Source organism: Streptomyces sp. DSM 118878 (assembly GCF_052936595.1).
Genome location: NZ_CP193622.1, coordinates 2379264 through 2606298, shown reverse-complemented (window position 1 = coordinate 2606298; position 227035 = coordinate 2379264). Strand labels below are relative to the sequence as shown.

The following is a 227035-nucleotide window of genomic DNA, read 5'->3' as shown; positions in this document are numbered from 1 at the left end:
TCAAGGACTCCGCGCGCGTGCTCGGATATCCGTACGCGATGGGCGACCGCCTCACCAAGGCCATGCCCGCCGACGTCCTCGGCAAGGGCATCGACCTCTCCGGCATCACCGACCCCAAGCACCCGCGCTACGGAGAGGCGGGCGAGATCCGGGGGATGTACGAGAACGAACCGGACGTGAAGAAGGTCATCGACACCGCCAAGGGCGTCGAGGGCCTCGTCCGGCAGATGGGCGTGCACGCGGCCGGCGTGATCATGTCCAGCGAGCCGATCGTCGACCACGCCCCGCTCTGGACGCGGCACACCGACGGCGTGACGATCACGCAGTGGGACTACCCCCAGTGCGAGTCGCTCGGCCTGCTCAAGATGGACTTCCTGGGCCTGCGAAACCTCACCATCATGGACGACGCCGTCAAGATGGTGCGGAACGACAAGGGCATCGACCTGGAGATGCTCTCGCTCCCGCTCGACGACCCGAAGACCTTCGAACTGCTCTGCCGCGGTGAGACGCTCGGCGTCTTCCAGTTCGACGGCGGCCCGATGCGCTCGCTGCTCCGCCAGATGCAGCCCGACAACTTCGAGGACATCTCCGCCGTCTCGGCCCTGTACCGGCCGGGCCCGATGGGCATGAACTCGCACATCAACTACGCCGAGCGCAAGAACGGCCGCCAGGAGATCACGCCGATCCACCCGGAGCTCGAAGAGCCCCTGAAGGAGACGCTCGGCCTCACCTACGGCCTCATCGTGTACCAGGAGCAGGTGCAGAAGGCCGCCCAGATCGTCGCCGGGTACTCCCTCGGCGAGGCCGACATCCTGCGCCGCGTGATGGGCAAGAAGAAGCCCGAGGAGCTGGAGAAGAACTTCGTCCTCTTCCAGGCCGGCGCCCGGAAGAACGGCTACTCCGACGAGGCCATCCAGGCCCTGTGGGACGTCCTGGTCCCCTTCGCCGGATACGCGTTCAACAAGGCGCACTCCTCCGCGTACGGCCTGGTCACCTACTGGACCGCCTACCTGAAGGCGAACTACCCGGCCGAGTACATGGCCGCCCTGCTGACCTCGGTCAAGGACGACAAGGACAAGTCGGCCGTCTATCTGAACGAGTGCCGCCGCATGGGCATCAAGGTGCTCCCGCCGAACGTCAACGAGTCGGTGCACAACTTCGCCGCCCAGGGCGACGACGTGATCCTCTTCGGCCTGGAGGCCGTGCGGAACGTCGGCACGAACGTGGTGGAGTCGATCATCCGCTCGCGCAAGGCGAAGGGGAAGTTCACCTCCTTCCCCGACTACCTCGACAAGGTCGAGGCGACCGCCTGCAACAAGCGCACCACGGAGTCGCTGATCAAGGCGGGCGCCTTCGACACCATGGGGCACACCCGCAAGGGCCTGACCGCCCAGTACGAGCCGATGATCGACAACGTGGTGGCGGTCAAGCGCAAGGAGGCCGAGGGACAGTTCGACCTCTTCGGCGGCATGGGCGAGGAGACCGGCGGCGACGAGCCGGGCTTCGGGCTCGACGTGGAGTTCTCCGAGGACGAGTGGGAGAAGACCTACCTGCTCGCCCAGGAGCGCGAGATGCTCGGTCTGTACGTCTCCGACCACCCGCTCTTCGGCCTGGAGCACGTGCTCTCCGACAAGGCCGACGCGGGCATCGGCCAGCTCACCGGCGGTGACTTCTCCGACGGCTCGGTCGTCACCATCGGCGGCATCATCTCCGGCCTCCAGCGCAAGATGACCAAGCAGGGCAACGCCTGGGCCATCGCCACCGTCGAGGACCTCGCGGGCTCCATCGAGTGCATGTTCTTCCCGGCCACCTACCAACTGGTGTCGACGCAACTGGTCGAGGACGCCGTGGTGTTCGTCAAGGGCCGCCTCGACAAGCGCGAGGACGTGCCCCGCCTCGTCGCGATGGAGCTCCAGGTCCCCGACCTGTCGAACGCGGGCACCAACGCGCCCGTGGTGATCACCATTCCGACGGTGAAGGTCAGCCCGCCGATGGTCACCCGCCTCGGCGAGGTCCTCAGCCACCACCGGGGCAACAGCGAGGTGCGCATCAAGCTCCAGGGCGCCCAGAAGACGACGGTGCTCCGGCTGGACCGGCACCGCGTGAAGCCCGACCCCGCGCTCTTCGGCGACCTGAAGGTGCTGCTCGGTCCGTCCTGCCTGGCGGGCTGACCAACACCGCCGCGAGGCACCGCGCGTGACCGCAGTGAGGGGCGCACCCAGAACGGGTGCGCCCCTCACGCGTACCTATGCGGCCGTCAGTTGTGGCCGAAGCGGCGCTGGTGCTTACGGGCAACATCAGCGGGGCTGCCCTGGGCCTGCGTCTGGATGCGCGATTCGGCTTCGACGGCGGACGTCTGGGCCTGCTCCTTGGCCCGCTCGGACGCCGATGCGCGGTCCTGCTGGCTGCCCTGCTTGCGATTCTTGTTCTTGGCCATGGTGATCTTCCTCCTGAAGGGGATCTGGGGGCCATGACGCGTTCAGATTCACATAGCCGGACAAAGCGCGCATTTCGGAGAATTACCCTGCGTGATAAGGGGGCATCGGTGACAGAACCGTGGATACGCCACGCCGAAGATCGAGTTCCGCCCGTTAACCTCCGCCGGGTCGGGCAGACTCGAAGGGAACCCGGCGCCGACCCGCACCCCTGATTCGTTGTCGTCACGGGGTGTGTTCGTGGGCCTGCGAGGGAACGTCCAGGAACCTCCGGGCACTTTTCAGGAACTTCCAGGAACGCCAGGGAATCTCCAGGGAAAGAGGGTGGATCGCGTGGACCGCTGCATCGTCCTGGTGGACGCCGGGTATCTGCTGGGCGCGGCCGCGAGTCTCCTCGCGGGAGAACCGTCCAGATCCCGGATCACCGTCGATCACACCGCCCTCGTCCAGGGCCTGCGCGAGCGCGCGGAATCCGACACCGAACGCCCGCTGCTGCGCATCTACTGGTTCGACGGAGCCCCCGACCGCGTACCCCAGCCCGAACACCGGCGGCTGCGCGTCATGCCGCGCGTGACGGTCCGCCTCGGCGCCCTGACCCGCAGCGACGGACGGTGGGCGCAGAAGGGCGTGGACGCCGCCATGCACGCCGAGCTGACCGAACTGGCCCGCAACCGCGCCTGCTCCGACGTCGTGCTCGTCACCGGCGACGGCGATCTGCTGCCCGGGATGATGGCCGCCAAGGAGCACGGCGTCGCCGTCCACCTCTGGGCCGTGCAGGCCGCCGACGGCGACTACAACCAGTCCGAGGACCTCGTCGCCGAGGCCGACGAGCGGCGGGTGCTCGACCGGGCCTGGATCACCAAGGCCGTACGCCCCAAGGAGCTCACCGGCATCTGCGCGCCGCCGCCCGTGCCGCGCCCCGAGATCGCCGCCATCCTCTCCGCACCGCTCCCGGAGTCCGCCCTCGCCGCCGCCGCGCAGCGCACCGAGGAGGAGACCCCCGCCGGGCGCACCCCCGACGCCGGGGCCAACGGGCAGGAGACCGCCGAGCACCGCGGCCCCACCGGCAAGGGCGTGCCCACCCCCAAGGACCTGGCCGCCCTGCGCGCCCCCGCCCCCGGCGCCCAGGCCGCGGCCCACCACCCGGCCAACGCGACGCTGCGCTGGTCCTCCGACAAGGGCTGGGTCGAGCGGCCGGGCGGTGCGCCCGAGGGACCCGAGGCGGCGGCCCTGCCGACCCTCGCCCAGCTCACGACGGCCGAGCAGCGCTGGGCCGACCGCGAGGAGGACATCACCACGGTCGGCGGCGACCCCTACGAAGTCGGGCAGGTGTTCGCGCGGCGCTGGATGACGCGCCTGCCCGAGCAGCACAACCTCCAGAAGCTGTCGGCGATGTACCCCCGCATCCCGCACCGCGTCGACGGCGAGCTGCTCCGCTACGCCGCGCGCTTCGGCCTGCTCGCCCACAAGGACGACCAGATCGACGAGCACGACCGGTACGCGATCCGGGCGGGATTCTGGCGGGAGGTCGACGCGCGGACGGCCGCCGAGCACGCGACCGCGGGGGACCGGGCAGGTGACTGATTCGGGGCGTACGGGGCGCCCCGGGCGTCGTCCGCGCCCGCGCACCCCGTAGTCTCGTCCTTCGTGAGTACGCGCCCGGCACCGGCAGTCCGACAGGAACGCCGCAAGGAACACGGCATCGACGCCGTCTGCGCCGTGCGCGACCTGGTCAAGACCTACCCGGCCGCACGTGGCCGACGCGGCAGGCCGGCGACGCCCGAGGTCCGCGCCACCGACGGCATCTGCCTGACGGTCCGGCGCGGGGAGATCTTCGGGCTGCTCGGACCCAACGGCGCCGGCAAGTCCACCCTCGTACGCCAGCTGACCGGCCTGATGCGGCCCGACAGCGGCGCGGTCGAACTCCTCGGCCACGACATCGTGCGCCACCCCGAGCGGGCCGCGCGGCTCCTCGCCTACCTCGGGCAGGAGTCCACCGCCCTCGACGAGCTGACCGTGTCCCTCGCCGTCGAGACGACCGGGCGGCTGCGCGGGCTCGACGTGCGCCGGGCCCGTGCCGAGCGGGACGGGGTCCTCGACGAGCTGGGGCTCACGCCGCTGGCGTCGCGGCCCCTCAAGCAGCTCTCCGGAGGGCAGCGGCGGCTCGCCTGCTTCGCCACCGCGCTGGTGGGGGAGCGGTCGCTGCTCGTCCTTGACGAACCCACCACCGGGATGGACCCCGTCGCCCGGCGGGCCGTCTGGGCGGCGATCGACCGGCGCCGGGCCGAGCGCGGGACGACCGTGCTGCTCGTCACCCACAACGTCATCGAGGCCGAGACCGTCCTCGACCGGGTCGCCGTGCTCGACGAGGGCAAGGTCATCGCCTGCGACACCCCGGCCGGGCTCAAGGAGAAGGTCGCGGACGAGGTGCGGGTGGAGCTGGTGTGGCGGGAGCGGGCGCCGCTGGACGTCCCGGAGGTCGCCGCGCTGCGATCCTCCGCGGTCGAGTCGGGGCGGCGGTGGGTGCTCCGGCTGGCGCCGGACGAGGCCCGGGCCGCCGTCGCCGCGGTCACCGGCGGCGCCGCCTTCGCCGCCCTCGACGACTTCACCCTGGCCACGCCCAGCCTGGAGGACGTGTACCTCGCCCTGGGCGGCAGCGGGCGAGGCCTGGTCAAGGGGTGAGTTCTTTGGCCACCGGTTCGCGTGCGGCAGGGACAGCTTTCGCGTGGGGTAGGGACAGCTACAGAAGGGTTCTGCGGTGAGTGCCGTTCCGCTTGATGCCGTGGTGCGGGAGGAAACGCGTACCGAGGACGGCTTCGGAGGCGTCGGGGCCCTCGGCCCGCCCGCCCGGCTGTTCCCCGCGCTCGCGGCCGTCTACCGGGCCCAGCTCTCCCGGGCCCGGGTCGCGCGGATCCCGCTGCTGTTCGTGGCGACCTTCCAGTCCGTCGGGATCATGATCCTGATGCGGGGCGTCGTGGACGGGGGCGGTGAGGCGCGGGCCGTGGTCGCGGGCTCCTCCGTGCTCGTCGTCGCGTTCGTCGCGCTCAACCTGCTCGCCCAGTACTTCGGCAGGCTCCGCGCCGACGGCGGCCTCGACCACTACGCCACGCTCCCCGTGCCGCCCGCCGCCGTGGTCCTCGGCGCCGCCGCCGCGTACGCCTCGTTCACCGTGCCCGGCACCTTCGTCACGGCGATCGTGGGCTGCGGGCTCTTCGGGCTGCCGCTCACCCACCTCTGGGTGCTCATCGCCGTGATCCCGCTCGCCGGAGCCGCCCTCGCGGGGCTCGGCGCCGCACTCGGCCTGCTCGCGCCGCGCCCCGAACTGGCCACGCTGCTCGGGCAGATGGGCATGTCCGCGGCGCTGCTGCTCGGCGTGCTCCCGGCGGAACGGATGCCGACGCTGCTCCAGTACGCGCGTGACCTGCTGCCCTCGACGTACGGCGTGGAGGCGTTCGCCAACACCTTCGGTCCTGACCCCGACTGGGCCCTCGTCGCCCTGGATCTGGCGGTCTGCGCGGGCGTCGGTGTGGCCTCGCTCGCCGTCGCCACCTGGGCGTACCGCCGGGCGGCTGTCCGGTGACGCGCCGCTCGGGTACTACTGGCACGATGTGTGGGTGACCGCACCGCAGACACCCCAACCGCCGCACGACGACACACCGCACAACCCCTGGCAGGCCCCCGCGCAGCCGTCGGGAGCCGCAGCTCCTCACGGATACGAGGAGGACGGGCCCGGCATGAGGACGGAAGTGCGGCAGGCCGCGGTGACCGCGGTCGTGGTGGCCGTCAGCGGAGTGGTCCTCGGCCTCGTGTGGATGTGGCTGGCGCCGCGCGTGCCGCTCATCTCGGACGGCGAGGCGGTCTACCTGAAGGACACCGAGGGCGAGCAGGCCATCGGTGTCGACGGAACGTTCACTCTGCTCGCGCTCGGCTTCGGTGTCCTCAGCGGTGCCGTCGTCTTCCTGCTGCGCAAGCGCGGGGGCATCCCGCTGGTCGCCGGTCTCGCGCTCGGCAGCCTCCTGGGCGCCCTGGTCGCGTGGCGGACCGGGATATGGTTCGGCCCCGAGACGGACGTCGTGGCGCACGCCAGGTCCGCGGGCAAGGGCGTCGTCTTCGACGCCCCGCTCGAACTCAAGGCCAAGGGCGCGCTCCTCGCCTGGCCGGTGGCCGCGCTGGCCGTGCACCTCGGCCTCACCGGGCTCTTCGGGCCGCGTGACCCGGAGCCGTATCCGAGGTCCTTCTACGACTACGGAGAGCCCCGCGACGAGCCCCGCCCCGAGGGCCCGCAGGCTTGATCCTAGGCGGGGCGCCTGCCGTGATTGGCCTTGCGCTTCTTCGCCCGCCACTTCCGCATGCGCGTCTTCTTCGACATGCTCCCGGTACTAGTCGCGCCCCGAAGCCCTGTCGAGGGCGCTTTCACGTCGTCCGCGCGAGCGGCCGGAAACCGTCAGGCGCGGCCGATCGGTGCGAGGACCGCGGCGGTGAGTTCCGCCAGGTCATCCGGTGAAAGCTCGACCTCCAGGCCCCTGCGGCCCGCCGAGACGCAGATCGTGGGGTGCCGCGAGGCGGATTCGTCGAGGACCGTGCGCAGCTTCTTGCGCTGGCCGAGCGGCGATATGCCGCCGCGCACATAGCCCGTGGTGCGCTCGGCCGCCGCCGGGTCGGCCATCACGGCGCGCTTGCCCGAGACCGCGGTGGCCAGCGCCTTCAGATCGAGGGAGCCCGCGACGGGCACCACGGCCACGGTCAGCTCGCCGTCGACCTCGGCGACCAGCGTCTTGAAGACCCGCTCCGGGGACACGCCCATGGCCTCCGCGGCCTCCTCGCCATACGAGGGGTGGGCCGGGTCGTGCGCGTAGGAGTGCACGGTGAAGGCGGCGCCGGCCGCGGTGAGGGCCACCGTCGCCGGGGTGCCGCCGGTGCCGCCCGGCTGCTTCTTCTGCTTCTTCGCCACAGTCTCGCGCCCTCTCGCGCCTCTCGCGTCTCGCGTACGTCAGTTCAGGCTGGTGGTTCCGCGGGTCAGGTCCGTCGCGGGCAGGGACGGCAGGTTGCGGATGATCGCCGTCTCCGAACGCAGCAGGGTCAGCTCGTCCCGCAGCCGTGCCGCGGTGTCCGCCGCCTCCAGGAGCCGCTGCTTGGTGGGGGTGTCGAGGACGGCCGCCGCGGCGACCAGGTACGACACCACGGACGGCTCGTCCGGCAGCTCGGCCCCCGTGGACAGCGAGCGCTCCCGCGCCCCGGCCAGGCGTTTCTGGTACGACCTGAAGGCGCGCAGGACGCCCTCGGCGAGGGTGCCCGCCTCCTCGCCGAGCTCCTCGGGCACCTCTTCGACCTCGGCGGTCAGGAAGGCGCCGGAGGCGTCGACCGAGTGGATCCGGACGCGGGACGTGCCCGTGGCGAGCACCTCGAAGCCGCCGTCGTCACGCTCCCTGATCGTCGCCGCGTCCGCGACGCAGCCCATGGTGTGGAAGGCCTTGAGGGGGTCCGCGCCGAAGCCCGCGGCGGGGCCGTGCTCGGGCACCGCCGTCGGGTCGGGGAGGCCTGGAGCGCTCGGCGCCACCTCGGAGCCGTCGCGGATGGCGACGACGGCGAACTGGCGCTGCTCCTCCTCGGGGGTCTTGAGCAGCTCGCGCATCATGGCGCGATATCGCTCCTCGAAGACGTTCAGCGGCAGGACGAGGCCGGGGAACAGCACCGAGTTGAGCGGGAAGAGCGGAAGCCGGGTGGTCACGACCGGCAAGCCTAATGGTCGTCGGAGCGTACTCGGCCGCGCGGAGGGCGCAGCGGTGTCATCGACGCCACTTCGAGGCGTATGCCGTCGCGCAGTTCCAGGAACTGGCCGAGCGGATCGTCCGAGAGCCGGTCCCAGGGGAAGGACGTCGCGTACGGGCCGATCAGGCGTAGCTGCTCCAGGGCGTCGTCCCAGCGCTCCAGGCGGACCAGGACGTAGGTGAGGAGGTTGCGGACCTCGGCGGGCCAGGGGTCACCGGCGTCGTAGTCGCGGGACAGGGCGATCGCGAGGTCGGCCGCCGCTTCCAGGCGCTCGCGCGGCACCCGGCCCGTGGGGCTGGTGAGGTACGCGAAGGCGGCGCGGGCCGGCAGGACCTGTATCAGGGAGCCCGGCAGCGCGTCGGCGGCGGCGCGCTCGGCGAAGTCGAAGCACTCGCTGTGCGAGCCGTACCAGGCGGCCGAGAGGTACTGAAGGGCCGAGGCGTGGCAGCCGTAGTGGTACGAGGAGCGGCGCACCGCCTGTTCCCAGAGCTGCTCGAAGACGGTGTGCGGGGCGTGGGTGCCGCGGGCGTGGTCCAGGGCGATACGCCAGGGCACGGGATCGCGCGGGTCGGCCTCCGCGGCGGCGGTGAGCAGCGGGCTCACCTCGCGGAGCAGCTCGGCCCGCGCCGGTGACTCCCAGCCGCGGACGACGGCGAGCTCGGCCTTGACGAGCAGCAGGTCGGGGTCGTGCGGGGAGGCACCGAGCCAGTCGTCGAACCACTCGGGGCGGGAGCGGGCGAAGGCGGCGAGGCGGGTGGTGTAGCGGTCGCGGTTCTCCCACTCGGCGGCCTCGCGGGTCATGGCCAGGAGCTTGGCCGCCGGGCCGTGGTCGCCGCGGCCCGCGGCGACGAGGGCCGGGGCGAGCCGCTCGTCGGGTACGTCGAGGAGTACCTCGTCGTCCGGCGGGAGGCCGGCGGCGAGGCCCGGGGTGTGCCGGACCATGCGGGCGGTACGGATGAAGGCACGCAGCACCGTGCCCTCCTTTGCGCCTCAACCGGCACCCGCTCGCACGGCCCGCCGGTCACCTTCGTGGTTGCTCAATTGTTGGTTGCCGCTGGGATGACGGCCGACGGCGGGGGATGGTTGCCCGCGGGCGCATAACGGTTCAGCCGCAGGTCAACCCATCAGGCCACAGCCGCCCCTGGCCGCCCCAGGCGTCCCGGCCACCCCCGGTCGCGCCCGCCCGGCGTCAGTTTCGGCGCAGCAGCCGGGTCGCGCCCGCCGCCACGGTCGTGGCCAGGACCCAGCCGAGCAGGATCAGGGCGGTCGAGAACCACTGCCAGCCGCCGCGGAGCTGCCAGTAGCTGTCCTGGCCGAGGTTGATGACGGGCAGCAGCAGGTCCAGGGCGAAGAGCGCCGGATTCCAGTTCGGGTGCTCGCCCTCCTTGAGGGGCGGGTGGTCGGCGCGCGAGAACGCCACCGCGCTGACCGCCCACAGCACGGCCATCCAGACCGCGGCCCGGCCGGGCCGGTAGCCGTACGCGACCGTCCAGTCCTGTGCGTAACCCCACAGCTTCGCCGCCAGCGGCAGCGTCTCGCGGCGCCTGCGCTGCTTGGCGAGGAGCACCTCGCGGGCGTCGGCGTCCTCGCCCCCGTTGCGCAGCACGGCGGCCAGCTTCTCGTACGGCTCGGGGTTGTACTCGGCGGTCGCCGCCGCCACCCACGCCAGGCGCCGCTCCAGCGTGAAGCTGCCCTGCGGCACGAGGTTCTCGTAGCTGAAGCCGCCCATCTGGAGGCCGCCGGGGCCCGGCCAGCTCGTCGCCCTGTCGATGAGGTTGACGACCTTGACGCCGGACAGCACGACCTTGCCGCGCTGCGGCGCCTCGCCGAGGAAGCGCAGCTCGGGCGTCTGGACGCGGCGCAGCGAGATCTCCTGGTCGTTCTGGAGGGTGAAGCGGGCCTGCGCGAAGTCGATGGCGTCGCCGAAGCGGCCGTCGTCGAGCCGGACGCCGCCCTCGCACTCGAAGCGCTGCACGCGCGTGCCGCGCGCCGGGGTGGTGCCGCTGGTCTGCGGGGGATTGCCGACGGCGGCCGGGGTCAGGTACAGGGTGCGCTCGACGGTGAGCTGCGGGGCGTTGAGCGCGTACCGGCCGTACTGGTTGATCAGCCGGCTGCCGCGCAGGCTCAGCGAGACGCCGATCTTCGCGCCGCGCATGCTCAGCTCGCCGTGCGACTCCATCATCTCGGCCTGGAGGTCCTGGCCGACGGTGAGGCCGTCGCCGGTGATCGAGCGGCTGCGCCGGTCGCGGTAGACCACCGCCTGGTTGAGCAGCAGGTCGGTGCCGATCTGGGCGTCCGTGAGGCGGATGCCGTTGTGCACCCGGCAGCGCGGCAGGTGCAGATCGCCCTCGGTGTGCAGCCTGGCGGCCTCGATGCGCGGGATCGAGCAGTCGACGAGCCGCAGGGTGGCGAAGCGGGACTCCGGAAGGAGCACCTCCTTCTCGAAGCGGCAGTGCTTCAGCTCGGTGTACGGGGCGATGGTGCCGCCCGCCAGGTCGAGGACGTCGGTGATCTGTATGCCCGCCAGCTTCAGCGAGGAGACCCGCCCCGCGAGGGCCGGCGGCCCGTCGAGCAGCAGCCAGCACACTATGCGCGCCCGCACGCTGCGCTCGGGCCCCCACGGGTGACCGCCGTGCGGGTCGTCCGCCGCGGCGTCCCCGGACCTGAGGTCGTAGACGGTGCCGTTGCGGAAGGCCTGCCACATGCCGATCTCCGCGGCGGTCAGCCCGTCGGGCGGGTCCCCGCTACCGGCGTCGTCGACCACTGCTGTGTTCCTCCCCGTTCCCGCGGCGCACCGGTCCCCGTCCCGCGAGGACCGTTTCTCCGCTTCTTCGTACACCTGTTTCATGCCCGCTGTGTGACCGGCTGAACGCTAGTGGTGAACGCTGTCTTCCGGGGCCCATATCAGCCAGTGATACAGGCGTCAGGTACCGAAAGAAGGTCTGAGAGAATTGGTCATGTGATCTCTCGAATCGATCTGCGCGGCGACGCCCTCACGGAATTCCCGTCGGGGTCCGCCCTTCGCGCCCTGCTGCCCCGTGCCGACTTCGACGTCGCGGCCGCCCTGGAGAAGGTGCGGCCCATCTGCGAGGCCGTGCACCATCGTGGCGACGCGGCGCTGATCGAGTTCGCGGAGAAGTTCGACGGGGTGGGCCTGGAGCAGGTCCGCGTCCCCGCCGCCGCAATCACCGAGGCCCTCACCGGCCTCGACCCGGCCGTGCGCGCGGCCCTGGAGGAGTCGATCCGCCGCGCCCGCGTCGTCCACCGCGAGCAGCGCCGCGCCCCGCACACCACGCGGGTCGTGTCCGGCGGCTCGGTCACCGAGAAGTGGGTGCCCGTCGAGCGCGTCGGGCTCTACGCGCCCGGCGGCCGGTCCGTCTACCCCTCCTCCGTGATCATGAACGCGGTGCCCGCGCAGGAGGCCGGCGTCGAGTCGATGGCGCTCGCCTCACCGCCGCAGGCCGACTTCGGCGGCCTCCCGCACCCCACGATCCTCGCCGCCTGCGCCCTCCTCGGCATCGACGAGGTGTACGCGGTCGGCGGCGCCCAGGCCGTCGCGATGTTCGCGTACGGCACCGAGAGCTGCGCCCCCGCCAACATGGTCACAGGACCCGGCAACATCTGGGTCGCCGCCGCCAAGCGCTACTTCACCGGCCGCATCGGCATCGACGCCGAGGCCGGGCCGACCGAGATCGCCGTCCTCGCCGACGACACCGCCGACGCGGCGCACGTCGCCTCCGACCTGATCAGCCAGGCCGAGCACGACCCGCTCGCCGCCGCCGTGCTCGTCACCGACTCCGTCGCCCTCGCCGACGCGGTCGAGAAGGAGCTGACGCCGCAGGTCGCCGCGACCAAGCACGTCGAGGACCGCGTCATGCCCGCGCTCCGGGGCCGCCAGTCCGCGATCGTCCTGGTCGACGGCCTGGACGAGGGCCTGCGGGTCGTCGACGCGTACGGCGCCGAGCACCTGGAGATCCAGACCGCCGACGCCGCCGCCGTCGCGGAGCGCGTGAAGAACGCGGGCGCGATCTTCGTGGGCCCCTGGTCGCCGGTCTCCCTCGGCGACTACTGCGCGGGCTCCAACCACGTCCTGCCCACCGGCGGCTGCGCCTGCCACTCCTCCGGCCTGTCCGTGCAGTCCTTCCTGCGCGGCATCCACATCGTCGACTACACCCGCGAGGCCCTCGCCGACGTCGCCCACCACGTCGTGACGCTCGCCGAGGCCGAGGACCTCCCGGCGCACGGCGCGGCGATCAAGGCGAGGTTCGGATGGAAGGTGCCGGAGCCCCAGTGACCAGGATCGACGACCTTCCCGTACGCGACGAGCTGCGCGGCAAGTCCCCCTACGGCGCGCCCCAGCTCGACGTACCCGTACGCCTGAACACCAACGAGAACCCCTACCCGCTGCCCGAGCCGCTCGTCGAGCGCATCGCCGAGCGGGTCCGCGAGGCCGCCCGCGACCTCAACCGCTACCCCGACCGGGACGCGGTCGAGCTGCGCACCGCCCTCGCGCGCTACCTCAGCGACACGGGGGGCCACGAGATCGCCCCCGAGGGCGTCTGGGCGGCCAACGGCTCGAACGAGGTCATCCAGCAGCTCCTCCAGACCTTCGGCGGGCCCGGCAGGACGGCCATCGGTTTCGAGCCCTCGTACTCGATGCACGGCCTCATCGCCCGCGGCACCGGCACCGGCTGGATCTCAGGACCGCGCAACGACGACTTCACCATCGACGTGGCGGCGGCCGAGCGCGCCCTCGCCCGGCACCGGCCCGACGTCGTCTTCATCACCACACCCAACAACCCCACGGGCACCGCGGTCCCCGCCGAGACGGTCCTGGCGCTCCACGACGCCGCGCAGGCCGCGAAGCCGTCCCTGGTCGTGGTCGACGAGGCCTACGTGGAGTTCAGCCACGGCGCCTCGCTGCTCCCGCTGATCGAGGGGCGGCCGAACCTCGTCGTCTCGCGGACCATGTCCAAGGCCTTCGGCGCCGCCGGGCTGCGCCTCGGCTATCTCGCCGCCGACCCGGCGGTCGTCGACGCGGTGCAGCTCGTGCGGCTGCCGTACCACCTGTCGGCCGTCACCCAGGCCACCGCCCTCGCCGCCCTGGAGCACACCGGCACGCTCCTGAAGTACGTGGAGCAGCTCAAGGCCGAGCGGGACCGCCTCGTCACCGAGCTGCGCGCGGCGGGGTACGAGGTGACCGAGTCCGACGCCAACTTCGTGCAGTTCGGGCGGTTCGAAGACGCCCACGCCGTCTGGCAGCAGATCCTCGACCGGGGCGTCCTGGTCCGGGACAACGGGGTACCGGGGTGGCTGCGGGTCACCGCGGGAACCCCCGAAGAAAACGACGCGTTCCTCGATGCGGTACGCGAACTCAAGAAGGAGCGAGACGCATGAGCCGCGTAGGACGGGTCGAACGCACCACGAAGGAGACGTCGGTCGTCGTCGAGATCAACCTCGACGGCACCGGAAAGGTCGACGTGTCGACCGGCGTCGGCTTCTACGACCACATGCTCGACCAGCTCGGCCGCCACGGCCTGTTCGACCTCACGGTCAAGACCGAGGGCGACCTGCACATCGACTCCCACCACACGATCGAGGACACCGCGCTCGCCATCGGCGCCGCCTTCAAGCAGGCCCTCGGCGACAAGGTGGGCATCTACCGCTTCGGCAACTGCACGGTCCCGCTCGACGAGTCGCTCGCCCAGGTGACCGTCGACCTCTCGGGCCGTCCGTACCTCGTGCACACCGAGCCGGAGAACATGGCGCCGATGATCGGCGCGTACGACACGACGATGACCCGGCACATCCTGGAGTCCTTCGTCGCGCAGGCGCAGATCGCCCTGCACGTCCACGTGCCCTACGGCCGCAACGCCCACCACATCGTGGAGTGCCAGTTCAAGGCCCTGGCCCGCGCGCTGCGTTACGCGTCCGAGCACGACCCGCGCGCCGCCGGGATCCTCCCCTCCACGAAGGGCGCGCTGTAAAGCCATGACCGGCCTCAACACCATCCTCATCGTCGTCGGACTCTTCCTGATCGGCGGCATCATCTCCTTCGTCAAGCAGGGGATGCCCAAGAGCCTGATCACGCTCCTGTCCATCGGCGCCGTGATGTGCCTGGCTGCGGGCATCCTGCGGCTCGACTACTGGAACTGACGGGGGCGTACAGCGACATGAGCACTCCCAAGAAGGTCGTCGTCTTCGACTACGGCTTCGGCAACATCCGCTCCGCCGAGCGCGCCCTCGCGCGCGCGGGCGCGGACGTCGAGATCACGCGTGACTACGACACGGCCATGGCCGCCGACGGCCTCCTCGTGCCCGGCGTCGGCGCCTTCGCCGCCTGCATGCGCGGCCTGAAGGAGGCGCGCGGCGACTGGATCGTCGGGCGCCGCCTGGCCGGCGGACGCCCGGTCATGGGCATCTGCGTGGGCATGCAGATCCTCTTCTCCCGGGGCATCGAGCACGGCGTCCAGACCGAGGGCCTCGACGAGTGGCCCGGCACGGTCGAGCCGCTGAAGGCCGACATCGTCCCGCACATGGGCTGGAACACGGTCGAGGCATCCGCCGGATCGACCCTCTTCAAGGGCCTGGACGACGACGCCCGCTTCTACTTCGTGCACTCCTACGCCGTGCACGACTGGTCCCTCGAAGTCGCGAACCCGGCGATGCGCGCGCCGCACGTCACCTGGTCCACGCACGGCGAGCCCTTCGTGGCGGCCGTCGAGAACGGCGCCCTGTGCGCCACCCAGTTCCACCCCGAGAAGTCCGGCGACGCCGGTGCCCAGCTCCTCACCAACTGGATCGGAACACTGTGAGCTCCCTCGAACTCCTTCCCGCCGTCGACGTCCGCGACGGCCAGGCCGTACGCCTCGTCCACGGCGAGTCCGGCTCGGAGACCTCCTACGGCTCCCCGCTGGAGGCGGCCCTCTCCTGGCAGCGGTCGGGCGCCGAGTGGCTGCACCTGGTCGACCTGGACGCGGCGTTCGGCACCGGCGACAACCGTGCCCTGATCGCCGAGGTCGCGGGCGCCATGGACATCAAGGTGGAACTCTCCGGCGGCATCCGCGACGACGCGTCCCTGGAAGCCGCGCTCGCCACCGGCTGCACGCGCGTGAACCTCGGCACGGCGGCCCTGGAGACCCCGGACTGGGTCGCCAAGGTCATCGCGTCGCACGGCGACAAGATCGCCGTCGGTCTCGACGTGCGCGGCACGACGCTGCGCGGCCGCGGCTGGACCCGCGACGGCGGCGACCTCTACGAAACGCTGGAGCGCCTGAACGCCGAGGGCTGCGCGCGCTACGTGGTCACCGACATCGCCAAGGACGGCACGCTCCAGGGCCCGAACCTGGAGCTCCTGCGCAACGTCTGCGCGGCGACGGACCGGCCCGTGGTCGCCTCCGGCGGCGTCTCGTCCCTGGACGACCTGCGCGCCATCGCCGAGCTTGTCCCGCTCGGCGTCGAGGGCGCCATCGTCGGCAAGGCGCTGTACGCCGAGGCGTTCACGCTGGAAGAGGCGCTCGCCGCGGTGGCCTCCTCATGAGCGACGCCGTACGCCGGGTGAGCTCGGGCGGCCCCTGGGAGGAGACCATCGGCTACTCCCGCGCCGTCGCGCTGCCGAACGGCCTGGTCCTGGTCTCCGGCTGCACGTCCGTGGTGAACGGCGTCATCGAGGCCGGCACCCCCTACGAACAGACCATCAACGCCTTCAACGCGGCCGTCGAGGCCCTGCGGGAGTTCGGCCTCGGCCGCGAGCACGTGGTCCGCACCCGCATGTACCTCACCCACGCGCGGGACGTCGACGACGTGGGCCGCGCCCACAAGGAGCTCTTCGACGAGATCCGCCCGGCCGCGTCGCTGCTCATCGTCTCCGGCTTCATCGACTCCAGCCTGGTCGTCGAGGTCGAGGTGGAGGCGTACGGCCCGGAGGCGGGTGCGGCATGACTCTCTCCGTACGGGTCATCCCCTGCCTGGACGTGGACAACGGCCGCGTCGTCAAGGGCGTCAACTTCCAGAACCTGCGGGACGCGGGCGACCCCGTCGAGATGGCCAAGGTCTACGACGCCGAGGGCGCCGACGAGCTGACCTTCCTGGACATCACCGCGTCCTCCGGCAACCGCGGGACGACGTACGACGTGGTCCGCCGCACCGCCGAGCAGGTCTTCATCCCGCTCACGGTCGGCGGCGGCGTGCGCACCGCCGAGGACGTCGACAAGCTGCTCCGGGCGGGCGCGGACAAGGTGGGCGTGAACACCGCGGCCATCGCGCGCCCCGACCTGATCCGCGAGATCGCGGAGCGCTTCGGCCGCCAGGTCCTGGTCCTCTCGGTCGACGCCCGCCGCACGGCTTCGGGCGCCTTCGAGGTCACGACCCACGGCGGCCGCAGGTCGGCGGGCATCGACGCGGTCGAGTGGGCGCACCAGGCGGCGGAGCTCGGGGCGGGCGAGATCCTCCTGAACTCGATGGACGCCGACGGCACCAAGGACGGCTACGACATCGAGATGATCTCCGCCGTACGCCGACACGTCACGGTCCCGGTCATCGCCTCCGGCGGAGCGGGCGCCCTGCCCCACTTCCCCCCGGCCATCGAAGCGGGCGCGGACGCGGTCCTGGCCGCCTCGGTCTTCCACTTCGGCGACCTACGGATCGGCGAGGTAAAAACAACGCTACGAGAGGCGGGCCACCCGGTGCGCTAGGCGCCGTCGGCGGGAGAGATTACGCAAGAAAAGTTGTGCAATTTATATTGTGCAACTTTTCTTGCGTATCTACGGTCGGGGCATGACCAAGCAGCAGCGCCGCCGCGTGACCGACCTCGGGACTCTGAAGGCGTTCGGGCACCCCCTGCGCCTGAGGCTCTACGGAGCCTTGAAGGTGGCCCGCACCGCCACCGCCTCGCAGCTCGCCGAAGAAGTCGACGAGGCCGTCTCGCTCGTCAGCTACCACCTGCGCAAGCTCGCAGAGCACGGACTCATCGAGGAGGCGCCGCAGGCACAGCGCGGGGACGGGCGGGAGCGGTGGTGGGTGCTTGCCCAGGAGGTACTGGCGTTCCACACGGAGGACTTCCAGGACACCCCGGAGAAGGCCGCCGCTCTCGCGGCGGTGAACCGCACCCTCCACGCCCAGCGCGCCGACCTCTACGGCATCTGGCTCGACCAGCGCGCGGCATGGACCCCCGAGTGGCGTTCGGCCGCCGACGACTCCGACTTCCTCGCCCGCTTCACCCCGGCCGAACTCACCGCGCTCACCCAGGAACTGCACGCCGTGATCCGCGCGCACGAGCGGCGGGCCGAGGCGGCCGAGGAGGCGGGGGAGACCGAGGGGCGCGAGAAGGTGCTCATGTACCTCCAGTCGTTCCCGTTCCGGTCACTGTGAGCCACGCGGAGATGTCCACCACCGGCTTACCCGCGGCCGCCGTCGCGGCACCGCCCGCCCACCGCGACGGCAACGTCCTGCGCTGGCTCGGCGCCTACACCGCGTCGATGATCGGCGACAGCGTCTACTTCGTGGCGCTCTCCTGGGCCGCGGCCCGCAGCGGCAGCCCCGCCCAGGCCGGGCTCGTCCTCGCCGTCGGGGCCGTACCGAGGGCCGCGCTCATGCTCGGCGGCGGCGTGATCGCCGACCGGTTCGGGCCGCGCCGCGTGGTCATCGGCAGCGACGCCGTGCGGTGCCTGGTGATCCTGGGGGTGGCCGCGCTGCTCCTCCTCTCCGCGCCCGGCATCTGGGCCCTCGCCGCGGTCGCCCTGTTCTTCGGAGCCGTGGACGCGCTGTTCCTGCCGAGCGTCGGAGCCCTGCCGCCGCGCATCACCACGCCGGGCCAGCTCGGCCGGGTGCAGGGGATGCGCGGGGTCGCCGCCCGTATCGCCACCGTCGTCGGCGGCCCCCTGGGCGGCATCGCGGTCGTGGCGGGCGGCTCGGCGGCGGCCTTCGGGGCGGCCGGAGTCCTCTTCGCCGCGTCCCTGGCGCTGCTGCTCGCCGTACGCGTACGAGAACTGCCCACCGAGGCGGCGGGGGAGCCCGCGTCACCCTGGCGTGAACTCGCCGACGGGCTGCGGTACATCCGCGGCCACCGGGTGCTCGCCCCGCTGATGGCCGTGATCGCCGTGGGCGAGCTGGGCTTCGCCGGGCCCGCCAACATCGGTCTCGTCCTGCTCGTGCAGGAGCGCGGCTGGGGCGCGGCCGGCCAGGGGTGGGTCATCGCCGGGTTCGGTGTGGGCGCCGGGCTGGCCTCGATGCTGCTCGCCGTGCGCGGACGGATGCCGCATGCCGGGGCAGTGCTGTGCTGGGTGGTCTTCCCCGGGGCCGCCGCCACCGCCGCGCTCGGCCTCGTGCCCTCGGTGGCGGGGGCGGTCGTGGCCGCCGTCTTCCTCGGGCTGCTGCTCGGGCTCTGCGGCGCCCTGTGCGGTGCGCTGCTCCAGACCGTCACCGACCCGGCCTATCTCGGCCGCGTCACCTCGGTGTCCAGCCTCTTCACGCTGGGCCTCTCGCCGCTCAGCTACCCCGTGGTCGGCGCCGCGATCGGGGTGTGGGGCATCGCGCCGGTTTTCGTGGCGTGCGCGGCGCTGACCGCGTCGGCCGGTGTCATCGGCCTCTGCTCCCGCGCCCTGCGCCGCGCCGAACTGCCCCGTCGCTGATGGTCCCTACAGCCCCAGCCGCTTCGTCTCCTGGAGGGTGGCGATGGCTGATTTTTCGCCGTCCAGGTCCACCTCGGCGGCGCTCTGCCTGCCGTACGCGAACAGGAGGAGTTCGGAGGGCTCGCCCGTGGCCGTGACCACCGGGGTGCCGCGGTGGGCCACCGCCGTCTGGCCGTCGGTGCGGCGCAGGACCAGGCCCACCGGGGCCTTGCGGCCGATCAGGCGGGCCGTGCGCTCCAGGCTGGACCAGAGGGCGTCCGCGAAGACCGGGTCCAGTTCGCGCCGGACCCAGTCGGGACTCGCGCGGCGCACGTCCTCGGTGTGGATGTAGAACTCGACGGCGTTCGAGGCCTCGTCGATCTGCTTGAGGGAGAAGGGGGAGAACCGCGGCGGGCCGGTCCTGATCAGCTGGATCAGTTCCTCGTACGGCTTCGCGGCGAACTCGGCCTGCACCCGTTCCAGGCGCCCGGCGAGCTGCTTGATCAAAAGCCCGCCCGCGGCGTCCGCACGGCGCTCGCGCACCACCACGTGGGCCGCGAGGTCCCGGGTCTTCCAGCCCTCGCACAGAGTGGGGGCGTCCGGCCCCTCCGCCTCCAACAGGTCGGCGAGGAGAAGTCGTTCACGCTTCGCATGGGTCGACATACGCCCAAGCCTACGACCGCCCACCCGGTCCGGACAGTGGACGGGTGCCCGGCCCCCGCCCCACGCGCGGCACAATGGGCGCATGACCAGCGTGCCCCCGCCCAGCAGCGGCCTCGACCCGCGGATCGCCGCGCGACTCAAGCGCAGCGCCGACGGGCTCCTCCCCGCCATCGCCCAGCAGTACGACACCGGCGAGGTGCTGATGCTCGGCTGGATGGACGACGAGGCGCTGCACCGCACCCTGACCACGGGACGGTGCACCTACTGGTCCCGCAGCCGCCAGGAGTACTGGGTCAAGGGCGACACCTCCGGACACTTCCAGTACGTCAAGGAGGTCGCCCTGGACTGCGACGCGGACACCGTCCTCGTCCAGGTCGACCAGGTCGGCGCCGCCTGCCACACCGGCACGCGCACCTGCTTCGACTCCGACGTGCTGCCGTTGTCCGGCATCTCCGCGCCGGACGCGTCCGGCGGCACGGCCGCCGGTCAGTAGGGTCTGCTGCCATGGACCTCGAGACCTTCCGCAAGCTGGCGTCCGACCGCCGAGTGATCCCCGTCAGCCGCAAGCTCCTCGCGGACGGCGACACCCCCGTCGGCCTCTACCGCAAGCTCGCCGCCGAACGCCCCGGAACATTTCTTCTCGAATCCGCCGAGAACGGAAGGTCCTGGTCCCGGTACTCCTTCGTCGGCGTCCGCAGCGCCGCCACCCTCACCGTCCGCGACGGCGAGGCCCACTGGGTCGGCACCCCGCCCGTCGGCGTCCCCACCGGCGGCGACCCGCTCGAAGCGCTGCGCGCCACCATCGCCCTGCTGCACACCCCGCGTGACGTGGTCAGCGCCGACGACCTCCCGCCCTTCACCGGCGGCATGGTCGGCTACCTCGGCTACGACATCGTGCGCCGCCTGGAGAAGATCGGCCCCGGCGAGCGGGACGACCTCCGGCTCCCCGAGCTGACCATGCTGCTCACCAGCGACCTCGCCGTACTCGACCACTGGGACGGCTCGGTCCTGCTGATCGCCAACGCGATCAACCACAACGACCTCGACTCCGGTGTCGACGAGGCATACGCCGACGCCATCGCCCGCCTCGACGCCATGGAGGCCGACCTCTCCCGGCCCGTCGCCCAGCCCCCGGCCGCGCTGCCGCCCTCCGAGCTGCCCGAGTACACCGCGCTGTGGGGCGGCGAGCAGTACCAGGAGGCCGTCGAGGACATCAAGGAGCGCATCCGCGCCGGCGAGGCCTTCCAGGTCGTCCCCTCGCAGCGCTTCGAGACCCCCTGCACGGCGAGCGCGCTCGACGTCTACCGCGTGCTGCGGGCCACCAACCCGTCGCCGTACATGTACCTCTTCCGCCTCGACGGCTTCGACGTCGTCGGTTCGAGCCCCGAGGCCCTCGTCAAGGTCGAGGACGGGCGGGCCATGGTGCACCCCATCGCCGGGACCCGCCACCGCGGCGCCACCCCGCGCGAGGACCAGGCGCTCGCCGACGAACTGCTCGCCGACCCCAAGGAGCGCGCCGAGCACCTGATGCTCGTCGACCTCGGCCGCAACGACCTCGGCCGGGTCTGCGAGCCGGGCTCCGTCGAGGTCGTCGACTTCATGTCCGTCGAGAAGTACTCCCACGTCATGCACATCGTCTCGACGGTCACCGGCCAGGTCGCCCAGGGCCGCACCGCCTTCGACGTGCTCACCGCCTGCTTCCCCGCGGGCACCCTCTCCGGTGCCCCCAAGCCCCGCGCCATGCAGATCATCGACGAGCTGGAGCCGTCCCGCCGCGGGCTCTACGGCGGCTGCGTCGGCTACCTCGACTTCGCGGGAGACTCCGACACCGCCATCGCCATCCGCACCGCCCTGCTCCGCGACGGCACGGCGTACGTGCAGGCCGGAGCCGGAGTCGTCGCCGACTCGGACCCCGTCGCCGAGGACAACGAGTGCCGCAACAAGGCCGCCGCGGTGCTGCGCGCCATCCACACGGCGAACCGCCTGCGCGCCACGGGGAGCGGTGAGGGATAGTGGACAGGTGACTTCCGCAGTGCCATCGCCCCGAACCGACGCGCCGACCGCCGAGACCCCGGCCCAGCGCGGCAGCAGGCGCAGCATCGGCGCCGCGCTGCTGCTCGGCTCCGTCGGCGCGGCCCTCGCGCTCCTCGCCTCCCGCCAGGACTGGGCCCACGGGACCGCCTCGGTGGCGGGCGGCGCCCTGCCGCTGTCCGCCAGGGGCAGCGACGTCACGGGCGTCCCCGCGGCCCTCGCGATAGTGGGCCTCGCCGCCCTGGTCGCGATCTTCGCGGTCCGCCGCACCGGACGTGTCCTGGTCTCCCTGCTGCTCACGCTGAGCGGTGCGGGGATCGTGGCCGCGGCCCTGCTCGGCGCCGACGACGACGCCGCGCTCGACGAGAAGGCCGCCACCGCCTCCGGCGACGCCGCCGCCACCATCCACGGCCTCTCCCACACCGGATGGCCGTACGCCGCCGTAGGGGCGGGCGTCCTGATCCTGCTCGCCGGGCTCCTCGCGCTCACCTACGGCCGTTCGTGGCCCGCGATGTCGGGGCGTTACGAACGCGACGGCTCGCCGAGCCCCCGCAAGGCGCGTCCGGCCCCGGATCCGGAGCGGCCCGAGGAACTGTGGAAGGCCCTGGACCGCGGCGAGGACCCGACGCGCGAAGCGTGACCCCGCGCTCACGGGATACGCACGGGTACGGGACAATGTCGGCGAGCGTCCGACTCGCGGTGGGCCTCCCACCCACCACCACGCATACAGCACATAGGAGTAAGTCATGGCGGGCAGCAGCCACGGACACACCCCGGCCGCCTGGACCGGTGTCATCATCGCCTTCGTCGGTTTCTGCGTCGCGGGTGCCTTCATGGTGATGGCCAACGTGCCCGGGTTCTGGGCCGGCATGGCCATCGTCGTGCTCGGCGGCCTCGTGGGCATGGCCATGCGCGCCGCGGGCATGGGCCAGGAGAAGCGGCGCCCGCCTCGTCAGGCCACGGGCTCCAAGGCCAAGGCCAAGGCCAAGGCCTGAGCTTCCGCACGCGTCCAGAGGCGGTCCGGCGGTCGCCGGGGGCCGCCTCTTCGTGTGTCCGGCACCGGGCGCCGGGCCCGTCCGCGAGGCAGAATGCCCGGGTGACCGCAGAAACCGACCACGCCGAAGCCGACCGCGCAGGAACCGACCGCGCCGGAGTCGAGCCCATGCCGGGAAGCGGGGTCGGCGGGCGCGGGCGCAGGGCCGGTGTCCTGGCCCGTCTGCTTGTCCCCGGCGCCCTGCTCGCCTCGGCCGCCGGGGCCTTCGCCTACGTCGGCGCCGTCGACCCGAACGAGCCCGGCCACTACCCCGCCTGCCCGCTCCTGCGCCTCACCGGCGTCTACTGCCCCGGCTGCGGCGGCCTGCGCAGCGCCCACGCCTTCGTCCACGGCGACCTCACCACGGCCCTCGGCGCCAACGCCCTCGCCGTCGTCGGCTACGTCGTCCTCGCCGCGATCTGGACCGTATGGGTGATTCGTACGGTGCGCGGGCGACCCCTGCGGATCGAGCTGGGCACGGCCGGGCTCTGGGGCCTCGGCGCGCTGATCGCGCTCTTCACCCTCGTACGCAATCTGCCGTTCGGATCGTGGCTGCATCCCTGAACGGCCGCATCCCTGGACGCGCAGGCCGCGCGAGTGACGTATGTCCAGGTCGTGGGATGGGCGTCAACCGGATGCGAAGGCTTCGCCCTCCTGCGGATACCATCGCAGTGACCAGCTTCAACCGTCAGGGAAGGGGACCGCTCGCGTGAGTGTGCTCGACGAGATCATCGACGGAGTCCGTGCCGACCTCGCCGAGCGGCAGGCGCGCGTCAGCCTCGACGAGCTGAAGGAGCGCGCGGCCAAGGCTCCCGCGGCCAAGGACGGCGCGGCCGCCCTGCGCGGCGACGGCGTCAAGGTCATCTGCGAGGTGAAGCGCTCCAGCCCCTCCAAGGGAGCGCTCGCCGCGATCGCCGACCCCGCAGGGCTCGCCGCGGACTACGAAGCGGGCGGCGCCGCCGTCATCTCCGTGCTCACCGAGGAGCGCCGCTTCGGCGGCTCGCTCGCCGACCTGGAGGCCGTCCGCGCCAAGGTCGACATCCCCGTCCTGCGCAAGGACTTCATCGTCACCTCCTACCAGCTGTGGGAGGCAAGGGCGTACGGCGCCGACGTCGCGTTGCTCATCGTGGCCGCCCTGGACCAGCCCGCCCTGGAGTCCCTCATCGAGCGCGCCGAGTCGATCGGCCTCACGCCGATCGTCGAGGTGCACGACGAGGAGGAGGCCGAGCGCGCCGTGGACGCGGGCGCCCGGGTCATCGGCGTCAACAACCGCGACCTCAAGACCCTCAAGGTCGACCGCTCCACCTTCGAGCGCATCGCGCCCGAGCTGCCGGACAGCGTCGTCAAGATCGCCGAGTCCGGTGTCCGCGGACCGCACGACCTGATCGCCTTCGCCAACGCGGGCGCCGACGCGGTGCTCGTGGGCGAGTCCCTGGTCACCGGGCGCGACCCGAGGGCCGCGGTCTCCGACCTCGTCGCCGCGGGCGCCCACCCGGCGCTGCGCCACGGACGGAGCTGACCCACCCGATGCCGATCGCCGCCCGCCTGGCCCCCGGCTGCCGCCCTCGCGGCTGCCGGGCCCCGGCGCGCCGCGTGCGGGGCAGGCGAGTGCGGTATCACATCGGTTCGGAACCGGGCCAGATCCCCGGGATGCGATGGCGACGCGGCGCCCCGAATGCCGCCGCGAGCTGAAGCGCCCCTGCAAGGGGCGCGGGGAACCGCGCGACAAGCCCACGACGGGCCGCAGTCGCCATCAATCCTGACCAGCAACGGCGCCAGGGCGCACGCGTGAAATACGTCAACGCCAGTCCTAGCGAGGATTCCGCCATGCCCAGCGAGTATTTCATCCCGGACCCCGAGGGTCACATCCCCACCGCCGAAGGCTACTTCGGCGCGTTCGGCGGCAAGTTCATCCCGGAGGCCCTCGTGGCCGCCGTGGACGAGGTCGCCGTCGAGTACGACAAGGCCAAGAGCGACCCCGAGTTCGCCCGCGAGCTCGACGACCTCATGGTCAACTACACCGGCCGCCCCAGCAGCCTCACCGAAGTGCCCCGCTTCGCCGAACACGCGGGCGGCGCCCGCGTCTTCCTCAAGCGCGAGGACCTCAACCACACCGGCTCGCACAAGATCAACAATGTGCTCGGCCAGGCCCTGCTCACCAAGCGCATGGGCAAGACCCGCGTCATCGCCGAGACCGGCGCCGGTCAGCACGGCGTCGCCACCGCGACCGCCTGCGCGCTCTTCGGCCTCGAATGCACCATCTACATGGGCGAGATCGACACCGAGCGCCAGGCCCTGAACGTCGCCCGGATGCGCATGCTCGGCGCCGAGGTCGTCGCCGTGAAGTCCGGCAGCCGCACCCTCAAGGACGCCATCAACGAGGCGTTCCGCGACTGGGTCGCCAACGTGGACCGCACCCACTACCTCTTCGGGACCGTGGCGGGACCGCACCCCTTCCCCGCCATGGTGCGCGACTTCCACCGCGTGATCGGCGTGGAGGCCAGGCGGCAGATCCTGGAGCGCGCCGGGCGGCTGCCCGACGCCGCCATCGCCTGTGTGGGCGGCGGCTCCAACGCCATCGGCCTCTTCCACGCGTTCATCCCGGACGCGGACGTCCGCCTCGTCGGCTGCGAGCCCGCGGGGCACGGCGTCGAGACGGGCGAGCACGCGGCCACGCTGACCGCGGGCGAGCCGGGCATCCTGCACGGCTCCCGTTCGTACGTACTCCAGGACGAGGAGGGCCAGATCACCGAGCCCTACTCGATCTCGGCCGGCCTCGACTACCCCGGCATCGGCCCCGAGCACGCCTACCTCAAGGACAGCGGGCGCGGCGAGTACCGGGCGGTCACCGACGACGCCGCCATGCAGGCGCTGCGGCTGCTCTCCAGGACCGAGGGCATCATCCCGGCCATCGAGAGCGCCCACGCGCTCGCCGGCGCCATCGAGGTCGGCAAGGAGCTCGGCAAGGACGGGCTGATCGTCATCAACCTGTCCGGGCGCGGCGACAAGGACATGGACACGGCCGCGCGGTACTTCGGCCTGTACGACACGGACGCCGCCGTAGCGGCGGACGGCACGCCCGCCACCGGTGCGGAGATCGAGGGGGACGCCAAGTGAGCGGCAACAAGCAGCTGTTGGACGACACCCTCGCGGCCGCCGGGGCCGAGGGACGCTCCGCGCTCATCGCCTATCTGCCCGCGGGGTTCCCGACGGTCGACGGCGGCATCGCGGCGGTCAAGGCGGCCTTCGAGGGCGGCGCCGACGTCGTCGAGGTCGGCCTGCCGCACAGCGACCCGGTGCTCGACGGCCCGGTCATCCAGACCGCCGACGACATCGCCCTGCGCGGCGGCCTCAAGATCCGCGACGTGATGCGCACCGTCCGCGAGGCGTACGAGGCGACCGGCAAGCCGGTGCTGATCATGACGTACTGGAACCCCATCGACCGCTACGGCGTGGAGCGCTTCACCGCCGAGCTGGCCGAGGCGGGCGGCGCCGGGTGCATCCTGCCCGACCTGCCGGTCCAGGAGTCCGCGCTGTGGCGGGAGCACGCCGAGAAGCACGGCCTCGCGACCGTCTTCGTCGTCGCGCCCAGCAGCAGGGACGAGCGGCTCGCCACGATCACGGCGGCGGGCTCCGGCTTCGTGTACGCGGCGTCGCTGATGGGCGTCACGGGCACCCGCGAGTCCGTCGGTGAGCAGGCGCAGGAGCTGGTGCGGCGCACCAAGGCCACCACCGAACTGCCCGTCTGCGTCGGCCTCGGCGTCTCCAACGCGCGCCAGGCCGCCCAGGTCGCGGGCTTCGCCGACGGAGTGATCGTCGGCTCCGCCTTCGTGCAGCGGATGCTGGACGCGAAGGACGAGGCCGCGGGGCTCGCCGCCGTGCGGGCGCTCGCCGGTGAACTCGCCGCCGGGGTCCGCGGCAAGGCGTAGCCGCCCGTGCGGGAGGCCCCTCCGCGGGCCTCACTCGTACGGGTGGACCTGGACCGGGGAGGCACGCTCGTGCCTCCCCGGTTCGTTGGCGGGGTGTGAGTGAGAAGAACCGTGAGGGAAAGCGAACGGCCCGCGAGCGGGTGGCCGAGGAGCGGCGGCGGCAGCGGGCGCGCGACAAGCAGCGCCGGGCGCTGATCGTGGGCGCCGCGGTGGTCGGCGTGCTCGGTCTCGCCGCCGTGGTGGGCCTGCTCGCCGCCGGCTCCGACGACGACAAGAGCGACACATCGGGTCCGGTGAGCGTCCCCAAGGGCGCGACGGGCAAGGATTCGCTGACGCTCCCGCTGGGCGACAAGAACGCGAAGTCGACGCTCACCATCTGGGAGGACTTCCGCTGCCCGGCCTGCAAGGGCTTCGAGGACACCTACCGCTCGACGATCCACGAGCTCGCCGACAAGGGGCAGCTCAAGGTCGAGTATCACCTGGCGACGCTCATCGACGGGAACATGGGCGGCAGCGGCTCGCTCCGCGCGGCCAATGCCGCGGGCTGCGCCCAGGACGCCGGGAAGTTCCCCGAGTACCACGACGTGCTGTTCAAGAACCAGCCCGCCGAGCAGGACGACGCCTTCGGGAACAACGACAAACTGATCGAGCTGGCCGGTGACGTCGAAGGCCTCGACATCGACACGTTCAAGAAGTGCGTCAAGGACGGCAAGCACGACAAGTGGGTCGCCAAGTCCCACAAGGCCTTCCAGGACGCGAAGCTTCAGGGCACCCCGACCGTGAAGCTCGACGGCAAGAACATCTTCGGCGACCAGCGGAATCCGCTCACCCCGGCGAAGCTGCGGCAACTGGTGCAGGAGGCGAACGGGAGTTAGGGCCCCCGGGCGGGCGCCAGGGCCCCCGGGCGGGCGCCTGTTATGGACCCGTAGCCGGGCTGGTTCCCGTCTGGGCCGCCGGGCACGGTAGCGTCGGTCCTGCCATGGACCTTGCCTTTATCCCCAGTCCCTCGCGCGGTGTGGTCGAACTCGGCCCCATTCCGCTGCGTGGCTACGCGTTCTGCATCATCATCGGCGTCTTCGTGGCCGTCTGGCTCGGCAACAAGCGGTGGGTCGCACGCGGAGGCCAGCCCGGCACCGTGGCCGACATCGCCGTGTGGGCCGTGCCGTTCGGCCTCGTCGGCGGGCGTCTCTACCACGTGATCACGGATTACCAGCTGTACTTCAGCGAGGGCCGTGACTGGGTGGACGCCTTCAAGATCTGGGAGGGCGGCCTCGGTATCTGGGGCGCGATCGCGCTCGGCGCGGTCGGCGCGTGGATCGGCTGTCGCAGGCGGGGCATCCCGCTGCCGGCCTGGGCCGACGCGCTGGCCCCGGGCATCGCCCTCGCCCAGGCGATCGGCCGCTGGGGCAACTGGTTCAACCAGGAGCTGTACGGCAAGGCCACGGATGTGCCCTGGGCGCTGAAGATCACGTCCTCGGAGGACGGCCGGGTCCCGGGCACCTACCACCCGACGTTCCTGTACGAGTCGCTGTGGTGCATCGGCGTCGCCCTGCTCGTCATCTGGGCCGACCGGCGCTTCAAGCTCGGGCACGGGCGGGCGTTCGCGCTGTACGTGGCCTCGTACTGTGCCGGGCGCGGCTGGATCGAGTACATGCGGGTGGACGACGCCCACCACGTCCTCGGCCTGCGTCTGAACGTGTGGACCGCGATCGTGGTCTTCCTGCTCGCGGTGGTCTACCTGGTCCTTTCGGCGCGGACGCGCCCGGGACGCGAGGAGATCGTCGAGCCTGTCGCCGCCTCCGACGGCGAGGGCGACGGGGTCTCCACGGGGGACTCGAAGCCCGCGAAGTCCGAGGTCGCCGCGGGTGCCGCGAAGCCGGCCAAGGGCAAGGAGCCCGAGGCGGAGTCGGCCTCGGCCGCGAAGTCGGAGCCGAAGTCGGGGCTGAAGACAAAGCCGGAGACAAAGCCGGAGTCGAAGCCGGAGACAAAGCCGGAGTCGAAGTCCGAGTCGGCCGAGAAGAGCTGACACGCGCTGGTCGTACGTCGACGGGGCCGCCGGATCGTGTGATCCGGCGGCCCCGTTCCGTCTCCGCGTGCGGGCTCATGCGCGGTCGGCCAGGGCCAGGACCCGCTGGGCGCCCTCCACCACCGCCCTGTCCACGAAACGGCCGCCCGGCAGGGCCTGGGCGCCCCCGTTCGTCGCCGCCGCTTCGATGATCTGTTCCGCCTGTTCGACCTCCGCGGGAGTCGGCAGATAGGCCCGCTCGATCACCGGGAGCTGGCGGGGATGGATCGCCGCGCGGCCGAGGAAACCGAGGTTGCGGCCCCGCGCGCAGGACGCGGCCAGGCCCGCCAGGTCGCGGATGTCGGGGTGGACCGACTGGGCGGGCGGCGCGAGACCCGCCGCACGCGCCGCCACCACCACGCGGGAGCGAGCCCAGTCCAGGCCCGCGTCCTCACGTACGCCCAGGTCCGCGTGGAGGTCGGCCTCGCCGAGGGAGATCCCGTGCAGGGCCGGGTGCGCGGAGGCGATGGCGAAGGCGTGTTCCAGGCCGAGCGCCGATTCGAGCAGGGCGTGCAGGATCGGCGCGCCGCCGTCGGACGGCACGGCACGGTCCGCGACCCGGACGACCTCGGCACGGGAGGTGACCTTGGGCAGCCGCAGCCCCGCGAGGCCGGGGAGCGGGGCGATCGTGCGGAGATCGGTCTCGGCGAAGGGGCCGTCCAGGGCGTTCACCCGGACATGGACGGGCACGGCGTGCGGCCGGGGTTCCGAGAGGAGCTCGGCGGTCGCCGCTCGCGCGTACTCCTTGCGGTCGGGGGCGACCGCGTCCTCCAGGTCGACGATCACCACGTCGGCGCCCGCGTGCAGGGCCTTGACCACCACATCGGGCCGGTCTCCGGGGACGTACAGCCAGGTCAGCGGGGATGGTGCGGTCACAGGGCGCCCTCCTTGCGCAGGGTGGAGATCTCCTCGGGCGACAGGCCGAGTTCGGTGAGGACGGCGTCGGTGTCCGCGCCGTGCGGCCGGCCCGCCCAGCCGATGCCGCCGGGGGTCTCGGAGAGCCGGAAGAGGACGTTCTGCATGCGCAGCGGCCCCAGCTCCGGGTCGTCGACGGTGGTGATCGTGGACAGGGCCGCGTACTGCGGGTCGGCCATGACGTCGCGCACGTCCTGAACGGGCGCGACCGCCGCCTCCGCCTTCTCGAAGGCGTCGATCACCTCGGCGCGGGTGTGCCGGGCGATCCAGGCGCCGACCGCCCCGTCGAGGACGTCCGCGTGGCGGGCCCGGTCCGCGCCCGTGCCGAACCACGGCTCGTCGATCAGTTCGGGGCGGCCGACCAGGCGCATCACGCGTTCGGCGATGGACTGCGCGGAGGTGGAGACGGCGACCCAGCCGCCGTCGGCGGTGCGGTAGGTGTTGCGCGGCGCGTTGTTCGTGGAGCGGTTGCCCGTGCGGGGCTGTACGTGTCCGAGCTGGTCGTACCAGAGCGGCTGCGGGCCGAGGACCGTGAGGATCGGCTCGATGATCGCCATGTCCACCACCTGGCCGCGCCCCGTGCGGTCGCGGGCGGCGAGCGCCGTCATCACCGCGTACGCGGTCGCGAGCCCCGCGATGGAGTCGGCGAGGCCGAAGGGCGGCAGCGTGGGCGGGCCCTGCGGGTCGCCGGTGATCGCGGCGAAGCCGCTCATCGCCTCGGCGAGGGTGCCGAAGCCGGGGCGGCGGGCGTAGGGGCCGAACTGGCCGAAGCCGGTGACGCGGGCGAGGACGAGCCGGGGGTTGGCGGCGCTCAGCTCCGCCCAGCCCAGGTCCCACTTCTCCAGGGTGCCGGGGCGGAAGTTCTCGACGATCACATCGGCGGTGGCGGCCAGGCGCAGGAGCGTCCCGCGGCCCCCGGGCGTCGACAGGTCGAGCGTCATCGTCCGCTTGTTGCGGCCGAGCAGCTTCCACCAGAGGCCGACGCCGTCCTTCGACGGGCCGTGGCCTCGGGAGGGGTCGGGGCGCGTGGGGTGCTCGACCTTGATGACCTCCGCGCCGAAGTCGCCGAGCATCGTCGCGGCGAGGGGCCCCGCGAAGAGGGTCGCCAGGTCGAGGACGCGCAGCCCGGTGAGCGGCGGCGTCATGAGGGAATGCCGTTCGGCGCGGTGTCCGCGGTGTCCGCGGTGTCCGCGGTGTCCGTCTGGGCGTCGATCTCTTTGCGGTACGGCATGGACGCCGAAGCCCCCGGCCGCTTCACCGAGAGCGCCGCGGCCGCCGACGCCCAGCCGAGCGCGTCCACCATGGGCCGCCCTTCGGCGAGCGCCACGGCCAGGGCCCCCGCGAAGGTGTCGCCCGCGCCGGTGGTGTCGACCGCCGTGGTCCGCCGGGCGGGGACCGTGACCGGTTCGGCGCCCCGGGTTGCGTACAGGCTGCCGCGCGAGCCGAGCGTGACGACGACCTCGGGGACGTGCGAGAGCAGCGAGAGCGCGGCGGCCCGCGGGTCGTCGCGGATGCCGGTGAGCGTGCGGGCCTCGTGCTCGTTGGGCAGCAGCAGGTCGGTCGCCGCGAGGAGCGCGTCCGGCAGCGGCTGGGCGGGGGCCGGGGTGAGGATCGTGCGCACCCCGTGGCCGCGGGCGGTCCGCGCGGCGGCGAGCACGCTGTCGACCGGGACTTCGAGCTGGAGCAGCAGGGCGTCGGCGGCGGCGATCAGGGCCTCGTCGCTCGCGGAGAGGGCGTCGACGGTGCCGTTGGCGCCGGGGATGACGACGATGGCGTTGCCGCCCTCGTCGTCGACGACGATGTGCGCGGTGCCCGACTGGGTGTCGACGGTGCGCAACAGGTCCGTGTCGACGCCGGACTGCGCGAGGGCGCACCGGAGCTGGGTGCCGTAGGAGTCGGTGCCGACCGCGCCGATCATCGAGACGGTGGCGCCCGCGCGGGCCGCCGCGACGGCCTGGTTGGCGCCCTTGCCGCCGGGGATCGTACGGAACTCACGGCCCGTCACGGTCTCGCCGCGCCGCGGGGCCCTGGCGACGTAGGTGACGAGGTCCATGTTGGCGCTGCCGAGGACGGCGATGTGGGGGGTGGGCGTCATGGGCGGGGTGCCTCCGGGGCGGTGGGTGCGGTGAGCGCGGCGGTGAGGTCCGCGAGAGTGTCGAAGCCGATGCCGTCGAAGTCGCCGACGGAGGTGGCGAGCCGGTTCTTCAGGGGCGCCGTCCAGTGCTCGGGGAGCGCGTCCGGGTGCCCGGCGAGCAGGCCCGCGACCGAGCCCGCGGTCGCGCCGTTGGAGTCGGTGTCCCAGCCGCCGGAGACCGCGCGGGTGATGGAGCCGCCGAAGTCCCCGTCGGCGTGGGTGAGGGCGGCGGCGACGAGCGCGGCGTTGGGGACCACGTGGACCCAGTGATAGTGGCCGTGGGTGGCGTGCAGGCGGTCCACCACGTCGTCGAAGTGCCGTGTGGCGGAGGCCAGTTGGACGGCGTCGCGCACGGCGCGGGCCAGGCGTGAGCGCGGCGGTACGGCGGCGAGGCCCGCCCGTAGGCACTGGTGGACGTCCGCGTGTCCGCCGGCCGCCGCGGCGATCGTGGCCGCGGCGAACTCCGCGCCGTGCACGCCGTTCGCCGTATGGCTCAACTCCGCGTCCCGCCGGGCCTGTTCGGCGGCGGCTCCGGGGTCGCCGGGGTTCGTCCAGCCGTGTACGTCGGCGCGGATCAGGGCGCCGATCCACTCGCGGAACGGATTGTGGTGGACGGCGGTGTGCGGCGGTTCGAAGCCCTGGAGGAGGTTGCGGTACGCGACGCGCTCGGCGGTGAAGGTGCGGCCCGCGGGAAGTTCGTCCAGCCAGAGCCGCGCCACGTCCGCGGTGGTGAAGTCCCTGCCGTGGCGCTGGATCAGGAGGAGGTGGAGAAGGGGGTAGTTGAGGTCGTCGTCCTCGGGCGTTCCGTCGATGTTCTCGGCGAGGGAGTTGGCCGCCGAACGCCTGTTCCAGGGGTACGCGGCCTTGAGCGCGGGCGGCAGGCCCCTCTCGGTGAACCAGCCGGTCAGCGGCCAGTTGCCGGTCGCCGCCGCGATCCTGCGGATGCCGTCGAGGGGCAGCTTCTCGACCGGCTTGCCGAGCACGCAGCCCGCGGCCCTGCCCAGCCAGGCGGCGTGCAGGCGGTCCCGCAGGCCGGGGGCGACGGCTGTTGCCGGTCCGGTGTCCGGCGGTCCTGCCGGCTGTTCCCCGGCCGGGTAGGGGAGCCGTGCCAGCTCGTCGAGGAGCCGCTCGGCCAGGGCCCGCAGGTGCGGCGGGGCCGGGAGCGGGGAGGCGCCCGCTCGGGCCGGCGCCGGATGGCCGCCCGCCGCGAGCCAGCGGGAGCGTACGGAGGAGGCGTCCCGCCCGTCCTCGTCCGCCTGCCGCAGCTCATGGCCGACCAGGTCCTCGGGCTGAACCCAGGTCACGCGACTCACGGGGCGACCGCCGACGGGGGAGCGGCCGGCGGAGTCGGGGTCGCCAGGGCGGAGAACGCTGCCTCGTGGGCGCGGCGACGACGTACGTCACGGGCGAAGATCTCCCGGGCGACCTCCGTGAGGGCCGCGGAGGGGGAGCGCAGGTCGACGCGGCTCGCCGCGGACACCGTCGCGGCCCACTCCGCGGGGACGGCGGCCTCGCCGTGCAGGGCGCCCACGAGCGCGCCGCTCATCGTCGCGATGGAGTCGCAGTCGCGGCCGTAGTTGACCGAGCCGAGGACCGTGCGGCGGTAGTCGGCCCCGCCGGTCACGAGCATGCCGAGGGCGATGGGCAGCTCCTCGACGGAGTGCAGCCGGGAGGGCCGGCGGGCGCCGAGGGACGGGGCGCGGTAGTCGGGGCCGACGGTGTCGAAGGGGGCGACGGCGGCGCGCAGAGGCCCGATGGCCGCCTCCACGTCATGGTGGCGCCCCGCCACGTCCACGACCGCCTCGATCGCGGCGCGCGTGCCGTCCCTGGCCAGGGTCAGGCACGCCTCGACCACCGAGGTCACCGTGGCGCCCGGCGCGCAGGCCGCCGCGACCGCCGCCGCGAAGACGCCCGCCGCCTCGCGGCCGTACGAGGACTGGTGGGCGCCCGCGATGTCCAGGGCCTCGGCGTAGGCGCGTTCGGGATCGGCCGCGTTGACCAGGCCGACCGGCGCCATGTACATCGCGGCCCCGCAGTTGACGATGTTGCCGGAACCGGCCTCGCGCGGGTCGACGTGCCCGTAGTGGAGGCGGGCGACGAGCCACTTCTCGGCGAGGAAGATCCGGTGCAGGGGGAGGGCGTCGGCCTCCAGTTCCGGGATCCAGCGCGGGGTCGTCATCAGGTCGGGCACCAGGTGGTCGGCGACCGCGTACGCGTCGAGGTGGTCCCGGACGGTGCCGTAGACCCGGATGAGCGCGTGCGTCATCAAGGTGTCGTCGGTGATGTGCCCGTCGCCCTTGTGGTACGGCGCGATGGGCCGGGCCGTGCGCCATCGGCGGCCGTCCCAGGGGCCGACGACGCCTTCGACGCGACCGCCGTGCCGCTCGGTGATCTGCTCGGGTGAGTACCCCTCGACGGGCCCGCCGAGCGCGTCGCCGACCGCCGCGCCGAGAAGGCTGCCGGTGATGCGGTCACCGAGAGTGCCGGGTGCGGGTGCGGGTGCGGGTGCGGGTGCGGGTGCGGAGGCGGGGTCGAGGTCGGGGGAGTCGGAGGGCGGGGCGTCGGCCGTGAGCTGGCTAGATCTGGGCGTCATGTCGGGATTGTCCACCTGGAGCGGCCAGTTCCGTGGCTGCCAGGTGCCCGGCGAGTTCCACCAGGTCCGTCCCCGCGAGGCGGGGCAGCGCACAGCCGGAGAGGGTCCGGCAGGCGTCGCGCCACGCCTCGGGGACCGCGGCCGCCGTGCCGAGCGCACCGGTCAGCGCCCCGGCCAGGGCGGGCGCCGAGTCGGCGACGCGGGACAGGCACGCGGCGGCGGGCACCGCCTCGCGGATGCGGCCACGGGCGGCGCTGGCCAGGGCGAGGGCCACCGGGACCGTCTCGGCGGCGGCGATCCCGTAGCTGTACACGTGGTCGACGATCTGATGTTCAAGCAGCGGTACGAGGTCGAAGGCGCACTCGGCGTCGCGGGCGAGCTTCACCGCGTGCCGGGCGTTGCGGCCGATCTCCGTGTGCTCGGGGAGCCGGTCGAGCGCGGCGTCCACGGAGGTGTCGACGTCGGCGCCGCCGAGGGCGGCCGCGATCGCCGCGGCCATCGCGCGGGCGCCGTGGGTGCCGTCGCCGTCCTGGGTGTAGCGGGCGTCGAACTCCGCCAGGGCGGCGGCCTGTTCGGGGTCGCCGGGGTGGACCAGGGCGAGCACGCAGGCCCGTACGCAGGCGGCGTCGTCGAAGAAGTGCGGGTTGTCGTGGCCGGTGGCGGGCGGGCGCAGGCCGGTGGCGAGGTTGCCGAGGCCCGCGCGCACGGAGATACGGGCGCGCAGGGGCAGCACCGCGGACTCCACCTCCGGGGCGCGGGCCGCGGCGGCGGCGACCTCGGCGGCCAGGGCCGACCACGCGAGGTCCAGCGCCGCGCGGACCCGGCGGTCCAGGGGCAGCGCGGGATCCAGCGTGCCGTCCGCGGCGCGGAGCAGTGACTCCGCGGTGAACGCCGCCCATTCGGCGTCGTCCGAGGGGCCGAGGCGGAGCGGCTCGGGGGGCTGGTTCAGGGCGATCGGTACGGGCAGGGTGGTCGTGGCGTTCTGCTCGGCGAAGGTGTCCAGCTCGCGGGTGAGCCGCCGGGTCCACTCCGGCATCCGGCTGGCCCGGTGCCGGGCGGCGGGCCACCCGGCGGCGTCCCCCGCGGCAAGGCCGAGGAGCAGCCCTTCGGTACGGGCGCCGGCGGCCCCGCCTCGACCCGTGCCGCTCGGCCCCGCCACCGCCCCCGTCGCCGCAAGCTGCCTGCCCACCCCGGCCGCGGGGTGAACGGGCGGACGGCCGGGAGAGATCCGCCGGGGCGCGGCGGGGTTGTCGGGGGTCATGCCGCCTCCCCCTCGGGCACGAGCAGATCGGCCACGTCCAACACGTGATGCCCCCGCATGGAGGGCAGACAGCTCCCCCGGGCCGCGCCGACCCCCGCGGCCCAGGCGGCGGGGATGGACGAGACCCCGCACGTGGCCCCGGCCAGCGCCCCCGCCACGGCCCCGGTGGTGTCCGCGTCCCGCCCCATGTTCACCGCGGCGAGCACCGCGCACCGGAAGTCCCCGCGCCCCGCCGCGTACGCGCCGAAGGCGAGCCCCACCGCCTCAGGGGCGAGGTCGGTCCAGGGATACCCCCCGATGACCACCGCGGAGCGCACCGCCCGCTCCCCCCGGTCGGCCACGGCCACCGCCCGACGCAGCGACCGCGAGGTCCAGCTGTCCGAAGGGATGGCGGAGAGCGCCGCCGCCACGACGGCGTCGACGCGGGCCCCGGCCATGGCCGCCGCGACACCCGCGGCGACCGCCTGGCCCCCGTAGATCCCCTCACCGTCATGGCTGACCGAGCCGTCGATGGCGATGAGCCGCGCCGCCTCCGCGGGGCGCCCCGCGGCGAAGACCCCGAAGGGGGCGGCCCGCATCGCGAGACCGTCGCTCCAGGCGTGCCGGTGCTGGGCGGAGATGGGCGCGGCGAGTCCCCGCCGCAGGTTCTCCAGCGTGCCGCGCTCGGAGAAGCCCGCACCCCGGAAGGGGACGTCGAGGTCGGCGATCCACTGGTGCCAGGCGGTCTCGACGTGGGCGACGGTCAGCGCAGACCCGTGCCGGGCGAGCAGCAGCCCGGAGAAGATCGCGTACTCCGTGTCGTCGGTGCCCGCCGGGTGCTCCGCGACGTAACCGGTGATGCGGCCCCAGCGGGCGCGGATCTCGGACGGTTTCATGTTCTCCGCGGGCGCGCCCAGCGCGTCACCGACCGCCAGGCCGAGGAGCGCGCCCCGCGCCCGCTCGCGGAGCTCTTCGGCGCCGCCGGGCGCCGGGACCGACGTAACGCATGCGGTGGATGCCATGCCGTGCCTCCCTGTCACGCGGACAACTGGACCGCGTGTTCCTGCATCCCTGCCACGTGAGCCGCTCACAGGAGCATGACGGGGCTCGGATCACCCCTTCGCCGCGCTCCGAACCGTGCGCCGAACCGCGCACAGGGGCCGCGCTCCGACCACCCCGCCGAAGCGCGTTTTCGCAGGTAAGTACGGCCTTCCTTGCTGGCGGGGGGCTTTTTTGGAGCGTACTTTCGACGTCGTCCAAACATTGAGGGGGTCCACACACCATGGCCATCATCGAGACCGAAGCGACGCTGCACGAGGCGCACCGCGACAACCACACACACCGTGACGTGAACGGCGGCTGGCTGCGCCCCGCCGTCTTCGGGGCGATGGACGGACTCGTGTCCAACCTGGCGCTGATGACCGGTGTCGCGGGCGGGTCCGTCGCCCATCAGACCATCGTCATCACCGGCCTCGCCGGTCTCGCGGCCGGTGCCTTCTCCATGGCGGCGGGCGAGTACACCTCCGTCGCCTCCCAGCGCGAGCTGGTCGAGGCCGAGCTGGACATCGAGCGGATGGAGCTGCGCAAGCACCCCAAGGACGAGGAGAAGGAGCTCGCCGCGCTGTACGCGTCGCGCGGCGTCGAGCCGGAGCTGGCCCGCGAGGTCGCCCGGCAGCTCTCCGCGGACCCCGAGCAGGCCCTGGAGATACACGCCCGCGAAGAGCTCGGCATCGACCCCGGGGACCTGCCGTCGCCGGCCGTGGCCGCGGTGTCCTCCTTCGGCGCCTTCGCGCTCGGCGCGCTGCTCCCCGTACTGCCGTATCTGCTCGGTGCCACCGCGCTCTGGCCCGCCCTGCTGCTCGCCCTGATCGGGCTCTTCGCCTGCGGTGCCGTGGTCGCCAAGGTGACCGCGCGGTCCTGGTGGTTCAGCGGTCTGCGGCAGCTCGCGCTCGGCGGCGCGGCGGCCGGTGTGACGTACGTCCTGGGCACTCTGTTCGGTACGGCCGTAGGATGAGCGCTCGCAGGGCTATACAGGTTGTTGCATAAGTAACCGTTAATCGGCGGTTTCGACTCTGTGACCAGCGGGCATGAGCCGTAAGCGCTGCGGGCAATGAGGCCTGTGTCGCTTTGGGCCGCCGGCCATCGATCTGTCCGCCGCGCCCCCTCCGTTCCGCCCCACCTGCGCGGCCGGTGTCCACATGGTGGAATGAAGTATCCGCTTTTCGAGAAGCGTTCCATCATGTAACCTGCACGAAATTTCGCCAGGGCCAAAGTCGTCCCTCGCCTCACGTACCCCCAGAGCCCGCTAGGCCTGGGAGGTCCCCCAGCCTCGACGACGACGGGAGTGCCGATGCGTACCCACGCCTGGTCGCCCATGGATGGTCGCCCCGCCCCCCAGGGCATGTACGACCCCCGTAACGAACACGACGCCTGCGGTGTCGGGTTCGTGGCCACCCTCACCGGTGTTGCCAGCCATGAGCTGGTCGAACAGGCGCTGACGGTACTGCGCAACCTCGAACACCGCGGCGCCACCGGCTCCGAGCCCGACTCCGGTGACGGCGCGGGCATCCTGCTCCAGGTCCCGGACGCGTTCCTGCGGGAAGTGGCCGGATTCGAACTGCCCGCGGCCGGTGCCTATGCGGTAGGCATCGCCTTCCTGCCCGTCGACACCGCGGGCACCACTGACGCCGCCGTCTCACAGATCGAGACGATCGCCTCGGAAGAGGGCCTCACCGTCCTCGGCTGGCGCGACGTTCCCGTCGCCCCCGAGCTGCTCGGCGCCACCGCCCGCTCGACGATGCCCGTCTTCCGGCAGATCTTCGTGGCCGACGGCGAGAACAGCGGCCTGGCCCTGGACCGCAAGGCGTTCATGCTGCGCAAGCGCGCCGAGCGCGAGGCCGGGACCTACTTCCCCTCGCTCTCCGCCCGCACGATCGTCTACAAGGGCATGCTGACCACCGGCCAGCTGGAGCCGTTCTTCCCCGACCTGTCGGACCGCCGCTTCGCCACCGCCGTCGCGCTCGTCCACTCCCGCTTCTCGACGAACACGTTCCCGAGCTGGCCGCTCGCGCACCCGTACCGCTTCGTCGCGCACAACGGCGAGATCAACACCGTCAAGGGCAACCGCAACTGGATGCGGGCCCGCGAGTCCCAGCTCGCCTCCGACCTGTTCGGCGGCGACCGCGACGACAAGGACCTCGCGCGCGTCTTCCCGATCTGTACGCCCGACGCCTCCGACTCGGCGTCCTTCGACGAGGTGCTCGAACTCCTGCACCTCGGCGGACGCTCCCTCCCGCACTCCGTCCTGATGATGATCCCCGAGGCCTGGGAGAACCACGCCTCGATGGAACCGGCACGGCGCGCCTTCTACCAGTTCCACTCCACGATGATGGAGCCCTGGGACGGCCCCGCCTGCGTCACCTTCACCGACGGCGTCCAGGTCGGCGCCGTGCTCGACCGCAACGGTCTGCGCCCCGGCCGCTACTGGGTCACCGACGACGGCCTCGTCGTCCTCGGCTCCGAGGTCGGCGTCCTCGACATCGACCCGGCCAAGGTCGTCCGCAAGGGCCGCCTCCAGCCCGGCCGCATGTTCCTCGTCGACACCGCCGAGCACCGCATCGTCGAGGACGACGAGATCAAGGCGGGCCTCGCCGCCGAGAAGCCGTACCAGGAGTGGCTGGAGGCCGGCGAGATCGAGCTCTCCGACCTGCCCGAGCGCGAGCACATCGTGCACACGCACGCCTCCGTCACGCGCCGCCAGCAGACCTTCGGCTACACCGAGGAAGAGCTGCGCATCATCATCGCCCCGATGGCCAAGACCGGCGGCGAGCCGCTCGGCTCCATGGGCACGGACACCCCCATCGCGGCCCTCTCCGAGCGCCCGCGGCTGATCTTCGACTACTTCACGCAGCTCTTCGCGCAGGTCACCAACCCGCCGCTCGACGCCATCCGTGAAGAGCTCGTCACCTCCCTGCACAGCTCGCTCGGCCCGCAGGGCAACCTGCTCGAACCGACGGCCGCGTCGTGCCGCAGCGTCACGCTGCCCTTCCCGGTCATCGACAACGACGAGCTGGCCAAGCTCATACACATCAACGCCGACGGCGACATGCCCGGCATGACGGCCGTCACCCTCTCCGGCCTCTACCGCGTCGGCGACGGCGGCCAGGCACTCGCCGCCCGCATCGACGAGATCTGCTCCGAGGCCGACGCCGCCATCGAGGCCGGCGCCCGCCTGATCGTGCTCTCCGACCGGCACTCCGACGCCGAGCACGCGCCGATCCCCTCGCTGCTGCTCACCTCCGCCGTCCACCACCACCTCATCCGCACCAAGCAGCGCACCCAGGTGGGGCTGCTCGTGGAGGCGGGCGACGTGCGCGAGGTCCACCACGTGGCCCTCCTCATCGGCTACGGCGCCGCGGCCGTCAACCCGTACCTGGCGATGGAGTCCGTCGAGGACCTCGTCCGCGCGGGCACGTTCCTGCCCGGCATCGAGGCCGAGCAGGCCATCCGCAACCTGATCTACGCGCTCGGCAAGGGCGTCCTGAAGGTCATGTCCAAGATGGGCATCTCCACCGTCGCCTCCTACCGCGGCGCCCAGGTCTTCGAGGCCGTCGGCCTTGAGCGGTCCTTCGTCGAGCGGTACTTCAGCGGTACGACGACGAAGATCGGCGGCGCCGGTCTCGACGTCATCGCCCAGGAGGTCGCCGCCCGGCACGCCAAGGCCTACCCGGCCTCCGGCGTCCCCTCGGCACACCGCGCCCTCGACATCGGCGGCGAGTACCAGTGGCGCCGCGAGGGCGAACCGCACCTGTTCGACCCCGAGACGGTCTTCCGCCTCCAGCACTCCACGCGCAACCGCCGCTACGACGTCTTCAAGCAGTACACGGACCGCGTGAACGAGCAGTCCGAGCGCCTGATGACGCTGCGCGGCCTGTTCAACTTCACGTCGGACCGCCCGTCGGTCCCCCTCGACGAGGTCGAGCCCGCCTCCGAGATCGTCAAGCGGTTCTCCACCGGCGCCATGTCGTACGGCTCGATCTCCAGCGAGGCGCACGAGACGCTCGCCATCGCCATGAACCAGCTCGGCGGCAAGTCCAACACCGGCGAGGGCGGCGAGGACGCGGACCGCCTGTACGACCCGGCGCGCCGCTCGTCCATCAAGCAGGTCGCCTCCGGCCGCTTCGGCGTGACCAGCGAGTACCTCGTCAACGCCGACGACATCCAGATCAAGATGGCGCAGGGCGCCAAGCCCGGCGAGGGCGGCCAGCTACCGGGACACAAGGTCTACCCGTGGGTCGCCAAGACGCGTCACTCGACGCCCGGCGTCGGCCTCATCTCGCCGCCGCCCCACCACGACATCTACTCCATCGAGGACCTCGCCCAGCTGATCCACGACCTGAAGAACGCGAACCCGCAGGCGCGGATTCACGTCAAGCTGGTCTCCGAGGTCGGCGTCGGCACGGTCGCCGCGGGCGTCTCCAAGGCCCACGCGGACGTCGTCCTCATCTCCGGCCACGACGGCGGTACGGGCGCGTCCCCGCTGACCTCGCTCAAGCACGCGGGCGGCCCCTGGGAGCTCGGCCTCGCCGAGACCCAGCAGACCCTGCTGCTCAACGGCCTGCGCGACCGCATCGTCGTACAGACCGACGGGCAGCTCAAGACCGGCCGCGACGTCATCATCGCCGCGCTGCTCGGCGCCGAGGAGTTCGGTTTCGCGACCGCGCCGCTCGTCGTCTCCGGCTGCGTCATGATGCGCGTCTGCCACCTGGACACCTGCCCGGTCGGCATCGCCACGCAGAACCCGGCGCTGCGCGAGCGCTTCACCGGCAAGGCCGAGTACATCGTCAACTTCTTCGAGTTCATCGCCGAAGAGGTCCGCGAGCTCCTCGCCGAGCTGGGCTTCCGCTCCATCGAGGAGGCCGTCGGCCACGCCGAGTTCCTCGACACCGAGAAGGCCGTCACGCACTGGAAGGCGCAGGGCCTGGACCTGGCACCGCTCTTCCACGTGCCGGCCCTGCCCGCCGGTGCCGTGCGCCACCAGATCGCCGCCCAGGACCACGGCCTGGAGAAGGCGCTCGACAACGAGCTGATCAAGCTCTCCGCCGACGCGCTCTCGGCCGCCGGCGCCACCGACGCGCAGCCCGTCCGCGCCCAGGTCGCCATCCGCAACATCAACCGCACGGTCGGCACCATGCTCGGCCACGAGGTGACGAAGAAGTTCGGCGGCGCGGGCCTGCCCGACGACACCATCGACATCACGTTCACCGGCTCGGCGGGCCAGTCCTTCGGCGCCTTCGTCCCGCGCGGCGTCACGCTGCGCCTGGAGGGCGACGCCAACGACTACGTCGGCAAGGGCCTGTCCGGCGGCCGCATCATCGTCCGCCCGGACCGCGGCGCCGACCACCTCGCCGAGTACTCCACGATCGCCGGCAACACCATCGCGTACGGCGCGACCGGCGGCGAGCTCTTCCTGCGGGGCCGCACCGGCGAGCGCTTCTGCGTCCGCAACTCCGGTGCCACGGTCGTCTCGGAGGGCGTGGGCGACCACGGCTGCGAGTACATGACCGGCGGCCACGCGGTCGTCCTCGGCGAGACCGGACGCAACTTCGCGGCCGGCATGTCCGGCGGCATCGCGTACGTCATCGACCTCGACCGCGACAACGTCAACGCCGGCAACCTCGCGGCCGTCGAACCCCTTGACGAGGCCGACAAGCAGTGGCTGCACGACGTCGTGCGCCGCCATGCCGAGGAGACCGGTTCGACGGTGGCCGAGAAGCTCCTCGCCGAGTGGTCCGTCTCCGTGGACCGCTTCAGCAGGATCATCCCCAGTACGTACAAGGCAGTGCTCGCCGCCAAGGACGCCGCCGAGCGAGCCGGTCTCTCCGAGACCGAGATCACCGAGAAGATGATGGAGGCGGCGACCAATGGCTGATCCCAAGGGATTCCTCAACCACGGCCGCGAGGTCGCGCAGACCCGCCCGGTCGGCGAGCGTGTCCAGGACTGGAACGAGGTCTACGTTCCCGGTTCGCTCCTCCCGATCATCTCCAAGCAGGCCTCGCGCTGCATGGACTGCGGCATCCCGTTCTGCCACAACGGCTGTCCGCTCGGGAACCTCATCCCGGAGTGGAACGACTACGCCTACCGCGAGGACTGGTCGGCCGCGCAGGAGCGCCTGCACGCCACCAACAACTTCCCGGAGTTCACGGGCCGCCTCTGCCCGGCCCCGTGCGAGTCGGCGTGCGTGCTCGGCATCAACCAGCCGCCCGTGACCATCAAGAACGTCGAGGTCTCGATCATCGACCAGGCGTGGGACCGCGGCGACGTCGCGCCCCAGGCCCCGGAGCGGCTCTCCGGCAAGACCGTCGCGGTCATCGGCTCGGGCCCCGCGGGCCTCGCCGCCGCCCAGCAGCTCACCCGGGCCGGCCACACCGTCGCCGTCTACGAGCGCGCCGACCGCATCGGCGGCCTGCTGCGCTACGGCATCCCCGAGTTCAAGATGGAGAAGCGGCACATCAACCGCCGCATCGAGCAGATGCGGGCGGAGGGCACCAAGTTCCGCACCGGCGTGGAGATCGGCCGTGACATCGACGCGGCGAAGCTGCGCAAGCGCTACGACGCCGTGGTCATCGCCGCGGGATCCACCATTTCCCGCGACCTCCCCGTGCCGGGCCGCGACCTGAACGGCATCCACTTCGCCATGGAGTACCTGCCGCTCGCCAACAAGGTCCAGGAGGGCGACTTCGTGGCGCCCCCCATCACCGCCGAGGGCAAGCACGTCGTGGTCATCGGCGGCGGCGACACCGGCGCGGACTGCGTGGGCACGGCCCACCGCCAGGGCGCGGCCTCCGTGACCCAGTTGGAGATCATGCCGAAGCCGGGCGAGGAGCGTGCCGCGCACCAGCCGTGGCCGACCTTCCCGATGCTGTACAAGGTCACCTCCGCGCACGAGGAGGGCGGCGAGCGGGTCTACGCCGTCAACACGACCCACTTCGAGGGCGACGAGGACGGCAACGTCCAGTTCCTGCACATGGTCGAGGTCGAGTTCATCGAGGGCAAGCTGACCCCGAAGCCGGGCACCGAGCGCAAGATCCCCGCCCAGCTCGTCACCCTCGCGATGGGCTTCACCGGCACGGACCGGGAGAACGGCCTGGTGGACCAGTTCGCCCTGGAGCTCGACGAGCGCGGCAACGTCGCACGCGACGCCGAGTTCCAGACGAACGTCCCCGGCGTCTTCGTCGCGGGCGACGCGGGCCGCGGCCAGTCGCTCATCGTCTGGGCGATCGCCGAGGGCCGTTCGGCGGCACGCGGAGTCGACCGCTTCCTCACCGGCGCGAGCGACCTGCCCGCCCCGATCCGCCCGACGGACCGGGCCCTGACGGTCTGACCCCACCCGTTCCGCCTGATTCCCCCAGTACGTCCCGTACAACGGAGTACGGAACTGAAGCGGCGCCCGCCTCGTCCCCGACCGGACCTGGGCGGGCGCCGTGGCGTGTGCGGACGGCGATATCCCGCTGATTGCGCGAAAATCCCGCCGACACGCCGTATTTCGCGGGACTTTTCCGCGATGCCGCAGTTCAGTGAGTACGTGACCGCGAGCCCGACGTGTGCGGTTGCGGGGGGCGCAACACTCGTTGCGCATTGCGCTGGCCGCAATGCGCATTACGGTTCGGCAGCAGCCCCCGATGGGTCTAGACCGCCTGGAGTCCGTGTGGCAACAATCACTCCACGACGGACAGCGCAGGAAACAGCACTACTCACTAGGGGGCCGGCATGAAGCGACGTGTCATCGCGGCTGGTTGTATCGCCATGAGTCTCGGACTGACCGCCACGGCGTGCGGCGGCGATGACGGCGACACGGGCGGCAGCGCCACGGACGGCAAGGGCAAGACGCTGACCGTGTGGATCATGGAGGGGACCAACCCCGACGCCCGCCCGTTCTTCAAGGAGGCCGGAGAAGCCTTCGAGAAGAAGACCGGCGCCAAGATCAAGGTCGAGTACCAGCAGTGGGCCACGGCCCAGAAGAAGTTCACCACCGCCATCGAGGGCGGCGCCGAGCAGGTGCCCGACGTGGCGGAGGTCGGCACCACCTGGGTGCCGCAGTTCGCCGAGATGGACGCCCTCGTCGACGTCACCGACGACGTGAAGAAGTCCGGCCTCGGTGACGACCTCGTCGAGGGCCTCAAGGACGCGGGCACGCTCGACGGCAAGCAGTACGGCATGCCGTGGTACGCGGGCGTGCGCTCCATCGTCTACCGCAAGGACATCTTCGAGAAGCACGACCTGAAGCCCCCGACCACCTGGAAGGAGCTCAGGTCGGTCGCCACGACGCTGAAGAAGAAGGAGCCGAAGCTGGTCTCCTTCCCCGTCGCGGGCGGCGCCGAGATGTTCGCGGCCCCCTTCGTCTGGGGCGCCGGCGGCGAGCTGGCCACCGAGTCCGGCGGCAAGTGGAAGTCGGGCATCAACTCGCCCGAGGCGGTCAAGGGCATCGAGTTCTACACGGACCTCGCCACCAAGGACAAGGTCTCCCCGGCCAAGGTCAACACCTGGACCGAGAAGGAGGTCGGCGACGCCTGGAACAAGAGCGAGATCGCCATGGCCATCGGCGGCAACTGGACCCCGAAGGCCATCACCGACGCCAACCCCGACCTCAAGGGCAAGCTCGGCGCGGTGCCGATCCCGGGCGAGAACGGCGGCATGAGCAAGTCCTTCCTCGGCGGCTCCTACCTGTCCACGTTCGACACGGACAAGAAGGCCCTCGCCTGGGAGTTCGTGAAGATGCTGACCACCGGCGAGTTCGCCGCCAAGTGGGCCGGCCAGACCAACTACTTCCCCGGCCAGAACTCCGAGCTGAAGAAGATCGCGGCGAAGAAGGACCCGCTGGTCGAGCCGTTCGCCAAGCAGATGCTCGAAGCGGGCGCGACGGTCCCCAAGACCAAGGCCTACGGTGAGATCCAGGCCTCCAAGGTCATCCCCCGTATGGTCCAGTCGATCCTGACCGGCAAGGCCTCCGTCCAGGAAGCCGCCGACAAGGCCGCCGAGGACATGGACGCGATCTTCGCCAAGGACAAGTGAGCGAGGCCGAGTTCGGCACTGTGAAGGACGCGACATCATGACAGACGTGCTCGTCGGCGACGGGCCGGAGGAGACTCCGGCCCGCCGTGGCCCCCTCCAGCGGGACACGGGCGGAGCCGAAGCGGCCCGCCGCCGCAAGAACCTGATCAACATCACCCGCCCCTGGCTCCTGCTCGCCCCCTCCCTGGTGGTCCTCGCCGGCCTGCTGCTCTGGCCGCTGATCCAGGTCGGCAAGCTCTCCCTCCAGGACTACGCCGTCAAGTTCGGCGGCGGCGTCGGCACCTACACCGGGTTCGACCACTACAGCGACCTGCTCTCCAGCAGCCTGCTGTGGAAGACCGTCCTGCCCAACACCGTCTTCTTCGCCGTCGCCTGCGTCGGCCTCACCGTGGGGCTCGGCACGCTCGTGGCGCTGCTGCTCAACCGCCTCGGGGTCACCTGGCGGCTGATCTGCTCCATCGCGATCCTCGCCGCCTGGGCCATGCCCGCGGTGACGGGCACGTACGTCTGGATCTGGCTCTTCCAGCCGCAGGACGGCATGGTCAGCCAGATCGCGGGCTCCATCGGCCTGATCGACCCGGAGACCACCAACTGGTTCACCGAGCGCGGCCCCTTCTACGCCATCGCCACCCTGAACGTCATCCACCACGGCTTCCCGTTCGTCGCCATCACCGTCCTCGCGGGCCTGATGACGATCCCCAAGGAGCTGTACGAGGCCGGGGAGCTGGACGGCGCCAACGCCTGGCAGCGGTTCTGGAACATCACCGTGCCGACGATCAAGCCGGTCTTCCTCGTGGTGACCATCCTCTCCACCATCTGGGACTTCAAGGTCTTCACGCAGATCTATCTCCAGCCCGGCGGCGACGGCTCCAACGAAGAGGTCTACAACCTCGGCGTCTTCTCCTACATCCAGGCCTTCGCCAAGAACGACTACGGCGCGGGCGCCGCGGCCGCCGTCCTGCTGACCGTGCTGCTCCTGCTCATCACGATCGTCTACATCCGCACGCTGTTCCGACAGGGGGAGGAGGACCTGTGACCACCGCCAAGCTCTCGGCCCGGCCGCCGGCCACCGGCAAGCCCCGCCGCCGCACCTCGCTCGGCTCGCGGATCGGACTGCCGGTCGCGGTCACCGCGCTGCTCGTCTTCACGCTCTTCCCCGTGTACTGGATGATCTCCACGGCACTCGACCCCAAGGCGATCAGCCGGGGCTCCGACGTCTTGCCGAGCGGCCTGAGCCTCGAACACTTCACGTTCGTCTTCGAGAAGGGCAACTTCGGCACCTACCTGCTGAACTCCGCCCTCGTCGGCCTCGCCACGATCGCCGCGGCGGCACTGCTCTCGCTCTTCGCGGCCATCGCGGTGGCACGGTTCAAGTTCCGCTTCCGCACCTCCGTACTGATCATGATCCTGATCGTGCAGATGGTGCCGCTCGAAGCGCTCGTCATCCCGCTCTTCATCCAGATGCGGGACTACGAAATGCTCAACTCCCTGCTGGGCCTGAGCATCGTCTACATCGCGCTCTCGCTCCCCTTCGCGATCTGGACGCTGCGCGGCTTCGTCGCCACCATCCCCAAGGAGATCGAGGAGGCCGCCTACATCGACGGGGCCTCCTGGTTCCGGATGTTCTGGTCGGTGCTGCTGCCGCTGGTCGCGCCGGGGCTCGTCGCCACGTCGATCTTCGCCTTCATCACGGCGTGGAACGAGTTCGTCTTCGCGTACACGTTCATGAAGGGCAGCGACAAGTACACCGCCGCCGTCGGCATCTACCAGTTCTTCGGGGAGAACTCGACGTCCTGGGGCCCGGTCATGGCCAGCTCCACGCTGGTCACCGTGCCGGTGATGATCTTCTTCGTGATCGTGCACCGCAAGCTGGGCTCGGGCCTGGCGGCGGGCGCGGTCAAGGGCTGACACCGCGGCGGCGACCCGGAGAGCAAGCAGTTCGACCACCTCCGATGAGTTTTCGCGGTGCCCGCGGTCAGACACCATGCACGGCAAGCACCGCAGAACCGGAACCCAACCCCGAGGAACCCCTGATGCGTACCCTGATCAGCACCGCGTTCATCTCCCTCGACGGCGTCGTCGAGGCCCCGGGCGGCGAGCCCGGCTACCGTAACTCCGGGTGGACGTTCAAGGACATGGAGTTCCTGCCGGAGGCGTTCGAGATCAAGGGCAGGGAGCAGAAGGAAGCCGCCGCGATGCTGCTCGGCCGGGTCAGCTACGAGGCGTTCAGCGCCGCATGGCCCGACATGGCGGACTTCGCCGACTACAAGACGCTGCCGAAGTACGTCGTCTCCGGCACGCTCACCGAGGGCGACCTGGTGACGAACTGGGGCGAGACCACGATCCTGCGTACGCTCGACGAGGTCGCCGCCCTGAAGGAGACCGAGGGCGGCCCGATCATCGTCCACGGCAGCGCCACCCTGAACCAGGGCCTCTCCGACGCCGGCCTGATCGACCGCTACCACCTGCTCGTCTTCCCGCTCCTGCTCGGCGCGGGCAAGCGGCTCTTCAGCGCGACGGACAAGGACACCCAGAAGCTGCGGCTCGTCGAGCACGAGGCGTACGCCAACGGCCTGCAGAAGAACGTCTTCGACGTCGTCCGCTAGGCCGGGAACAACCGGCCGCCGAGGCGTGTTAAAGTTATGTGTTGCAGTTTTGGTACCCATGAACTTTATGTGCGCCTGACGGGAATGCTCCGAGGGCGCATATTTGTTTTTCCGGTTCTCTCCGGATGGGGTCATTGCAGCGCTGAAGGCTCACAATTCGGTGATTCTTCATACTCTGCCCCTGTTGAGGAGATTTGACATGGCAACCGGCACCGTAAAGTGGTTCAACTCGGAAAAGGGCTTCGGCTTCATCGAGCAGGACGGCGGCGGCCCCGACGTCTTCGCCCACTACTCCAACATCGCGTCCTCGGGCTTCCGTGAGCTCCTCGAGGGCCAGAAGGTTTCCTTCGACGTGACCCAGGGCCAGAAGGGCCTGCAGGCCGAGAACATCGTTCCTGCCTGATCGTCGCAGCGCGCGAACCTCACAGCCGAGGCCCGCACCTTCGGGTGCGGGCCTCGGCTTGCGCTGTCATCGGGCCCGACGGGCCCAGAGCCGCACCGGCTCAGAGGTCCGGAAAGTCCAGCATCAGGAAGGCACTACTGCATGAACCGCTCCGAAGGCCCGGCACGACCCGCACGCAAGCGCCCCACGAACGCAGGCGGCAGGGGGCGGCCGACCGGCCAGGCGAAGGGCGCCGCGGGTTCCGCGAGGAAGCCCGCGGGACGTAAGCCCAAGCCCGCCCAGGGCGGCGAATTCGCGCTGCCCGAGAGCCTCACGCCCGCACTGCCGGCCGTCGAGGCCTTCGCCGACCTCGACATGCCCGAAGCCCTCCTGAAGACGCTGGCCGCCCAGGGTGTCACCGACCCCTTCCCGATCCAGGCCGCCACTCTTCCGAACTCGCTCGCGGGCCGCGACATCCTCGGCCGCGGGCGCACCGGATCCGGCAAGACCCTGGCCTTCGGCCTCGCCCTCCTGGCCCGTACGGCAGGACAGCGCGCCGAGCCGAAGTCCCCGCTCGCCATGGTCCTGGTCCCCACGCGTGAGCTGGCCCAGCAGGTGACGGACGCGCTCACCCCGTACGCGACCTCGGTCAACCTGCGCCTCGCCACGGTCGTCGGCGGCATGTCGATCAGCAAGCAGTCGAACACGCTGCGTCGCGGCGCGGAGGTCCTCGTGGCCACGCCCGGCCGCCTCAAGGACCTGATCGAACGCGGCGACTGCGACCTGTCACGGGTGCGCACGACCGTCCTCGACGAAGCCGACCAGATGGCCGACATGGGCTTCATGCCGCAGGTCACGGCGCTGCTCAAGCAGGTCGAGCAGGGCGGCCAGACGATGCTGTTCTCGGCGACGCTCGACAAGAACATCGACCGGCTCGTCCGGATGTTCCTCACCGACCCCGTCGTGCACTCCGTCGACCCGTCCGCGGGCGCCGTCACGACGATGGAGCACCACGTGCTCTACGTCGCCGACGAGACGGACAAGAAGGCCGTCGCCATGCGGATCGCCGCCCGTGAGGGGCGCGTGATCATGTTCCTGGACACCAAGCGGGCCGTGGACCGCTTCACCAAGCGGCTGCTCGCCAACGGCGTACGGGCCTCCGGCCTGCACGGCGGGCGCTCGCAGCCGCAGCGGAACCGGACGCTCGACCAGTTCAAGACCGGGCAGGTCACGGCGCTGGTCGCCACGAACGTGGCGGCGCGCGGCATCCACGTCGACGACCTCGACCTCGTCGTGAACATCGATCCGCCCGCCGACCACAAGGACTACCTCCACCGGGGTGGGCGCACCGCCCGCGCGGGGGAGTCCGGCAGTGTCGTCACGCTCGTCCTCCCCGAGGAGAAGCGGGACATGACGCGGCTGATGTCCGACGCGGACATCCGTCCCCGGACGGCTCGGGTCTCGTCCTCCGACGAGGAGCTCGTACGGATCACCGGGGCGCGCGAGCCCTCGGGGGTGCCGGTGGTCATCGAGGTCCCGCAGCCCGCGCAGCCCTCCGGGCAGGGGACGCGGCGGCGCCGGCCGCGCGGTGGCGCCTCCGCGGCGCCCTCCGGGCAGGGGCAGCGCCGGGTTCCCCGCCAGGGCGGGGGACAGGCCCGTGGTTCGGCCGGTGCCAGCCCCCGCAGGGGCCGTCCGGCCGGGGGAGCGCAGGGCGGGCGTCGCAGCGCGGCCTGACGCTTACCCTTCCCCGCCGCGGGTGGCTTTTCGCCGCTCCGCGGCGGGGTTTTCCACGCGAACCCCCTGTTTGCCCCCCTGTTTGCCCCGTGGCGGGGGCCTCTCCGTAGGGTGGAGCGCCCCGTCCCACCGCACGACGTCCACGAGGAGCCCCCATGGCACCGGACCGCCGCCGCGAGACCGTCGCGCTGCCTCTCGTCGGAGACGACCGCGCGGCGCTCCGCGCCGACTGCGCCAACTGCTTCGGGCTCTGCTGCGTCGCGCTCACCCTCACCAGGTCCGCGGACTTCGCCGTGAACAAGGCCGCGGGACAGCCCTGCACCAACCTCGGCGAGGACTTCCGCTGCGGCATCCACCGCGACCTGCGGAAGAAGGGCTTCCAGGGCTGCACGGTCTACGACTGCTTCGGCGCGGGCCAGCACGTCTCGCAGCACACCTTCGACGGCACGGACTGGCGCGAGGACAAGGCCACCGCCCGCCGCATGTTCGAGGTCTTCCCGGTCGTGCGGCAGCTCCACGAGCTCCTCTGGTACCTGACGGACGCGCTGAGCCGCCCCCGGACCGCCCCGATCACCGCGGAGCTGAAGAAGGCCCTCGCGGAGACGGAGCGACTGGCCGCCGGCGCCCCCCAGGCCGTGGCGGACGTCGACGTGGCCGCCCACCGCCAGGACGTCAACGCCCTGCTCCTGCGCACCAGCGAACTCGTCCGCAAGGGCACCACCGGCAAGAAGAAGCAGCGCCGGGGCGCCGACCTCATCGGCGCACGGCTCAAGGCCGCCGACCTCAAGGGTGCCGACCTCCGCGGCGCCTATCTGATCGGCGCCGACCTCCGCGACGCGGACCTGCGGGAGGCCGACCTGATCGGCGTGGACTTCCGCGACGCGGACCTGCGCGGCGCGGACCTCACCGGCGCGCTGTTCCTCACCCAGTCGCAGGTGAACGCGGCCAAGGGCGACGCCGGCACGAAGCTGCCGAGCACCTTGCACCGCCCGGGCCACTGGACACCGGCCGAGGCCTAGAGCCCCGCCTGCGTGTCGCGCTCCAAGTTACGTGTCGCACTCCAGCACCGCCCGGCACAACCCGCACCGCGCCCGCACCCGCCCCTGAACCGGCACCCGTATCCGCTGCCGGCAGACCGGGCAGGCGAAGGCCACCCGCAGCGCGCCGCGCCCGTCCACGGAGAACCCGTATCCCTCGGCGGCTCCGTCGGTTCCGGTGGCTCCCGCCGCCCCGGCGGCCCTCGCGGCCCCGTGATCCACCGCGTACCGCCGGTCCTTCGCGTACCGCCGCTTGCCCATCCACCCGGCGGCCGTCAGCGGAGGCTGCTGTTCGTCGCGGCGGGCCCGGGCGAGGCCTTTGGTGTACGCCGTGTAGGCCTGCGCGCTGGTGAACCACGTCTCCGGGGCCTCGCCGAACGCCAACGCCCGCTTGGCCAGGACGTATCCGTACTCCTCCGGCGTCAGATAGCCCAGCTTCTGCGAGGAGACGCCGTCCTCGCGGTAGGCGTCGAGGAGCAGCCAGCCGGCGCCCAGGTACACGGCGGCGGTGTCGGTCAGGATCTCGTTGTCGCGGGTGCCGGGGAACGTCAGGTCGAGGCGGTGCAGATACACGTGCATGACCTCGTGGGCGAGGGCCGCGCCGATGTCCCGCCGGTGGGTGCGGAAACGGTCGTTGAGCTCGACGAAGTACTCGGGCCCCGCGGCGAGTTCGACGGACGCCGCGTGCCGCATCTCCCGGAAGCCGACGATCACGCGGGCGTCGGGCAGGCGCAGGTGCCGCACCATCTCGCGGGCCACCCGCTGCGCGCCCAGATGCAGGTCGTCCTGGTCGCCGAAGGCCACGTCGACGGGGGCCACGCTGGTGTCGAAGGTGCGGACGGTGTCGTACGAGAGGCGTCTGTAGAGCGCGGTGATGGCGGCACGGACGGTCTCCAGATGGGGATAGCCGTGCACGACAGGCCCACCGCCGTCCGCCACGTCCCCACCCCCTGACGCCACCACCGGCCAACGCGTCCGAGGCCACTGTACGGCCGGCCACCGGCCCCGGGCCGGGTGCGCACGACAAGCCGTGGCTGGAAACAACCCCTTGTCCTGAGCGGACATTGATCTCCATAATCCGCAGCAACGCTTTGGCGGGCACATGCCATCCACACGCACTCCCGTGCGGGTCGGCAGGGGCCCGCTCAGGCGTGTACCCCCCACGAACCCCCCACGAAGGGAAGACAATTGAAGACCAAGCTGCGTGGAGTGAAGAGAGCCGCCACCCTCGGCGCGATCGCTCTGGCCACCGTCAGCCTTCAGCCCCTTGCCGCCCAGGCGGCGCCGGACCCGGGCCCCCAGCCGGGTGAGCGCATAGTCGGCGGCACCCCCGCCGAGCAGGGCGAGTTCCCGTTCATGGTCCGTCTGTCGATGGGCTGTGGCGGCGCGCTGTACGCCCAGGACGTCGTCCTGACCGCCGCTCACTGCGTGGACGGCTCCGGCGACAACACGAGCATCACCGCCACCGGTGGCGTCGTGGACCTGGAGAGCCCCGACGCGATCAGCGTCAAGTCCACCAAGGTCCTACAGGCCCCCGGCTACGACGGCAAGGGCAAGGACTGGGCGCTCATCAAGCTCGCCAAGCCGATCGACCAGCCCACGCTGAAGATCGCCAAGGACACCACGTACAACGAGGGTGACTTCACCGTCGCGGGCTGGGGCGCCGACAAGGAGGGCGGCCAGCAGCAGCGGAACCTCCTCAAGGCGACCGTCCCGTTCGTCAGCGACGCCGACTGCGAGGCCGCCTACGGCGAGGACCTGACGCCCGGCGAGGAGCTCTGCGCGGGCAAGCTCGCCGAGGGCGGCACGGACACCTGCCAGGGCGACTCGGGCGGCCCGATGTTCCGCAAGGACGAGGCCGGCGAGTACATCCAGGTCGGCATCGTGAGCTGGGGCAACGGCTGCGCGCGGCCGAAGTTCCCCGGCGTCTACACCGAGGTGTCGACCTTCGCGGCCGACATAGAGAAGGCGGCCGCGGGGCTCTGAGTCCCGGCACCGCCCGACGCTCCACGCACGGGGCGCCCGCACCCGCGGGCGCCCCGTCGCGCTGCCCGGCCCGGCTCGGCCAGCCCCGCCCCGGAGCCCCGTTAGTCCAACACCTGCCCCTCCTTTGTCCATGGGCGCCCCCGGCCGGACCCGCGCATCGTGAACCGCACGAGTTCCGTCCACCGAGGGGTGCCGCATGCTGCCGTCAGACAGGTCCGGGCCGAGCCGCCGAGCCGTGGTCGCCACGGGCGCGATAGCCGGGGTGGGGGCCGCCCTGGGGGCGGCCGGGAGCGCGTTCGGCGCGCCCGGCGCGGGGAAACGCCCCGCGGGCGAGGTGGTCCTGCGCTCGGCCGGCCTGGACGTCCGCGTCGCGGGCGACTTCCCCCGCGTCATCTCGTACACCGACCGCGCGAGCGGTGCCGTACTGCACGGCCGCGCGGAGCCGCTGAGCGCGGTGCTCGTCGACGGGGTCGAGCGGACGCCCGAGGTCACCGCTTCGCCGGGCGGGGACCGCATCTCGTACGACATGGTCTTCGACGGCGGCACCCGGATCGACGTGGAGATCGCGGTCGAGGGGCGGCAGGTCCACTGGCGGGTCACCAGGATCGCGGACACGGACGCGCTGCGGGTCGGCACCCTCCAAATACCCGGGCTCTCCCTGCTCTCCGTACGCAGCGACCAGCCCGGCGCCGCCCTGCTCGCCGCCAAGGTGCAGCTCGACAAGGCCAAGAGCGGCGACACGCTCGTCCGGCCGCGCAAGGACACGCCCGCCGAGGCCGCCGTCGGATGCGCGTACGCCGTCGTCGCGCACGACGGGCTCGGCGGGGCGGTCGAGACGAACACCGGCTACGACAAACCCACCGGCGAGGCGGGCACCACCTGGGAGAACGGCCGCCTGTGGCGCGAGACGGTGCGAACGGGCGACCATGTGGAGACCCGGTTGAGCCCCGGCCAGTGGACGCACCGTGCCGCGACCGCGCCCCTCGACGCCACCGAACCCCTCCCGTACGCCACCGTCGTGATCACCGGCGACCGCAACGGCGACGGCAAGGTCGACTGGCAGGACGCCGCGATCGCCTTCCGCGACATCATGGTGACGCCGCTCGGCGCCGACGAACAGCATCTGCGCGTCGTCCCGCACATCCCGTTCAACTTCGCCTCACAGGCCACCAACCCCTTCCTGGCCACCCTCGACGACGTCAAGCGCATCCACCTGGCGACCGACGGCCTCGGCCAGTACACGCTCCTGAAGGGCTACCAGTCCGAGGGGCACGACTCCGCCCACCCCGACTACGCCGACAACTACAACGAGCGTGCGGGCGGCCTCAAGGACCTCAACACCCTGGTCCACGAGGGCAAGAAGTGGAACAGCACCTTCAGCGTGCACGTCAACGCCACCGAGTCCTACCCCGTCGCCCACGCCTTCTCCGAGAAGCTCGTCGACAGACGCGACGAGCAGTGGGACTGGCTCGACCAGAGCTACCGCATCGACCAGCGCCGCGACCTCGTCTCCGGCGACATCGTGCGCCGCTTCGCCGACCTGCGCGCCCAAGCCGACGATGGCCTGAACGCCCTGTACATCGATGTGTTCCGCGAATCCGGCTGGACCTCCGACCGCCTCCAGCGCGCCCTGCGCGAACAGGGCTGGACGATCACCACGGAGTGGGGCCACGGCCTCGAACGCTCCGCGGTCTGGTCGCACTGGGCCACCGAGACCGACTACGGCGGCGACACCTCGCGCGGCATCAACTCCCGCCTGATCCGCTTCGTCCGCAACCACCAGAAGGACGTCTTCGCCGACAAGTGGCCCACCCTCCTCGGCATCGCCCGCATGGGCAACTTCGAGGGCTGGATCGGCAAGACCGACTGGCACGCCTTCTACGAGCTGATCTGGACCCACTCACTGCCCGCCAAGTACCTCCAGGCGTACCCCATCAAGACGTGGGACGAGCACGAGATCACCTTCTTCGGAGCGGCGGGCCCCGGGGCGAGCGGGACGACGGTCTCCGACGCCTCGGGCAAGCGCCGCATCACCACCGACGGAAACGTCGTCTACGAAGACGGCCGCTACCTGCTGCCCTGGGAGCCCCGCAAGGCCACCGCTCCCGCCAAGCTGTACCACTACAACCCCACCGGCGGCAGCAGCGACTGGCACCTCCCGCGCGCGTGGGCCAGGCGTTCCCGCGTGGCCCTGTACCGGCTCACCGACCAGGGCAGGGCCTTCGAGTCGTACGTCTCCGTAGTGGACGGCAAGGTCACCCTGAAGGCGGAGGCGAAGCAGCCCTACGTCCTCTACCGCGAGCGTGCCGCCGCCCTGCCCGACCCGAAGTGGGGACAGGGCACTCCGCTGCGCGACCCCGGCTTCCACTCCGGCTCCCTCAAGGAGTGGAAGGCCGCCGGGCCCGCCGCCGTGGAGCTCAGCGCGCTCGGCGACCACGAGCTGGTCATCGGCGCGGGCGGCGCCGCGTCCGTAGGACAGAGGCTCACCCGCCTCGAAGCCGGTACGTACGTCGCCTCCGTGCAGGTCGAGGTCGGCGAGAAGGCGGGGGAGCGGCGCAAGGCGTCCCTGGAGGTGCGCACCGCCGACGGGGTCACCGCGGCCAACTTCACCGAGACGTCCACCGCCGGCAACCACGTCGCCGCCGACCGCAAGCACGGCACCCGGTTCCAGCGCATGTTCACCCGCTTCACCGTCCCCCAGGGCGGCGGCACCGCCGAGCTGACACTGCGGGCCGAGGCCGGCCACGCGCGCGTGCGCTTCGACAACGTACGCGTCGTCGCCGCCCACCACGCGAAGCCGCCCCGCGGCACCCTCGTCCACGAGGACTTCGAGCACGTCCCGCAGGGCTGGGGCCCCTTCGTCAAGGGCGACGCAGGCGGCGCCACCGACCCGCGCACCCACATCGCCCAGCGCCACGCCCCGTACACCCAGCGCGGCTGGAACGGCAAGGAGATCGACGACGTCATCGACGGCACCAACTCCCTGAAGTCACGCGGCGAGAACACCGGACTCGTCTACCGCACCGTCCCGCACACCGTCCGCTTCACGCCCGGCAAGCGCTACCGCGTCTCCTTCCCGTACGAGAACGAGAAGGCCGGCCAGTACGCGTGGATCACCGCCGTCGACGCCCCCGCCGCCCGCGAACTCGACCGCAAGGACCTCCCCGTCGCCACGACGCCCACCACCCTCACCTACGAGTTCACCGCCCCCGCCGAGGGCGAGGCCTGGGTGGGCCTGCGCAAGACCGGCGACGACGGCACGGCGGAGTTCGTGCTCGACGCCTTCCAGGTCAGCGAGGTCTGACCGCCGCCCGGGCCGCGCGCACCCGCCCGGTGCGCGCGGCCCGGCACCACCCTCACCCTCACCGCAGCGCGACCCGCTCCCCGCCCCCCTCCAGCTCAAGCACCCACACCTCGTTCTCGCCCTCCCGCAGCACAGGACCCGGCACATAGAGAGACCTCTGCGGGCCCACCGACCAGTAACGCCCCAGATTGAAGCCGTTCACCCACACGAAGCCACGCGTGAAGCCCGGCAGCTCCAGCGCGGCATCGCCCGCGCCACGCACGGACAGCGAACCCCGGTAGAGGCCGGGCCGCCCCCGCGCCGGACCGCCCGCGGGGACCTCCCGCACCGCCGCCGCCACGTCGAACGCGTCGAGCCGCAGCCCCGCCGCCCGAACCCCGTGCAGATACTGCCGCTCGTGCAGGACACCCCCCTCGATGCCCTTCGGCTCACCCATGCGCGGCCCGTAGTTGACCCGCCCCAGGGACTCCACCCACAGCTCCACGCGCGCGTACCCCGCGACCGGCTCCGCCAGAACCGGCTCGTCCTCGGTCAGGACCCCGGCCCGCTCCCCGTCCACGTACACGACCGCCCGGTCGCGCAGCCCCCGCACGGACAGCGGGTGGGGACCGCGCGGACCCGGCACCGTCAGCGCGTACCGCACCACACCGCGGTCCACGTCGAGCTCCTCGAAGGTGGGCGGGACGGCGTGCTCCGCCTCCGGCGTACCGAGACGGTCCAGGACCGTGCCCAGGGCCGCCCAGTCCGTCAGCGCCGCCGACACCGGGGCGCCCAGCACCGGCAGCGGCTCCGGAACCTCCGGCAGGGGCCCCGGCGCGTACCGCGCGAGGACCTCCCTGAACGCCCGGAACTTCGCCGTGGGACGGCCGTACTCGTCGATCGGCGCGTCATAGTCGTACGAGGTGACGTCGGGCTCCAACGCCCCGTCGTGCAGCGCGCCACCCCCGCGGTTGGCGCCCGCCCAGCCCGCGAAGTTCGTGCCGCCGTGCGCCATGTACAGGTTCACCGACGCCCCGCACTCCAGGATCTCGGCCAGCGCCGCCGCCGCGTCGTCCGCGTCCCGCACGACGTGCTCCGCGCCCCAGTGGTCGAACCAGCCGCACCAGAACTCCATGCACATCAGCGGCCCCGAAGGACGGTGCCCGCGCAGCACCGCGAACGCCGCCCGCGCCCCCGAACCGAAGTTGGCCGTGGCGAGGACACCCGGAATCGAACCACCGGTCAGCATGTGATCCTCGGGGCCGTCCGAGGTGAACAGCGGCACCCGCACACCCCGCGCCCGCAGCAAGTCCGCGAGATGAGCCAGATACACCTGGTCCGAGCCGTAACTGCCGTACTCGTTCTCGACCTGCACCATGATCACCGGCCCGCCGTCAGGCCCGCCGTACTGCCGCGGCACGACCTCCCGCAGCAGCCGCCGGAACCAGCGCCCCACATGCCCCAGATACTCCTCGTCACGCGTCCGCGCGCGTACCCCCACCACCCCCGTCAGCCAGTGCGGAAGGCCACCGTTCTCCCACTCCGCGCAGATGTACGGGCCCGGCCGCACGATCGCCCACAGGCCCGCCTCCCGCGCCGCGTCCAGGAAACGGCCGAGCGCCTCGACATCCCGGTAGGTGCCCGGGAACGGCTCGTGCAGGTTCCACGGGACATACGTCTCCACACAGTTCAGGCCCAGCGCCCGCAGCATCGCCAGACGGTGCCCCCACTGCCCCTCGTGCACCCGGAAGTAGTGCAGCGCGCCGGAGAGCAGCCGCACCGGCCGCCCGTCCAGCTCGAAATCACTCTCGCCGACCCTGAAACCATCCTCGCCGACCTGGAAACCGTCCATCATGTCCCTTCGCTCACAGCACGCTCACCCACGATCACCTCTGGCGGGCGGCAGGGTCCATGGACAAAGATCGGTTCCGGTTGGACGCAGCGAGCGGGACAGATGCCTGACCCGCACCGGAAGGGGCACGCGGATGTACCACACATGGATGCGGTATTTCACTCCCAGCCCGGCCCACCACCGGCTCGGCCTGGCCTGCCTCGGCGTCGGCCTCCAGCACGGCCTCCTGCCGACCGTGGGCCCCCGCACCCTCGACCACCACGTCGCCGTCGTCATCAGCGCGGGCGGCGGCTGGTTCCGCGGCCCCGACGGACGCCGTACGACAGTGACCGCGCCCGCCCTGATCTGGCTCACCCCCGGCGTGCGCCACCACTACGGGCCCGACCCCGACACCGGCTGGGACGAGTGCTTCGTCGACTTCACCGGACCCGCCACCGCCACCTACACCGAACTCGGCTACATCGAACCCACCCGAGCCGTCGTCCCCCTCTCCGACGCGGCCGGCGCCCGCGCAGCCGTCGGCCGCATCGCCCGCGCCGCCCGCCGCGGCAACCCGCTCCTGGAAGTCGAGACCGGAGCCGCCGTCCACGAACTCCTCGTCGCCCTGCGCCGCGCCCGCGCCGACATCGCCCCCGACGGCGACCCCGTGCTCCAGGCCCTCGCCCGCGACGCCTTCCAGCCCTTGTCCGTCGCCGAACACGCCGCACGGCACGGCATGACCCCCGCAGAACTGCGCACCGCCGTACGCCGCGGCGCCGGATGCAGCCCCAAGGACTACCTCCTCGGCATCCGCCTCGGCCGCGCCAAGGAACTCCTCGCCGCCACCGAGCTGCCCGTCGCCGCGGTGGCCCGCCGCGTCGGCTACGACGACCCGGCGTACTTTTCACGCCTTTTCACCCGCCGGGTCGGCACCGCCCCCGTCCGCTTCCGGGAACAGCAGGGAAGGGCCGTACCCGGCGGCTGGTCCCAGCAGGTACCCGACCCCGACCACCCGCCGATTCTGCGCTCCTGTGCCGCGGGCGGACCCACCCCGGCAACGTAGGCTCGTGACCCATGACCACCAGCCACACCAGTGACGCGAACAGCGCGGACGCCCCCGGGAACAACGGCGCCGGCATCCCCGACGACGAGGCCGTCCACGCCGAGCTGACGCGACTGCGCGACAGCATCGACAACATCGACGCCGCCGTCGTCCACATGCTCGCCGAACGCTTCAAGTGCACCCAGCAGGTCGGCCACCTCAAGGCCAACCACCACCTGCCGCCCGCCGACCCCGCCCGCGAGGGCCGCCAGATCGCCCGCCTGCGCGAACTCGCCGAGAACGCCAAACTCGACCCCGCGTTCGCCGAGAAACTCCTCAACTTCATCATCGCCGAGGTGATCCGCCACCACGAGACGATCGCCAAATCCTCGTAGGGCCTGTCGTTTGGATCATCTCGGCGTCGCGGGCCCTGGCACGCACATCTGCGGCGTTGTCGTCGGTTGCCAACGCTCCGCGTTGTCGCCCTCCTCCGCCTTGCAGCTGCACGCACCAGACCCCGCTCGGGCAGGGCTCGAAGGCACCGCCCCTTACAGCCGACCTGATCCAAACGACAGACCCTAGCGCCCACCCCGCACGCGGGCGCCGGGATCCGACGCCTACACCGATACCGGTGACATCGGGCAGCATGGGGCCATGCCCGTACTGACGCGCGACGAAGCGCAGACCCGTGCCCAGCTCATCGATGTCCACCGGTACACGGTCGAACTCGATCTGACCCAGGCGGCCGACGCCACCGGCGACACCTTCGAGTCCCGCACCACCATCCGCTTCAGCGCCCGCGCGGACAGCGCCACCTTCGTCGAGCTCAAGCCCGCCGCACTGCACTCCGTCACCCTCGACGGACAGCCCGTCGACCCCGCAGGCCTCGACGACAACCGCCTCACCCTGCACGGCCTCACCGCCGGCGAACACGAACTGCGCGTACACGCCACCATGCGCTACTCGCACACCGGCGAGGGCATGCACCGCTTCACCGACCCCACCGACGGCGAGACCTACCTCTACACCCAGCTCTTCATGGAAGACGTGCAGCGCGTCTTCGCCGCCTTCGACCAGCCCGACCTGAAGGCCGTCTTCGAGCTGACCGTCACCGCCCCCGAGAACTGGACCGTCCTCGCCAACGGCGTCACCCGCCACCTCGGCGACGGCACCTGGCAGGCCGCACCCACCCCCCTCATCTCCACCTACCTCGTCGCCGTCGCCGCCGGACCCTGGCACTCGGTGCGCACCGAACACCGCGGCCTGCCCTTCGGCATCCACTGCCGCCGCTCCCTCGCACCCCACATGGACACCGACGCCGACGAGATCCTCGGCCTCACCCGCGCCCTCTACGACCGCTACCACGAGAAGTTCGAGGAGCCCTACCCCTTCGACTCCTACGACCAGGCGTTCGTCCCCGAATTCAACGCCGGCGCCATGGAGAACCCCGGCCTCGTCACCTTCCGCGACGAGTTCATCTACCGCTCCGCCGTCACCGACACCGAACGCCAGACCCGCGCCATGGTCATCGCCCACGAGATGGCCCACATGTGGTTCGGCGACCTCGTCACCCTGCGCTGGTGGGACGACATCTGGCTCAACGAGTCCTTCGCCGAGTACATGGGCTTCCAGACCACCGCCGAAGCCACTGGCTTCACCGACCCGTGGACCGACTTCGGCATCGCCCGCAAATCCTGGGGCTACGACGCCGACCAGCGCCCCTCCACCCACCCCGTCGCCCCCGACCCCGCCGCCGTGCCCGACACCGCCTCCGCGATGCTCAACTTCGACGGCATCTCCTACGCCAAGGGCGCAAGCGCCCTGCGCCAGCTCGTCGCCTGGCTCGGCGAGAAGGACTTCCTCGCCGGCATCAACACGCACTTCACCCGGCACAAGTTCGGCAACGCCACCCTCGCCGACTTCATCGACTCCCTCGCCCACGCCACCGACCGCGACGTCCACTCCTGGGCCGAGGCCTGGCTGCGCACCACCGGCGTCGACACCCTGACCTCGAAGGTCAACCACGCGGGACGCCAGTGGACCCTCGGCATCGACCGCGACGGAGGCGGCGAGGCGGGCCGTGAGAGCGGACGCCCGCACCGCGTCACCGTCGGCGTGTACGACCGTGACCTCGCCGGTGGCCCCGCGCTCGTCCTGCGCGAACGCTTCGAGACCGACATCTCCGCCACCACCACCGTCGAACGCGACGGCGGCCGCCCCGCCCTCGTCGTCCCCAACGACCAGGACCTCACCTACGCCAAGATCCGCCTGGACACGGCCTCCCAGGAGACCGCCCTCACGAGCCTCTCCCAGGTCCCCGACCCGCTCACCCGCGCCGTCCTGTGGAACAGCCTGCGCGACATGGTCCGCGACGGCGAACTCCCCCCGGCCGTCTACCTGCGCGCCGCCCTCACCCACCTCCCCGAGGAGAGCGACCTCGCCATCGTCCAAGGCGTCCTCACCTTCGCCACCGACCACATCGCGGGCCGCTACACCGGCCCCGACGAGCGGCCCGCCGCCCTCGCCACCCTCGGCGAACTCTGCCGCGACCTGATCCGCCGCACCGAGGACGGCTCCAACCCCGGCCTGCGCCTCACCGCCGTCCGCAGCGCCATCGACGTCGCCACCCAGCCGGCACCCCTGGAGGCCTGGCTCACCGAGGGCACCGTGCCCGGCGGCCCCGAACTCGACCCCGAACTGCGCTGGCGCGTCCTCGCCCGCCTCGCCGTCCTCGACGCGACCGACGAAGCCGCCATCGCCGCCGAACTGGCACGCGACCCCAGCGCCACCGGCCAGGAAGGCGCGGCACGCTGCCGCGCCGCGCTGCCCGACGCCGCCGCCAAACGAGCCGCGTGGGAGGCCATGTTCGCCACCGACGAGCTGTCCAACTACCTCCTCAAGGCCACCGCCCAGGGCTTCTGGCAGCCCGAACAGGCCGACCTCGTACGGGAATACGTCCCCCGCTACTACGAGGACGCCGTCACCGTGGCGGCCCGGCGCGGCCCCGCCATCGCCGAGGTCGTGGGCGCCTGGGCCTTCCCCGCACCCTTCGTCGACGCCGAGACGCTCCACCTCGGCGAGCGGTGCCTGCGCGACGCCGACCCCATCCCCGCCCTGCGCCGCAAATTCACCGACCAACTCGACGACCTGGCACGGGCCCTGCGCGTACGGGAAGGAAACGGCACAGCCTGACCCGCACCCCCGGACTCCTGGGCCCCCGGACGTAGGACCCACGGCCTACACCCCCTGGTCCCAACCGACGATCCCGCGCACGGCGGGCCCGGCCTAGGCTCGATCAAGAGCCGGGCCGGACCCGCCACCCGGCCCCCCAGCCGAAGGAGCCCCCACGTGATCGTCGTGACCGGAGCCACCGGAAACGTAGGCCGCGCCCTCGTCGACCGACTCGGCTCGGAAGGCGCCCCCGTACGCGCCCTGACCCGCGACCCCGAGGGCGCCCGGCTCCCCGCGGCCACCGAGGTCGCACGGCTCGATCTCTCCGGCGAGCACCCCCCGCTCGTCGACCTCACCGCCGTGTTCAAGGACGCCACCCGGCTCTTCCTCCACCTGCGGGCCGCCGGCGCGCACACCGCCGCACTCCTCGCAGCAGCCGCCGCGGCCGGCGTGCAGCACGTCACCGTCCTCTCGTCCGGCATCATCGAAGAAGGCGCCGACACCAGCCACCCCATCCACGTCATGCACGCCGAACTCGAAGCACACGTACGGGAGAGCGGCCTCGGCCACACCTTTCTGCGGCCCAACGCCTTCGCCACCAACTCCCTGCAATGGGCACCCCAGATACGCCTCGGCGACACCGTCCGCGGCCCCTTCGCCGCAGCCGCCACCGCCCCCATCCACGAGGCCGACATCGCGGACGTCGCCGCCCGCACCCTCCTCGACGACGGCCACCAAGGCGCCGTCCACCGCCTCACCGGACCCCACGCCGTCACCACCGAACAGCAGATCCACGCCATCGGCGCCGCACTCGGCCGAACCCTGCGCTTCATCGACGTACCCGCCGAGGACGTCGGCCCCGAGATGTTCCCGCACGTGCCGCCGCAGATGCTGCCCGCCCTCCTCGCCTCCTTCGCCGAGACCGTCGGCACCGAACCCGAGATCACCACCACCGTCGAAGCCGTCACCGGACAACCGGCCCGCACCTTCGACCAGTGGGCCCACGACCACAAGGCCGACTTCCGCACCTCCTAGACCCCACAGGGCATCACCGGGCCCCCGCGCCTAGCACCCCGCCGCGCACCACCACCCGTCACCAGTACGCAAGTACCACTTTCGGGTTCGGTTCCCCGAAGTACTCGGGCAACCGGTGCATGCGTTGTACAGGCTGGTCCTCCCGCACGCGCGCACCCGGAGGACAAGCCCATGAGCACCCCGCCGCCCCTCGCCGGAGGCGCCCACGGCCCCGAAGCCCTCCAGCCGCTGCTCGCCACCACACTCCGCGCCCTCCGCGAAGGCGCCGCAGCCCGCCGGGGCCCCCTGCCCGCAGGGGGCCCCGAAGCCGTCGCCGACCGCGTACGCGCCGCCGCCCTGCCCCTCCTGCCCGAACAGGGCGAAGGCCCCGAAGCGGCCCTGCGCAGCCTCGTCCACGCCCTCACCGAAGGCGCCGCCGACCCCGCGGACCCGCTCTGCGCCGCACATCTGCACTGCCCCCCGCTCGCCGTGGCCGCCGCCGCCGACCTCGCCGCGTCCGCGCTCAACCCCTCCATGGACTCCTGGGACCAGGCGCCCGCCGCCTCCACGCTCGAAGCGCTCGTCACGCGCACCCTCACCGCCCAGATCCACGCGAGCGGCGACCCCCTCAACGGCAGGTCGGGCGACGCCCTCAGCGATGAGGCAGGCGACGCCCTCGTCACCACCGGCGGCACCGAGGCCAACCAGCTCGCCCTCCTCCTCGCCCGCGAGAACCCCGCCACCCAAGGGCCCCTACGCCTGTTCGTCGGAGCCAACGCCCACCACAGCCTCGCCCGCGCCGCCTGGCTCCTCGGCCTGCCCGCCCCCACCGTCGTCCCCACCCCCACGGGCACCCTCGACCCCACCACACTCGACCAGGCCCTCACCGCGACCGCGGGCCCACCCGGCACCCTCATCGTCGCCGCCACCGCGGGCACCACCGACGCCGGACTCATCGACCCCCTCGACGACATCGCCGACCTGTGCGCCGCCCACTCCGCCCGCCTCCACATCGACGCCGCCTACGGCGCGGGCCTCGTCTTCAGCGACGCACGCCGACACCTCCTGCACGGCATCCACCGCGCCGACACCGTCACCCTCGACCTCCACAAACTCGGCTGGCAGCCCGCGGCCGCCGGACTCCTCGCCGTACGCGACCCCACCGACCTCACCGCGCTCACCCACAGCGCCGACTACCTCAACGCCGACGACGACACCCACGCGGGACTGCCCGACCTCCTCGGCCGCTCCCTGCGCACCACCCGCCGCCCCGACATCCTCAAGATCGCCGTCACCCTCAAAGCCCTCGGCCGCCAAGGACTCGGCGCCCTCGTCGACCACGTCTGCGACCAGGCCCAGGAGTTCGCCGCCCTCATCGACAAACACCCCCGCTTCGAACTCCACGACACCCCCACCATCAGCACCGTCCTCTTCAGGCCCACCGACACCGACGACCACCACATCGCCCACGTACGCAGACAACTCCTCACCGAAGGCACCGCCGTCCTCGGCCGCGCCGACCTCGCAGGACGCCGCTGGCTCAAAGCGACACTGCTCAACCCCCACACCCGGCCCGAAGACCTCAACCGGCTCCTCGCACTGGTCGAACACCACCACCCGGCCCGCACCACCCCCCACCCCACGGAAGGAACCACCCCCCGATGACCGGCACGCCCGACCAGCCAGGACCCGAGCCGCCCACCACCCGCGAAACCCCCCGCGACCTGGTCGGCATCGGCATCGGCCCGTTCAACCTCTCCCTCGCCGCACTCGCCCACCCCCTCGGCGAACTCGACACCGCCTTCTACGACCAGCGGCCCGCCTTCCACTGGCACCCCGGACTCCTCATCGAAGGCGCCACCCTCCAAGTCCCCTTCCTCGCCGACCTCGTGACCCTCGCCGACCCCGCAAGCCCCTGGTCCTTCCTCAACTACCTCAAGACCCGCGAGCGCCTGTTCCCCTTCTACTTCGCCGAGCGCTTCCACATCCAGCGCGCCGAATACGACGCCTACTGCCGCTGGGTCAGCGAGAACCTCACCGGACTCCACTTCGGCCACCACGTCGACGCCGTCCGCTGGAACCCCGAACGCGCCCTCTTCGAAGTCGACTACACCCAACTCGACGCCGACGGAGAAGCCGAAGCCCTCTGCCGCACCCACACCAAGAACATCGCCCTGGGCGTCGGCACCGCCCCCCACATCCCCGAACCCCTCAAACCCCTCGCCGCAGCCCCCGGCACCCCCGTCATCCACTCCGCGGACTACCTCCACCACCGCGAAACCCTCCTCGAAGCCGAACACATCACCGTCATCGGCTCCGGCCAGTCGGGCGCCGAAATCTTCCTCGACCTGCTCCGCGCCCGCCCCGAGGGACACGAGAAACTCCACTGGCTCGCCCGCACCGAAGCGTTCGCACCCATGGAGTACTCAAAACTCGGCCTCGAACACTTCACCCCCGACTACACCCGCTACTTCCACGCCCTCCCCGAAGCCGTGCGCGACGGCCTCGTCCCCCACCAGTGGCAACTCCACAAAGGCATCGACGCCGACACCATCGCCGCCATCCACGACCAGCTCTACCAACGCACCCTCCACGGCGGCTGGCCCGACGCCGTCCTCACCCCCGGCGTCCGCGTACGCACCGCGGGACGCGTCGGCGCCACCCGCGTCGAACTCCACCTGGAACACCTCCAGCAAGGCACCCGCTCCCGCCTCACCACCGACGCCGTCGTCCTCGCCACCGGCTACCGCGAACGGCCCCTCGACCAGCTCCTCGCCGGCCTCGACCCCCACATCCGCAAGGACTCCTCCGACCGCCCCCGCGTCGACGAGCAGTACCGCCTCGACCTCGACCCCACCATCACCCGCACCGGCAGCAACATCTACGTCCAGAACGCCGAACGCCACACCCACGGCGTCGGCGCCCCCGACCTCGGCCTCGCCGCCTGGCGCAGCGCCACCATCCTCAACGCCCTCACCGGCCGAAACCCCTACCCCCTGCCCACCCGCACCGCCTTCACCACCTTCGGCCTCCAACCCCACGAAGCACCCGGCACCCGCACCGCCGGGCACACGGGGGAACAACAGGGCAAACTCGTACGGCTCAGGAGCTGAGACCCCGCCCCAGCGCCCCCACACCGCCGAACAATCCCGGCCAGAAACCACCCCGGCACGAAATACCCCGCCCAGCACGCCTGTTCAGCCCAGCATGACCACCCACACCACCGGCACCACCACCCCGGCCACGACCCCGACCACCACCTGGACCGCGGCCTTCCGATCCGCCGTCGTCAGCCCGTACGAAACCATCGAGCTGTTCGAGATCCGCCGCTTCTCCGACCAGACCCTCCGCCAGGTCATCCGCCTCGACGGCGCCGGCAGCGCCCTGCGCATCCACCTCAGCAACCGCTACGGCAGACAACCCCTCCACATCGGCGGCGCCCACCTCGCCAAACGCACCGAAGGCAGCAGCACCGACCCCCACAGCGACACGACCCTCCACGTCGACGGCGCGCAACAATTCACCATCCCCGCAGGCGAGGAAGTCACCACCGACACCCTCCACCACACCGTCACCGCCGGCGACGAATGGGCCCTCACCCTCTGGCTCCCCCAGGACACCGGACCCGCCACCTACTCCGCCGTCCCCCTGCGCACCGGCTACGCCGTACCCGGCAACGCCCTCACCGCCCCCACCCTCGACGGCACCCAAGGCCTCGAAGAACTCGCCACCCGCCACTTCATCAGCGGCGCCGACGTCCTCGCCCCCGCGGGCACCCCCGTCACCGTGGCCTTCGGCGACTCCTGGTTCGAAGGCACCGGCACCACCAGCGACACCGACAACCGCTTCCCCGACCTGCTCAACAACCGCCTCCGCGCAGCCGGACACACCGGCTGGGCCGTCAACACCGGCCTGTCCGCCAACCGCCTGCTCACCGACGAAATCGGCGAACACGCCCTCGCCCGCCTCCAGCGCGACGCCCTCGACATCCCCGGCGCCACCCACGTACTGATCCACTTCGGCCTCAACGACCTCGGCATCCCCGGCCAGGGGGCCTACCCCGACCCCGCCCCCATCCCCACCGCCGCCGACCTCATCACCGGCCTGACCACCCTCGCCGAACGCATCCACGCGGCAGGCCTCACCGCCATCGCCACCACCGTCGGCCCCTACAAAGACACCATCTACGAGGGCTACTCCACCCCCGAAGGCATCGCCGTCGCCCGCGACGTCAACACCTGGATACGCGGCACCGACAGCCCCTTCGACGCCTACGCCGACTTCGCCGCCGCCGTCGCGGACCCCGCCGACCCCGACCGCATCCACGACGACTACGACAGCGGCGACGGCCTCCACGTCAACGACGCCGGCGCCCAAGCACTCGCCGACGCCGTCGACCTCGCCACCCTCAAGAACTGAGCGGCGCGGAAACCGCCGCGCGACGCGGCACCTAGAACACCGGCACACCGTCCCGGGTCAGCCTCCAGCCCACCGACGCGAACTGACCCGGGTCGACCGTCCCCTTCGCCTTCACCCACCCGATGATCGTGTTCCGGATCTCCTCCGAATTCGCCCACACCTGCTTGGCACCCGCGATGTGCGGGAAATTGCCGCCACCACTCGCCCGATAATTGTTCACCGCGAGCACGAACTCCGCCTTCGGATCGATCGCCTCACCATCGAAGGCCAGCTTCACGATCCGCGAACCCACCGGCTTCGCGACATCAATCTCGTACGTCACACCGGACACCGCGTCATAGTTGTAATCCGGGATACCCTCCGCATTGGTCAACTTCGCCGGATCCACCGGAACACCCGCAGCCGTCCGCACGTAATACCGCGCCGAGAACTCCAGATACTCCCTGAGCTGCGCACCCGTCACGAGCCGCGCCTCCAGAGTGTTCTCGAAGGGATAGAGGCCCGCAGCATCCCTGATCGTCACATCACCCGCCGGAATCTGCGCCGTACGCGAGAAACACGACGCCTGCGAAAGCACCGGCAACGCCGCGTACGCCCCACCCTTCAGCGCCTCCGCCACCGTCTCCCGCTGCACCTCATTGATCAGATCAATGATCGGGACATCCTTGTACGGACCCTCCGCCGTGCTCATCGCCGCCACCGACGTACCGATGACCTGATTGACGTACGCCACGACCTTCTCGTGCTCATCGGCGAGCAACCGCGTGATCTTCCGGTCCTCCGCCGCGGCGTTGGAGTTCAGGACCCGCGCCCCGACCTTCTCCACCGACCAGCACCCCTTCTCCCACACCAGATCGAAGTCGAACAACGTCAACCGCTGCCCCCACTTCAACGGCTCCGACAGAACCACCTTCTTGCCCGTCGCCTTGTTCTCCACGAAATACTCGGGAATCTCCGTGTGCGCGTGACCGACCAGAATCGCGTCGATACCCGGCACCTGCTCGGCCACCAGACCCGCCGCGTTCTCCACATACGGCAACTGATCCCCGTACGACGACGTACCGCTCGACCCGGAATGCGCCGACACGATCACCACGTCCGCACCCATCGACCGCAGCCTCGGCACCCACTTCGCCGCCTGCTCCTCAAGACCCGGGAACGTCATCTTGCCCTGCACATTCGCCTTGTCCCAGATCGCGATACCCGGATTGGTGAGACCCAGGACCGCCACCCGCACATCCCGACCGTGCGGAGTGCGCAACCGCTTCATGAAGTACGGCGGGAAAGCCGGCCGCTGCGTCTTCGCGTCCAACGCGTTGGCCCCGAGCAGCGGAAAGTCACACTGCTCCTCGAACTTGCGCAGCACCGGAATCCCATAATTGAACTCGTGATTCCCCAGCGCCGCCGCGTCATAACCGATCGCGTTCATCGCCTGCGCCATCGGATGCACCGGACCGTGCTTCGCCGTGATCGGGTCGACCTTCGCGTAGTAATACGAGAGCTGCGTGCCCTGAATCGTGTCACCCGCATCGATGAGAAGAGTGTTGCGGCGCCCCTTCTCCTCACGGACCTCGTTCACCAGCGTCGAGATCTTCGCAAGGCCCACATCATTGTGGTCCTTGTCATCGAACTCCTTGTCGGTGAAATAGTCCCAGTTGAAGACATTGCCATGCAGATCCGTCGTGCCGAGAACGGTGAACGAGTACCGCTTCTCCCGCCGGCCGTGCCCACCCCGCGCCTCCGCCACGGACGGCGCCACCGCCGCCCCCGCGACAGCCAGACCCACGCCGGACGCGGCAGACGTGCCCAGGAACTTCCTGCGGTTCAGCGGCATCTCAGTACTCCTCGATCAGACCTCGGTAACGCGCGTAGATAACGCGCGTAGATTCTGGCCCGCACCCACCCACCCGCAACAGACCCAACAGGTTTCGATCCGGTGACTGTCAGATGAGCCGCAACCCGGCCAAGCGATGCGACAGTGACCCCATGGACACCGAACCCGCCCCCGCCACCGCCCCCTACGGCACCCCCGACGCCCCACGCCTCGCCGTCCGCGGCGAAGCCCACCTCGAAGTCGACCCCGAAATCGCCCGCATCAGCGTCACCGTCCACGCCCGCGGCACCGACCGCCGCGACGCCCTCGACGACCTCACCCGCCGCAACACAGACATCCTCGACCTCATCAAGACCTACGGCGACGCCGTCGAGAAAATCGAGACCGGCACCTTCTCCATCAGCCCCGAACTCACCAAACACGGCCGCGGCGAACGCGTCCGCGCCTACCACGGCCGCGTCCACACCACCGCCGAACTCACCGACTTCACCGCACTCGGCGAACTCACCACCCGCCTCGCCGACCTCGACCTCACCCACGTCGAAGGCCCCTGGTGGGCCCTGCGCCCCGACTCACCCACCCACCGCCACGCACGGCAACAAGCCGTACGCGAAGCCGTCCAACGCGCCCGCGAATACGCCGACGCCCTCGGCACCACACTCGCCGCCCTCACCGAACTCGCCGACATCGGCGCCGAGAACACCCCCGCCTACGACGCCTACGCAAGCCCCGCCGGCAGCATGCGCGCCGCCTACGCCGGAGCAGCCGACCACACCACCGAAGCCGCACCCCTCGACCTCGAACCGCAACGCCAGCACGTCTACGCCACCGTCAACGCCCGCTTCACCATGACCCCGCCCGACCTCTGAGGAATGCTCATCAGAGCAACACCCCGCACACTTCAACACTTGTCAATAACCCTTCACACAAAGGTTGTTGAGGAGTCATGTCCAACCAATTCCCTACCAGTCGGTAAGCCCTAGGCTCGAACCATGCGCCGAGCAAAAATCGTCAGCACCCTGGGACCCGCCACCGACTCGTACGACCAGATCAAGGCACTGGTCACAGCCGGAATGGACGTAGCCCGATTCAACCTCAGCCACGGCACCCACGCCGAACACGAGGAGCGCTACCAGCGCGTGCGCAAGGCCTCGGAAGAAGGCGGCCGCAGCGTCGGCATCCTCGCCGACCTTCAAGGCCCGAAGATCCGCCTCGGACGCTTCCGCGAAGGCCCCGTACTCCTTGAACGCGGCGACGAATTCACCATCACCGTCGAACCCGACACCCAAGGCGACCGCCAACAGTGCGGAACCACCTACCACGGCCTCGCCGACGACGTCACCACCGGCGAACGCATCCTCGTCGACGACGGCAAAGTCACCCTCGAAGTCACCGCCGTCAACGGCCCCCGCGTCACCACCACCGTCATCGAAGGCGGCATGGTCTCCGACCACAAGGGCCTCAACCTCCCCGGCGTCGCCGTCTCCGTCCCCGCACTCTCCGACAAGGACGAAGAAGACCTCCGCTGGGCCCTGCGCATCGGCTGCGACATCATCGCCCTCTCCTTCGTCCGCAGCGGCCGCGACATCGAAGACGTCCACCGCATCATGGACGAAGAAGGCCGCCGCCTCCCCGTCATCGCCAAAGTCGAAAAACCCCAGGCAGTCGACAACATCGAAGACATCGTCGCCGCCTTCGACGGCATCATGGTCGCCCGCGGCGACCTCGGCGTCGAAATGCCCCTCGAACAAGTCCCCATCGTCCAAAAACGCGCCATCAAACTCGCCAAGCGCAACGCCAAACCGGTCATCGTCGCCACCCAAATGCTCGACTCGATGATCGACAACTCCCGGCCCACCCGCGCCGAAGCCTCCGACGTCGCCAACGCCGTCATCGACGGCACCGACGCCGTCATGCTCTCCGGCGAGACCAGCGTCGGCAAATACCCCATCGAGACGGTCCGCACCATGGCCCGCATCGTCGAAGCGGCAGAGGAAGACATCCTCGCCAAGGGCCTCCCGCCCCTCACCGAACGCAGCAAACCCCGCACCCAGGGCGGCGCCGTCGCCCGCGCAGCCGCCGAAATGGGCGACTTCCTCGGCGCCAAGTTCCTCGTCGCCTTCACCCAGTCCGGCGACACCGTCCGCCGCCTCAGCCGCTACCGCTCACCCATCCCGCTCCTCGCCTTCACCCCCGACACGGCGACCCGCGCCCAGCTCACCCTCACGTGGGGCGTCGAGACCTTCCTCGGCCCGCACGTCGACTCCACCGACGCGATGGTCGACCAGGTCGACGAGCTGCTCCTCAAGATCGGCCGCTGCGAGCGGGGTGACGTCGTCGTCATCACGGCCGGCTCCCCGCCGGGCGTCGCGGGCTCCACGAACCTGGTCCGCATCCACCACATCGGCGAGGACGACAGCCCCCAGTAGCTTTTAGTACCTTTTAGTACTTGGGGCCGATGTGGAGGTCCATGGCGGCCACGTCGGCCTTGCGGGCGACGGAGATGTTGTACGGGTTGCCGTGGCGGGTGCAGTGCGTCCAGGCGATGCCGAGCTTGTCCAGGGTGTCCGTGTACAGCTCCCGGATGTCGTCGGAGACATTCGTGAAGAAGTACCGGGGGTACTCGTAGCGCTTGCGCTCGCCGCGGACGAGGCGGGTCGTCCAGTTCGTGATGCGGCACCCGTCGGAGTGGATGAGTCCCCGGACGAAGTCCCACGGGTGAGCGTCCACGATCTCCTGCTGCCAGGGCTCCAGGGCGATCCTGCGGTCGTGCTTCTTGCCGGGGCCGTGCTGGGGGAAGAGGCAGGGCCAGTGTTTCGTGAACGACTTCACCTCGGTGCACCCTGCTCTGTGACGGAGCTTGACGCTTGGCAGCGGCATGACCGCTTTCATCGCTGACGCAGCGGCTGCGATCAGTCCTACTTGCGATGCGTTGCAGAAAATGGACAGGTGATGCTGCTTGGCTTTCGAGGTGATGTGGCCATCCCCGAGGTAGAGGCCAAGCAGGTAGGCATAGGCTCGGTGGTCAAGATTCCGGTCCGTGCACACGGGGCAGTCCGTGACGCGCTCGTACTTGACGCCCTGTTTCCGGCGTTCCTCGGAAAGCCACCAGCCGATTGTGCCGCGCGGCACATTGAGTCGTTCGGCAACGGTTCGGTTCGGCACGCCGACGCGTAGCAGTTCGAGCGCTTCTGCGCGCACCGAAGGTTTGTGCTGCTCCATGTGGGGGAGTTTCGCTCGCGGCGTCGCCGCGGATTGTGCGTAACGTGGAGCGTTCACACGTTTACGTGAAGCCGCACGATTCCTTTGCGGCCTTAGAAAGGAAGGAAAAGTGCCCCGAGTCGGATTCGAACCGACGCTGTATGGGTTTTGAATCCATGGCCTCTACCGCTGGGCTACCGGGGCCCCTTCGAAACGAAGGTCAGCGGTCACCCGCTGTGCCACCACCATACCGCAGCTAGGTAGGCTCTTGGGAAGCAGTATCTGCCCGCATCAAGGAGCCCCCGTGACCGCCCCCGAGTCGCCCCAGCCCGCAGACGACGTGTCCGACGACGACCAGTCGCACGTGCCGCCGCTGACGACCCGCGTCGTCATCGCCGAGGACGAGGCCCTGATCCGGCTCGACCTCAAAGAGATGCTCGAGGAAGAGGGCTACACCGTCGTAGGCGAGGCCGGTGACGGCGAGAAGGCCGTCGAGCTGGCCCGCGAGCACAAGCCGGACCTCGTGATCCTGGACGTGAAGATGCCCGTGATGGACGGCATCTCCGCGGCGGAGAAGATCGCCGAGGAGTCCATCGCCCCGGTACTGATGCTGACCGCGTTCTCGCAGCGCGACCTCGTCGAGCGGGCGAGGGACGCCGGCGCGATGGCGTACCTCGTGAAGCCGTTCAGCAAGAGTGACGTCGTTCCGGCGATCGAGATGGCCGTCTCGCGGTTCACGGAGCTGAAGACGCTGGAGAAGGAGGTCGCGGACCTCTCGCAGCGGCTGGAGACGCGGAAGCTGGTGGACCGGGCGAAGTCGATTCTCCAGACGGAGTACGGGCTGACCGAGCCGGCCGCGTTCCGGTGGATCCAGAAGACGTCGATGGACCGGCGGCTCTCGATGCAGCAGGTCGCGGAGGCGGTCATCGAGGACGCCGAGGAGAAGAAGGCGGCCAAGGGCTAGCCCGGAGATCAGCAGTACGTACGTGGAGGCCCGCGTCCCCAGGCCAGGGGATGCGGGCCTCTTCGTATGCGTGGGCGCAAGGCGTGGTCAGTCCTCGCCCAGGTAGGCCTTCCGTACGGATTCGTCGTGCAGGAGGTCGCCTCCGGTGCCGGAGAGGACGATCTTGCCGACTTCCATGACGTGGCCGTGGTCGGCGAGGGAGAGCGCGGCCTGGGCGTTCTGTTCGACGAGCAGGATCGTGGTGCCGTTGGCCTTGAGCTCGGCGATGGTGGCCATGATCTTCTGCATCATGATCGGCGAGAGGCCCATGGAGGGTTCGTCGAGCATGAGGAGTTTGGGCTGGGACATGAGGGCGCGGCCCATGGCGAGCATTTGCTGTTCGCCGCCGGAGAGGGTGCCCGCTGCTTGCTTTCGGCGTTCCCCGAGGATGGGGAAGAGGTCGTAGGCGCGCTGGATGTCTTTCTCGATGCCGCCTTTGTCGGAGCGGAGGTAGGCGCCGAGGCGGAGATTGTTCTCGATGGTCATGCGGGGGAAGATGTGGCGGCCTTCGGGGGAGTGGGCGAGGCCGAGGGAGACTATTTGGTCCGCGCGGTATTTGCGGAGAGTCTTCCCGTTGAATTTGATCGATCCGCCGACGGGCTTGAGGAGGCCCGACAGGGTGCGCAGTGTCGTGGTCTTTCCCGCGCCGTTGGTGCCGATGAGGGTGACGACCTGGCCGGCGTCGACGGTGAAGGAGATGCCTTTGACGGCTTCGATCTTGCCGTAGGCGACGCGGAGGTCCTCGACCTCGAGGAGTGCGGTCATGAGTTGTTCTCCTCGAAGGGCTCGCCGAGGTAGGCGGCGATGACGCGGTCGTCCTGCTGGACTGTCTCGCTGGTTCCTTCGACGAGTTTTTCGCCTTGGATGAGGACGGTCACGCGGTCGCAGAGGTTGAAGATGAAGCGCATGTCGTGCTCGATGACGAGGACGGCGATGCCCATGTCGCGGATGGCGAAGACGAGTTCTTCGGTGGTGCGGGTTTCTTGGGGGTTCATGCCGGCGGTGGGTTCGTCCAGGAGGAGGAGTCCTGGTTCGCTGGCGAGGGCTCGGGCGATTTCGAGCTTGCGCTGTTCTCCGTAGGGGAGGTTGCGTGAGAGGTGTTCGGCCTTTTCGGCGAGTCCCACGAATTCCAGGAGTTCCATGGCGCGTGCCTTGGATGCCGCTTCTGCCCTGTGGAAGCCGGGGCCGCGGAGGAGGGCCGACCAGAGGCCTTCCTTCGTACGCGTATGGCGGCCGACGAGGACGTTCTCCAGGACGGTCATGTTGGCGAAGAGCCGGATGTTCTGGAAGGTTCGGGCGATTCCGGCCGCGGTGACTTTGAAGGATTTCGCGGGGAGGATGGCGCCTTTGTAGCGGACTTCGCCTTCGGTGGGGGTGTAGAGCCCGGTGAGGCAGTTGAAGAAGGTGGTTTTTCCGGCGCCGTTGGGTCCGATGAGTCCGACGATTTCGCCGCTGTTGACGGTGAGGTCGACGGAGCGTACGGCGGTGAGGCCGCCGAAGCGCATGGTGACGCCGCGGGCGTCGAGGACGGGTTCTCCGGCGGGGGTGGTGGGGGCGTGGCCCTGTTTGGTGGTGTCTGTGGTCATGGGTCAGGCCCCTGTCTTGCTGAGGACTGCGGGTGGTGGTGTTTCGCCGGGGGCGAGTTCGGCTTCGTGGAATTCGAGTTGGCGGCGCCGGTTGGGGATGAGGCCTTCGGGGCGGAAGCGCATGAGGAGTACGAGGGCGAGTCCGAAGGCGAAGAGCTGGTAGTCGCCGAGGAAGGCGAGTTTGTTGGGGATGAGGTAGAGGAGTGCGGCGCCGACGAGGGGTCCGCTGATGGTTCCCATGCCGCCGAGGACGACTGCGGCGAGGAGGAATGCGGAGTTGGGGGGGACGGTGTTGGCGAATTGGTATTGCTCGGGGGTGACGGTGTAGGTCACGTGGGCTTGGACGGTGCCGGCGAGTCCGGCGAGTGAGGCGCCGAGGGCGAAGGCGATGAGTTTGACTCGGAAGCCGTTGATGCCCATGGCGAGTGCGGCGGTTTCGTCTTCGCGGATGGCTACCCAGGCGCGTCCTATGCGGGAGTCTCCGCTGCGGCGGAATACGAGGACGACGACGAGGGTGATGAGCAGCATCAGGAAGAAGTAGTTCGCGAACCGGCCGATGGTGAAGCCGGCGATGGTGTGCTCGATGCCGAAGTCGAAGCCGAGGATTTTGAGGTTGGGGATGGAGGAGATGCCGTTGGATCCGTTGGTGATGTCGGGTCCGGAGGCGCCGTCGGAGTTCATGGCGACGATGCGGAAGATTTCGCCGAAGCCGAGGGTGACGATGGCGAGGTAGTCGCCGCGTAGGCGGAGGGTGGGGGCTCCGATGAGGACGCCGAAGATGAGGGAGGCGGCGGCGCCGACGAGGATGGCGCCCCAGAAGGGGAGGTGGATGTCGAAGGGGGAGCTGGGGGATCCGGAGACCATGGAGGCGGCGTAGGCGCCGACGCCGAGGAAGGCGACGTATCCGAGGTCGAGGAGGCCGGCGAGTCCGACGACGATGTTCAGGCCGAGGGCGACGGTGGCGAAGATGAGGATGTAGACGCCGATGGTGGCGTATTGGTCGTCGCTCTGGGTGAAGGGGAATGCGGCTGCGGCGAGGAATGCGCCGGTGAGGGTGATGTTGCGGTGGCGTGCGGTGTAGACGGAGATCTGGGCGACGAGGCCGGCTTTGGAGAGGGCGGCGAAGCCGAGGCCGACGGAGATGAGGAAGCCGATGAAGAGTTCGTCGTATTCGGTGCCGATGCCGTAGGTGAAGACGAGGAGGCCGGTGGCGAGGGCGGTGATGATGACGAGTATTTCGAGGTATGAGTTGAGTTTGCGGGGTGTGGGGGGTGTGTCGGCGGCGAAGGCGCCCTTGAAGACGATCATGCCGTTGCGCAGGCGGTGTTTGACCTGTTCCCAGCTGGTGTCTTCGGGGTCGACGGGGTAGGTGTCGGGTCGCCGGAAGGGCAGGGCGAGGGCGCCGGTGAGGGCGCCGAGGGTGGCGATGGCGGTGATCCAGCCGCCGGGTTCGAGGTTGGCGAGTCCGCCGAGTTGGGTGCTGATGGCGAGGATCGTGTACCAGGCGGTGGCGAAGGCTGCGAGGGCCGCGTATTTGAGGGCGGCGTCGGCGTTGCCGGGTGCGATGGCTCGGATGCCCTTGATGTCGTAGGAGGCGAGTCCGAGGAGGGTGGTGAGGGCGCCGGTGATGAGGACGAGCCATTGGAGGCCGCCGGGGTAGCCGTAGACGGTGAGGTCGCCGGGGAATGCGGCGGTCCAGGTCCAGGCGAGGAAGGCGGAGATGACGGTGAGTGCGCCGCCGCCGGTGGTCAGGGCTCTTGCGGTGGGGGTGGGGATGGGGATGAGGCCGGTGGGTGGGGCTTCGTCGTGGGGGTGGGCGTTTTCGGCCGTGGTGGTGTGTGTGTTCATGGTTGTCACGCCCTGTCCGCGACGCGCTCGCCGAGCAGGCCTTGGGGCCTGACGAGGAGGACGACGATGAGGAGTACGAACGCCCAGACGTCGGCCCAGGACTGGCCGCCGAGCTTGTCCATGCCGGGGATGTTGTTCATGTAGGCGGTGGCGAGGGCTTCGGCGACGCCGAGGACGAGTCCTCCGATCATGGCGCCGTAGATGTTGCCGATGCCGCCGAGGACGGCGGCGGTGAAGGCTTTGAGGCCCCAGAGGAAGCCCATGCGGAAGTTGATTTCGCCGTAGCGGAAGCCGTAGGCGACGGCTGCGATGCCGGCGAAGGCGGCGCCGAGGGCGAAGGCGACGACGATGACGCGGTCGGTGTTGACGCCCATGAGTTTGGCGGTGTCGGGGTCTTGTGCGGTGGCTTGCATGCCGCGGCCGACGCGGGTCTTCATGACGAACCAGCCGAGGGCGAACATGCAGATCGGTGCGGCGGCGACGAGGAAGAGGTCGCCGGGCTGGATGGTGACGCTGCCGATGTGGATGGAGTCGCCGGGGATCTCGGGGAAGGTGCGGGATGACTTGGCGTTGGGGTACCAGGCCCAGACGGCTTGCTGGAGGGCGAGGGAGAGGCCGATGGCGGTGATGAGGGGGGCCAGTCGGGGGGCGCCTCGCAGGGGCCGGTAGGCGAAGCGTTCGGCTCCGACGGCGACGGTGGTGGAGACGATGACGGCGCCTATGAGCATGAGGGGTATGGCCACCCACATGGTGGTGCCGCCGGGGAGCCAGAGCCAGATGGTGAGGGCGCCGAAGCCGCCGACCATGAAGATCTCGCCGTGGGCGAAGTTGATGAGCTGGACGATGCCGTAGACCATTGTGTAGCCGATGGCGATCAGGCCGTACATGGATCCCAGTAGCAGGCCATTGACCAGCTGTTGCGGCAGTTCGTGCACCGCAGGTCCTCCGAGTCTTTCGAATGCGACGGATGTCGACACGCGCCGGATGTGACGCCGCGCGGGGCGCTGTCGGGCAGCGCCCCGCGCGGTGTGTCGTGACTGCGGGTGGTGGGTCAGCCGGTGAAGGTGCCCGACTTGACGGGCTTCCAGCCCTTGGTCGGGTCGGTGGTGTCCTTGACCTGGTACACGGTGAGTTGCTTGTTGGTGGCGTCGCCGTATTCGTCGAAGGCGACCTTGCCGGTCACGCCGTCGAAGGAGACGTCCTGCATGGCGTCGACGATCTTGGCGCGGGCGTCGGAGGGCAGTTTGCCGTCGTTGTCGTCGACGACCTTCTTGACGGCCTCGATGATGGCCCAGGCGGAGTCGTAGGAGTAGCCGCCGTAGGCTTCGTAGGCTTCCTTGTAGCCGGCCTTCTCGTAGTTCGCGATGAACTCCTTGGCCGAGGGCAGCTCTTCGACGGGCTGGCCGACGGAGGTGGCGTAGTCGCCCTTGCCGTCCTTGCCGGAGAGCTTGATGTAGTCGGCGCTGTAGATGCCGTCGCCGCCGACGAGCGGGATCTTGGCTCCGGCTTTCTTCATCTGCTTGCTGAGGGGGCCGGCCGCGGGGTATTCGCCGCCGTAGTAGACGACGTCGGCTTCGGAGTTGCGGATCTTGGTCGCGACGGCGCCGAAGTCCTTGGTGTCGGGGTTGACGTGTTCGGTGCCGGCGACCTTGCCGCCGAGCTTGGTGAACTCTTCCCTGAAGGTGGCGGCCAGTCCGGCGCCGTAGGTCTTCTTGTCGTCGATGACGAAGACCTTCTTCTTCTTGGCTTCGTTGTACAGGTACTGCGCGGCGAACGGGCCCTGGATGGCGTCCGTGGTGGCCGTGCGGAAGTAGGCCTTGTAGGGGCGGACCTTCTTGCCGCCGTTCCAGTCCTGGCCCTGGGTCATGGCCGGGTTGGTGTTGGCGGGGGAGACCTGGACGAGTTTGGCGTCGTCGAAGACCTTCTGCATGGACTCGCCGACGGAGGAGTTCAGCGGGCCGACGGCGCCGAGGATGTCCTTGTTGGCGACGAACTTGGTGGCGTTCGTCTGGCCGGAGGAGGGCTGGCCCTGGTCGTCGGCGGACTCCATCTTGAAGGTGATGCCGTCTACGTAGTTCTTCTTGTTGGCTTGTTTGACGGCGAGGTCGACGGAGTTGCGGATGCCGAGGCCGAGAGCGGAGAGGTCACCGGTCAGTGGCGCGTCGACGCCGATGACGACTGTGGTGCCGCCGCCCCCGGCGTCGTCCTTGTCCTTGCTGTCGTCGCGTGAGCCACAGGCGGTGAGGCTGAGAGCCCCCGCGGTGAGTGCGGCGGTAATGGCTATGAGCGAACGTTGACGCACGATCAGTCCTTTCCCCTGGCACGGCTGTCCCTTGTTGGGAAGCCGAGTCGAGCGCGGAACCGAACTGACAGGAATCCGGTGGGCGCGGTGACTGGCCGTGACTCTAAGGGCGGCTTTGTGCCAGGTGGAGTGGTCGGACCAAGGCTGTGACGCTCTTGTTATGCCACGGAGTATTCCGGGCTGGAACGCGAGGGGTGATTGAGGCCGAATAAGGCCTGGTTAGGCCGTTCTCAACGTATCCGCATGCTGAGAACTCCCAGGACAACTGGCAGGAGTGTCGGGGGCGTTGACTCATGACACCCGTGTTCGTGGGCATGCGGCGGCCAACGCTCCGGAAAGATCATTCGCGTATTTCGGACCGAGGATGTAACTGTGCTTCTCGATTGCGCGCACATTACGCAGTGTTACTTCCAGGAAAGGGAGTCCGGCATTCCGTGGCACTTCTCCGCATTCGCGAATGTGCATCGTGATGATCAACTTCCGGGGTTCTCCTGTTTTCACCGCGAATGGGGTGGGCGGTGATGCGCCCACCGAGAGGGCTGCCGAGGGCTGGGTGAGGCGGCGGACGGTCGTGGGGGGTCCCGACTCCTGGGTGAAGGTGACGGCGAAGGTGAAGTTCCGGTCCCCGGCGCGCGGCCGTGACATCTCGCCGGTGTACGCCACCGACACGCTCTGCGACGGCCAGGGCGGTGGCGGCCCGGGCGGCGGCTCCGGCCGCGTCAGGTACAGGGTCAGCCCGGCGGCGCCGAGAGCCAGGACGGTGGCCGCGGCGAGGGCGCCGCGGCGGTGGCGGGCCGGGCGCGGGGGGAGCCGTCGCGCCGGGGCCGCGGGGGAGCTCTCGTGGTCGTAGGTGTCCTCGCCCGGCTCCACGGGGCCGATGGCGTTCACACCCACGGCCCGCCGCTCGGCCCGCCGCCGCGGTAGCGCTCGGCGCAGCGTTCGCGCGCCTGCCGGGTGATCAACGCGCGGCCCGACTCGTCCGATCCGCGTCCGCGCTCGGCGCGGGCGGCGTCCAGGATCTCGCGCAGGATCATGTACTGCCCGTTCGACAGGCCCATCGACTGGTAGTCGCCGTAGGTCGAGTCGCGTGCGTCGTAGAGCTGCCGGGCCCACTTGGTGATGATCGCGGTGCACAGCTCGGCGGGGGAGGTGGTGCGGGCGGAGGGTGCGGGGGCGGCCGTGGAGCCGGTGGCGTCCTCGCGGCCGGAGCCGGAGCCGGGGTCGGCGCAGGCGGCCGCGGTGAGGGTGAACGTGACGGTGAGGGCGAGCGCACAGAGCCGTGTCCGCTGCGTCATGCACCGACGCTAGACCGGAGCCGAGCACTCCGCCAGAGACGGGGCGGGGCTTGCGGGGGCAGGGCGGGGCCGCCGCACGGGCGCCGCCCGGCCCCAGAAGGCTAGTTGAGCGCGCCCTCGGCGGGGGCGTCACGGAGCAGGCAGGTCAGGCGGGCGCTACAGACCCGCTTGTCCTGCTCGTCGGTGATCACGATCTCGTACGTCGCCGTGGAGCGGCCCCGGTGCACGGGGGTGGCCACGCCCGTGACGAGGCCGGAGCGGGCGCCGCGGTGGTGCGTGCAGTTCAGGTCGACGCCCACGGCGAGCTTCGTGATGCCGCCGTGCAGCATGGCGCCGACCGAGCCGAGGGTCTCGGCGAGGACCGCGGAGGCGCCGCCGTGCAGCAGGCCGTAGGGCTGGGTGTTGCCCTCGACGGGCATGGTGCCCACGACGCGCTCGGCGGAGGCCTCCAGGACCTGGACGCCCATGCGGGTGCCGAGGTGGCCCGCCGAGAACAGGGAGGGCAGGTCCACGCCGAGCGCGGCGTACTCGTCGATGACCTGCTGCGGGAACTTCACGTTGTGCTGCTCGCCCATGGGCCCGGCTCCGTCCGTTCGTCGTCGCACTGTCGCCGAGCAAGCGCTCAGCCATCACTGAGCGAACGCTCAGTCGACCGCCGATTGTTCCAGGCGTACGACGACGGACTTGCTGGCAGGGGTGTTGCTGGTGTCCGCGGTGGCGTCCAGCGGCACCAGGACGTTGGTCTCGGGGTAGTACGCGGCGGCGCAGCCCCTGGCCGTCGGGTAGTGCACGATCCGGAAGCCGGGGGCGCGGCGCTCCACGCCGTCCCGCCACTCGCTGACCAGGTCGGCGTAGGCCCCGTCGGCGAAGCCGAGGTCGCGGGCGTCCTCGGGGTTGACGAGGACCACGCGGCGGCCGTTCTTGATGCCGCGGTAGCGGTCGTCGAGGCCGTAGATGGTGGTGTTGTACTGGTCGTGCGAGCGCAGGGTCTGAAGCAGCAGCCGCCCTTCGGGCACGGCCGGGTACTCGACGGGGGCGGCCGTGAAGTTGGCCTTGCCGGTGGCGGTGGGGAAGCGGCGCTCGTCGCGCGGGGCGTGCGGCAGGGTGAAGCCGCCGGGGGCCGCGACCTTCGTGTTGAAGTCCTCGAAGCCGGGGACCACGCGCGCGATGCGGTCGCGCACGGTGGCGTAGTCCTTCTCGAACTCCTCCCAGGGGGTGCGGGAGCCGCTGCCGAGGACGCGGCGGGCCAGGCGGCACACGATGGCGGGCTCGGAGAGGAGCTGGGCGCTCGCGGGCTCCAGGCGGCCGCGGGAGGCGTGCACCATGCCCATGGAGTCCTCGACGGTCACGAACTGCTCGCCGCCGGCCTGGACGTCGCGCTCGGTGCGGCCCAGGGTGGGCAGGATCAGGGCGCGGGCGCCGGTGACGGTGTGGGAGCGGTTCAGCTTCGTGGAGACGTGGACGGTCAGGCGGGCCTTGCGCATGGCGGCCTCGGTGACCTCGGTGTCGGGGGAGGCCGCCACGAAGTTGCCGCCCATGGCGAAGAAGACCTTCGCCTCGCCGTCGCGGAGCGCGCGGATGGCGCGGACGACGTCGAGGCCGTGGTGGCGGGGCGGCGCGAAGCCGAACTCCTTCTCCAGGGCGTCCAGGAAGGCGGGCGCGGGCCGCTCGAAGATGCCCATGGTGCGGTCGCCCTGCACGTTCGAGTGGCCGCGGACGGGGCAGACGCCGGCGCCGGGGCGGCCGATGTTGCCGCGCAGCAGGAGGAAGTTGACGACTTCGCGGATCGTGGGCACGGAGTGCTTGTGCTGGGTCAGGCCCATCGCCCAGCACACGACGGTGCGCTCGGAGGCGAGGATCATGCGCAGGGCTTCCTCGATGCGGGCGCGCTCCAGGCCGGTGGCCTTGAGGGTGTCGTCCCAGTCGGCGTCGCGCGCGGCGGCGGCGAAATCCTCGTACCCGTGGGTGTGGGCGTCGATGAACTCCTGGTCGACCGCGCCCTCCGTCTGGAGGATGAGCTTGTTGAGGAGGCGGAAGAGGGCCTGGTCGCCGCCGAGGCGGACCTGGAGGAAGAGGTCGGTCAGGGCGGTGCCCTTGAGCATGCCCTGCGGGGTCTGGGGGTTCTTGAAGCGCTCCAGGCCCGCCTCGGGCAGCGGATTGACCGTGATGATCTTCGCGCCGTTGTTCTTCGCCTTCTCCAGGGCGGAGAGCATGCGCGGGTGGTTCGTGCCGGGGTTCTGCCCGGCGACGATGATCAGGTCCGATTCGTAGAGGTCATCGAGGAGGACGCTGCCCTTGCCGACGCCGAGCGTCTCGGTCAGCGCGGAGCCGGACGACTCGTGGCACATGTTCGAACAGTCGGGGAGGTTGTTCGTGCCGAGCTCGCGGGCGAAGAGCTGGTAGAGGAACGCGGCTTCGTTGCTGGTGCGGCCCGAGGTGTAGAAGACGGACTCGTCGGGGCTGTCCAGTGCGGTGAGCTCCTCGGCGACGATGTCGAAGGCCCGTTCCCAGGACACCGGTTCGTAGCTCTCGGCGCCCTCCGCCAGGTACATCGGGTGGGTGAGCCGGCCCTGCTGGCCCAGCCAGTAACCACTGCGGGTCGCCAGGTCCGCCACCGGGTGCGCGGCGAAGAAGTCGGGGGTGACGCGCCGCAGCGTGGCCTCTTCCGCGACCGCCTTCGCGCCGTTCTCGCAGAACTCCGCCTTGTGGCGGTGGTCCGGCTCGGGCCAGGCGCAGCCGGGGCAGTCGAAGCCGTCCTTCTGGTTGACGCGGAGCAGGGTCAGCGCGGTGCGGCGCACGCCCATCTGCTGCTGCGCGATCTTCAGGGTGTGGCCGATGGCGGGAAGGCCCGCCGCCGCGTGCTGCGCCGGGGCGACCTGCGGCGCGTCCTGGACCGGATCACCCTTGGGCGGCTTGCTTGCCATGGTCGGCTCCCCTTCGAGCACCTGCGTGAGCTACGTCTCCGATCCTCCCACGCGACGCCGACGACGCGGGGGCCCGGGTGCCGCGGAGGACGGGACTGTCAGTGGGGCGTGGCAGGATCGGGGACGTGGCAGAAACAGCAGCGCAGAAGAAGTCCGAGACCGCGGCGAAGAAGACGTCCGAGACCGCGGCGACGAAGGCTGAGAAGGCGGGCGCCGGGCAGCGCCCGCGCCTGCTCCTCATGGACGGGCACTCCCTGGCCTACCGGGCGTTCTTCGCGCTGCCCGCGGAGAATTTCACGACCGCGACGGGCCAGCCGACGAACGCGATCTACGGCTTCGCGTCGATGCTGGCGAACACGCTGCGCGACGAGGCGCCCACGCACTTCGCGGTGGCGTTCGACGTCTCGCGCAAGACGTGGCGCTCCTCGGAGTTCCCCGAGTACAAGGCGAACCGCTCCAAGACCCCGGACGAGTTCAAGGGCCAGGTCGAGCTGATCGGCGAGATGCTCGACGCGATGCACGCGGTGCGGTTCGCCGTCGACGGCTTCGAGGCGGACGACGTCATCGCCACGCTCGCCACCCAGGCGGAGGCGGCCGGTTTCGAGGTGCTGATCGTCACGGGCGACCGCGACTCCTTCCAGCTCATCACCGACCACGTCACGGTGCTGTATCCCACCAAGGGCGTCTCGGAGCTGACCCGCTTCACCCCCGAGAAGGTCCAGGAGAAGTACGGACTCACCCCCAGCCAGTACCCCGACTTCGCGGCGCTGCGCGGCGACCCCTCGGACAACCTCCCCGGCATCCCCGGCGTCGGCGAGAAGACCGCCGCGAAGTGGATCAACCAGTTCGGTTCCTTCGCGGACCTGGTCGAGCGCGCCGAAGAGGTCAAGGGCAAGGCCGGACAGAACTTCCGCGACCACCTGGAGGCGGTCAAGCTCAACCGCCGCCTGACCGAGATGGTGCGCGACGTCGAACTGCCCAGGACGGTCGGCGACTTGGAGCGCGTGGCGTACGACAGGACGGCGCTCGCCATGGTCCTGGACACCCTGGAGATCCGTAACCCCTCGCTGCGCGAGCGGCTCCTGGCCGTGGACCCGGGCGCCGAGGAGGCCGAGCAGACCCCGGCGGAGCCCGGCGTCGAGCTGGACGGCGCGGTGCTCGGCGCGGGCGAGCTCGCCCCGTGGCTCACCGAGCACGGCAACGCGGTCCTCGGCATCGCCACGGTCGACACCTGGCAGCTCGGCTCGGGCACGGTCACCGAGGTGGCGCTCGCCGCCGCCGGGGGAGCGGCCGCCTGGTTCGACCCGGCGGTCCTGGACGAGGCGGACGAGAACGCCTTCGCGGCGTGGATCTCCGACCCCGCCAAGCCCAAGGTCATGCACAACGCCAAGTCGGTGATGCGGGTCTTCCCCGAGCAGGGCTGGACCGTGGACGGCGTCACCATGGACACCGCCCTCGCCGCGTATCTGGTCAAGCCGGGCCGCCGCTCCTTCGCCCTGGACGCGCTCTCCCTGGAGTACCTGGGCCGTGAGCTCGCCCCGGCCTCCGCCGCCGACGGGCAGCTCGCCTTCGGTACGGAGGAGGACGACCGGGCCGAGGCCGACTCGCTGATGTCGCAGGCCCGCACCGTTCTGGACCTGGGCACCGCCTTCGGCGAGAAGCTGCGGGAGGTCCGCGCGAGCGAGCTGCTCGCCGACATCGAGCTGCCGACGTCCGCGCTCCTGGCCCGCCTGGAGCGGCACGGCATCGCGGCCGACCGCGCGCACCTGGAGTCGATGGAGCAGCAGTTCGCCGGGGCCGTGCAGCAGGCGGTGAAGGAGGCGCACGCCGCGGCGGGCCACGAGTTCAACCTCGGCTCGCCCAAGCAGCTCCAGGAAGTCCTCTTCGGCGAGCTGAACCTGCCGAAGACGAAGAAGACCAAGACCGGGTACACCACGGACGCCGACGCGCTGGCCTGGCTGGCCGCCCAGACGGAGAATGAGCTGCCGGTCGTCATGCTCCGCCACCGCGAGCAGGCGAAGCTGCGGGTCACCGTCGAGGGCCTGATCAAGTCGATCGCCGCGGACGGCCGCATCCACACCACGTTCAACCAGACGGTGGCCGCGACGGGCCGCCTCTCCTCCACGGAACCGAACCTCCAGAACATCCCGGTCCGCACGGACGAGGGCCGGGCGATCCGCCGCGGCTTCGTGGTCGGCGAGGGCTTCGAGTCGCTGATGACCGCGGACTACAGCCAGATCGAGCTGCGCGTGATGGCGCACCTCTCCGAGGACGCGGGCCTCCTGGAGGCGTTCACCTCCGGCGAGGACCTGCACACCACGGTGGCCTCGCAGGTCTTCTCCGTGGAGCGCGACGCCGTCGACGCCGAGATGCGGCGCAAGATCAAGGCCATGTCGTACGGCTTGGCGTACGGTCTCTCCGCGTTCGGCCTCTCCCAGCAGCTGAACATCGACGCGGGCGAGGCGCGGGGCCTGATGGACACCTACTTCGAGCGGTTCGGCGGGGTGCGGGACTATCTGCGCCGCGCGGTCGACGAAGCCCGCGCCACGGGGTATACGGAGACGATGCTCGGCCGCCGCCGCTATCTCCCCGACCTCAACAGCGACAACCGCCAGCGGCGCGAGATGGCCGAGCGGATGGCCCTGAACGCCCCCATCCAGGGCACGGCCGCGGACATCGTCAAGATCGCCATGCTGAACGTCCACCGCGCCCTCACGGAGGCGAAGCTCGCTTCCCGCATGCTGCTTCAGGTCCACGACGAAATCGTCCTGGAGATCGCCCCGGGCGAGCGCCCCCAGGTGGAGGACATCGTCCGCAGGGAGATGGCGGGAGCGGTGACCCTGCGGGCCCCACTGGACGTCTCGGTGGGCGTGGGCCCGGACTGGGAATCAGCAGCGCACTAGCCCTCCCGGGCCGGAAAACGGCCCTGCCCCGCGAACCCCTCCGGGGCGGGTCAGCGCCCCGGTAGGGGCGCGGGGAACTGCGCGATCAGCCACGGCGTGGCCGCAGCCGGGGGGCGGGGCCGGGGGCGCCCGCGCTCAGAGGGGCCGAGCGGCACCACGGCGTCAGCGCCCCGGTAGGGGCCGAGCGGCACCACGGGACGTCAGCGCCCCGGTAGGGGCCGAGCGGTACCACGGGACGTCAGCGCCCCGGTAGGGGCGCGGGGAACTGCGCGATCAGCCACGGCGTTGCCGCGGGGGCGATACACGGGAGCCCCCCGGCGGTGGCCCCCGCGGGGGCCGGCGTCTGCGGTCGGCCGCGGGCGCGTCCGGGCCGGGCGCGCAGTTCCCCGCGCCCCTACCGGGGGCTGCGATTCCCGGCGGTAGCCGAAGCCCCGCGGGGCCGGAAGCGTTCAAGCCCCGCGCAGCGAACCTCACTCGCGTGGACGCTGCCCCCGGGCCCCCGGAACCCGTTGCCCCCAGGATGACCGCATGACCCCTCGCAGGCCCAAGCGCCGCCGCTCCGTGCTCGCCGCGGCACTCGCCACGGCCCTCCTGGCGCCGGTACCGGCGGTCGCCGCCGACGCCGGCCGCCTGCAGGGCACGAGCACGGGCGCGCGCACAGGCAGAGCCCTGTGCTCCGCCGACCGGGACCGCACCCTCGCCGCCCGTATGAGCCAGGACATCAGAGCGGCACTGGCCAACAGGGCGGGCACCGTCTCGATCGCCATGTACGACACCCGCACGGGCGTCGTCTGCCGGCTGGCGAACCACCGCCGCTACGACGCGGCCAGCGTCGCCAAGGTCCTGATGATGGAGGCCGCGCTGCGCCGGGCGCAGAGCTGGCGGCGCGGCCTCACCGCCTGGGAGCGGGCGAAGATCCGCCCCATGATCACCCGCTCGGACAACGAGGCCGCCCGGCGGCTCTGGGCCGACCTCGGCCTCGCCCGCCTCAACCGGTTCCTGCGCCGCGCGGGAACGACCCGCACCACCCCGGGCTCACGCGGCTACTGGGGGCTGACCGCCACGACGGCCGCCGACCAGTTGCGCCTGCTCGGCGCGCTCGCCGACGACCGGCGGGGGGTCCTCGGGCCACGCTCGCGGGCCTACGGGCTGCGGCAGATGGCGGCCGTCCGGCGCGACCAGCGCTGGGGCGTCCCCGCGGGCATGCCGCGCGGCGTCCGTGCCCACCTCAAGAACGGCTGGCTGCCCCGGGCCACGCACGGCTGGCGCGTGCACAGCATCGGCACGTTCGCCGGCGACGGCCGCTCGTACCGCATGGCGATCCTCACCCACGACAACCCCTCGATGGCCTACGGAGTGCGTACCGTGGAACGCGTCGCGCAGGCGGTGCACCGCAACCTCAACAAGGGCCGCGCCATCGGCCAGGACTTCACCCCGGAGAGCGAGATCAGCGAGGTTCCGGACGGCTCCGCTCCGGCGGAGAGGCAGAGCGAGGACCCCGCCGCGTAACAGCCCCGTCGCGCCCACCAGGCCAACCGGTGAAAACCGGGCACGAACGGGTGCCTGGGGGCGGGAAGTTGTCGTAGTGTCGCCAGAGTCACCCCACCGGGGAGCACGCGTACGAAGGCAAGCGTGTACGGAGGCGGGGTCGGCGCGCAACGGTCGGTATAGGGGAGGGGTGGCTCTGTCATGGCGCCGGTATTCGGCAGGCGGCTGCGGAGGGGAGCGGTGACCAGCGCGGTCGCCGCGGCAGCGGTGGCGGCACTCGCCGCGTCGCAGGCCCCGGGCGTGACGGACGTCCCGCGTGACGGGACGGCGGCGGGAGCGGCGGATTCCCCCTCGCCTTCGGGAGACTCCGCGACCGGCGACTCGCCCTACTACACCGATCTGCCGCCCTTGCACAGCCCCGTGCCGTCGACCGGTGCCCCGCCGAACGGCGGCGACAAGGAGACGGAGGCGGGCCTGCCGGCCACGGTCCTCGACGCGTACAAGAAGGCCGAGTCGGCCCTCGCCGCGTCCAAGCCCGGCTGCAACCTGCCCTGGCAGTTGCTCGCCGCCATAGGCAAGGTCGAGTCGGGCCAGGCCAGGGGTGGCCGCGTCGACGCCAATGGCACGACGCTCAAGCAGATCCTCGGGCCGCCCCTCAACGGCAACGGCTTCGCGAAGATCACCGACACCGACAACGGCGCGTACGACGGGGACACGACGCACGACCGCGCGGTCGGCCCCATGCAGTTCATCCCCTCGACGTGGGCGTTCGCGGGCCGCGACGGCAACAACGACGGCAAGAAGGACCCCAACAACATCTACGACGCGGCGCTCGCGGCGGGCCACTACCTGTGCGCCAACGACCGTGACCTGGCCGTCGAGGACGACCTGCACCAGGCGATCCTGAGCTACAACCGTTCCACGGAGTACCTCAACACCGTCCTGTCGTGGCTGGAGTACTACCGCAAGGGCACCCACGCGGTCCCGGACGGCAAGGGCGTCCTGCCGGGCGACCGCAGCGACGAGACCATCCCCGGCGCGAGCCCGACGCCGGGCCCGTCCATCTCTCCGCGGCCGGGCGGGACGCACGAGCCGAAGGACCCCGGCAAGCCCAAGGACCCGGACAAGCCCGACAAGCCGCAGCCCCCGACCGGGCCGGGCACCGGCGGCAGCACCGGTCCCACCACGCCCCCGACCGGCGGCGGTTCCGGGACCCCCGACCCCACCCCCTCGCCCACCGAGCGGGTCGCCCGCCTGGAGAACGCGGGCACCGGCAAGCTCGCCGCGACGGCGGGCGACGCGTTCGCCGGGCGCGTCCAAGTGCGCGCGGAGGCCAAGTCGGGCGCGTCCGTGGGCAAGGTGAAGGTGAAGTTCCGGGTCGTCGGCGACACGGACACCCGCTTCGAGGGCGGCGCGCGCAGCGTCTACGTCACCACCAACGCCGCGGGCAAGGCCACCGCTCCCGCGCTGAGGGCGGGGGAGCGGGCGGGCGAGTTCACCGTGCGCGCCACGGTCGTGGGCCGGAAGCTGCCGGGCCTCGACTTCGCCGGTGAGGTCACCGCGCGCCGGGCGGACGCCGTCGCGAGGACCAGCGACAAGGCCCTGACCTGCGAGCCGGGCAAGGAGTTCGCGGAGCGGGTCGAGGTCAAGGCCACGTACAAGGGCAAGGCCGCCGACGGCGTCGCGGCCACCGCCACGCTCGTCAAGTCCAGGACGGACGCGTCCGTCAACGACAAGGGCCCCTACTTCAAGGGCGCGGACGGCAAGCCGGTGCGCGGCCTGAAGGGCCTGAAGACCGATGGCAACGGCCTCTTGAAGCTGCCGAAGCTGTACGCGGACGACGCGGAGGGGACGTACGTGCTCCGCATCGTCACCGAGGGCGGCGCCACGCTCACCGTCGAACTGAAGGTGGCCGCCCCGGCCGCCCCCGACGCCACGCCCGCCCCCGACGCCACGCCCACCCCGGACGCCACGACCGAACCCGCGGCCTGACACCCGCGGCCTGACCCACCCCCCTTCCAGGAGCCGCAGGGCTCCCGCGAAGCCCACGAAGCCCACGAAGCCCACGAAGTCCCCGAAGCCCCCGAAGTCCCCGAAGGACCGCCCCCGCGTCGACCACGGCGCGGGGGCGGTCCCGTAGGTGGGCCCATAGGTGGCCCCGTAGGGGTTCCCTGTGCGGCCCCGTACGCGTACGACGTGTTCTCATCTCGCCGCCGCGTTGCTACGGTGCCCGACCTGACGCCCTATCAGTTTCGGCCGGACACCGGCCAGGGAGGTCCAGGTCCCGTATGCGTGCCCTCATCGCCGCCGCCATCGGTCTCGCGGCCGCGTTCGCCCTGGTCCTGACGGTCACGGCGCTCGGCGCCCCGCCGGGCGAGACGTCACCCGAGCCGCTGCTCACGACGGTGCCCGAGCACCCGTAGCCACAGCCCCGAACCCCGTAGACGTAGGGAGGGTCGCCGCGATGCGCCGCAAGGCCGGACTCGTTCTGCTCGCCTTCGCCGTGTTCTTCACGGCCATGTCCCCGCTCATGCGCTGGTACGCCTTCCCGCGCCTCGCGAAGATCCCGCCGGGCCAGTACCAGGACGCGGTCCTGGAGGCGAAGAACCCGACCCTGATCGACTACGGCTCGATGACGGCCGAGAAAGTCGACAAGGTCACCATCGTGCAGACCCTCAAGGGCAACGTGGAGGCCTCGGAGAAGATCGAGAAGAGCACCGACCGCGATGTCGTCGTCTGGGACACCCTCAGCTACATCGAGGACGGCGACGGCAAGATGGTCTCCAAGATCCCCGAGCGCTACATCTTCGACGCGCACAGCCAGGAGCCCGTGCACGCCACCGGGGAGTCCGTCGACGGGGACCCGGTCAAGCGCCAGGGCATCGAGTTCAAGTGGCCGTTCCTGACCGAGAAGCGGGACTACGAGTACTTCGACGCGCAGGCCCGCGTCACCAAGCCCATCCACTACCAGGGGACGCGGAATTTCCGGGGCGTGGAGGTCTACTACTTCGAGCAGACGATCCCCTGGACGAAGGTCCCCTTCCCCAAGACGATGCCGGTCAAGGGCATCACCCCGGAATCGCTCTCCAAGACCGGCACCACGCGCTGGTACACCACCGTCCGCAAGTTCTGGGTCGAGCCGACCACCGGAGCGCCCGTCTACGGCGAGGAGATCCAGAAGAACGAGCTGCGCGGCGGCACGCTCCTGGGCGACCGCGACAAGCTCACGGTCTTCGAGGGGCACGTCAAGATGCGCGAGGACTACATCGAGCACACGGTCGACCTGGTCACGTCCCAGCGCGTCCTGGTGCTCCTGCTGACCTCGTACCTGCCCTGGGGCTTCCTCGGACTCGGGCTGCTCCTGTTCGCGCTCTCGCTCTGGCTGGAGGCGCGCGGCCGCAGGCGCGGCGGCCCCGAGCCGACGGCTTCCAGCGACCCCGAGCCGGCACCGGTCAACGCCTAGGGGACTCCTGCCGGCTCTCCCCGGCGTCACGGCGCGCCTGGCGGGCCTTGGTGTAGCGGGTCGGCTCGGCGGCGGCGGGGTCCTCGGGCCAGGGATGCTTCGGATACCGGCCGCGCAGCTCGGCGCGGACCGCGCGGTAGCCCTCGCGCCAGAACGAGGCGAGGTCGGCCGTGACGGCGGCGGGGCGCCCCGCGGGGGAGAGCAGGTGGACCTGGACGGGAACGGTTCCGTCCGCGATCCGCGGGGTCGTCGCGAGGCCGAACATCTCCTGGAGCTTCACCGCGAGGACGGGCCGCTCGGGATCGGCGTAGTCGAGCCGTACCCGCGACCCGCTCGGCACCTCCAGCCGCTCGGGGGCCAGCTCGTCCAGGCGCGCGGCCTGGCCGCCGGCCCACGGAAGCAGCCGGGCGAGGCCCTGCCCCGCGTCGATCCGGCCGAGGTCGGAACGGCGCCGCGCCCGCGACAGCTCGGGCTCCAGCCACTCGTCCACGCGCGCGTGGAGGGCGTCCTCCGACACGTCGGGCCAGGGCGCGCCGAGGTGCCGGTGCAGGAAAGCCAGCCGCTCCCGCAGCTCGCGCGCGCCGCGGGACCACTTCAGCAGCCCGGTGCCTTCGTCCCGCAGGCCGCTCAACAGACCTTCTCGTACGAGATGGGGGTCCGGGTCACGGATCGGGCGGGCGCTCAGCTCCACCGCCCCGAGGTACTCGACATGCCGCGCCACCAGATCGCCACCGGCCCAGGCCACCTCGTCCCCCGCACGGCACAGCGCCGCCGCGGCGCTCCGGGCAACCCCCTCGTCGATGGCCGCGCCCAGAAGCACGCGCGCGTGGCCGGCGCCGACGGGGCGGTCCGCCGCGGCCACGGCCAGCCAGGGGGCGCCGGTCAGCGCCGAGCCGGGCCGCAGCTCGGCGCGGGTTCCGTTGACCATGAGATAGGCCCCGCCGCCGACGTGCCGAGCCACCCGCTCCGGAAAGGCCAACGCGGCCACGACACCACCGGCCCCGGCCTCACCCCCCGAGTCCCCCGAGTCCCCCGAGACCGCCGAGCCCCCCGAGTCCCCCGAGCGCCCCGAGCCGGAGGCTGCCGCCGAGGCCAGCCGTCCCGTCTCCCTGCGCCAGCGCCCCGCGTACCCGTCCCCGCCCCGCCGGGCCGCCCGCCACGCCGCGCCGAGGTCGTCCCCGTACTCCCGCGGTGGTTCCTCGCTCAGCAGGGCGACGACCTCCGCGGCCCTGCGCGTGCCCACGAGGGGCGCCGCGTCGAGGAGGGCGCGGGCCAGGCGGGGGTGCAGGCCCACCCGGGCCAGCCGGCCGCCCCGCTCCGTGACCCGTCCCGTCCCCGCGTCCACCGCGCCGACCGCGGCGAGCACGCCCCGCGCCGCAGCCATCGCACCCCCGGGCGGGGGGTCGAGCAGGGCGAGCCCGGAGGCGTCAGGATCGCCCCAGCACGCCGTCTGGAGGGCGAACGCGGCGAGGTCGGCCACCTTGATCTCCGGCGCGGGAAAGCGCGGCAGACGCCCGTCCTCGGCCTCCGCCCAGCAGCGGTACACGGCTCCCGGCGCCTCACGGCCCGCCCGGCCCGCGCGCTGCCGCCCGGCCGCCTGCGAGGCGCGCACCGTCGCGAGCGCGCTCAGCCCGCGCGCGTGGTCGACGCGCGGCTCGCGCGCGAGGCCGGAGTCCACGACCACCCGCACCCCGGGCACCGTCAACGACGACTCGGCCACGGACGTGGCGAGCACGACCCTGCGGCCCGCCGCCCCGGCCAGGACCGCGTCCTGCACGGCGGCGGGAGCCCGCCCGTGCACCTGGAGCACCTCCACGTCCGCGAGGCCGCCCAGTTGCCCGGCCACCCGCGCGATCTCGCCGACCCCCGGCAGGAAGCACAGGACGTCCCCGTCCCGCTCGGCGAGGGCCCGCCGCACCACCGACGCCACATGCGTGAGCAGCGCGGGGTCGACACGCATGCCGTGCGGCGGCCGTACGGGAGCCGCGGGCGGCGCCCAGACCACCTCTACGGGATGGGTGATTCCCCGCGCCTCCACCACGGGCGCGTCCCCGAGGACCCGCGCCCAGCCCGCCGCGTCGGTCGTCGCGGAGGCGGCCACCAGGCGCAGCTCGGGCCGGAGCGCCGCCCGTACGTCGACGAGGAAGGCCGCCACGGTGTCGGCGTCCAGATGCCGCTCATGGCACTCGTCGATGATCACGACGTCGACGCCGGTCAGCTCCTGGTCCCGTTGGAGCCGCTGGAGCAGGACGCCCGTCGTGACGACCTCCACGCGCGTGGAGGGGCCCACCACGCGCTCACCGCGCACGGTGTAGCCGACGCGGTCGCCCACCTTCTCGCCCAGCAGCCACGCCATCCGCCGCGCGGCGGCCCGTGCGGCGATCCGCCGGGGCTCGGCGACGACGACACGGCGTACACCGGTGAAGGCGCCCGGCAGGTCGAGCAGGCCCGCGAGCGCGAGGGGCACCAGCGTCGTCTTGCCGGTGCCGGGCGGTGCGCAGAGCACCGCGCTGCCGGGACCCTCCAGAGCGGCACGGAGGGCGGGCAGCGCTTCGCGTACGGGCAGGTTCAGGGCGGCGGCGTCAGGGATCACCCGGTCAGTCTCGTACGCATACGTAGATGGCCGTACCCGGGATCAGGTTGCCGCGCAGCGGGGACCAGCCGCCCCACTCCTGCGTGTTCCAGGCCGGCCACTCAGGCTCCACGATGTCGACGAGGCGGAAGCCGCCCGCCACGATGTCCCGGACCCGGTCGCCGATGGTCCTGTGGTGCTCCACATAGACGGCGTTCCCCTCCTCGTCCTGCTCCACGTAAGGAGTGCGGTCGAAGTAGGAGGCTCCTACGGAGAGGCCCTCGGGGCCCGGCTCGTCGGGGAAGGCCCAGCGCATGGGGTGGGTGGCGGAGAAGACGAACCGGCCGCCGGGCCGCAGCACACGGTGCACGTCCTTGAGGACGAGGACCGGGTCGGCGACGAAGGGCAGCGCGCCGTAGGCGGAACAGGCCAGGTCGAAGGAGCCGTCCTGGAAGGGCAGCACCCCCGCGTCGGCCTGGACCAGCGGCACGGAGCCGCCGATCCGCAGCGCGTGCTGGAGCTGGCGGTGCGAGAGGTCGAGGGCGACGGGCCTGGCACCCTGGGAGAGCAGCCAGCGCGAGCACTGGGCGGCGCCGGCGCCGATCTCCAGGATGTCCTTGTCCTTCAGCTCCTCCGGCGGGCCGAGAAGCTCCGCCTCTACCTCGTCGAGCCCTTCGGGGCCCCACACGAAGCGGTCGTCGCCGAGGAACGTGCCGTGCTCGACCTGGTAGTCGTCGGCGTTCCGGTCCCACCAGCCGCGGTTGGCGCGGCTGCTCTCGGTGATGTCGGCGTGGCGGCGGGTGGCTTCCGGTTCGAGTGGTTCGGACTCTTGGATGATCGGCTCCATCGTCGTAATCTTTCGTTTCTTCCGTCGAGCCCGGGGCGCGAAGGGGGCGCGGTGCGGCCCGTGTGGCCTCAGGTGACAGGTTTTGTGCCGGGTATGCGGCGATCCGCCCCGGGTGTGCGCCTTCGCGCATTGACCCTGTCCGGCTGCCCCCGTATGCTACAAGTTGCGCTGCGAGCCTGCTGTCCTCAGACATAGCAGGATGCGCTCGCATCTGTTGCATGTCCCCTCGGTTGTCGAGGTGCCTTCCGTTTCTTCGGAAACTCAGGAATCGGTGCTTCCAGGCTGTCCGGCTTCTTCAGAGCGAAATCGGCTCCGGCGCTAGCAGTACCTACGACTCACTGTCCGTACCGGAGCCCTTACCCACATGACGAGCAGCACCGAGACCACCGCTTCCACCACCCCGCAGGTAGCGGTCAACGACATCGGTAACGAGGAAGCCTTCCTCGCCGCGATCGACGAGACGATCAAGTACTTCAACGACGGCGACATCGTCGACGGCGTCATCGTGAAGGTCGACCGGGACGAGGTCCTGCTCGACATCGGTTACAAGACCGAAGGCGTCATCCCGAGCCGCGAGCTCTCGATCAAGCACGACGTCGACCCGAACGAGGTCGTCAAGGTCGGCGACGAGATCGAGGCCCTGGTTCTCCAGAAGGAGGACAAGGAAGGCCGTCTGATCCTGTCCAAGAAGCGTGCGCAGTACGAGCGCGCCTGGGGCACGATCGAGAAGATCAAGGAAGAAGACGGCATCGTCACCGGTACGGTCATCGAGGTCGTCAAGGGTGGTCTCATCCTCGACATCGGCCTCCGTGGCTTCCTGCCGGCTTCCCTCGTCGAGATGCGCCGCGTCCGCGACCTCCAGCCCTACGTGGGCAAGGAGCTCGAGGCCAAGATCATCGAGCTGGACAAGAACCGCAACAACGTGGTCCTGTCCCGCCGTGCCTGGCTCGAGCAGACTCAGAGCGAGGTCCGTCAGACCTTCCTCACGACCCTGCAGAAGGGTCAGGTCCGCTCCGGCGTCGTTTCCTCGATCGTCAACTTCGGTGCGTTCGTGGACCTCGGCGGCGTCGACGGTCTCGTGCACGTCTCCGAGCTCTCCTGGAAGCACATCGACCACCCCTCCGAGGTTGTCGAGGTCGGCCAGGAAGTCACCGTCGAGGTTCTCGACGTGGACATGGACCGCGAGCGTGTCTCCCTGTCGCTCAAGGCGACGCAGGAAGACCCGTGGCAGCAGTTCGCCCGCACGCACCAGATCGGGCAGGTTGTTCCCGGTAAGGTCACCAAGCTCGTTCCGTTCGGTGCGTTCGTGCGCGTCGACGAGGGCATCGAGGGCCTGGTCCACATCTCCGAGCTGGCCGAGCGCCACGTGGAGATCCCGGAGCAGGTCGTCCAGGTCAACGACGAGATCTTCGTCAAGGTCATCGACATCGACCTCGAGCGTCGCCGGATCTCGCTGTCGCTGAAGCAGGCCAACGAGTCCTTCGGCGCCGACCCGTCGGCCGTCGAGTTCGACCCGACCCTGTACGGCATGGCCGCGTCCTACGACGACCAGGGCAACTACATCTACCCCGAGGGCTTCGACCCCGAGACCAACGACTGGCTCGAGGGCTACGAGACCCAGCGCGAGGCCTGGGAGACCCAGTACGCCGAGGCGCAGTCGCGCTTCGAGCAGCACCAGGCTCAGGTCATCAAGTCCCGCGAGGCCGACGCTCAGGCCGAGGCCGAGGGTGTCACGGCTCCCGGTGGCGCGGCTCCGGCCGCCGGCACCAGCGGTGGCGGTGGCGGCGGTGGCGGTTCGTACTCCTCGGAGTCGGACGACAACTCCGGCGCCCTGGCTTCGGACGAGGCGCTTGCCGCGCTTCGCGAGAAGCTCGCGGGTGGCCAGAGCTGAGGCTCGCCCCTAGGCGGTAGCTGAACAACGTCGCGGGCCCGTACCTCCCTTCCGGGAGGTGCGGGCCCGCTTCGTGTCTGCCGGTCGGGCTACGGCGTGACCGCTATGTTCGTCAGGCCCCTGCCGCCGGTCACCGTGTTGCTCGCGTAGACCGTCGTCCGGCAGTCGCCGCTCTGGTTCGTCACGTTGATGGCGAGCCGCTTGTCGCCCGTCGCGCCCGTCAGCGTGGACCTGTTGCCGCGGAAGACCGTGCCGCAGCCCCAGCCGGGCTGCTGGGAGTGGGTCTCGTAGCCGTTGTTCGTGGTGTTCTTGCCGGTGTTGTTCTCGATGACGTAGTCATTGCCCTTCACGTCGATCCACGAGTCGTCGTAGTGGGCCCCCGTCAGGCCCTTGCCGTCGAAGGTGTTGCCCGAGACCTTGCCGCCCGTGGTGCCCTCCTTGATGTCGACCGCCTCGCCGCCGACGTCCGGGCCGATCGTGTTGCCGAGGATCTGGACGTTGTCGCTCTTGTCGGAGAGCGTGTTGGCGGTGCCTACGTAGATGCCCTCTCCCATGCCGCGGCCGTCGTTGCCGGTGTCGTGGACGCGCGAGTTCCTGATCACTCCGTCGCGGCTCGACTTGCGGAAGTGGAGGCCCTCCATGTCCAGGCCGTGCACCGTGACGGTGTCCACGACGACGCCGCGGGCCGAGTCGATCATGATGCCCTTCTGGCCGCCGGTGACGGTGATGCCCTTCACCGTCCAGTAGGCGGCTCCGTTCAGGTGCAGTCCGTAGCCGCCGCCCGCCTTCAGCACCGCCTTCGAGGAACCGGTCAGCGTGATGCGCGAGCCGGCGCTCGCCGCCACCGAGGTCTTGAAGTTCCCGGAGTAGCTTCCGTCGGCCAGGTGGACCGTGTCGCCGGGCGAGGCGCCGGCGAGGGCCGCCTTGAGCTGGGCGGCGGTGGACACCTCGATGGTCCGCGCGGGCACCGCGCCGGGTGCGGCGCTCGCGCTCGCGGCCAGGCCCGCGGTGACGGCCGTCGTGGTCAACAGGGTGGTGAGCAGTGTTCGTCGGGTGCGCATGGGGGTGGCCTTCCCGTCCGGTGAGGGCGCTCCCGTACGGTTCTTGTACGTGAACACCGAGTGTGCACATGAACGTAAAGGTGCGGCATGTCCGCGTCAAGGTATGGACCAGAGGTGTCTGTCAGCGGTCCGTGGCTGAACTGCGCACCCCTGTAAGGGCATTCGCACAGACGAATCGGGCGGCCGTCGGGAATGCCCGTGCCGTTCCGCGTGTTCTTCTCCACGAACACGAGGAGGAGCGGTCACAGTGCTTGATCCGCAGGGTTTGTACGCATGGGAGCCGAAGGGCCTGGCCGTCGTCGACATGGCGCTGGCACAGGAGTCGGCCGGTCTTGTCATGCTCTACCACTTCGACGGCTACATCGATGCGGGCGAAACCGGCGACCAGATCGTCGAGCGCCTGACCGACAGCCTTCCCGGGCAGGTGGTGGCGCGGTTCGACCACGACCGGCTCGTCGACTACCGCGCCCGCCGTCCACTGCTCACCTTCCGGCGCGACCGCTGGACCGACTACGAGGTCCCGACGCTGGAGGTCCGCCTGTTGCAGGACGCCACCGGTGCGCCCTTCCTGCTCCTGGCCGGGCCCGAGCCCGACATCGAGTGGGAGAGGTTCGCGGCGGCCGTCAAGGAGGTCGTGGAGCGGCTCGGCGTGCGCCTCGCGGTGAACTTCCACGGCATCCCCATGGGCGTGCCGCACACCCGCCCCGTGGGCCTCACCCCGCACGGCAACCGCACCGACCTGGTGCCCGGCCACCGGAGCCCGTTCGAGGAGGCGCAGGTGCCGGGGAGCGCGGCCTCCCTGGTGGAGTACCGCCTCCTGGAGGCGGGGCACGACGTGCTCGGCCTCGCCGCCCACGTCCCGCACTACATCGCCCGCTCCGCCTACCCGGACGCGGCCCTCACCGTCCTCGAGACGATCACCGCCGCGACCGGCCTGGTGCTGCCCGGCGCCGCGCACGGACTGCGCACCGAGGCGCACCGCACCCAGACCGAGATCGACCGGCAGATCCAGGAGGGCGACGAGGAACTGGTCGCGCTGATCCAGGGCCTTGAGCACCAGTACGACGCCGCCGCGGGAGCCCAGGACCGGGGCAACATGCTGGCCGAACCGGCCGACATCCCCTCCGCCGACGAGATCGGCCGCGAATTCGAACGCTTCCTCGCCGAGCGGGAGGGCGAGGCGTGACATCAGGGCACCGGGGCCGGTGCCGGACCCGGGGCCCCGGAGCCGGTGTCGGACCCAGGGCCTAAGCTGCCGGTCATGCTGAAGGTGGGCCTGACCGGCGGGATCGGCGCCGGCAAGAGTGAAGTCTCGCGGCTGTTCGTCGCGTCCGGAGCCGTCCTGATCGACGCCGACAAGATCGCGCGCGAGGTGGTGGAGCCGGGAACTCCGGGGCTGGCGGCCGTCGTCGAAGCCTTCGGGGAGGAGATCCTCGCCCCCGACGGCTCCCTGGACCGGCCGAGGCTCGGCTCTGTCGTCTTCGCCGACGCCGGGAAACTCGCTTTGCTCAACTCGATCGTGCACCCGCTCGTCGGCGCCCGCTCCGCCGAACTCGAACGCTCCGCTGGCGAGGACGCGGTGGTCGTCCACGACGTGCCGCTGCTCACCGAGAACGGCCTCGCGCCCCTCTACGACCTGGTGGTCGTCGTCGACGCGCGCCCGGAAACCCAGCTCGACCGTCTGGTGCGGCTGCGCGGCATGAGCGAGGAGGACGCCCGCGCGCGGATGGCCGCGCAGGCCACGCGCGAGAAGCGCCTGGAGACCGCGGACATCGTGATCGACAACGATGGGCCGCTGGTGGGCCTCGCCGAGCGGGTGGCCGAGGTGTGGGCGGAGCTCGTACGCAGGGCGCGTCCATGACGTCGCGGCGTCCATGACGTCGCGTACGGTGCCCGTGGAATAGATGCCGCTGTGGCGGGCGTTGGCGCGGGGGAGCGAGGGAAGGAGTCCGGCGTGCCCGACATCACCCCGGAAACGTATGTCATCGACTACCGCGCGGCGGAGCAGCTCCTTGCCGCGCGAGATCCGCGCGGTGCGGTGAAGCTCCTCGACACGGTCGTCGCCGCCCACCCCGAGAACACCGCGGCCAGGCTGCTGAGGGCGCGCGCCTTCTTCGCCTCCGCGCAATTGCGCGCCGCCGAGCTGGAGTTCAACACCGTCCTGGAGCGCGAGCCGGACAACGCCTTTGCGCACTTCGCGCTCGCCCGGACCTACGAGCGCGGCGCGCAGCCCGACCGCGCCCGGCGCCACTTCCGCCTCGCGGCGGCGCTCGACCCCCAGCCGGAGTACGTGGCGGCGGCCCGCTTCGACGACGAGGGCTGACGACGAAGGCTGACGCGGGCTGACGAGGAGGGCTAACGCGGGTCCGGTGGCCGGTACGGCGGGATGTCGCGGCCCGGCTGGAAGTGCGGGCCCTGGCGCATCCGGTGCACCACCCACGCCAGGTCGGCCAGGACGATGAGCAGCAGCACCCCGCACGCCACCGCCCAGCCCGTGCGTCCGGTGAGCGCGAAGGCCACGGTTCCGAAGGCGGTCCAGATCAGACCCCATACGCTGAACCACAGGCGCATGCGGAGCGGGCTCCGCGCGGTCAGCGGTTCACTGCCGGTACGGGGCGGATGCGGGTGAGGGTGGCGGTTCGTATGCGTCATAAGCGGTCGTCTCCTCCATTCCAGGGTAAAGCGGGTGGGAACATGCTGGAAGCGCTCAGGTCGGACGCAGGGCTGGCCGCCTGGCTCGACGAGCTGGAGGGCGCCGGGCCGCCGCGAGCGGAGGCCCGGCTTCCCGACGCCGACGAGCTCCCCGAGGTGCTGCTCGACCTCGCCGTACCGCACGAGGACATCAACGCCCTCGTGGCACTGCGCGGCCGGCTGATGGCAGACCCGGAGGCGCGGTGGCTGCTCGACCGCTGCGTGGACGCCCTCGTACGCGGCATGGGCACGGTCGGCAGGGGCGGCAGGGCCCCGGAGCTGCCCGCGGCCTGGGGAGAGCTGGGCCGCTGCTACTTCGTGTTCGTGTACGTGGCGGCGCTGCCGCACGTGAGGGCCTACCACCGTGCCCGCGGCATCCCCGACGACGTCTCGCGCCGCACCCTCGCCGACCTGGGGCGACACCTCGCGGTGCACCGCAGGGCGCGCGGCGGGCGCGGCCTCCTCGTGCCGGGCTGGCCCGGCCTGCACTTCCGCGGAGAGCTGTACCAGCTCGGCAGGCTGCAGTTCCAGCGCGCGGTCCTCGGCGAGCGGACGGGCGGCGCGACGGCCGCCGCCGGGCACGGGGCGGGCCCCGGCGACCCCTGCCTCGACCTGCACATCACCGACTTCCGAGGGGCGCTGTCCCCGGACGCCTGCGACCGGTCACTGGACATGGCACGGCAGTTCTTCGCGCGCCACTTCCCCGAGGAACAGTATGAGACAGCTGTCTGCCACTCCTGGCTGCTCGACCCACAGCTGAAGGAGTACCTGCCCGCGGATTCGAACATCGTCCGCTTCCAGGAGCGTTTCCGCCTCGCGGGCGGCTACGGGCGGGAGCCGCAGGACGGCGACCCCATCGCCTTCGTCTTCGGCGACCGGGACCTCCCCGTGGCCGAACTGCCCAGGCGTACCCGCGTGGAGCGGGCCGTGGGCGACCATCTGCGGGCGGGCGGTCACTGGTACGGAGGGCATGGCTGGTTTCCGCTGTAGCGGTGCGGCGGCCGAGGCGACGGGGAACGGGCCCGCCGCGCGCTTCGTTGGCGGGTCATGAGCGTCGAGATGCGTGAGGGATATGAGGGGACGGGCCCCGGCGCGTTCACGCCGGACGGCTGCGCGGTCGAGCTGTACGCGCGCCTGGCCGCCGGGGCCGAGCCCGAGGTCGTCGCCGGGGTGGCGCCGCCCGGTGCGCACATCCTGGAGCTGGGCAGCGGGGCGGGCCGGGTGACACGGCCACTCCTGGAGCGGGGCTTCCGGGTGACGGCGGTGGACGAGTCCGCCGAAATGCTGGAGAAGGTCGCCGCGCTGGGCGGTGCCGTGCGGACGGTGCGGAGCGCCATCGAGCGGCTCGACCTGGACGAGAAGTTCCCCGTGGTGCTGCTCGCGTCGTTCCTCGTGCACTCCGGTGACGAGAGCGTGCGGCGGGGGATACTGCGCGCCTGCCGCACCCATGTCACGGACGGCGGGCGGGTCCTGATCCAGCGTGAGGGGGCGGACTACCACACCGACCTGCCGAGGGAGCGTGTCGAGGCGGGGGGCTGCACCATCCGTATCGTGTCGGCGAAGCCCGTCGGCGACGGCGTGAACGAGGTCACGGCGGAGTACGTCTTCCCGGACGCCGTCTGGACCCAGACATTCCGCTCCCGCCCGCTCACCGATGAGCAGTTCGAGCAGGCACTCCTGGAGGCGGGGCTGAAGGTCGACACGTACCTGACGGACGACCGCACGTGGGTGGCGGCGGTGCCGATGGTTTGACGGGCGTGCGGGGGAAGCCGGCCGAGTCCCGCGGGAAAGCTGCCGCGAGAAAGCACCCGCGGGAGCGATGAGTTCGGCGGGGCGGCTCCGTCTACCCAGGTGACAGCAGAACAGCACGGCAGACCGGCAGCCCGGGAGGGCGGCGGTACGCCGGCCGGCCGCTCACCAGGGAGACCACGATGACCGCCACCACCGCACCCTCCACTGCCCCCGCACCCGCCACCGCATCCGCCACTGCCACCGCCGTCGACCCGGCGTCCACCGCCCCGCGCGGCCGCGGCGCCCGCGTCGCCCTGCGCACCGCTCAAGTGCTGCTCGGCGTCTTCTTCGCCGCCGCGAGCGGCGCGCCGAAGGTGATCGCGCACCCGACCGCCGTGGAGGCCTTCGACAAGCTCGGCTGGGGCGCGCCCGGGATGTACACGATCGGGGCGCTGGAAGTGCTCGGCGGCATCGCGCTGCTGCTCCCGCTGCTCTCCTCCGTCGCGGCGACGGCACTGGTCGGGCTGATGGTCGGCGCGTTCATCGTGACGCTCACGGCGATGGGCGGGGAGAACGCGGCCACCCCGCTGATCCTCATCCTCCCGCTGGCCTGGATCGCATGGTCCCGCCGCGAGGAAACGACAAAGCTCCTGACCCGCCTCAGCCCCCCGCGCCCCTGACGCCGACGCGCCCCGCGGCCTCAGCCCCCCTCGGCGCCGCGCAGCCGTTCCAGTTCGCGGCGGTCGCGCTTCGTGGGGCGTCCGGTGCCGCGGTCGCGGATGCCCGCGGGGGCGACGGCCTCGCGGGGCGGGGGCGGCGGGGACTGGTCGACGTAGCACTCCACGGCGACCGGGGCGCCGACGCGCTTGCGGATGAGGCGCTTGACGACGACGATCCGCTCCCGGGTGCCCGCCTGCCGCAGCCGCACCTCGTCGCCCACGCGCAAGCCGTACGCGGGCTTGACGCGCTCCCCGTTGACCCGCACATGGCCGCCCTTGCAGGCGGCGCCGCCCGAGGAGCGCGTCTTGACGAGGCGGACCGACCATATCCAGCTGTCCACGCGCACCGTGCCCCCGTCGGTCCGCGCACTGTCCGGCGTGCGGACCTGGCCGCCGCCTGAAGTCTCCGAAGCCATGCACCGACCTTAGACCGGGCCCGGCGCGGTGGACCCCACCTCCGGTGAGCCGTCCGATATCCGCGGGCCGGGCCGCCGGTGATCCGCTCCGTCCGCCCGGGTACGTACGGTGGAGTACATGGACGGCCTGAGCGAACTTGACCAGCGGATCAGCGGGTGCCGCGCCTGCCCACGCCTCGTCGAGTGGCGCGAGGAGGTCGCGCGGACCAAGCGGGCCGCCTTCGAGGACTGGACGTACTGGGGGCGTCCGGTGCCCGGCTTCGGCCCGCACGACGCCTCGCTCCTGATCGTCGGCCTCGCGCCCGCCGCGCACGGCGCGAACCGCACCGGACGGATGTTCACGGGCGACCGCTCGGGCGAGTTCCTCTACCCGGCGCTGTACGACGTCGGCCTCGCCTCCCGCCCCACCGCCGAGAGCGTCGACGACGGCCTGACGCTGTACGGCACCCGCATCACCTCGCCCGTGCACTGCGCGCCGCCCGCCAACAAACCCACCACGGAGGAGCGCGACACCTGCCGCTCCTGGCTGGTGAGCGAGCTGAAGCTGCTCACCCCCACCCTCAGGGCGGTGGTCGTCCTCGGCGGCTTCGGCTGGCAGGCGGCGCTGCCCGCCTTCGCGGCGGCGGGCTGGCAGGTGCCGAAGCCGCGCCCCGTCTTCGGGCACGGGGCGCACGTACGGCTCGCGGGCGGCCAGGGGCAGGAGCCGCTCGACGTCTTCGGCTGCTTCCACGTCAGCCAGCGCAACACGTTCACGGGACGCCTCACGCCCGCGATGCTGCGGGAGGTGCTGCGTTCGGCGGCCTTCGAGGCGGGCCTGCACCCGAACGGCCCAGCAGAGTGAGCCGCGCCGGGCGGTGCTTCCTACGTTGAGATCGTGGACGAGACGCGCGCAGCCAAGCCCTCCGGTGCCGCGGCCCCGGGCGATGGTGCCGCGGCCCCGGGCCCTCACGCTCAGAAGCCCTCCGGAGCCGCGTACCGCAACCTTGCCGTGGCGACCATCGGCTTCACGCTCACCTTCTGGGCGTGGGACCTGGTGGCGCCGCTCGGCAGCGACTTCAAGGACCGGCTGAACCTGAGCTCCTTCGAGCAGTCGCTCCTGGTCGCCGTGCCGGTGATCGTCGGCTCGCTGGGGCGCGTACCGGTCGGCGCCCTGACCGACCGCTACGGCGCCCGGCTGATGTTCCCGCTCGTCTCGGCGCTCACGATCATCCCGGTGCTGCTGATCATCCCGGCCAGGAACAGCTTCGGCGCGATGCTCGTGGTCGGCTTCCTGCTCGGCCTCGGCGGGACCACGTTCGCCATCGGCATCCCGCTGGTCAACTCCTGGTTCCCGCCGGCCCGCAGGGGCTTCGCGCTCGGCGTCTTCGGCATGGGCATGGGCGGCGTGGCGCTCTCCGGCTACTTCACGCCCCGCATCGCCGAGCACGGCGACAACCTGCCGTACATCATCGTGGCCATCGCGCTCGCGGCCTTCGCGGTGCTCGGCGCGCTGCTCCTCACCGACCGCCCCGACCGGCCCGTGCCCACCGACTCCCTCGGCACCCGCCTCGGGCAGGCGGGGCGGCTGCGGGTCACCTGGGAGCTCTCCGCGCTCTACGCGATCGGCTTCGGCGGCATCGTCGCCTTCGGCGTGTACCTGCCCACGTACCTGAAGACCTGGTACGACCTCTCGCCCACCGACGCGGGCACCAAAGCGGCCGGGTTCGCGCTGGTCACCGTCATCTTCCGGCCCATCGGCGGCTGGCTCTCCGACCGTCTCCACCCGGCCACGGTCACCACGGGCGCCCTCGCGCTGGTCGCGCTCTTCGCCGTCGTACAGGCCTTCGACCCGAAGCTGAACCCGTTGGGCACCATCTGCTTCCTGCTCATGGCGGCCGGCCTCGGCACCGCGAGCGGCAGCGTCTTCGCGCTCGTCTCCCAGGTCACCCCCCAGCCCAAGGTCGGCTCCGTGACCGGCATCGTGGGCGCGGTCGGCGGACTCGGCGGGTTCCTGCCGCCGCTGGTCATGGGCGCCATCTACAGCGCCAAGGACTCGTACTCCATCGGCTTCATGCTCCTCTCCGACCTGGCGCTCGCGGGCTGCGTGTATGCCTACGGGCGCATGCGCATCGCCAAGGCGGAGTGACGGGGGCCGCGTCTAGGCTGCCCCGATGGGCCTCTATCCGGACATCGAACCTCACGACCACGGCATGCTCGACGTAGGCGACGGCAACCGCGTCCACTGGGAGGTCTGCGGCAACCCGCACGGCAAACCCGCCGTGGTGCTGCACGGCGGCCCCGGCTCCGGCTGCACGCCCTCCTTCCGCCGCTACTTCGACCCCGACGTCTACCGGATCGTCCTGCTCGACCAGCGGGGCAGCGGCCGCTCGACCCCGCACGCGAGCGACCCGGCGACCGACATGGGCGTCAACACCATGAAGCACCTGCTCGCCGATCTGGAGCTGCTCCGGCGCGAGCTGCGGATCGAGAAGTGGCTGGTGTGGGGCGTCTCCTTCGGTTCCGTCCTCGCACTGAGGTACGCGCAGACGCACCCCGACCGGGTCGCGGAGCTGGTCCTCACGGGGCTCGCCACGGGCAGCCGCGCCGAGGTCGAGCTCCTCACGCGCGGGCTCGGGCGGATCTTCCCCGAGCCGTGGCGGGCGTTCCGGGACGGCGTGCCGCCCGACGAGCGGGACGGGGATCTCGCCGCCGCCTACAACCGGCTGCTCGAATCGCCGGACGCCGGGGTACGGGCCGCCGCCGCGCGGGCCTGGACCGACTGGGAGACGGCGTTCGCACCGGCGCCGCCGAGGTCCGTCCCACGCTACGAGGACGCGGCCTTCCGGGCCGGTTTCGCGCGGACCGTCACGCACTACTTCGCCAACGACCACTGGCTGGGCGGCGACGAGGTCGTCCTGCGGGACGCGCCCTCGCTGGCCGGTATCAGGGGCGTGATCGTCCAGGGCAGCCTGGACTTCGGCAACCTCCTGGGCATCCCCTGGCGGCTGCGCGAGGCCTGGCCCGACAGCGAGCTTATCCTCGTGGGCGAGGCGGGGCACAACGCGGGGGCGCTCGGGATCGCGGACCAACTGGTGGCGGCGACGGACCGGTTCCGGGAGTGACGGACCGGCTCCGCGTGACGGAGAGGTGTCAAGCCCCGCCCGGGAGCGCGCACTTGGGGCGCTGAACGCCGTGCGAGCGCCGCCGCCGTCGGAGTGATTCTCCGGGGCGAACTGCCGCCGCCCCGGCGGGGGAGGCGCCACCGCCGGGGCGTGGCGGCCCCAGACTCCGGGGAACGCGCCGGGCAGGACCGGCGCCGAGCAAGTGGAGCACCCGGTGCCAGAACAGCCCGCCAGCCGCGCCCGTTCCCTTCTTGGCCGCAGCCGGCCGCGTCTCCTCGCGCGCGCCCTGCTCGCCGCCGTTCTCCTGCTTGGCGCGGCGGCCACCGGATACGCGGACACCGACGCCGGGCGCGCGGTACGCGGGGGAGCGGCTGACGGGCCCGCGGCACGGGAGGGCGCGGGCGCCGGTGCCTTCTGGGTCGAGCCGGACAGCGCCGCCGCCCGGCAGGCCGCCGAGTGGCGACGGCAGGGCAAGCTGGACGACGCCCGCGTCATCGAGCGCATCGCCGAGCGCCCGCAGGCCGTCTGGCTGAACGAGGAGGAGCCCGGCGCCGCCGTGCGGGCCCAGGTGGCGGCGGCGTCGAAGCAGGGCCGTACCGCCGTCCTCGTCGCCTACTTCATCCCGCACCGCGACTGCGGGGCGTACTCCGCGGGCGGCGCCCGCGACGCCGCCCAGTACCGCAGGTATGTCGAGGCGTTCGCCGCCGGGCTCGGCACCACCGGCGCGTACGTGATCGTGGAGCCGGACGCCGTCGCGCACATGGTGGCGGGCTGCGCGGGAGCCGCCGCCTTCGAACGGTACGAGCTGCTCGCCCACGCGGTGCGGACCCTGAAGCGCGTGCCGAACACCAAGGTGTACCTCGACGCCGGCAACGCGGGCTGGATCCCCGACGTGCACCGCCTGGTCACCCCGCTGCGTGCCGCGGGGATCGCCGCGGCGGACGGCTTCGCGCTGAACGTCGCCAACTACTACACGGACGCGGTGAGCACCGCGTACGGCCACCGGCTCTCCCGGGCGCTCGGCGGTGGCGTGCACTTCGTCATCGACAGCAGCCGCGCCGGCAACGGCCCCTACACGGGTGCGGAAGCCTGGTGCAACCCGCCGGGCCGCGCGCTCGGCACTCCGCCCACCACGAGGACCGGCGACCCCGCGCTCGACGCCTACCTGTGGATCAAGCGGCCCGGCGAGTCCGACGGAACGTGCCGGGGCGGGCCGAAGGCCGGGCAGTGGTGGCCCGAGTACGCCCTCGGCCTGGCGCGACGGGCCAAGGCTCAGCCGGACGCCACCTGAGATCCCGGCCGCCAGACGAAGCGGACGTCCGGCTCGCGCTCCTCGTTGCCGGAGCCGTCCGTCCGCTCCGCCTCGGTGAAGCCATGGCGTACGTAGAAACGGTGGGCCGGGGCGTTGACCTGGAACGTCCGGAGCGAGAGCCCCTCGGGGCTGCGCTCCTTCGCCAGGGCGACGAACCGGTCGCCGATGCCGTGCCCGCGCCACTCGGGGGCGAGATAGAGCTGGCTCAGCTCGTCGCCCTCGATCACCATCATGCCGACGGGCTCGCCCGCGGCCTCCGCGATCCAGGTCCCGCCGCGCGGCACCACGACGTACGCGAAGAAGTCCCGCACCTCGTCGTCGGCGTGGGCGCGCCGCACGGTCGGCAGCGCGGCGTCGTAGGAGCGCAGGTAGACGTCGGCGACGGCGGCACCGTCGGACCCGGTGGCCGGGCGCAGCTCGACCGGGACGGTCATGCGCCTTCCCCGGTACCGGGCGTGGTACCGGTACCGGACCCCGGGTCGTCGGGGATGACGGCGGTGGCCGTTATCTCGACGAGCTGACCGGCATAGCCGAGGCAGGTGGTGCCGAGCAGCGTCGAGGTGTGCGGCCCGGCGTGCAGGGCGGATTCGCTGACGACCGCCCAGGCCTCGCTGAGCGCCGGGGTCTGATCACTCACCACGTACACCGTGCTGGCCACCACCTGCGACAGGTCGCTGCCCACCGCGCGCAGGGCCTCGTCGAGATTGGCGATGACCTGCTCCGTCTGGCGGGTGATGTCTCCCTCTCCGACGAGATTCCCCGCCGGGTCGAGGGGCACGGAGCCTGCCATGAAGGCCAGGCGGGTGCCGGCCTCGACCACGGCGGCGTGCGCGTAGCCGGGCGGCGGGAAGAGGGTGGGGACGACGGTGCGTGTGGGATGGACCATGGAGGGATGATGCGGTGCTCCGGGCCGCCGCCGCATCTGGTTTTTCTCCCTGGGCCGGGCGCCGCTCCGGCGCCGGAGCGGCGTTGTCAGTGGTCTGGCCTAGGGTGGCGAACGGTGGGGGCAGGTGTGTGGAACCGGTGCCCTGAGCTGGGCCGAGGGGCTTCGGGAGAGTGAGCGGGATGGTGGCGGTGACGGCGAAGGCGGCAGAGGCGGCGGAGGCCGACCATGCCGCGCTCGTGCGCTCCTGCGCGGCCGTCTTCCTCCCGGCGGAGGTACCGCGGCAGGGCCGCCTCGCGTTCTGGCGTGCGGATGGCGAAGAGCTGCCGGGGGGTGGCTTCGGGGGGTCCGGTGGTCGTGAGGCGGCCGGGGGCTTTGGGGGATCCGGTGATCGCGCGTCGGCCGGTGGCTCTGGGGGGCCGGGGGAGGGCTGGGGCGGGGGAGTCCGGGGGGAGATCGTTGTCGCGCGTCAGCACGGCAAGGGGGCCCGCGCGCGTACCGTCCCCGCGCTGTTCCTGACCGTGGCCGAGGCCGTGCCGCTGCTGCTGCGCGCCACGCATCCGCATCCCGCCGCGGCCTGCTGGGGTGCCGCCGCCCGGCACGCCCTGCACCTGGCCGCGCGCGGCAGGCTGCTGCCCGGGATCACCGCGGGCGACTTCGACGCCTGGCGGGCGGGGCCACTGGACGAGACCGACGTCGCCCAGCTCCGCGCCATCGCCGCGGCCCTGCCCGCCGAGGCGCACGCCGTGCCACTGCCGGGTGCCGGACCGCTGCTGCTGCCCGACCCTTCCGCCCTGGTCAGGGCCTTCGTGGACGCGGTGGTCGACGCCCTGCCGCGCACGCCCGCCGCCGTGCACGCCGTGGGCGCCCCCTTCGCCGCGCGCGAGCCGCAGCGGCTGAGGGGCGTGCGGGACTGGGCGGCGGAGGTCGCGGCCGGGGTCGACGCCGGGGTACGGGTGTCGCTGCGGCTCGACCTGCGGGCCCACGAGGTGTTCGACGGGGCCGATGAAGGGCGCGGGGCGGTGGCTCGGGAGAGCGGGGCGGGCCCGGCGGCCGACGAAGTCTCCCGCGCGGCCGTGGCCGGCCCCGCCGCGGCCGTCGTGCAGGTGCACAGCCTCGCCGACCCCACGCTCGTCACCGACGCCTCCCAGCTCTGGGCAGGCGCGGACCCCTTCGGCCCCCGCGCCAAGGTGGACACCCTGCTCGCCGTGCGGCGCGCGGCCCGCGTATGGCCACCGCTCGGCCGCCTGCTCGAACGGCCCGTGCCCGACGTGCTGCCCCTGAGCGAGGAGGAGCTGTACGACCTTCTGGGCGCGACGGCCGGCCGGCTCGGCGCGGCGGGCGTGACCGTCCACTGGCCGCGCGAGCTGACGCGCGGCCTCACCGCCACGGCGGTCGTCCGCCCCGCACCCGGCACCGCCGCGGACAACTTCGACTTCTTCAAGACCGAGGAGCTCCTGGAGTTCCGCTGGCAGCTCGCGCTCGGCGACCAGGCCGACGACCCGCTGACCGAGGCGGAGCTCGACGTCCTCGCCGAGGCGCACCGCCCGGTCGTCCGCCTCCGCGACCAGTGGGTGGTGGTCGACCCCGAGATCGTCCGCAAGGCACGCAAGCGGGACCTCGGACTGCTTGACCCGGTGGACGTCCTCTCCGTGGCGCTCACCGGCACGGCCGAGGTCGACGGCGAGCGGGTGCCCGCCGTGCCCGTCGGCGCGCTGGCCGGGCTGCGCGAGCGAGTGACGGGTGACCTCGGCACCGTCGCCCAGCCACCCGCCCTGCGCGCGACGCTCCGCGACTATCAACTGCGGGGCCTCGCCTGGCTCGACCGCATGACCTCGCTGGGCCTCGGCGGCTGCCTCGCCGACGACATGGGCCTCGGCAAGACGATCACGCTGATCGCCCTGCACCTCCACCGTGCGCACCCCGCGCCGACGCTGGTGGTCTGCCCCGCCTCGCTGCTCGGCAACTGGCAGCGGGAGATCGAACGCTTCGCGCCGGGCGTGCCGGTGCGCCGCTTCCACGGCCAGGGCCGCACCCTCGCGGACCTGACCGGCGGCTTCGTCCTCACCACGTACGCCACGATGCGTACGAGCGCCGCGGACCTCGCCGCCCAGCCGTGGGGCCTGGTGGTCGCCGACGAGGCGCAGCACGTCAAGAACCCGCACGCGGCCACGGCGAAGGCGCTGCGCACCATCCCCTCCCCGGCCCGCGTCGCCCTCACCGGCACCCCCGTGGAGAACAACCTCTCCGAGCTCTGGGCCCTCCTCGACTGGACGACACCCGGGCTGCTCGGCCCCCTCAAGGCGTTCCGCGCCCGGCACGCGCGTCTGGTGGAGGGCGGGGAGAACGCCGAGAACGACGAGGCGATGGTCCGCCTGGCCCGCCTGGTCCGCCCCTTCCTCCTCCGCCGCAAGAAGTCCGACCCGGGCATCGCCCCCGAGCTCCCCCCGAAGACGGAGACGGACCACCCGGTCACGCTCACCCGCGAACAGGTCTCGCTCTACGAGGCGGTGGTCCGCGAGACGCTGGCCCGCATCGAGGCGTCGAAGGGCATCGCGCGGCGCGGCCTCGTGATGAAGCTGCTGATGGCGCTGAAGCAGATCTGCAACCACCCGGCGCAGTACCTGAAGGACGGCGCGCTGACCACCCGCACCGGCAGACCGAGGTCGGGCAAGCTGGAGCTCCTCGACGAACTCCTGGACACGATCCTCACGGAATCGGAGAGCGCGGGCGCCGTCCTGATCTTCACGCAGTACGTGGAGATGGCGCGCCTCCTGGAGGCCCACCTCTCCGCCAGAGGCGTCGGCACCCAACTCCTGCACGGCGGCACGCCGGTCGCGCGGCGGGAGGAGATGGTGGACCGCTTCCAGTCGGGCGAGGTCCCGGTCTTCCTCCTGTCCCTGAAGGCGGCGGGCACGGGCCTGAACCTCACGCGGGCGGGCCACGTCATCCACTACGACCGCTGGTGGAACCCGGCGGTCGAGGAGCAGGCCACCGACCGCGCCTACCGCATCGGCCAGACCCAGCCCGTCCAGGTGCACCGCCTCATCACGGAGGGCACGGTGGAGGACCGCATCGCCGAACTGCTCGCGGCGAAGCAGGCGTTGGCGGACGCGGTGCTCGGCGACGGCGGCGAATCCGCCCTCACGGAACTGTCCGATACGGAGCTGGCGGACCTGGTCGCGCTGCGGAGGGCGGCGTGAAGCGCCGGGGCGGCCTGGGCTGGGCCAGCGGGATGAGCGAGACGAGCCGCATGGGCAGCGGCCGCGTCTTCCCCGCACTGCCGCCGCACCCCGACCCCCAGGCTCCGTTCGCCGCGACCTGGTGGGGCAACGCCTGGATCGACGCGCTGGAGGCGAGCGCCCTCGACCAGGGCCGCCTGACGCGCGGCCGGACGTATGCCCGTGACGGCGCGGTCGACACCATCACCGTCGCGCCGGGCCGCATCGTCGCCTACGTCCACGGCAGCCGCCCCCGCCCCTACCGTGCGGAGATCCGCCTGCGCACGATGCTGCCCGAACACTGGGACCGCTTCCTGGACGCGGTGACGGCCGACCCCGCGCACATCGCGGCCCTCCTGGACAAGGACATGCCGCACGCCCTGGCGGACGCGGCGGACCACGCGGACGTCCCCCTCCTCCCGGGCGCCCGCGAGCTGTCCCCTTCCTGCACCTGCCCGGACCGCGGCCACCCCTGCAAACACGCGGCGGCCCTGGCCTACCAGACGGCCCGCCTCCTGGACGCCGACCCCTTCGTCCTGCTGCTCCTGCGCGGCGGCGAGGAGTCCGACGTCCTGGACGAACTGGCCCACCGCAACGCGAGGGCCTCAGCGGTGGAGCAGCAGGACGTGCGGCTGCCCACGGGCGGCGCCGTACCGGCGGGGGCGGCCCCCGTCGGACAGCCGGACTTCGCCCCTGGCGGCCCTTCGATGACCACCCCTGCGGACGCTATGGAGCCCGCCCCGGTGGAGCCCGCGCCCGTGGAGCCGGTGGAGCCCGCGCCCGTGGAGCCGGTGGGGCCCGTGCCTGCGGAGCCGGTGGGGCCCGTGCCTGCGGAGCCGGTGGCGCCCCCGGTCGAGAGGCTCACCCCTGCCCGGCCGACCGAGCCCGAGCCGGCTGAGCCCGAGCCCGCCCGGCCAGAGCCGCCGGGCTCCTCCGTCGGACCGGCACCGCGACTGCCCGGAACGTCGGCTCGGGACGCCCTCGCCAAGGACGTCCGGCGCGCCCTGCCACCCCCGTTGGCTCCTCCGGCGCACCCGGGTGAGCCCCCGGTCCTGCCGTCCCTGCCGGGCGCCCCGGATCCGGCGTCCCTGGAGTTCCTGATCACGGACGCGGCGGCCCGGGCCCACGCGTTCCTCACCGCGGGCGTGGACCCGTTCACGGCAGCGTCCCCCTGGCACGACGCGGTCCGCCTGGCGGCCTCGCACCCGGGGCTGACGGGCCGCAGGACCTTCAGCCGCCAGTTCGCGGAGCTGGCCCGTTCGGTGGGCCGCACCCCCGCCGACCTCTCCCGAGCGGCGGCGGCCTGGCGACAGGGCGGCGAGGAGGGCCTCGCGGTCCTCGAATCCCCCTGGGACCCCCCGGCGGGCCCCTTCGACCGAGCCCGTGGCGCCCTCACGGCGGCGGACCTCCCCCGCATGACGATCCACCGGAACCGCCTCACGAACGCGGAGGGCACCCTCCAGATCCGCTTCGGCAGGGACGGCCGCTGGTATCCGTACCAGAGCGAGCCGGGAGCGGACGACTGGTGGCCGGACGGAGAGGCGGACGAGGACGTGGTGGGCGCGTTGACGGCGGTTCTCAGCGGATGACGGCCTGGCCGTGGCCCGCCGCCCGGTCACGCCCCGGGTCACGCCCCGGGTCACGCCCCGGGGCACGCCCGGTCACGCCCGCAGATGGGCGAGTTCGGCATCGCCCGCCGGATACGGCCGCTCGGCGGGGAGCAGTCCCGCGGCCGCCGAGAGGTCTCCGGCGCGTACGAGGGCGTGGACGTCCCGCGCCAGTCCGGTGACGTCCGTGATCGAGACGGTCCACTCGTCCGCGTAGCGGCGGGACGCGTCGCCCGCCAGGCCGAGCTGGAGCGAGCGGTGGGGCAGGGCGTTGAGGTGGAGGTCCCGCTCGGGGTCCCACTGGACCCGGGCGGGGGACTGGCGCAGGGCACGCTTCCAAGCGGCTTCGTCGGGATGCGGGCCGCGCACGTAGTGGGACAGGCATGCGTGGCGCAGCGCCCAGTCGAAACCCTCGCGGGTGATCTCGACGGCCAGCACGGTCTGCTGCCCCTCCTTCGTGGCCCAGCCGCAGCGGTACATCATCCAGAGGAACGACGGCTTGATCCACGTCATGCGGTCCCGTTTCCAGGCCGCGGGGAAACGACCGTCGCGGGCCGCGGGGACGCCGATTTCAGGGGCGTACGCCTGGTAGACCGTGATCGTCGACTCGGTGTGCAGGGCGCGGATCTGGTGGCTCGTCATGGGGCCAGCGTGCGGGTGGCGGCGCCCGCCGCGCCACCGAATTGCCGGGGCTGACGCCGGCGTACGACCAGCGCCGGCCCTCCGGCCCGGGGACTACCTGCGCAACATCGGTTGAGGCGGGGGCGCCGCGGTCGTCCCGCTTGCGTGTCTCACCGACCGGATACAGCAGGATCAGTTCGTACGAGTGCTCCCGCTCGATCCTGCCGTGGGAGTCGCGCCACTGCCCGCGCCCGTCCTGGTTCCGGCATCAGGCCGGATTCCTGCCCGCCTCACCCAGCCGGTAAGTCCTGAGCTTCCGCCAGCCCTTGCCCGGGCCGTCCGTCACGAGAAGATCGACAGATTCCACGTGGCTGACCAGCGGCAGGTGAGGGGCGAGTTCACGCTCCAGGGTGTCGTAGGCCGCCTCGTACGTCTCCGGGCCCTCGTGGTTCGCGAGGGTCAGATGGGGCGCCAGGGGCGGGTCGAAGATCCCGCGGTAGGGGACGGCCTCGGGCCAGCGGGTAGTGAGGGCCTCGGTGAGCGCGCGGAGGGGGGCTTCGGGGGCCGGGGGGAGGTAGAGAACCCCCGGATAGCGGCGGAACCGCGTGAACGTGAGGGTGAAGGGGGCGTGCGCCGCGAAGATTTCCGCCAACTCCGCGTGGACCGACCTGGACCTCGGCTCCGGGGGCACCGACGGCTCCGGCGACTCCGGCCGCGCCCGCCTCGGCCCCGGCACCGCGAAGCGCGACTCGTTCAGGAACGGGTAGAGCACCGTGACGTGCGCCGGGAAACCGGCCCTCATCAAGGCGTCCGCCTCGGGGACGCGGATCGTCAGGACCGTGTCGCCGGGGAGGTCGGGCCAGCCGGGGTCAGGCTGTTCGTCGACCGCCGGCTCAGGTTCAGGGACCGTGTCCGGCCTCGGCCCGGCGGGTGCGGAGCCGTGTACGACCGGTGCGGCGCCCACCACCCGTAGCGCCGTCGAGCCCCCCGCCGTCGAGGCCACCGTCGTGCTCACAGCCCCACAGCCCCTCACGCCTCGGCTCCAAGGAGCCGCAAGTCCGGCTCTCCCCAAACCATCCTGTCACGGACACCCCGCCGGCCCGGCCCCAGAAGCCACACCCCATCCACCACCCCATCCACCCCACCGTCCACCCCGCCGTCTTCCCTGTGTCACTCGACTCCCCTACGTTTCCCCTGACTTGGCCGGAGCGGAGACGTGAGGGGACGGTGTACGGGATGGTGCGCAGGGGAGCCGTGGGACTGGTGGCGGGGGCCGTGCTGGCGTGGGGAGCGTGGAGTGGGGGCGGGGCCTCGGCCGCCGTCGACAACGACCCCGCACCGCGAGGCGCAGCCGCCCGCTCCGCCGCGGCCGCCTACTCCGCGACCACCGGCGTCGGCGTGCACAACGCGTACGAGAAGGCGAAGTACCCCTACTTCGCCGACGCCCTTGTCTCCGGCGCCGCCATGCTGGAGCTGGACGTGTGGACCAACGCGTTCGGCAGCGGCTGGCGCGTCTCCCACAGCAATCCGCTGGGCAACGACAACAACTGCGAGAACGCGCGGAGCGCGGCCGAGCTGCGCACCAAGTCCCGCAACCAGAGCCTCGCGGGCTGTCTGCGGGACATCCGCAGCTGGCACGACGCCCACCCGGGGCACCGGCCCGTCGTGCTCAAGATGGAGCTGAAGGACGGGTTCCTCGGCAACCGCGGACGCGGGCCCGCCGATCTCGACGCCTTGCTCACGAGCGCGCTCGGTGACGCCGTGTACCGGCCGGGCCAACTGGCGGCCGGACACGCCACGCTGGACGACGCCGTACGGGCCAAGGGCTGGCCGGACCGTGCCGACCTGGCGGGGAAGTTCGTCGTCGAACTGATACCCGGCACCGTCGAACAGGGCAACCCCGTCGACACTCTGTGGACCGACCGCGAGTACGCGATCCATCTGCGCGACCTCGCCGCGGCCGGCCGCCTCGGCGACGCCGCCGCCTTCCCCGCCGTGCTCGGCGCCGAGGCGGGCGACCCGCGCGGGCGGTACGCGGACGCGTCGATCCGGCCGTGGTTCGTGCTCTTCGACGGGGACGCGTCGAAGTACGCGGGCGGCACCATCGACACCAAGTGGTACGCCGACCGCCGCTACCTGGTCGTCATGACCGACGCGCACAACGTCGCCCCCGCCATCGACGGCACCCGGCCGACCGAGGCCCAGGCCGCCGAGCGGGTCGCGCTGCTCGCGCGGCGGCACGCCAGCATCGTGTCGGCGGACTGGTATCCGCTGCCGGGCGTTCTCTCGACCGTCCTCCCGCGCGGCTGACGGGAGGCCGCCGGGAGGCCGCCGGGGGGCCGCCGGCGGGGGCGCACTCGCACTACCGTGAAGAGATGACGCCGCCGCCCGCGCCGGGCCCTCCCGAAACGACCACGTCGGACCGCACGCAGGCCGCCGACCTGCTCATCACCGGCTGCACGGCCCTGACCCACGGCTCCCGCGGGGACGTCGTCTTCGTCGAGGACGCCGTCATCGTCGTACGAGAGGGACGGATCGCCTCCGTCACCTCCGAGAGAGCCGCGGGCGGAGCCGAGGCCGTGGCGGGCCTCGCGGCGGCCGACCACATCGACGGGCGTGGCTGCGTGGCCATGCCGGGGCTCATCAACTGCCATACGCACACGCCGATGGTCGCCCTGCGCGGCCTCGCCGAGGACCTGCCGGCCCACGCGTGGTTCAACGACTGGATCTGGCCCGTCGAGAGCAACCTGACCGAGCGCGTGATCGAGCTCGGGGCCCGCCTCGCCTGCGTCGAGATGATCCGCGGCGGTGTCACCACCTTCGCCGACCACTATTTCGCCATGGACACGGTGGCCGCCGTCACCGAGGAGAGCGGTCTGCGCGCCCTCCTCGGCCAGGCCTTCTTCACCTCGCAGGGCCCGGAGGGAAGGGCCGCGTCCCTCGACTTCGCGCTGCGGCGGCGCGGGACGGCCGGCGGGCGCGTCACCACCTGCCTCGCCCCGCACGCCCCTTACACCGTCGACGACGCCGACCTCGCGGCCACCGCCGAACTTGCCCGGCAGCACGGCCTGCCGGTCCACATCCACGCCGCCGAGAACCGCGAGCAGACCGACAACAGCCTGGCCCGGCACGGCCACACCCCCACCGAGGCACTGGAGCGTGCCGGGCTCCTGGGCGAGGACGTGGACCTCCTCATCGCCCACGCCACCGGCCTCGACACCGCCCGCGACCTGCCCGTGCTGCGCCGCGCCGGCGGACGTGCGGCCGTGGCGTCCGCGCCCCGCGGCTACATGAAGTTCGGCTGGGACACCACGCCCGTACGGGCGCTGCGCGAAGCCGGTGTCCCGGTCGGCCTGGCCACGGACGGTGCCGCGTCCAACAACACCCTCGACGTGTGGGAGTCCATGGCGCTCACCGCCCTCATCCAGAAGCACACGGAGCGGGACCCCGCCTGGCTCACCGCCCGCCAGGCCCTCGACCACGCCACGCTGCAGAGCGCGCGTGCTGTCGGCCTCGGGCGGGAGGTGGGGAGCCTCGCCGAGGGGCTGCGGGCCGACATCATCCTCGTAAACCTGTCCGGTCCGCACACGCAGCCCGTCCATGATCTCGCCGCCACCCTCGTGCACAGCGCGCGCTCCGCCGACGTGCGCGACACGATCGTGGACGGCCGCGTGCTGATGCGCGACGGGGAACTGCTCACCGTCGACGTGCCGAACGTCGTGGGGGAGTTGAGCGCGCTGCTGCCCGAACTCGTCGACCGGAGCCATGGGAGACGTATCCAGGAGTACGAGGGGTGAGGCGGCGGCAGGGCGGTCGGCACGTACCGTTCTGAGGCTCTTCCGGAATTTCTCCGGGCGCGAGCGATGAGTTCCGTGGGCGGGGCCGGTCCACCCTTCGCTGAGGTACGCGCCCGAAGGGTGGAGGAGACACACCATGGGACTTCCGGACATCGTCACGCGTGAGGAGTGGCTCGCCGCGCGGGAGGAGCTACTGGCCAAGGAGAAGGCGGCCACCCGTGCGCGCGACGCGCTCAACGCCGAGCGGCGCGGGCTGCCGATGGTGGAGGTCGACAAGGAGTATTACTTCGACGGCTCCGACGGCAAGGCCACGCTGCTCGACCTGTTCGACGGCAGGGACCAGCTCATCGTCTACCACTTCATGTTCGCGCCCGAGTGGGAGGCGGGCTGCCGGAGCTGCTCCGCCTTCCTCGACCAGATCGGGCACCTCGCGCATCTGCGGGCCCGTTCCACCAACTTCGTCGCCGTCTCCCGCGCGCCGTTCACCAGGCTGCTCGCCTTCAAGGCCCGCATGGGCTGGACGGTGCCCTGGTTCTCGACCAACGGCGGCGACTTCAACCACGACTTCAAGGCATCCTCCGACGAGGAGCCCCGCGACGTGCCCGCGATCAACTGCTTCCTGCGCAACGGCGACCGCGTCTTCCACACGTATGCCACGTTCGCCAGGGGACTCGACGGCATCGGCTCCACCAGCAGCCTCCTCGACCTCACGGCGCTCGGCCGTCAGGAGGAGTGGGAGCGGCCCGGCGGCCGAGCGTCGGTGTTCGGGGCGCCCGCGGGCAGCGCGCGGGTGCGGTACCACGACGAGTACGAGGACTGAGTCCCCGGGGAGAACCCTGGGATATGGCCCAACTCCGTTGCGGTTCGGTCACATCGCGAGCCCTACGGGGTGCCGCGCGCGTTCTCCCCGTTAGGAGAGGCGGCACCGAGACCTTCGGTCCGCGCACGGAACGGCACGGGGGGACAGGAACCATGATGAACGGACGTACGGTGTTGGAGCGGTTTCCGGCAGGCGGACCGCGTGGATCGTGGCCCGCGGAGGAGTTCGCGCGGGCCCGCCGGGACGAAGGGCAGTGCGCGGAGGTCGTGATGGACCTGGCGTCGGACGCCTTCCTGGTGGTCGTGCGCGAACTCGTGTGCGAGCCGGAGGTCGCGGTGGCGGCGTGACTTCTGGCTGTGACCCCTGGCTCGGACGGACCTGGAACTCCCGTGGTCCCGGACCACGGGATTCGTCTACAGCCAGGCCCGTGACCATCCCGGGGTCGTCCCCGTCTCGCCGCACAGGGCCAGGTACAGGGGGATCGGCGGGGTGTAGGGCACGTCGTCCTTCGGGCGGTTGATCAGAACCGGACGGCGGTATCCCGCGTCCCTGACCACCGCACCCGCCGAATAGGCGACCGCCGCGGGCCACTCCATGGCGACGTCGGAGTCCGCGGGCACGATCCACCACCAGCGCGGCCCGTCCTCGTACACGCATCCCACGCGCGGCAGGCGGTCCATCAGCCGGGGGCCGATCCCCGCGGGCACCGCCACGGCGTCGCAGCCGAGCGGTTGGTTCATTCCCTCCGGCAGGTCGAGCCGGAGGGGCGTCGGCGCCGCGGCCCCGGCCAGCGTCCTCTGTCGGGAGAGCCCGACCAGCGTGTTCAGGTCCAACGGCCGCACCGTACCCGCGCTCACACGCCTCCCGTCCGCGTCACTGCCACGCTCGACTCACCCGTTCTCCGTGCCGGCCGCCGCTGTCGGTCCCCGTCGGCGCCCCCGCGACCGGCCTACGTCCACCCCGTCGCTTCCGTCACCCGTCGCAACTCCGCCCACACCGTCCGCCCGCTGCCGGGCCCCGCGTCGTGGACACCCCACGCGCTGCTCACCGCATCGACGAGAAGCAGTCCCCTCCCGTGCTCCTCGTCCATCCCCCTGTGCACGGGGCGCGGCATGCCTGAACCGCACCCTTCGTCACGCACGGTTATTCGCAGCTTCTCCGACTGCGCGCACAGCTCGCAGATGATCCGCCGGCTCGCGGTGTGCACCACGGCATTGGTGACCAACTCGGAGAGGATGAGAGCCGCCGCTTCGCAGGCGTCCTCGTCACGCACGGCCCAGACACCGAACTGCGCGCGCATCAGCCTTCTGGCCTGCGCGACGGAGCCCGGATGCGGGGCGAGCACGAAACTGACGCAGACCTCGGCGGCGTCCTTGGGCCGGGCCTCGGCGAGAACGCCGAGACGGCCTTCGACGGCTTCGGTTCCTAACGGCGCGGGCGGAGTCACGCCATCCACTATCGCCCCGTCCAGAACACCTTGGCAAGACCCACTCTGAAAAGTGCACAGTGGCGTGCTCGCCTGAGAGGGCGCATGGCACACTGCTCGCAACAGCTCGCGGTGCGGTGTGCGTTGGCACAGCGCCGAGTCAGGTGGAGGTAGAAGACGTGAGCGAACCGCGGTCCGCGCCGACCGTCGGGCAGGTCGTTCTCGGTCGTCGCCTTCAGGACCTGCGCGAGGGCGCGGGCCTGAAGCGCGAGGAGGCCGCGAAGATCCTGCGCGTCGCCCCCGCCACCGTCCGCCGCATGGAGACGGCCGAGGTCGCGCTGAAGATCCCGTATCTCCAGCTCCTCCTCAAGGCGTACGGCGTCGCCGACGACGAGGCCGAGGCCTTCGTGACGCTCGCCGAGGAGGCCAACAAGCCCGGCTGGTGGCAGCGGTTCCACGACATCCTGCCGGGCTGGTTCAGCATGTACGTCAGCCTGGAGGGCGCGGCCAGCCTCATCAGGTCCTACGAACCGCACTTCGTGCCCGGCCTGCTCCAGACCGAGGAGTACGCCCGCGGAGTGATGCGGTCCGGGGCCATCGGGCAGACCCGGCCGACGGACATCGAGCGGTACGTGGCGCTGCGCATGGAGCGCCAGTCGCTGCTGACCCGCGAGGACGCGCCCCGGCTCTGGGTGGTCATGGACGAGACCGCGCTGCGCAGGCCCGTGGGCGAACCCGAGGTGATGCGCGATCAGCTCGACCGGCTGCTCGAAGCCACCGAACTGCCCCATGTCACGCTGCAGGTCGCGCCGTTCTCGGCGGGCCCGCACCCCGGAACGTACGGACCATTCGTGATCTTCCGCTTCGCCATGGCGGAGCTCCCCGACATGGTCTACAGCGAGTACCTGACCGGCGCCGTCTACCTGGACGCGCGCACCGAGGTGGCCACCCACCTGGAGGTCATGGACCGCATGGCGGCGCAGGCCGCCACGGCACAACGCACGAAGGACTTCCTCCTGGACGTCCGCAAGGAGCTGTGAAATGGACCGACATCGAGCCGGAACGCGCCCCGCCGGTCCGCGTTCACCCGGCGGCCGCGACGACTCGCGCACCGAGTCCCGCATCTACAACGGCATGCCCGCGCGCGACCTCGGCAACGACGGCTGGCACAAGCCGTGGAGCGGCGGCAACGGCGGCAACTGCCTGGAGGCCATGAAGCTGGCCGACGGCAGGGTCGCGGTGCGCCAGTCCGCCGACCCGGACGGTCCCGCGCTCATCTACACGTACGGCGAGATCAACGCGTTCATCCAGGGAGCCAAGGCGGGCGAGGCCGACTTCCTGCTCTCCTGACATCCCGCTCTCCCGGCTTCCCGCTCTCCTGACTTCTGGCCTTCCTGCCCTGACCCTGTGGAGCTGTCATGACCGACGCGCCGTACATCGACACCAGCAAGCCGCACCCCGCACGGATGTACGACTGGTTCCTGGGCGGGAAGGACAACTACCCGGTGGACGAGGAGATGGGCCGGCAGCTCGTCGCCATGGACGGGCGCGTGCTGACCATGGCGCGCAACAACCGCGCGTTCATGCAGCGCGCCACGCGCTGGCTCGCGGGCCAGGGGGTGCGGCAGTTCCTCGACATCGGCACCGGCATACCGACGGAGCCGAACCTCCACCAGATCGCCCAGGGGATCGCCCCCGAGGCGCGCGTCGTCTACTGCGACAACGACCCGATCGTCCTCGCCCACGCCGAGGCCCTGCTGCGCTCGACGCCGCAGGGCGTCACGGAGTACCTCCAGGCGGACTTCCGCCGGCCGGAGAAGATCATCGAAGAGGCCTCCCGGGTACTGGACTTCGACAAGCCCGTCGCCCTGTCGCTCGTCGCGCTGCTGCACTTCATCTCGGACGAGGACGGCGCGTACGAACTCGTGGACCGCATGATGGGCGTCCTGCCCTCGGGCAGCCACCTCATGCTGTCGCACGGCACGGGCGACTTCACGCCGGACACGGCGGAGCAGGCCGGCGAGCTGTACAAGGCGCGCGGCATGACGCTCGCGCTGCGTTCGCGCGCGGACGTGGCCCGGTTCTTCGAGGGGTACGAGCTGGTGGACCCCGGGGTCGCGGTCATCGACCAGTGGAAGCCGGAGCTCGGCGAGCGCGTGACGGACCCGGCGGACGGGCCGGTCCCGGGGTATGGCGCGGTGGCCCGCAAGCCCTGAGCAGCCCTGAGCAGCTCTGAGCCCAGGAGGGCGCGGCGTGGCTCAGGTCAGCGCCAGGATGATGGACGCCGTCGCGGCCAGCGCGGCCACGGTGCGGACGTGGTTCCACGCGGTCCACTCACGGACGTACGTACGCCAGTACGCGGCGCCCTCCTCGCTCTCCGGGTCGACCTCGGCGAGGGCGTCGTTGCGCGGGACGTTCGCCGCGACGGTCACCCCGAAACAGCCCACCAGGAACAGCACGCAGCCGATCAGCAGCTCGGCGGTGCCCTCGTCGGGCCAGAGCACGAACGTCACGACGGCGAGCACCAGGCAGAGCCCCGCGGCCCCGAGGAACACGGCCATGAACCAGGGGTTGACCGCGGTGACGTTGATGGCGTTCATCGCGGCGATGCCCTGGGCCGGGGGCAGCGCGGCCAGGCCCTTCATCACGAAGGTCGAGAACGCGGCGAAGGCTCCGGCGACGAGACCGCAGGCCAGCGCCCCGAGTACGGCGAGGACGAAGTACGGTCCGTCAATCATGGCAACTCCCGGAGTGATGAGGGCCGTTACGTGGAGAGACGGGCCGCGAGTGATCCTGCACGGTGGGCCGCGTCACGACAAGTCAATTGCGCGGCGCGCGCGTTCGCCATACGTGGGCCTCGCGGGGGCATACGCGGACGTCTTCCGGCGGGGGCGCCCTGAACGGGGGCCCGGCCGAAGGGCTCGCGTCAGCTCTTGCTCGGCCCGTGGCTCGGCCCTGGCTCGGCCCGTGGCTCAGCCCATGGTTCCGTCAGGGGCGGTCCGCCAGCTCCGTAGCGTCGTCTCCACCGTGGGGGCTATGCGGCGACGGGCCTCACCGCGGGGGACGCCGCTCATCAGCAGCCGGTCGTACGGCGTGGCCGTGTGCCGCACCGCCGCGATGACCGCCGCCGTCACCGCGGCCCGCGACAGCGCTCGCCCCGCCGCGCTGCGCCCCACCCTGCCGCTGCCCCGCAACGAGGCGTGGGCGGCTATCTCCCGGGCGCGGTCCGCCGGACAGCCGGGGAAGAGCCGCCGTATCTCCTCGGCGAAGGCCGCGGTGAACCGCACGTCCTCCGCGGCCCGCCGCACCGCGTCCCTCGCCCTGCGCCGTGCCCGCGCCTCCGCGTCGGCGAGGCAGCGCTCCTCCGCGCGGACGAGCGCGGCCTCCTCGACGAGGGTGCCCTGCCGTTCATAACGCGCGCGGCGGCGATGGAAGCGGACGACCACCGCGGAGAGGCCACTGCCCTCGCGGGCCCGCCGCGTGAGAGCCGTGTCGCCGCGCGGCAGGTAGACGAGGTGTCCGAGGTCGGCGCAGTCCAGGCAGCGCGGCTCGCCGCCTTCGAGGGTGAGCAGGGCCAGCGGCCCCGAGCGGCACTCCGCGCAGTACCGTCGTGTCAGGGGCTGGAAGGCCACGAGGCCGGCAGGTGGGCTCGCCATACCCCTCCCCTTCCCCGAACCACGCACACGCCCCCGCCGTCGCTCCCCCGCGCCGGGCGGCATCATGGGCCCGTGCGCCTCGAACCGATCACCTGGGAGCGGCTTGCCGACACCCTCGCCGACCGTCTGCTCGACCTGGAGACCGCCGACGGCGGCCGCTGGCCGCGCGTCGCCGTGGACGGGGCGCCCGCGGCCGGGACCGGCGAGCTGGCGCGGCGGGTGGGCGACGCCCTGCGGCTGCGCGGCAGGACCGCGCTCGTCGTCGGCACGGAGGGATTCCTGCGGCCGGCCTCGCTGCGCTTCGAGTACGGCCACGAGGACGTGGACGCCTACCACAGCGGCTGGTTCGACACCGGCGCGCTGTGGCGCGAGGTCTTCGGGCCGCTCGACCCGGGCGGGACGGGCCTGGTGCTGCCCGACCTCTGGGACCCGGCGACCGACCGCGCGACGCGCAGCCCGTATGTGCGACTGCCGCCGGGCGGCCTGCTCCTGCTGCACGGCCCGCTGCTGCTCGGCCACTGGTTCCCCTTCGATCTGAGTGTGCACGTACGCCTCTCCCCGGGCGCCCTGCGACGGCGCACACCGGAGGCAGAGCGCTGGACGCTTCCGGCCTTCGAGCGGTACGAGACGGAGACGGACCCCGCGGCCACGGCCGACGTGGTGGTACGGGCGGACGACCCACGGCATCCGGCGTGGGCCGGCTGACCCGGCGGTTCGTGCCACGCCCCGCCCGGATGCGTGCCGTGGAAGCGGCCACGAGAATGAGAGGCACCGGGACCAGTGGTGCGCTCGCACCGCTCCGGACACTGCCCGGCAACGGGAGGTAGCGATGACAACCGCAGCGGACATGATGCACCGGGGAGCCCAGTGGATCCCCCGGCACGAGACACTGGACCGTGCCGCCCAGTTGATGCGCCAACTCGATGTGGGCGCGCTGCCCATCGCCGACGAGAACGAACGGCTCTGTGGCATCCTCACCGACCGCGACATCGTGGTGGGCTGCGTGGCCCTGGGCCACGACCCGTCACGGATCACCGCGGGCGACCTCGCCAAGGGCACGCCGCGCTGGATCGACTCGGGCGCCGACGTCGATGAGGTCCTGCACGAGATGCGGGGTCACCAGATCCGTCGCCTGCCGGTGATCGAGGACAAGCGGCTCGTCGGCATGATCAGCGAGGCCGACCTGGCCAAGCACCTCAGCGATGAACAGCTCGCGGCCTGGGTCGAGAGCGTGTACGCCAAGGGCTGAGCCGGCACGTGCCCCCGGCGGCCGCCTCTCCTCCTACAGCCAGCCGTTGCGCCGGAAGCCGCGGTGGAGCGCGGTGCACGCCGCCGCTATCAGGCCCATCACCAGCGGATACCCGAACTGCCAGTGCAGCTCCGGCATATGGTCGAAGTTCATCCCGTACATGCCGCAGACCATCGTGGGCACCGCGACGACTGCCGCCCAGGCGGTGATCTTCCGCATGTCCTCGTTCTGCGCGACGGTGACCTGCGCCAAGTGGGCCTGGAGGATGGAGTTCAGCAGCTCGTCGAAGGCGGCGATCTGCTCGGTGACCCGCTTCAGGTGGTCGTCGACGTCCCGGAAGTACGCCTGTATGTCCGGGGCGATGACCCGCATGGGCTGCGTGGCGAGTATCTGGAGCGGGCGGCCGAGCGGCACCACGGCGCGCTTCAGTTCGAGCAGTTCGCGCTTGAGCTGGTATATCCGCCCGGGGTCGACCCGCGCCCCGTCCGGGGCGAACACGTCCGACTCCACCTGGTCGATGTCCGCCTGCGCGGCGTTCGTGACCGCGAGGTAGTCGTCCACGACCTGGTCCGCGATCGCGTGCAGGACGGCGGCGGGCCCCTGGGCGAGCTGCTCGGGAGCCGCCTCCAGGGCCTCACGGAGCGGACCGAGCGAGCCGTGCCTGCCGTGCCGGACCGTGATGACGAAGTCGCGGCCCACGAAGAGCATGATCTCGCCGGTGTCGACCACCTCGCTGGTGGCGGTCAGTTCGGAGTGCTCCACGTAGCAGACGGTCTTGAAGACGGCGAAGAGCGTGTGGTCGTACCGCTCCACCTTCGGGCGCTGGTGCGCGTGGACGGCGTCCTCCACGGCGAGCGGGTGGAGGTCGAAGAGATCGGCGATGCCGGCGAACTCTTCCTCCGTGGGTTCGTGCAGCCCCAGCCAGACGAAGCCGTCGTCGGACTTGCGGATCCGCTCCACCGACTCGACCAGATCGCGTGCGGGGGACTGGCGCACCCCTTCTCTGTACGTCACGCAGTTGACCACCGAGGAACCCAGCGGGGACCGGGCGGGGTGGCTCAGGTCGACGCGTGCGTCACGGCGGCCGAGGCGTGCCACTCTCCGCAGACCGCGGACCTTCCGCAGGCTGCCGACCTTGCCCAGGCCTCCGACTTTCCGGAGGTTGCCGGCCATCGACATGTGGGGCTCCTAGCGCTGACGACGAGATGTGCCAGTCTGCCAGCCCACTCCGGCTTCCCGCTGAGCCTGTGGGAACGGAATATTCCGTTCCGTTCGCGCGTGCCACATCACGCTCCCTTGACCGCTGCGAAGGCCCCTCCGGCCCTCCGCAGGCCACTCGAAGGCGCCTCAGGCCTTCTTGACCGCCCTGCGGACGGCGAGCGCGGCGAGCGGCAGCAGGACGAGGACGCCGGCGAGGTTGAGCCAGCCGTAGCCGGCCTGCGCGACGATCAGGCCCGCCACGGCCCCGCCGATGCCCGCCGCCGTGTTCATCGTCAGGTCCGAGAGGCCCTGCACGGCGGCCCTCGCGGGCTGGGGCACCGAGTCGGTGAGCAGCGCGGAGCCGGCGACGAGGCCCGCGGACCAGCCGAGGCCGAGCACGAAGAGCCCGGCGGCGGTCTGGCCGTGGCTCGGCCCCGCCGTACCGGCGAGCAGCGCGGCGAAGGCCAGGAGCCCGACCGCCAGGCCGATGACGGAGAGGCGGCCGAACCGGTCGGCGAGCCAGCCGAGCACCGGCGCGAATGCGTACATGCCCGCGATGTGACCGCTGATGACCAGGCCGACCAGTTGCAGGCTCGCCCCGTGGTGCCCGAGGTCGACCGGCGTCATCACCATGATCGAGACCATCACGGTGTGCGACGCGGCGACGGTCACCAGCGCGAGGCGGGCCATGGGCGACGCGGCCACCGCGGCCACGCCGGCCCGCAGCGACCGGCTCCGCGGGCTCTCGTCCTCCCGCGGGGCCAGGGCGCGGGCGGTGAGCAGCGGATCGGGCCGCAGCAGCACCGCCACCACCAGCGCGGCGATCGCGAAGATGCCCGCGGCGAAGAGAAAGGGCCCGGCCTGCTCGGGAACGGCTGTCCCGGCGAAGAGCCTGCTCGTCGGCGCGGCGATGTTGGGGCCGAGCACCGAGCCGATGGTGGTGGCCCAGATGACGTGCGAGATGGCGCGGCCACGCCGGTCCGGCTCGGCGAGGTCGGCCGCGGCGAAACGGGCCTGCAGGTTGGCCGATGACCCCGCGCCGAAGGCCGCCATGCCGACCAGCAGCAGCGGGAAGCTCCCGACGACCGAGGCGAGCACCACGAGCCCGGCTCCGACCGCGCCGATCACATAGGCGAGGACCAGGCCCGGACGCCGTCCCCGTGCCGTCATCAGCGCGGCGAGCGGCAGCGAGAGCAGGGCCGTGCCGGCCACCGAAGCGGTGGGCGCGAGCCCCGAGAACGCCTCCGAGCCGCTCACCTCGGTGGCGAGCACCGGGGCCAGCGCGATGCCGATCGGCACCCCGAGCCCGCCCAGTATCTGGCTGGCGATCAGCACGGCCGTCGTACGGCGGCGCAGCGCGGGCAGCGCCTCTGGCGCGGGTATGTCAGGAGCGTCGACGGACGTAGTCACTGACGCAGTGTGCCAGGAGGCTCGTACGCCGGAGACGGAATCGGCGGCTGCCCGGCTCCGACACCGCAGGGCGACGGTCTCCGCGGGCTCAGAACAGAGGCTGCGGGAGCACCCCCTCCAGTGCGAGGAGCCGCCGCTTGGTCTCCAGGCCGCCGCCGAAGCCGCCTATGCCGCCGTCGCTCTCCACCACGCGGTGGCACGGCACCACGACCGGCAGCGGATTGGAGCCCATCGCGATGCCGACGGCCTGGGCGGCTCCGGGGCTGCCCACCCGGCCGGCGAGGTCGCCATAGCCCACGACCGAGCCGTACGGCACGCCGGTGGCGAGTTCGCGCAGCACCTGGCGGTTGAAGCCGGAGCTCAGCGACCAGTCCAGCGGCAGCTCGAAGGCGTGCCGCTCGCCCGAGAAATACGCCGCGAACTGCCGTATCGACTCGGCGAGCAGGGGGGAGTCCGGCGCGTGGACCGGCTCGGCGCCCAGGCGGGAGCCGAGCCGGTCCAGGGTCCTGTCACGCACCGCGTCGGTGGCGTGGAAGGCCACGGTGACCAGCCCCTCGGCGGTCGCGGCCAGCAGCAGCGGCCCGATGTCGCTGCCGACGACGGCCCACACGAGCGGGCCCCGTCCCTGCACATTGGCGTCCATGCGACCACCGTACGACCGGCCACTGACAACGAGCGGGCGTCAGCCCTTGCGCGCTGCCTTGCGCACCGCCTTGTGGACGACGTCGGGCGTGTTCGTGATGATGCCGTCCACGCCGAAGCTCGCGGCACGCACCGCGTTCGGGCCGTCGTTGACCGTCCACGTGAAGATTTCGAGGCGCTTCTTGTGCGGCCCCTTGAGCGCGTGGATCGCCTGGACGTAATCCGCCGAGATCGAGGTGTGGGTGGCGTTGATCTGGTCGGAGAACCTGGCGTACTCGGGCAGGTCCGCGACGGCGGGCTTGCCGAGGAAGCCGGTCTTCACGTCGGGCCGCAGCTTGTGCACGGTCTTCACGCTGTCGGCGCTGAAGCTCTGGATGACCAGCTTCTTCTTGACGTGCTGCTTGTCGAGCCAGCCCGTCTCGCGCAGTACGCGCAGGCCCTGCTTCTCGATGCCCGGGTAGAGCTCGGGCTTCTTGAACTCGAAGACGAGGCTCTGCTGGTTGCGCGAGACCCGCTTCATGTACTGCTCCAGCGTCGGCACCCGCTGGCCCGCGAACTTCGGGCTGAACCAGCTCCCGGCGTCCAGCTTGGCGATCTCCGCCGCCGTGAAGTCCGCGACCTTCCAGGGCGCCCGGCCGGGGAACAGCTGCTCCACGTCGGTCGTCCGCTTCAGGGTGTCGTCGTGCATGATCACGAGCTCGCCGTCCTTGGTCCGCTGGACGTCGTTCTCGACCCAGGTGAACCCCATGTCCCGCGCCTTGTCTATCGCGGCGAAGGTGTTCTCGGGGGCGTAGGCCGAGGCGCCGCGGTGGGCGACCACCAGCGGCTTGCCGGGCTTGGCGGCACTCGACGCCGACGGGGTCTTGACGGCACTCGGAGCCGACGGGGTGTCGGCAGCCGCGGTGGTGGCGGGAAGGACCAGCGCACCGGCTCCCATGAGAGCGGCGACAGTGGTGGCAGCAGCGCGTGTGTACACAAGTACTCCTCGCGTCGTGAGATCGCGGACCGGTCGAGAGTGACAGTCAAGGGCCAACGGGAGACAGGTGCAGGATGGCCACAGGCTGAACGGAGCATCCGGAGCAAGGGCCCCCGCGCGCGAGTGGCGGAATTCTTTGCCGGAAAATCGTTCGTGCGTTCCGGCGGGAGCCTTACTCTCTGCCTCAGCCGACGGCCTTTCAGGCGGCCGCGGGCGGGGGCTTACGGCACGTGACGGGTCATTTGGACGCAACAGGCGGAAGGGCTACCTCGCATGCAGGGCACGGTCGACGGGTTCAGCTACGGAGTCGTCACACCGGTGGTGGCCTATGTCATGGCCTGCCTCGGAGGAGCACTCGGGCTGCGCTGTACGACCAGATCGCTCCTCATGGCGCACTCCTGGCGCCCCGGCTGGCTCGCGCTCGGATCGGCCGCCATCGGTTCCGGCATCTGGACCATGCACTTCGTGGCGATGATGGGTTTCTCCGTCGAGGAGGCACCGATCCGCTACGACCAGGCGCTGACCTTCGCCAGCCTGGCCGTCGCCATCGTCATGGTCGGCGTCGGCATCTTCATTGTCGGCTATCGGGGCGCGACCGGCACGGCGCTCTTCACCGGCGGGACGATCACGGGCCTCGGGGTCGCTTCGATGCACTACCTGGGAATGGCCGGTATGCGTCTACGCGGGACGCTGGAGTACAACACCCTCACCGTCGCCGCGTCCGTGGTGATCGCCATGGCCGCCGCCACCGCGGCGCTCTGGGCGGCCGCGCAGGTCAAAGGTTTCCTGTGGAGTCTGGGCGCGAGCCTGGTCATGGGCCTCGCCGTCACCGGAATGCACTACACCGGGATGGCGGCCCTCAGCGTCCACCTCCACGGCTCGGACGCCCTGCCGCCCGGTGACTCGTCCGCCGAGATCCTCGCGCCGATGATGATCGGGCCGCTCGCCTTCCTGCTCCTCGCGGGTGTGATCGTGATGTTCGACCCGCTGATGGTCATGGGCGGTCAGCAGGAGGCCCGGGCCCTCGGCGTCGGCGGAGCCCGCCGGCCCTACCCGGTCCCGCGCTCGGGCGACCGGCACGTGCCCGGACCCCGCCGCGGTCCCCGCCGGCGGCCCGGCTCCCGCTCCCCGCAGAACAGGTGAGGCCGCAGAACAGGTGAGGAGCGCCACCGTGAAACCGGCGAGCGGGCCACCGCCGACCGGCTGATCCGGCCCGGTTGTCAGTGCGGGGTCGTACGGTGGATTCCATGCGGCCCGTATCCAAGATCGAACGCACGGTGGCACCTTTCGAGGTCGTCAGTCCGTACCAGCCCAGTGGCGACCAGCCGACGGCCATCGCCGAACTCGACCGCCGTATCCGAGCGGGTGAGAAGGACGTGGTCCTCCTCGGCGCGACCGGCACCGGCAAGTCGGCCACCACCGCGTGGATGATCGAGAAGCTCCAGCGCCCCACCCTCGTGATGGCGCCGAACAAGACACTGGCCGCCCAGCTGGCGAACGAATTCCGCGAGCTCCTGCCGAACAACGCCGTCGAGTACTTCGTCTCGTACTACGACTACTACCAACCCGAGGCGTATGTCCCGCAGTCGGACACCTACATCGAGAAGGACTCCTCGATCAACGAGGAGGTCGAGCGGCTGCGCCACTCCGCGACGAACTCCCTGCTGACCCGCCGGGACGTGGTCGTCGTCGCCTCCGTCTCTTGCATCTACGGCCTCGGCACCCCGCAGGAGTACGTGGACCGCATGGTGCCGCTGAAGGTCGGCGACGAGTTCGACCGCGACCAGCTCCTGCGCCGCTTCGTCGACATCCAGTACACGCGCAACGACATGGCGTTCACCCGTGGCACCTTCCGCGTCCGCGGCGACACCATCGAGATCTTCCCGGTGTACGAGGAGCTCGCGGTCCGCATCGAGATGTTCGGTGACGAGATCGAGGCGCTCTCCACCCTCCACCCGCTCACCGGCGAGGTCATCAGCGACGACGACCACCTCTACATCTTCCCCGCCTCGCACTACGTGGCGGGCCCGGAGCGCCTGGAGAAGGCCGTCACCGGCATCGAGAAGGAGCTCACCGAGCGCCTCGCCGAGCTGGAGAAGCAGGGCAAGATGCTGGAGGCCCAGCGCCTGCGCATGCGCACCACGTACGACCTGGAGATGCTCCGCCAGATCGGCTCCTGCTCCGGCGTCGAGAACTACTCCATGCACTTCGACGACCGCGAGCCCGGCACCGCCCCCAACACGCTCCTGGACTACTTCCCGGAGGACTTCCTCCTCGTCCTGGACGAGTCGCACGTCACGGTCCCGCAGATCGGCGCGATGTACGAGGGTGACGCCTCCCGCAAGCGCACCCTCGTGGACCACGGCTTCCGGCTGCCCTCCGCCCTGGACAACCGCCCCCTGAAGTGGGAGGAATTCCTCGGCCGCGTCGGTCAGACGGTCTACCTCTCGGCGACCCCTGGCAAGTACGAGCTCTCGCGCGGCGACGGATACGTCGAGCAGATCATCCGCCCCACCGGCCTCGTCGACCCCGAGGTCGTCGTCAAGCCGACCGAGGGCCAGATCGACGATCTCGTGCACGAGATCCGCATGCGCACCGAGAAGGACGAGCGCGTCCTGGTCACCACCCTGACCAAGAAGATGGCCGAGGACCTCACCGACTACTTCCTGGAGCTCGGCATCCAGGTCCGCTATCTGCACAGCGACGTCGACACGCTGCGCCGCGTGGAGCTCCTGCGCGAGCTGCGGGCCGGTGAGTACGACGTCCTGGTCGGCATCAACCTCCTGCGCGAGGGCCTCGACCTGCCGGAGGTCTCCCTGGTGGCGATCCTCGACGCCGACAAGGAGGGCTTCCTGCGCTCAGGGACCTCCCTGATCCAGACCATCGGCCGCGCGGCGCGCAACGTCTCGGGCCAGGTCCACATGTACGCCGACAAGATCACCCCGGCGATGGAGAAGGCCATCGACGAGACCAACCGCCGCCGGGAGAAGCAGGTCGCGTACAACAAGGAGAGGGGCATCGACCCGCAGCCCCTCCGCAAGAAGATCAACGACATCGTGTCGCAGATCGCCCGCGAGGAGGTCGACACCGAGCAGCTCCTCGGCTCGGAGTACCGCAAGCCGAAGGCGGGCAAGGGCGCCAAGGCCCCGGTGCCCGCGCTCGGCGGTGAGGCGGCCACGGCGGGCAAGGCCGCCGCGTCCGGCAAGGCCAAGAAGGGCCAGGCCGTCCCGACCGACCGGCCCGCGGCCGAACTGGCCGAGCAGATCGAGGAGATGACCGCACGCATGCGCGCGGCCGCCGCCGACCTCCAGTTCGAGATCGCCGCGCGGCTGCGCGACGAGGTGTCGGAGATGAAGAAGGAGCTGCGGCAGATGAGGGAGGCGGGCCAGGCATAGAAGCCCCCTCGGGGGAGCCGGGGAAGGGGAACCGGCGTACTGGCCGGTCTGTTGCAAGACCGCCACAAAGTACGGCCCGCGCTGCTGCTCCGCAGGTGGCGCTGCATAGGGTGCTGGGCAGCCGCGGAAGGCGGTTGCCCAGGCAGTTCGAGAGGGGACAGCGCGTGACGGTCAACATGACCAAGGGGCAGGCCATCAACCTGCAGAAGGACGACGGGGGCGCCCTGACCGCGGTGCGCATGGGACTCGGGTGGCAGGCGGCTCCGCGCCGGGGGCTGTTCGGCTCCCGTACCCGCGAGGTCGACCTGGATGCCTCGGCGGTTCTCTTCGCGGACAAGCAGCCGGTGGACGTCGTCTTCTTCCGTCACCTTGTCAGCGACGACGGCTCGGTGCGGCACACCGGGGACAACCTCGTCGGCGGCGTGGGCCAGGGCGGCGACGACGAGGCGGTCCTCGTCGACCTGCAGCGGGTTCCCGTCCACATCGACCAGATCGTCTTCACGGTGAACTCCTTCACCGGCCAGACCTTCCAGGAGGTGCAGAACGCGTTCTGCCGCCTGGTCGACGAGACCAACGGCCAGGAGCTCGCGCGCTACACCCTCGACGGCGGCGGCCAGTACACCGCCCAGATCATGGCGAAGGTCCACCGGGCGGGCCCGGGCTGGCAGATGACGGCCATCGGCACCCCGGCCAACGGCCGCACCTTCCAGGACCTGATGCCGTCGATCCTGCCGCATCTGTAGGCACGGCAGCACGGCACAGTAGGGCAGTACGGCAGCACGTCCGTCACACACGTCGCCACGCCAGTACGCCAGTACGTCGGTACGTCGGTACGCATGAGCACGAGGGCTCGACGGGGGCCCTTCTAGGGGGAACGAAGCGATGACGGCCGAGCTGGTGCGGGGGCAGAACCACCCGCTTCCCTGGACCCGTCTGGAGATCCGCGTCTCGGCCGGCGAGCCGATCGTGGCGGGGGCCACGCTCGGCGACGACCAGGGCAAGGTCCGCGGCGTGGAATGGGTGGCGCATCCGGGCTCGCCCACCCTGCCGGGGCTCGAGGTGTCCCAGCAGGCGGCGGCCGACCACCGCCTCGCCGTGGACCTCGGCGCCCTGCCGGACACCGTCCACCGGGTCAACGTCCTGCTCGCGCTGCCCGTCGGTGTCGGGGGCCCGGTCAGCTTCCGCGGCCTCGCCGCCCCCTTCGTCGCGGTCACCGGACTCGACGGCGCGGAGGCCGCCAGCTACACCATCACCGACCTGGACGCCGAGTCCGCCGTCGTCGCGCTTGAGCTCTACCGCCGCCGGGGCGCCTGGAAGGTCAGGGCCGTCGGCCAGGGGTACGCGGGCGGGCTCGCCGACATGCTCACCGACCAGGGCCTGCCCGAGGCCCACGAGCTGGCCGGAGCCATCGAGGACGCGGTGGCCCGGGGCCTGGCCCGTTCCGTCGCCGTACCGCCGCCGCGCCCGGCCGACGGCACGCGGGTGCGCACGGCCCCGCCCGCCTCGCCCGTTCCCACGCCGCCGGAAGACGCCGCCGCGCCGACCGCGGGCCCGCAGGGGCAGCCCACCCCCGGCCCACGGCAGCCGGGCGGCGGCCCCGTCGACTACACCCACCCCGGACGCCGGAACTCCGCGCCTCCTCCGCCGCCACCCGCGGCGCCCGCGCCTCCTCCGCCGCCACCCGCGGCGCCCGCGCCTCCGCCCCCGCCACCCGCGGCGCCCGCGGCCCAGCCCGGCCAGGCCCCGCGGCCCGTCGCGGGGGACGCCACCGGGTGGTCGATGGAGGAGCGGCTCTACAACCAGGTGTGGGGCATGTTCGAAGACCTGGCGCGCACCACGGCGGCGTACCGCAGCGCCGTCGACTTCGCCGACTCCCGCATGGAGCAGGAGCTCGACAAGGTGCTCTCCGACCCGCGCAGCCGCATCGGCGGCACCGGCGACGCGGCCCGCGACACCGCTCGGGCCAACCACGCCGACCTCACCGGACAGGCCAGAGCCGCCCTCGACCGCGACCTCGCCCAGCTCGCCGCCGAGGCCGACGTCGTCGAACCGGCCCTGCCCCTGGCGTTCGCGGCCTGGAGCAACCCCGTCTGGCACGCCTATCGCGCGCCCATGGAGATCCCGATGGCACTCCGCCTCGGCGACCTCCACCTCCCCGAGCGCGTCGACCTGCGCATCCCGATGCTGGTCAGGCTGCCCCTGGAGCGCGGCCTGTGGATCGACAGCGGCAAGGCCCTGACCAACACCTTCACGGACTCGGCCGAGCTGCGCCGGCTCGCCGTGGACACCGCGGTGGCGCACGCCGTGCGGCTGCTCGCGGTCTATCCGGCGGGTGAGTTCTCCGTGCATGTGATCGACGCGGCGGGTTCGGCGGCCGACGCGTTCGCCCCGCTGGTGTCGGCGGGCGTCCTGGCCGGGCCACCGGCCTCGGGGGCCGCCGGGGTCTCGGAGGTGCTCGCCGGGCTCACCCAGCGCGTGGACCTGGTGCAGATGGCGGTGCGCGGCGGAGCCGCCGACGCGCTGCCCCCCGACCTCGACGTCGCCGAGCAGCTCCTGATCGTCAACGACTTCCCGCACGGCTTCGACGACCGCGCGGTGACCCGGCTCCGCTACCTCGCCGACGAGGGTCCGGCCGTCGGCGTGCACCTCATGATGGTCGCGGACCGCGAGGACGCCGCCGAGTACGGCCCGCTGCTCGACCCCCTCTGGCGGGCACTGCTGCGGCTGACCCCGGTCCCGGACGACCACCTCGCGGACCCGTGGGTCGGTCACACGTGGACGTACGACCCGCCGTCCTTCCCGCCGGGCAGCGACGTCCTGCGGCAGCTCCTCGACCGGATCGCGGCGGCCCGGCGCGACGGCGGCCGCTGAACCACGGCTTCCGTAGCCGACCGGGAGCCCCATCGGCGGCCCGTCGGCGCCCCCTCGCGCCATGGCGGCAAAGCGACTTTACCCACCCGCTGAACAGGTCTTTTGGTTCTCGTTTGCCATCACCTTTACCAACCCTTGGTGTTTCCCGTACTCTGGAGGCCGCGGAGGGGAGTACTCCCGGCTGCGACGTACCCGTCAATACGGACCGCCATCGGTCCCGGGGCGTCGGCCCGACTCACGGCACAGGCCGATCGGGTGGAGGAGACCTCCGGCAGCGACGACGCTGATCAGTAGCCGTACGACGCCGGAGGCGCAGTGGACGTTTCAATGACCGTGTGGACGCTGACCATTCTTGGTCTGTGTGCCCTGATCGCGGTCGACTTCTTCATCGGGCGCAAGCCCCATGACGTGTCGATCAAGGAAGCCGGAACCTGGACGATCGTCTGGATCGTTCTCGCGGCGCTCTTCGGCCTCGGCCTGCTGGTCGCGGGCGAGAGCCAGGCGTCCGGTGAGTTCTTCGCGGGCTTCATCACCGAGAAGTCCCTGTCCGTGGACAACCTCTTCGTCTTCATCCTGATCATGGCGAAGTTCTCGGTGCCGTCCCACCTCCAGCAGCGGGTGCTGCTGTTCGGAGTGCTGATAGCCCTGGTCCTGCGCGCGATATTCATCGCCGCCGGCGCCGCGGTCATCGCCAACTTCTCCTGGGTCTTCTACATCTTCGGCGCGTTCTTGATCTACACCGCGTGGAAGCTCATCCAGGAGGCCCGTGCCGACGAGGAAGAAGAGGACTGGGAGGAGAACCGCCTCCTGAAGTCCGTCGAGAAGAGGTTCGGCGTCTCGGACCGGTACGAGGGCACGAAGCTGTTCATCAAGAAGAACGGCAAGAAGATCATGACGCCTCTCATGGTCGTCATGCTCGCCATCGGCACCACCGACGTGCTCTTCGCGATGGACTCCATCCCCGCGATCTTCGGCCTCACCCAGGACCCGTACATCGTCTTCACGGCCAACGCCTTCGCCCTCATGGGTCTGCGGCAGCTCTACTTCCTCATCGGCGGACTGCTCAGGAAGCTGGTCCACCTGAGCTACGGCCTCTCGGTGATCCTCGGCTTCATCGGCGTGAAGCTCGTGCTGCACGCCCTGCACGAGTCCGGGGTGCACGTTCCCGAGATCTCCATCCCGGTCTCGCTCTCGGTGATCTGCGGTGTCCTGGTGATCACCACGATCACCAGCCTCATCGCCTCCAAGAAGCAGGCGGAGAAGCAGGCGGCCGAGGAGTCGGCGGAGGAGTCGACCGAGACCACGACCGCCGGCAGCAAGTAGCAGGACCGAGTAGCGCCACCCAAGCGCCCGGGGCAGCATCGAGTCATGGTCACTCGGCTCCGGGCGCTCGGCATGCAGTGGACGACGGTGGTCCCCTTCCTCGCCGTCGTCCTCCTTGTCCTCACCTGGGGCCGCGATCTGCCCGGCATCGTCGTCGCCGTGGTGACGCTGGTCCTCGCGGGAGCGGTGCTCTCCGCCGTCCACCACGCCGAGGTGATCGCCCACCGCGTCGGCGAACCCTTCGGCTCGCTGGTCCTCGCCATCGCGGTGACCATCATCGAGGTGGCGCTGATCGTCACCCTCATGGCTGACGGCGGCGACAAGAGTTCCACCCTGGCCCGCGACACCGTCTTCGCCGCGGTGATGATCACCTGCAACGGCATCGTCGGGCTCTGCCTCCTGGTCGGAGCGCTCCGCCACCGCGTCGCCGTCTTCAACCCCGAGGGCACCGGCGCGGCCCTCGCTACCGTCGCCACCCTGGCCACCCTCTGCCTGGTCCTGCCGGCGTTCACCACCACCAAGCAGGGCCCGGAGTTCTCGACCAGCCAGCTCACCTTCGCCGCGGTCGCCTCACTCATCCTGTACGGACTGTTCGTCTCCACCCAGACCGTGCGGCACCGCGACTACTTCCTGCCCCTCACGAAGCGGGGTGAGGTCATCGACGCCGACACCCACGCCGAGGTCCCCTCCTCACGGCAGGCCCTGACCAGCCTCGGGCTGCTCGGGCTGGCCCTGATCGGCGTGGTGGGCCTCGCCAAAGGCGTGTCGCCGACGATCGAGTCGGGGGTGGCCAACGCCGGCATGCCGCATGCCGTCGTCGGCGTGATCATCGCCCTGCTCGTCCTGCTCCCCGAGACGATCGCGGCCGTGCGCGCCACCCGCAGGGACCGCGTGCAGACCAGCCTGAACCTCGCCCTCGGCTCGGCGATGGCCAGCATCGGGCTGACCATCCCCGCCGTCGCGGTCGCCTCCCTGTGGCTCTCCGGGCCGCTGGTGCTCGGCCTGAGCGCGACCCACATGATCCTGCTCGTCCTCACCGTGATCGTCGGCACGCTCACCGTCGTGCCGGGGCGCGCCACACCGTTGCAGGGCGGCGTCCACCTGGTGCTGTTCGCGGCGTACCTGGAGCTGGCGATCACCCCGTAGGGGTCGCGCCCGGGCGCACATCAGGGCCACCCCGTAGAGACACGTCCGTAGGCGTGGGTCAGTACGTGACCGTGACCCGCCGCCGCGGACCGTCCACCCGTACGGTGCCCCCGTAAGGGATCACCAGCTGGGGATCGGTGTGCCCGAGGTCCACGTCGAAGACCGCCATGGTCTCCGGCGCGTACGTGTCGAGCGCCCGCAGCACGGCCGCGCGTTGCTCACGCGCGTGTGCCGCCTTCGCGTCCGCGTCCAGCGGGCGGGCGAAGGACCAGGTCTTGGGACGCCCCATGAGCAGGGCGGGGAAGCGGCGCAGCAGCCCGCGCTCGCCCATGTTGCGCAGGATGCGGAACACCTGTTCGGCGCCGATGAGTTCCTCGGAGGTCTCAAGGAACAGCACGCAGCCGTCGTACGCCGACGGGTCCCCGGCGATCTCCCGGTCCGTCATCAGGAGCCAGGAGAGGATCTCCAGCTCACCGCCCCAGGACCGTCCTTCGACGACGCGCTCGGGCCGGTGCCAGTACCAGCCGCCGCCGGGCTCGGTCGGGGGCTCCACGGCGAGCGCCGCGGCGTCGTCCCACGGCACGTCCACGTCGCGGAAGCGCTCGGCGGGGCGCAGCTCGTGGGGCCCGGAGGTGAAGAGGGCGGCGCGCAGCGACTCGGCGGTCAGGGGCGCCATCGCGCCGGGGCGGCCGAGCTCGCACATGACGGACGAGCCGTGGTACCCGACGATGCCGCACTGCCAGAGGAAGGCGAGCAGGTTGGTGTTGTCGCTGAACCCGAAGAACGGCTTCGGGTTGGCGCGGAACAACCCCCGGTCCAGGTGGGGAAGGACGGTGATCTGGTCGTCGCCGCCGATGCTCGCGATGACGGCCTTGATGGTCGGATCGGCGAACGCCGCGTGGATGTCGTCGGCCCGCTCACGGGGCGTCGAGCCCATCTTCCGCGTGGCGGGGTACTCGACAGGGTCGAGCCCGAAGTCGTCCCTGAGGCGTCGCAGACCCAGCTCGAAGGGGAGCGGGAAGAGACCCGGGAGGCCGCTGGACGGGGAGATCACGGCGACGCGATCACCGGGGGAGGGCTTGGGCGGGTACGACAGTTCGGTGGCATCGGTGGCATCGGCGGGTATGACGGGTTCGGCGGGTTCGGCGATCATGGCGAGCACCATAGAGCCGTACAGGTGTCAGGGGCACCCGGGTTACCGCGCGCGAGAGGCGTGATAGACCTCCTGCATGACCCTCAGTACCCTCAGCCTCGCCACCGCGCCGATCATGATCCTGAACGGTCCGAACCTGAACCTCCTCGGACGCCGGCAGCCCGAGATCTACGGCACCGACACCCTCGCGGACGTCGAGGCCCTGTGCGCCGAGGCGGCGGCGGCGCACGGCGGCACCGTGGACCTGCGGCAGAGCAACCACGAGGGCGAGCTGGTCGACTGGATCCACGAGGCGCGCGAGCACCACGCGGGGATCGTCATCAACCCCGCGGCCTACTCCCACACCTCGGTGGCCATCCTGGACGCGCTCAACACCTGCGACGGCCTGCCCGTGGTGGAGGTGCACATCTCCAACATCCACCAGCGGGAGCCCTTCCGGCACCACAGCTACGTGTCGCAGCGCGCCGACGGCGTCATCGCCGGGTGCGGTGTCCAGGGGTACGCGTTCGCGGTGCAGCGGGTGGCGACGCTGGTCTCCGCGAAGGCGTGACGCTCACCTCCACGGAGACCGGCGCTCACCCTCACGTAGACCGGCGCCGCATCGTCCCGCGGGCCGCGCGCCGCCCCGGCTCACCAGCCGCGGGCGCGCCACTCGCCGAGATGCGGTCGCTCGGCGCCCAGCGTCGTGTCGCTGCCGTGGCCGGGGTAGACCCAGGTCTCGTCGGACAGCGTCCCGAAGATCTTCGCCTCGACGTCGCCGAGGAGGCTCGCGAAGGCCGCCGGGTCGTTCCGGGTGTTGCCGACACCGCCGGGGAAGAGGCAGTCGCCGGTGAAGACGTGCGCGTGGCCGTGCGGGTCGTCGTAGACCAGCGCGATCGAGCCCGGCGTGTGGCCCACCAGGTGGCGGGCGGTGAGCTCGACCCGGCCCACGCGGATCGTGTCGCCGTCGTCGACGGGGACGTCCGTCGGCACCGGGATGCCCGCGGCGTCCGCGCGGCCCGCGTACGTCCGCGCGCCGGTCGCCGCGACGACGGCGGCCAGCGCCTGCCAGTGGTCGCCGTGCTGGTGGGTGGTGACGACGGACGCGATGCCGTCGTCACCGATCAGGGTCAGCAACGTCCCGGCGTCGTTCGCCGCGTCGATCAGGAGCTGCTCGCCGGTGGCCCGGCAACGCAGCAGATAGGCGTTGTTGTCCATCGGCCCGACCGCGACCTTCGAGATCATCAGGTCCGGCAGTTCGTGCACATCCGCGGGTCCGCCGACCTTCACCGCTCCGCTGTACGTCATGTGCGTCACCCTATAGCGGCGGCAGAGAGGGCAGGAGGCCCCCTTCGGCCGTCAGGGCGGAGCCGTCACGGCGGCCGGCGAGCCAGCCGACCACGTCAGGCGCTGCCCCGGAGACGGTGACTTCGGTTTCGCCCTCCCTGCCCGTGTTCCACGCGTGCGTGCCGTCCGTGACGCGGGTGGGCGGGACGCTGGGGTTCCCCGCGAAGCGCGCGGCGAGGAAGGCGGTCTCGCGCCGTACGAACTCCGCCGGCAGGTCCTCCAGCTCGTAGCCGATGCCGAGGTCCACGTGGTGCAGCTCCACCTCGCCCCAGCGGCGGAACGGGACCCGGGACGCGGAGTCGGTGACTCCGTTGCGCATGGTGATGGTGCGGGACCAGTCGGCGGGGAGCCCGGCCTGCGCCTCGAAGCGGGCCATGGACTCGCGGACGTCGTCGAGCTGCTCCGACAGCGGCCGCGGGGCGTCGCGCTCGATGTCGGTGTCACGCTGCTGCGCGCTCTCGTACATGGGGCGTCCCGCGAGGACGTTGACCAGGGCGTCCGCGTTCCGTGCGAGGTGGGCGAGGACGTGGCCGCGGGTCCAGCCCGGGAGCCGTGACGGCTCGGCGGTCGAATCGTTGTTCAGTTTCGACGCTGCGCTGAGCAGTCGGTCGGTCGCGTCACGTACAGACGCCAGGTCGCGCACATGATCAATCATGTCCCTGACGATAGCTGGGTCACACGTCCGGGTGAAGGTTCCTGGATACAGCGCTAATCGAATGTGCGTGCGATATGGTCGAAGTCGGCATCGGGCATTCTTGTGGGTCCCGGTTTGTTGTGTACGTGGAACCAGGGAAGCGGCCCGGCGTTGTCAGTGGCTCGCCCTACTCTGTGAAAGACGGGGGTTCTGCCCCTGTCACTTCTCTCAAGAAAGGTGCGGACCGGCGTGGCCGACCGTCTCATCGTCCGTGGCGCGCGCGAGCACAATCTCAAGAACGTCTCGCTCGACCTCCCGCGTGACTCCCTCATCGTGTTCACCGGACTCTCCGGGTCGGGCAAGTCCTCGCTCGCGTTCGACACGATCTTCGCCGAGGGCCAGCGGCGGTACGTCGAGTCGCTGTCCTCGTACGCCCGGCAGTTCCTCGGCCAGATGGACAAGCCCGACGTCGACTTCATCGAGGGCCTCTCCCCGGCGGTCTCCATCGACCAGAAGTCGACCTCGCGCAACCCGCGCTCGACGGTCGGCACCATCACCGAGGTCTATGACTACCTGCGCCTGCTCTTCGCGCGCATCGGCAAGCCGCACTGCCCCGAATGCGGCCGGCCGATCGCCCGGCAGTCGCCGCAGGCCATCGTGGACAAGGTCCTCGAACTGCCCGAGGGGAGCCGCTTCCAGGTCCTCTCGCCGCTGGTGCGCGAGCGCAAGGGCGAGTTCGTCGACCTCTTCGCCGACCTCCAGACGAAGGGGTACTCCCGCGCGCGGGTGGACGGCGAGACGATCCAGCTCTCCGAGCCGCCCACGCTGAAGAAGCAGGAGAAGCACACCATCGAGGTCGTCGTCGACCGCCTCACGGTGAAGGACTCCGCCAAGCGCCGCCTGACCGACTCCGTGGAGACCGCCCTCGGCCTCTCCTCGGGCATGGTCGTGCTCGACTTCGTCGACCTCCCGGAGGACGACCCCGAGCGCGAGCGCATGTACTCCGAGCACCTCTACTGCACGTACGACGACCTCTCCTTCGAGGAGCTGGAGCCCCGCTCCTTCTCCTTCAACTCGCCCTTCGGCGCCTGCCCCGACTGCACCGGCATCGGCACGCGCATGGAGGTCGACCCGGAGCTGATCGTCCCCGACGAGGACAAGTCGCTCGACGAGGGCGCCATCCACCCCTGGTCGCACGGGCACACCAAGGACTACTTCGCCCGGCTGGTGAACGCGCTCTCCGACGCCCTCGGCTTCGCCACCGACATGCCCTGGGCCGGACTCCCGCAGCGCGCCAAGAAGGCCCTGCTCTACGGCCACAAGACCCAGATCGAGGTGCGGTACCGCAACAGGTACGGCCGCGAGCGGGCCTACACCACCGCCTTCGAAGGGGCCGTCCCCTTCGTCAAGCGGCGCCACAGCGAGGCCGAGAGCGACTCCAGCCGCGAGCGCTTCGAGGGCTACATGCGCGAGGTGCCCTGCCCCACCTGTGAGGGCACGCGCCTCAAGCCGATCGTGCTCGCCGTCTCGGTCATGGGGAAGTCCATCGCCGAGGTCGCCGCGATGTCCATCAGCGACTGCGCGGACTTCCTCGCCGAGCTGAAGCTGGGCGCCCGCGACAAGAAGATCGCCGAGCGCGTCCTCAAGGAGGTCAATGAGCGGCTGCGCTTCCTGGTCGACGTCGGCCTCGACTACCTCTCGCTGAACCGCGCCGCGGGCACCCTCTCCGGAGGCGAGGCCCAGCGCATCCGCCTGGCCACACAGATCGGCTCCGGCCTCGTCGGCGTGCTCTACGTCCTCGACGAGCCGTCCATCGGCCTCCACCAGCGCGACAACCACCGGCTGATCGAGACGCTCGTACGCCTGCGCGACATGGGCAACACGCTCATCGTCGTCGAGCACGACGAGGACACGATCAAGGTCGCCGACTGGATCGTCGACATCGGCCCCGGCGCGGGCGAGCACGGCGGAAAGGTCGTGCACAGCGGCTCCATGAAGGAGCTGCTGGCCAACGACAAGTCGATCACCGGGCAGTACCTCTCGGGCAAGAGGGCCATCCCGGTGCCGGACCTGCGCCGCCCGACCGTCCCCGGCCGGCAGCTCACGGTGCACGGCGCCCGGGAGAACAACCTCCAGGACATCGACGTCTCCTTCCCGCTCGGCGTCCTCACGGCCGTCACGGGCGTCTCGGGCTCCGGCAAGTCCACGCTGGTCAACGACATCCTCTACACACACCTGGCCCGCGAGCTGAACGGCGCGAAGTCCGTCCCCGGCCGCCACACGCGCGTGGCGGGCGACGACCTCGTCGACAAGGTCGTGCACGTCGACCAGTCGCCCATCGGCCGCACCCCGCGGTCGAACCCGGCGACGTACACGGGAGTCTTCGACCACGTCCGCAGGCTCTTCGCGGAGACCACGGAGGCGAAGGTGCGGGGCTATCTCCCCGGCCGCTTCTCCTTCAACGTCAAGGGCGGACGCTGCGAGAACTGCTCCGGCGACGGCACGATCAAGATCGAGATGAACTTCCTGCCGGACGTCTACGTCCCGTGCGAGGTCTGCCACGGCGCGCGCTACAACCGCGAGACGCTGGACGTGCACTACAAGGGCAAGTCCATCGCCGAGGTCCTCGACATGCCGATCGAGGAGGCCCTCGGCTTCTTCGAGGCCGTGCCCGCCATCGCCCGGCACCTGAGGACGCTCCACGACGTCGGCCTCGGGTACGTCCGCCTCGGCCAGTCGGCGCCCACCCTCTCCGGAGGCGAGGCCCAGCGCGTGAAGCTCGCCTCCGAGCTGCAGAAGCGCTCGACGGGCCGGACGGTGTACGTCTTGGACGAGCCGACCACCGGTCTGCACTTCGAGGACATCAGCAAGCTGATCAAGGTCCTCTCCGGCCTGGTCGACAAGGGCAACACGGTCATCGTCATCGAGCACAACCTCGACGTCATCAAGACCGCGGACTGGGTCGTCGACATGGGCCCCGAGGGCGGCAGGGGCGGCGGTCTGGTCGTCGCCGAGGGCACGCCGGAGGAGGTCGCGGGGGTGCCGGCCAGCCACACCGGCAAGTTCCTGCGGGAGATCATCTCGGCGGACCGCATCAGCGACGCGGCGCCTTCGCAGGGCCGCAAGCCTGCCGCAAAGGCGAAGAAGGCCACCACCAAGAAGGTGGCGGCCGCCGCGACGGCCCCGGCCAAGAAGACGGCCACGGCCAGGACGGGCGCCGCCAAGAAGACCGCGGCCCCGGCGAAGACCGCGGCCCCGGCGAAGACCGCGGCCCCGAAGAAGACGGCGGCGACCGGCAAGAAGACCGCCGCCGCCCCGAAGAAGGCGACGCGGGCCCGCAAGGCCTGACGCCGAGGTTCAGCGCAGGCTTAGGCTTAGGCGCCGACGCCAACGCCAGTACGTGCGCAGGCGCCGGCACACACGCAGGCGGGGCGTCGGCACGTACACACGCGCCGACGCCAGCACACACGCACGCGCCGGGCCAAGCGCCCCGCCCCCACCAGGGGCGGGGCGCTTTCTTCGTATGCGTGTGACGCCTTCTCACGCGTACGACGCCTCGTGGACGGGACGCGGCCCGCGTCCCCCTTGTCCGGCGGCTTCCGGGCGTGGTCCGCTGGCCCGCATGCCGGTACGCATCGAACGCGAAGGCCCCGTCACCACCGTGGTGCTCTCCCGTCCCGCCGTGCGGAACGCCGTCGACGGGCCCACCGCCCGCGCCCTCGCCGACGCCTTCCGCGCCTTCGACGCCGACCCCGGGGCCTCGGTCGCCGTGCTCTGGGGCGAGGGCGGCACCTTCTGCGCGGGCGCGGACCTCAAGGCCATCGGCACACCCGAAGGCAACGGAGTGACGGAGGACGGCGACGGCCCCATGGGCCCCACCCGGATGCGCCTGTCCAAGCCGGTGATCGCCGCGGTCTCGGGACACGCGGTCGCGGGCGGCCTCGAACTCGCTCTCTGGTGCGACCTGCGGGTCGCCGAGGAGGACGCCGTACTCGGGGTGTTCTGCCGCCGCTGGGGCGTTCCCCTCGTCGACGGCGGGACGGTACGGCTGCCCCGCCTCATCGGCGAGAGCCGCGCCATGGACCTGATCCTCACGGGCCGCCCCGTCGGCGCGGCGGAGGCGCTCGGCATGGGCCTGGTCAACCGCACCGTCCCGCCCGGCACCGCGCGCGCCGCGGCGGAGCGGCTCGCCGCCGAGATCGCCGCCTTCCCGCAGACCTGCCTGCGGCACGACCGGCTCTCGGCCCTGGAACAGGGCGGCCTGTCCGAACCCGACGCCATGGCGGGGGAGCTGCGGCACGGCCTGCGCTCCCTGGCCGAGGCGGCGCGGGGCGCGGCACGGTTCGCCGCGGGAGAGGGACGGCACGGGACGTTCACGGAACCCGCCTGAGCCGCGGGTCAGCCGTCCTGCCCCGCGACCGGCTCCAGGAACTGCATGTCGAGCTGGATCTTCACCACCTCGCCGAGCAGACCCGGCGCGAAGTCGAGCCCGAACTCGCCGCGCCGGATCTCGCCGGAGGCCTCGAACCCGGCGTGCCTGCGCTCGCTGCCGGGGAAGGCCTCGACCCCGCCGAACTCCACGGCCAGCGTGACCGGCCTGGTCACGTCGCCGATCGTCAGCTCGCCCTCCATCGTCCACTCCTCGTCCGAGCCGTGGATGCGCGTCGAGCGGAAGACCAGGGTCGGCCGCTTCCCGACGTCGAGCAGGTCCGAGGCGAGCACATGCGCGTCCCGGTCCTTGTTGCCCGTGTCGATCGAGGCGATGGCGATGGTGGCGGTCACCGAGGAGTCCTCGGCGCGCTCGCCCACCACCAACTCGGCCTGTACGTCGGTGAAGCGGCCCCGCACCTTGGAAATGCCGAGGTGACGGATGGAGAAGTTCACGGCGGAGTGGAACGGTTCGATGTCCCAGACCCCGGCGGCCAGCGGCAGAGCGGGCGCGGAGGTGGCGGCAGCGGTCGTGTCGGTCGTCTCAGGAGTCATGCGCCCACCTTGCGTCGGGCCGGGGACGCGAGGAAGGCCGAGCCGAGACTGGTAGTGACAGGGCCACGCTGGAACACCGCGACCGCTGCTACGTTCGGACCGTGAGCGACAACGACCTCGGCGCCTTCCTCCGCGCGCGCAGGGAAGCCGTGACCCCCGTCGAGGTCGGGCTGCCCTCCGGCGTCCGCCGCCGCACACCGGGCCTGCGCCGCTCCGAGGTCGCGACCCTCGCCGGAATCAGCGTCGAATACCTCACCCGGCTCGAACAGGGCAGGGACCGCCACCCCTCCTCGCAGGTGCTCGGCGCGCTCGCCGACACGCTGCGGCTGACCGTCGAGGAACGCTTCCACCTGCGCCGCCTACAGAAACAGCTGGGCGACGGCGACCCGTGCTGCCCGGCGGCCGTGCCACCCGCGGACTCGGTCCGCCCCACCGTGCGCGCCATCCTGGACAGCCTGGAGCCCGCGCCGGCCGTGCTGCTCAACCGCCTCGCCGACATCCTCGCGTGCACCACGGGCTACCGGCGCATCGCCGAACCCCTCGGTGTGCTGGACGGTGAGCGTCCGAACCTCGCCCGGTTCGTCTTCACCGACGAGCGGGCCCGCGCCGCCTATCCCGAGTGGGACCGCGTCGCCGACGGCCTGGTCGGCCACCTCAAGACGGAGTCCATGCTCGACGACCCGCACGTCGGCGGGTTCACCGACGAGCTGACGGTCGTGGCGGGCGCCCCCTTCAGCGACCGCCTCGCGGGCGTGCCCGTGCTGCCCCGGCGCACGGGCGTCGAACGGTTCACCCACCCCGAGGCGGGCGGGCTGCGGCTGTCGTACGAGACGCTCTCGCTGCCCGACGTCGATCCGCAGCGCCTGACCGTCTACGTCCCCGCCGACGACGCCACGTCGGCCGCCCTCGACCGGCTCAACGGCCGCAGACCCGGCGGTCTGCACGCCGTCAACGGCTGAGGGACCGGCCCAGTTCCCTCGCGTACGGCGGCTCCGCGCCGGCCCGGGAGCAGGTGATCGCCGCCGCGCGGGCCGCGAAGCGCAGGACCGCCTCCCAGTCCTCGGCGGCCAGGCCGCGCACGGCGTCCGCCGAGAGCGCGTCCCGTTCGGCGAGGCCGTGCAGGAGCGCCGCGTTGACCGTGTCGCCCGCGCCGATCGTGTCCACCACGTCGACCCGCTCGCCGGGCACGTCCAGCTCCGCGCCGTCCCGCGTGTACAGGGAGAGGCCGTCGCCGCCGCGCGTGACCACCACGGCCGCGGGCCCGTGGGCCAGCCACTCCCGCGGGGTGCCGCCCAGCCAGTCGGCGTCCTCCTGCGACAGCTTGAGCAGCGTGACCGAGGGCAGCCAGCTCGTGAACCGCGCGCGGTAGGCGTCGGCGTCGGGGATGAGCGCGGCCCGCACGTTGGGGTCGAGCGCCGTGAACACCCCGCTCGCCGCCGCGCGCCGCAGCAGCTCCTCGTACGCGCTCGCGCCCGGCTCAAGGACCAGCGAACAGGTACCGAACGACATGGCCCGTACGCCGTCGGGAAGCCGCCCCGGGGCGGTGAACAGCCGGTCGGCCGTGCCCTCGACGTAGAAGGAGTACCCGGCGGAGCCGTCCTCGCCGATCGAGGCCACGGCGAGCGTCGTCGGCTCCGGGCCGCGCTGCACGTACGAGAGGCCGACCCCGGCCGCCCGCAGCCCGTCGAGCAGCGCCTCGCCGAAGGCGTCCCGCGACAGGCGCGAGCAGAACGCGACGGGGGAGCCGAGGCGGCCGAGCGCCACCGCGGTGTTGTACGGGCCGCCGCCGAGGCGCGGCGCGAGGTCGGGCAGGGCCGCGCGGCCGTCGGGGGCGCGGCCCGCCTCCTGCGGTACGAGGTCGATCAGGGCCTCTCCGGCGACGACGATCACGGGCGGTTCCTTCCGGGCGCTGCCTTGGCTGGGCTCGGGCCGCGCGGCACGCCGGCCCGGCGTCCCGCACAGGCTAGGCCGTGCGCGACCCCGCGGCGGCAGGCGGGCAGCACTCGGGCACGCTCGCGCCCGACCCGGTCGCGGCGTCCGGCACCGGTATGGTCTGATCCGTCACCGATGCCCCTGACCTGTGGAGACGCCATGTCCGGCATGCCCCCCGCCCGCCGCACCGTGCTGCGGGCCGCCGCTCTCGCCCCGGCCGTCGGGCTCGGGCTCACCGCCTGCTCGTCGGGCGAGGGCGGGTCGAACCGCTCGGCGCCGACCGCACCGGTGGACCTGGGCGCGGCCGACGACGTGAAGGTCGGCGCCTCGAAGCTGTACACGGACAAGAACGTGGTCGTCAGCCGGATCTCCGAGGACGAGTACACGGCGTACAGCTCGATCTGCACGCACGCGCGGTGTCCGATCAACAAGCTGGAGGGGCACAAGCTCATCTGTCAGTGCCACGGAAGCCAGTTCGACGCCACCAACGGCAAGGTGCTGCACGAGCCCGCCGTCACACCGCTGTCCGAGCTGTCGGTGAAGGTCGAGAACGGCAAGCTCGTCGCGGCCCCGGAGGCCTAGCCTCAGATCACTCCCAGTCCCAGGCGATCCCCAGCAGCCCCGCCCGCACCTGTGGCTCCACCAGATGCACCGACCGGTGGCTGCCGCTCAGCGTCAGTTCCTGCCGGCCGCCGCGCGGCGCGCCGGCCGAGTGCTGGGTGAAGCGGTGGCAGCGTACGGGCAGGGCCTGGTCGTCGAAGCGGACCTGGAGCGCGTACTGGCCGCCCGCGAAGGGGAAGCCGCGCAGATACTCGGTGGCCGCGCCCGCCGTGCCGTCCTCGAACCCGTAGCCGAACAGATGCGTGTCGCCCGCCCGCAGCCGCGCGTCGAAGAGCAGCTCCGCGACAAGGACCCCCGTGCTCCGGTGCCAGCGCACCCGGCCCGTGCGGCAGTTCTCCAGGGCGCGCACGCGCACCTGGTCGGGGGCGCAACCGCGGTCGCCGTGGTAGATGGCCACGTAGCGGTCGACGCCGTCCCGGTGGGCGCGCACGATGTGCTGCGACTCGCGTCCCGTCATCTCGCGGTGCGCGCCGATCCGCACCCGCTCATGGTGGCCGATGGTGTGCAGGCCGCCGTCGGAGGGGAGGCCGAGTTCGGCGAGGAGCGTGCGCAGCACGTCCGAAGCCTCCACCAGGGAACGGTACGAACGGGCGGCGGGCCGTTCTCCGTCGGTGTGCTCGGCCGGCCGGGCGAGCAGCCGGACCAGTGACTCCCCGGGGAGCTGAAGGATCTCCTCCAGGGCGCGTACGGCGCGCAGCGACTCGGCACGCCGGGGGTGGCGTACGCCCTGCTGCCAGTAGCTGAGGCTGGTCACGCCGACGTTGATGCCCTGCTGCGCCAGATGGTGCCGTACGCGCTGCAAGGGCAGCCCGCGCGCGGTGATCGCGGCACGCAGCGCGGCGTGGAAGGGGCCGGTGCGCAGGGCGGCCGTGAGGTCCGCCGGATCGTCCTCCGGCGGCCGTGCCGTGTCCGCCGCGGGCGCGCTCTTCGCGAGCTGTGTTCCGTGCCGCAAAGTCGTGCTCCTTCTGTGAACGTTCACACCTGCCGGCCGGGCGTTCGCGCCGGTCGGAGCGGACCAGCAGGTCGGCGCAAGGCTTCTGTTCACACCCGTACGCCCGCCGTTCACGGCCCAGGTGATTTCGCATTGAAGCGTGTTGACCTGTATCGGACAACACTCGATGCTCAATCGCAGCGTCCGGACGCGCTCCTCCACACCTCACATCCCACCCGGGAGGAACGCGATGCGCCCACCCCACAGCAGGAGCAGCAGCGGCAGACGCAGGGGCCTCAGCGCCCTCGCCGTCGTCGCGGCGGCCCTGTTCACCGCTCCCACGGCGACCGCCACGGCGGCCCCCGCTCCCGTCACCTCCGTCAGCTCCGTCGCGCCCGCCGCCGACCAGGCACGCGGCACGACGGCCGCCGACTCCTCCGCCCTGGCCACCAAGCGCCTGAACATCACCATGCAGGCGCAGCAGAAGACCAACTGGTGCTGGGCCGCGGGCGGCAACACCATCGCGACCTACATGGGCCGCGGCTACAGCCAGAACCAGTTCTGCAACGCCGCCTTCGGGCGCGGCCAGAACACCGAGTGCCCCAACAACCAGGCCACCCTCGGCAACGTGCAGACCGGCCTGCGCTGGGCGGGCATCAGCCCCGGCTCGTACGTCACCGGCTGGCTCCGCTACCCCACCGTGCAGGCCGAGATCAACGCGGGCCGCCCGATGGAGACCCGCATCCAGTGGTCCAACGGCGGCGGCCACATGCACGTCCTCTACGGCTACGACGACGCCAACAGCTGGGTCTACTGGGGCGACCCCTGGCCCTCCAGCGACCGCTACAACTGGGCGTCGCACGCCTGGTACGTCGACAACGACACCTTCTCCTGGACCCACTCGCTCTACCGGATAGGGGCGTGACCGCGATGACCCGGCACCTTCCCCGCCACCTTCCCCGCCGCCTGGCCAAGACCGCGCTCGCCGGTTCGGCCGCCACGCTGCTGCTCGGCCTCACGGCCCCCGCGGCCTCCGCGGACTCCGGTCCCGCCGCCCCCTCCGCGGCCTCCCGTGCCGCCGCGCACCAGGCCGCCCAGGCGCCGGGGACCCTGGACACGCTCTCCCGGTTCTTCGCCCGCGAAGGGGCGGTGACCAGGGCCGCGGCCGACCCGCGGGTCGAGGGCAAGGCCGTGCCCGTGTACTACCTCTCCCCGGAGTTCGTCGCGGGTGAGAAGGGGGCACCGGTCGCCCGCCTGGAGTTCCTCGCCAGCAAGGCCGTCTCCTCCGACGGCCAGGAGGCCTCCCTCTGGACCGTCGAGCGAGGCCGCTCGTGGCAGGTGGTGAACATCGCCACCGGGGACGACGAGACGCGCTACGCGCGCGTGGGCGCCGACAAGCTCCCCGGAGGCACCGTCTTCCACGAGCCGCAGATCAACGCGTGGTACGTCCAGGGTGAGGTGCGGGGCCACGCGCGCGTGCTGCCGCTCGACAAGGACGCGGTACGTGCCGTGGGCGCCGAAGGCACCTCGCTCACCGCCTACCGCAAGCGCGTCCACAAGGCGTACGGCGACAAGCTCCCGGGCTCGGCGTACGCGAAGTCCGGCAAGGCGGGCGGCTACGAGGAGAAGAACGGCAGGACGGGCGGCCAGGAGCAGGCCTCCGAACACTCCGGGGCATCCTCCGGGGCGCCCATGACGGTGGCTTCCTCGGCTGCCGGAGCCGGCGCGCTGCTCGCGCTCGGCCTCTCGGTGGCGGCCCTGCGGCGCCGGGGGCGCAGGCGCGGCTGAGGGGTGCGCGGCCGCCCCGGCCCATGGCCCGGGGCGGCCGGTCTGTCGGTGGCCGCCAGTAGGCTGTCCGTCATGGCCGACCCTTCCAGCTACCGCCCCAAGCCGGGACAGATCCCCGACGCCCCGGGGGTCTACAAATTCCGCGACGAGCACCGCCGGGTGATCTATGTCGGGAAGGCCAAGAGCCTGCGCCAGCGCCTGGCGAGCTACTTCCAGGACCTGGCGGGCCTCCATCCGCGTACGCGCTCCATGGTCACGACCGCGGCCTCCGTCGAGTGGACCGTGGTCAACAACGAGGTCGAGGCGCTCCAGCTGGAGTACTCCTGGATCAAGGAGTTCGACCCCCGGTTCAACGTCAAGTACCGCGACGACAAGAGCTACCCCTACCTCGCGGTGACGATGAACGAACAGTTCCCGCGGGTCCAGGTGATGCGGGGCCACAAGAAGAAGGGCGTGCGGTACTTCGGTCCCTACGGCCACGCCTGGGCGATCCGCGACACCGTGGACCTGCTCCTGCGCGCCTTCCCGGTCCGCACGTGCTCCGCCGGCGTGTTCAAGAACGCCGCCCGCACCGGCCGCCCCTGCCTGCTCGGCTACATCGGCAAGTGCTCGGCGCCCTGTGTGGAGCGCGTCACCCCCGAGGCCCACCGGGAGCTGGCCGAGGACTTCTGCGACTTCATGGCGGGCCGCACGGGCACCTACATCCGCCGCCTGGAGCGGCAGATGGCGGACGCCGCCGAGGACATGGAGTACGAGAAGGCGGCGCGGCTGCGCGACGACATAGAAGCGCTCAAGAAGGCGATGGAGAAGAGCGCCGTCGTCCTCGCCGACGCCACCGACGCCGACCTCATCGCCCTCGCCGAGGATGAGCTGGAGGCGGCCGTCCAGATCTTCCACGTCCGCGGCGGCCGGGTGCGCGGTCAGCGCGGCTGGGTCACCGACAAGGTGGAGGCGGTCACCAGCGGTGACCTCGTCGAACACGCCCTCCAGCAGCTCTACGGCGAGGAGACCGGGGACGCCGTGCCCAAGGAGGTGCTCGTCCCCGCGCTGCCCGACCCCCTGGAGCCGGTGCAGGAGTGGCTGACGGAGCGCCGCGGGGCCAACGTCTCGCTGCGCATCCCGCAGCGCGGCGACAAGAAGTCACTCATGGAGACCGTCGCGCGGAACGCGCAACAGTCCCTCGTCCTGCACAAGACCAAGCGCGCCTCCGACCTCACCACGCGCTCCCGCGCCCTGGAGGAGATCGCCGCCGCCCTGGAGCTGGACAGCGCCCCGCTGCGCATCGAGTGCTACGACATCTCGCATCTGCAAGGTGACGACGTCGTGGCCTCGATGGTGGTCTTCGAGGACGGTCTCGCCAGGAAGAGCGAGTACCGCCGTTTCCAGATCAAGGGCTTCGAGGGGCAGGACGACGTCCGCTCCATGCACGAGGTGATCACCCGCCGTTTCAAGCGCTACCTCTACGACAAGGAGCGGACGGGGGAGTGGTCCCCCGAGGACGCCGACATCCCGGGCCTGACCGAGGAGGACGGGCGGCCCAAGCGGTTCGCGTATCCGCCGCAGCTCGTCGTGGTCGACGGCGGCCAGCCGCAGGTGGCCGCCGCCAAGCGGGCCCTCGACGAGCTCGGCATCGACGACATCGCGGTCTGCGGCCTGGCCAAGCGCCTGGAGGAGGTCTGGGTCCCGGACGAGGACGACCCGGTGATCCTGCCGCGCACCAGCGAGGGGCTCTATCTGCTGCAACGCGTACGTGACGAGGCGCACCGCTTCGCCATCACCTACCAGCGGACCAAGCGGGCCAAGCGCTTCAAGGCGGGGCCGCTGGACGAGGTGCGGGGCCTGGGCGACGCCCGCAAGCGGACCCTGATCAAGCACTTCGGTTCCGTGAAGCGGCTCCGCGCGGCGACGATCGACCAGATCTGCGAGGTCCCCGGGGTGGGCCGCAAGACCGCCGAGGCCATCGCGGTGGCCCTCGCCCAGGCGGCACCCCCCGCCCCCGCGGTCAACATGACGACCGGCGAGATCCTGGAGGACGAGGAAACCGCGGAGCTCCCCGCGGAAGCCGCTCCGGTGACCGAGAATCAGGATCTCCCCGCCGCGGGCACTTCCCGCGGTGAGGAGAGCGTTGAAGAGAGTGGGGAGCCCGTGACCACGGGCTTCACCGAGGAACGACGGGGGCAACAGACATGAGCGAGCACGACGAAGGTGGAGAGCAAGTGAGTGCGGGAGCGCCCATCGAGACGCCCGGAGTCCCCGAAGCGGCGATCCCCGAGCTGGTGATCATCTCCGGTATGTCGGGTGCCGGACGCAGCACGGCCGCCAAGTGCCTGGAGGACCTCGGCTGGTTCGTCGTCGACAACCTGCCGCCCGCCCTGATCCCCACGATGGTGGAGCTCGGCGCCCGCTCGCAGGGCAACGTGGCACGCATCGCGGTGGTCGTCGACGTACGCGGCAGGCGCTTCTTCGACAACCTGCGCGAGTCCCTGGCCGAGCTGGAGTCCAAGAACGTCACGCGGCGCATCGTCTTCCTGGAGTCCTCCGACGACGCCCTGGTCCGCCGCTTCGAGTCGGTCCGCCGCCCGCACCCCCTCCAGGGCGACGGCCGCATCGTGGACGGCATCGCGGCCGAGCGCGACCTGCTGCGCGAGCTGCGCGGCGACGCCGACCTGGTCATCGACACCTCCAGTCTGAACGTGCACGAGCTGCGCGCGAAGATGGACGCCTCGTTCGCGGGCGACGAGGAGCCCGAGCTGCGGGCCACCGTCATGTCCTTCGGCTACAAGTACGGCCTGCCGGTCGACGCGGACCTGGTCGTGGACATGCGCTTCCTGCCCAACCCCCACTGGGTGCCGGAGCTGCGCCAGTACACCGGACTGAACGAGGAGGTGGCGGCGTACGTCTTCAACCAGCCGGGCGCCAAGGAGTTCCTCGACAGGTACGCGGAGATGCTCCAGCTCATCGCCGCGGGCTACCGCCGCGAGGGCAAGCGGTACGTGACGATCGCCGTCGGCTGCACGGGCGGCAAGCACCGCTCCGTCGCCATGTCGGAGAAGCTCGCGGCACGCCTGGCGTCCGAGGGCGTGGAGACCGTCATGGTCCACCGGGACATGGGGCGCGAGTGAAGCCGACCCGCCGGACCGTCCGCCTGAGCCGTCTGGGCCGCAAGCGGGGCACCCAGCCGAAGGTGGTCGCGCTCGGCGGGGGCATGGGCCTGTCCGCCTCGCTCGCCGCGCTGCGCCGCATCACCGGGGCCGGAGACCTCACCGCCGTCGTCACGGTCGCCGACGACGGCGGCTCCAGCGGCCGCCTCCGCGACGAGCTGGGCGTGCTGCCCCCCGGCGACCTGCGCAAGGCGCTCGCGGCGCTCTGCGGTGACGACGACTGGGGCCAGACCTGGGCCCGCGTCATCCAGCACCGCTTCCAGTCCAAGGGCGACCTGCACGAGCACGCGGTCGGGAATCTCCTGATCGTCGCCCTGTGGGAGCAGCTCGGCGACCACGTACAGGCCCTGGACCTGGTGGGACGCCTGCTCGGCGCGCAGGGCCGCGTCCTGCCCATGTCGGCCGTGCCGCTGGAGCTCCAGGCTCTGGTCAAGGGGCACGATCCGGCGCGCCCGGAGGACATGGACACCGTCCGCGGCCAGGCCACGGTGGCGCTCACCCCGGGCGAGGTCCAGTCCGTGCACGTGGTGCCGAGCGACCCGCCGGCCGTCCCCGAGGCGGTCGCCGCCGTCCTCGACGCGGACTGGGTGGTGCTCGGCCCCGGCTCCTGGTTCTCCTCGGTGATCCCGCACCTCCTGGTGCCGGAACTGCTCGACGCGCTCACCGAGACGAAGGCCCGCAGGGTCCTCTCGCTCAACCTCGCGCCGCAACCGGGAGAAACCGATGGGTTCTCTCCGCAGCGTCATTTGGAGGTTTTGGCCCGACACGCCCCTAAACTCGCCCTGGACGTGGTGCTGGCCGACGAGGCCGCCGTGCCCGACCGTGAGTCACTCACCGATGCCGCGAAACGGTTCGGCGCCACGGTCGAGCTGGCGCCGGTGGCCCGGCCCGACGGAACTCCGAGGCACGATCCGGAGCTCCTGGCAACCGCGTACGACCGTATTTTTCGGATGCATGGAAGGATCGGCCCATGGCGATGACGGCAGCGGTGAAGGACGAGATCTCCCGGCTCCCCGTCACCCGGACCTGCTGCAGGAAGGCGGAGGTCTCGGCGATCCTGCGGTTCGCGGGCGGCCTTCACCTGGTGAGCGGCCGCATCGTGATCGAGGCGGAGCTGGACACCGCGATGGCGGCAAGACGCCTGAAGCGGGACATCCTGGAGATCTTCGGGCACAGCTCGGAACTGATCGTGATGGCTCCCGGCGGTCTGCGGCGCGGTTCGCGTTACGTCGTCCGGGTGGTCGCGGGCGGCGATCAGCTCGCCCGCCAGACGGGCCTCGTGGACGGCCGCGGCCGTCCGATCCGGGGCCTGCCGCCGCAGGTGGTCTCGGGGGCCACCTGCGACGCGGAGGCGGCCTGGCGCGGGGCGTTCCTCGCGCACGGCTCGCTCACCGAGCCGGGGCGCTCCTCCTCCCTGGAGGTGACCTGCCCGGGTCCGGAGGCCGCACTCGCCCTGGTCGGCGCCGCCCGCAGACTCCAGATCTCCAGCAAGGCGCGCGAGGTGCGGGGCGTGGACCGGGTCGTCGTGCGTGACGGGGACGCGATCGGCGCGCTGCTGACCCGCCTCGGGGCGCACGAGTCGGTCCTCGCCTGGGAGGAGCGGCGGATGCGGCGCGAGGTGCGCGCCACCGCCAACCGCCTGGCCAACTTCGACGACGCGAACCTGCGCCGCTCGGCCCGCGCGGCCGTCGCCGCGGGCGCCCGGGTGCAGCGCGCCCTGGAGATCCTCGCCGACGAGGTGCCGGAGCACCTGGCCGCCGCGGGCCGGCTGCGCATGGAGCACAAGCAGGCCTCCCTGGAGGAGCTGGGCGCGCTCGCCGAGCCGCCGCTGACCAAGGACGCCGTGGCGGGCCGTATCCGCCGTCTGCTCGCGATGGCCGACAAGCGGGCCCAGGACCTGGGTATCCCGGGCACGGAGTCCAACCTGGCCGACGATCTCGCCGACAACATGGCGGTCTGAGCCGACGACACGGCGGTCCGAACAGCCGCCTCGTACGTCACACGAGCCGCTGGTGCCTCATAGGGCACCGGCGGCTTCCGTTTCCCGTGGCACCCACCTTCACCCGCCGTATTGACATGATCATGCACTGTCACGAGCCTGGCATCCGGCACGCCAGTGCCTGACAACCGCAAGGGGGGCTCATGGGACGAAGAGCGAGCGCGAGATCGATCCTCGCAGCGAGCGCACTGCTCATAGGCGGTCTCGCCGTCGCACCACAGGCCCAGGCGAGCGGAGCCGGCAAGAACCCGGCCGCCGACGACCCGGCGGCCGTGAAGGTCTACCAGGCCGAGGTCACCGAGAAGCAGATACCGATTCTCGTGGAGGCGGGGCAGGACGCCCACGAGCTCGCGGGCCAGGCTTCCGACAAGGGCACGAAGCGCGTCGAGGTCTATCTGACCGAGGGGCAGGCGAAGGCGGTCGAGCGCCAGGGCGTCGAGCTCAGCGAGCACAAGATGTCGGCGGCCGCCGAGAAGCGCGTCGAGGCCGCGGGGGACGGTGTCTACCGCCCGTACAGCGGAAAGGGCGGCCTCAAGGAGGAGATCGTCAGGACCGGCCAGGAGAACCCCGGCATCACCAAGGTCGTCTCCATCGGCAAGACGGTCCAGGGCAAGGACATCCTCGCCCTGAAGCTCTCCAAGAACGCCAAGAAGTCCAAGGACGGCTCCAAGCCGTCCACGCTGTACATGTCCAACCAGCACGCGCGCGAGTGGATCACCCCCGAGATGACGCGCCGCCTGCTGCACCACTACGTGGACAACTACGGCAAGGACAAGCGCATCACCAAGCTCGTGAACTCCACCGAGCTGTGGTTCGTGCTCTCCGCCAACCCCGACGGCTACGACTACACGCACGCCGCCGACGGCGAGCGCCAGTGGCGCAAGAACCTGCGCGACATCGACGGCGACGGCAAAACCGCGCCGGGCGACGGCGTCGACCTCAACCGGAACTTCGCCTACAAGTGGGGCTACGACAACGAGGGCTCGTCCCCCGAGCCCTCGTCCGAGACCTACCGCGGCACGGGCCCGATGTCCGAGCCCGAGACCAAGGCGATCGACCGCTTCCAGAAGCGCATCGGCTTCACGTACGGGATCAACTACCACTCCGCGGCCGAACTGCTCCTCTACGGAGTGGGCTGGCAGGTCGCCACGCCGACCCCGGACGACGTGCTCTACCGGGCGCTGAACGGCACCCCGGAGAAGCCCGCGGTCCCCGGCTACCACCCCCAGGTCTCCTCCGAGCTCTACACCACCAACGGCGAGGCCGACGGCCACGCGGGCAACATCAACGGCATGGCGATGTTCACGCCGGAGATGTCCACCTGCCAGACCGTCTCGAACGTCGACCCCGACGACGCCTGGAAGCCCCAGGACTGCGCGTCCATCTTCACCTTCCCGGACGACGAGAAGCTGATCCAGCAGGAGTTCGCCAAGAACGTCCCGTTCGCGCTCGCCGTCGCCGAGACGGCGCTCCACCCCGACGAGCCGGTCTCCGTCACCGACATCGAGGCCCCGGACTTCACCGCCGACTCCTTCTCCACCTCGTACGCGCGCGGGGGCGACCAGGAGGTCTCCGTCACCGCCCGCAAGTCGGTGCGCGACAAGGAACTGAACTACCGGATCAACGGTGGCCGAACGCACGACGAGGACCTCAAGGCCTGGAAGGGCGGCGAGACGTACGGCGGCGAGGACAACCTCTACTTCGACCAGTACCGCGCCGAGGTCGAGGACGCGCGCGTGGGCGACAAGGTGGAGGTGTGGTTCACCGGCCGCGCCAAGAAGGGCCGCACCCACAGCGAGCACTTCACGTACACCGTCGCCGAACGCCCGAAGGCGAGCGTCCTCGTCGTCGCCGAGGAGGGCGCGCCGGCCGCCCAGACGCGCGGTTACGTCGACGCGGTGAAGGCCAACGGCCGCACCGCCGCCGTCTGGGACGTCGCGAAGCAGGGGGTCCCGCACCCGCTCGGCGTCCTGTCGCACTTCTCCGCGGTCGTCCACTACACAGGCGACCCCGTCCCCGGAGCCCCCACCCAGCTCGCCCTGCGCTCCTACCTCAACGAGGGCGGCAAGCTCGTCGAGGCCGGTGAGCGGACCGGCGCCGCGGTCGACCTGGGCGAGGCACGCTCCGACGACTTCGCGCAGTACTACCTGGGCGCCTACGAGCGGCTCTCCGCGCCCGGCGTGACCGGCTTCGAGGGCGCCGGTGCCCTCGCGAAGGCGAAGACCCCGCTCGGCGCCGCCGAGGGCAACCCGCTCGACAAGGCAGGGCGCTTCACCGTCACCTCCGACAACCTGCCCGCCAAGGAGTTCCCGCGGTTCACGAGCGCCGCGGCCGGCTCCTACCCCGGTCTCACCAACCCGTACGCGCCCTTCGAGGGCCAGGGCATGGCCTCCGCCACCCACGCCGACCAGGACTACAAGCGGCTCACCCGCACCCTCGACCTGACCGGCGTCACGGCCGCCGACGCGCCGGAGCTGCGGTTCGCCCTCAACTGGAACCTGGAGGCCGGGTACGACCACGGGGTGCTCGAAGCGCACACCGTGGGCGGCGACGACTGGACCACGCTGCCGGACAAGAACGGCAACTCCTCCGCGACCGTGCCCGCCGAGTGCGCGGCCGGGTTCCTCGCCAACCTCCACCCGTTCCTGCGCCACTACCTGACCGTGGGCGCCGACGCCTGCACGGCCTCAGGGACGAGCGGCCGGTGGAACAGCTTCACCGGGTCCTCCAGCGGCTTCAAGCCCGTCGCCTTCGACCTGAGCGCCTACGCGGGCAAGAAGGTCGAGGTCTCCCTGAGCGCCGTCACCGACCCCTCCAGCGGCGGTCGCGGACTCTTCGCCGACAACGCCCGGCTGGTCGTCGGCGGCACCGCCACGGAGACCGAGGGCTTCGAGACCTCGCTCGGCTCCTGGGCCACCTCGCCGACCCCGGCCGGGAGCCCCAATATCACAGGCGACTGGGCGCGCACCGGGGAGCTCTACCGGCCCCACGCGGCCGTCACAGCGCGTGACAGCGTGCTGCTCGGCTTCGGGTTCGAGCACGTACCCGGAAACGCCGAAAGGGCCGCTCTTATGGGCGCTGCCCTGGCACATCTGCGCGGCTGACGCTCCGTAATCGGGACCAAGGTCCCGGAGGCCCATGCCCCTACTCGGGGGTATGGGCCTTTGTGCCGCTTACGGCCTCTCTCAATGTCACCTCAGAGGCCTCGGAGAGGTAGGGTCGGAGGCGGTCGGGGACATCCCATACAACTCGCCGGCGTCTAAAACCGGCGTACCAACGAGGAGATCGGTTTCGTGACGATCCGCGTAGGCATCAACGGCTTTGGCCGCATCGGTCGCAACTACTTCCGCGCGCTGCTCGAGCAGGGTGCGGACATCGAAGTCGTGGCTGTCAACGACCTGGGTGACACCGCGACCACCGCGCACCTTCTGAAGTACGACACCATCCTGGGCCGCCTCAAGGCCGAGGTGTCGCACACCGAGGACACCATCACCGTCGACGGCCACACCATCAAGGTGCTGTCCGAGCGCAACCCCGCCGACATCCCGTGGGGCGACCTCGGCGTCGACATCGTGATCGAGTCCACGGGCATCTTCACGAAGAAGGCCGACGCCGAGAAGCACATCGCCGGCGGTGCCAAGAAGGTCCTCATCTCGGCTCCGGCCAAGGACGAGGACATCACCATCGTGATGGGCGTCAACCAGGACAAGTACGACCCGGCGAACCACCACGTCATCTCCAACGCGTCCTGCACCACCAACTGTGTGGCGCCGATGGCGAAGGTTCTCGACGAGAACTTCGGCGTCGTCAAGGGCCTGATGACGACGATCCACGCGTACACCAACGACCAGCGCATCCTTGACTTCCCGCACAAGGACCTGCGTCGCGCGCGTGCCGCCGCCGAGAACATCATCCCGACCACGACGGGTGCCGCGAAGGCCACCGCCCTGGTCCTGCCGCAGCTCAAGGGCAAGCTCGACGGCGTCTCGATGCGCGTCCCGGTCCCGACCGGTTCGGCCACCGACCTGGTCGTCGAGGTCTCCCGCGAGGTCACCAAGGACGAGGTCAACGCCGCGTTCAAGAAGGCCGCCGAGGACGGCGACCTCAAGGGTTACCTGACCTACACCGAGGACCCGATCGTGTCCTCGGACATCGTCAGCGACCCGGCCTCCTGCACCTTCGACTCCCTGATGACCATGGTCCAGGAGGGTACGTCGGTGAAGATCCTCGGCTGGTACGACAACGAGTGGGGCTACTCCAACCGTCTGGTCGACCTCACGGTCTTCGTCGGCGGTCAGCTCTAACAGCCAGAGCAGGCACCCCGATGTGAGCACAGGGTTCGTCCCGCGCGATGATGCGCCGGACGGGCCCTGTCGCGTGTCAGCCCTCCCAAGGAGTCCAGTAGTGAAGACGATCGACGCACTTCTCGCCGAAGGGGTCGAAGGCAAGCGGGTCTTCGTCCGCGCCGACCTCAACGTGCCGCTCGCCGACGGCACCATCACCGACGACGGCCGCATCCGCGCCGTCCTGCCGACGGTCAAGGCCCTCGCCGACGCGGGCGCCAAGGTCGTCGTGGCCTCTCACCTGGGCCGTCCCAAGGGCGCCCCGGACCCCGACTTCTCGCTGCTGCCCGCCGCCGAGCGGCTCGGTGAACTCCTCGGCGCGCCGGTCGCCTTCGCGCAGGACACCGTCGGCCCCGCCGCGCACGACGCGGTGGACGGTCTTGAGCCCGGCCAGGTCGCCGTCATCGAGAACCTCCGCTTCAACGCGGGCGAGACCAGCAAGGACGACGCGGAGCGCGGCGAGTTCGCCGACAGGCTCGCCGCCCTCGCCGATGTCTACGTGGGCGACGGCTTCGGCGCGGTGCACCGCAAGCACGCCTCCGTCTTCGACCTGCCGGCCCGCCTGCCGCACTATGCCGGCTACCTCATCGCCACCGAGGTCGGCGTCCTGAAGAAGCTCACCGACGACGTCAAGCGGCCCTACGCCGTGGCCCTCGGCGGCGCCAAGGTCTCCGACAAGCTCGGCGTGATCGACCACCTCCTGGAGAAGGCCGACCGCATCCTCATCGGCGGCGGCATGGCGTACACCTTCCTCAAGGCCCAGGGCCACGAGGTCGGCATCTCCCTCCTCCAGGAGGATCAGATCCCGGCGGTGAAGGAGTACCTGAAGCGCGCCGAGGACAAGGGCGTCGAGTTCGTCCTCCCCGTCGACGTCCTGGTCGCGCCGGAGTTCCCGGACCTGAAGACCAAGGTCCCGGCCCACCCCACGACGGTCGCCGCGGACGCCATCCCGGCCGACCAGGAGGGTCTCGACATCGGCCCCGAGACCCGTAAGCTCTACGCCTCGAAGCTCGCCGACACGGCCACCGTCTTCTGGAACGGCCCGATGGGCGTCTTCGAGCACCCCGACTACGCCGAGGGCACCAAGGCGGTCGCCCAGGCGCTCCTCGACTCCTCGGCCTTCACGGTCGTCGGCGGCGGCGACAGCGCCGCGGCCGTGCGGACGCTGGGCTTCGACGAGAACGCATTCGGCCACATTTCCACCGGCGGCGGCGCCTCCCTCGAGTACCTCGAGGGCAAGACGCTCCCCGGCCTCGCGGCACTGGAGAACTGACACCTGATGACTACGCGCACTCCGCTGATGGCGGGCAACTGGAAGATGAACCTCAACCACCTTGAGGCCATCGCCCACGTGCAGAAGCTCGCCTTCGCCCTGGCGGACAAGGACTACGAGGCCTGCGAGGTCGCCGTCCTGCCGCCCTTCACCGACCTGCGCTCCGTGCAGACGCTGGTCGACGGCGACAAGCTCAAGATCAAGTACGGTGCCCAGGACATCTCGGCGCAGGACTCCGGCGCCTACACCGGCGAGATCTCGGGCCCGATGCTGGCCAAGCTGAAGTGCACCTACGTCGCCGTGGGCCACTCCGAGCGCCGCCAGTACCACGACGAGACCGACCAGATCTGCAACGCCAAGGTGAAGGCCGCGTTCAAGCACGGCCTGACCCCGATCCTCTGCGTCGGCGAGGGCCTGGACATCCGCAAGGCCGGCCAGCAGGTCCAGTACACGCTGACCCAGCTCGACGGCGGCCTGAAGGACGTCCCCGCCGAGCAGGCCGAGAACATCGTCATCGCCTACGAGCCCGTCTGGGCGATCGGCACCGGCGAGGTCGCCACCCCCGAGGACGCGCAGGAGGTCTGCGGCGCGATCCGCGGCCGTCTCGCCGAGATGTACTCGCAGGAGCTCGCCGACAAGGTGCGCATCCAGTACGGCGGCTCCGTCAAGGCGAAGAACGTCGCGGAGATCATGGCGCAGGCCGACGTCGACGGTGCCCTGGTGGGCGGCGCCGCGCTGGACCCCGAGGAGTTCGTCAAGATCGTCCGCTTCGGCGAGCAGTGAGTATGCGGTAGCGGCAATACGTCGTACCCTTGCGGGGGCCGGGCCGCCTCGTGCATACGAGGCTCCGGCCCCCGTCGTCGATACAGAGTCGATCCAGATCCGAGGAAGTTGGTCCAGCCGTGGTTATGGGGTTCTCGATCGCCCTCATCGTCTTCAGCGCTCTGATGATGCTGCTGGTGCTGATGCACAAGGGCAAGGGCGGCGGTCTCTCCGACATGTTCGGTGGCGGCATGCAGTCCTCCGTCGGCGGCTCCTCCGTCGCCGAGCGCAACCTCGACCGCATCACGGTCGTGGTCGGTCTGCTGTGGTTCGCGTGCATTGTCGCGCTGGGTCTGCTGATGAAGGCGAACAACTGACGCCAGCCACTGGCTGCTTGTCCGGTGCACGCCCGCCTGCGCGGCTTATCATGGGGCTTGCGTCCGGGGTGGGGGTGTAACTCCGCACACTGGACGCGCGTTGGGCCTTACGTAAACTGAGGCGCCCGCAGCAGCACCATCACGCAGGGAGTTACGACCGTGGCAAGTGGCAACGCGATCCGTGGAAGTCGGGTCGGGGCGGGGCCGATGGGCGAGGCCGAGCGCGGTGAGTCCGCGCCGCGACTGCGCATCTCCTTCTGGTGCTCCAACGGACACGAGACACAGCCCAGCTTCGCGAGCGACGCGCAGGTCCCCGACACGTGGGACTGCCCCCGCTGCGGCTTCCCGGCGGGCCAGGACCGGGACAACCCGCCGGACCCGCCGCGCACCGAGCCGTACAAGACGCATCTGGCGTATGTGCGGGAGCGGCGCAGCGACGCGGACGGCGAGGCGATCCTCGCGGAGGCACTCGCCAAACTGCGGGGCGAGATCTGAGACTTGGCGGCCGGCCGGACACCGAAAAGGTGTCCGGCCGGTTTCCTGTTTCGGTACGTGTGCGGACAGACGGCTTCAGATATCTCATACCGACCGCTGATCGATTAAGTTGGGAAGCGCAGCGGGGCAAGGTACGTACGTGGGTACGAGAGAAGGCTGAAGTCCGAGATGAACGCAGAAAGCCGCGCCAGGCTCAATCAGACGCCCGAGTGGACGGCGCTCGCCGCCCACCGCGAGCAGCTCGGGGAGGTGCAGCTGCGTGAGCTGTTCGCCGCCGATCCGGCGCGCGGCACGTCGTACACGCTTCAGGTCGGCGACCTGCACATCGACTACTCCAAGCACCTCGTCACCGACGAGACGCTGCGCCTGCTGCGCGAGCTCGCCGCCGCGACGGACGTCTTCGGGCTGCGGGACGCCATGTTCCGAGGCGAGAAGATCAACAACACCGAGGACCGCGCCGTCCTGCACACCGCGCTGCGCTCCCCGAGCGACACGGTCGTCCGGGTCGACGGCGACAACGTGGTGCCCGAGGTGCACGCCGTCCTCGACCGGATGAGCGCCTTCTCGGAGAAGATCCGCTCCGGGGAGTGGACCGGTCACACCGGCAAGCGCATCAAGAACATCGTCAACGTCGGCATCGGCGGCTCCGACCTCGGCCCCGCGATGGCCTACGAGGCGCTGCGCTCCTTCACCGACCGCGGCCTCACCGTCCGCTTCGTCTCGAACGTGGACGGCGCCGACCTGCACGAGGCCGTGCGGGACCTGGACGCCGCCGAGACGCTCTTCATCATCGCCTCGAAGACGTTCACCACCATCGAGACGATCACCAACGCCACCTCCGCGCGCGACTGGCTGCTCAGCGAGCTGAAGGCCTCGTCGGAAGCCGTCGCCAAGCACTTCGTGGCCCTGTCGACCAACGCCGACAAGGTCTCCGACTTCGGCATCGACACGGACAACATGTTCGAGTTCTGGGACTGGGTCGGCGGGCGCTACTCCTTCGACTCGGCCATCGGTCTCTCGCTGATGATCGCCATCGGCCCCGACCGCTTCCGGGAGATGCTCGACGGTTTCCACCTCGTCGACAAGCACTTCCGCGCGGCGCCCCCCGAGTCCAACGTGCCGCTCCTGCTGGGCCTGTTGGGCATCTGGTACGGCAACTTCCACGACGCGCAGTCGCACGCGGTCCTGCCGTACTCGCACTACCTCTCCAAGTTCACCGCGTACCTCCAGCAGCTCGACATGGAGTCGAACGGCAAGTACGTCGGGCGGGACGGCAAGGAGGTCGACTGGCAGACGGGCCCGGTCGTCTGGGGCACCCCGGGCACCAACGGACAGCACGCCTACTACCAGCTCATCCACCAGGGCACGAAGCTGATCCCCGCGGACTTCATCGGCTTCGCCGAGCCGGTCGCGGACCTGCCCCCCGGCCTGGCCGCCCAGCACGACCTGCTGATGGCCAACTTCTTCGCGCAGACCCAGGCGCTGGCGTTCGGCAAGACGCCCGAGGAGGTGCGCGCCGAGGGCGTGGCCGATGAACTGGTCCCGCACAAGACGTTCAAGGGCAACCACCCGACCACGACGATCCTCGCCAAGGAGCTGACCCCCTCGGTCCTCGGCCAGCTCATCGCGCTCTACGAACACAAGGTCTTCGTCCAGGGCGCCGTGTGGGACATCGACTCCTTCGACCAGTGGGGCGTCGAGCTCGGCAAGGTCCTCGCCAAGCGCGTCGAGCCCGCGCTGACCGAGGGCGCCGAGGTGCCGGACCTGGACGGTTCGACCACGGCACTGGTCGCCAAGTACCGCACGCTGCGAGGCCGTTGAGTCTCACCAGGTGTTAATGGGATGCGGGCGTCCGGCCCGGCGGGTGACACTGCTTCAGCTCTGTCACCCGCCGGGAGGGACCCCGCATGGACCAGCTGCACGCCGCGCTCGCCGACCCCGAGAGACTGAGGCTGTACGCGCGCATCGTCCTGGGCGACCTGCCGCCGGGCGCGGCGGACTCCGCCACCGCCCGCAAACATCTGGGACGGCTCCTCGCCGCCGGGCTCGTGGAGCGGCGGCCCGACGGGTCGCTGCGGGCCGACCCCGCCGTCTTCCGGCGGGTACCCGGACCCGTGGACGCCCACCCCGCCGTGCCGCGCCGGCTGACCGGCTTCTTCTCGCACGGCCGCCTGACCGCCATCCCCGTGCGCCCCGTGGTGCGCCACGAGCTCCTGGTCCACCTCACGGACACCCTCTTCGACACCGACCGCGCCTACAGCGAGGGCGAGGTCAACGACGCCTTCCGTACGGTGCACGACGACACCGCCGCGCTCCGGCGGTACTGCGTCATCGACGGTCTCCTCGTACGCGAACAGGACGGCAGCAGCTACCGCCGTGCCGCCTTCGCCCACGCCTGAGGGCCCCGCACCGGACGGTGCGGGGCCCTCTTCGCGTAGCGGCTAGTACAGCCCGGCGGGGAGCTTCGAGGCAGCCGCCTCGTCGAGCAGCCACAGGGTGCGGGAGCTGCCGCGGGCGCCGGCCGCGGGGGCCCGCACCTCGTCGGCCCCCGACAGGGCGATGGCCGCGGCCTCGGCCTTGTCCTCGCCCGCGGCGAGCAGCCACACCTCGCGCGCGGCCCGGATCGCCGGGAGCGTGAGCGAGATGCGGGTGGGCGGCGGCTTCGGCGCGTCGTGCACGCCGACGACCATGCGTTCCGTCTCACGCACCGCCGGGAGCTCCGGGAAGAGCGAGGCGACGTGCGTGTCGGGGCCGACGCCGAGCATCAGGACGTCGAAGGCCGGCACCGAGCCGTGGTCGTCAGGGCCCGCCGCGGCGGCGAGCTCCGCGGCGTAGACCTCGGCCGCGGCGTCCGCCTCGTAGGGACCGTCCGACGCCGGCATCGGGTGGACCCAGGCCGGGTTGAGCGGCACCGCGTCGAGCAGGGCCTCGCGCGCCTGGGTGTAGTTGCGCTCCGGGTCGCCGTCCGGCAGGAACCGCTCGTCGCCCCACCACAGGTCGAGCCGCGACCAGTCGACCGCGTCCCGCGCGGGGGAGGTACCGAGGGCCGCGAGCAGGCCGTTGCCGTTGCGGCCGCCGGTGAGGACCACCGACGCGTGGCCCTTGGCGGACTGCGCGTCGACGATCGTCGTGATGAGGCGGGCCGCGGCGGCCTGCGCCATCAGTTCCTTGTCGCGGTGGACGACCAGTCGGGGCGCCGCGGTCACTTGGCGGCCGCCTTCTTCGCGGGTGCCTTCTTGGCCGGCGCCTTCTTGGCCCCGGACGCCTCGTCGGCGCCGCCGCCCGTCTCCGTGCCCCTGTCCGGCGCGGTCTCCGTGACCGGTTCCGACGGCTTGCCGAGGCGCTCGACGCCGTACTTCAGCGCCGACGCGTACGTGTCGTCCGGGTCCAGCCGGCGCAGCTCCTCGGCGATCAGCTCCGCCGTCTCGCGGCGCTTGAGCGCCACCGCGCGGTTGGGCTGGCCCTCGATGTGGAGCGTGGCGAGGGAGCCGTCGGCCCGGTCGAGCACGATGGCACCGCAGTCGGTCTCCATCCGCACCCCGGTCAGGCCGGGGCCCGGCGAGAGCGCGCGCTTCACGGGTACGTCGAGGCGGTCCGCCAGCCACATGGCGAGCAGCTCGCAGCTCGGGTTGAACTCCTCGCCGTCCACCTGCACCGACTGCACCTTGCAGGCGATCTGGTCCAGGGCGGCGGCCAGCATCGAGCGCCACGGCGTGATGCGGGTCCAGGACAGGTCCGTGTCGCCGGGGTGGTAGGCCGCGGCGCGCGAGGTCAGCTCGCCGATCGGGTCCTCGGCCGCGTACGTGTCCGTGACGCGCCGCTGGGCCAGGGCGCCGAGCGGGTCCTTGGCGGGGTCCAGCGGGGCGTTCACCGGCCACCAGACGACCACGGGGGCGTCGGGCAGCAGCAGCGGGAGCACCACCGACTGGGCGTGGTCGATGACCTCGCCGTACAGCCGGAGGACCACCGTCTCGCCGGTGCCCGCCTCGACGCCGACGCGGACCTCGGCGTCCAGGCGCGATGTGGTGCGGTCCCGGGGCGAGCGCGCGGCGCGCTTGATGACCACGAGGGTCCGCGAGGGGTGCTCGCGGGACGCGTCGTTGGCCGCCTTCAGGGAGTCGTAGGCGTTCTCCTCGTCGGTGACGATGACGAGGGTGAGGACCATGCCGACGGCGGGCGTGCCGATCGCCCTGCGGCCCTGCACGAGCGCCTTGTTGATCTTGCTGGACGTGGTGTCCGTAAGGTCGATCTTCATGGCCGACGCCAGCTCCGTCCGTCTCGTGCGAGCATTTCGTCCGCCTCGGTCGGGCCCCAGGTGCCTGCCGGGTACTGCGCGGGCTTGCCGTGCTTGTCCCAGTACTGCTCGATGGGGTCGAGGATGTTCCAGGACAGCTCGACCTCCTCCGTGCGCGGGAAGAGGTTGGCGTCGCCGAGCAGGACGTCGAGGATCAGGCGCTCGTACGCCTCGGGGCTCGACTCGGTGAAGGACTCGCCGTACGCGAAGTCCATCGAGACGTCCCGGATCTCCATGGAGGTGCCGGGCACCTTGGAGCCGAAGCGGACCGTGATGCCCTCGTCGGGCTGGACGCGGATGACGATCGCGTTGTGCCCGAGCTCCTCGGTCGCGGTGTGGTCGAAGGGGGAGTGGGGCGCGCGCTGGAAGACGACCGCGATCTCGGTGACGCGGCGGCCGAGGCGCTTGCCCGTACGCAGGTAGAAGGGCACGCCCGCCCAACGGCGGTTGTCCACCTCCAGCTTGACGGCCGCGTAGGTGTCGGTCTTCGACTTGGGGTCGATGCCCTCTTCCTGGAGGTAGCCGACGGCCTTCTCGCCGCCCTGCCACCCGGCGGCGTACTGCCCGCGGACCGTGCTCTCGCCCAGGTTCTTGGGCAGCCGCACGGCGCCGAGGACCTTCGCCTTCTCGGCGACCAGGGCATCCGCCTCGAAGGAGGCGGGCTCCTCCATCGCGGTCAGCGCCATGAGCTGGAGCAGGTGGTTCTGGATGACGTCACGGGCGGCGCCGATGCCGTCGTAGTAGCCGGCGCGGCCGCCGATGCCGATGTCCTCGGCCATCGTGATCTGGACGTGGTCCACGTACGACCGGTTCCAGATCGGCTCGAACATCTGGTTGGCGAAGCGCAGCGCCAGGATGTTCTGGACGGTCTCCTTGCCGAGGTAGTGGTCGATCCGGAACACCTGGTCCGGGTCGAACACCTCGTGCACGATCGCGTTCAGCTCGCGGGCCGAGGTCAGGTCGTGGCCGAACGGCTTCTCGATGACGGCGCGGCGCCAGGCGCCCTGGGGCGCGTCGGCGAGGTCGTGCTTCTTGAGCTGCTGGACGACCTGCGGGAAGAACTTCGGGGGCACCGAGAGGTAGAAGGCGAAGTTGCCGCCCGTTCCCTGCGCCTTGTCCAGCTCCTGGATGGTGGCCTTGAGCTGCTCGAACGCCTCGTCGTCGTCGAAGTTGCCCTGGACGAAGCGCATCCCCTGGATGAGCTGCTGCCAGACCTCTTCGCGGAACGGCGTACGCGAGTGCTGCTTGACCGCGTCGTGGACGACCTGGGCGAAGTCCTCGTCCTCCCAGTCGCGGCGGGCGAAGCCGATGAGCGAGAAGCCCGGTGGCAGGAGACCCCGGTTGGCGAGGTCGTAGACGGCGGGCATCAACTTTTTACGGGACAAATCGCCCGTGACGCCAAAAATGACCAGGCCCGACGGCCCCGCGATACGCGGGAGCCGTCGGTCTGCGGCGTCACGCAGCGGATTGCTGCTTGACAAAGTGGGTCAGCCCTTCGAAGGAGCGAGGCGCTTGAGCTCGGCCTCGGTCGACTTGAGCAGGTCGGTCCAGGAGGCCTCGAACTTCTCGACGCCCTCGTCCTCGAGCAGCTGCACGACCTCGTCGTACGAGATGCCGAGCTTCTCCACCGCGGCGATCTCCGACCGAGCCTGGTCGTAGGTGCCCGCGATGGTGTTGCCGGTGATCGAACCGTGGTCGGCGGTGGCCTCCAGAGTGGCCTCCGGCATGGTGTTCACCGTGTTGGGCGCGACCAGGTCGTCGACGTACAGGGTGTCCTTGTACGACGGGTCCTTGACGCCGGTCGAGGCCCACAGCGGACGCTGCTTGTTGGCCTGCGCCTTGTCGAGCGCGGCGAAGCGGTCGGAGGAGAAGACCTCCTCGTACGCCTCGTAGGCCAGACGGGCGTTGGCGAGCGCGGCCTTGCCCTTGAGGGACTTGGCCTCGTCCGTGCCGATGCCGTCCAGGCGCTTGTCGATCTCGGTGTCCACGCGGGACACGAAGAAGGACGCCACCGAGTGGATCTTCGAGAGGTCCAGGCCGCGCTCCTTGGCCTTCTCCAGGCCCGCGAGGTACGCGTCCATGACCATGCGGTAGCGCTCGAGCGAGAAGATCAGCGTGACGTTGACGCTGATACCGAGGCCGATGACCTCGGTGATCGCCGGGATGCCCGCCTCGGTGGCCGGGATCTTGATGAGCGCGTTCGGCCGGTCCACCAGCCAGGCGAGCTGCTTGGCCTCGGCGGTCGTCGCCTTGGTGTTGTGCGCCAGGCGCGGGTCGACCTCGATGGACACGCGGCCGTCCTGGCCGCCCGTCGCGTCGAAGACGGGGCGCAGGATGTCGGCGGCGTCACGGACGTCCGCCGTCGTGATCATCCGGATGGCTTCCTCGACGGTGACCTCACGGGCCGCGAGGTCGGAGAGCTGCTGGTCGTAACCGTCGCCCTGCGAGATGGCCTTCTGGAAGATCGAGGGGTTGGTCGTGACGCCCACGACGTGCTGCTGGTCGATCAGCTCGGCGAGGTTGCCGGACGTGATCCGCTTGCGCGACAGGTCGTCCAGCCAGATCGCGACGCCTTCTTCGGAGAGGCGCTTGAGTGCGTCTGTCATGGAAATTACATCTCCTACTTGGTCGTATATGGGCGTCAGCGCTGAGCGGCGGCGATCGATTCCCGCGCCGCCTCGGCCACCTTGTCGGCGGTGAACCCGAACTCACGGAACAGTACCTTCGCGTCCGCGGAGGCGCCGAAGTGCTCCAGGGAGACGATGCGGCCGGCGTCGCCGACGAAGCGGTGCCAGGTCAGGCCGATGCCCGCCTCGACCGCCACGCGCGCCTTCACCGAGGGCGGCAGCACGCTGTCGCGGTATCCCTGGTCCTGCTCGTCGAACCACTCGACCGACGGCATCGAGACGACCCGCGTCGGGACGCCCGCGGCCTGGAGCTGCTCACGCGCCTCGACGGCGAGCTGCACCTCGGAGCCGGTGCCGATGAGGACGACCTCCGGCTCGCCGCCCTCGGCGTCGAACAGGACGTAGCCACCCTTGGCGGCGTCCTCGTTGTATGCGTACGTCGGCACGCCCTGGCGGGTCAGCGCGAGGCCGTGCGGGGCGCCCACGCCGAATTCCTTGGTGTAGCGCCGGAGGATCTCGCGCCAGGCGATGACGGTCTCGTTGGCGTCGGCAGGACGGACCACGTTCAGGCCCGGGATGGCGCGCAGCGAGGCCAGGTGCTCGACCGGCTGGTGCGTCGGGCCGTCCTCGCCCAGACCGATGGAGTCGTGCGTCCACACGTACGTCACCGGGAGGTGCATCAGCGCGGACAGGCGGACGGCGTTGCGCATGTAGTCGGAGAACACCAGGAAGGTGCCGCCGTAGATGCGGGTGTTGCCGTGCAGCGCGATGCCGTTCATCTCCGCGGCCATGGAGTGCTCGCGGATGCCGAAGTGGACCGTACGGCCGTACGGGTCCGCGCCGGGCAGCGGGTTGCCCGTGGGCAGGAACGACGACGTCTTGTCGATCGTCGTGTTGTTCGAGCCCGCGAGGTCGGCGGAGCCGCCCCACAGCTCGGGAATGACTCCGCCGAGCGCCTGGAGGATCTTGCCGGAGGCGGCGCGGGTGGCGACGGCCTTGCCGGTCTCGAACTCCGGGAGCTCCTGCTCCCAGCCGTCGGGCAGCTCGCCCTTGGCGATGCGGTCGAACTCGGCGGCGCGCTCGGCGTTGGCGGAGCGCCAGGCGGCGAAGTCCTTCTCCCACCGGGCCTTGGCCTCGGTGCCGCGGTCCAGGGCCTTGCGGGTGTGCGCGATGACCTCGTCGGAGACCTCGAAGGTCTGCTCCGGGTCGAAGCCGAGGACGCGCTTGGTGGCGGCCACCTCGTCGTCGCCGAGCGCCGAGCCGTGGGCGGCCTCGGTGTTCTGCGCGTTCGGGGCCGGCCAGGCGATGATCGAGCGCATCGCGATGAAGGAGGGACGCTCGGTCTCGGCCTTGGCGGCCTGGACCGCGGCGTAGAGGGCGGCCGGGTCGAGGTCGCCGTTCTCCTTGGGCTCCACGCGCTGGACGTGCCAGCCGTAGGCCTCGTAGCGCTTGACGGTGTCCTCGGAGACCGCGGTCTCCGTGTCGCCCTCGATCGAGATGTGGTTGTCGTCCCACAGCAGGACCAGATTGCCGAGCTTCTGGTGCCCGGCCATCGAGGACGCCTCCGCGGAGATGCCCTCCTGGAGGCAGCCGTCACCGGCGATGGCGTAGATGAAGTGGTCGAACGGGGAGGTGCCGGGGGCCGCCTCCGGGTCGAACAGGCCGCGCTCGTAGCGGGCGGCCATCGCCATGCCCACGGCGTTGGCCACGCCCTGGCCCAGCGGGCCCGTCGTCGTCTCCACGCCCGTCGTGTGCCCGTACTCCGGGTGGCCCGGGGTCTTCGAGCCCCAGGTGCGGAACGCCTTGAGGTCGTCCAGCTCCAGGCCGAAACCGGCCAGGTAGAGCTGGGTGTAAAGGGTCAGTGACGAGTGGCCGGCGGAGAGGACGAACCGGTCGCGGCCGGTCCAGTCGGCGTCCGCCGGGTCGTGCCGCATCACCTTTTGGAAAAGCGTGTACGCGGCGGGCGCGAGGCTCATGGCCGTACCGGGATGGCCGTTGCCGACCTTTTGTACGGAATCCATGGCCAGGACGCGAGCGGTGTCAACGGCTCGCTCGTCCAGTTCGGTCCACTCGAGGTCTGTGGTGGTCGGCTTGGTGCTCACCCTGAGTCAGGGCTCCTCTCCACATGTCGAATGCCGGCGATGTCGATCTCACCGGCCGTAGTCGAGCCTACCGCTGCTAAGGCGTGCATTTTTTCGACTCATTCCAGACTGCCGGGACAACCGGGTATCCGCCTCCTGAAAGGAATAAGCGCCGATTCGCCATGTGAATACACAAGCGCTCATGTGACCGCTCAAAGGGCTCTCCGTATCGCTCATGTGTCCGCTCAAAGGACACCGGATACCGCTCACGTGGCCGCCCGGCGGACCTCCCGTACCCCCGGGCATGGCGGTCAACACGACCCCACCCCCACGAAGAGCGGACTATGGGCAACGTCTACAGTGGCGTGGTACGCGCGGGTCTTTACCGGATCTTCATGTCAGAAGTGCTGGTGAGCCCGCTGGGATGTCTCTGTCAGGGGTGTGCGTGACGGCCGTTGAATCCCGTCCAGCGGGGGTTTCCGGGACGGAACTTAGCCCGAGCCATCGGCCGTTCGGGGCCCGTGTCAAGGCGTTCGTGGCTCTTACCAAGCCGCGGATCATCGAACTCCTCCTCATCACCACCGTTCCGGTGATGTTCCTCGCCGAGCAGGGCGTGCCCGACCTGTGGCTCGTCCTCGTGACCTGCGTGGGCGGGTATCTCTCCGCCGGGGGCGCGAACGCGCTCAACATGTACATCGACCGCGACATCGACGCCCTGATGGACCGGACGTCGCAGCGGCCACTGGTCACCGGCATGGTGAGCCCGCGCGAGTGCCTGGTCTTCGGCATCGGCCTCGGGGTCGTCTCGACGCTGCTCTTCGGCCTCGCCGTGAACTGGCTCTCCGCGTGGCTCTCGCTCGGCGCGCTCCTCTTCTACGTGATCGTCTACACGATGATCCTCAAGCGGCGCACCTCGCAGAACATCGTCTGGGGCGGCATCGCGGGCTGTCTGCCGGTCCTCATCGGCTGGTCCTCGGTCACCAACTCCATGTCGTGGGCGCCGATCGTCCTCTTCCTGGTCATGTTCTTCTGGACGCCGCCGCACTACTGGCCGCTGTCCATGAAGGTGAAGGAGGACTACGCGCGCGTCGGCGTGCCGATGCTGCCGGTCATCGCCTCCAACAAGGTGGTCGCCCGCCAGATCGTGCTCTACAGCTGGGTCATGGTCGCGGTCTCCCTGCTCCTCCAGCCCCTCGGCTACACCGGGTGGTTCTACACCGTGGTGGCGCTGGTGACCGGCGGCTGGTGGCTGTGGGAGGCGCACGGGCTCCAGAACCGCGCCAAGTCGGAGGCCACGGGCGGCAAGCTCAAGGAGATGCGGCTCTTCCACTGGTCCATCACCTATGTGTCGCTGCTCTTCGTCGCGGTGGCCGTGGACCCCTTCCTGCGCTGAGAGCCTGAGTCCCCCGCTGTTTTCGACGGGCGGGGCGTGTGGTGTCGTACACCACGCGCCCCGCCCGTCGCGCGTTGATCTACCCGTCGGTAGCATCCTGCTCATGGCAGAGACCGAGCAGGTTGAGGACAGCAAGAAGGCGGCCAGGGCCGAGCGCCGGGCGGCCAAGCTCGCCAAGGAGATCGGCGCCTTCGCGCAGGCGCACGGCGGGGCCGAGGGGCAGCTCGCCTACATCGGGCACGAGGGCACCCGCATCGTCCTGGTCGGCGAGGACGGCGGCTGGGGCGACCTGGTGGCGCCGACCTACGCCGTGGCGCAGAGCGCCGTGCGGAAGGCCGGGATCACCGTCCACGAGGACTTCGACGGGGACTTCGCCGCGAAGGTGGAGACCGGCCCCTACGAATGGACGCGTATGGCCGGCATCCAGGTCGGCGGGCCGAAGAACAAGTGAGCTCTGCCCCGATCGGGCGAAGGGCCCCGAACGGACGGCCCCCGGGCGGCTGAGCAGCGCGGGAACGGCCGAGGTCGCCCCCCGGGGGACTGTTTCGCGTCTCTGTTCGGCACGCCGTGGCCGGATCAAGGCAACACCAGACGCCGGGGTCACCCGTTAGGACCGGTACGAGCCAGGTCCATTCAGCGGGAGTCCGCATGATCGAAACGCCGTCCCTGGTGGACCAGTACTGCCATGGCGTCCTCCGTACGGAGCTGGGCCTCGGCACGTTCGAGACCCACCTCGGCCGGGGCGGGGGGCCGCCCGCCCCCGGCACCACCTTCTTCGACACCCAGACCGGCTTCGCGGTGCGCCGCCTGTGCCCGCCGCTGCTCGGCCTCGATCCGCACTGCCCGCCGGTCCGCTATCTGGCCAGGCGCCGCGATCTGGGCGTCCTGGAGTCGGGGCGGCGCCTGCTGCAGGGCAGCGGCATCACCACGTACCTCGTCGACACCGGGCTGCCGGGGGATCTCACGGGGCCCGGCGAGATGGCCGCCGCCGGTGACGCCGAGGCCCACGAGATCGTCCGCCTGGAGCTCCTCGCCGAGCAGGTCGCGGACACCTCGGGCACCGCCGACTCCTTCCTCGCCAACCTCGTCCAGTCCGTGCACGCCGCGGCCGGGGGCGCCGTCGCCTTCACCTCGGTCGCGGGGGTGCGCCACCCGCTCGCCCTGACGGCACAGCCGCCGGGTCGGGGCGAGGTGCGGGGCGCGGCGGAGCGCTGGCTGGGGAGGCGGCAGGTGGGCGGGGAGCTCGCCGATCCCGTCCTGCTGCGGCATCTGCTCTGGATCGCGGTGGATTCGGGGCTGCCGCTCCAGTTGCACGCGGGGGCGGGGGACCCGCGGACGTACTTCGGGGAATTCGCGCGGGCCACCGCGGGGCTCGGCACCGACCTCGTACTGCTGCACGGCTATCCGTACCACCGCAGCGCCGCACACCTCGCGGCGGTCTTCCCGCACGTCTACGCCGACCTCGGCCCCGCGCTCGTACGCACCGGGGCGCGGGCGGCGGCCGTACTGGCGGAGATCCTCGAACTCGCCCCCTTCGGCAAGCTGCTGTTCTCCAGCGGCGCGCACGGCCTGCCCGAGCTGCACGTCGTGGGGGCGCACCTCTTCCGGGAGGCGCTCGGCAGGGTTCTCGGGGCCTGGGTCGCGGAGGGGGCCTGGTCGTCCACGGACGCCCAGCGCGTCGCGGGCCTCCTCGCGGCGGGCAACGCCCGCCGCGTCTACGGCCTGCCGGAGGCCGCCCAGGCCGCCTGGACCGTCTAGACCGTCTCTAGACCGCCGAGAGCTGCGCGTCGTCCGTCCGGGCGGGTACGTCGGCCGTGGTGGCCGGGCGCTCCCGCAGGGAGAGGAGCACGCGCATCACGGCGATCCACACCAGGCACGAGCCGAACATGTGCAGGCCGACCAGGACCTCCGGCAGGTCCGTGAAGTACTGGACGTAGCCGATGGCGCCCTGCGCGAGGAGGATCAGGAAGAGGTCGCGGGTGCGGGCCAGCGGGCCGGGCGGCGCGTCGACCGCCTTGAGGACGAACCAGAGGGCGAACGCCAGCGTCACCACGATCCAGGCCAGGACCGCGTGCAGCTTGGTGACGCCCTCCCAGTCGAGCCCGACCGGGGCCAGGTTCATCCGCGGCACGTCGCTGGAGTCGCCGGCGTGCGGTCCCGCGCCGGTCACGACCGTGCCCACCGCGATCAGCAGCGCCGAGGCCGTGACCAGGAACCACACGAGCTGTGCCACGGCCTTGCCGACCAGCGGGCGCGGCTCGCCGTCGCCCTCACGGGTGCGCTGCCACATGGTGACGGCGACCGCGATCAGGGCGCTGGAGAGCAGGAAGTGCGCGGCGACGGTGTAGGGGTTCAGGCCGACGAGGACCACGATGCCGCCGAGCACGGCATTGCCCATGACCAGCCAGAACTGAGCCCAGCCGAGGAGGGTGAGGCTGCGCCGCAGCGGCTTCTGGGAGCGGGCCGCGATGATCGCCCAGCCGACGGCCGCGCACAGCACGTACGTCAGCATGCGGTTGCCGAACTCGATGACCCCGTGGACGCCCATCTCGTGGGTCGCCGTCAGGGAGTCGTCCGTGCACTTGGGCCAGGTGGGGCAGCCGAGCCCCGAGCCGGTCAGGCGGACGGCGCCGCCGGTCACGACGATCACGACCGTCATGGCGAGCGAGAGGAAGGCCGCCCGCTGGACGGTCCGCTGAGTGGGAGTCCAGCGCTCGGCGATGTAGGCGAGCGGATTCCGCGCGGCTTGAGCGACGTCGGCTCGGGTCACGTTTGGCACGCGTCCCATCGTAGGGGGCCGCTTGTGCACGGCTTCACGAGGGGGACGTATGCGGTGCTTCTGTGACGCCGGTTACGCCGGACCGGTGACGCCGGACCGTGACGCCCGGCCATGAGCCCGCCTACTCCCAGCGGAAGAACTTCGCCGCCGCGCCGAGCCCGAGCACCGCCCACACCGCGAGGATGCCGAGGTCGCCCCACGGCAGGCCCGCGCCGTGCTGGAGCACGTCGCGCAGCCCGTCCGAGAGCGCCGAGACGGGCAGCAGGCCGAGCAGCGTCTGCGCCGTGTCGGGGAACTTGTCCAGCGGCACGATGACGCCGCCGCCGACGAGCAGGAGCAGGAAGACGAGGTTCGCCGCGGCCAGCGTCGCCTCGGCCTTGAGGGTGCCCGCCATCAGCAGGCCGAGCCCGGAGAACGCCGCCGTGCCGAGCACCAGGAGGAGCAGTACGGAGAGGGGGTTGCCGTGCGGCGACCAGCCGAGCGCGAAGGCGATGGCCGTGAGCAGCACGATCTGAAGGACCTCGGTGACCAGCACCGACAGGGTCTTCGCCGCCATCAGGCCCCAGCGGGGCAGCGGGGATGCGCCGAGCCGCTTGAGCACGCCGTAGCGGCGCTCGAAGCCCGTCGCGATGGCCTGCCCGGTGAAGGCGGTGGACAGCACGGCGAGCGCGAGGATGCCGGGCGCGAGGAAGTCCACGGCCTCGCCCTCTCCGGTGTCGACGATGTCGACCGCGGAGAAGAGCACGAGCAGGAGCGTGGGGATGACGACCGTGAGGAGGAGCTGCTCGCCGTTGCGGAGCAGCATCTTCGTCTCAAGCACGGCCTGGGCGGCGATCATGCGGGGGAGCGGGGCGGCGCCCGCCTTCGGCGTATACGTACCGGCGGCGCTCATCCGCGCAGCTCCTTACCCGTGAGCTCCAGGAAGACGTCTTCCAGAGTGTGGCGTTCGACCGCGATCCGGTCCGGCATGACCCCGTGCTGGGCGCACCACGACGTGACCGTGGCCAGGAGCTGCGGGTCGACCGTGCCGCTGACGCGGTAGGCGCCCGGCGTGAGCTCGGCCGCCGCCGAGTCCGGTGGCAGCGCCTTGAGCAGCGAGGCGACGTCGAGTCCTGGGCGGCCGGTGAAGCGCAGGGTGTTCTCGGCACCGCCGCGGCACAGCTCGTCGGGGCTGCCCTGGGCGATGACCTTGCCCGCGTCGATGACGGCGACGTCGTCGGCGAGCTCCTCGGCCTCGTCCATGTGGTGCGTGGTGAGGATGACGCCGACGCCGTCGCGGCGCAGATCGCGTACGAGGTCCCAGGTGGCCCGGCGGGCCTGCGGGTCGAGGCCCGCGGTCGGCTCGTCGAGGAAGACCAGGTCGGGCCTGCCGACCACGGCCATCGCGAGCGCGAGGCGCTGCTGCTGGCCGCCGGAGAGCCGCCGGTAGGTGGTGCGGCCGCAGCTCCCGAGGCCGAGGCGCTCGATGAGGTCGGCCACGTCCAGTGGTTCGGCGTGAAGCTTGGCGACATGGCGCAGCATCTCGTCCGCGCGGGCGCCGGAGTAGACGCCGCCGGACTGGAGCATCACGCCGATGCGGGGCCGCAGCGCGTCGGCGTCGCGGACCGGGTCGAGGCCGAGCACGCGGACGGTGCCGGAATCCGGTCTCCGGTAGCCCTCGCAGGTCTCGATCGTGGTGGTCTTGCCGGCGCCGTTGGGGCCGAGGACGGCGGTGATGCCCGCCCCGGCCGTGAGGTCGAGACCGTCGACCGCGGTCTTGGTTCCGTACCGCTTGACCAGACCCTGGATCTGGACGACGGGCTCGTTTCGCATGGTGAGCCAGTCTAGGGACGCCAAAGGCCTCCCGGGCGCGCGGGGCGGAAGCGGATGGCCGCGTCCGGCGGGCGCGACCCCTGCTCCCGCCTGGCCCGGAGCGCCCGGCGTGATCGTTTCCGCAGGTCAGCTTAGGTGAACCTAAGTGACGCAGCGCACCGGGAGGTGATCGCGACGTGGGTTGTCAGGGTCTGAGGAATTACGCAACAATGGCGTTGTGAAAAACGTTGGCGAGGCTCCGCAGGAGGAACTCGCGACCGGGGAGCGCTCCACGCGCAACCGGGTCGCGCGCTCCATCCTGGACCACGGCCCCTCCACCGTCGCCGACCTCGCGAAGCGCCTCGGCCTCACCCAGGCGGCCGTCCGCAGGCACCTCGACACACTCGCCCATGAGAACGTCGTCGAGCCCCGCGAGCAGCGGGTATACGGCGCGCGGACCCGTGGCAGGCCCGCGAAGGTGTTCGCCCTGACCGACTGCGGCCGCGACGCCTTCGACCAGTCGTACGACAAGCTGGCCGCGGACGCCCTGCGGTGGATCAGCGAGCACCACGGCGAGGGAGCGGTGGTCGCGTTCGCGAAGGCGCGGATCGCCGCCCAGGCCGAGGCGTACCGGCAGACGATCGACGCGGCGCCACCCGAACGGCGTACCGAGGCTCTGGCGAAGGCGTTGACCACCGACGGGTACGCTGCTACGGCGCGCACCGCGCCGGTCGGAGAGCAGCTCTGCCAGCACCACTGCCCGGTCGCCCACGTCGCCGAGCAGTTCCCGCAGCTGTGCGAGGCGGAGACGGAGATGTTCTCCGAGCTCCTGGGCACGCATGTGCAGCGCCTCGCCACCATCGCGCACGGAGACGGCGTCTGTACGACGTTCATCCCGCGCAGCGGCGGCAGCACCCCCCAGACAGCACAGACCACCAATTCAGCATCAGCACGCACGGCCGGGAGGAACCCCGCATGACGCTCCCCACGGAGACTGCCCACCCCGAACTCGATGGTCTGGGCACATACGAATACGGCTGGGCCGACTCCGACGCGGCCGGGGCATCCGCCAAGCGCGGCATCAACGAGGACGTCGTCAAGGACATCTCGCAGAAGAAGTCCGAGCCCGAGTGGATGACGAAGCTGCGCCTCAAGGGCCTGCGGCTGTTCGACAAGAAGCCCATGCCCAACTGGGGCTCGGACCTGTCGGGCATCGACTTCGACAACATCAAGTACTTCGTGCGGTCCACGGAGAAGCAGGCCCAGTCCTGGGAGGACCTGCCCGAGGACATCAAGAGCACGTACGACAAGCTCGGCATCCCCGAGGCGGAGAAGCAGCGCCTCGTCGCCGGTGTCGCGGCCCAGTACGAGTCCGAGGTCGTCTACCACCAGATCAACGAGGAGCTGGAGGCGCAGGGTGTCATCTTCATGGACACCGACACCGCGCTGAAGGAGCACCCGGAGCTCTTCAAGGAGTACTTCGGCACCGTCATCCCGGTCGGCGACAACAAGTTCGCGTCGCTGAACTCCGCGGTGTGGTCCGGCGGCTCGTTCATCTACGTGCCGAAGGGCGTGCACGTCGAGATCCCGCTCCAGGCCTACTTCCGCATCAACACGGAGAACATGGGCCAGTTCGAGCGGACCCTGATCATCGTCGACGAGGGTGCCTACGTGCACTACGTCGAGGGCTGCACCGCGCCGATCTACAAGTCGGACTCGCTGCACTCCGCCGTCGTCGAGATCATCGTCAAGAAGGGCGGCCGCTGCCGCTACACGACGATCCAGAACTGGTCGAACAACGTCTACAACCTGGTCACCAAGCGCGCCGTGGCGTACGAGGGCGCGACCATGGAGTGGATCGACGGCAACATCGGCTCCAAGGTGACGATGAAGTACCCCGCCGTCTACCTCATGGGCGAGCACGCCAAGGGCGAGACCCTGTCCATCGCCTTCGCGGGCGAGGGCCAGCACCAGGACGCCGGCTCCAAGATGGTCCACATGGCGCCGAACACGTCCTCCAACATCGTCTCCAAGTCGGTGGCGCGCGGCGGCGGCCGCACCTCGTACCGCGGTCTGGTCGAGATCGGTGAGGGCGCTCACGGATCGAAGTCGAACGTGCTCTGTGACGCGCTGCTCGTGGACACGATCTCCCGCTCGGACACCTACCCCTACGTCGACGTCCGCGAGGACGACGTGTCGATGGGGCACGAGGCCACGGTCTCCAAGGTCTCCGACGACCAGCTCTTCTACCTGATGAGCCGCGGTCTGACGGAGTTCGAGGCCATGGCGATGATCGTGCGCGGCTTCGTCGAGCCGATCGCCAAGGAGCTCCCGATGGAGTACGCCCTGGAGCTGAACCGGCTGATCGAGCTGCAGATGGAGGGCTCGGTCGGTTAAGACCGGCCGCCGTCCCCCGCAGCGACTGACTTCTTACGCAGTGACGCAGAGAGAGAGCACGACGACAGCCATGGCTGAGGCTCAGAATATCCCGGTGGGGTCCACCACCGCCGGATCCATCGCGGTGGCCGCCGAGTCCACCGTCGCCACCCGCATGAGCGCGCCCCCGTCCTTCGACGTGGCGGACTTCCCGGTCCCCCACGGCCGCGAGGAGGAGTGGCGGTTCACGCCGCTGGAGCGCCTGCGCGGGCTGCACGACGGCACCGCGGTCGCCACCGGCGGCATCCGCGTCGAGGTGAGCGCCCCGGCGGGCGTGACCCAGGAGACCGTCGGCCGTGACGACGCGCGCGTGGGCAAGGCGGGCAAGCCCGTCGACCGCGTCGCCGCCCAGGCGTACTCGTCCTTCGAGAAGGCCTCGGTCGTGTCCGTCCCCAAGGAGACGGTCCTGACCGAGCCCATCCGGATCGCCGTGCACGGCGAGGGCGGCACCGCCTTCGCGCACCAGGTCATCGAGCTCGGCGCGTTCGCCGAGGCCCTCGTCGTCATCGACCACACCGGTGACGCCGTGCTCGCCGCCAACGTCGACTTCGTCGTCGGCGACGGCGCCAAGCTCACCGTCGTCTCCGTCCAGGACTGGGACGACAAGGCCGTGCACGTCGCGCAGCACAACGCGCTGATCGGCCGGGACGCCTCCTTCAAGTCGGTCGTCGTGACCTTCGGCGGCGACCTCGTGCGCCTGCACCCCCGCGTCGAGTACGCGGGCCCGGGCGGCGAGGCCGAGCTCATCGGCCTGTACGTCACCGACGCGGGCCAGCACCAGGAGCACCGCCTCCTCGTCGACCACAACCAGCCGCACTGCAAGTCGAACGTCGTCTACAAGGGCGCGCTCCAGGGCGACGACGCCCACGCGGTGTGGATCGGCGACGTCCTCATCGAGGCCGCCGCCGAGGGCACGGACACGTACGAGATGAACCGCAACCTGGTTCTGACCGACGGCGCCCGCGTCGACTCCGTGCCGAACCTCGAGATCGAGACCGGCGAGATCGTCGGAGCGGGCCACGCCTCGGCGACCGGCCGCTTCGACGACGAGCAGCTCTTCTACCTGCAGTCGCGCGGTATCCCGGAGGACGAGGCGCGCCGCCTGGTCGTCCGCGGATTCTTCGCCGAGCTGATCCAGCAGATCGGCCTGCCCGACGTGGAAGAGCGCCTCCTCGCCAAGATCGAAGAGGAGCTGGAGGCGTCGGCCGCATGACCTTCGTACGCGCCTGTGGCCTGAGCGAGCTGTCGGAGGACACCCCGAAGCGGGTGGAAATCGACGGCACGCCGGTCTCGGTCGTCCACACCGAGGGCGAGGTGTTCGCGATCAACGACATCTGCTCGCACGCGAACGTCTCCCTCTCCGAGGGAGAGGTGGAGGACTGTCAGATCGAATGCTGGCTGCACGGCTCCGCCTTCGACCTCCGCACCGGCAAGCCGTCCGGTCTGCCCGCGACGCGCCCCGTCCCCGTATACCCCGTAAAGATCGAAGGGGACGATGTGCTCGTCTCCGTCACCCAGGAGTCCTGAGGCACATGGCAACGCTTGAAATCCGCGACCTGCACGTCACCGTCGAGGTCGAGAACGGCACCAAGGAAATCCTCAAGGGTGTCGACCTGACCGTGAAGCAGGGCGAGACCCACGCCATCATGGGCCCGAACGGCTCCGGCAAGTCGACGCTCGCCTACTCCGTCGCGGGTCACCCCAAGTACACGATCACCCAGGGCAGCGTGACCCTCGACGGCGAGGACGTCCTGGAGATGTCCGTCGACGAGCGCGCCCGCGCCGGCATGTTCCTCGCCATGCAGTACCCGGTCGAGGTCCCCGGCGTCTCGGTCTCCAACTTCCTGCGTACGTCGGCGACGGCGATCCGCGGCGAGGCCCCCAAGCTGCGCACCTGGGTGAAGGAGGTCAAGTCCGCGATGGAGCAGCTCCAGATGGACCCGGCCTTCGCCGAGCGCAACGTCAACGAGGGCTTCTCCGGCGGTGAGAAGAAGCGCCACGAGATCCTCCAGATGGAGCTCCTCAAGCCGAAGATCGCGATCCTCGACGAGACGGACTCCGGCCTGGACGTCGACGCCCTGCGCCAGGTCTCGGACGGCGTCAACCGCGTCCGTGAGACCGGCGAGGTCGGCACCCTGCTGATCACGCACTACACGCGCATCCTGCGCTACATCAAGCCCGACTTCGTGCACGTCTTCGCGAACGGCCGCATCGCCGAGTCCGGCGGCGCCGAGCTCGCCGACAAGCTCGAGGCCGAGGGCTACGAGGCTTACACGAAGGGTGGCGTATCCGCGTGACAGTGGCCCACCAGGGGCTCACCGGCCTCCTCGACACCGAGGCGATCCGCAAGGACTTCCCGATCCTGGATCGCAGGATCCACGACGGCAAGAAGCTCGTCTACCTGGACAACGCGGCGACGTCCCAGACGCCGCGCCAGGTGCTCGACGTCATCAACGAGTACTACGAGCAGCACAACGCCAACGTCCACCGCGGCGTGCACGTCCTCGCCGAGGAGGCCACGGCGCTGTACGAGGGCGCCCGCGACAAGGTCGCGGCGTTCATCAACGCGCCCAGCCGCAACGAGGTGATCTTCACCAAGAACGCCTCGGAGTCGCTCAACCTCGTGGCCAACATGCTCGGCTGGGCCGATGAGCCCTACCGCGTGGACCACGAGACCGAGATCGTCATCACGGAGATGGAGCACCACTCCAACATCGTGCCGTGGCAGCTGCTCTCGCAGCGCACGGGCGCGAAGCTGAAGTGGTTCGGCCTCACGGACGACGGCCGGCTCGACCTGTCGAACATGAACGAGATCATCACGGAGAAGACGAAGATCGTCTCCTTCGTCCTGGTCTCGAACATCCTGGGCACGCACAACCCCGTCGAGGCGATCGTGCGCCGTGCGCAGGAGGTCGGCGCCCTGGTGCTGATCGACGCCTCGCAGGCCGCCCCGCACATGCCGCTGGACGTGCAGGCGCTCCAGGCCGACTTCGTGGCCTTCACCGGCCACAAGATGTGCGGCCCGACCGGCATCGGCGTCCTGTGGGGACGACAGGAGCTCCTGGAGGACCTGCCGCCCTTCCTCGGCGGCGGCGAGATGATCGAGACCGTGTCGATGAACTCGTCGACGTACGCCCCCGCGCCGCACAAGTTCGAGGCCGGCACGCCGCCGGTCTCCCAGGCCGTGGGCCTGGGCGCGGCCGTGGACTACCTCTCGGCCATCGGCATGGACAAGATCGCCGCTCATGAGCAGGCGATCACCGAGTACGCGGTCAAGCGCCTCCTGGAGGTCCCCGACCTCCGGATCATCGGCCCGGCGACGGCCGAGGAGCGCGGCGCCGCGATCTCCTTCACGCTCGGCGACATCCACCCGCACGACGTGGGCCAGGTCCTGGACGAGGAAGGCATCGCGGTCCGCGTGGGCCACCACTGCGCGCGCCCCGTATGCCTGCGGTACGGAATTCCTGCGACCACGCGAGCGTCGTTCTATCTGTACTCCACGCCCGGGGAGATCGACGCTCTCGTCGACGGCCTGGAGCACGTACGGAACTTTTTCGGCTGAGGGGCTGGCTGGGACGTGAAGCTTGATTCGATGTACCAGGAAGTCATCCTGGACCACTACAAGCACCCGCACGGGCGTGGTCTGCGCGATGGCGACGCCGAGGTGCACCATGTCAATCCGACCTGCGGTGACGAGATCACCCTGCGTGTGAAGTACGACGGATCGACGATCGCCGACGTGTCGTACGAGGGCCAGGGCTGCTCCATCAGCCAGGCCAGCGCATCCGTCCTGAACGACCTCCTGGTCGGCAAGGAGCTCGACGAGGCGCAGAAGATCCAGGGTGTGTTCCTGGAGCTGATGCAGTCCAAGGGCAAGGTGGAGCCGGACGACGCGATGGAGGAGGTCCTGGAGGACGCCGTCGCGTTCGCCGGGGTCTCGAAGTACCCGGCGCGGGTGAAGTGCGCCCTGCTGAGCTGGATGGCTTGGAAGGACGCGACCGCCCAGGCACTGGGAGAGACCGACGGGGCCGCAGAGAGGAAGACGGCATGAGCGAGAACGGTACGCAGGAGACCCTGACGACGAAGCCCGCTTCGGAGGAAGAGGTCCGCGAGGCGCTGTACGACGTCGTCGACCCCGAGCTGGGCATCGACGTCGTCAACCTCGGACTGATCTACGGCGTGCACGTCGACGACGCGAACATCGCGACGATCGACATGACGCTGACCTCGGCGGCCTGTCCGCTGACGGACGTCATCGAGGACCAGGCGAAGTCCGCCACCGAGGGGATCGTCAACGAGCTCCGGATCAACTGGGTCTGGATGCCGCCGTGGGGCCCGGACAAGATCACGGACGACGGCCGCGAGCAGCTTCGCGCGCTCGGGTTCAACGTCTGAGGCTCATCTGACGACGCGGTCGACTCCGCCGGTAGGGCCCCCTGCGCCATGGCGCAGGGGGCCCTTCGTCGTACCGGGAGCCGGCGGCGTCACCGTCCGCGCGCGGTCGCCTCCGCCAGCGCGTGGGCCAGGCCCTCCTTGCGGATGCGGCGGTCGATGTAGAGCAGGGCGGTCACCAGGGGCAGGAAGACGGTGGCCAGCAGTTGGGCGAGGAGCGTGCCGACCAGGCCGACCAGGGCGAGCGTGAACTGGGAGCGGAGCACGTCGAAGAAGACCTCGGCGGCGGAACCGCCCCGGTCGGGCACCGGCGGTGCCGGGGCCAGGAAGCTCATCGGGACGCGGAACAGCATGGACACCGCCATCACCATGCCCCCGGCGAGCAGCGAGAGGCCGAACGTCCGCCACCACGCGCCGCGCACGAGCCGGGCCGAGCGGCGCAGCGCGGTCAGCGGGCCCGCCGACTCCAGGACCGCCGTGGCGGGCGCGAACGCGAACAGGACGTACAGCCACGCCGCCAGCGGGATCACGAGGAAGAAGAGCAGGAGGAGCAGCAGGACGGGGGCGAGCGAGTTGGTTCGCACCGAGACGAAGAAGCCGACGAGGAGCAGCGCGAACGCCACCACCGGCAGCAGCAGGATCAGCGCGAGCAGCACCGTCACGGCCGTCACCGCGGGGGTGCGCGACCAGGCCCTGCGCCACACCGCGCCGAACGCCGGGCGGCGGCCGATGACCGCGTCGTGCAGGGTCGCCGCGCAGGCCGCCTGGATGAAGGAGTTCACGGCGAGGCTCGCGAGGAGGCCCGTCAGCCAGACCGCGCCGAACGCGATCAGCAGCGGCCGGCCGTGCTCCCAGGAGAAGTCGGCGCCCGCGGCGGACAGCGCGCGGAGATCGTCCCGGGTGGCCGCGTACGCGAGGAACAGGGCGCCCGCCATGACCGCGGCGAGGAGCCCGTACGCCGAGGCGGCCGTGCCGAACAGCGGCTTGGCGTAGCGCCGCATCGTGGCGAAGGTGCCGCCGAGGATGTCGCCGACGTCGAGCGGGGCGAGCGGGATGACCCCCGGCTTCGGCGGAGGCGGCGGGGGCGGGCCCCAGCCGGGCGGCCCCCAGCCGGTCGGGCCCCAGTGTGGCTGCTGAGGTCCCCACCCCGATGTGTCCGGCATCGCGTCCGCGCTCCATGTGTGTCTCGCCCCTGTGGTCCCCCCACAGCGATCGCGTCACCTTAGCCCCCTGCGCCCCTGCGCCCCCGCGCCGAGCCCCAGGTCCGGCGCTCTTGTGTACGCCCGTACGCAACGTTATGTACACTCGTACGCATGGGGTACGCACTGCTGGCCGCGGCGATCGCGGCGGAGGTTGCCGGGACCACGGCGATGAAGTACAGCGAGGGGTTCAGCAGGCTGTGGCCGTCACTGATGACGGTCGCGGGGTATCTGGTGGCGTTCACGCTGCTCGCGCAGACCCTGAAGACGCTGTCCGTGGGCACCGCGTACGCGATATGGGCGGGCATCGGGACGGCGGCCGTCGCCGGGATCGGCATGCTGTTCCTGGGGGAGAGCACCAGTCCGGTCAAGGTCGCCGGCATCGCGCTGGTGATCGCCGGCGTCGTCGTGCTCAACCTGGGAGGTTCCCACTGATGCCCCGTCGCTACGACCCCGAGCGCCGGCAGCGGATCATCGACGCCGCGATCAGGGTGACCGGCGCGAAGGGGATCGGCGGGCTCAGCCACCGCTCGGTGGCGGCCGAGGCGGACGTGCCGCTGGGCTCGACGACGTACCACTTCAAGACGCTGGACGAACTGCTCGTCGCCGCCCTGCGCCAGGCCAACGAGGGCTTCGCGAAGGCGGTCGCCTCCAGCGGCGCCTTCGAGGACCCGCGGGCCGACCTCGCGGGAGAGCTCGCCGCGCTGCTCGGCGAGTGGCTGGCCGGGGAGCGCGCGGGCGTCGAGCTGGAGTACGAGCTGTATCTCGCCGCCCTGCGCAGACCCGCGCTGCGGCCGGTGGCCGCCGAGTGGTGCCAGGGCATCGGCGACGAGCTCGCGGGACGCGTCGATCCGGTCACGGCACGGGCGCTGGTCGCCCTGATGGACGGCATCTGCCTCCAGGTGCTGCTGACGGACACGCCGTACGACGAGGCGTACGCACGGGAGATGCTGAACCGGCTGCTCGCACCGGGCGGCTGATCCCGCCGGGCAGCCGATCCCCTAGGGCGGCCGATCCCGCCGGAGCGGGGGAGGCGGCTCCCCGGCTCGGAGCATGAGACCGGTTCGCCCGCGCGCCGCCGCTCCGGTTAGGTTTCACCCATGACCGACACGACTGCTACTCGTACCACCGGCGCCGTCGCCGCAGGCCTTGCCACCATCGCCGCCGACGGCACCGTCCTCGACACCTGGTTCCCCGCGCCCGAGCTCGTCGCCGAGGCCGGCCCGGCCGGCAGCGAGCGGCTGACCGCCGAGCGCGCCGTGGAGCTGCTCGGCGAGGGCGCCGCCAAGGCCATCGGCCCCGACGCCCGCCGTGGCGTGGAGATCGTCGCCGTACGTACGGTCATCGCGTCCCTGGACGACAAGCCGCTGGACGCCCACGACGTCTACCTGCGCCTGCACCTGCTCAGCCACCGCCTGGTCAAGCCGCACGGCGTGAACCTCGACGGACAGTTCGGCTTCCTCGCCAACGTCGCCTGGACCTCGCTCGGTCCGGTCGCCGTGGACGACGTCGAGAAGGTGCGGCTGAACGCCCGCGCCGAGGGCCTGCACCTCGCCGTGACGTCCGTCGACAAGTTCCCGCGCATGACGGACTACGTCGCGCCGAAGGGCGTCCGCATCGCCGACGCCGACCGCGTCCGGCTCGGCGCGCACCTCGCCGAGGGCACCACGGTCATGCACGAGGGCTTCGTGAACTTCAACGCGGGCACCCTCGGCACCTCCATGATCGAGGGCCGCATCTCCGCGGGCGTCGTCATCGGCGACGGCTCCGACATCGGCGGCGGCGCCTCCACCATGGGCACGCTCTCCGGCGGCGGCAACGTCCGCATCGTCATCGGCGAGCGCTGCCTCATCGGTGCGGAGGCGGGCGTCGGCATCGCGCTGGGCGACGAGTGCGTCGTCGAAGCCGGGCTCTACGTCACCGCGGGCACCCGGGTGACGATGCCCGACGGCCAGATCGTCAAGGCCCGTGAGATCTCCGGCGCCTCGAACATCCTCTTCCGCCGCAACTCGGTCACGGGCACGGTCGAGGCCCGCCCGAACAACGCGGTCTGGGGCGGCCTGAACGACATCCTGCACAGCCACAACTGACCCCGCTCGCTTCACCGGAGCGGCCACCCTCAGAGGGTGGCCGCTCCTTTTTCCTGCCCGGCGGACGCCCGGCAGATATTTCTCCGCGGGCAGGCATAGCGGGGGGAGTCCGGACCCGTCCTCACCTGTGCGGGAGGGCAACAGGCCCACCAGGGAGCGAAGGTGACGATGGATGCCGAAGAGCAGAGAAGCTTCCGGGAGTTCGTGGAGACCAGATCGTCGGCCCTGCTGAAGACCGCCGTGCTGCTCAGCGGCGGCGACCGGCACGCGGCGGAGGACCTGCTGCAGAGCGCCCTCGTCAAGGCGGCGGGCCGGTGGCGGCGGATCGACGAGCCGGAGGCGTACGTACGGCGCATCCTGTACCGCCAGCAGGTGAGCCGGTGGCGGCTGAAGTGGCCCCGCCGTGAACTGGCCGTCGCCGAGCCGCCGGAGAGCCCGTCGGCCCAGGACGGCACGTCCGCCGCCGAGCTGCGGATCGTGCTGCGCGAGGCGCTCGCCAAGCTCACCACGCGCCAGCGGACCGTGCTGGTCCTGCGCTACTTCGAGGACCTGCCCGAGGCGGAGGTCGCCCGGCTCCTCGGCTGCACCGTCGGCACCGTGCGCAGCACCACGCACCGCTCCCTCGCCCGGCTCAGGAGCCTCGCCCCCGAACTGGCGCGGCTGGACGGGCCGGACACCGGCGCCCGGCCGCACCCCACCGACTTCTCGCCCATGGAGGTATGACCGTGAACGTGGAAGAACTGGTGCGCGAGTCGCTGAGGGAGCAGGCCGAGCAGGGCGGCCCCCCGCCGGGTGACTTCGCCGGCCGGGTGCTCGCCGCGCGGCGGCGCCGCAGGAACCGTACGATCGCGGGCGCCTCGCTCGCCGTCGCGGCGGCCACCGTCGTGGCGGTGGCGGTGCCTGGCCTCGACGCGGATGCCGGGCGGCAGGAGACGCGGACCGCCAGTGAGCTGCGCGACGGCGACGTCGTCGCGCACCCCGGCCAGGCGCCGCCACGCGAACTGATCGCGGCGGGCGGCAAGGCGCTCGCCGCCTACTACACCCAAGAGCGCGTCCCGCGGGGCAAGGGCGTCGAGATCAGCACCCGCGCCTACCGGCTGCTCGACCAGAGGACCGGCACCTACAAGAAGGACACCCGGTGGTCCGTGCTGGCCGTCGCGCCGGGCATGCGCACCGCTGCCGTCCTCGAACGCGAGCTGCCCGCCCGGCGGGTCGGGCTCCTTGACATGGTCACGGGCAAGGTCGAGCGGTGGATCGAGACGCCTCGCGGGGCCGGCGGCGTCGAGTTCTCGCCGGACGGCGGGAAGCTGGTCGTGACGACGTACGGGGAGAACCCGGACCGGTTCGACATGGATCATCCGCTCTCCGACGGCGACAGCAAGGAACCCGGCCCCGCCACTCCGAGCAGGACCGGTTTCTACGTGATCGACGCGACGTCGGGCGACTCCGCCTGGAGCGCGGTGAAGACGAAGGCCGTCAAGCTCGGCCCGGCGAGCATCAACACCCGTCAGGACTTCGCCTTCAGCCGGGACGGCAGCCTGCTCTGGTCGGGCCTCACCTCTGCGCCCCACCAGCAGTACTACGACACCGGCGGCCGTGAGAGGAGCACTCCCGCGAACGAGAGGCATCTGCACTGGATGGACACGGCCGGCCTCTCGCCGAGCGGGAAACTCGCCGACGGCGGCTTCGTGGGCAGTGACAAGACCACGGCGTCCGAGATCATCGACTCCGTCAGCGGCAAGCGCGTCGCCAAGGTGCCCGGCCAGCAACTCGTCGCCTGGGCCGACGAGAAGCGGCTCATCGGCTGGGACATCGCCCCCGGCGGCAACGAGTACCGGCAGCGCCTCGTCCTCGTCACCATCGGGAGCGGGAAGACCGTCCCGCTGAGTGGCTACCGCTCGCCGGACTTCGGCTCGGCCGGGCGCTGGTACCCCGTCTTCGCCGCCCGGTAGGCATCGAGCAGCCCCTCGGTCACCGCGCGGGACGCGGGCAGCAGCGGTGGCCGCACCGGGCCCGCCGGGAGGCCCAGCTCGGTGAGCAGGGCCTTGGCGGTGACCGTGCCGGGCAGGCCCGCGGCCATCATCGGCTCGATGAGAGCGGTGGCCGCGAGCTGGCCTTCGCGCGCGGCCGCCGTGTCGCCCGCGTCGTACGCGTCGAGGACCGCCCGTACCTGCGCGGGGATCGCGTTGGCCACCGTGCTGACGCACCCCGCCCCGCCCACCGAGTACAGCGCCAGGCTGTACTCGTCGCAGCCCGCGTAGTACGCCAGGTCCGTTCGGGCGATGACCTTCTGGCTGCCGAGGATGTCGTACGCGCAGTCCTTCACGCCGACGATCCGCGGATGGTCCGCGAGGCCAAGGACCGTCTCCGGGTCGATACGGGTACCCGTGCGGCCGGGGATGTCGTAGAGCAGGGCCGGCAGCCCGCAGGCGTCCGCGACCGTGCGGAAGTGCGCCGCCACGGCGTCCTGCGGGGGCAGGCTGTAGTACGGCGTGACCACCAGCAGGCCGTGCGCGCCCGCCTTCTCGGCCGCAAGGGCCTGCTCCACCGTCTGCCGGGTGTTGTTGCTGCCGACGCCCGCGACGATCCGGGCGCGGTCGCCGACCGCCTCGGTCACGGCGCGGATCAGGGCGGACTTCTCGGCGGTCGTCGTGGTCGGTGCCTCGCCGGTCGTGCCGGACAGGACCAGGCCCTCGCAGCCCTCGGCCACCAGGTGCTCGGCCAGCCGCTGGGCGCCGTCGAGGTCGAGGGCGCCCGCGCGGGTGAAGGGCGTGATCATCGCGCAGAGGACGCGACCGAAGGGGGCGGGGGCGCGAGTGGTCGCTGAGGCGGTCATGCGGCAAGTCTCGGCCCGCCGACGCTGAAGCTCCACTTAATTCTTCTACGAGGTAAGTGACAGCGATGCTACGAGGTGGGGAGGGGCGGAGAGCGGAGGGGCGGGAAGCGGCGGGAAGCGGCGGGGACGACCGTGGGTAGCCCGGCGCGGCCCGGGTACCCGGGCCCCCAGCCCAGAAGGGAGGCGGCACACGTGACCGGGACCATGGACGAGCGGACGGCGCACGACCAGGCACAGCACTCGGTGGGAGAGCTCATCGAGCGGGCCACCACACAGCTCTCGGACCTCGTACGGCAGGAGATGCGGCTCGCCGGGCAGGAACTGACGGAGAAGGGCAGACGTGCGGGGCGCGGCGGCGGGCTCCTCGGAGCGGCCGGCGCGGTCTCGTACGTCGGGCTCATGGCCCTGGCGGCCACGGCCGTCGCGGCGCTCTCGCTCGCGCTGCCCGTGTGGGCCTCCGCCCTGATCGTCACCGGCGTGCTCTTCGCCGTGGCCGGGGTACTCGCGGTGCTGGGGCGCGGGCAACTGGCCCGCGCGGTTCCGCCCACGCCGCAGGGGGCGTTGGACAGCGTCAAGGCGGACGTCGAGGAGATCAAGGAGAGGGCGCACCGATGACGAAGACGCCCGAGAACCCGCGGAACGCGGGTGCGAAGGGGCCGGACGAGTTGCGCCGGCAGATCGAGGAGACCCGTGGTCAGCTCGGCGAGACCGTCGGGGAACTGGTCGCGAAGACGGATGTGAAGGCCCGCGCCCGGCACCGGGCGGACGTGGTCAAGGGCCAGGTACGAGGAACGGCGGCGCAGGTGCGGGAGAAGGTCACGGAGCAGGCGGCGCGCGTCAAGGACAAGGCGTCGGACGAGAAGACCCACGCCGCCGAGGGCGCGGAACTGGCGAAGGGCAAGGCCGCCGAAGGTGCCGCTCTGGCCAAGGAGGCCGTGCTCGGCGTCAAGGCGCGGGCAGAGGAGCGCCCCGCCGTGGCGCAGGCCGAGCAGAAGGTCGCCGAGACCGTGCGCCGGGTGCGGGAGAACGCGCCCGAGCCGGTCAGGACCGCCGCGGACAACGTCGTGCGTACCGGCGGCCGCCACCCGGGGAAGCTCGCCGCGGCGGGCGCGGGGGTGCTGATCGTCTGGATGGCGCTGCGCCGCCGCGGGAAGGCCGGCCGCCGATGAGCAAGACGAAGATCCTCTACAAGCCGCTCGGCATGGGCTTCGGCCTGCTCGGCGGCATGCTCGCCAGTGCCCTGTTCGACCGCGCCTGGAAGGCGGTGGCCGGTCAGGACGACGCCCCGGACGCCCATGACGAGGACCGCGCCTGGGGCGAGATCCTCGCCGCCGCGGCCTTGCAGGGCGCGATCTTCGCGGTGGTCAAGGCGGCGGTGGACCGCGGCGGCGCGGTCGGCGTGCGCCGCGTCACCGGCCGCTGGCCGGGCTGAGCGCGAGCAGCCGGGGCCAGCGGGGCGGACAGGCCCCGCTGAGCCGCCCGACGGCCGTGTCCCGAGCGGGGCACGGCCGTCCGTGGTGTGTGCGAGGCCGCGTTGACGGGGCCGGAGGCGCGGAGGAAGCTCGGGCCATGAGCTCTGCGGAACCGCATCCCTATACGCGCTACGTGGCGATCGGCGACAGCCAGACCGAGGGCGTCGGAGACGGTGACGACGTCCTGGGGTACCGGGGGTGGGCCGACCGGCTCGCCGAGATCCTCGCCGCGGGGCGGCCGGACTTCGGTTACGCCAACCTCGCCGTGCGCGGCCGGCTGACGGCGCGCATCAAGGCCGAGCAGCTCGGGCCCGCCCTCGCGCTGAAACCGGACCTGGTGACCGTCATGGCGGGCATGAACGACCTGGTGCGCCCCGGCTTCGACGCCGCGCGGATCGCCGCCGACATCGAGGAGATGTTCACCGAGCTCACCGGGGCGGGCGCGCGGGTGGCCACCGTGACCTTCCCCGACATCGGGCGGATCGTGCCGCTGGCCCGCCGGGCGCTGCCCCGCGTCCTCGAACTGAACGCCCGGATCAGGGCGGCCGCCGACCGGCACGGCGTGGTCGTCCTCGACACGTTCCCGCACCGCGTCACCACCGACCCCCGGCTCTGGAGCGGCGACCGCCTGCACGCGAGCCCGCTGGGCCACGCCCGCATCGCCGCCGGGATGGCGGACGCGCTCGGCGTGCCGGGGCACGAGGGCTGGAGCGCGACGCTGCCGCCGCTGCCGCCCATGTCCGTCCTCGGCGAGGTGACGGGCGAGGCCCGCTGGCTCGCGGGGTTCATGGGCCCGTGGCTGTGGCGGCGCCTGCGCGGCCGCTCCTCGGGGGACGGCCGGGTGGCCAAACGCCCCGACCTCGCCGAGGTGTCCGCGCCGGATCACGAAAAGGCTTGACCTGAAGCGCACTTGAGGTCGGAACGTGGTGCGTACGAGGCACCGGCCCCGCGGGGCCCGGCACTCGCGCCCACCGAAGCCGACGGACGGACCACAGCCATGTCTGCGACCAGCACACCCCAGACCCTCAGCACCGGCACCCACCCCGACCCCGCCCGCGCCGACGTGGGCCTCACCTTCGTCAGCACCTGGCGCACCGGCTCGCCCGAGCGGCAGCGGGACACGTTGATCGCCATCGCACGGGCCTGGGAGAGCCGCCCGTGGCCGCACCCGGGGCTCCTCTCGTACAACGTGTACGCGGGCTCGGACGGCTCCACGATCATGCATTACTCGCAGTGGCGGGACGAGGAGGCCTACGGGGAGTTCTTCGCGCATGCCGGGAACGGCAGGGACGCGCGGAACGCCGACATCGACGCGGCCGTGCCGGGCATCGAGCGCCTCGGACTCACCAGGACCCGGCTGTACCGCAGCGGCCCCGGCGCCGGCCGGGAGCGGCGCGAGCCCGGCGCGATCGTGACCGTGCGGGTCGACTTCGACGCCCCCGACCCCGGCCGTGCCCGCGCCTGGGTGGACGGCGTCCTGGACGCCCTCGGCGCCGATCCGGTCGAGAGGCCGGGGCTGCTCGCCGCCCACTTCCACGTCAGCACCGACGGCGCAACGGTGATCAACTACGCCGAGTGGGAGAGCGAGCAGGCCCACATCGAGGCGCTCGCCGCGGCCGGCGACGGGATCGGATCACCCACACCCGAGTGGCGCAGGGTGCGGGAGTTCCCCGGCGTCGTCCAGAACGACGCGGTCTCCCGCTACCGGTTCGCCTACGGATTCCTACCGAGCTGAGCGTAGTTTCCCCGGTCGCCCCGCCGCCGACCGCCGCGCCCGCCTGGACAGGCCCAGGCGGCGGCGGGACGGTGGAGACTCCACCCCAGGGAGTCGGCATGAGCGGCAGCGGAACCGGCAGGGCCGGCACGGGCAAGGAGTTCGAGATCGCCCGGGAGTTCGAGGTCGAGGGCTCCCCGGCGCAGGTCTGGGCCGCGCTCACCACCGGTACCGGCGGCTGGCTCCGGCCCATGCTCTACGAGCCGTGCGAGGGCGGCGGCGCCCCGCACGGCGGGACCGTCGTCCGCTGGGACCCGCCCCACCGCCTGACCGCCCGGGTCGAGGACCCGGACGCGGTGCCGGGCCAGAGCCTGGACCAGCTCGACCACACCATCGAGCCCCGCGACGGCGGCCGCCGCTGCCGGCTGCGCCATGTGCACAGCGGCGTCTTCACCGGGGACTGGGACAGCCAGTACGACAGCGCCGTCAAGCACACCGACTTCCACCTGCACACCCTGGCCCAGTACCTGGCGCACTTCGTGGACCGCCAGGCCGTCTACTCCGGCCTCAACGGCCCGCCCGCGTCCCGCGCCCCCGACGCCTTCGTCCGCCTCGCCCGGGCGCTCGGCATCCCCGACGACGCGTCCGAAGGCGCCCGGATCCGCGCCGAGGGGCCGGGCGAGGAGCTGAACTGCGTGATCGACTTCCGCAGCCGGTACTTCATCGGGCTGCGGACGGACGACACCATGCACCGCTTCTTCGGCCGCAACCACTTCGGTGCGCCGGTCGCGCTGGGCGTCCACGACTTCGGGACGCACGCCGACGCCAAGCGCACCGAACTGGCCTGGCAGGACTGGCTGCACCACCTCTACGGCTGAGCCGGGCCCGCCCCGGGCGGCCTACGGCCGGAAGCGCAGCACCTGCGGGTCGTGGTCGCTGTTCTGCTCGGCGAACTCCGCGTTGATGTGCACGCTGTCGTAGGAGAAGCGGTTGCCGACCCCGGGGCTGGTCAGGATCTGGTCGAGGACCTGCGAGTTGCCCTGGTAGACGTAGGAGTACCGCTCGCTCCTCGGCAGCGACTCGACGGCCGGACGCAGTGCGCCGCCGTCGGTGAGGGCCTCGGTGGTGCCCGAGAACTCGAAGTCGTTGATGTCGCCGAGCACGACGACGTCCGCGTTCCGCTGCGCCTCGCGGATGTCCCGCACGAAGCCGTTCACGGCCTGCGCCTGGAGCAGCCGCTGCTCCTCCGACGAGCGCCGCGGCGGCTGGTGGTGCGAGGTGAGCCCCTCGTCGCCGCCCTTGGAGGCGAAGTGGTTGGCGATCACGAAGACCGTGCGGCCGCGGAAGACGAACTCCCCGGCCAGCGGCTTGCGGCTGTTCGTCCACGCCGCGTTCTTCGGGTCGACGCGGCCCGGGGAGCGGGTCAGCGCGGCGCGGCCCTTCTCCCGTACGACCTCGGTGGGCGTCGTCGCGTCGCCGCCGGACCGCTCGGTGAACGAGACGCGCCCGGGGTTGTAGAGGAAGACCTGACGGATGTTGCCGCCGGGCTCCCCGCCGTCCTTGTTGTTCTCCGGGTCGATGGAGCGCCAGGCGTAGCGCGGCCCGCCCGCGGCGACGATCGCGTCCGTGAACTTCTTCAGGGTCACCTCCGCCGACACGGTGCCGTCGTTCTTGGCGCCGTTGTCGTCCTGGATCTCCTCCAGGGCGACGATGTCGGGCGACGCGAGGTTCTCGACGACGGCCCCCGCGAGCGCGTCGAACTTCGCCTGCGGATCGGTCGGGTCGAGGTTCTCGACGTTGTACGTGGCGACCGCGAGCTCGCCCTTGCCCTGCTTGCGCGTCTTCTCCCGCTCCAGGCCGCCGCCTCGGACGTCGCCCAGCTCACGGGCGGTCAGGGTGTAGCCGCCGAACTGGTTGAAGTCCAGCGGGCCTTCGGTGGTGCCGCGCAGGACGTCCCCCACGTCCGCCTTCGGGAAGGGCCGCTCGGAGACCGGGGCGAGCTGCTGGATCTGGAGCCGGCCGCCGTTCTGCGCGGCGTAGGAGCCGTAGACGGTGCCGCCGCGCCGGCCGGCGTTCTCGTGCGGCTTCACCGTCACCCACAGCTCGTTGTACCGGTCGGTCGCGCCGACCACGCGCGAGCTGCCGATCCGTACGTTCATGCCCTCCAGGGACTCGTACCGGTCCAGGGCGTAACGGCCGGGCCGCAGCGGCAGCGCGTTGACGCTGCCGCCCTGCGCGGGGTCACCGGCGGGCGCGTAGCGGTCGGGCACGGACTTGGCGGTGATGGTGACCGGCGCGGGCAGGGCGTTGCCGGAGGACTCCACGGTCACCGTCGGCCTGGTGATCTGCGTCAGGGACTGGTTGCCGGAACCGGTGCCCCCGGGCACGTACTCCCCGACCGTCCCCGAGACCCGTACCGCGTCGCCCGGCTCGACCGTGGGCGCCGCCGATCCTGTGAAGACGAAGACGCCCTCGCTGGTGGCCGCGTCGCCGTCCGCCGTGCCGTCGGGGGACTGGATCCAAAAGCCCTTGGAGCCGTAGCCGCGCACGCCGGTGACGATGCCGGACACGTCGCTGACCTGCTGCCCCACCAGGGGGGACGTACGGGTGTCGCCCTGGATGTCATGGATGCGGACCGCGTCGGCCACGGCCGCGGACGAGGTGACGGCGAGCAGGCCGGCCGCCAGGGCGGTGGCGAGCACGGTGCTGACGGCGGCGGATCTCGGAAGGCGGGGCGTCGATATGTGAGGCATCTGGGACTCCGGATGAGGGTGGAGGAACGAAGCTGCGGCGCAGGCCCGACCGGGCGCTCTACGCGCGTCAATCTCTTGCCTGACCAGGGGAGTTGTCAAGGTTGTACGGGTGTTCCCGCGCTGTACGTTTCCTGACGGGGACATGAACCGGGCGGCATGGTGCCAAATCCGTCTAGGCTTGCGCACTGCAGAGCCCGTACCTCCGGAGGAGAACCAGCCGATGTCCGTAAGCCCCGCCACCCTGCCGCCGGTGCTGCTGCACTCCGAAGCGGAGCTCGCGCGGGCCGCGCTCGCCACCCCGCTGCTCTCCCGCGCCGTGAAGCTCGCCCGCTGGGCGGGGCCGGACACCCGGGTCGGCGCCGGCGGTGAGCTCGTCGACGCCCAGCTCCCGGCGGCCGCCGCCGAACTCGGCCTCGCGGCCGACGACCCGGACGCCGCCGCGTACGCCAGCGAGGCCTGGCGGATCGCCGTGGACACCGGCCTGATCGACGTCACGGACGCCGAGGAGGAGGGCGCGGAGGGCACCGTCACCCAGGGCGAGGACCTCGCGGTGCTCTCCGGCGGCAGCCCGCAGGACGTCCTCGCCGTCTGGCTCGGCGCCCTGGACACCGTGTACGCGGACGCCACCGTGCCCGACATGGACCACCTCCTCGACGACCTGGAGGAGAACGGCGAGGTCGACTTCGCCGAGCTCGGCTGGGACCCGCAGGCCGAGGCCGACTTCCTCGACGGGGTCCTCGGCAACCTCTACCTGCTCACCGTGGGCGACGCCGCGGCCGGGGAGGGACCGGTGCCGCTGCCCGCCCTCGCCGCCTCGATGATCGTCCCCGACGACATGGGCGAGCCCACGGACGCCGTCCTGGAGCAGGTGTCGGACGCCATGATGAAGCTCGACGACCAGTTCCGGCTCTTCGAACCGCTCGGCCTCGTCGAGTACCAGCCGGTGGACGAGGCCCTCATGGCCGAGATCGACGACGCGGAGGAGCCCGCCCCCGTCGACGACGAGGACGTCTCCCGCTACGGCATGGTCCGGCTCACCCCGCTCGGCCTGTACGGCGTCCGGGCCCGCATGCTGGAGGCCGGCGTCGACGCGCCCGCCGTCGGCGACCTCGCGGACAAGGGCGCCGACGCGCTCCTCGAAGGCACCTCCGGCTTCCCGCAGGGCGCCGCGCAGGCCGAGATCGTGCAGTGGCTCGCCCGGCACGAACCGCTGGCCGCGGCACGGGAACTGCTCGCCGCGGCCCGCGGCGGCGACGAGAACGCGCCGCTGCGGCGGCTCCGCTGCCAGCAGGCGCTCTCCCTGGTCGGCGGCGAGGCCGAGCCCGCGCTGCGCGAGGTGCTCGACGACGCCGAGCTCGGGGGGCTCGCCCGGGTCTGGCTGACCGAGCACGGGGCCGCGGACGTGCCCGCGCCCTCGGAGGCGCTCATCTTCTGGCTGACCATCGACACCCTGGCCGCGCAGCTCGCGGCCGAGGGCAACTCCGACGAGCTCCAGGGCCTGGTCGAGGGCCTCGCGCAGCAGCACAGCGGCTTCTTCGCCACGGCGTGGCGCGTGGAGCACCCCGCCACGGCGGACGTCCTGGAGGCGATGGGGCGCCTGCACCCGGACAAGAAGGTGGCGAAGGAGGCCCGCAAGGCGGCCTTCAAGGCCAGGTCGCAGCAGGGGATGTAAGAGGGCTTCGCCCCCTGCCCCTCCGGTCCGGTGAACGCCGGGCGGGCCCCGCACAGCAGGGTCCGCCCGGCGTCCGCTCACCGTGCCCGGGGCGTCAGCACTCGTACCGCGTCGTGTGCTTGAAGGACGACGTCGCCCCGTCGAAACCGTAGGTCCCCCGGTAGGCCGGAGGGTTCTGGTACTCGCCCACGATCGTGATCGTCGAGGCACAGCTGCCCTGACCGGCCCGCTCGGCGTCCAGGCGGATCGTCTCGCCGACCGTGCCGCCCGTGATGTCCCACGGCGCGCCGCAGATGCCGGCGGTGATCTGCCCGCCGGTCACCACATGCGGATAGGTGTTGGGGTTGTACGTCACCTCGATGGCGAAGGTGACCTGGCCGCTGTGGAGCGTCAGCTTGCACCCCGTCGACAGGTCCCGCGCCGACACACCGGCGATCTGCGAGGCGAACGCCTCGTCGCGCGTCTTGACCTCGGCGCCCTGCGGATTGTGGAAGCGGCGCTCCGCCCGCGAACGGCCCTTGTCCCCGCGTGCCTGTGTGGTCATGGGAAATCCTCCTTCCGTTCCTGACCGTCAGGCCAGCAGCTCGGCGATCTCCACGCGCAGCAGCGCGCGGACGTTCTCGATGTGGTTGACCACGGTCACGGTCGACGACCCGGCGAAGAGCAGGCCCACCGCGACGTGGTCGTGCGAGGTGACCAGCGAACCGGAGTCGCCGCCCGCGGAGATGTTCGTCGTCAGGATCTGGTCCTTGAAGCGGGCGGTGCCCGCCGTGCCGTAGTTGACGTCGATGGTCGCGTCGACCGCCATGATCCGGCCGAAGCTGATGTTCGTCGTACGCCCGGTCTTCTTCACCAGGTCGCCGACGGCCACGTTCGCCTTGCGCCGCCAGGCGCGCGGCGCACCGCTGAAGTACTGCTCACGCGTCGCGTCCTGGAAGTCGACCGTGCCGAGCGCCGCGTCCACGACGTTGTTGTGCCGCTCCAGCGGGATCTGCGGGGCGAACTGGATGGTGATGAACCGTTCGAGGACCGCGATGCGGTCCGCCGGGTCCTGGCCGCCGTCGAAGACGCCCGGCTGCACGATCGCGCTGCCGAGCTGCGCCCGGTTGGAGTCGGCCAGCACGTGGTTGTTGGAGAGGATGGAGAACTTCGCGGGGATGCCGAGCCCGGAGGCCGGCGGGTCGACGGAGGCGCCGGGCAGGAAGTCGTGGACCACGCTGCCGAGCGTGCCCGCGGTCACCCGGACGTTGCCGACCGAGAAACCGGAGGGACACGGGCGTATCCGGCGCTTCAGGAGCTGCGGTTCGAACGCGCCGAGCCCTCCGAGCTCCTCCAGCTGCGGCTGGCCGAGGCCCGAGAGCTGCTCGCCGACGCTGCCGTCGGGGCCGTACGCCACCGGGGCGCGGTCCTCCGCCCGGCGGCCGCCCGGCCTGCTCTGCCGGCGCTGTGCCGCGATGTGCCCGACCGCGACGACGTCGGTCGGGGTGCCGTCGTCCATCCGGCTCGGCACGACGTCCCGCTCGGGCAGCATGGAGTCCGGGACCTTCTGGGTGACGAAGATCAGGACGGCGGGTTCGCCGGTGGGCCGGCCGCCCGTCCACTTCACGCCGTGGCCGAAGCCGACGACGCCTGCGAGCGGCTGCTGGGGCCGCAGGAAGTCGGAGATCGCCTGCTGACGGGAGCTGTCGCTCAGCTGACCGCCGGTGGGTCCTCGCATCAGTTCGGGCCGGCTCTCCACGCCAGACCACCTCTTCACCTTGGATGCAGGGTGAGGGTTCCGGGGGCGCGCTCAGGTGCCGCTCCCGCTACGTCCCGCCGCTCTGCGCGTCGACCCCGCCGATGGCGAGCACGCTCACGGGGACACCTTCCAGCACGTCCGGAACCACGTCTTCGTCCCGGAGCCGCTCACGGGGCACTCGGTGGGTGACAAAGACGACGATCACGTCCTGGCCCGAGTGTTCGTCCCGTCCTGTGCCGACGCCGGTGACATTGGCCAGCTTCATGAGCCGGTCCTCATGGAGGCTGCGCGCCTGATGTGCGTCCACTCGGCCCGCCTCCCCGCGTGGGTGCTGCGGTTGCACGTATGTGCTGTCTATTGCCGGGGACCGCCCGGGTCAAGGTGTGCCGCGCCGATTGCCGGTCCCGGCCCGGGTTCACCGAAGGTGGTCCTCTGCGGTCGTACGCCGTTAAACCGCCGTTCAGGAGCGGGAGCGACCGTTTCGCCTACAGCAGCCAGGCCCCTCGCGCTCCGCGCCCGCACCCAGGAGGAACCATGCCGCTCACCCACAGGGATGTGTCCAGACGCTCCGCGATCACCGGGGCGGGGGTCGTCCTGGCCGGCAGCGTCGGCGCGCTGGCCACCGCGCCCGGCGCGCTCGCCGCCTCCGAGACCGAGGAGGCGGGTGTCGCGGGCGAGGACGGGTCCCGCGGCCACGGCCACCGCGGCCCCGGCTACGGCCCGCTCATCCCCGACCCCGAGGGGCTGCTCGCGCTGCCCGCCGGATTCTCGTACCGCGTGCTCACGTACAGCGGGCGCACCAAGCTGGAGAGCGGCGAGTTCACGCCCTCCAACCACGACGGCACCGCCGCCTTCCGCGGCCCGCGCGGCACCACCTACCTCGTCAACAACCACGAGCTGGGCGGCGCCCGCACCAAGTGGAAGCACCCCGTACCGCTGACCGAGGGGCTCGTCTACGACCCGGCCGCGGCCGGCGGCTGCACGGTCGTCGAGGTCCGGCGCGACGGCCATGTGGCCGAATGGGTGGGCATCGCGGGCACCGCCACGAACTGCGCGGGCGGCAGCACTCCCTGGGGCACCTGGCTCACCTGCGAGGAGACCGAGGACAAGGCCGGCCAGAACGGCATGACCAAGGACCACGGCTACGTCTTCGAGGTCGACCCCCAGGACCGGCGCGCCGGGCGTGATCCCAAGCCGATCAAGGCCTTCGGCCGCTACGCCCACGAGGCCGTCGTCATCGACCCCCGGCGCGGCCACGCCTACCTCACCGAGGACGCCTCGGGCCCGAACGGCCTGTTCTACCGCTGGACCCCGCCGCACGGCTTCGAGCACGGCCGCGGCAGGCTGCGCGGCCTCGCCGACGACGCGGGTGTCCTGAAGGCGCCCAAGTGCTACGACTCCGGCGGCCGCTTCGTCGACGACCTCTCGCGCGCCACCAGGACCGGCACGGTGTACGGCGTGGACTGGGTGGAGGTCCCCGACCGCGACGCGCGGACCGTGCCGGTGCGCGAGCAGTTCGACGACGGCGACATCACGCGCGCCCGCAAGCTCGAAGGCATGTGGTGGGGTGACGGCGGCGTCTACATCGTCGCCTCCTTCGCCCGCGGCGAGAGCCCCGCCCAGCACGACGGACAGGTGTGGTTCTACCACCCCGGCCGCCGCACCCTCACCCTGAAGGTGCTGCTCGGCGTGAACCCCGACCCGGACAAGGACGGCGCCTTCGACGGCCCCGACAACATTACCGTCTCGCCCTACGGCGGCCTGGTCATCGCCGAGGACGGCGACGGCGTCCAGCACCTCTTCGGCGCGACCGAGCACGGACGCACGTACCCCATCGCGCGCAACGAACTCAACGCGGGCACCGAGGACGACCCGAAGTACAGCGAGTTCGCGGGCGTCACGTTCTCACCCGACGGCAGCACCCTCTACGCCAGCATCCAGTCGCCCGGCATCCTGCTGGCGATCACGGGTCCCTGGAAGCGGCAGCGGCACTAGCGCCTTCTGGCCGTGGGTGACATAGCGGTCACCTGGCGTCGATAATCGGGGCTGGTACGTCACGTGCGTCCCCCTTTAGGGTGATTTACAGGGGCGACGGGCGTGGCGTTTCGGCTGCGGTTTGTGTGTCTGTTCCATACCGATGTGAGGGCGGTGTGAGGTCGGAGCATGGTGCGGCGGGCGTCCGGGGGCGCATACTGCAAACATGACGAGGCCCGCCGGCTCGCGCCGCCATCTGCCGAACAGTCCCTTCAACGTACCCGCACCGCCCGCCCCACCCGTAGAGCAGTTCGCCGTGGGTGACCGTGTCTCCCACGACCAGTACGGCCTCGGGAGGATCGTCGGTGTCGAGGGGGAGGACGCGGTCGTCATCGACTTCGCGGGCCGTCAGGGACGGTTCCTGAGCCCCTATCCCAAGCTGGCAAAGCTCTGATCCGCTGAATCGCTCCTGACCCGCCGAAGGGGCGGCGAGCCGCTGCGCGCGGCCCGCCGCCCCTTTCGTCTGCCCTGTGCCGTCCGCTCGCTCAGAGCGACTGCGCCGCCGGCTTCACCATGCCGCGGACCGTGCGCGACTTGACGAACTGCCCCATCGCGGTCATTTCCCACTCGCCGGTGAACTGCTTGATCAGCTTCGCCATCATGACGCCCGTCTGCGCCTCGGCGTTGGTCAGGTCGAAGCGGACCAGCTCCTCGCCGGAGGCCGCGTCGATCAGGCGGCAGTAGGCCTTGGCGACCTCGGTGAACTTCTGGCCGGAGAACGAGTTCACCGTGAAGACCAGGCCCGTGACGTCGTCGGGGAGACGGCCGAGGTCGACGACGATCACCTCGTCGTCACCGCCGCCCTCGCCCGTGAGGTTGTCGCCGGAGTGCTTGATCGCGCCCTTCACGATCGACAGCTTGCCGAAGTAGCAGCTGTCGACGTGGTTGCGCTGCGGGCCGTACGCGATGACGGAGGCGTCGAGGTCGATGTCCTTGCCGCGGAACGCGGGCTCCCAGCCGAGGCCCATCTTGACCTGGGACAGCAGCGGCTTGCCGCCCTTGACCAGGGACACCGTCTGGTTCTTCTGGAGGTTGACCCGGCCCTTGTCGAGGTTGATCTTCCCGGCGCCGAGCGCGGGCGCGGCGGCGGCGGCCGGAGCCGCGGCCGGCGGGGGCGGGCCCTGCACGGGTTGGCCCACCGGCGGCGCCATCGGGGCCGCGGCGGCCGGCGCGGGAGCCGGGGCGGGCGTCGGAGCGGCGGGCTCCTCGACCGAGACGCCGAAGTCCGTCGCGATGCCCGCCAGGCCGTTGGAGTACCCCTGGCCGACCGCGCGGGCCTTCCACGCGCCGTTGCGCAGGTAGACCTCGACGATCACCAGGGCGGTCTCGGTGCCGAGCTTCGGCGGTGTGAACGTGGCGAGCACGGAGCCGTCGTCCGCGTTGCGGATGGTGGCGGTGGGCTCGACGCCCTGGAAGGTCGCTCCCGCGGCGTCCGGGCTCGCGGTCACGACGATCTTCTCGATGCCGGCCGGCACGGCCGCCGTGTCCACGATGATCTTGTCGGGGGTGGAGCCGCCGCCCGACTGATACGTCACACCGGGGCCCGAGGGCTGGTTGAAGAAGATGAAGTCGTCGTCGGAGCGCACCTTGCCGTCGGCGGTGAGCAGCAGGCCCGATACGTCGAGCCGCACCGGGGCGGCGACGTCCACCGCCACGCGGGCGGCGGTCAGGGGGATGTTCGAGCCGGGGGTCATAGCTGTCATGCCAGGGGTAACGAACGACCCCGCTTTGCCGTTCCCTTACCCGCGGCAGGTTTTTTCCACGGCGCCGCACGTGCCTCAGCGGCGGTTGCGCGGGTGGTCGCGCGCCGTCCGTTCGTTGCCGTGCTTGTAGTTGCCCGTCCAGCGGGCCATCACGAGCTGCGGGTCGCCGCCCTCGACCTCGGCGAGGAACCGCTCGGCGCGGGCGCCGCGCAGCGTCCCCGCCCCGCGCTCGCCGTGCGTGATGGTGACGCTTCCGTCGGGGCGTCGGGCGTAGGAGAATCCCTGGGGTCTCGGCATGGCCGGGAGCGTAGCCCCCGGCCATGCCCGCGCGACACCGGATTACGGCACGACGACGATCTTCCGCCCGATCCCGGCGGCGAACTGGTCGAGCGCCCGGGGGTAGTCGTCCAGCGGCAGCCGGTCGCTGATGAACACCTCCGGGTCCAGGACGCCCGCCGCGAACAGCTCGGCCGCCCGCTCGTAGCTGTGCAGGACCGCCATCGACCCGGTGATGGTGATCTCCTGGTTGTAGATGCGGTACGGGTCGATCTCCACCCGCGTGGCGTAGTCCGCGACACCGAACTGGAGGAACGTGCCCGCCTTCGCGACCCGGCCGAGGCCGTCCTGGATGGCGGCCGCGTTGCCCGTCGCGTCGATCACCACGTCCCAGCCGCCGGGCCGGTCGAGTTCGTCGGCGCCGGCCGCCGACGCCGAGACGCCGAGCCGCTTCGCCGTCGCGAGCCGCTCGGGGTTGAGGTCGACCACGTCGACGCTGGCCGCGCCGGTCCGCTTGGCCAGCTCCAGCATCATCAGGCCCATCGTGCCCGAGCCGTAGATCAGCACGTGCGAGGCGAGCTGCGAGCGCAGCACGTCGTAGCCGCGCACCGCGCAGGACAGCGGCTCGATGAGGGCGGCGTCCTGGGTGCGCACATGGTCGGGCAGCCGCACGCAGTTGGCGGCGGGCGCCTTGGCGTACTGGGCGGCGCCGCCCGCGGTGGTCACGCCGATCGCGGCCCAGCGCTCGCACATGTTGCCGCGCCCCACCCGGCAGAAGCGGCACTCGTGGCAGTGCAGCGAGGGGTCCACCGCGACCCGGTCGCCGACGGCGAGCCCGCGCACGTCGGCACCGAGGGCGACGACGGTGCCGGCGAACTCGTGGCCCGGCACCACGGGCAGGGTCGGGGCGAACTCCCCCTGCTTGATGTGCAGGTCCGTGCCGCACAGGCCGCACGCGGCGACCTCCACGACGACCTCGCGGGGGCCCGGCGTCGGGTCGGGCACCTCGCCGACGACGACCTTGCCCACCGACTCGACGATCGCGGCCTTCATTTCACAGCTCCCAACGACAGACCCTGGACCAGCTTGTCCTGGGCGGCGAACCCCGCGGCGAGCACCGGCAGGGAGATCACGAGCGACGCGGCGCACACCTTCGCCAGGAACAGACCCTGGCTGGTGATGAAGCCGGTCAGGAAGACGGGCGCGGTCTGGGCGACGACGCCCGTGAGCACCCGGGCGAAGAGCAGTTCGTTCCAGCTGAAGATGAAGCAGATCAGCGAGGTCGCGGCGATGCCGGGCAGCGCGATGGGCGCCACCACGCGCGCGAGGATGGTGGGCAGCCGTGCCCCGTCGATCTGGGCGGCCTCGATGATGGCCTTGGGCACCTCGGCGAGGAAGGAGTGCATCATCCACACCGCGATCGGCAGGTTCATCGAGGTGTAGAGGATGACGAGCAGCCAGATGTTGTCGAGGAAGTCGGTGTTCTTGGCGAACAGGTAGATCGGCAGGAGACCCGCCACGACCGGCAGCATCTTGGTGGAGAGGAAGAAGAAGAGGACGTCCGTCCACTTCTTCACGGGCCTGATCGACAGGGCGTACGCGGCGGGCAGGGCCAGCACCAGCACGAGCAGCGTCGAGGCGAGCGAGGCCACCGTGGAGTTGATGAGCGAGGGCCAGGGGCTCGCGCCGCCGCCCGCCCCGAAGAAGTCGCGGTAGCCGTCCAGGGTGAGCGAGGCGGCGAGCGAGGGCGGGTTGGTGGCGGCGTCCTCCTCCGAGTGGAAGGAGGTCAGCGCCATCCAGGCGATGGGCAGGAAGAACAGGATGCCGGCGACCCAGGCGGCCAGGCCGAGCAGGGACCCACGCGCGCGTGGGCGGGCCTTCGCCGTGGTGGCGGTCTTCGCCGTAACAGCGGCCATCAGCGGGACGCCTCCTCACGGAACAGGGACGAGACGACCCGCAGTGCGAAGGTCGCGATGATCAGCGAGCCGATGACGACGAGCACGCCGGCCGCGGAGGCCAGGCCGTTCTCGTGCGCCTGGTAGAAGCTCTGGTAGACGGTGTAGGGCAGGTTGGCGGTGCCGAGACCGCCCGAGGTGATGGTGAAGACGGCGTCGAAGTTCTGCACGATGTAGATCGAGCCGAGCAGGGCGCCCAGTTCGAGGTAGCGGCGCAGGTGCGGCAGGGTCAGATGGCGGAAGACCTGCCAGTCGCTCGCCCCGTCCATGCGGGCCGCCTCGATCAGCTCGCTGTCGCGGCTCTGCAGCCCGGCGAGGAGGATCAGCATCATGAAGGGCGTCCACTGCCACACCAGGGAGGCCTCGATCGCCAGCAGCGGGGTGTTGGAGATCCAGTCGGGCTGCGCCGCGGAGTCACCGCCCACCCAGCGCAGCAGGCCGTTGAAGAGGCCGTACTCGGGGTTGTAGAGCACGTGCTTCCACAGCAGCGCGGCGGCCACGGGGACCAGCAGGAACGGCGCGATGAGCAGCGTACGGACGAGCCCGCGCCCCTTGAACCTCCGGTCGAGCAGCAGTGCGAGGCCGAGGCCGATGACCAGGCTGGCCAGCACGACCGAGGCGGTGAGCAGGATCGTGGTCAGCACGGACTTGCGCAGGTCGGGGTCGGTGATGACCTCGGTGTAGTTCGCGAACCCGGTGAAGCTGCGGGCGTCGGGGTAGAGGGCGTTCCAGTCGAAGAAGGAGATCACCAGGGTCGCCACGAAGGGCAGCTGGGTCACGGCGATCATGAAGATGAGGGCGGGGAGCAGGGGCGCCCTGGTCGCCCAGGCGCGCAGCCGGCCCGACGGGGGTGTCTTCGCGGCGGGCACGCGCGTGTGCCGCACGGTGGTGGTGCTCGCGGTGGCGGTCATCGTCCCTCGTACTCCTCGGAGATCTTCTCGGCGAGCTCCTGTGACTTCTCCAGGGCCGAAGCGACGGACTGGCGTCCGGCGATGGCCGCGCTGATCTCCTGGGAGACCTTGGTGCCCAGGTCGGTGAACTCGGGGATGCCGACGAACTGGATGCCGGGCGCGGGCCGCGGCTGCACACCGGGGTCGCGGGGCCTTGCCCCTTCGATGGCGGCGCGGGTGACGTCCTGGAAGGCGGCGGCTTCCTCGCGGTAGGCGGGGTTCGCGTAGGTCGAGGCGCGCTTGCCCGCGGGGACGTTCGACCAGCCGGTCTTCTCGCCGACGAGCTTCTCGTACTCCTTGCCGGAGGCCCAGGAGATGAACTTCCACGCCTTGTCCGGGTTGCGCGAGGCCTTCTGCATGCCCCAGGCCCAGGTGTAGAGCCAGCCGGAGTTCCCGGTCTTCGCCACCGGGGCGGGGACGTAGCCGATCTTTCCCTTGACCGGTGACTTGGGGGATTCGAGGGACCCCGCGGCGGCCGTCGCGTCGTACCACATGGCGGTCTTGCCCTGCGTGAGGTTGTTGAGGCACTCGGCGTACCCGGACTGGGCGGCGCCGGACTCGCCGTGCTCGCGTACGAGGTCCACGTAGAAGCGGGTCGCCTTCTCGAACTCGGGGGAGTCCAGGCGGGCCTTCCAGTCCTTGTCGAACCAGGTGCCGCCGAAGGTGTTCACGACGGTGGTCAGGGGCGCCATGACCTCGCCCCAGCCGGGCAGGCCGCGCAGACAGATGCCCTTCATCCCCGGCTCCTCGCCGTCCACCCGGGCGGCGAGCCGGGCCACCTGCTGCCAGGTGGGGTGTTCGGGCATGGTGAGGCCGGCCTTCTCGAAGACGTCCTTGCGGTACATCAGGAAGGACGACTCCCCGTAGAAGGGCTGTCCGTAGAGCTTGCCGTCCTCTCCGGTGAGGGACTGGCGCATCGGCGCCAGGATGTCCTTCTCGTCGTACGCGGTGTCCTTGCGCGCGTAGGAACCGACCTCGTGGAGCCAGCCGTTCTTCGCGTAGATGGGTATCTCGTAGTTGCTGAGGGTGGCGATGTCGTACTGGCCCGCCTGGTTGGCGAAGTCCTGGCTGATCTTGTCGCGGACGTCGTTCTCGGGCAGGACGGTGAAGTTCACCTTGATGCCCGTCTCCTTGGTGAAGTGGGCGGCGGTGAGCTTGCGCAACTCGACCATCTGCGGGTTGTTCACCATCAGGACGTTGAGGGAGTCGCCTGAACCGGTCCCGCCCGCGCCGGCCCAGCAGCCGGTGAGCAGCGGGGCGAGCAGCGTCCCTGCGGCGGCAGCGGAGAGCGCGCGCTGCCTCCGTCGGCTCGGGGTTCGCATGAGTGCTCCTGGACGTAGAGGGGTCATATCGGGGGTTTTCGGGCGCGTCGGGGCGTACGGTGGCCCATTACGGCCGTACGGGGAAGGGAGGGGAGGAAGGGAAGGAAGGGAAGGAAGGGGAGGAAGGGGGGAGGGCGGCGTCAGACGCGCAGGACCTGCGGTCCGAGGAGGGAGTAGCGGTGGGCTTCGGAGGCCGGCAGGCGGCTGCTGGTGACGATCGCTTCGAGGTCGCCGATGCCGGCGAACCGGCAGAAGCTCGTCGCCCCGAACTTGGTGTGCACGCCCGTGAACACGGTGCGCCTCGACGCCCTGATGGCCTGGGCCTTCACCTCGCTCACGGCGGGGTCGGGCGTCGTCAGGCCGTGCTCGCGCGAGATGCCGTTGGCGCCGATGTACGCCAGGTCGATGACGAAGCCGGCCAGCATGCGCGTCGTCCAGTGGTCGACGGTGGCGAGGGTGCCCGGGCGGACCCGGCCGCCGAGCAGCAGTACGGCGACGTTCTCGGCCTCGGCGAGGGCGCCCGCCGTGGCCAGTGAGGCGGTGACCACGGTCAGCGGGCGTCCGCCCGCCACGTCGGGCAGGGCCTCGGCGATGAGCTGGGGCGTGAACCCCTCGTCCACGAAGACGGTCTCGGCGTCCCCGAGCAGGTCGGCCGCGGCGGCGGCGATGCGCCGCTTCTCGGGGACGTGCATGGTCGTGCGGAAGGCGAGGGTGGTCTCGAAACCCGCGCTCTCCACGGGGTAGGCGCCGCCGTGGGTGCGGCGGACCAGGCCGTGGTCCTCCAGGGCGCGCAGGTCGCGGCGGACGGTCTCCTTCGCGACGCCGAGCCGGGCGGCGAGCTCCGTCACGTCGACGGAGCCGGAGGTCCGTGCCGCGCTGACGATCCGCCGCTGCCGCTCCTCCGCGGTCATCGGCGCCACCTGCTTCCCCTGGTCTCGCTGTGCCCGTTCGGGCCTTGGGGGAAGTTCTACAGCGCCCGCATGAACGAGAGAAGGTGCCAAGCGGGCGTGATGCTGCCCGTATGTGCCCGGATCACGCGGCGTCGGCCTGGGGTACGGGCACCATGCGTGCCCGTACCGCGGGCCCGGGGTGCCCGCTTGCCGCCCGTTCGGGCCCGGGCCCTCGCGAGGCGCCGCCGGTTCAGTAGGGCCAGACCGGCGGGTCGGTGCAGAACGGGCCACCGAGATGGGCGTGGTCAGGGTTGGCGGGGTCGAGCTCGCCCTGCTCGGCGATGAGCTTCTCCGCGTACTGCTCGGAGTCGTCCTGCGGTTCGTAGCCGAGCGCGCGGGCGGAGGAGAGGTCCCACCACAGGCGGGTGTTGGCGGAGGAGCCGTAGACCACGGTGTGCCCGACGTCCTCGGCGGTGAGGGCCGCGTGGAAGAGCCGCGCGCCGTCGCCCGGGCTCATCCAGACCGAGAGCATCCGCACGCTCGTCGGCTCCGGGAAGCACGAGCCGATGCGGACCGAGACGGTCTCGATGCCGTGCTTGTCCCAGTAGAACTGGGCGAGGTCCTCGCCGAAGGACTTGGAGAGGCCGTAGAAGGTGTCGGGGCGGCGCGGGGTGTCGAGCGGGATGAGCGGGTCGTCGCCCTCGGGACGCGGCGTGAAGCCCACCGCGTGGTTCGAGGAGGCGAAGACGATCCGCCGCACGCCCTCCTCGCGGGCCGCCTCGTAGAGGTTGTACGTCCCTTCGATGTTGGCCCTGAGGATCTTCTCGAAGGTGGACTCCAGGGAGATGCCCGCGAAGTGCAGGACCGCGTCGACGCCGCGCACGGCCTCGCGCAGCGCGTCCCTGTCGGCGAGGTCGGCGGTGATCGCGCCGGGCGAGCCGTCGAGGCCGCGCACGTCGAGCAGGCGCAGATCGTGGCCGTAGGCCGGGAGCAGCCCGCGCATCAGGGTGCCGAGGCCCCCGGCGGCGCCGGTCAGCAGGACGGTGCGGGAAGCGGGCATGCGGGATCTCCTCGGGCGGATTCGTACTCATCCACGTACAGAATTCACATCCGTGGACACGCTAGGGATCTCGGTGGCGTCGCGTCAAGTGTCGCGCGGAGGCCGGGAATCCGTCCCTCTGTGCATGGTCGACGGCTTGACCAGGGTCGAGAGGGCGCCTTAGCGTGGTCGCGTTCAGAAATATAGACATCAATCAGAAACGTGCACGCTAGGGAGAGCCCGTGACGTCAGCCCCTCTCGCTTCCCGACTCCGCGTTCCCAGCGGGCCGTTGTTCTTCCCGGTCACCGCCTACGGGCCGGACGGCTCCATCGACCTGGAGACCTTCCGCACCCATGTGCGCGCGGGCATCGACGCCGGCGCGGCGGCCGTCTTCGCCTGTTGCGGCACGGGCGAGTTCCACGCCCTGACCCCCGAGGAGTTCCAGAGCTGCGTCGCCGCCGCCGTCGAGGAGACGGCGGGCCGGGTGCCGGTCGTCGCGGGCGCCGGATACGGCACGGCCCTCGCCGTGCGGTACGCGCGCCTGGCCGAGGACGCGGGCGCCGACGGGCTGCTCGCCATGCCGCCCTACCTCGTGGTCGCCGGACAGGAGGGGCTGATCCGGCACTACACCGAGCTCGCCGCGGCCACCTCCCTCGACGTCATCGTCTACCAGCGCGACAACGCCGTCCTCACCCCGGAGACGGTCGTCGAACTCGCCCGCGCCGAGGGCGTCATCGGCTTCAAGGACGGCCTCGGCGACATGGACCTGATGCAGCGCACCGTCAGCGCCGTCCGCAGCGAGGTGCCCGGCGACTTCCTGTACTTCAACGGCCTGCCGACCGCCGAGCTGACCGGCCTCGCCTACCGCGGCATCGGCGTCAGCCTCTACTCGTCGGCCGTGTTCTGCTTCGCCCCCGACATCGCGCTGGCCTTCCACCGGGCGCTCAACGCCGGGACCGCCGAGGGCGATGACACCGTGAACCGCCTCGTCGACGGCTTCTACCGGCCCTTCGTCGAGCTGCGCTCCCTCGGCCGCGGCTACGCCGTCTCCCTCGTCAAGGCGGGCGTGCGGCTCAGCGGTCTCGACGTCGGCGGGGTGCGCCCGCCGCTGAACGAACCCGCCGCCGAACACGTCAAGCGCCTCGCCGAACTCGTCGAACGCGGCCGGGCGCTGCTCGGCGACGAGCTGCCGGGCCGCGACGCGCGCCGGGGCGACGCGTGAGGGCCGCCGCGTTCCTCTACCCCTGGGACGTCGTCGGCGACCCCGAAGCCCCCGGCCGCCTCGCCGCCCTGGGCATCCGGCAGGTCACCCTCGCCGCCGCCTACCACTCCACGCGCGCGCTGACCCCGCGCCACCCCCGCCACCGCATCGTCACGGCCGCGCACGCCGCCGTGCTCTACCCGCCGGACGAGCGGTGGCGGGGGCGGCGGATCCGGCCGCACGAGGCGGGGGACTGGGCGCGGGGCGACGCCTACGGACAGGCCGCCGAAGCCCTGGCCGCCGCAGGGATCGACGTCCACAGTTGGGTGGTCCTCGCCCACAGCTCCCGGCTCGGCGACGACCACCCCGACACCTCCGTCGTCAACGCCTACGGGGACCACTACCCCTGGGCGCCCTGCATCGCGCAGCCCGCCACGCGCGCGTACCTCGTCGACCTCGCCGCCGAGGCCGCCGCGCGCCCCGGCGCCCGCGGCACCGAGCTGGAGTCGTGCGGCTGGTACGGCCTCGCGCATCTGCACGCCCACGACAAGACCGCGGGCGTCGGACTCGGCGAGGCGGGCCAGTACCTGATGTCCCTGTGCTTCTGCGGCTCCTGCCGGGCGGGGTACGGGGGAGCGGGCCTTGATCCGGACGCGCTTGCGGCCGCCGTGCGGGACGCCCTTGAGCCCGTCTGGCGGGGCGCGGGCGAGGACCCGGGCTGGGCGGGGGTCGAGAAGCTCCTCGGGGCGGACCGGGCGGCGGCCACGCGCGCGTGGCGCGACGGGACGGCCCGCACGTTCCAGGAGGCGGCGGTCGGGGCGGTCCGCGCGGCGGCCCCGCCCGGCTTTCAGGTGCTGCTGCACGCGGACCCCGTCTCGTACCACTGCGGGGCGAACGCGGGCGTCGACCCGGAGCACATCCTCGGCGTGGCGGACGGCGTGGTCGTGCCCTGCGGCGGCGGGCCCGAGCCGCTCACGCCCTTCAGGGGCCACGGCGGGGGCGTCCTCGCCGCCAACTTCCCCGTCGTCGCCGGGATGGGCGGCAGCCCCGCGACCCTCGCCGCCGACGCGGCACGGGCGGCCGGCCACGGCGCCACCGAACTGCGGCTCTACCACGCGGGACTGGCTTCGGACGGCGACCTGAGGCTGGTCGCGGAAGCCCTGTCGCGCCTGGAGTGATCGCCGATACGATCCGCGCACCACAACCGTCGCTCCAGGACCACGGGGACAAGGGAGACAAGGTGCGCAACAAGGGGATATCCGCGCTGGCCTGTGCCGGACTGATGGCGGGTGCCGCCGTGCTCGCCGGCGCGGCGCCCGCCACCGCACAAGCATCGACGGCGGCGCGGCCGGCCGATCCGGCGGCGCACAAGGCGGCCGACGCGGCCGACATCAAGGCCCGGCTCGAAAAGCTGCCCGGCATGAAGGTCGTCTCCGTCACGGACAAAGAGGGCTACCCCCTCTACACCCTGACGTACCGCCAGCCCGTCGACCACCGCAGGCCCCACGGCGCCACCTTCACGCAACGCGCCACGCTCTGGCACAAGTCCACCGCCAAGCCGACCGTGCTCTACACCGGCGGTTACACCCTCGCGGGCGTCACCGCCTCCCTCACCAGGCTGCTCGACGCCAACCAGGTCAGCGTCGAGCACCGCTACTTCGGCGAGTCGCGGCCCCAGGGCGCCGCGGGCGACGACTGGTCCAAGATGACCGTCCAGCAGGAAGCCGCCGACGAGCACCGCCTGACCCGCGCCCTGCGCACGGTCGAGAAGGGCAAGTGGCTGGGCACCGGCGCCAGCAAGGGCGGCATGGCGGCCACCTACCACGAGCGGTTCTACCCGGAGGACCTCGACGCGGTCGTGGCCTTCGTCGCGCCCAACGACGCCGACAACCGCGACGACAGCGGCTACGAGCGCTTCTTCGAGACGGTCGGCACCCAGGAGTGCCGGGCCGCCCTGAACGCCGTGCAGCGCGAGATGCTCGTACGCCGCGACGACCTGCTCCCCCGGTTCGAGAAGGAGGCGAAGGCCGAGGGCAGCACCTTCGACCAGACCCTCGGCACCACCGACCGCGCCTATGAGTTCGCGGTGCTCGACCAGGTGTGGAACTTCTGGCAGAGCGGCACCGCGGCCGACTGCCCGACCGTCCCCGACGCGAAGAAGGCGGGCGACGACGAGCTGTACGACTGGTCGAAGGAGCACGGCTTCAGCGTCTACCGCGACCAGGAGCTCGGCACCAACGGATCGGGACCGTACTACCACCAGGCCGCGACCCAGCTCGGCTGGGCCGACCTGAGGTTCAAGCACCTCAAGGACGTCCGCCACCACCCGGACGTCTACCAGCCCAACTCGGTGCTGCCCGCCGACATGCGCGGCACGTACAACAACAAGACCATCGCCGACGTCGACCGCTGGGTGAAGCACCACGGCCGCCGGATGATGTTCATCTACGGCGAGAACGACCCCTGGAGCGCCGAGCGCTTCACCCCGAGCCGCCACGACTCCTACCGCTACGAGGTGCCGGACGCCAACCACGGCGCGTCGATCGCCAAGCTGCCCGAGCCGCAGCAGTCGAAGGCCATCGCGACGATCAAGCGGTGGGCCGACGTGAAGTAGCCCTCCCTTCGGAATCCCCGGAGCGCAGGGGGCGCAGCAGGGGCGCGGCGATCAGCAGCCGCGCCCCCGCGAGCAGCGCAAGGAGCAGCTGGAGGTCGACGCTCTCCACCAGGGCAGCCCCCGCCGCGATGCCCAGCGCGGTCGGCGCGAACATCAGGGTGTTGGCGGTCGCCGCCGCCCGGCCGAGGAGCGCGTCCGGCGTCTCCCGCTGCACGGCGGTGAGCCCCGCGATCAGCACGCAGGGCAGCCCGACGCCGTTCGCGAAGCTGCCCGCGATGACCGCCGCGTCGCTCGGCAGCGCGCTCAGCACCAGGGCGACGCCGGTCAGCGCGATGCCCGCGCCGCCGAACCGCCGCCCGCCGAAGCGCCGCATCAGGGCGCCCGACGCCACGCCCACCGCGACGGACCCCGCGCCCTGCACGACGTACAGCACCCCCGTGTACGCGGGCGCGTGGCCGAGGCCCTCCACGATGGCGTAGACCGTCGCGCCGCTCACGCCCGAGGTCAGCATCGTCAGGCCGCCCGCCGCGACGAGGGGCCGCAGCCGTCCGTCGCCCCACAGGTACCGGGCGCCCTCGGCGGTCCTCGCCCGCAGCGACGTGCGCTCGGTGACCGGCGCGGCCTCGCGGACCCGCAGCAGCGCGTACATCCCCGCGGCGAGCGCGAACGTGACGGCGTCGAGGAGCGCCACCCGGGGCCCGCCGTACGCGGCGAAGAGGCCCGTGCCCGCGAGGGGCGCCACCAGCTTCATGCCTTCGTTGGCCGACATCCGCAGGCCGTTGAAGTCGCCGAGCAGTTCCTTGCCGACGGCCGCCGGTACCAGGGCCGCCTCCGCCGCGTCGGTGACGACGCCGCACGCCCCGTAGACGAGGAGCACCGCGAAGAGGATCCACAGCCGTCCCGCGGTGTCGACGGCGAACAGGGAGAGGAGCAGCGCGCCGAGCGCGAGGTTGGCGGCCACGAGCAGCGGTCTGCGGCGCATGCGGTCGGCGAGCGTGCCCAGCAGCGGACCGATGAGCGTGGGCGCCCAGAGCGCGAACTGGCAGAGCGCGGCCAGGCCGTCGGAGCCGGTCAGCTCCTTGACCCAGATGCCGGAGACCAGCCACAGCGCGGTGCTCCCGAAGCCGGACACCACCACCGCGCCCAGGTAGAGCGCCGCGTTGCGGTCCCGCAGGACGCGCCCGATCGTTGTCGAAGTCATGCCTGGTCATGGTGGTTCTAAGGCCCCCGCCGCGGGATCGGGCGGATTCCCCGGCGGCGGGCGATGAGTTACGGCCGCGCGGCGGGTCTACCGGGGAGAAGTACCGAGGCAGCCGCCTCAGGGACGCACGATGGGGAGACAGCATGACCGGCGACGACACCTTCGACCTCGGCCCGCAGGCCCGCCTGGTGGCCCGCGTGGCCGAACGCGTCCGCGACGAACAGCTCGCGGCGCCCACGCCCTGCCCCGAGTTCGCCGTACGCCACCTGCTCGGGCATGTGATCGGCCTCTCCCGGGCCTTCGAGCTGGCCGCGCGGAAGGACTTCCGGCCGGAGCTGGACAGGGACCCCGGCAGCGTCGTGCCGGACATCGGCCCCGACTGGCGCGGCGAGCTGCCGAAGGCCCTGGACGCCGTCGTCGAGGCGTGGCGCGACCCGGCGGCCCGACAGGGCATGACCCGCGCGGGCGGCTTCGACCTGCCGGGCGAGGTCGCGGCGCTGGTCGTCCTCGACGAACTGGTCGTGCACGGCTGGGACCTGGCGCGCGCCACCGGCCAGGAGTACGCGCCCGACGAGGCGAGCCTGGACGGCGCGCGGGCGTTCCTGGCCCCCGCCGCGGGCGGCGGCGAGGACGGCCCGTTCGGGCGTCCGGTACCCGTACCGCGGGACGCCCCCCTGCTGGACCAGGTCATCGGACTGAGCGGCCGCGACCCGGGGTGGACGGCGGGCGGCTGATCGGTTGACGGCAGCGGGGCGGCTACGCGGACAAGACGTACAAGCTGCCGAACCCGACGTACTTCGTCGGCTGACCCAGGAATCCAGTCCCCGCGGAGCCAGTCGAATCGGCATAGCGAGCTAGGTCGGCATAGGAGTTAGGTCGGCATAAGAGATAGGTTGCATTCCTGACTAGGTCGCCATACGGTCTAGGTAGCTCAGACGTTCCGGGGTCGGTGCGGCGCGCGGCACACGTTGCGCGCGCCGCACCGACCCCGTCGGGAAGGGGGATCCCATGACCACCATTTCGCCGGACTTCTCGGCCGCATCGACGGCGGTGACGGCCGCGCTCGCCGGTTACCTGCTGCTGGGCGAGCCGTGGGCGGGGCGGCGGATGTACCGTTCGCTGGCCCGGCGCAGGGACACCGAACCCCGCGCGCTGGTCCGCTACTTCGGCCTCTCGCTCGCCCTGTGGTGGACGTTCGCCGCGCTCGCCGTCGGCGCGCTGCTCCTGTCGCCGGGCGCGAGCGCCGCCGACTTCGGCCTCGTGGCGCCGGAGAGGTCCGCGTACGTGGTGACCGGGATCCTCCTCGTCGCCGCGATAGCCGTGGCGTCGGCGCGCAATTTCCACGAGCTCGCCAAGCAGGGCAAGAACGTGCCGGGACGCGCCGCCATCGAGGCGATGCTGCCGCGCACCGCCGAGGAGCGCCGGCTCGCCGTCGCCGTGGCCGTCACCGACGGCGTCTGCGCCGAACTGGTCTACCGAGGCCTCCTGATCGCCTTCGGCGTCGGCGCCCTCGGCCTGGACCTCTACGCGGCGGCGGCCCTCTCCGTCGTCGTCCACGCGGCCGCCGGGTTCTACCAGGGCCGCCAGGGCGTCCTCGTCTTCGCCGTCTTCGGAGCGCTCCTCACCGGCCTCTACCTCGCGACCGGCAGCCTCCTGCTCCCCGTCGCCGTGCACGTCATCCTCGCCGTACGCGATCTGACGCTTCCCGCGCCGGAAAAGCGGCCGCTCGCCGCGGCCGGCGCCTGAGAAAGGCAGACCCACGTGACCGACCGCCGAGCCAGCTGGTTCAAGGGAGTGCTCGACCTCCTCGTGCTCGCCGCCCTCACCGATGGCGAGAGCTACGGCTACGAGATCGCCAAACTCCTCGGCGCCGCCGGCTTCGGCCAGATCAAGGGCGGCACGCTCTACCCCGTCCTGAACCGCCTGGAAGAGGCGGGCCTGGTCGACGCGGAGTTCCGGGCCACCGAGAAGGGGCCGGGGCGGCGTTACTACCGGCTCACCGATGAGGGCCGCGCGACCCTCGGTGAGCAGGGCGGGCTCTGGCTCGCCTTCGACACCTCCGTACGTGAGGTCCTGGCCAAGGCAGGAGTGGAGACACGATGAGCGCGGCGGACGTGAACGCCGGTCACCGGCGGGACGGTTACCTCCTCGACCTCGCCGAGCGGCTGCTCGCGCAGGGCCTGCCGGCCGACCGCGTCGAAGTGACCGTCATGGACCTGGAAGCGCACCTGGCGGAGTCCGGCGCCGAGGACGCGGAGGCCGAGTTCGGCCCGGCGGAAGAGTTCGCCCGGCAGCTGGTGCCCGCCACGGGGGTGCGGGCACCGGCTGCTCCAGGCGACGAAGCGGAGGAGGAGACCTGGCGCTGGACCGCCGACACGTACGTCGACGAACAGCTCCTGAACCGCTTCGGCGACGAGGGCTGGGAGGTGCAGCGCGTCGACGCCGTCGGACGTTTCGTGAGCCGCCGTGACCTGGCGCAGCCGCAGCGCTGGGAGTACCGGCGCGAATTGGTCACCCGTGGCCGCGAGGGCCTGGACCAGCGGCTCGCCCCCGACGGCTGGGAGCCCTGCGGGAACTGGGTGGCCTACGCCTACTTCAAGCGGCCCCGCGCGGCGAGCCTCGGGCCCGCGGCGCGGGTCGAGTGCCCGCCGCCGGTACCGGAGCGGTCCAGCTTCTTCAGCCGGAAGTTCTACGCGCTCCTCGCCGTGCTCGCCGTGGCGGTGGCCGTGGCGGGCATCGTGGTGGCCGTGGACGACGGTGACGCGACCAGCGGCCTGGGGTTCGTGGCGGGCAGCTTCGCGGGCGCCGCGGTGGCCGTGGCCGTGGGCCGGGGCCTCCAGCTCTGGTGGGGGCGGAGGCTGTAGGGCACGTTGCACGAAAGTCCCGCCGACACGCCGTGTCGCTCGGCGTGTCGGCGGGACTTTTCCGCAGTCAGCCATCATTCCAGTCGGCTCACCGCTCCAGTGCGGCCGTCATCATCGCCTGGGCGATCGGGGCCGCCAGGCCGTTGCCGCTTACCTCGTCGCGGGCCGCGCTGGACGATTCGATCATCACGGCGACCGCGACCTCCTTCCCGCCGCCGTCGCGGTCGCCATCTGTTTTGGCGTACGACGTGAACCAGGCGTACGGCGTCTTGCTGTTGTTCTCGCCGTGCTGGGCCGTACCCGTCTTGCCGCCGACCGTCGCGCCCGCGATCTGCGCGTTCGACCCGGTGCCCTTCTCGACGACCGTCTCCATCGCGGACCGCAGGCCGTCGGCCGTCCGCTCGTCCATCACGCGCCGGCCGCCACCGTCGTCGTCGCCGTCGTACTTCTCCAAGGCGTGGCCGCCCGAGTCGGTGATCTGCGAGACCATGTGCGGCTTCGCCAACGTGCCGCCGTTGGCGATGGCCGCCGAGACCATCGCCATCTGAAGCGGCGTCGCCGTCACGTCGAACTGGCCGATGCCGGACAGGCCCGTCTGCGCCTTGTCCATGCCCGAGGGGTACACGCTCTTGCCCGCGCGCACCGGCACGTCCAGCTTGTCCGCGTTGAAGCCCAGCTTCTCCGCCATCGCCTTCACCTTGTCCTGGCCGAGGTCCACGGCCATCTTGGCGAAGACGTTGTTGCACGAGTACTGGAGGGCCGTGCGGATGTCCGCGTCCTCGCAGGGCGCCGACGCGTTCTCGTTGCGCAGCACCGTCGCCGTGCCCGGCAGGGTGTACGGGTTCGGGCTGTCCGTCCGCGTGTCCACCGAGCCGTAGAGACCGTCCTCCAGGGCCGCTGCCGCGACGACCAGCTTGAACGTCGAACCGGGCGGCAGCGGCTGGCGCAGCGCGCGGTTCACCATCGGCCGCTCCTCGTCCGTCGTCAGCTTCTTCCACGCCTCGGAGTCCGTGGAGCCGCTGATCCGCGACGGGTCGTACGACGGCGTCGAGACCATGCCGAGGATCTGGCCGGTCCTCGGGTCGAGGGCGACCGCCGCGCCCTTCTTGTCGCCCAGCGCCTCGAACCCGGCCTTCTGTACCGCCGGGTCGATGGTCGTCACGACGTCGCCGGGGTCGGCGCGCTTGTTCGTGAGCGTGTCGAGCGGGTTCTTCAGGCGGTTGTCGGTGCCGTCCAGGAGGTCCTTGTAGATGCCCTCCAGCTGCGTGGCGCCGTACACCTGCGAGCTGTACCCCGTGACGGGGGAGTAGAGCTCGCCGTCCTTGTACGTGCGTTTGTAGGCGAGGTCGCCTCCTGTCGTCCGCGTGGAGCCGGTGACGGCCTCACCGCCCACGATGATGTCGCCCGGCGGGTTCGCGTACTGCTCGATCGTGTTCCGCCGGTTGTGCTTGTCGTCCGCGAGCGCCTTCGAGTCGTGGAACTGCACCCATGTCGCCCGCAGGAGCAGGGCGAGCACGAGCAGCAGAGTGAAGACCGAGGCGTGCCTGATCGTCTTGTTCATCCCGGGGAAGGACGAGCCACGCGGGGCGGTTCGTTCCCATCTGGTGGGCTTGAGGTCGTTTTCTCAGACAGTTCTCAGACAGTTCTCAGACAAGTTCTCCGACAGTTCTCGGGCAGTTCTCGGGCAGATCTTCGCGCCGGTCATGCCGCGCTCATGAAGCCCGACTCGTACGCCGCGATCACCGCCTGCGTGCGGTCCCGCGCGCCCGTCTTGGCGAGCACCGACGCCACGTGGGTCTTCACCGTGGCCGCGCCCACGCCCAGCCGCCCGGCGATCTCCGCGTTGGTCAGGCCCGTCGCCATCCACCGCAGCACCTCGCTCTCCCGCGTGGTGAGCCGCGCCAGCCAGGCGGGCGGCTCGGGGGTGGCGCGGCCGTGCTCCGCGGCCAGGGCGCGCACGGCCGCGGGGAAGAGGAGGGAGTCGCTGTGCGCGACGATGCGCACGGCCTGGACCAGGGAGTCCGCGTCCGCCCGCTTGAGGAGGAAACCGGCGGCGCCGGCGCGCAGCGCCTCGTATACGTAGGAGTCGTTCTCGAAGGTCGTCACGACGACGATGCGCGGCGGCTCCGGCATCGTGCGCAGTATCTGCTCGGTGGCGCGGATGCCGTCGACCTCCGGCATGCGGACGTCCATCAGGACCACGTCGGGCCGCAGCTCCCGGACCACGGAGACCGCCTCGGCGCCGGTCGACGCCTCGCCGACGACCTCCATGCCGGGCTCGGCGGAGAGGATCGCGCGCAGGGCGGTGCGCACCATGCGCTCGTCGTCGGCGAGGACGACGCGGATGGCCGGGCGGCCCGGGCCCTCGTCTGCGGGTGTGGTCGTCATGCGTGTCCCTTCAGCGGAAGTCGTACGGTGAGCCGCCACACCCCGGGGGCGGGGCCGGCCGCGGGGCCCGCCTCGGCGGTGCCGCCGAGGAGCCGTGCCCGGTCGGCGACGCCCCGAAGGCCGTGGCCGCCGCCGGGGCGGGAGCCGGGGGAGCGGGACGGCAAGGGGTTCTCGGCCGTGACGACGAGGTCGGAGTCCTCCAGTGCGATGCGCAGGGTCACCGAGGTGCCGTCGCCGCCGTGGCGCAGGGCGTTGCTCAAGGCCTCCTGGACGATGCGGTAGGCCTCGCGGGAGACCAGCGGGGGCAGGGCCGCGGGGTCCATGTCGACGGTGGCGCTCACGCGCAGGCCACCCGCCCCCGTGCGGCGCAGCAGGCCGTCCAGATCGGCGGCGAGGGTCGGCGCGGGCGCCATGGAGCGGGCGTCGTCGGCCTCCCTCAGCACCCCGAGGACCGCGTCCAGCTCGCCGACCGTGCGCCGCGTGGTGTCCTCGATGGCGGCCAGCGCTTCCCGTACGAACTCCGGGTCGTGGTCCAGGACACGGCGGGCCGCGGACGCCTGGAGCGTGACGGCGCTCAGGGCGTGGCCCACCGAGTCGTGCAGCTCGCGCGCCAGGCGGTTGCGCACCGCCAGGTCGGCGGCGCGTCGCTCGGCCGTGGCGAGCCGGTCGGCGGGCGTCGGGCCGAGCAGCTGGGGCGCCCAGCGTGCCAGGAGCCCGCCGGCCACCGCCACGCACGCCGCCAGCGCCACGAACGAGGCGGCGCCGATGACCGGGGAGAGCGCGAGCAGCCAGGGCTCGTCGAAGTCCTCGGGCATCCCGAGGTGGCTGTCCCCCAGGACGGCGAAGAACGGCAGCATGATCAGCACGGCCGCGAAGGGCGACAGCGCGAGCGACATGCCGCTGATGATCCCGCCGAAGCCCAGATGCAGCGTGAACCAGGCGGCGGTGCGCCCCCGCGCCGCACGGGAGCGCGCGGGGCCGTCGGCGAGGGAGTCGTCCGGCACCCCGCACAGCGCCCGCACGGCGGCCACGGACATGGGCCGGGTCAGCGGGAACAGCGCGGTGACCGCGGCGAGCGGCAGCCCCACCGCGAACGAGCTGAGCTGGGCGGCGAGCGATCCGAAGATCTGCCCGTCGCCGGCCACGGGCCCGACGATCACGGAGCCGACGAAGACGTACGGCATGGCGAGCGCGCCGCCGAGGATCAGATGGACCCACCGGCGGCGCGCCCGGCGCCCGAAGAGGGCGGTGCCCGCGGCTCTCACGCCCCGCCCCCGGAGTCTGTGGTTCCGGTTGCCGCCCGTGCCCGCTCGCCGAGGAACCCCGCCCCGACGACGGCCACCAGCGTCCCGACGATCACGTGCACAGCGTAGGTCAGGAGCATCGTGGCGGTGGGCCGTCCGGCGGCGTCGCCCAGGGTCGTCAGCGAGCCGAACAGCAGCCAGCCGCCCCAGCAGCCCACCGCGCCCGGGCCCAGCCAGGCCAACGCGAGCGGCACCTTGACCGGGAGCGCGGGCCGCCGATGGAAGGCAAGCAGCAGGCCGCCCGCCACGGCCGCGGCGAGGTAGAGCGCGTTCAGCCACTCCAGGACCGAGAAGTCGGAACCGTTCTCCTCGATCCGCGCCTCGCTCAGGCCGGTCGTGGCGCCCGCGGCCCACAGCAGGTGCAGGGCGGCGGGCCAGAGCGCGAGCAGGGCGGCGGCGACGGCGGTGACGCGGCGGGCCCGGCCGTGGCCGCCCGGCACGTCCCGGAGGCGGCCGCGCCACAGGTGCCCCCAGCGGTCTCTGGAGTACAGGACGAAGAGGGAACCGAGGGCGATGCCCTGCACGATGAAGCCGGTGTAGACGACGCCGAAGACCCACGCGTCGAGGAAGGGCTCGGCCGATCCGCCGCTCCCGCTCCCGGAGCCGTCGCCGCTTCCGCCGGCGATGACCCTGACGAGCTGGGTCAGGGGGAACCCCGCCATGATCGGCACGAGCAGGCCGGTGGCCGCCCACATCGGCGGCACGAGGAGCCGGGTGGGCGCCCGCAGGCCCCAGGGCCGGGTGAGCAGCAGTACGAGGACGATGACGGCACCGTCCATCAGGACGGTCAGACCGTTGCCGAAGATCATCACGACCCGGTGGTCGAGCAGCGTGCTGCCCTCGGGGATACCGAGGTGACTCCCGAAGATCCAGGCCAGCTTGAGGGAGAGATACGGGACACAGGCGACCAGAGCGGCGAGCCGCAGGACGCGACGGGACCGGGCCAGGACGAACGGGGCGGGGCCTCGCGGGGCGGCGGCGGTGCGTCCCGGGGCGGGGGTGCTCGGCGGGTCGGCGGGCCGTGTCTGCGTCATGGCTCAACGCTCACGCCCGAAGCGGCCCGGCACCTCCTGCCTCCTGATGATCCGCCTCCGCCGCGCGGCGGAGGCGCGGCGCCCCCTGACCGGCGCCTCCCTGACCGGCGCCTCCCTGACCGGCGCCTCCCCGACCGGCGCCCCCCTGACCGGCGCCTCCCCGACCGGCGCCCCCCTGACCGGTGCCCCCCTGACCGGCGGAGCCGTCATTCCGTGTGGAGGACGAGGACCACCTCGTCGATTTCCGTGCCGCGGGCCGCGGCGAAGCCCCGTTCGCGTGTGCTCTCCCGGAAGCCGCACTTCTCCAGGACGCGCCGCGAGGCCACGTTGTCCGCCGCCGCGCGGGCGTAGAGCGGGCGCTCCGGGACCAGCGCGAGCAGCTCGCGCAGGGCGGCCGTGGCCAGGCCACGGCCCCAGTACGCGCGGTCGATCCAGTACGTGACCTCGCGCTCGCCCGGCTCGCCGTACACCGCCGCGTTGCCGACCACGTCGCCGTCCGCGAGGACCGTGCGCACGTCGACGCCGGCGGAGCCGCGCATCTTGGTCCAGTGGGCGTCGAAGCGGTCCCTGTCCAGGGGATCCTCGGGCGTGAACGCTGCCATGTGACTCGACTCGGGATCGCTCATCTGCCGGAAGAAGACGGGCAGATCGCTGTCGTGGACTTCGCGCAGGCACACATCCATGCGTCAGAGCCTACGAGTCGCCAGCGTCAGCCGGTCACGCGCGTCGAACAGGGCGTCCTTGACCATCTGTTCATGGGCCGGGGTGAGCCGCGCCACCGGCACCGAGCAGCTGATCGCGTCCCGCGCGGGGGTGCGGTACGCGATGGCGACGCCGAAGCAGCGCAGCCCCAGCGTGTTCTCCTCGCGGTCCACCGCGAAGCCCTGCTCGCGCACCGCGTGCAGCTCCTCGATGAGCTTCTCGCGGTCGGTGATGGTGTGCTCGGTGAGCGCCGGCAGCGTCTCCGGGAGCATCTTGCGGACCTGCTCGTCGGTGTGGGTGGCGAGCAGCGCCTTGCCGAGCGAGGTGGAGTGGGCGGGCAGCCTGCGGCCCACGCGCGTGAAGGGCCGCAGGTAGTGCTGCGACTGGCGGGTGGCGAGGTAGACGACGTTCGTGCCGTCGAGCCGCGCCAGGTGGATGGTCTCCGTGGTGTCGTCGGAGAGCCGGTCCAGGGTCGGCCTGGCGGCGGCCACCACCTCGTCGCCGTCGATGTAGGACGTGCCGACGAGCAGTGCGCGCACGCCGATGCCGTACCGCGTGCCGGTGGCGTCCGTCTCCACCCAGCCCAGCTCGACCAGGGTGCGGAGCAGCATGTAGAGGCTCGACTTCGGATAGCCCACGGCCTCCTGGACGGCTGCCAGGGAGTGCATTCCGGGGCTGCCCGCGAAGTATTCGAGCAATTCCACGGTGCGTACGGCGGACTTGACCTGCGCGCCGCCTCCGGTCTCGCCAGCCGACATCGCCCTTGACCCCTTAGTTCGCCGAGAAATAGTCTCCGAAGTCCCCGCTCATTCATCAGTAGGGACGCTGTTCAGCATATCGAACGCCGTCGGTGAGCGGCATACCTACGCAGTACCTCTGGCAGTACCTCTGGAAAGGGAATCCGCGGTGGCAGCAACACCAGTCTGGAGTGTCGACCCCCGAACCGGGAAGCAGCGCGAGCAGGTGGCGGTGGAAGCCACGGCCGAGGAGGTCGGCCGGGCCGTCCTCGCCGCCCGCGACGCCGCCCCCGCGCTGGCCGACCGCGCGGTGCGCGCCGCCTTCCTGCGCACCGCGGCCGATCTCCTCCAAGAGGCGAAGGACCACCTCGTGGAGGCCGCGGACGCGGAGACCGCGCTCGGGCCCGTCCGGCTCAACGGGGAACTCGTCCGCACCTGCTTCCAGTTGCGCGCCTTCGCGGACATCGTCGACGAGGGCGCCTTCCTCGGCGTCGTCATCGACCACCCCGACGACTCGGCGACCCCGCCCATCCCGGACCTGCGCCGCTACAAGATCCCGCTCGGTGTCGTCGCCGTCTACTCCGCGTCCAACTTCCCCTTCGCCTTCTCCGTGCCCGGCGGCGACACCGCGAGCGCGCTCGCCGCGGGCTGCCCCGTCGTCGTCAAGGCCCACCCCGACCACCCCGGCACCTCCGAGCTGGTCGCCTCCGTGCTGCGCAGGGCCGCGGCGCGGCACGACATCCCCGAGGGTGTCGTCGGCCTGGTGCACGGCTTCGAGGCGGGCGTCGAGCTGGTCAAGCACCCGCTGGTCGCCGGGGCCGGGTTCACCGGCTCGATCCGCGGCGGCCGTGCCCTCTTCGACGCGGCGGCGGCCCGGCCCGTGCCGATCCCCTTCCACGGCGAGCTCGGCTCCCTCAACCCCGTCGTCGTCACGGAGGCCGCGGCCGCCGAGCGCGGCGAGGAGATCGGCGGCGGCCTCGCGGGCTCGATGACGCTCGGCGTCGGCCAGTTCTGCGTCAAGCCCGGCCTGGTCCTCGCCCCCGAGGGCGCGGGCGGCGACCAGCTCGTGAAGTCGCTGACCGAGGCGGTCAGCGACACCGAGTCCGGAGTCCTCCTCGACCACCGGATGCGGGACAACTTCGTCGCCGGGGTGCGCGAGCGCGCCGGTCTCGCGGACGTCGTCGCCCCCGTCACGCCCGGCGCGGGCGGCGAGCACACCGTGAGCGCGGGCTTCTTCACCGTTCCCGCGGCACGGCTCGCCACCGAGGGCGAGCACGACCTGCTCATCGAGGAGTGCTTCGGTCCCGTCACCGTCGTCGCGCGCTACAAGGACGACGCGGAGATCACCGCCGT

The 227035-nt window shown here is 71.4% G+C and carries 209 protein-coding genes, 1 tRNA gene and 3 pseudogenes (2 of these 213 only partly in view); 134 read left to right on the top strand and 79 right to left on the bottom strand.

The annotated features are described in order from the left end of the window. A protein-coding gene (gene dnaE, locus ACRAKF_RS11365; RefSeq protein ID WP_447036829.1) for a DNA polymerase III subunit alpha crosses the window boundary here: on the top strand, positions 1–2171 show its 3' portion. 1372 nt of this gene lie to the left of the window's left edge; 2171 of the gene's 3543 nt are visible here — the last part of the coding sequence; its start codon lies off the left edge, out of view; the stop codon is at positions 2169–2171. An 86-nt stretch (positions 2172–2257) separates the two neighbouring features. Here dnaE and ACRAKF_RS11360 read toward each other — a convergent pair whose 3' ends face one another. Beyond that, positions 2258–2437: a hypothetical protein gene (locus tag ACRAKF_RS11360; protein WP_447036828.1), complete on the bottom strand. Its 180-nt coding sequence runs from the start codon at positions 2435–2437 to the stop codon at positions 2258–2260. A gap of 331 nt (positions 2438–2768) precedes the next feature. Here ACRAKF_RS11360 and ACRAKF_RS11355 point away from each other — a divergent pair, with 331 nt between their 5' ends. The 4 genes from ACRAKF_RS11355 (at position 2769) to ACRAKF_RS11340 (ending at position 6727) form a co-directional block, all read left to right on the top strand. Further along, positions 2769–4019, top strand: a complete 1251-nt coding sequence (locus tag ACRAKF_RS11355; protein ID WP_447036827.1) for an NYN domain-containing protein — start codon at positions 2769–2771, stop codon at positions 4017–4019. A 117-nt stretch (positions 4020–4136) separates the two neighbouring features. Then, entirely contained in the window at positions 4137–5117 is a 981-nt protein-coding gene (locus ACRAKF_RS11350) for an ABC transporter ATP-binding protein (RefSeq protein WP_447041925.1), read from the top strand. A 76-nt stretch (positions 5118–5193) separates the two neighbouring features. Next, positions 5194–6015, top strand: coding sequence for an ABC transporter permease (locus tag ACRAKF_RS11345; RefSeq protein WP_447036826.1), 822 nt, complete (start codon positions 5194–5196; stop codon positions 6013–6015). A gap of 34 nt (positions 6016–6049) precedes the next feature. Continuing rightward, on the top strand, positions 6050–6727 hold the full coding sequence (locus tag ACRAKF_RS11340) for a DUF2567 domain-containing protein (protein ID WP_447036825.1): 678 nt from the start codon (positions 6050–6052) through the stop codon (positions 6725–6727). A 152-nt stretch (positions 6728–6879) separates the two neighbouring features. On the opposite strand, the gene ybaK is transcribed toward ACRAKF_RS11340, so the two are convergent. The 4 genes from ybaK to ACRAKF_RS11320 all read right to left on the bottom strand — a co-directional run bounded on the left by ybaK (position 6880) and on the right by ACRAKF_RS11320 (position 10908). Then, positions 6880–7386, bottom strand: a complete 507-nt coding sequence (gene ybaK / locus ACRAKF_RS11335) for a Cys-tRNA(Pro) deacylase (RefSeq protein ID WP_447036824.1) — start codon at positions 7384–7386, stop codon at positions 6880–6882. A gap of 39 nt (positions 7387–7425) precedes the next feature. Next, positions 7426–8172, bottom strand: coding sequence for an LON peptidase substrate-binding domain-containing protein (locus tag ACRAKF_RS11330; protein ID WP_447036823.1), 747 nt, complete (start codon positions 8170–8172; stop codon positions 7426–7428). A 2-nt stretch (positions 8173–8174) separates the two neighbouring features. Continuing rightward, on the bottom strand, positions 8175–9146 hold the full coding sequence (locus ACRAKF_RS11325; protein WP_447041924.1) for a hypothetical protein: 972 nt from the start codon (positions 9144–9146) through the stop codon (positions 8175–8177). A 247-nt stretch (positions 9147–9393) separates the two neighbouring features. Further along, entirely contained in the window at positions 9394–10908 is a 1515-nt protein-coding gene (locus ACRAKF_RS11320; RefSeq protein ID WP_447041923.1) for an oxidoreductase, read from the bottom strand. Positions 10909–11163: 255 nt separating this feature from the next. Here ACRAKF_RS11320 and hisD point away from each other — a divergent pair, with 255 nt between their 5' ends. The 10 genes from hisD to ACRAKF_RS11270 all read left to right on the top strand — a co-directional run bounded on the left by hisD (position 11164) and on the right by ACRAKF_RS11270 (position 18832). Next, positions 11164–12498, top strand: coding sequence for a histidinol dehydrogenase (hisD, locus tag ACRAKF_RS11315; RefSeq protein ID WP_447036822.1), 1335 nt, complete (start codon positions 11164–11166; stop codon positions 12496–12498). Beyond that, a complete protein-coding gene (locus ACRAKF_RS11310) occupies positions 12495–13601 on the top strand; it encodes a histidinol-phosphate transaminase (protein WP_447036821.1) in 1107 nt (368 codons plus the stop codon). The genes hisD and ACRAKF_RS11310 overlap by 4 nt, the downstream gene beginning before the upstream one ends. Beyond that, positions 13598–14191 (top strand): imidazoleglycerol-phosphate dehydratase HisB, encoded by a 594-nt coding sequence (hisB, locus tag ACRAKF_RS11305; RefSeq protein WP_447036820.1) that lies wholly within the window; start codon positions 13598–13600, stop codon positions 14189–14191. The genes ACRAKF_RS11310 and hisB overlap by 4 nt, the downstream gene beginning before the upstream one ends. 4 nt (positions 14192–14195) lie before the next feature. Beyond that, complete coding sequence (locus ACRAKF_RS11300) at positions 14196–14360, top strand: hypothetical protein (RefSeq protein WP_055550328.1); 165 nt, start codon at positions 14196–14198, stop codon at positions 14358–14360. A gap of 17 nt (positions 14361–14377) precedes the next feature. Next, positions 14378–15019, top strand: coding sequence for an imidazole glycerol phosphate synthase subunit HisH (hisH, locus tag ACRAKF_RS11295; RefSeq protein WP_447036819.1), 642 nt, complete (start codon positions 14378–14380; stop codon positions 15017–15019). Next, a complete protein-coding gene (gene priA / locus ACRAKF_RS11290) occupies positions 15016–15744 on the top strand; it encodes a bifunctional 1-(5-phosphoribosyl)-5-((5-phosphoribosylamino)methylideneamino)imidazole-4-carboxamide isomerase/phosphoribosylanthranilate isomerase PriA (protein WP_447036818.1) in 729 nt (242 codons plus the stop codon). Before hisH ends, priA begins: the two co-directional genes overlap by 4 nt. After that, positions 15741–16145 carry a RidA family protein gene (locus tag ACRAKF_RS11285; RefSeq protein ID WP_447036817.1) on the top strand — a complete coding sequence of 135 codons (405 nt, stop codon included), beginning with the start codon at positions 15741–15743 and terminating at the stop codon, positions 16143–16145. Before priA ends, ACRAKF_RS11285 begins: the two co-directional genes overlap by 4 nt. Further along, positions 16142–16897 carry an imidazole glycerol phosphate synthase subunit HisF gene (hisF, locus tag ACRAKF_RS11280; RefSeq protein WP_447036816.1) on the top strand — a complete coding sequence of 252 codons (756 nt, stop codon included), beginning with the start codon at positions 16142–16144 and terminating at the stop codon, positions 16895–16897. The genes ACRAKF_RS11285 and hisF overlap by 4 nt, the downstream gene beginning before the upstream one ends. Before the next feature lie 82 nt (positions 16898–16979). Further along, positions 16980–17573 (top strand): winged helix-turn-helix domain-containing protein, encoded by a 594-nt coding sequence (locus ACRAKF_RS11275; RefSeq protein ID WP_447036815.1) that lies wholly within the window; start codon positions 16980–16982, stop codon positions 17571–17573. Between the two features lie 11 nt (positions 17574–17584). Continuing rightward, a complete protein-coding gene (locus ACRAKF_RS11270; protein WP_447036814.1) occupies positions 17585–18832 on the top strand; it encodes an MFS transporter in 1248 nt (415 codons plus the stop codon). Between the two features lie 6 nt (positions 18833–18838). On the opposite strand, the gene ACRAKF_RS11265 is transcribed toward ACRAKF_RS11270, so the two are convergent. Further along, the gene (locus ACRAKF_RS11265; protein ID WP_447036813.1) at positions 18839–19474 is read right to left on the bottom strand and encodes a TIGR03085 family metal-binding protein; all 636 of its coding nucleotides are present in this window, start codon (positions 19472–19474) and stop codon (positions 18839–18841) included. Between the two features lie 82 nt (positions 19475–19556). Between ACRAKF_RS11265 and hisI the strand changes: the two genes are divergently transcribed. The 11 genes and pseudogenes from hisI to lgt all read left to right on the top strand — a co-directional run. After that, positions 19557–19967 carry a phosphoribosyl-AMP cyclohydrolase gene (gene hisI / locus ACRAKF_RS11260; protein ID WP_447036812.1) on the top strand — a complete coding sequence of 137 codons (411 nt, stop codon included), beginning with the start codon at positions 19557–19559 and terminating at the stop codon, positions 19965–19967. An 11-nt stretch (positions 19968–19978) separates the two neighbouring features. Continuing rightward, positions 19979–21487 carry an anthranilate synthase component I gene (locus ACRAKF_RS11255; protein ID WP_447036811.1) on the top strand — a complete coding sequence of 503 codons (1509 nt, stop codon included), beginning with the start codon at positions 19979–19981 and terminating at the stop codon, positions 21485–21487. 7 nt (positions 21488–21494) lie between these two features. Beyond that, positions 21495–22145 carry a TIGR02234 family membrane protein gene (locus ACRAKF_RS11250; RefSeq protein ID WP_447036810.1) on the top strand — a complete coding sequence of 217 codons (651 nt, stop codon included), beginning with the start codon at positions 21495–21497 and terminating at the stop codon, positions 22143–22145. Positions 22146–22251: 106 nt separating this feature from the next. Then, positions 22252–22500 (top strand): HGxxPAAW family protein, encoded by a 249-nt coding sequence (locus tag ACRAKF_RS11245; RefSeq protein WP_447036809.1) that lies wholly within the window; start codon positions 22252–22254, stop codon positions 22498–22500. A gap of 167 nt (positions 22501–22667) precedes the next feature. Then, positions 22668–23102: a DUF2752 domain-containing protein gene (locus ACRAKF_RS11240; RefSeq protein ID WP_447041922.1), complete on the top strand. Its 435-nt coding sequence runs from the start codon at positions 22668–22670 to the stop codon at positions 23100–23102. A gap of 145 nt (positions 23103–23247) precedes the next feature. Further along, positions 23248–24057 (top strand): indole-3-glycerol phosphate synthase TrpC, encoded by an 810-nt coding sequence (trpC, locus tag ACRAKF_RS11235; RefSeq protein ID WP_447036808.1) that lies wholly within the window; start codon positions 23248–23250, stop codon positions 24055–24057. A gap of 8 nt (positions 24058–24065) precedes the next feature. After that, positions 24066–24230 (top strand): tryptophan biosynthesis modulator TrpM, encoded by a 165-nt coding sequence (trpM, locus tag ACRAKF_RS11230; protein WP_447036807.1) that lies wholly within the window; start codon positions 24066–24068, stop codon positions 24228–24230. A 135-nt stretch (positions 24231–24365) separates the two neighbouring features. Then, positions 24366–25655 carry a tryptophan synthase subunit beta gene (trpB, locus tag ACRAKF_RS11225; RefSeq protein ID WP_447036806.1) on the top strand — a complete coding sequence of 430 codons (1290 nt, stop codon included), beginning with the start codon at positions 24366–24368 and terminating at the stop codon, positions 25653–25655. Beyond that, positions 25652–26467, top strand: a complete 816-nt coding sequence (gene trpA / locus ACRAKF_RS11220) for a tryptophan synthase subunit alpha (protein WP_447036805.1) — start codon at positions 25652–25654, stop codon at positions 26465–26467. Before trpB ends, trpA begins: the two co-directional genes overlap by 4 nt. A gap of 95 nt (positions 26468–26562) precedes the next feature. Beyond that, the gene (locus ACRAKF_RS11215) at positions 26563–27342 is read left to right on the top strand and encodes a DsbA family protein (RefSeq protein WP_447036804.1); all 780 of its coding nucleotides are present in this window, start codon (positions 26563–26565) and stop codon (positions 27340–27342) included. 104 nt (positions 27343–27446) lie between these two features. Beyond that, positions 27447–28465: pseudogene (gene lgt, locus ACRAKF_RS11210) on the top strand (prolipoprotein diacylglyceryl transferase); the annotation flags it as partial. Positions 28466–28568: 103 nt separating this feature from the next. Here the strand turns inward: lgt and ACRAKF_RS11205 are convergent. From ACRAKF_RS11205 to ACRAKF_RS11175, 7 genes are read right to left on the bottom strand one after another with little or no spacing between them, the layout of a single operon-like run. After that, on the bottom strand, positions 28569–29408 hold the full coding sequence (locus ACRAKF_RS11205) for an HpcH/HpaI aldolase/citrate lyase family protein (protein WP_447036803.1): 840 nt from the start codon (positions 29406–29408) through the stop codon (positions 28569–28571). Next, positions 29405–30592 carry a CaiB/BaiF CoA transferase family protein gene (locus ACRAKF_RS11200; RefSeq protein WP_447036802.1) on the bottom strand — a complete coding sequence of 396 codons (1188 nt, stop codon included), beginning with the start codon at positions 30590–30592 and terminating at the stop codon, positions 29405–29407. The genes ACRAKF_RS11205 and ACRAKF_RS11200 overlap by 4 nt, the downstream gene beginning before the upstream one ends. Next, entirely contained in the window at positions 30589–31542 is a 954-nt protein-coding gene (rbsK, locus tag ACRAKF_RS11195; protein ID WP_447036801.1) for a ribokinase, read from the bottom strand. Before rbsK ends, ACRAKF_RS11200 begins: the two co-directional genes overlap by 4 nt. After that, complete coding sequence (locus ACRAKF_RS11190) at positions 31539–32894, bottom strand: ADP-ribosylglycohydrolase family protein (protein ID WP_447036800.1); 1356 nt, start codon at positions 32892–32894, stop codon at positions 31539–31541. The genes rbsK and ACRAKF_RS11190 overlap by 4 nt, the downstream gene beginning before the upstream one ends. After that, positions 32891–34174: an ADP-ribosylglycohydrolase family protein gene (locus ACRAKF_RS11185; RefSeq protein WP_447036799.1), complete on the bottom strand. Its 1284-nt coding sequence runs from the start codon at positions 34172–34174 to the stop codon at positions 32891–32893. The genes ACRAKF_RS11190 and ACRAKF_RS11185 overlap by 4 nt, the downstream gene beginning before the upstream one ends. Further along, a complete protein-coding gene (locus ACRAKF_RS11180) occupies positions 34158–35435 on the bottom strand; it encodes an ADP-ribosylglycohydrolase family protein (protein WP_447036798.1) in 1278 nt (425 codons plus the stop codon). The genes ACRAKF_RS11185 and ACRAKF_RS11180 overlap by 17 nt, the downstream gene beginning before the upstream one ends. Continuing rightward, positions 35432–36436 (bottom strand): ADP-ribosylglycohydrolase family protein, encoded by a 1005-nt coding sequence (locus ACRAKF_RS11175; protein ID WP_447036797.1) that lies wholly within the window; start codon positions 36434–36436, stop codon positions 35432–35434. The genes ACRAKF_RS11180 and ACRAKF_RS11175 overlap by 4 nt, the downstream gene beginning before the upstream one ends. A 260-nt stretch (positions 36437–36696) precedes the next feature. Between ACRAKF_RS11175 and ACRAKF_RS11170 the strand changes: the two genes are divergently transcribed. The 10 genes from ACRAKF_RS11170 (at position 36697) to ACRAKF_RS11125 (ending at position 51227) form a co-directional block, all read left to right on the top strand. Then, on the top strand, positions 36697–37428 hold the full coding sequence (locus tag ACRAKF_RS11170; RefSeq protein ID WP_447036796.1) for a VIT1/CCC1 transporter family protein: 732 nt from the start codon (positions 36697–36699) through the stop codon (positions 37426–37428). A gap of 336 nt (positions 37429–37764) precedes the next feature. Continuing rightward, positions 37765–42345: a glutamate synthase large subunit gene (gene gltB, locus ACRAKF_RS11165; RefSeq protein WP_447036795.1), complete on the top strand. Its 4581-nt coding sequence runs from the start codon at positions 37765–37767 to the stop codon at positions 42343–42345. After that, on the top strand, positions 42338–43798 hold the full coding sequence (locus ACRAKF_RS11160) for a glutamate synthase subunit beta (protein WP_447036794.1): 1461 nt from the start codon (positions 42338–42340) through the stop codon (positions 43796–43798). Before gltB ends, ACRAKF_RS11160 begins: the two co-directional genes overlap by 8 nt. A 422-nt stretch (positions 43799–44220) precedes the next feature. Further along, entirely contained in the window at positions 44221–45486 is a 1266-nt protein-coding gene (locus ACRAKF_RS11155) for a sugar ABC transporter substrate-binding protein (RefSeq protein WP_447036793.1), read from the top strand. A 37-nt stretch (positions 45487–45523) separates the two neighbouring features. Further along, positions 45524–46522: a carbohydrate ABC transporter permease gene (locus ACRAKF_RS11150; RefSeq protein WP_447036792.1), complete on the top strand. Its 999-nt coding sequence runs from the start codon at positions 45524–45526 to the stop codon at positions 46520–46522. Then, entirely contained in the window at positions 46519–47394 is an 876-nt protein-coding gene (locus tag ACRAKF_RS11145; RefSeq protein ID WP_447036791.1) for a carbohydrate ABC transporter permease, read from the top strand. The genes ACRAKF_RS11150 and ACRAKF_RS11145 overlap by 4 nt, the downstream gene beginning before the upstream one ends. A gap of 125 nt (positions 47395–47519) precedes the next feature. After that, positions 47520–48092: a dihydrofolate reductase family protein gene (locus tag ACRAKF_RS11140; protein WP_447036790.1), complete on the top strand. Its 573-nt coding sequence runs from the start codon at positions 47520–47522 to the stop codon at positions 48090–48092. A 199-nt stretch (positions 48093–48291) separates the two neighbouring features. Further along, positions 48292–48495 carry a cold-shock protein gene (locus ACRAKF_RS11135; RefSeq protein ID WP_037661310.1) on the top strand — a complete coding sequence of 68 codons (204 nt, stop codon included), beginning with the start codon at positions 48292–48294 and terminating at the stop codon, positions 48493–48495. Positions 48496–48636: 141 nt separating this feature from the next. Beyond that, positions 48637–50208: a DEAD/DEAH box helicase gene (locus ACRAKF_RS11130; protein WP_447036789.1), complete on the top strand. Its 1572-nt coding sequence runs from the start codon at positions 48637–48639 to the stop codon at positions 50206–50208. Between the two features lie 155 nt (positions 50209–50363). After that, positions 50364–51227 carry a pentapeptide repeat-containing protein gene (locus tag ACRAKF_RS11125; RefSeq protein ID WP_447036788.1) on the top strand — a complete coding sequence of 288 codons (864 nt, stop codon included), beginning with the start codon at positions 50364–50366 and terminating at the stop codon, positions 51225–51227. Between the two features lie 27 nt (positions 51228–51254). On the opposite strand, the gene ACRAKF_RS11120 is transcribed toward ACRAKF_RS11125, so the two are convergent. Continuing rightward, positions 51255–52184, bottom strand: coding sequence for a hypothetical protein (locus ACRAKF_RS11120; RefSeq protein WP_447036787.1), 930 nt, complete (start codon positions 52182–52184; stop codon positions 51255–51257). A 249-nt stretch (positions 52185–52433) separates the two neighbouring features. Between ACRAKF_RS11120 and ACRAKF_RS11115 the strand changes: the two genes are divergently transcribed. Together ACRAKF_RS11115 and ACRAKF_RS11110 are read left to right on the top strand one after the other, a co-directional pair. Next, complete coding sequence (locus tag ACRAKF_RS11115) at positions 52434–53231, top strand: S1 family peptidase (protein ID WP_447036786.1); 798 nt, start codon at positions 52434–52436, stop codon at positions 53229–53231. A gap of 196 nt (positions 53232–53427) precedes the next feature. Then, entirely contained in the window at positions 53428–56535 is a 3108-nt protein-coding gene (locus ACRAKF_RS11110; RefSeq protein WP_447036785.1) for an endo-alpha-N-acetylgalactosaminidase family protein, read from the top strand. A gap of 58 nt (positions 56536–56593) precedes the next feature. Here ACRAKF_RS11110 and ACRAKF_RS11105 read toward each other — a convergent pair whose 3' ends face one another. After that, entirely contained in the window at positions 56594–58369 is a 1776-nt protein-coding gene (locus tag ACRAKF_RS11105; protein ID WP_447036784.1) for a glycoside hydrolase family 35 protein, read from the bottom strand. Between the two features lie 130 nt (positions 58370–58499). Between ACRAKF_RS11105 and ACRAKF_RS11100 the strand changes: the two genes are divergently transcribed. The 7 genes from ACRAKF_RS11100 (at position 58500) to ACRAKF_RS11070 (ending at position 67991) form a co-directional block, all read left to right on the top strand. Continuing rightward, complete coding sequence (locus ACRAKF_RS11100) at positions 58500–59408, top strand: helix-turn-helix domain-containing protein (protein WP_447036783.1); 909 nt, start codon at positions 58500–58502, stop codon at positions 59406–59408. Positions 59409–59419: 11 nt separating this feature from the next. Next, complete coding sequence (locus ACRAKF_RS11095; RefSeq protein ID WP_447036782.1) at positions 59420–59782, top strand: chorismate mutase; 363 nt, start codon at positions 59420–59422, stop codon at positions 59780–59782. 259 nt (positions 59783–60041) lie between these two features. After that, positions 60042–62579, top strand: coding sequence for an aminopeptidase N (pepN, locus tag ACRAKF_RS11090; protein WP_447036781.1), 2538 nt, complete (start codon positions 60042–60044; stop codon positions 62577–62579). Positions 62580–62735: 156 nt separating this feature from the next. Then, entirely contained in the window at positions 62736–63593 is an 858-nt protein-coding gene (locus tag ACRAKF_RS11085; protein ID WP_447036780.1) for an NmrA family NAD(P)-binding protein, read from the top strand. 171 nt (positions 63594–63764) lie between these two features. Continuing rightward, positions 63765–65237 (top strand): pyridoxal phosphate-dependent decarboxylase family protein, encoded by a 1473-nt coding sequence (locus tag ACRAKF_RS11080; RefSeq protein WP_447036779.1) that lies wholly within the window; start codon positions 63765–63767, stop codon positions 65235–65237. After that, positions 65234–66685, top strand: coding sequence for a lysine N(6)-hydroxylase/L-ornithine N(5)-oxygenase family protein (locus tag ACRAKF_RS11075; RefSeq protein ID WP_447036778.1), 1452 nt, complete (start codon positions 65234–65236; stop codon positions 66683–66685). Before ACRAKF_RS11080 ends, ACRAKF_RS11075 begins: the two co-directional genes overlap by 4 nt. Before the next feature lie 94 nt (positions 66686–66779). Continuing rightward, a complete protein-coding gene (locus ACRAKF_RS11070; protein WP_447036777.1) occupies positions 66780–67991 on the top strand; it encodes a GDSL-type esterase/lipase family protein in 1212 nt (403 codons plus the stop codon). A gap of 31 nt (positions 67992–68022) precedes the next feature. On the opposite strand, the gene ACRAKF_RS11065 is transcribed toward ACRAKF_RS11070, so the two are convergent. Further along, positions 68023–69825, bottom strand: a complete 1803-nt coding sequence (locus ACRAKF_RS11065) for a bifunctional metallophosphatase/5'-nucleotidase (protein ID WP_447036776.1) — start codon at positions 69823–69825, stop codon at positions 68023–68025. 152 nt (positions 69826–69977) lie between these two features. On the opposite strand from ACRAKF_RS11065, the gene ACRAKF_RS11060 reads away from it, so the two are divergent. After that, entirely contained in the window at positions 69978–70694 is a 717-nt protein-coding gene (locus ACRAKF_RS11060) for an SIMPL domain-containing protein (protein WP_447036775.1), read from the top strand. A gap of 123 nt (positions 70695–70817) precedes the next feature. Next, a complete protein-coding gene (gene pyk, locus ACRAKF_RS11055) occupies positions 70818–72254 on the top strand; it encodes a pyruvate kinase (RefSeq protein ID WP_447036774.1) in 1437 nt (478 codons plus the stop codon). A 13-nt stretch (positions 72255–72267) separates the two neighbouring features. Here the strand turns inward: pyk and ACRAKF_RS11050 are convergent, their stop codons facing one another. Beyond that, positions 72268–73047 carry a helix-turn-helix domain-containing protein gene (locus tag ACRAKF_RS11050; protein WP_447036773.1) on the bottom strand — a complete coding sequence of 260 codons (780 nt, stop codon included), beginning with the start codon at positions 73045–73047 and terminating at the stop codon, positions 72268–72270. Between the two features lie 110 nt (positions 73048–73157). Continuing rightward, positions 73158–73230 (bottom strand) — tRNA-Leu (locus ACRAKF_RS11045). Between the two features lie 100 nt (positions 73231–73330). On the opposite strand from ACRAKF_RS11045, the gene ACRAKF_RS11040 reads away from it, so the two are divergent. Next, positions 73331–73990 (top strand): ANTAR domain-containing response regulator, encoded by a 660-nt coding sequence (locus ACRAKF_RS11040; RefSeq protein WP_447036772.1) that lies wholly within the window; start codon positions 73331–73333, stop codon positions 73988–73990. Positions 73991–74077: 87 nt separating this feature from the next. On the opposite strand, the gene ACRAKF_RS11035 is transcribed toward ACRAKF_RS11040, so the two are convergent. The 8 genes from ACRAKF_RS11035 to ACRAKF_RS11000 all read right to left on the bottom strand — a co-directional run bounded on the left by ACRAKF_RS11035 (position 74078) and on the right by ACRAKF_RS11000 (position 83984). After that, positions 74078–74794 (bottom strand): ABC transporter ATP-binding protein, encoded by a 717-nt coding sequence (locus ACRAKF_RS11035; protein WP_447036771.1) that lies wholly within the window; start codon positions 74792–74794, stop codon positions 74078–74080. Further along, positions 74791–75615 (bottom strand): ABC transporter ATP-binding protein, encoded by an 825-nt coding sequence (locus tag ACRAKF_RS11030; RefSeq protein ID WP_447036770.1) that lies wholly within the window; start codon positions 75613–75615, stop codon positions 74791–74793. Before ACRAKF_RS11030 ends, ACRAKF_RS11035 begins: the two co-directional genes overlap by 4 nt. 3 nt (positions 75616–75618) lie before the next feature. Next, positions 75619–77463 carry a branched-chain amino acid ABC transporter permease gene (locus ACRAKF_RS11025; RefSeq protein ID WP_447036769.1) on the bottom strand — a complete coding sequence of 615 codons (1845 nt, stop codon included), beginning with the start codon at positions 77461–77463 and terminating at the stop codon, positions 75619–75621. 5 nt (positions 77464–77468) lie between these two features. Then, a complete protein-coding gene (locus ACRAKF_RS11020) occupies positions 77469–78398 on the bottom strand; it encodes a branched-chain amino acid ABC transporter permease (protein ID WP_447036768.1) in 930 nt (309 codons plus the stop codon). Positions 78399–78514: 116 nt separating this feature from the next. Continuing rightward, positions 78515–79765, bottom strand: coding sequence for a branched-chain amino acid ABC transporter substrate-binding protein (locus tag ACRAKF_RS11015; protein ID WP_447036767.1), 1251 nt, complete (start codon positions 79763–79765; stop codon positions 78515–78517). Positions 79766–80649: 884 nt separating this feature from the next. After that, positions 80650–81060, bottom strand: coding sequence for a hypothetical protein (locus ACRAKF_RS11010; RefSeq protein ID WP_447036766.1), 411 nt, complete (start codon positions 81058–81060; stop codon positions 80650–80652). A gap of 101 nt (positions 81061–81161) precedes the next feature. Continuing rightward, complete coding sequence (locus tag ACRAKF_RS11005; RefSeq protein WP_447036765.1) at positions 81162–81635, bottom strand: PaaI family thioesterase; 474 nt, start codon at positions 81633–81635, stop codon at positions 81162–81164. 69 nt (positions 81636–81704) lie between these two features. Next, positions 81705–83984, bottom strand: coding sequence for an FdhF/YdeP family oxidoreductase (locus ACRAKF_RS11000; RefSeq protein ID WP_447036764.1), 2280 nt, complete (start codon positions 83982–83984; stop codon positions 81705–81707). A 239-nt stretch (positions 83985–84223) separates the two neighbouring features. Between ACRAKF_RS11000 and polA the strand changes: the two genes are divergently transcribed. From polA to ACRAKF_RS10975, 5 genes are all read left to right on the top strand, one after another. Then, complete coding sequence (polA, locus tag ACRAKF_RS10995) at positions 84224–86887, top strand: DNA polymerase I (RefSeq protein ID WP_447041921.1); 2664 nt, start codon at positions 84224–84226, stop codon at positions 86885–86887. A 528-nt stretch (positions 86888–87415) separates the two neighbouring features. Beyond that, positions 87416–88396, top strand: coding sequence for a serine hydrolase (locus ACRAKF_RS10990; protein WP_447036763.1), 981 nt, complete (start codon positions 87416–87418; stop codon positions 88394–88396). A gap of 180 nt (positions 88397–88576) precedes the next feature. Further along, positions 88577–90367: a lytic transglycosylase domain-containing protein gene (locus tag ACRAKF_RS10985; protein ID WP_447036762.1), complete on the top strand. Its 1791-nt coding sequence runs from the start codon at positions 88577–88579 to the stop codon at positions 90365–90367. A 296-nt stretch (positions 90368–90663) separates the two neighbouring features. Beyond that, positions 90664–90798 carry an SPW_0924 family protein gene (locus tag ACRAKF_RS10980; protein ID WP_447036761.1) on the top strand — a complete coding sequence of 45 codons (135 nt, stop codon included), beginning with the start codon at positions 90664–90666 and terminating at the stop codon, positions 90796–90798. A gap of 41 nt (positions 90799–90839) precedes the next feature. Next, the gene (locus ACRAKF_RS10975) at positions 90840–91838 is read left to right on the top strand and encodes a DUF3068 domain-containing protein (protein WP_447036760.1); all 999 of its coding nucleotides are present in this window, start codon (positions 90840–90842) and stop codon (positions 91836–91838) included. On the opposite strand, the gene hrpB is transcribed toward ACRAKF_RS10975, so the two are convergent. Together hrpB and ACRAKF_RS10965 are read right to left on the bottom strand one after the other, a co-directional pair. Next, entirely contained in the window at positions 91828–94431 is a 2604-nt protein-coding gene (hrpB, locus tag ACRAKF_RS10970) for an ATP-dependent helicase HrpB (RefSeq protein WP_447036759.1), read from the bottom strand. The two genes, ACRAKF_RS10975 and hrpB, sit on opposite strands and share 11 nt — an antisense overlap. 4 nt (positions 94432–94435) lie before the next feature. After that, positions 94436–95257 carry a class I SAM-dependent methyltransferase gene (locus ACRAKF_RS10965; RefSeq protein ID WP_447036758.1) on the bottom strand — a complete coding sequence of 274 codons (822 nt, stop codon included), beginning with the start codon at positions 95255–95257 and terminating at the stop codon, positions 94436–94438. Positions 95258–95621: 364 nt separating this feature from the next. Here ACRAKF_RS10965 and rpsA point away from each other — a divergent pair, with 364 nt between their 5' ends. Beyond that, positions 95622–97148, top strand: coding sequence for a 30S ribosomal protein S1 (gene rpsA / locus ACRAKF_RS10960; RefSeq protein WP_447036757.1), 1527 nt, complete (start codon positions 95622–95624; stop codon positions 97146–97148). A gap of 89 nt (positions 97149–97237) precedes the next feature. Here rpsA and ACRAKF_RS10955 read toward each other — a convergent pair whose 3' ends face one another. Then, positions 97238–98209, bottom strand: coding sequence for a right-handed parallel beta-helix repeat-containing protein (locus tag ACRAKF_RS10955; RefSeq protein ID WP_447036756.1), 972 nt, complete (start codon positions 98207–98209; stop codon positions 97238–97240). Between the two features lie 247 nt (positions 98210–98456). On the opposite strand from ACRAKF_RS10955, the gene ACRAKF_RS10950 reads away from it, so the two are divergent. From ACRAKF_RS10950 to ACRAKF_RS10940, 3 genes are all read left to right on the top strand, one after another. Next, the gene (locus ACRAKF_RS10950; protein ID WP_447036755.1) at positions 98457–99395 is read left to right on the top strand and encodes a PAC2 family protein; all 939 of its coding nucleotides are present in this window, start codon (positions 98457–98459) and stop codon (positions 99393–99395) included. Positions 99396–99470: 75 nt separating this feature from the next. Continuing rightward, a complete protein-coding gene (coaE, locus tag ACRAKF_RS10945) occupies positions 99471–100070 on the top strand; it encodes a dephospho-CoA kinase (RefSeq protein WP_447036754.1) in 600 nt (199 codons plus the stop codon). A 93-nt stretch (positions 100071–100163) separates the two neighbouring features. Beyond that, positions 100164–100532 carry a tetratricopeptide repeat protein gene (locus tag ACRAKF_RS10940; RefSeq protein ID WP_447036753.1) on the top strand — a complete coding sequence of 123 codons (369 nt, stop codon included), beginning with the start codon at positions 100164–100166 and terminating at the stop codon, positions 100530–100532. 32 nt (positions 100533–100564) lie between these two features. Here ACRAKF_RS10940 and ACRAKF_RS10935 read toward each other — a convergent pair whose 3' ends face one another. Further along, a complete protein-coding gene (locus ACRAKF_RS10935; protein WP_447036752.1) occupies positions 100565–100861 on the bottom strand; it encodes a DUF6343 family protein in 297 nt (98 codons plus the stop codon). Positions 100862–100903: 42 nt separating this feature from the next. Here ACRAKF_RS10935 and ACRAKF_RS10930 point away from each other — a divergent pair, with 42 nt between their 5' ends. From ACRAKF_RS10930 to ACRAKF_RS10920, 3 genes are all read left to right on the top strand, one after another. Further along, positions 100904–101890, top strand: a complete 987-nt coding sequence (locus tag ACRAKF_RS10930; protein WP_447036751.1) for an acyltransferase domain-containing protein — start codon at positions 100904–100906, stop codon at positions 101888–101890. Positions 101891–101947: 57 nt separating this feature from the next. After that, entirely contained in the window at positions 101948–102652 is a 705-nt protein-coding gene (locus ACRAKF_RS10925; RefSeq protein WP_447036750.1) for a class I SAM-dependent methyltransferase, read from the top strand. 179 nt (positions 102653–102831) lie between these two features. Further along, positions 102832–103311 (top strand): DoxX family protein, encoded by a 480-nt coding sequence (locus ACRAKF_RS10920; RefSeq protein WP_447036749.1) that lies wholly within the window; start codon positions 102832–102834, stop codon positions 103309–103311. Positions 103312–103331: 20 nt separating this feature from the next. Here the strand turns inward: ACRAKF_RS10920 and ACRAKF_RS10915 are convergent, their stop codons facing one another. Continuing rightward, positions 103332–103766, bottom strand: coding sequence for an RNA-binding S4 domain-containing protein (locus ACRAKF_RS10915; RefSeq protein ID WP_447036748.1), 435 nt, complete (start codon positions 103764–103766; stop codon positions 103332–103334). Positions 103767–103884: 118 nt separating this feature from the next. Between ACRAKF_RS10915 and ACRAKF_RS10910 the strand changes: the two genes are divergently transcribed. From ACRAKF_RS10910 to ACRAKF_RS10895, 4 genes are all read left to right on the top strand, one after another. Then, positions 103885–104607, top strand: coding sequence for a uracil-DNA glycosylase (locus ACRAKF_RS10910; RefSeq protein WP_447036747.1), 723 nt, complete (start codon positions 103885–103887; stop codon positions 104605–104607). 147 nt (positions 104608–104754) lie between these two features. Continuing rightward, positions 104755–105891 (top strand): nitrate/nitrite transporter, encoded by a 1137-nt coding sequence (locus ACRAKF_RS10905; RefSeq protein ID WP_447041919.1) that lies wholly within the window; start codon positions 104755–104757, stop codon positions 105889–105891. Positions 105892–105916: 25 nt separating this feature from the next. Further along, positions 105917–106867, top strand: coding sequence for a prolyl aminopeptidase (gene pip / locus ACRAKF_RS10900; protein ID WP_447036746.1), 951 nt, complete (start codon positions 105917–105919; stop codon positions 106865–106867). A 214-nt stretch (positions 106868–107081) separates the two neighbouring features. Further along, on the top strand, positions 107082–108158 hold the full coding sequence (locus ACRAKF_RS10895; protein WP_447036745.1) for a glycoside hydrolase family 6 protein: 1077 nt from the start codon (positions 107082–107084) through the stop codon (positions 108156–108158). On the opposite strand, the gene ACRAKF_RS10890 is transcribed toward ACRAKF_RS10895, so the two are convergent. Together ACRAKF_RS10890 and ACRAKF_RS10885 are read right to left on the bottom strand one after the other, a co-directional pair. After that, the gene (locus tag ACRAKF_RS10890) at positions 108140–108613 is read right to left on the bottom strand and encodes an N-acetyltransferase family protein (RefSeq protein ID WP_447036744.1); all 474 of its coding nucleotides are present in this window, start codon (positions 108611–108613) and stop codon (positions 108140–108142) included. The two genes, ACRAKF_RS10895 and ACRAKF_RS10890, sit on opposite strands and share 19 nt — an antisense overlap. After that, positions 108610–109065, bottom strand: coding sequence for a RidA family protein (locus tag ACRAKF_RS10885; protein WP_447036743.1), 456 nt, complete (start codon positions 109063–109065; stop codon positions 108610–108612). The genes ACRAKF_RS10890 and ACRAKF_RS10885 overlap by 4 nt, the downstream gene beginning before the upstream one ends. A gap of 179 nt (positions 109066–109244) precedes the next feature. Here ACRAKF_RS10885 and ACRAKF_RS10880 point away from each other — a divergent pair, with 179 nt between their 5' ends. Continuing rightward, positions 109245–112265, top strand: a complete 3021-nt coding sequence (locus ACRAKF_RS10880; protein WP_447041917.1) for a DEAD/DEAH box helicase — start codon at positions 109245–109247, stop codon at positions 112263–112265. After that, positions 112262–113872 carry an SWIM zinc finger family protein gene (locus ACRAKF_RS10875; RefSeq protein ID WP_447036742.1) on the top strand — a complete coding sequence of 537 codons (1611 nt, stop codon included), beginning with the start codon at positions 112262–112264 and terminating at the stop codon, positions 113870–113872. Before ACRAKF_RS10880 ends, ACRAKF_RS10875 begins: the two co-directional genes overlap by 4 nt. Positions 113873–113944: 72 nt before the next feature. Here the strand turns inward: ACRAKF_RS10875 and ACRAKF_RS10870 are convergent, their stop codons facing one another. The 3 genes and pseudogenes from ACRAKF_RS10870 to ACRAKF_RS10860 all read right to left on the bottom strand — a co-directional run bounded on the left by ACRAKF_RS10870 (position 113945) and on the right by ACRAKF_RS10860 (position 115526). Next, positions 113945–114532 carry a DUF4291 domain-containing protein gene (locus tag ACRAKF_RS10870; protein WP_447036741.1) on the bottom strand — a complete coding sequence of 196 codons (588 nt, stop codon included), beginning with the start codon at positions 114530–114532 and terminating at the stop codon, positions 113945–113947. A gap of 136 nt (positions 114533–114668) precedes the next feature. Continuing rightward, a pseudogene (locus ACRAKF_RS10865) lies at positions 114669–114770 on the bottom strand (DUF3574 domain-containing protein); the annotation flags it as partial. 9 nt (positions 114771–114779) lie between these two features. Continuing rightward, positions 114780–115526, bottom strand: coding sequence for a 2'-5' RNA ligase family protein (locus tag ACRAKF_RS10860; protein WP_447036740.1), 747 nt, complete (start codon positions 115524–115526; stop codon positions 114780–114782). 221 nt (positions 115527–115747) lie between these two features. Here ACRAKF_RS10860 and ACRAKF_RS10855 point away from each other — a divergent pair, with 221 nt between their 5' ends. The 4 genes from ACRAKF_RS10855 to ACRAKF_RS10840 all read left to right on the top strand — a co-directional run bounded on the left by ACRAKF_RS10855 (position 115748) and on the right by ACRAKF_RS10840 (position 119475). Beyond that, a complete protein-coding gene (locus tag ACRAKF_RS10855) occupies positions 115748–116821 on the top strand; it encodes a phosphatidylinositol-specific phospholipase C domain-containing protein (RefSeq protein WP_447036739.1) in 1074 nt (357 codons plus the stop codon). A 65-nt stretch (positions 116822–116886) separates the two neighbouring features. After that, positions 116887–118308 carry an amidohydrolase gene (locus ACRAKF_RS10850; RefSeq protein WP_447036738.1) on the top strand — a complete coding sequence of 474 codons (1422 nt, stop codon included), beginning with the start codon at positions 116887–116889 and terminating at the stop codon, positions 118306–118308. 136 nt (positions 118309–118444) lie between these two features. Beyond that, positions 118445–119128, top strand: a complete 684-nt coding sequence (locus ACRAKF_RS10845) for a DUF899 domain-containing protein (protein ID WP_447036737.1) — start codon at positions 118445–118447, stop codon at positions 119126–119128. A gap of 155 nt (positions 119129–119283) precedes the next feature. Next, the gene (locus tag ACRAKF_RS10840; protein ID WP_447036736.1) at positions 119284–119475 is read left to right on the top strand and encodes a hypothetical protein; all 192 of its coding nucleotides are present in this window, start codon (positions 119284–119286) and stop codon (positions 119473–119475) included. Positions 119476–119541: 66 nt separating this feature from the next. Here the strand turns inward: ACRAKF_RS10840 and ACRAKF_RS10835 are convergent, their stop codons facing one another. After that, positions 119542–119961 (bottom strand): hypothetical protein, encoded by a 420-nt coding sequence (locus ACRAKF_RS10835; protein WP_447036735.1) that lies wholly within the window; start codon positions 119959–119961, stop codon positions 119542–119544. Between the two features lie 116 nt (positions 119962–120077). Then, positions 120078–120575 carry an ATP-binding protein gene (locus tag ACRAKF_RS10830; protein WP_447036734.1) on the bottom strand — a complete coding sequence of 166 codons (498 nt, stop codon included), beginning with the start codon at positions 120573–120575 and terminating at the stop codon, positions 120078–120080. Positions 120576–120733: 158 nt separating this feature from the next. On the opposite strand from ACRAKF_RS10830, the gene ACRAKF_RS10825 reads away from it, so the two are divergent. From ACRAKF_RS10825 to ACRAKF_RS10815, 3 genes are all read left to right on the top strand, one after another. Further along, a complete protein-coding gene (locus ACRAKF_RS10825; RefSeq protein WP_447036733.1) occupies positions 120734–121594 on the top strand; it encodes a helix-turn-helix domain-containing protein in 861 nt (286 codons plus the stop codon). A 94-nt stretch (positions 121595–121688) separates the two neighbouring features. After that, positions 121689–121904 (top strand): DUF397 domain-containing protein, encoded by a 216-nt coding sequence (locus ACRAKF_RS10820; RefSeq protein WP_447041915.1) that lies wholly within the window; start codon positions 121689–121691, stop codon positions 121902–121904. Between the two features lie 68 nt (positions 121905–121972). Beyond that, positions 121973–122770: an SAM-dependent methyltransferase gene (locus ACRAKF_RS10815; protein WP_447036732.1), complete on the top strand. Its 798-nt coding sequence runs from the start codon at positions 121973–121975 to the stop codon at positions 122768–122770. Positions 122771–122812: 42 nt separating this feature from the next. Here ACRAKF_RS10815 and ACRAKF_RS10810 read toward each other — a convergent pair whose 3' ends face one another. Continuing rightward, a complete protein-coding gene (locus ACRAKF_RS10810; RefSeq protein WP_447036731.1) occupies positions 122813–123292 on the bottom strand; it encodes an anthrone oxygenase family protein in 480 nt (159 codons plus the stop codon). Between the two features lie 234 nt (positions 123293–123526). Then, positions 123527–124210, bottom strand: coding sequence for a DUF2293 domain-containing protein (locus tag ACRAKF_RS10805; RefSeq protein WP_447036730.1), 684 nt, complete (start codon positions 124208–124210; stop codon positions 123527–123529). Positions 124211–124282: 72 nt separating this feature from the next. Here ACRAKF_RS10805 and ACRAKF_RS10800 point away from each other — a divergent pair, with 72 nt between their 5' ends. Further along, positions 124283–124915, top strand: coding sequence for a uridine kinase (locus ACRAKF_RS10800; RefSeq protein ID WP_447036729.1), 633 nt, complete (start codon positions 124283–124285; stop codon positions 124913–124915). Between the two features lie 124 nt (positions 124916–125039). Continuing rightward, positions 125040–125459 (top strand): CBS domain-containing protein, encoded by a 420-nt coding sequence (locus tag ACRAKF_RS10795; RefSeq protein ID WP_447036728.1) that lies wholly within the window; start codon positions 125040–125042, stop codon positions 125457–125459. A 33-nt stretch (positions 125460–125492) separates the two neighbouring features. Here the strand turns inward: ACRAKF_RS10795 and ACRAKF_RS10790 are convergent, their stop codons facing one another. The 4 genes from ACRAKF_RS10790 to ACRAKF_RS10775 form a co-directional block, all read right to left on the bottom strand. Then, entirely contained in the window at positions 125493–126638 is a 1146-nt protein-coding gene (locus tag ACRAKF_RS10790; protein ID WP_447036727.1) for a magnesium and cobalt transport protein CorA, read from the bottom strand. Positions 126639–126806: 168 nt separating this feature from the next. Then, complete coding sequence (locus ACRAKF_RS10785) at positions 126807–128069, bottom strand: MFS transporter (protein ID WP_447036726.1); 1263 nt, start codon at positions 128067–128069, stop codon at positions 126807–126809. An 88-nt stretch (positions 128070–128157) separates the two neighbouring features. Beyond that, positions 128158–128712: a methylated-DNA--[protein]-cysteine S-methyltransferase gene (locus ACRAKF_RS10780; RefSeq protein ID WP_447036725.1), complete on the bottom strand. Its 555-nt coding sequence runs from the start codon at positions 128710–128712 to the stop codon at positions 128158–128160. A gap of 39 nt (positions 128713–128751) precedes the next feature. Further along, a complete protein-coding gene (locus tag ACRAKF_RS10775) occupies positions 128752–129687 on the bottom strand; it encodes a glycerophosphodiester phosphodiesterase (RefSeq protein ID WP_447036724.1) in 936 nt (311 codons plus the stop codon). Positions 129688–129960: 273 nt separating this feature from the next. On the opposite strand from ACRAKF_RS10775, the gene ACRAKF_RS10770 reads away from it, so the two are divergent. The 6 genes from ACRAKF_RS10770 (at position 129961) to ACRAKF_RS10745 (ending at position 138422) form a co-directional block, all read left to right on the top strand. Continuing rightward, positions 129961–130830 (top strand): MHYT domain-containing protein, encoded by an 870-nt coding sequence (locus tag ACRAKF_RS10770; RefSeq protein ID WP_447036723.1) that lies wholly within the window; start codon positions 129961–129963, stop codon positions 130828–130830. Between the two features lie 104 nt (positions 130831–130934). Then, positions 130935–133082, top strand: a complete 2148-nt coding sequence (gene uvrB / locus ACRAKF_RS10765; RefSeq protein WP_447036722.1) for an excinuclease ABC subunit UvrB — start codon at positions 130935–130937, stop codon at positions 133080–133082. Positions 133083–133246: 164 nt separating this feature from the next. Then, a complete protein-coding gene (locus ACRAKF_RS10760; protein WP_447036721.1) occupies positions 133247–133825 on the top strand; it encodes a TerD family protein in 579 nt (192 codons plus the stop codon). Between the two features lie 139 nt (positions 133826–133964). Next, complete coding sequence (locus ACRAKF_RS10755) at positions 133965–135953, top strand: TerD family protein (RefSeq protein WP_447036720.1); 1989 nt, start codon at positions 133965–133967, stop codon at positions 135951–135953. A gap of 315 nt (positions 135954–136268) precedes the next feature. Continuing rightward, a complete protein-coding gene (locus ACRAKF_RS10750) occupies positions 136269–137276 on the top strand; it encodes a TerC family protein (protein ID WP_447036719.1) in 1008 nt (335 codons plus the stop codon). Positions 137277–137321: 45 nt separating this feature from the next. Beyond that, a complete protein-coding gene (locus ACRAKF_RS10745; RefSeq protein ID WP_447036718.1) occupies positions 137322–138422 on the top strand; it encodes a calcium:proton antiporter in 1101 nt (366 codons plus the stop codon). Positions 138423–138480: 58 nt separating this feature from the next. On the opposite strand, the gene ACRAKF_RS10740 is transcribed toward ACRAKF_RS10745, so the two are convergent. Beyond that, positions 138481–139575 (bottom strand): S66 family peptidase, encoded by a 1095-nt coding sequence (locus ACRAKF_RS10740; RefSeq protein ID WP_447036717.1) that lies wholly within the window; start codon positions 139573–139575, stop codon positions 138481–138483. A gap of 76 nt (positions 139576–139651) precedes the next feature. Here ACRAKF_RS10740 and aroQ point away from each other — a divergent pair, with 76 nt between their 5' ends. After that, a complete protein-coding gene (aroQ, locus tag ACRAKF_RS10735) occupies positions 139652–140125 on the top strand; it encodes a type II 3-dehydroquinate dehydratase (protein ID WP_447036716.1) in 474 nt (157 codons plus the stop codon). 80 nt (positions 140126–140205) lie between these two features. Here the strand turns inward: aroQ and ACRAKF_RS10730 are convergent, their stop codons facing one another. After that, positions 140206–140862 (bottom strand): MBL fold metallo-hydrolase, encoded by a 657-nt coding sequence (locus ACRAKF_RS10730; RefSeq protein WP_447036715.1) that lies wholly within the window; start codon positions 140860–140862, stop codon positions 140206–140208. A gap of 10 nt (positions 140863–140872) precedes the next feature. Beyond that, positions 140873–141556 (bottom strand): maleylpyruvate isomerase family mycothiol-dependent enzyme, encoded by a 684-nt coding sequence (locus tag ACRAKF_RS10725; protein WP_447036714.1) that lies wholly within the window; start codon positions 141554–141556, stop codon positions 140873–140875. Between the two features lie 228 nt (positions 141557–141784). Here ACRAKF_RS10725 and uvrA point away from each other — a divergent pair, with 228 nt between their 5' ends. Both uvrA and ACRAKF_RS10715 read left to right on the top strand, forming a co-directional pair. Continuing rightward, a complete protein-coding gene (uvrA, locus tag ACRAKF_RS10720) occupies positions 141785–144883 on the top strand; it encodes an excinuclease ABC subunit UvrA (protein ID WP_447036713.1) in 3099 nt (1032 codons plus the stop codon). A 274-nt stretch (positions 144884–145157) separates the two neighbouring features. Further along, on the top strand, positions 145158–145925 hold the full coding sequence (locus ACRAKF_RS10715; RefSeq protein ID WP_447036712.1) for a crotonase/enoyl-CoA hydratase family protein: 768 nt from the start codon (positions 145158–145160) through the stop codon (positions 145923–145925). 8 nt (positions 145926–145933) lie between these two features. On the opposite strand, the gene ACRAKF_RS10710 is transcribed toward ACRAKF_RS10715, so the two are convergent. Next, positions 145934–146518, bottom strand: coding sequence for a YceI family protein (locus tag ACRAKF_RS10710; RefSeq protein WP_447036711.1), 585 nt, complete (start codon positions 146516–146518; stop codon positions 145934–145936). A gap of 101 nt (positions 146519–146619) precedes the next feature. On the opposite strand from ACRAKF_RS10710, the gene ACRAKF_RS10705 reads away from it, so the two are divergent. Next, the gene (locus ACRAKF_RS10705; RefSeq protein WP_447036710.1) at positions 146620–147477 is read left to right on the top strand and encodes a helix-turn-helix domain-containing protein; all 858 of its coding nucleotides are present in this window, start codon (positions 146620–146622) and stop codon (positions 147475–147477) included. Here ACRAKF_RS10705 and ACRAKF_RS10700 read toward each other — a convergent pair. After that, the gene (locus ACRAKF_RS10700; RefSeq protein ID WP_447036709.1) at positions 147467–148408 is read right to left on the bottom strand and encodes a carbohydrate kinase family protein; all 942 of its coding nucleotides are present in this window, start codon (positions 148406–148408) and stop codon (positions 147467–147469) included. The two genes, ACRAKF_RS10705 and ACRAKF_RS10700, sit on opposite strands and share 11 nt — an antisense overlap. Before the next feature lie 201 nt (positions 148409–148609). On the opposite strand from ACRAKF_RS10700, the gene ACRAKF_RS10695 reads away from it, so the two are divergent. Continuing rightward, positions 148610–149032 (top strand): Rieske (2Fe-2S) protein, encoded by a 423-nt coding sequence (locus ACRAKF_RS10695; RefSeq protein ID WP_447036708.1) that lies wholly within the window; start codon positions 148610–148612, stop codon positions 149030–149032. Between the two features lie 7 nt (positions 149033–149039). Here ACRAKF_RS10695 and ACRAKF_RS10690 read toward each other — a convergent pair whose 3' ends face one another. Then, a complete protein-coding gene (locus tag ACRAKF_RS10690) occupies positions 149040–150023 on the bottom strand; it encodes a hypothetical protein (RefSeq protein WP_447036707.1) in 984 nt (327 codons plus the stop codon). A 229-nt stretch (positions 150024–150252) separates the two neighbouring features. On the opposite strand from ACRAKF_RS10690, the gene ACRAKF_RS10685 reads away from it, so the two are divergent. The 14 genes from ACRAKF_RS10685 (at position 150253) to ACRAKF_RS10620 (ending at position 166599) form a co-directional block, all read left to right on the top strand. Then, on the top strand, positions 150253–150927 hold the full coding sequence (locus ACRAKF_RS10685; RefSeq protein WP_447036706.1) for a papain-like cysteine protease family protein: 675 nt from the start codon (positions 150253–150255) through the stop codon (positions 150925–150927). Between the two features lie 5 nt (positions 150928–150932). Beyond that, positions 150933–151790, top strand: coding sequence for a hypothetical protein (locus ACRAKF_RS10680; protein ID WP_447041914.1), 858 nt, complete (start codon positions 150933–150935; stop codon positions 151788–151790). Positions 151791–151862: 72 nt separating this feature from the next. After that, positions 151863–153980: an excinuclease ABC subunit UvrC gene (uvrC, locus tag ACRAKF_RS10675; protein ID WP_447036705.1), complete on the top strand. Its 2118-nt coding sequence runs from the start codon at positions 151863–151865 to the stop codon at positions 153978–153980. Next, positions 153977–154912, top strand: a complete 936-nt coding sequence (gene rapZ / locus ACRAKF_RS10670; protein ID WP_447036704.1) for an RNase adapter RapZ — start codon at positions 153977–153979, stop codon at positions 154910–154912. The genes uvrC and rapZ overlap by 4 nt, the downstream gene beginning before the upstream one ends. After that, entirely contained in the window at positions 154909–155931 is a 1023-nt protein-coding gene (locus ACRAKF_RS10665) for a gluconeogenesis factor YvcK family protein (RefSeq protein ID WP_447036703.1), read from the top strand. Before rapZ ends, ACRAKF_RS10665 begins: the two co-directional genes overlap by 4 nt. Then, positions 155922–156911 (top strand): DNA-binding protein WhiA, encoded by a 990-nt coding sequence (gene whiA / locus ACRAKF_RS10660; RefSeq protein WP_447036702.1) that lies wholly within the window; start codon positions 155922–155924, stop codon positions 156909–156911. The genes ACRAKF_RS10665 and whiA overlap by 10 nt, the downstream gene beginning before the upstream one ends. A gap of 182 nt (positions 156912–157093) precedes the next feature. Further along, positions 157094–160054 (top strand): M14 family zinc carboxypeptidase, encoded by a 2961-nt coding sequence (locus ACRAKF_RS10655; protein WP_447036701.1) that lies wholly within the window; start codon positions 157094–157096, stop codon positions 160052–160054. A 189-nt stretch (positions 160055–160243) separates the two neighbouring features. Further along, the gene (gene gap / locus ACRAKF_RS10650; protein WP_447036700.1) at positions 160244–161254 is read left to right on the top strand and encodes a type I glyceraldehyde-3-phosphate dehydrogenase; all 1011 of its coding nucleotides are present in this window, start codon (positions 160244–160246) and stop codon (positions 161252–161254) included. Between the two features lie 100 nt (positions 161255–161354). Next, a complete protein-coding gene (locus ACRAKF_RS10645; protein WP_447036699.1) occupies positions 161355–162566 on the top strand; it encodes a phosphoglycerate kinase in 1212 nt (403 codons plus the stop codon). Between the two features lie 6 nt (positions 162567–162572). Continuing rightward, a complete protein-coding gene (gene tpiA / locus ACRAKF_RS10640) occupies positions 162573–163349 on the top strand; it encodes a triose-phosphate isomerase (RefSeq protein ID WP_447036698.1) in 777 nt (258 codons plus the stop codon). Positions 163350–163474: 125 nt separating this feature from the next. Continuing rightward, positions 163475–163705, top strand: a complete 231-nt coding sequence (gene secG, locus ACRAKF_RS10635; RefSeq protein ID WP_030784160.1) for a preprotein translocase subunit SecG — start codon at positions 163475–163477, stop codon at positions 163703–163705. Between the two features lie 159 nt (positions 163706–163864). Continuing rightward, positions 163865–164200, top strand: a complete 336-nt coding sequence (locus tag ACRAKF_RS10630) for an RNA polymerase-binding protein RbpA (protein WP_003957010.1) — start codon at positions 163865–163867, stop codon at positions 164198–164200. A 168-nt stretch (positions 164201–164368) separates the two neighbouring features. Next, positions 164369–166021, top strand: a complete 1653-nt coding sequence (pgi, locus tag ACRAKF_RS10625; protein ID WP_447036697.1) for a glucose-6-phosphate isomerase — start codon at positions 164369–164371, stop codon at positions 166019–166021. Positions 166022–166344: 323 nt separating this feature from the next. After that, positions 166345–166599 carry a DUF2087 domain-containing protein gene (locus tag ACRAKF_RS10620; RefSeq protein ID WP_447041912.1) on the top strand — a complete coding sequence of 85 codons (255 nt, stop codon included), beginning with the start codon at positions 166345–166347 and terminating at the stop codon, positions 166597–166599. A gap of 42 nt (positions 166600–166641) precedes the next feature. On the opposite strand, the gene pgl is transcribed toward ACRAKF_RS10620, so the two are convergent. From pgl to tkt, 5 genes are read right to left on the bottom strand one after another with little or no spacing between them, the layout of a single operon-like run. Beyond that, positions 166642–167406 (bottom strand): 6-phosphogluconolactonase, encoded by a 765-nt coding sequence (pgl, locus tag ACRAKF_RS10615; protein WP_447036696.1) that lies wholly within the window; start codon positions 167404–167406, stop codon positions 166642–166644. Then, positions 167403–168455 carry a glucose-6-phosphate dehydrogenase assembly protein OpcA gene (gene opcA / locus ACRAKF_RS10610; RefSeq protein ID WP_447036695.1) on the bottom strand — a complete coding sequence of 351 codons (1053 nt, stop codon included), beginning with the start codon at positions 168453–168455 and terminating at the stop codon, positions 167403–167405. Before opcA ends, pgl begins: the two co-directional genes overlap by 4 nt. After that, the gene (zwf, locus tag ACRAKF_RS10605) at positions 168452–169975 is read right to left on the bottom strand and encodes a glucose-6-phosphate dehydrogenase (protein ID WP_447036694.1); all 1524 of its coding nucleotides are present in this window, start codon (positions 169973–169975) and stop codon (positions 168452–168454) included. The genes opcA and zwf overlap by 4 nt, the downstream gene beginning before the upstream one ends. Before the next feature lie 6 nt (positions 169976–169981). Continuing rightward, positions 169982–171100, bottom strand: a complete 1119-nt coding sequence (gene tal / locus ACRAKF_RS10600; RefSeq protein ID WP_447036693.1) for a transaldolase — start codon at positions 171098–171100, stop codon at positions 169982–169984. 35 nt (positions 171101–171135) lie between these two features. Beyond that, positions 171136–173223, bottom strand: coding sequence for a transketolase (tkt, locus tag ACRAKF_RS10595; protein WP_447036692.1), 2088 nt, complete (start codon positions 173221–173223; stop codon positions 171136–171138). A gap of 418 nt (positions 173224–173641) precedes the next feature. Between tkt and ACRAKF_RS10590 the strand changes: the two genes are divergently transcribed. From ACRAKF_RS10590 to ACRAKF_RS10580, 3 genes are all read left to right on the top strand, one after another. Beyond that, the gene (locus ACRAKF_RS10590) at positions 173642–174595 is read left to right on the top strand and encodes a heme o synthase (protein WP_447041911.1); all 954 of its coding nucleotides are present in this window, start codon (positions 173642–173644) and stop codon (positions 174593–174595) included. A 103-nt stretch (positions 174596–174698) separates the two neighbouring features. Beyond that, positions 174699–175046, top strand: coding sequence for a hypothetical protein (locus ACRAKF_RS10585; RefSeq protein ID WP_447036691.1), 348 nt, complete (start codon positions 174699–174701; stop codon positions 175044–175046). 197 nt (positions 175047–175243) lie between these two features. Continuing rightward, the gene (locus tag ACRAKF_RS10580) at positions 175244–176353 is read left to right on the top strand and encodes an amidohydrolase family protein (protein WP_447036690.1); all 1110 of its coding nucleotides are present in this window, start codon (positions 175244–175246) and stop codon (positions 176351–176353) included. A 7-nt stretch (positions 176354–176360) separates the two neighbouring features. Here ACRAKF_RS10580 and ACRAKF_RS10575 read toward each other — a convergent pair whose 3' ends face one another. The 3 genes from ACRAKF_RS10575 to ACRAKF_RS10565 form a co-directional block, all read right to left on the bottom strand. Beyond that, positions 176361–177383: a COX15/CtaA family protein gene (locus ACRAKF_RS10575; protein ID WP_447036689.1), complete on the bottom strand. Its 1023-nt coding sequence runs from the start codon at positions 177381–177383 to the stop codon at positions 176361–176363. 112 nt (positions 177384–177495) lie between these two features. Beyond that, positions 177496–178266, bottom strand: a complete 771-nt coding sequence (locus ACRAKF_RS10570; RefSeq protein ID WP_447036688.1) for an ABC transporter permease — start codon at positions 178264–178266, stop codon at positions 177496–177498. After that, positions 178263–179186, bottom strand: a complete 924-nt coding sequence (locus ACRAKF_RS10565; protein ID WP_447036687.1) for an ABC transporter ATP-binding protein — start codon at positions 179184–179186, stop codon at positions 178263–178265. The genes ACRAKF_RS10570 and ACRAKF_RS10565 overlap by 4 nt, the downstream gene beginning before the upstream one ends. 217 nt (positions 179187–179403) lie before the next feature. On the opposite strand from ACRAKF_RS10565, the gene ACRAKF_RS10560 reads away from it, so the two are divergent. The 8 genes from ACRAKF_RS10560 to ACRAKF_RS10525 all read left to right on the top strand — a co-directional run bounded on the left by ACRAKF_RS10560 (position 179404) and on the right by ACRAKF_RS10525 (position 185996). Then, positions 179404–180144 carry a helix-turn-helix transcriptional regulator gene (locus tag ACRAKF_RS10560; RefSeq protein WP_447036686.1) on the top strand — a complete coding sequence of 247 codons (741 nt, stop codon included), beginning with the start codon at positions 179404–179406 and terminating at the stop codon, positions 180142–180144. Further along, on the top strand, positions 180141–181562 hold the full coding sequence (gene sufB, locus ACRAKF_RS10555; RefSeq protein ID WP_447036685.1) for a Fe-S cluster assembly protein SufB: 1422 nt from the start codon (positions 180141–180143) through the stop codon (positions 181560–181562). The genes ACRAKF_RS10560 and sufB overlap by 4 nt, the downstream gene beginning before the upstream one ends. A 70-nt stretch (positions 181563–181632) precedes the next feature. Continuing rightward, positions 181633–182814, top strand: a complete 1182-nt coding sequence (gene sufD / locus ACRAKF_RS10550; RefSeq protein ID WP_447036684.1) for a Fe-S cluster assembly protein SufD — start codon at positions 181633–181635, stop codon at positions 182812–182814. Beyond that, entirely contained in the window at positions 182811–183128 is a 318-nt protein-coding gene (locus ACRAKF_RS10545) for a bifunctional 3-phenylpropionate/cinnamic acid dioxygenase ferredoxin subunit (protein WP_447036683.1), read from the top strand. Before sufD ends, ACRAKF_RS10545 begins: the two co-directional genes overlap by 4 nt. A 5-nt stretch (positions 183129–183133) precedes the next feature. Continuing rightward, positions 183134–183898 carry a Fe-S cluster assembly ATPase SufC gene (gene sufC / locus ACRAKF_RS10540; RefSeq protein WP_447036682.1) on the top strand — a complete coding sequence of 255 codons (765 nt, stop codon included), beginning with the start codon at positions 183134–183136 and terminating at the stop codon, positions 183896–183898. After that, complete coding sequence (locus ACRAKF_RS10535) at positions 183895–185163, top strand: cysteine desulfurase (RefSeq protein ID WP_447036681.1); 1269 nt, start codon at positions 183895–183897, stop codon at positions 185161–185163. Before sufC ends, ACRAKF_RS10535 begins: the two co-directional genes overlap by 4 nt. A 15-nt stretch (positions 185164–185178) precedes the next feature. Then, complete coding sequence (gene sufU, locus ACRAKF_RS10530; protein ID WP_447036680.1) at positions 185179–185652, top strand: Fe-S cluster assembly sulfur transfer protein SufU; 474 nt, start codon at positions 185179–185181, stop codon at positions 185650–185652. Continuing rightward, positions 185649–185996 carry a metal-sulfur cluster assembly factor gene (locus ACRAKF_RS10525; RefSeq protein WP_447036679.1) on the top strand — a complete coding sequence of 116 codons (348 nt, stop codon included), beginning with the start codon at positions 185649–185651 and terminating at the stop codon, positions 185994–185996. Before sufU ends, ACRAKF_RS10525 begins: the two co-directional genes overlap by 4 nt. 89 nt (positions 185997–186085) lie before the next feature. On the opposite strand, the gene ACRAKF_RS10520 is transcribed toward ACRAKF_RS10525, so the two are convergent. After that, complete coding sequence (locus ACRAKF_RS10520) at positions 186086–187156, bottom strand: hypothetical protein (protein WP_447036678.1); 1071 nt, start codon at positions 187154–187156, stop codon at positions 186086–186088. Positions 187157–187306: 150 nt separating this feature from the next. On the opposite strand from ACRAKF_RS10520, the gene ACRAKF_RS10515 reads away from it, so the two are divergent. From ACRAKF_RS10515 to ACRAKF_RS10495, 5 genes are all read left to right on the top strand, one after another. After that, a complete protein-coding gene (locus tag ACRAKF_RS10515; RefSeq protein WP_447036677.1) occupies positions 187307–187627 on the top strand; it encodes a DMT family transporter in 321 nt (106 codons plus the stop codon). Then, positions 187627–188172, top strand: a complete 546-nt coding sequence (locus ACRAKF_RS10510; RefSeq protein ID WP_447036676.1) for a TetR/AcrR family transcriptional regulator — start codon at positions 187627–187629, stop codon at positions 188170–188172. Before ACRAKF_RS10515 ends, ACRAKF_RS10510 begins: the two co-directional genes overlap by 1 nt. Positions 188173–188292: 120 nt before the next feature. After that, positions 188293–189282, top strand: a complete 990-nt coding sequence (gene dapD / locus ACRAKF_RS10505; RefSeq protein WP_447036675.1) for a 2,3,4,5-tetrahydropyridine-2,6-dicarboxylate N-succinyltransferase — start codon at positions 188293–188295, stop codon at positions 189280–189282. 168 nt (positions 189283–189450) lie between these two features. After that, a complete protein-coding gene (locus ACRAKF_RS10500; RefSeq protein WP_447036674.1) occupies positions 189451–190005 on the top strand; it encodes a SigE family RNA polymerase sigma factor in 555 nt (184 codons plus the stop codon). 2 nt (positions 190006–190007) lie between these two features. Continuing rightward, positions 190008–191234, top strand: a complete 1227-nt coding sequence (locus ACRAKF_RS10495) for a WD40 repeat domain-containing protein (protein ID WP_447041910.1) — start codon at positions 190008–190010, stop codon at positions 191232–191234. Here ACRAKF_RS10495 and dapA read toward each other — a convergent pair. Beyond that, positions 191174–192118 (bottom strand): 4-hydroxy-tetrahydrodipicolinate synthase, encoded by a 945-nt coding sequence (gene dapA / locus ACRAKF_RS10490; RefSeq protein ID WP_447036673.1) that lies wholly within the window; start codon positions 192116–192118, stop codon positions 191174–191176. The genes ACRAKF_RS10495 and dapA overlap by 61 nt on opposite strands. 192 nt (positions 192119–192310) lie before the next feature. On the opposite strand from dapA, the gene ACRAKF_RS10485 reads away from it, so the two are divergent. The 6 genes from ACRAKF_RS10485 to ACRAKF_RS10460 all read left to right on the top strand — a co-directional run bounded on the left by ACRAKF_RS10485 (position 192311) and on the right by ACRAKF_RS10460 (position 196182). Further along, positions 192311–192733, top strand: coding sequence for a phage holin family protein (locus ACRAKF_RS10485; protein WP_447036672.1), 423 nt, complete (start codon positions 192311–192313; stop codon positions 192731–192733). After that, on the top strand, positions 192730–193287 hold the full coding sequence (locus ACRAKF_RS10480) for a DUF3618 domain-containing protein (protein WP_447036671.1): 558 nt from the start codon (positions 192730–192732) through the stop codon (positions 193285–193287). Before ACRAKF_RS10485 ends, ACRAKF_RS10480 begins: the two co-directional genes overlap by 4 nt. Further along, a complete protein-coding gene (locus ACRAKF_RS10475; protein ID WP_447036670.1) occupies positions 193284–193550 on the top strand; it encodes a DUF4235 domain-containing protein in 267 nt (88 codons plus the stop codon). The genes ACRAKF_RS10480 and ACRAKF_RS10475 overlap by 4 nt, the downstream gene beginning before the upstream one ends. Before the next feature lie 137 nt (positions 193551–193687). Next, positions 193688–194488: an SGNH/GDSL hydrolase family protein gene (locus tag ACRAKF_RS10470; protein WP_447036669.1), complete on the top strand. Its 801-nt coding sequence runs from the start codon at positions 193688–193690 to the stop codon at positions 194486–194488. A 99-nt stretch (positions 194489–194587) separates the two neighbouring features. Continuing rightward, positions 194588–195325, top strand: coding sequence for an antibiotic biosynthesis monooxygenase (locus ACRAKF_RS10465; protein ID WP_447036668.1), 738 nt, complete (start codon positions 194588–194590; stop codon positions 195323–195325). A gap of 98 nt (positions 195326–195423) precedes the next feature. Next, positions 195424–196182, top strand: coding sequence for an SRPBCC family protein (locus tag ACRAKF_RS10460; RefSeq protein ID WP_447036667.1), 759 nt, complete (start codon positions 195424–195426; stop codon positions 196180–196182). Between the two features lie 21 nt (positions 196183–196203). Here the strand turns inward: ACRAKF_RS10460 and ACRAKF_RS10455 are convergent, their stop codons facing one another. Continuing rightward, on the bottom strand, positions 196204–198057 hold the full coding sequence (locus tag ACRAKF_RS10455) for an endonuclease/exonuclease/phosphatase family protein (RefSeq protein ID WP_447036666.1): 1854 nt from the start codon (positions 198055–198057) through the stop codon (positions 196204–196206). Positions 198058–198277: 220 nt separating this feature from the next. Between ACRAKF_RS10455 and ACRAKF_RS10450 the strand changes: the two genes are divergently transcribed. Next, the gene (locus ACRAKF_RS10450) at positions 198278–199729 is read left to right on the top strand and encodes a hypothetical protein (protein WP_447036665.1); all 1452 of its coding nucleotides are present in this window, start codon (positions 198278–198280) and stop codon (positions 199727–199729) included. Positions 199730–199823: 94 nt separating this feature from the next. Here the strand turns inward: ACRAKF_RS10450 and ACRAKF_RS10445 are convergent, their stop codons facing one another. From ACRAKF_RS10445 to ACRAKF_RS10435, 3 genes are all read right to left on the bottom strand, one after another. Next, positions 199824–200273, bottom strand: coding sequence for a hypothetical protein (locus ACRAKF_RS10445; protein WP_447036664.1), 450 nt, complete (start codon positions 200271–200273; stop codon positions 199824–199826). A gap of 27 nt (positions 200274–200300) precedes the next feature. Further along, positions 200301–201467: a hypothetical protein gene (locus ACRAKF_RS10440; RefSeq protein WP_447036663.1), complete on the bottom strand. Its 1167-nt coding sequence runs from the start codon at positions 201465–201467 to the stop codon at positions 200301–200303. 67 nt (positions 201468–201534) lie between these two features. Next, positions 201535–201732: a hypothetical protein gene (locus ACRAKF_RS10435; RefSeq protein WP_447036662.1), complete on the bottom strand. Its 198-nt coding sequence runs from the start codon at positions 201730–201732 to the stop codon at positions 201535–201537. A 269-nt stretch (positions 201733–202001) separates the two neighbouring features. Here ACRAKF_RS10435 and ACRAKF_RS10430 point away from each other — a divergent pair, with 269 nt between their 5' ends. Next, positions 202002–203462 (top strand): alkaline phosphatase PhoX, encoded by a 1461-nt coding sequence (locus ACRAKF_RS10430; protein ID WP_447036661.1) that lies wholly within the window; start codon positions 202002–202004, stop codon positions 203460–203462. Positions 203463–203667: 205 nt separating this feature from the next. Next, complete coding sequence (locus ACRAKF_RS10425; RefSeq protein ID WP_030784272.1) at positions 203668–203895, top strand: CarD family transcriptional regulator; 228 nt, start codon at positions 203668–203670, stop codon at positions 203893–203895. 91 nt (positions 203896–203986) lie between these two features. Here ACRAKF_RS10425 and ACRAKF_RS10420 read toward each other — a convergent pair whose 3' ends face one another. The 8 genes from ACRAKF_RS10420 to ACRAKF_RS10385 all read right to left on the bottom strand — a co-directional run bounded on the left by ACRAKF_RS10420 (position 203987) and on the right by ACRAKF_RS10385 (position 211657). Then, entirely contained in the window at positions 203987–205204 is a 1218-nt protein-coding gene (locus tag ACRAKF_RS10420; protein WP_447036660.1) for a TerD family protein, read from the bottom strand. 75 nt (positions 205205–205279) lie between these two features. Beyond that, positions 205280–205501, bottom strand: coding sequence for a hypothetical protein (locus tag ACRAKF_RS10415; RefSeq protein ID WP_447036659.1), 222 nt, complete (start codon positions 205499–205501; stop codon positions 205280–205282). Between the two features lie 42 nt (positions 205502–205543). Next, a complete protein-coding gene (locus ACRAKF_RS10410) occupies positions 205544–206533 on the bottom strand; it encodes a zinc-dependent alcohol dehydrogenase family protein (protein WP_447036658.1) in 990 nt (329 codons plus the stop codon). Then, on the bottom strand, positions 206530–207396 hold the full coding sequence (locus tag ACRAKF_RS10405; RefSeq protein WP_447036657.1) for a carbohydrate ABC transporter permease: 867 nt from the start codon (positions 207394–207396) through the stop codon (positions 206530–206532). The genes ACRAKF_RS10410 and ACRAKF_RS10405 overlap by 4 nt, the downstream gene beginning before the upstream one ends. Next, the gene (locus ACRAKF_RS10400) at positions 207396–208346 is read right to left on the bottom strand and encodes a carbohydrate ABC transporter permease (protein ID WP_447036656.1); all 951 of its coding nucleotides are present in this window, start codon (positions 208344–208346) and stop codon (positions 207396–207398) included. Before ACRAKF_RS10400 ends, ACRAKF_RS10405 begins: the two co-directional genes overlap by 1 nt. Further along, positions 208343–209707: an ABC transporter substrate-binding protein gene (locus ACRAKF_RS10395; protein WP_447036655.1), complete on the bottom strand. Its 1365-nt coding sequence runs from the start codon at positions 209705–209707 to the stop codon at positions 208343–208345. Before ACRAKF_RS10395 ends, ACRAKF_RS10400 begins: the two co-directional genes overlap by 4 nt. Before the next feature lie 140 nt (positions 209708–209847). Beyond that, a complete protein-coding gene (locus ACRAKF_RS10390; protein WP_447036654.1) occupies positions 209848–210618 on the bottom strand; it encodes a DeoR/GlpR family DNA-binding transcription regulator in 771 nt (256 codons plus the stop codon). A 229-nt stretch (positions 210619–210847) separates the two neighbouring features. Further along, complete coding sequence (locus tag ACRAKF_RS10385) at positions 210848–211657, bottom strand: NAD-dependent epimerase/dehydratase family protein (protein ID WP_447036653.1); 810 nt, start codon at positions 211655–211657, stop codon at positions 210848–210850. A 221-nt stretch (positions 211658–211878) separates the two neighbouring features. On the opposite strand from ACRAKF_RS10385, the gene ACRAKF_RS10380 reads away from it, so the two are divergent. The 3 genes from ACRAKF_RS10380 to ACRAKF_RS10370 all read left to right on the top strand — a co-directional run bounded on the left by ACRAKF_RS10380 (position 211879) and on the right by ACRAKF_RS10370 (position 215452). Continuing rightward, a complete protein-coding gene (locus ACRAKF_RS10380) occupies positions 211879–212859 on the top strand; it encodes a 5-dehydro-4-deoxyglucarate dehydratase (RefSeq protein ID WP_447036652.1) in 981 nt (326 codons plus the stop codon). Beyond that, positions 212856–214016: a hypothetical protein gene (locus ACRAKF_RS10375; protein WP_447036651.1), complete on the top strand. Its 1161-nt coding sequence runs from the start codon at positions 212856–212858 to the stop codon at positions 214014–214016. Before ACRAKF_RS10380 ends, ACRAKF_RS10375 begins: the two co-directional genes overlap by 4 nt. Positions 214017–214078: 62 nt before the next feature. Next, positions 214079–215452: a S28 family serine protease gene (locus ACRAKF_RS10370; RefSeq protein WP_447036650.1), complete on the top strand. Its 1374-nt coding sequence runs from the start codon at positions 214079–214081 to the stop codon at positions 215450–215452. On the opposite strand, the gene ACRAKF_RS10365 is transcribed toward ACRAKF_RS10370, so the two are convergent. Further along, positions 215427–216653, bottom strand: coding sequence for an MFS transporter (locus ACRAKF_RS10365; RefSeq protein WP_447036649.1), 1227 nt, complete (start codon positions 216651–216653; stop codon positions 215427–215429). The genes ACRAKF_RS10370 and ACRAKF_RS10365 overlap by 26 nt on opposite strands. A 143-nt stretch (positions 216654–216796) precedes the next feature. Between ACRAKF_RS10365 and ACRAKF_RS10360 the strand changes: the two genes are divergently transcribed. The 4 genes from ACRAKF_RS10360 to ACRAKF_RS10345 all read left to right on the top strand — a co-directional run bounded on the left by ACRAKF_RS10360 (position 216797) and on the right by ACRAKF_RS10345 (position 219517). Further along, the gene (locus ACRAKF_RS10360) at positions 216797–217387 is read left to right on the top strand and encodes a TIGR03086 family metal-binding protein (RefSeq protein WP_447036648.1); all 591 of its coding nucleotides are present in this window, start codon (positions 216797–216799) and stop codon (positions 217385–217387) included. A 274-nt stretch (positions 217388–217661) separates the two neighbouring features. After that, the gene (locus tag ACRAKF_RS10355) at positions 217662–218399 is read left to right on the top strand and encodes a CPBP family intramembrane glutamic endopeptidase (RefSeq protein ID WP_447036647.1); all 738 of its coding nucleotides are present in this window, start codon (positions 217662–217664) and stop codon (positions 218397–218399) included. Between the two features lie 15 nt (positions 218400–218414). Continuing rightward, positions 218415–218756 (top strand): PadR family transcriptional regulator, encoded by a 342-nt coding sequence (locus tag ACRAKF_RS10350; protein WP_447036646.1) that lies wholly within the window; start codon positions 218415–218417, stop codon positions 218754–218756. Beyond that, complete coding sequence (locus tag ACRAKF_RS10345) at positions 218753–219517, top strand: hypothetical protein (protein ID WP_447036645.1); 765 nt, start codon at positions 218753–218755, stop codon at positions 219515–219517. The genes ACRAKF_RS10350 and ACRAKF_RS10345 overlap by 4 nt, the downstream gene beginning before the upstream one ends. A gap of 88 nt (positions 219518–219605) precedes the next feature. Here the strand turns inward: ACRAKF_RS10345 and ACRAKF_RS10340 are convergent, their stop codons facing one another. The 4 genes from ACRAKF_RS10340 to ACRAKF_RS10325 form a co-directional block, all read right to left on the bottom strand. Continuing rightward, positions 219606–221078, bottom strand: coding sequence for a peptidoglycan D,D-transpeptidase FtsI family protein (locus ACRAKF_RS10340; RefSeq protein ID WP_447036644.1), 1473 nt, complete (start codon positions 221076–221078; stop codon positions 219606–219608). Between the two features lie 140 nt (positions 221079–221218). Beyond that, entirely contained in the window at positions 221219–221905 is a 687-nt protein-coding gene (locus tag ACRAKF_RS10335; protein WP_447036643.1) for a response regulator transcription factor, read from the bottom strand. Further along, a complete protein-coding gene (locus ACRAKF_RS10330) occupies positions 221902–223170 on the bottom strand; it encodes a sensor histidine kinase (RefSeq protein ID WP_447036642.1) in 1269 nt (422 codons plus the stop codon). Before ACRAKF_RS10330 ends, ACRAKF_RS10335 begins: the two co-directional genes overlap by 4 nt. Next, positions 223167–224243, bottom strand: coding sequence for a hypothetical protein (locus ACRAKF_RS10325; RefSeq protein ID WP_447036641.1), 1077 nt, complete (start codon positions 224241–224243; stop codon positions 223167–223169). The genes ACRAKF_RS10330 and ACRAKF_RS10325 overlap by 4 nt, the downstream gene beginning before the upstream one ends. Here ACRAKF_RS10325 and ACRAKF_RS10320 point away from each other — a divergent pair. Beyond that, positions 224242–224430: pseudogene (locus ACRAKF_RS10320) on the top strand (pentapeptide repeat-containing protein); the annotation flags it as partial. The gene ACRAKF_RS10325 and the pseudogene ACRAKF_RS10320 overlap by 2 nt on opposite strands. 19 nt (positions 224431–224449) lie before the next feature. Here ACRAKF_RS10320 and ACRAKF_RS10315 read toward each other — a convergent pair. Continuing rightward, the gene (locus ACRAKF_RS10315) at positions 224450–224926 is read right to left on the bottom strand and encodes a GNAT family N-acetyltransferase (RefSeq protein WP_447036640.1); all 477 of its coding nucleotides are present in this window, start codon (positions 224924–224926) and stop codon (positions 224450–224452) included. A 3-nt stretch (positions 224927–224929) separates the two neighbouring features. Beyond that, entirely contained in the window at positions 224930–225703 is a 774-nt protein-coding gene (locus ACRAKF_RS10310; protein ID WP_447036639.1) for an IclR family transcriptional regulator, read from the bottom strand. A 148-nt stretch (positions 225704–225851) separates the two neighbouring features. Between ACRAKF_RS10310 and ACRAKF_RS10305 the strand changes: the two genes are divergently transcribed. Then, a protein-coding gene (locus tag ACRAKF_RS10305) for an aldehyde dehydrogenase (NADP(+)) (protein WP_447036638.1) crosses the window boundary here: on the top strand, positions 225852–227035 show its 5' portion. The gene runs 394 nt beyond the window's last position; 1184 of the gene's 1578 nt are visible here — the first part of the coding sequence; it begins with the start codon at positions 225852–225854; the stop codon falls past the right edge of the window.

What these genes read in the sequence shown, in the direction of transcription:
- sufC (WP_447036682.1), top strand. Translation starts at nt 183,134, where the DNA reads ATGGCAACGCTTGAAATCCGCGACCTGCACGTCACCGTCGAGGTCGAG.
- ACRAKF_RS10920 (WP_447036749.1), top strand. Translation starts at nt 102,832, where the DNA reads ATGACCGCCACCACCGCACCCTCCACTGCCCCCGCACCCGCCACCGCA.
- ACRAKF_RS11360 (WP_447036828.1), bottom strand. Translation starts at nt 2,437, where the DNA reads ATGGCCAAGAACAAGAATCGCAAGCAGGGCAGCCAGCAGGACCGCGCA.
- ACRAKF_RS10335 (WP_447036643.1), bottom strand. Translation starts at nt 221,905, where the DNA reads ATGACGACCACACCCGCAGACGAGGGCCCGGGCCGCCCGGCCATCCGC.
- ACRAKF_RS10780 (WP_447036725.1), bottom strand. Translation starts at nt 128,712, where the DNA reads ATGGACGCCAATGTGCAGGGACGGGGCCCGCTCGTGTGGGCCGTCGTC.
- ACRAKF_RS10415 (WP_447036659.1), bottom strand. Translation starts at nt 205,501, where the DNA reads ATGCCGAGACCCCAGGGATTCTCCTACGCCCGACGCCCCGACGGAAGC.
- ACRAKF_RS11130 (WP_447036789.1), top strand. Translation starts at nt 48,637, where the DNA reads ATGAACCGCTCCGAAGGCCCGGCACGACCCGCACGCAAGCGCCCCACG.
- ACRAKF_RS10870 (WP_447036741.1), bottom strand. Translation starts at nt 114,532, where the DNA reads ATGACGAGCCACCAGATCCGCGCCCTGCACACCGAGTCGACGATCACG.
- ACRAKF_RS11265 (WP_447036813.1), bottom strand. Translation starts at nt 19,474, where the DNA reads ATGTCGACCCATGCGAAGCGTGAACGACTTCTCCTCGCCGACCTGTTG.
- ACRAKF_RS10845 (WP_447036737.1), top strand. Translation starts at nt 118,445, where the DNA reads ATGGGACTTCCGGACATCGTCACGCGTGAGGAGTGGCTCGCCGCGCGG.
- ACRAKF_RS11275 (WP_447036815.1), top strand. Translation starts at nt 16,980, where the DNA reads ATGACCAAGCAGCAGCGCCGCCGCGTGACCGACCTCGGGACTCTGAAG.
- opcA (WP_447036695.1), bottom strand. Translation starts at nt 168,455, where the DNA reads ATGAAGATCGACCTTACGGACACCACGTCCAGCAAGATCAACAAGGCG.
- ACRAKF_RS10570 (WP_447036688.1), bottom strand. Translation starts at nt 178,266, where the DNA reads ATGAGCGCCGCCGGTACGTATACGCCGAAGGCGGGCGCCGCCCCGCTC.
- ACRAKF_RS11135 (WP_037661310.1), top strand. Translation starts at nt 48,292, where the DNA reads ATGGCAACCGGCACCGTAAAGTGGTTCAACTCGGAAAAGGGCTTCGGC.
- ACRAKF_RS10930 (WP_447036751.1), top strand. Translation starts at nt 100,904, where the DNA reads ATGCTGGAAGCGCTCAGGTCGGACGCAGGGCTGGCCGCCTGGCTCGAC.
- ACRAKF_RS10310 (WP_447036639.1), bottom strand. Translation starts at nt 225,703, where the DNA reads ATGTCGGCTGGCGAGACCGGAGGCGGCGCGCAGGTCAAGTCCGCCGTA.
- hisH (WP_447036819.1), top strand. Translation starts at nt 14,378, where the DNA reads ATGAGCACTCCCAAGAAGGTCGTCGTCTTCGACTACGGCTTCGGCAAC.
- ACRAKF_RS10855 (WP_447036739.1), top strand. Translation starts at nt 115,748, where the DNA reads ATGGTGCGCAGGGGAGCCGTGGGACTGGTGGCGGGGGCCGTGCTGGCG.
- ACRAKF_RS11325 (WP_447041924.1), bottom strand. Translation starts at nt 9,146, where the DNA reads ATGGTCCGGCACACCCCGGGCCTCGCCGCCGGCCTCCCGCCGGACGAC.
- ACRAKF_RS10460 (WP_447036667.1), top strand. Translation starts at nt 195,424, where the DNA reads ATGAGCGGCAGCGGAACCGGCAGGGCCGGCACGGGCAAGGAGTTCGAG.
- ACRAKF_RS11185 (WP_447036799.1), bottom strand. Translation starts at nt 34,174, where the DNA reads ATGACGCCCAGATCTAGCCAGCTCACGGCCGACGCCCCGCCCTCCGAC.
- dapA (WP_447036673.1), bottom strand. Translation starts at nt 192,118, where the DNA reads ATGACCGCCTCAGCGACCACTCGCGCCCCCGCCCCCTTCGGTCGCGTC.
- ACRAKF_RS10585 (WP_447036691.1), top strand. Translation starts at nt 174,699, where the DNA reads ATGGCAGAGACCGAGCAGGTTGAGGACAGCAAGAAGGCGGCCAGGGCC.
- gltB (WP_447036795.1), top strand. Translation starts at nt 37,765, where the DNA reads ATGCGTACCCACGCCTGGTCGCCCATGGATGGTCGCCCCGCCCCCCAG.
- ACRAKF_RS10520 (WP_447036678.1), bottom strand. Translation starts at nt 187,156, where the DNA reads ATGCCGGACACATCGGGGTGGGGACCTCAGCAGCCACACTGGGGCCCG.
- ACRAKF_RS10325 (WP_447036641.1), bottom strand. Translation starts at nt 224,243, where the DNA reads ATGACGCAGACACGGCCCGCCGACCCGCCGAGCACCCCCGCCCCGGGA.
- ACRAKF_RS11300 (WP_055550328.1), top strand. Translation starts at nt 14,196, where the DNA reads ATGACCGGCCTCAACACCATCCTCATCGTCGTCGGACTCTTCCTGATC.
- ACRAKF_RS10405 (WP_447036657.1), bottom strand. Translation starts at nt 207,396, where the DNA reads ATGGCCGCTGTTACGGCGAAGACCGCCACCACGGCGAAGGCCCGCCCA.
- ACRAKF_RS11240 (WP_447041922.1), top strand. Translation starts at nt 22,668, where the DNA reads ATGCCGGGAAGCGGGGTCGGCGGGCGCGGGCGCAGGGCCGGTGTCCTG.
- ACRAKF_RS10790 (WP_447036727.1), bottom strand. Translation starts at nt 126,638, where the DNA reads ATGTCGATGGCCGGCAACCTCCGGAAAGTCGGAGGCCTGGGCAAGGTC.
- trpM (WP_447036807.1), top strand. Translation starts at nt 24,066, where the DNA reads ATGCCGATCGCCGCCCGCCTGGCCCCCGGCTGCCGCCCTCGCGGCTGC.
- ACRAKF_RS11155 (WP_447036793.1), top strand. Translation starts at nt 44,221, where the DNA reads ATGAGTCTCGGACTGACCGCCACGGCGTGCGGCGGCGATGACGGCGAC.
- ACRAKF_RS10730 (WP_447036715.1), bottom strand. Translation starts at nt 140,862, where the DNA reads ATGACGTACAGCGGAGCGGTGAAGGTCGGCGGACCCGCGGATGTGCAC.
- ACRAKF_RS10420 (WP_447036660.1), bottom strand. Translation starts at nt 205,204, where the DNA reads ATGACAGCTATGACCCCCGGCTCGAACATCCCCCTGACCGCCGCCCGC.
- ACRAKF_RS11180 (WP_447036798.1), bottom strand. Translation starts at nt 35,435, where the DNA reads ATGACCCCCGACAACCCCGCCGCGCCCCGGCGGATCTCTCCCGGCCGT.
- ACRAKF_RS10345 (WP_447036645.1), top strand. Translation starts at nt 218,753, where the DNA reads ATGAGCGCGGCGGACGTGAACGCCGGTCACCGGCGGGACGGTTACCTC.
- ACRAKF_RS10355 (WP_447036647.1), top strand. Translation starts at nt 217,662, where the DNA reads ATGACCACCATTTCGCCGGACTTCTCGGCCGCATCGACGGCGGTGACG.
- ACRAKF_RS10395 (WP_447036655.1), bottom strand. Translation starts at nt 209,707, where the DNA reads ATGCGAACCCCGAGCCGACGGAGGCAGCGCGCGCTCTCCGCTGCCGCC.
- ACRAKF_RS11060 (WP_447036775.1), top strand. Translation starts at nt 69,978, where the DNA reads ATGGACACCGAACCCGCCCCCGCCACCGCCCCCTACGGCACCCCCGAC.
- ACRAKF_RS10745 (WP_447036718.1), top strand. Translation starts at nt 137,322, where the DNA reads ATGGTCACTCGGCTCCGGGCGCTCGGCATGCAGTGGACGACGGTGGTC.
- ACRAKF_RS10455 (WP_447036666.1), bottom strand. Translation starts at nt 198,057, where the DNA reads ATGCCTCACATATCGACGCCCCGCCTTCCGAGATCCGCCGCCGTCAGC.
- trpB (WP_447036806.1), top strand. Translation starts at nt 24,366, where the DNA reads ATGCCCAGCGAGTATTTCATCCCGGACCCCGAGGGTCACATCCCCACC.
- ACRAKF_RS11065 (WP_447036776.1), bottom strand. Translation starts at nt 69,825, where the DNA reads ATGCCGCTGAACCGCAGGAAGTTCCTGGGCACGTCTGCCGCGTCCGGC.
- sufD (WP_447036684.1), top strand. Translation starts at nt 181,633, where the DNA reads ATGGCTGAGGCTCAGAATATCCCGGTGGGGTCCACCACCGCCGGATCC.
- ACRAKF_RS11245 (WP_447036809.1), top strand. Translation starts at nt 22,252, where the DNA reads ATGGCGGGCAGCAGCCACGGACACACCCCGGCCGCCTGGACCGGTGTC.
- secG (WP_030784160.1), top strand. Translation starts at nt 163,475, where the DNA reads ATGGGGTTCTCGATCGCCCTCATCGTCTTCAGCGCTCTGATGATGCTG.
- ACRAKF_RS10340 (WP_447036644.1), bottom strand. Translation starts at nt 221,078, where the DNA reads ATGAACAAGACGATCAGGCACGCCTCGGTCTTCACTCTGCTGCTCGTG.
- ACRAKF_RS11175 (WP_447036797.1), bottom strand. Translation starts at nt 36,436, where the DNA reads ATGGCATCCACCGCATGCGTTACGTCGGTCCCGGCGCCCGGCGGCGCC.
- ACRAKF_RS11105 (WP_447036784.1), bottom strand. Translation starts at nt 58,369, where the DNA reads ATGATGGACGGTTTCCAGGTCGGCGAGGATGGTTTCAGGGTCGGCGAG.
- ACRAKF_RS10955 (WP_447036756.1), bottom strand. Translation starts at nt 98,209, where the DNA reads ATGCGCACCCGACGAACACTGCTCACCACCCTGTTGACCACGACGGCC.
- ACRAKF_RS11005 (WP_447036765.1), bottom strand. Translation starts at nt 81,635, where the DNA reads ATGGGCGAGCAGCACAACGTGAAGTTCCCGCAGCAGGTCATCGACGAG.
- ACRAKF_RS10770 (WP_447036723.1), top strand. Translation starts at nt 129,961, where the DNA reads ATGCAGGGCACGGTCGACGGGTTCAGCTACGGAGTCGTCACACCGGTG.
- ACRAKF_RS10725 (WP_447036714.1), bottom strand. Translation starts at nt 141,556, where the DNA reads ATGATTGATCATGTGCGCGACCTGGCGTCTGTACGTGACGCGACCGAC.
- ACRAKF_RS11160 (WP_447036794.1), top strand. Translation starts at nt 42,338, where the DNA reads ATGGCTGATCCCAAGGGATTCCTCAACCACGGCCGCGAGGTCGCGCAG.
- ACRAKF_RS10710 (WP_447036711.1), bottom strand. Translation starts at nt 146,518, where the DNA reads ATGACTCCTGAGACGACCGACACGACCGCTGCCGCCACCTCCGCGCCC.
- ACRAKF_RS10545 (WP_447036683.1), top strand. Translation starts at nt 182,811, where the DNA reads ATGACCTTCGTACGCGCCTGTGGCCTGAGCGAGCTGTCGGAGGACACC.
- polA (WP_447041921.1), top strand. Translation starts at nt 84,224, where the DNA reads ATGGACGGGCACTCCCTGGCCTACCGGGCGTTCTTCGCGCTGCCCGCG.
- ACRAKF_RS11285 (WP_447036817.1), top strand. Translation starts at nt 15,741, where the DNA reads ATGAGCGACGCCGTACGCCGGGTGAGCTCGGGCGGCCCCTGGGAGGAG.
- ACRAKF_RS10925 (WP_447036750.1), top strand. Translation starts at nt 101,948, where the DNA reads ATGAGCGTCGAGATGCGTGAGGGATATGAGGGGACGGGCCCCGGCGCG.
- ACRAKF_RS10360 (WP_447036648.1), top strand. Translation starts at nt 216,797, where the DNA reads ATGACCGGCGACGACACCTTCGACCTCGGCCCGCAGGCCCGCCTGGTG.
- ACRAKF_RS11200 (WP_447036802.1), bottom strand. Translation starts at nt 30,592, where the DNA reads ATGACGCCGCCGCTCACCGGGCTGCGCGTCCTCGACCTGGCGACCCTC.
- ACRAKF_RS10580 (WP_447036690.1), top strand. Translation starts at nt 175,244, where the DNA reads ATGATCGAAACGCCGTCCCTGGTGGACCAGTACTGCCATGGCGTCCTC.
- ACRAKF_RS10470 (WP_447036669.1), top strand. Translation starts at nt 193,688, where the DNA reads ATGAGCTCTGCGGAACCGCATCCCTATACGCGCTACGTGGCGATCGGC.
- ACRAKF_RS11050 (WP_447036773.1), bottom strand. Translation starts at nt 73,047, where the DNA reads ATGGAGCAGCACAAACCTTCGGTGCGCGCAGAAGCGCTCGAACTGCTA.
- ACRAKF_RS10975 (WP_447036760.1), top strand. Translation starts at nt 90,840, where the DNA reads ATGCGCCGCAAGGCCGGACTCGTTCTGCTCGCCTTCGCCGTGTTCTTC.
- ACRAKF_RS11075 (WP_447036778.1), top strand. Translation starts at nt 65,234, where the DNA reads ATGACCGGCACGCCCGACCAGCCAGGACCCGAGCCGCCCACCACCCGC.
- ACRAKF_RS10980 (WP_447036761.1), top strand. Translation starts at nt 90,664, where the DNA reads ATGCGTGCCCTCATCGCCGCCGCCATCGGTCTCGCGGCCGCGTTCGCC.
- ACRAKF_RS10805 (WP_447036730.1), bottom strand. Translation starts at nt 124,210, where the DNA reads ATGGCGAGCCCACCTGCCGGCCTCGTGGCCTTCCAGCCCCTGACACGA.
- ACRAKF_RS10755 (WP_447036720.1), top strand. Translation starts at nt 133,965, where the DNA reads ATGACGGCCGAGCTGGTGCGGGGGCAGAACCACCCGCTTCCCTGGACC.
- ACRAKF_RS10880 (WP_447041917.1), top strand. Translation starts at nt 109,245, where the DNA reads ATGGTGGCGGTGACGGCGAAGGCGGCAGAGGCGGCGGAGGCCGACCAT.
- pepN (WP_447036781.1), top strand. Translation starts at nt 60,042, where the DNA reads ATGCCCGTACTGACGCGCGACGAAGCGCAGACCCGTGCCCAGCTCATC.
- ACRAKF_RS10655 (WP_447036701.1), top strand. Translation starts at nt 157,094, where the DNA reads ATGGGACGAAGAGCGAGCGCGAGATCGATCCTCGCAGCGAGCGCACTG.
- rbsK (WP_447036801.1), bottom strand. Translation starts at nt 31,542, where the DNA reads ATGACGCCCACCCCCCACATCGCCGTCCTCGGCAGCGCCAACATGGAC.
- ACRAKF_RS10910 (WP_447036747.1), top strand. Translation starts at nt 103,885, where the DNA reads ATGGACGGCCTGAGCGAACTTGACCAGCGGATCAGCGGGTGCCGCGCC.
- pyk (WP_447036774.1), top strand. Translation starts at nt 70,818, where the DNA reads ATGCGCCGAGCAAAAATCGTCAGCACCCTGGGACCCGCCACCGACTCG.
- ACRAKF_RS11070 (WP_447036777.1), top strand. Translation starts at nt 66,780, where the DNA reads ATGACCACCCACACCACCGGCACCACCACCCCGGCCACGACCCCGACC.
- ACRAKF_RS10965 (WP_447036758.1), bottom strand. Translation starts at nt 95,257, where the DNA reads ATGGAGCCGATCATCCAAGAGTCCGAACCACTCGAACCGGAAGCCACC.
- tal (WP_447036693.1), bottom strand. Translation starts at nt 171,100, where the DNA reads ATGACAGACGCACTCAAGCGCCTCTCCGAAGAAGGCGTCGCGATCTGG.
- ACRAKF_RS10450 (WP_447036665.1), top strand. Translation starts at nt 198,278, where the DNA reads ATGTCCGTAAGCCCCGCCACCCTGCCGCCGGTGCTGCTGCACTCCGAA.
- aroQ (WP_447036716.1), top strand. Translation starts at nt 139,652, where the DNA reads ATGACCCTCAGTACCCTCAGCCTCGCCACCGCGCCGATCATGATCCTG.
- hisF (WP_447036816.1), top strand. Translation starts at nt 16,142, where the DNA reads ATGACTCTCTCCGTACGGGTCATCCCCTGCCTGGACGTGGACAACGGC.
- rpsA (WP_447036757.1), top strand. Translation starts at nt 95,622, where the DNA reads ATGACGAGCAGCACCGAGACCACCGCTTCCACCACCCCGCAGGTAGCG.
- ACRAKF_RS10410 (WP_447036658.1), bottom strand. Translation starts at nt 206,533, where the DNA reads ATGAAGGCCGCGATCGTCGAGTCGGTGGGCAAGGTCGTCGTCGGCGAG.
- ACRAKF_RS10315 (WP_447036640.1), bottom strand. Translation starts at nt 224,926, where the DNA reads ATGGATGTGTGCCTGCGCGAAGTCCACGACAGCGATCTGCCCGTCTTC.
- ACRAKF_RS10740 (WP_447036717.1), bottom strand. Translation starts at nt 139,575, where the DNA reads ATGATCGCCGAACCCGCCGAACCCGTCATACCCGCCGATGCCACCGAT.
- dapD (WP_447036675.1), top strand. Translation starts at nt 188,293, where the DNA reads ATGACCGACACGACTGCTACTCGTACCACCGGCGCCGTCGCCGCAGGC.
- ACRAKF_RS10475 (WP_447036670.1), top strand. Translation starts at nt 193,284, where the DNA reads ATGAGCAAGACGAAGATCCTCTACAAGCCGCTCGGCATGGGCTTCGGC.
- ACRAKF_RS10685 (WP_447036706.1), top strand. Translation starts at nt 150,253, where the DNA reads ATGCGCCCACCCCACAGCAGGAGCAGCAGCGGCAGACGCAGGGGCCTC.
- ACRAKF_RS10425 (WP_030784272.1), top strand. Translation starts at nt 203,668, where the DNA reads ATGACGAGGCCCGCCGGCTCGCGCCGCCATCTGCCGAACAGTCCCTTC.
- ACRAKF_RS10445 (WP_447036664.1), bottom strand. Translation starts at nt 200,273, where the DNA reads ATGACCACACAGGCACGCGGGGACAAGGGCCGTTCGCGGGCGGAGCGC.
- ACRAKF_RS10985 (WP_447036762.1), top strand. Translation starts at nt 88,577, where the DNA reads ATGGCGCCGGTATTCGGCAGGCGGCTGCGGAGGGGAGCGGTGACCAGC.
- ACRAKF_RS10810 (WP_447036731.1), bottom strand. Translation starts at nt 123,292, where the DNA reads ATGATTGACGGACCGTACTTCGTCCTCGCCGTACTCGGGGCGCTGGCC.
- coaE (WP_447036754.1), top strand. Translation starts at nt 99,471, where the DNA reads ATGCTGAAGGTGGGCCTGACCGGCGGGATCGGCGCCGGCAAGAGTGAA.
- hisB (WP_447036820.1), top strand. Translation starts at nt 13,598, where the DNA reads ATGAGCCGCGTAGGACGGGTCGAACGCACCACGAAGGAGACGTCGGTC.
- ACRAKF_RS11080 (WP_447036779.1), top strand. Translation starts at nt 63,765, where the DNA reads ATGAGCACCCCGCCGCCCCTCGCCGGAGGCGCCCACGGCCCCGAAGCC.
- ACRAKF_RS10680 (WP_447041914.1), top strand. Translation starts at nt 150,933, where the DNA reads ATGACCCGGCACCTTCCCCGCCACCTTCCCCGCCGCCTGGCCAAGACC.
- ACRAKF_RS11025 (WP_447036769.1), bottom strand. Translation starts at nt 77,463, where the DNA reads ATGAACACACACACCACCACGGCCGAAAACGCCCACCCCCACGACGAA.
- ACRAKF_RS11100 (WP_447036783.1), top strand. Translation starts at nt 58,500, where the DNA reads ATGTACCACACATGGATGCGGTATTTCACTCCCAGCCCGGCCCACCAC.
- ACRAKF_RS10915 (WP_447036748.1), bottom strand. Translation starts at nt 103,766, where the DNA reads ATGGCTTCGGAGACTTCAGGCGGCGGCCAGGTCCGCACGCCGGACAGT.
- ACRAKF_RS10515 (WP_447036677.1), top strand. Translation starts at nt 187,307, where the DNA reads ATGGGGTACGCACTGCTGGCCGCGGCGATCGCGGCGGAGGTTGCCGGG.
- uvrC (WP_447036705.1), top strand. Translation starts at nt 151,863, where the DNA reads ATGGCCGACCCTTCCAGCTACCGCCCCAAGCCGGGACAGATCCCCGAC.
- ACRAKF_RS10565 (WP_447036687.1), bottom strand. Translation starts at nt 179,186, where the DNA reads ATGCGAAACGAGCCCGTCGTCCAGATCCAGGGTCTGGTCAAGCGGTAC.
- rapZ (WP_447036704.1), top strand. Translation starts at nt 153,977, where the DNA reads ATGAGCGAGCACGACGAAGGTGGAGAGCAAGTGAGTGCGGGAGCGCCC.
- ACRAKF_RS10510 (WP_447036676.1), top strand. Translation starts at nt 187,627, where the DNA reads ATGCCCCGTCGCTACGACCCCGAGCGCCGGCAGCGGATCATCGACGCC.
- ACRAKF_RS11125 (WP_447036788.1), top strand. Translation starts at nt 50,364, where the DNA reads ATGGCACCGGACCGCCGCCGCGAGACCGTCGCGCTGCCTCTCGTCGGA.
- ACRAKF_RS11320 (WP_447041923.1), bottom strand. Translation starts at nt 10,908, where the DNA reads ATGTGGCAGGCCTTCCGCAACGGCACCGTCTACGACCTCAGGTCCGGG.
- ACRAKF_RS11110 (WP_447036785.1), top strand. Translation starts at nt 53,428, where the DNA reads ATGCTGCCGTCAGACAGGTCCGGGCCGAGCCGCCGAGCCGTGGTCGCC.
- ACRAKF_RS10890 (WP_447036744.1), bottom strand. Translation starts at nt 108,613, where the DNA reads ATGACCGTCCCGGTCGAGCTGCGCCCGGCCACCGGGTCCGACGGTGCC.
- ACRAKF_RS10390 (WP_447036654.1), bottom strand. Translation starts at nt 210,618, where the DNA reads ATGACCGCGGAGGAGCGGCAGCGGCGGATCGTCAGCGCGGCACGGACC.
- ACRAKF_RS11095 (WP_447036782.1), top strand. Translation starts at nt 59,420, where the DNA reads ATGACCACCAGCCACACCAGTGACGCGAACAGCGCGGACGCCCCCGGG.
- ACRAKF_RS11140 (WP_447036790.1), top strand. Translation starts at nt 47,520, where the DNA reads ATGCGTACCCTGATCAGCACCGCGTTCATCTCCCTCGACGGCGTCGTC.
- ACRAKF_RS10480 (WP_447036671.1), top strand. Translation starts at nt 192,730, where the DNA reads ATGACGAAGACGCCCGAGAACCCGCGGAACGCGGGTGCGAAGGGGCCG.
- hisI (WP_447036812.1), top strand. Translation starts at nt 19,557, where the DNA reads ATGACCAGCGTGCCCCCGCCCAGCAGCGGCCTCGACCCGCGGATCGCC.
- pgi (WP_447036697.1), top strand. Translation starts at nt 164,369, where the DNA reads ATGAACGCAGAAAGCCGCGCCAGGCTCAATCAGACGCCCGAGTGGACG.
- ACRAKF_RS10430 (WP_447036661.1), top strand. Translation starts at nt 202,002, where the DNA reads ATGCCGCTCACCCACAGGGATGTGTCCAGACGCTCCGCGATCACCGGG.
- ACRAKF_RS10435 (WP_447036662.1), bottom strand. Translation starts at nt 201,732, where the DNA reads ATGAAGCTGGCCAATGTCACCGGCGTCGGCACAGGACGGGACGAACAC.
- ACRAKF_RS10885 (WP_447036743.1), bottom strand. Translation starts at nt 109,065, where the DNA reads ATGGTCCATCCCACACGCACCGTCGTCCCCACCCTCTTCCCGCCGCCC.
- ACRAKF_RS10840 (WP_447036736.1), top strand. Translation starts at nt 119,284, where the DNA reads ATGAACGGACGTACGGTGTTGGAGCGGTTTCCGGCAGGCGGACCGCGT.
- ACRAKF_RS10500 (WP_447036674.1), top strand. Translation starts at nt 189,451, where the DNA reads ATGGATGCCGAAGAGCAGAGAAGCTTCCGGGAGTTCGTGGAGACCAGA.
- ACRAKF_RS10385 (WP_447036653.1), bottom strand. Translation starts at nt 211,657, where the DNA reads ATGCCCGCTTCCCGCACCGTCCTGCTGACCGGCGCCGCCGGGGGCCTC.
- ACRAKF_RS11000 (WP_447036764.1), bottom strand. Translation starts at nt 83,984, where the DNA reads ATGGCAAGCAAGCCGCCCAAGGGTGATCCGGTCCAGGACGCGCCGCAG.
- tpiA (WP_447036698.1), top strand. Translation starts at nt 162,573, where the DNA reads ATGACTACGCGCACTCCGCTGATGGCGGGCAACTGGAAGATGAACCTC.
- sufB (WP_447036685.1), top strand. Translation starts at nt 180,141, where the DNA reads ATGACGCTCCCCACGGAGACTGCCCACCCCGAACTCGATGGTCTGGGC.
- ACRAKF_RS11035 (WP_447036771.1), bottom strand. Translation starts at nt 74,794, where the DNA reads ATGACCGCACTCCTCGAGGTCGAGGACCTCCGCGTCGCCTACGGCAAG.
- ACRAKF_RS10365 (WP_447036649.1), bottom strand. Translation starts at nt 216,653, where the DNA reads ATGACTTCGACAACGATCGGGCGCGTCCTGCGGGACCGCAACGCGGCG.
- ACRAKF_RS10990 (WP_447036763.1), top strand. Translation starts at nt 87,416, where the DNA reads ATGACCCCTCGCAGGCCCAAGCGCCGCCGCTCCGTGCTCGCCGCGGCA.
- ACRAKF_RS10695 (WP_447036708.1), top strand. Translation starts at nt 148,610, where the DNA reads ATGTCCGGCATGCCCCCCGCCCGCCGCACCGTGCTGCGGGCCGCCGCT.
- ACRAKF_RS10715 (WP_447036712.1), top strand. Translation starts at nt 145,158, where the DNA reads ATGCCGGTACGCATCGAACGCGAAGGCCCCGTCACCACCGTGGTGCTC.
- ACRAKF_RS10795 (WP_447036728.1), top strand. Translation starts at nt 125,040, where the DNA reads ATGACAACCGCAGCGGACATGATGCACCGGGGAGCCCAGTGGATCCCC.
- ACRAKF_RS10400 (WP_447036656.1), bottom strand. Translation starts at nt 208,346, where the DNA reads ATGACCGCCACCGCGAGCACCACCACCGTGCGGCACACGCGCGTGCCC.
- pip (WP_447036746.1), top strand. Translation starts at nt 105,917, where the DNA reads ATGGGCCTCTATCCGGACATCGAACCTCACGACCACGGCATGCTCGAC.
- ACRAKF_RS10815 (WP_447036732.1), top strand. Translation starts at nt 121,973, where the DNA reads ATGACCGACGCGCCGTACATCGACACCAGCAAGCCGCACCCCGCACGG.
- ACRAKF_RS11150 (WP_447036792.1), top strand. Translation starts at nt 45,524, where the DNA reads ATGACAGACGTGCTCGTCGGCGACGGGCCGGAGGAGACTCCGGCCCGC.
- ACRAKF_RS11030 (WP_447036770.1), bottom strand. Translation starts at nt 75,615, where the DNA reads ATGACCACAGACACCACCAAACAGGGCCACGCCCCCACCACCCCCGCC.
- ACRAKF_RS10465 (WP_447036668.1), top strand. Translation starts at nt 194,588, where the DNA reads ATGTCTGCGACCAGCACACCCCAGACCCTCAGCACCGGCACCCACCCC.
- ACRAKF_RS10820 (WP_447041915.1), top strand. Translation starts at nt 121,689, where the DNA reads ATGCCCGCGCGCGACCTCGGCAACGACGGCTGGCACAAGCCGTGGAGC.
- ACRAKF_RS10850 (WP_447036738.1), top strand. Translation starts at nt 116,887, where the DNA reads ATGACGCCGCCGCCCGCGCCGGGCCCTCCCGAAACGACCACGTCGGAC.
- ACRAKF_RS11255 (WP_447036811.1), top strand. Translation starts at nt 19,979, where the DNA reads ATGGACCTCGAGACCTTCCGCAAGCTGGCGTCCGACCGCCGAGTGATC.
- ACRAKF_RS11010 (WP_447036766.1), bottom strand. Translation starts at nt 81,060, where the DNA reads ATGACGCAGCGGACACGGCTCTGTGCGCTCGCCCTCACCGTCACGTTC.
- ACRAKF_RS10575 (WP_447036689.1), bottom strand. Translation starts at nt 177,383, where the DNA reads ATGGGACGCGTGCCAAACGTGACCCGAGCCGACGTCGCTCAAGCCGCG.
- ACRAKF_RS11170 (WP_447036796.1), top strand. Translation starts at nt 36,697, where the DNA reads ATGGCCATCATCGAGACCGAAGCGACGCTGCACGAGGCGCACCGCGAC.
- ACRAKF_RS10935 (WP_447036752.1), bottom strand. Translation starts at nt 100,861, where the DNA reads ATGACGCATACGAACCGCCACCCTCACCCGCATCCGCCCCGTACCGGC.
- ACRAKF_RS10525 (WP_447036679.1), top strand. Translation starts at nt 185,649, where the DNA reads ATGAGCGAGAACGGTACGCAGGAGACCCTGACGACGAAGCCCGCTTCG.
- whiA (WP_447036702.1), top strand. Translation starts at nt 155,922, where the DNA reads ATGGCGATGACGGCAGCGGTGAAGGACGAGATCTCCCGGCTCCCCGTC.
- uvrB (WP_447036722.1), top strand. Translation starts at nt 130,935, where the DNA reads ATGCGGCCCGTATCCAAGATCGAACGCACGGTGGCACCTTTCGAGGTC.
- ACRAKF_RS11270 (WP_447036814.1), top strand. Translation starts at nt 17,585, where the DNA reads ATGTCCACCACCGGCTTACCCGCGGCCGCCGTCGCGGCACCGCCCGCC.